This is a genomic window from Arenimonas sp. (assembly GCF_047602345.1).
Lineage (GTDB): Bacteria > Pseudomonadota > Gammaproteobacteria > Xanthomonadales > Xanthomonadaceae > Arenimonas.
In genome coordinates this window covers 1-223,786 of the sequence record NZ_JASGHN010000006.1, presented here as the reverse complement: position 1 = coordinate 223,786, position 223,786 = coordinate 1, and the positions used below count along the sequence as shown (strand labels likewise).

General features: G+C 65.0%; 224 protein-coding genes, 7 tRNA genes and 7 pseudogenes (1 of these 238 cut by a window edge). 153 read left to right on the top strand and 85 right to left on the bottom strand.

The annotated features are described in order from the left end of the window. Together QM707_RS05550 and QM707_RS05545 are read left to right on the top strand one after the other, a co-directional pair. Positions 1–295: the final stretch of a hypothetical protein gene (locus QM707_RS05550; RefSeq protein ID WP_415000865.1), read on the top strand. It extends 329 nt beyond the left edge of the window; the window shows 295 of its 624 coding nt (coding positions 330–624); its start codon lies beyond the left edge, outside the window; it ends in the stop codon at positions 293–295. A 59-nt stretch (positions 296–354) separates the two neighbouring features. Next, positions 355–1,065 (top strand): hypothetical protein, encoded by a 711-nt coding sequence (locus QM707_RS05545; protein ID WP_415000864.1) that lies wholly within the window; start codon positions 355–357, stop codon positions 1,063–1,065. Between the two features lie 3 nt (positions 1,066–1,068). Here the strand turns inward: QM707_RS05545 and QM707_RS05540 are convergent, their stop codons facing one another. Next, entirely contained in the window at positions 1,069–2,211 is a 1,143-nt protein-coding gene (locus QM707_RS05540; RefSeq protein WP_415000863.1) for a DUF1624 domain-containing protein, read from the bottom strand. Positions 2,212–2,246: 35 nt separating this feature from the next. After that, complete coding sequence (locus QM707_RS05535; RefSeq protein WP_415000862.1) at positions 2,247–3,329, bottom strand: serine hydrolase domain-containing protein; 1,083 nt, start codon at positions 3,327–3,329, stop codon at positions 2,247–2,249. Positions 3,330–3,511: 182 nt separating this feature from the next. On the opposite strand from QM707_RS05535, the gene QM707_RS05530 reads away from it, so the two are divergent. Next, entirely contained in the window at positions 3,512–4,141 is a 630-nt protein-coding gene (locus QM707_RS05530) for a hypothetical protein (protein ID WP_415000861.1), read from the top strand. A gap of 23 nt (positions 4,142–4,164) precedes the next feature. On the opposite strand, the gene QM707_RS05525 is transcribed toward QM707_RS05530, so the two are convergent. Both QM707_RS05525 and QM707_RS05520 read right to left on the bottom strand, forming a co-directional pair. Next, positions 4,165–4,767 (bottom strand): YceI family protein, encoded by a 603-nt coding sequence (locus tag QM707_RS05525; protein WP_415000860.1) that lies wholly within the window; start codon positions 4,765–4,767, stop codon positions 4,165–4,167. 1 nt (position 4,768) lies between these two features. Beyond that, positions 4,769–5,428, bottom strand: coding sequence for a DUF1579 domain-containing protein (locus tag QM707_RS05520; protein WP_415000859.1), 660 nt, complete (start codon positions 5,426–5,428; stop codon positions 4,769–4,771). Between the two features lie 152 nt (positions 5,429–5,580). On the opposite strand from QM707_RS05520, the gene QM707_RS05515 reads away from it, so the two are divergent. The 10 genes from QM707_RS05515 (at position 5,581) to QM707_RS05470 (ending at position 15,226) form a co-directional block, all read left to right on the top strand. Further along, entirely contained in the window at positions 5,581–6,480 is a 900-nt protein-coding gene (locus QM707_RS05515) for an MBL fold metallo-hydrolase (protein WP_415000858.1), read from the top strand. Positions 6,481–6,614: 134 nt separating this feature from the next. Then, on the top strand, positions 6,615–7,184 hold the full coding sequence (locus tag QM707_RS05510; RefSeq protein ID WP_415000857.1) for a hypothetical protein: 570 nt from the start codon (positions 6,615–6,617) through the stop codon (positions 7,182–7,184). An 86-nt stretch (positions 7,185–7,270) separates the two neighbouring features. After that, on the top strand, positions 7,271–8,338 hold the full coding sequence (locus QM707_RS05505) for a hypothetical protein (protein WP_415000856.1): 1,068 nt from the start codon (positions 7,271–7,273) through the stop codon (positions 8,336–8,338). Between the two features lie 88 nt (positions 8,339–8,426). Further along, positions 8,427–9,098, top strand: coding sequence for an MliC family protein (locus QM707_RS05500; RefSeq protein WP_415000855.1), 672 nt, complete (start codon positions 8,427–8,429; stop codon positions 9,096–9,098). A 94-nt stretch (positions 9,099–9,192) separates the two neighbouring features. Then, complete coding sequence (locus tag QM707_RS05495; RefSeq protein ID WP_415000854.1) at positions 9,193–9,642, top strand: PaaI family thioesterase; 450 nt, start codon at positions 9,193–9,195, stop codon at positions 9,640–9,642. A 188-nt stretch (positions 9,643–9,830) separates the two neighbouring features. Beyond that, the gene (locus QM707_RS05490) at positions 9,831–10,943 is read left to right on the top strand and encodes a hypothetical protein (protein ID WP_415000853.1); all 1,113 of its coding nucleotides are present in this window, start codon (positions 9,831–9,833) and stop codon (positions 10,941–10,943) included. Beyond that, on the top strand, positions 10,943–11,464 hold the full coding sequence (locus QM707_RS05485) for a hypothetical protein (RefSeq protein ID WP_415000852.1): 522 nt from the start codon (positions 10,943–10,945) through the stop codon (positions 11,462–11,464). The genes QM707_RS05490 and QM707_RS05485 overlap by 1 nt, the downstream gene beginning before the upstream one ends. A gap of 126 nt (positions 11,465–11,590) precedes the next feature. Continuing rightward, positions 11,591–12,274 carry a vWA domain-containing protein gene (locus QM707_RS05480; RefSeq protein ID WP_415000851.1) on the top strand — a complete coding sequence of 228 codons (684 nt, stop codon included), beginning with the start codon at positions 11,591–11,593 and terminating at the stop codon, positions 12,272–12,274. Positions 12,275–12,276: 2 nt separating this feature from the next. Next, entirely contained in the window at positions 12,277–13,035 is a 759-nt protein-coding gene (locus tag QM707_RS05475; protein ID WP_415000850.1) for a PP2C family serine/threonine-protein phosphatase, read from the top strand. A 13-nt stretch (positions 13,036–13,048) separates the two neighbouring features. Beyond that, positions 13,049–15,226 carry a hypothetical protein gene (locus QM707_RS05470; RefSeq protein WP_415000849.1) on the top strand — a complete coding sequence of 726 codons (2,178 nt, stop codon included), beginning with the start codon at positions 13,049–13,051 and terminating at the stop codon, positions 15,224–15,226. Between the two features lie 14 nt (positions 15,227–15,240). Here QM707_RS05470 and QM707_RS05465 read toward each other — a convergent pair whose 3' ends face one another. Both QM707_RS05465 and QM707_RS05460 read right to left on the bottom strand, forming a co-directional pair. After that, positions 15,241–16,341: a diguanylate cyclase gene (locus QM707_RS05465; RefSeq protein WP_415000848.1), complete on the bottom strand. Its 1,101-nt coding sequence runs from the start codon at positions 16,339–16,341 to the stop codon at positions 15,241–15,243. Between the two features lie 96 nt (positions 16,342–16,437). Continuing rightward, complete coding sequence (locus QM707_RS05460) at positions 16,438–17,322, bottom strand: neutral zinc metallopeptidase (RefSeq protein ID WP_415000847.1); 885 nt, start codon at positions 17,320–17,322, stop codon at positions 16,438–16,440. A gap of 100 nt (positions 17,323–17,422) precedes the next feature. On the opposite strand from QM707_RS05460, the gene QM707_RS05455 reads away from it, so the two are divergent. The 3 genes from QM707_RS05455 (at position 17,423) to QM707_RS05445 (ending at position 21,013) form a co-directional block, all read left to right on the top strand. Beyond that, positions 17,423–19,288, top strand: coding sequence for a diguanylate cyclase (locus QM707_RS05455; protein WP_415000846.1), 1,866 nt, complete (start codon positions 17,423–17,425; stop codon positions 19,286–19,288). Positions 19,289–19,383: 95 nt separating this feature from the next. After that, positions 19,384–20,085, top strand: a complete 702-nt coding sequence (locus tag QM707_RS05450) for a histidine phosphatase family protein (RefSeq protein ID WP_415000845.1) — start codon at positions 19,384–19,386, stop codon at positions 20,083–20,085. Between the two features lie 25 nt (positions 20,086–20,110). After that, a complete protein-coding gene (locus QM707_RS05445) occupies positions 20,111–21,013 on the top strand; it encodes a dienelactone hydrolase family protein (RefSeq protein ID WP_415000844.1) in 903 nt (300 codons plus the stop codon). Positions 21,014–21,238: 225 nt separating this feature from the next. Here the strand turns inward: QM707_RS05445 and QM707_RS05440 are convergent, their stop codons facing one another. Beyond that, on the bottom strand, positions 21,239–21,937 hold the full coding sequence (locus QM707_RS05440) for a hypothetical protein (protein ID WP_415000843.1): 699 nt from the start codon (positions 21,935–21,937) through the stop codon (positions 21,239–21,241). A gap of 137 nt (positions 21,938–22,074) precedes the next feature. Here QM707_RS05440 and QM707_RS05435 point away from each other — a divergent pair, with 137 nt between their 5' ends. Beyond that, positions 22,075–22,554 carry a hypothetical protein gene (locus QM707_RS05435; protein ID WP_415000842.1) on the top strand — a complete coding sequence of 160 codons (480 nt, stop codon included), beginning with the start codon at positions 22,075–22,077 and terminating at the stop codon, positions 22,552–22,554. Between the two features lie 12 nt (positions 22,555–22,566). Here QM707_RS05435 and QM707_RS05430 read toward each other — a convergent pair whose 3' ends face one another. After that, positions 22,567–23,118, bottom strand: coding sequence for a YaeQ family protein (locus QM707_RS05430; protein WP_415000841.1), 552 nt, complete (start codon positions 23,116–23,118; stop codon positions 22,567–22,569). 111 nt (positions 23,119–23,229) lie between these two features. Between QM707_RS05430 and QM707_RS05425 the strand changes: the two are divergent. Continuing rightward, positions 23,230–24,300 (top strand): annotated as a pseudogene (locus QM707_RS05425) (FAD-dependent oxidoreductase); the annotation flags it as partial. 603 nt (positions 24,301–24,903) lie between these two features. Here the strand turns inward: QM707_RS05425 and dbpA are convergent. Further along, positions 24,904–26,280: an ATP-dependent RNA helicase DbpA gene (gene dbpA / locus QM707_RS05420; RefSeq protein ID WP_415001812.1), complete on the bottom strand. Its 1,377-nt coding sequence runs from the start codon at positions 26,278–26,280 to the stop codon at positions 24,904–24,906. An 87-nt stretch (positions 26,281–26,367) separates the two neighbouring features. Between dbpA and QM707_RS05415 the strand changes: the two genes are divergently transcribed. The 4 genes from QM707_RS05415 to QM707_RS05400 all read left to right on the top strand — a co-directional run bounded on the left by QM707_RS05415 (position 26,368) and on the right by QM707_RS05400 (position 28,723). Beyond that, the gene (locus tag QM707_RS05415; RefSeq protein ID WP_415000840.1) at positions 26,368–26,883 is read left to right on the top strand and encodes a hypothetical protein; all 516 of its coding nucleotides are present in this window, start codon (positions 26,368–26,370) and stop codon (positions 26,881–26,883) included. Positions 26,884–26,931: 48 nt separating this feature from the next. Further along, the gene (locus tag QM707_RS05410; protein ID WP_415000839.1) at positions 26,932–27,540 is read left to right on the top strand and encodes a hypothetical protein; all 609 of its coding nucleotides are present in this window, start codon (positions 26,932–26,934) and stop codon (positions 27,538–27,540) included. Positions 27,541–27,681: 141 nt separating this feature from the next. Continuing rightward, positions 27,682–27,948, top strand: coding sequence for a DksA/TraR family C4-type zinc finger protein (locus QM707_RS05405; protein ID WP_415000838.1), 267 nt, complete (start codon positions 27,682–27,684; stop codon positions 27,946–27,948). A gap of 31 nt (positions 27,949–27,979) precedes the next feature. Then, positions 27,980–28,723, top strand: a complete 744-nt coding sequence (locus tag QM707_RS05400) for a type II CAAX prenyl endopeptidase Rce1 family protein (RefSeq protein WP_415000837.1) — start codon at positions 27,980–27,982, stop codon at positions 28,721–28,723. Here the strand turns inward: QM707_RS05400 and QM707_RS05395 are convergent. From QM707_RS05395 to QM707_RS05385, 3 genes are all read right to left on the bottom strand, one after another. Further along, positions 28,720–30,126: a serine hydrolase domain-containing protein gene (locus tag QM707_RS05395; RefSeq protein ID WP_415000836.1), complete on the bottom strand. Its 1,407-nt coding sequence runs from the start codon at positions 30,124–30,126 to the stop codon at positions 28,720–28,722. The two genes, QM707_RS05400 and QM707_RS05395, sit on opposite strands and share 4 nt — an antisense overlap. Before the next feature lie 62 nt (positions 30,127–30,188). After that, the gene (locus QM707_RS05390) at positions 30,189–31,307 is read right to left on the bottom strand and encodes a hypothetical protein (RefSeq protein ID WP_415000835.1); all 1,119 of its coding nucleotides are present in this window, start codon (positions 31,305–31,307) and stop codon (positions 30,189–30,191) included. Positions 31,308–31,459: 152 nt separating this feature from the next. Next, positions 31,460–32,785: a PQQ-dependent sugar dehydrogenase gene (locus QM707_RS05385; protein ID WP_415000834.1), complete on the bottom strand. Its 1,326-nt coding sequence runs from the start codon at positions 32,783–32,785 to the stop codon at positions 31,460–31,462. A gap of 138 nt (positions 32,786–32,923) precedes the next feature. On the opposite strand from QM707_RS05385, the gene QM707_RS05380 reads away from it, so the two are divergent. Further along, positions 32,924–33,898, top strand: coding sequence for a restriction endonuclease (locus QM707_RS05380; RefSeq protein WP_415000833.1), 975 nt, complete (start codon positions 32,924–32,926; stop codon positions 33,896–33,898). Here the strand turns inward: QM707_RS05380 and QM707_RS05375 are convergent. Beyond that, positions 33,895–34,260 (bottom strand): hypothetical protein, encoded by a 366-nt coding sequence (locus tag QM707_RS05375; RefSeq protein WP_415000832.1) that lies wholly within the window; start codon positions 34,258–34,260, stop codon positions 33,895–33,897. The genes QM707_RS05380 and QM707_RS05375 overlap by 4 nt on opposite strands. Then, positions 34,257–34,799 carry a bactofilin family protein gene (locus QM707_RS05370; protein WP_415000831.1) on the bottom strand — a complete coding sequence of 181 codons (543 nt, stop codon included), beginning with the start codon at positions 34,797–34,799 and terminating at the stop codon, positions 34,257–34,259. The genes QM707_RS05375 and QM707_RS05370 overlap by 4 nt, the downstream gene beginning before the upstream one ends. A 155-nt stretch (positions 34,800–34,954) precedes the next feature. On the opposite strand from QM707_RS05370, the gene QM707_RS05365 reads away from it, so the two are divergent. The 7 genes from QM707_RS05365 (at position 34,955) to QM707_RS05335 (ending at position 40,448) form a co-directional block, all read left to right on the top strand. Continuing rightward, a complete protein-coding gene (locus tag QM707_RS05365; RefSeq protein ID WP_415000830.1) occupies positions 34,955–35,173 on the top strand; it encodes a hypothetical protein in 219 nt (72 codons plus the stop codon). Between the two features lie 7 nt (positions 35,174–35,180). Continuing rightward, positions 35,181–35,459, top strand: a complete 279-nt coding sequence (locus QM707_RS05360) for a hypothetical protein (RefSeq protein WP_415000829.1) — start codon at positions 35,181–35,183, stop codon at positions 35,457–35,459. A gap of 27 nt (positions 35,460–35,486) precedes the next feature. After that, positions 35,487–36,440, top strand: a complete 954-nt coding sequence (locus QM707_RS05355) for a hypothetical protein (RefSeq protein ID WP_415000828.1) — start codon at positions 35,487–35,489, stop codon at positions 36,438–36,440. Positions 36,441–36,519: 79 nt separating this feature from the next. Continuing rightward, positions 36,520–37,572: an SPFH domain-containing protein gene (locus QM707_RS05350; protein WP_415000827.1), complete on the top strand. Its 1,053-nt coding sequence runs from the start codon at positions 36,520–36,522 to the stop codon at positions 37,570–37,572. Positions 37,573–37,614: 42 nt separating this feature from the next. Next, complete coding sequence (locus tag QM707_RS05345; protein ID WP_415000826.1) at positions 37,615–38,730, top strand: hypothetical protein; 1,116 nt, start codon at positions 37,615–37,617, stop codon at positions 38,728–38,730. Between the two features lie 91 nt (positions 38,731–38,821). Next, the gene (locus QM707_RS05340) at positions 38,822–39,178 is read left to right on the top strand and encodes a DUF1428 domain-containing protein (RefSeq protein ID WP_415000825.1); all 357 of its coding nucleotides are present in this window, start codon (positions 38,822–38,824) and stop codon (positions 39,176–39,178) included. A 73-nt stretch (positions 39,179–39,251) separates the two neighbouring features. After that, positions 39,252–40,448, top strand: coding sequence for an adenylate/guanylate cyclase domain-containing protein (locus tag QM707_RS05335; RefSeq protein ID WP_415000824.1), 1,197 nt, complete (start codon positions 39,252–39,254; stop codon positions 40,446–40,448). On the opposite strand, the gene QM707_RS05330 is transcribed toward QM707_RS05335, so the two are convergent. Together QM707_RS05330 and QM707_RS05325 are read right to left on the bottom strand one after the other, a co-directional pair. Then, complete coding sequence (locus QM707_RS05330; protein WP_415000823.1) at positions 40,445–41,866, bottom strand: hypothetical protein; 1,422 nt, start codon at positions 41,864–41,866, stop codon at positions 40,445–40,447. The genes QM707_RS05335 and QM707_RS05330 overlap by 4 nt on opposite strands. A 1-nt stretch (position 41,867) precedes the next feature. Then, positions 41,868–42,161: pseudogene (locus QM707_RS05325) on the bottom strand (nuclear transport factor 2 family protein); the annotation flags it as partial. A gap of 546 nt (positions 42,162–42,707) precedes the next feature. On the opposite strand from QM707_RS05325, the gene QM707_RS05320 reads away from it, so the two are divergent. From QM707_RS05320 to QM707_RS05290, 7 genes are all read left to right on the top strand, one after another. After that, entirely contained in the window at positions 42,708–43,946 is a 1,239-nt protein-coding gene (locus QM707_RS05320; protein ID WP_415000822.1) for a hypothetical protein, read from the top strand. A 154-nt stretch (positions 43,947–44,100) separates the two neighbouring features. Then, positions 44,101–45,084, top strand: a complete 984-nt coding sequence (locus QM707_RS05315) for a GGDEF domain-containing protein (RefSeq protein WP_415000821.1) — start codon at positions 44,101–44,103, stop codon at positions 45,082–45,084. A gap of 6 nt (positions 45,085–45,090) precedes the next feature. Continuing rightward, on the top strand, positions 45,091–46,047 hold the full coding sequence (locus tag QM707_RS05310) for an MBL fold metallo-hydrolase (RefSeq protein ID WP_415000820.1): 957 nt from the start codon (positions 45,091–45,093) through the stop codon (positions 46,045–46,047). Between the two features lie 57 nt (positions 46,048–46,104). Continuing rightward, positions 46,105–47,745: an MFS transporter gene (locus QM707_RS05305; protein WP_415000819.1), complete on the top strand. Its 1,641-nt coding sequence runs from the start codon at positions 46,105–46,107 to the stop codon at positions 47,743–47,745. A 25-nt stretch (positions 47,746–47,770) separates the two neighbouring features. Beyond that, the gene (locus tag QM707_RS05300; protein WP_415000818.1) at positions 47,771–48,046 is read left to right on the top strand and encodes a GNAT family N-acetyltransferase; all 276 of its coding nucleotides are present in this window, start codon (positions 47,771–47,773) and stop codon (positions 48,044–48,046) included. Positions 48,047–48,078: 32 nt separating this feature from the next. Continuing rightward, positions 48,079–48,681, top strand: coding sequence for a YdeI/OmpD-associated family protein (locus QM707_RS05295; RefSeq protein ID WP_415000817.1), 603 nt, complete (start codon positions 48,079–48,081; stop codon positions 48,679–48,681). A 97-nt stretch (positions 48,682–48,778) separates the two neighbouring features. Next, positions 48,779–51,445 carry a hypothetical protein gene (locus QM707_RS05290; protein WP_415000816.1) on the top strand — a complete coding sequence of 889 codons (2,667 nt, stop codon included), beginning with the start codon at positions 48,779–48,781 and terminating at the stop codon, positions 51,443–51,445. A 21-nt stretch (positions 51,446–51,466) separates the two neighbouring features. Here QM707_RS05290 and QM707_RS05285 read toward each other — a convergent pair whose 3' ends face one another. Next, entirely contained in the window at positions 51,467–51,862 is a 396-nt protein-coding gene (locus tag QM707_RS05285) for a hypothetical protein (RefSeq protein ID WP_415000815.1), read from the bottom strand. A 95-nt stretch (positions 51,863–51,957) separates the two neighbouring features. On the opposite strand from QM707_RS05285, the gene QM707_RS05280 reads away from it, so the two are divergent. Further along, entirely contained in the window at positions 51,958–52,446 is a 489-nt protein-coding gene (locus QM707_RS05280; protein ID WP_415000814.1) for a hypothetical protein, read from the top strand. A 97-nt stretch (positions 52,447–52,543) separates the two neighbouring features. On the opposite strand, the gene QM707_RS05275 is transcribed toward QM707_RS05280, so the two are convergent. Both QM707_RS05275 and QM707_RS05270 read right to left on the bottom strand, forming a co-directional pair. After that, positions 52,544–54,316, bottom strand: a complete 1,773-nt coding sequence (locus tag QM707_RS05275; protein ID WP_415000813.1) for a M14 family metallopeptidase — start codon at positions 54,314–54,316, stop codon at positions 52,544–52,546. 62 nt (positions 54,317–54,378) lie between these two features. Continuing rightward, entirely contained in the window at positions 54,379–55,338 is a 960-nt protein-coding gene (locus tag QM707_RS05270) for an NAD(P)H-binding protein (RefSeq protein ID WP_415000812.1), read from the bottom strand. Between the two features lie 77 nt (positions 55,339–55,415). On the opposite strand from QM707_RS05270, the gene QM707_RS05265 reads away from it, so the two are divergent. From QM707_RS05265 to QM707_RS05240, 6 genes are all read left to right on the top strand, one after another. Then, positions 55,416–55,985, top strand: coding sequence for a GbsR/MarR family transcriptional regulator (locus QM707_RS05265; protein ID WP_415000811.1), 570 nt, complete (start codon positions 55,416–55,418; stop codon positions 55,983–55,985). After that, on the top strand, positions 55,982–56,452 hold the full coding sequence (locus QM707_RS05260) for a thiol-disulfide oxidoreductase DCC family protein (protein WP_415000810.1): 471 nt from the start codon (positions 55,982–55,984) through the stop codon (positions 56,450–56,452). The genes QM707_RS05265 and QM707_RS05260 overlap by 4 nt, the downstream gene beginning before the upstream one ends. A gap of 44 nt (positions 56,453–56,496) precedes the next feature. After that, on the top strand, positions 56,497–57,405 hold the full coding sequence (locus QM707_RS05255; RefSeq protein WP_415000809.1) for an acyltransferase: 909 nt from the start codon (positions 56,497–56,499) through the stop codon (positions 57,403–57,405). 107 nt (positions 57,406–57,512) lie between these two features. Beyond that, positions 57,513–58,400, top strand: coding sequence for an ATP-binding cassette domain-containing protein (locus QM707_RS05250; protein WP_415000808.1), 888 nt, complete (start codon positions 57,513–57,515; stop codon positions 58,398–58,400). 1 nt (position 58,401) lies between these two features. Beyond that, a complete protein-coding gene (locus QM707_RS05245) occupies positions 58,402–59,955 on the top strand; it encodes an ABC transporter permease (protein WP_415000807.1) in 1,554 nt (517 codons plus the stop codon). Between the two features lie 40 nt (positions 59,956–59,995). Continuing rightward, on the top strand, positions 59,996–60,706 hold the full coding sequence (locus QM707_RS05240) for a pseudouridine synthase (protein WP_415000806.1): 711 nt from the start codon (positions 59,996–59,998) through the stop codon (positions 60,704–60,706). A gap of 6 nt (positions 60,707–60,712) precedes the next feature. On the opposite strand, the gene QM707_RS05235 is transcribed toward QM707_RS05240, so the two are convergent. The 4 genes from QM707_RS05235 to QM707_RS05220 form a co-directional block, all read right to left on the bottom strand. Then, positions 60,713–60,961, bottom strand: a complete 249-nt coding sequence (locus QM707_RS05235; protein WP_415000805.1) for a hypothetical protein — start codon at positions 60,959–60,961, stop codon at positions 60,713–60,715. 87 nt (positions 60,962–61,048) lie between these two features. Next, a complete protein-coding gene (locus QM707_RS05230; RefSeq protein ID WP_415000804.1) occupies positions 61,049–62,287 on the bottom strand; it encodes a TIGR03862 family flavoprotein in 1,239 nt (412 codons plus the stop codon). A 6-nt stretch (positions 62,288–62,293) separates the two neighbouring features. After that, entirely contained in the window at positions 62,294–62,962 is a 669-nt protein-coding gene (locus QM707_RS05225) for a YceH family protein (protein ID WP_415000803.1), read from the bottom strand. A gap of 73 nt (positions 62,963–63,035) precedes the next feature. Then, a complete protein-coding gene (locus QM707_RS05220; RefSeq protein WP_415000802.1) occupies positions 63,036–64,223 on the bottom strand; it encodes an acyltransferase family protein in 1,188 nt (395 codons plus the stop codon). 149 nt (positions 64,224–64,372) lie between these two features. Here QM707_RS05220 and QM707_RS05215 point away from each other — a divergent pair, with 149 nt between their 5' ends. Continuing rightward, a complete protein-coding gene (locus QM707_RS05215; RefSeq protein ID WP_415000801.1) occupies positions 64,373–65,233 on the top strand; it encodes a LytTR family DNA-binding domain-containing protein in 861 nt (286 codons plus the stop codon). Positions 65,234–65,242: 9 nt separating this feature from the next. Here the strand turns inward: QM707_RS05215 and QM707_RS05210 are convergent, their stop codons facing one another. Both QM707_RS05210 and QM707_RS05205 read right to left on the bottom strand, forming a co-directional pair. Then, on the bottom strand, positions 65,243–65,485 hold the full coding sequence (locus QM707_RS05210; protein ID WP_415000800.1) for a DUF3297 family protein: 243 nt from the start codon (positions 65,483–65,485) through the stop codon (positions 65,243–65,245). 16 nt (positions 65,486–65,501) lie between these two features. Next, on the bottom strand, positions 65,502–66,596 hold the full coding sequence (locus QM707_RS05205; RefSeq protein ID WP_415000799.1) for a sterol desaturase family protein: 1,095 nt from the start codon (positions 66,594–66,596) through the stop codon (positions 65,502–65,504). Positions 66,597–66,670: 74 nt separating this feature from the next. Between QM707_RS05205 and QM707_RS05200 the strand changes: the two genes are divergently transcribed. From QM707_RS05200 to QM707_RS05180, 5 genes are all read left to right on the top strand, one after another. Further along, on the top strand, positions 66,671–67,156 hold the full coding sequence (locus QM707_RS05200) for an NUDIX hydrolase (RefSeq protein ID WP_415000798.1): 486 nt from the start codon (positions 66,671–66,673) through the stop codon (positions 67,154–67,156). A 219-nt stretch (positions 67,157–67,375) separates the two neighbouring features. After that, positions 67,376–67,585, top strand: coding sequence for a cold-shock protein (locus QM707_RS05195; protein WP_415000797.1), 210 nt, complete (start codon positions 67,376–67,378; stop codon positions 67,583–67,585). Between the two features lie 134 nt (positions 67,586–67,719). After that, a complete protein-coding gene (dctA, locus tag QM707_RS05190) occupies positions 67,720–68,982 on the top strand; it encodes a C4-dicarboxylate transporter DctA (protein WP_415000796.1) in 1,263 nt (420 codons plus the stop codon). Positions 68,983–69,012: 30 nt separating this feature from the next. Further along, complete coding sequence (locus QM707_RS05185; RefSeq protein WP_415000795.1) at positions 69,013–69,615, top strand: DUF2652 domain-containing protein; 603 nt, start codon at positions 69,013–69,015, stop codon at positions 69,613–69,615. Positions 69,616–69,678: 63 nt separating this feature from the next. Next, positions 69,679–70,158, top strand: a complete 480-nt coding sequence (locus QM707_RS05180; protein WP_415000794.1) for a glutathione peroxidase — start codon at positions 69,679–69,681, stop codon at positions 70,156–70,158. 9 nt (positions 70,159–70,167) lie between these two features. Here the strand turns inward: QM707_RS05180 and QM707_RS05175 are convergent, their stop codons facing one another. From QM707_RS05175 to QM707_RS05160, 4 genes are all read right to left on the bottom strand, one after another. Further along, positions 70,168–70,743, bottom strand: a complete 576-nt coding sequence (locus QM707_RS05175; protein ID WP_415000793.1) for a TlpA family protein disulfide reductase — start codon at positions 70,741–70,743, stop codon at positions 70,168–70,170. Positions 70,744–70,771: 28 nt separating this feature from the next. Next, on the bottom strand, positions 70,772–71,293 hold the full coding sequence (locus tag QM707_RS05170; RefSeq protein WP_415000792.1) for a GNAT family N-acetyltransferase: 522 nt from the start codon (positions 71,291–71,293) through the stop codon (positions 70,772–70,774). 20 nt (positions 71,294–71,313) lie between these two features. Next, positions 71,314–72,102, bottom strand: a complete 789-nt coding sequence (locus tag QM707_RS05165) for an alpha/beta fold hydrolase (protein ID WP_415000791.1) — start codon at positions 72,100–72,102, stop codon at positions 71,314–71,316. A 62-nt stretch (positions 72,103–72,164) separates the two neighbouring features. Next, positions 72,165–72,959, bottom strand: coding sequence for a ferredoxin--NADP reductase (locus tag QM707_RS05160; protein ID WP_415000790.1), 795 nt, complete (start codon positions 72,957–72,959; stop codon positions 72,165–72,167). Between the two features lie 141 nt (positions 72,960–73,100). Between QM707_RS05160 and QM707_RS05155 the strand changes: the two genes are divergently transcribed. Both QM707_RS05155 and QM707_RS05150 read left to right on the top strand, forming a co-directional pair. Further along, a complete protein-coding gene (locus QM707_RS05155; protein ID WP_415000789.1) occupies positions 73,101–73,526 on the top strand; it encodes a hypothetical protein in 426 nt (141 codons plus the stop codon). 101 nt (positions 73,527–73,627) lie between these two features. Then, complete coding sequence (locus QM707_RS05150) at positions 73,628–74,110, top strand: FKBP-type peptidyl-prolyl cis-trans isomerase (RefSeq protein WP_415000788.1); 483 nt, start codon at positions 73,628–73,630, stop codon at positions 74,108–74,110. Positions 74,111–74,131: 21 nt separating this feature from the next. Here QM707_RS05150 and QM707_RS05145 read toward each other — a convergent pair whose 3' ends face one another. Next, the gene (locus QM707_RS05145; RefSeq protein ID WP_415000787.1) at positions 74,132–75,640 is read right to left on the bottom strand and encodes a sulfotransferase; all 1,509 of its coding nucleotides are present in this window, start codon (positions 75,638–75,640) and stop codon (positions 74,132–74,134) included. 138 nt (positions 75,641–75,778) lie between these two features. Between QM707_RS05145 and QM707_RS05140 the strand changes: the two genes are divergently transcribed. From QM707_RS05140 to QM707_RS05115, 6 genes are all read left to right on the top strand, one after another. Beyond that, positions 75,779–76,174 carry a hypothetical protein gene (locus tag QM707_RS05140; RefSeq protein ID WP_415000786.1) on the top strand — a complete coding sequence of 132 codons (396 nt, stop codon included), beginning with the start codon at positions 75,779–75,781 and terminating at the stop codon, positions 76,172–76,174. A 26-nt stretch (positions 76,175–76,200) separates the two neighbouring features. After that, on the top strand, positions 76,201–78,081 hold the full coding sequence (locus QM707_RS05135) for an ATP-binding cassette domain-containing protein (protein WP_415000785.1): 1,881 nt from the start codon (positions 76,201–76,203) through the stop codon (positions 78,079–78,081). Positions 78,082–78,141: 60 nt separating this feature from the next. Beyond that, positions 78,142–79,659 carry a fumarate hydratase gene (locus QM707_RS05130; RefSeq protein WP_415000784.1) on the top strand — a complete coding sequence of 506 codons (1,518 nt, stop codon included), beginning with the start codon at positions 78,142–78,144 and terminating at the stop codon, positions 79,657–79,659. Positions 79,660–79,867: 208 nt separating this feature from the next. Beyond that, positions 79,868–80,077: a cold-shock protein gene (locus tag QM707_RS05125; protein WP_415000783.1), complete on the top strand. Its 210-nt coding sequence runs from the start codon at positions 79,868–79,870 to the stop codon at positions 80,075–80,077. A gap of 98 nt (positions 80,078–80,175) precedes the next feature. After that, positions 80,176–80,808: a glutathione S-transferase family protein gene (locus tag QM707_RS05120; RefSeq protein WP_415000782.1), complete on the top strand. Its 633-nt coding sequence runs from the start codon at positions 80,176–80,178 to the stop codon at positions 80,806–80,808. 4 nt (positions 80,809–80,812) lie between these two features. Further along, positions 80,813–81,517 (top strand): NAD-dependent epimerase/dehydratase family protein, encoded by a 705-nt coding sequence (locus QM707_RS05115; RefSeq protein WP_415000781.1) that lies wholly within the window; start codon positions 80,813–80,815, stop codon positions 81,515–81,517. On the opposite strand, the gene QM707_RS05110 is transcribed toward QM707_RS05115, so the two are convergent. Continuing rightward, the gene (locus QM707_RS05110) at positions 81,518–82,684 is read right to left on the bottom strand and encodes a PQQ-dependent sugar dehydrogenase (protein WP_415000780.1); all 1,167 of its coding nucleotides are present in this window, start codon (positions 82,682–82,684) and stop codon (positions 81,518–81,520) included. Positions 82,685–82,697: 13 nt separating this feature from the next. Beyond that, positions 82,698–83,357, bottom strand: coding sequence for an arylesterase (locus QM707_RS05105; RefSeq protein ID WP_415000779.1), 660 nt, complete (start codon positions 83,355–83,357; stop codon positions 82,698–82,700). A gap of 19 nt (positions 83,358–83,376) precedes the next feature. Here QM707_RS05105 and QM707_RS05100 point away from each other — a divergent pair, with 19 nt between their 5' ends. Next, on the top strand, positions 83,377–84,093 hold the full coding sequence (locus QM707_RS05100; RefSeq protein ID WP_415000778.1) for an ABC transporter ATP-binding protein: 717 nt from the start codon (positions 83,377–83,379) through the stop codon (positions 84,091–84,093). Then, on the top strand, positions 84,090–86,585 hold the full coding sequence (locus QM707_RS05095; protein WP_415000777.1) for an ABC transporter permease: 2,496 nt from the start codon (positions 84,090–84,092) through the stop codon (positions 86,583–86,585). Before QM707_RS05100 ends, QM707_RS05095 begins: the two co-directional genes overlap by 4 nt. Before the next feature lie 6 nt (positions 86,586–86,591). On the opposite strand, the gene QM707_RS05090 is transcribed toward QM707_RS05095, so the two are convergent. Further along, positions 86,592–87,080 (bottom strand): DUF456 domain-containing protein, encoded by a 489-nt coding sequence (locus QM707_RS05090; protein WP_415000776.1) that lies wholly within the window; start codon positions 87,078–87,080, stop codon positions 86,592–86,594. 90 nt (positions 87,081–87,170) lie between these two features. Further along, positions 87,171–88,283, bottom strand: a complete 1,113-nt coding sequence (locus QM707_RS05085) for a M35 family metallo-endopeptidase (protein WP_415000775.1) — start codon at positions 88,281–88,283, stop codon at positions 87,171–87,173. A 209-nt stretch (positions 88,284–88,492) separates the two neighbouring features. On the opposite strand from QM707_RS05085, the gene QM707_RS05080 reads away from it, so the two are divergent. Continuing rightward, positions 88,493–89,350, top strand: a complete 858-nt coding sequence (locus QM707_RS05080; protein ID WP_415000774.1) for an alpha/beta fold hydrolase — start codon at positions 88,493–88,495, stop codon at positions 89,348–89,350. Here the strand turns inward: QM707_RS05080 and QM707_RS05075 are convergent. Continuing rightward, on the bottom strand, positions 89,347–89,745 hold the full coding sequence (locus QM707_RS05075) for a hypothetical protein (RefSeq protein WP_415000773.1): 399 nt from the start codon (positions 89,743–89,745) through the stop codon (positions 89,347–89,349). The two genes, QM707_RS05080 and QM707_RS05075, sit on opposite strands and share 4 nt — an antisense overlap. Before the next feature lie 60 nt (positions 89,746–89,805). Next, the gene (locus QM707_RS05070; RefSeq protein ID WP_415000772.1) at positions 89,806–90,267 is read right to left on the bottom strand and encodes a glycine zipper 2TM domain-containing protein; all 462 of its coding nucleotides are present in this window, start codon (positions 90,265–90,267) and stop codon (positions 89,806–89,808) included. A 128-nt stretch (positions 90,268–90,395) separates the two neighbouring features. Here QM707_RS05070 and tcdA point away from each other — a divergent pair, with 128 nt between their 5' ends. After that, entirely contained in the window at positions 90,396–91,202 is an 807-nt protein-coding gene (gene tcdA / locus QM707_RS05065) for a tRNA cyclic N6-threonylcarbamoyladenosine(37) synthase TcdA (protein WP_415000771.1), read from the top strand. Positions 91,203–91,217: 15 nt separating this feature from the next. On the opposite strand, the gene QM707_RS05060 is transcribed toward tcdA, so the two are convergent. Both QM707_RS05060 and QM707_RS05055 read right to left on the bottom strand, forming a co-directional pair. Then, entirely contained in the window at positions 91,218–91,991 is a 774-nt protein-coding gene (locus tag QM707_RS05060; RefSeq protein ID WP_415000770.1) for a TatD family hydrolase, read from the bottom strand. 4 nt (positions 91,992–91,995) lie between these two features. Further along, a complete protein-coding gene (locus QM707_RS05055; RefSeq protein ID WP_415000769.1) occupies positions 91,996–92,226 on the bottom strand; it encodes a DUF6116 family protein in 231 nt (76 codons plus the stop codon). Positions 92,227–92,368: 142 nt separating this feature from the next. Between QM707_RS05055 and QM707_RS05050 the strand changes: the two genes are divergently transcribed. The 6 genes and pseudogenes from QM707_RS05050 (at position 92,369) to QM707_RS05025 (ending at position 98,743) form a co-directional block, all read left to right on the top strand. Beyond that, a complete protein-coding gene (locus QM707_RS05050; protein WP_415000768.1) occupies positions 92,369–93,067 on the top strand; it encodes a glycine zipper 2TM domain-containing protein in 699 nt (232 codons plus the stop codon). A 122-nt stretch (positions 93,068–93,189) separates the two neighbouring features. Further along, the gene (locus QM707_RS05045; RefSeq protein WP_415000767.1) at positions 93,190–94,353 is read left to right on the top strand and encodes an acyl-CoA dehydrogenase family protein; all 1,164 of its coding nucleotides are present in this window, start codon (positions 93,190–93,192) and stop codon (positions 94,351–94,353) included. Positions 94,354–94,358: 5 nt separating this feature from the next. Then, on the top strand, positions 94,359–94,916 hold the full coding sequence (locus QM707_RS05040; protein ID WP_415000766.1) for a GNAT family N-acetyltransferase: 558 nt from the start codon (positions 94,359–94,361) through the stop codon (positions 94,914–94,916). Next, positions 94,913–95,515: a glutathione S-transferase family protein gene (locus QM707_RS05035; protein WP_415000765.1), complete on the top strand. Its 603-nt coding sequence runs from the start codon at positions 94,913–94,915 to the stop codon at positions 95,513–95,515. The genes QM707_RS05040 and QM707_RS05035 overlap by 4 nt, the downstream gene beginning before the upstream one ends. A gap of 19 nt (positions 95,516–95,534) precedes the next feature. Next, a pseudogene (locus tag QM707_RS05030) lies at positions 95,535–97,803 on the top strand (thiamine pyrophosphate-dependent enzyme). Between the two features lie 43 nt (positions 97,804–97,846). Next, entirely contained in the window at positions 97,847–98,743 is an 897-nt protein-coding gene (locus QM707_RS05025; RefSeq protein ID WP_415000764.1) for an adenylate/guanylate cyclase domain-containing protein, read from the top strand. A gap of 45 nt (positions 98,744–98,788) precedes the next feature. Here QM707_RS05025 and QM707_RS05020 read toward each other — a convergent pair whose 3' ends face one another. The 4 genes from QM707_RS05020 to QM707_RS05005 all read right to left on the bottom strand — a co-directional run bounded on the left by QM707_RS05020 (position 98,789) and on the right by QM707_RS05005 (position 102,738). Beyond that, positions 98,789–99,805: a glycosyltransferase family 2 protein gene (locus QM707_RS05020; protein ID WP_415000763.1), complete on the bottom strand. Its 1,017-nt coding sequence runs from the start codon at positions 99,803–99,805 to the stop codon at positions 98,789–98,791. 16 nt (positions 99,806–99,821) lie between these two features. After that, positions 99,822–100,766, bottom strand: coding sequence for a glycosyltransferase family A protein (locus QM707_RS05015; protein WP_415000762.1), 945 nt, complete (start codon positions 100,764–100,766; stop codon positions 99,822–99,824). Between the two features lie 136 nt (positions 100,767–100,902). After that, positions 100,903–101,808: a phosphate/phosphite/phosphonate ABC transporter substrate-binding protein gene (locus QM707_RS05010; protein WP_415000761.1), complete on the bottom strand. Its 906-nt coding sequence runs from the start codon at positions 101,806–101,808 to the stop codon at positions 100,903–100,905. 81 nt (positions 101,809–101,889) lie between these two features. Then, positions 101,890–102,738: a YgfZ/GcvT domain-containing protein gene (locus QM707_RS05005; RefSeq protein WP_415000760.1), complete on the bottom strand. Its 849-nt coding sequence runs from the start codon at positions 102,736–102,738 to the stop codon at positions 101,890–101,892. 61 nt (positions 102,739–102,799) lie between these two features. On the opposite strand from QM707_RS05005, the gene QM707_RS05000 reads away from it, so the two are divergent. The 26 genes and pseudogenes from QM707_RS05000 (at position 102,800) to QM707_RS04875 (ending at position 123,321) form a co-directional block, all read left to right on the top strand. Next, positions 102,800–102,943 carry a DUF1674 domain-containing protein gene (locus tag QM707_RS05000; protein ID WP_415000759.1) on the top strand — a complete coding sequence of 48 codons (144 nt, stop codon included), beginning with the start codon at positions 102,800–102,802 and terminating at the stop codon, positions 102,941–102,943. A gap of 45 nt (positions 102,944–102,988) precedes the next feature. Beyond that, positions 102,989–103,390, top strand: a complete 402-nt coding sequence (gene sdhC / locus QM707_RS04995; RefSeq protein WP_415000758.1) for a succinate dehydrogenase, cytochrome b556 subunit — start codon at positions 102,989–102,991, stop codon at positions 103,388–103,390. Continuing rightward, entirely contained in the window at positions 103,387–103,764 is a 378-nt protein-coding gene (gene sdhD / locus QM707_RS04990; protein ID WP_415000757.1) for a succinate dehydrogenase, hydrophobic membrane anchor protein, read from the top strand. Before sdhC ends, sdhD begins: the two co-directional genes overlap by 4 nt. 7 nt (positions 103,765–103,771) lie before the next feature. Then, on the top strand, positions 103,772–105,565 hold the full coding sequence (gene sdhA / locus QM707_RS04985; RefSeq protein ID WP_415000756.1) for a succinate dehydrogenase flavoprotein subunit: 1,794 nt from the start codon (positions 103,772–103,774) through the stop codon (positions 105,563–105,565). Positions 105,566–105,575: 10 nt separating this feature from the next. Further along, a complete protein-coding gene (locus tag QM707_RS04980) occupies positions 105,576–105,929 on the top strand; it encodes an Mpo1-like protein (protein ID WP_415000755.1) in 354 nt (117 codons plus the stop codon). Between the two features lie 15 nt (positions 105,930–105,944). Continuing rightward, entirely contained in the window at positions 105,945–106,733 is a 789-nt protein-coding gene (locus QM707_RS04975; protein ID WP_415000754.1) for a succinate dehydrogenase iron-sulfur subunit, read from the top strand. Positions 106,734–106,746: 13 nt separating this feature from the next. Further along, entirely contained in the window at positions 106,747–107,154 is a 408-nt protein-coding gene (locus tag QM707_RS04970; RefSeq protein ID WP_415000753.1) for an MAPEG family protein, read from the top strand. Further along, positions 107,151–107,399: a succinate dehydrogenase assembly factor 2 gene (locus QM707_RS04965; RefSeq protein ID WP_415000752.1), complete on the top strand. Its 249-nt coding sequence runs from the start codon at positions 107,151–107,153 to the stop codon at positions 107,397–107,399. Before QM707_RS04970 ends, QM707_RS04965 begins: the two co-directional genes overlap by 4 nt. Before the next feature lie 79 nt (positions 107,400–107,478). Further along, entirely contained in the window at positions 107,479–107,811 is a 333-nt protein-coding gene (locus QM707_RS04960; RefSeq protein WP_415000751.1) for a hypothetical protein, read from the top strand. An 18-nt stretch (positions 107,812–107,829) separates the two neighbouring features. After that, positions 107,830–109,073: pseudogene (locus QM707_RS04955) on the top strand (lipoprotein-releasing ABC transporter permease subunit). Continuing rightward, the gene (lolD, locus tag QM707_RS04950) at positions 109,066–109,785 is read left to right on the top strand and encodes a lipoprotein-releasing ABC transporter ATP-binding protein LolD (protein ID WP_415000750.1); all 720 of its coding nucleotides are present in this window, start codon (positions 109,066–109,068) and stop codon (positions 109,783–109,785) included. Before QM707_RS04955 ends, lolD begins: the two are co-directional and overlap by 8 nt. A 4-nt stretch (positions 109,786–109,789) precedes the next feature. After that, complete coding sequence (locus QM707_RS04945) at positions 109,790–112,129, top strand: DNA internalization-related competence protein ComEC/Rec2 (RefSeq protein WP_415000749.1); 2,340 nt, start codon at positions 109,790–109,792, stop codon at positions 112,127–112,129. A gap of 7 nt (positions 112,130–112,136) precedes the next feature. Beyond that, a complete protein-coding gene (locus QM707_RS04940) occupies positions 112,137–112,784 on the top strand; it encodes a MotA/TolQ/ExbB proton channel family protein (protein ID WP_415000748.1) in 648 nt (215 codons plus the stop codon). Next, positions 112,781–113,203, top strand: a complete 423-nt coding sequence (locus QM707_RS04935) for an ExbD/TolR family protein (RefSeq protein WP_415000747.1) — start codon at positions 112,781–112,783, stop codon at positions 113,201–113,203. The genes QM707_RS04940 and QM707_RS04935 overlap by 4 nt, the downstream gene beginning before the upstream one ends. Continuing rightward, a complete protein-coding gene (gene msbA / locus QM707_RS04930; RefSeq protein WP_415000746.1) occupies positions 113,200–114,960 on the top strand; it encodes a lipid A export permease/ATP-binding protein MsbA in 1,761 nt (586 codons plus the stop codon). Before QM707_RS04935 ends, msbA begins: the two co-directional genes overlap by 4 nt. Positions 114,961–114,966: 6 nt before the next feature. Continuing rightward, positions 114,967–115,944 (top strand): tetraacyldisaccharide 4'-kinase, encoded by a 978-nt coding sequence (lpxK, locus tag QM707_RS04925; RefSeq protein ID WP_415000745.1) that lies wholly within the window; start codon positions 114,967–114,969, stop codon positions 115,942–115,944. Further along, positions 115,941–116,708 (top strand): 3-deoxy-manno-octulosonate cytidylyltransferase, encoded by a 768-nt coding sequence (kdsB, locus tag QM707_RS04920; protein ID WP_415000744.1) that lies wholly within the window; start codon positions 115,941–115,943, stop codon positions 116,706–116,708. Before lpxK ends, kdsB begins: the two co-directional genes overlap by 4 nt. Then, positions 116,705–117,190, top strand: a complete 486-nt coding sequence (locus tag QM707_RS04915; protein ID WP_415000743.1) for a low molecular weight protein-tyrosine-phosphatase — start codon at positions 116,705–116,707, stop codon at positions 117,188–117,190. The genes kdsB and QM707_RS04915 overlap by 4 nt, the downstream gene beginning before the upstream one ends. Before the next feature lie 25 nt (positions 117,191–117,215). After that, positions 117,216–118,634, top strand: a complete 1,419-nt coding sequence (locus QM707_RS04910) for a redoxin domain-containing protein (RefSeq protein WP_415000742.1) — start codon at positions 117,216–117,218, stop codon at positions 118,632–118,634. A gap of 48 nt (positions 118,635–118,682) precedes the next feature. After that, positions 118,683–120,521, top strand: coding sequence for an excinuclease ABC subunit UvrC (uvrC, locus tag QM707_RS04905; protein WP_415000741.1), 1,839 nt, complete (start codon positions 118,683–118,685; stop codon positions 120,519–120,521). Beyond that, complete coding sequence (gene pgsA, locus QM707_RS04900; protein WP_415000740.1) at positions 120,522–121,079, top strand: CDP-diacylglycerol--glycerol-3-phosphate 3-phosphatidyltransferase; 558 nt, start codon at positions 120,522–120,524, stop codon at positions 121,077–121,079. Between the two features lie 75 nt (positions 121,080–121,154). Next, positions 121,155–121,230, top strand: a tRNA-Gly gene (locus tag QM707_RS04895). Positions 121,231–121,321: 91 nt separating this feature from the next. Further along, positions 121,322–121,396, top strand: a tRNA-Cys gene (locus tag QM707_RS04890). A gap of 28 nt (positions 121,397–121,424) precedes the next feature. After that, positions 121,425–121,498, top strand: a tRNA-Cys gene (locus QM707_RS04885). A gap of 55 nt (positions 121,499–121,553) precedes the next feature. Next, positions 121,554–121,637, top strand: a tRNA-Leu gene (locus QM707_RS04880). A gap of 52 nt (positions 121,638–121,689) precedes the next feature. Next, positions 121,690–123,321 (top strand): FMN-binding glutamate synthase family protein, encoded by a 1,632-nt coding sequence (locus tag QM707_RS04875; protein ID WP_415000739.1) that lies wholly within the window; start codon positions 121,690–121,692, stop codon positions 123,319–123,321. Here QM707_RS04875 and arsC read toward each other — a convergent pair. After that, entirely contained in the window at positions 123,314–123,676 is a 363-nt protein-coding gene (gene arsC, locus QM707_RS04870) for an arsenate reductase (glutaredoxin) (RefSeq protein ID WP_415000738.1), read from the bottom strand. The two genes, QM707_RS04875 and arsC, sit on opposite strands and share 8 nt — an antisense overlap. A 69-nt stretch (positions 123,677–123,745) precedes the next feature. Here arsC and QM707_RS04865 point away from each other — a divergent pair. Next, positions 123,746–123,820 (top strand) — tRNA-Val (locus QM707_RS04865). A gap of 46 nt (positions 123,821–123,866) precedes the next feature. Here QM707_RS04865 and QM707_RS04860 read toward each other — a convergent pair. After that, positions 123,867–124,724 (bottom strand): hypothetical protein, encoded by an 858-nt coding sequence (locus QM707_RS04860; protein ID WP_415000737.1) that lies wholly within the window; start codon positions 124,722–124,724, stop codon positions 123,867–123,869. Between the two features lie 155 nt (positions 124,725–124,879). Here QM707_RS04860 and QM707_RS04855 point away from each other — a divergent pair, with 155 nt between their 5' ends. After that, on the top strand, positions 124,880–125,278 hold the full coding sequence (locus QM707_RS04855; RefSeq protein ID WP_415000736.1) for a hypothetical protein: 399 nt from the start codon (positions 124,880–124,882) through the stop codon (positions 125,276–125,278). A gap of 52 nt (positions 125,279–125,330) precedes the next feature. Here the strand turns inward: QM707_RS04855 and QM707_RS04850 are convergent, their stop codons facing one another. Beyond that, complete coding sequence (locus tag QM707_RS04850; RefSeq protein ID WP_415000735.1) at positions 125,331–125,639, bottom strand: DUF1244 domain-containing protein; 309 nt, start codon at positions 125,637–125,639, stop codon at positions 125,331–125,333. A gap of 98 nt (positions 125,640–125,737) precedes the next feature. Here QM707_RS04850 and folD point away from each other — a divergent pair, with 98 nt between their 5' ends. The 9 genes and pseudogenes from folD to tadA all read left to right on the top strand — a co-directional run bounded on the left by folD (position 125,738) and on the right by tadA (position 134,486). Continuing rightward, on the top strand, positions 125,738–126,616 hold the full coding sequence (gene folD, locus QM707_RS04845; RefSeq protein WP_415000734.1) for a bifunctional methylenetetrahydrofolate dehydrogenase/methenyltetrahydrofolate cyclohydrolase FolD: 879 nt from the start codon (positions 125,738–125,740) through the stop codon (positions 126,614–126,616). A 22-nt stretch (positions 126,617–126,638) separates the two neighbouring features. Beyond that, positions 126,639–127,496: a TRAP transporter TatT component family protein gene (locus QM707_RS04840; protein ID WP_415000733.1), complete on the top strand. Its 858-nt coding sequence runs from the start codon at positions 126,639–126,641 to the stop codon at positions 127,494–127,496. Continuing rightward, a complete protein-coding gene (gene dctP / locus QM707_RS04835; protein ID WP_415000732.1) occupies positions 127,496–128,497 on the top strand; it encodes a TRAP transporter substrate-binding protein DctP in 1,002 nt (333 codons plus the stop codon). Before QM707_RS04840 ends, dctP begins: the two co-directional genes overlap by 1 nt. 4 nt (positions 128,498–128,501) lie before the next feature. Continuing rightward, a complete protein-coding gene (locus QM707_RS04830; protein ID WP_415000731.1) occupies positions 128,502–128,981 on the top strand; it encodes a TRAP transporter small permease in 480 nt (159 codons plus the stop codon). After that, on the top strand, positions 128,981–130,252 hold the full coding sequence (locus QM707_RS04825; RefSeq protein WP_415000730.1) for a TRAP transporter large permease: 1,272 nt from the start codon (positions 128,981–128,983) through the stop codon (positions 130,250–130,252). The genes QM707_RS04830 and QM707_RS04825 overlap by 1 nt, the downstream gene beginning before the upstream one ends. Before the next feature lie 64 nt (positions 130,253–130,316). After that, positions 130,317–131,774 carry an IMP dehydrogenase gene (gene guaB / locus QM707_RS04820; RefSeq protein WP_415000729.1) on the top strand — a complete coding sequence of 486 codons (1,458 nt, stop codon included), beginning with the start codon at positions 130,317–130,319 and terminating at the stop codon, positions 131,772–131,774. Positions 131,775–131,826: 52 nt separating this feature from the next. Next, the gene (gene guaA / locus QM707_RS04815) at positions 131,827–133,395 is read left to right on the top strand and encodes a glutamine-hydrolyzing GMP synthase (protein ID WP_415000728.1); all 1,569 of its coding nucleotides are present in this window, start codon (positions 131,827–131,829) and stop codon (positions 133,393–133,395) included. Between the two features lie 8 nt (positions 133,396–133,403). Then, positions 133,404–133,916: pseudogene (locus tag QM707_RS04810) on the top strand (2'-5' RNA ligase family protein); the annotation flags it as partial. 102 nt (positions 133,917–134,018) lie between these two features. After that, the gene (tadA, locus tag QM707_RS04805; RefSeq protein WP_415001811.1) at positions 134,019–134,486 is read left to right on the top strand and encodes a tRNA adenosine(34) deaminase TadA; all 468 of its coding nucleotides are present in this window, start codon (positions 134,019–134,021) and stop codon (positions 134,484–134,486) included. Here tadA and QM707_RS04800 read toward each other — a convergent pair. Further along, positions 134,483–134,965, bottom strand: coding sequence for a DUF2721 domain-containing protein (locus QM707_RS04800; protein WP_415000727.1), 483 nt, complete (start codon positions 134,963–134,965; stop codon positions 134,483–134,485). The two genes, tadA and QM707_RS04800, sit on opposite strands and share 4 nt — an antisense overlap. Positions 134,966–135,030: 65 nt before the next feature. Here QM707_RS04800 and orn point away from each other — a divergent pair, with 65 nt between their 5' ends. Both orn and QM707_RS04790 read left to right on the top strand, forming a co-directional pair. Beyond that, entirely contained in the window at positions 135,031–135,591 is a 561-nt protein-coding gene (orn, locus tag QM707_RS04795; RefSeq protein WP_415000726.1) for an oligoribonuclease, read from the top strand. A 31-nt stretch (positions 135,592–135,622) separates the two neighbouring features. Continuing rightward, entirely contained in the window at positions 135,623–138,532 is a 2,910-nt protein-coding gene (locus QM707_RS04790) for a two-component regulator propeller domain-containing protein (protein WP_415000725.1), read from the top strand. Positions 138,533–138,544: 12 nt separating this feature from the next. Here the strand turns inward: QM707_RS04790 and QM707_RS04785 are convergent, their stop codons facing one another. Together QM707_RS04785 and ppsA are read right to left on the bottom strand one after the other, a co-directional pair. Then, positions 138,545–139,420: a mechanosensitive ion channel family protein gene (locus QM707_RS04785; RefSeq protein WP_415000724.1), complete on the bottom strand. Its 876-nt coding sequence runs from the start codon at positions 139,418–139,420 to the stop codon at positions 138,545–138,547. A gap of 7 nt (positions 139,421–139,427) precedes the next feature. Then, positions 139,428–141,815, bottom strand: coding sequence for a phosphoenolpyruvate synthase (ppsA, locus tag QM707_RS04780; protein WP_415000723.1), 2,388 nt, complete (start codon positions 141,813–141,815; stop codon positions 139,428–139,430). Positions 141,816–141,916: 101 nt separating this feature from the next. Between ppsA and QM707_RS04775 the strand changes: the two genes are divergently transcribed. From QM707_RS04775 to QM707_RS04650, 26 genes are all read left to right on the top strand, one after another. Next, on the top strand, positions 141,917–142,738 hold the full coding sequence (locus QM707_RS04775; RefSeq protein ID WP_415001810.1) for a pyruvate, water dikinase regulatory protein: 822 nt from the start codon (positions 141,917–141,919) through the stop codon (positions 142,736–142,738). A 104-nt stretch (positions 142,739–142,842) separates the two neighbouring features. Next, positions 142,843–143,319 (top strand): DUF1249 domain-containing protein, encoded by a 477-nt coding sequence (locus QM707_RS04770; protein WP_415001809.1) that lies wholly within the window; start codon positions 142,843–142,845, stop codon positions 143,317–143,319. Between the two features lie 44 nt (positions 143,320–143,363). Further along, positions 143,364–143,439 (top strand) — tRNA-Ala (locus QM707_RS04765). 8 nt (positions 143,440–143,447) lie between these two features. Continuing rightward, positions 143,448–143,523 (top strand) — tRNA-Glu (locus tag QM707_RS04760). A 90-nt stretch (positions 143,524–143,613) separates the two neighbouring features. Continuing rightward, positions 143,614–144,351 carry a beta-ketoacyl synthase chain length factor gene (locus QM707_RS04755; RefSeq protein ID WP_415000722.1) on the top strand — a complete coding sequence of 246 codons (738 nt, stop codon included), beginning with the start codon at positions 143,614–143,616 and terminating at the stop codon, positions 144,349–144,351. After that, a complete protein-coding gene (locus QM707_RS04750) occupies positions 144,257–145,117 on the top strand; it encodes a lysophospholipid acyltransferase family protein (RefSeq protein WP_415000721.1) in 861 nt (286 codons plus the stop codon). The genes QM707_RS04755 and QM707_RS04750 overlap by 95 nt, the downstream gene beginning before the upstream one ends. Next, complete coding sequence (locus QM707_RS04745) at positions 145,104–145,364, top strand: phosphopantetheine-binding protein (protein ID WP_415000720.1); 261 nt, start codon at positions 145,104–145,106, stop codon at positions 145,362–145,364. Before QM707_RS04750 ends, QM707_RS04745 begins: the two co-directional genes overlap by 14 nt. A 31-nt stretch (positions 145,365–145,395) precedes the next feature. Beyond that, entirely contained in the window at positions 145,396–145,665 is a 270-nt protein-coding gene (locus tag QM707_RS04740; protein ID WP_415000719.1) for an acyl carrier protein, read from the top strand. Further along, positions 145,665–146,216, top strand: a complete 552-nt coding sequence (locus QM707_RS04735; protein ID WP_415000718.1) for a hypothetical protein — start codon at positions 145,665–145,667, stop codon at positions 146,214–146,216. Before QM707_RS04740 ends, QM707_RS04735 begins: the two co-directional genes overlap by 1 nt. Next, positions 146,209–147,894 carry an AMP-binding protein gene (locus tag QM707_RS04730; RefSeq protein ID WP_415000717.1) on the top strand — a complete coding sequence of 562 codons (1,686 nt, stop codon included), beginning with the start codon at positions 146,209–146,211 and terminating at the stop codon, positions 147,892–147,894. Before QM707_RS04735 ends, QM707_RS04730 begins: the two co-directional genes overlap by 8 nt. Further along, positions 147,891–148,661, top strand: coding sequence for a glycosyltransferase family 2 protein (locus QM707_RS04725; protein WP_415000716.1), 771 nt, complete (start codon positions 147,891–147,893; stop codon positions 148,659–148,661). Before QM707_RS04730 ends, QM707_RS04725 begins: the two co-directional genes overlap by 4 nt. Continuing rightward, positions 148,658–149,599 (top strand): acyltransferase, encoded by a 942-nt coding sequence (locus tag QM707_RS04720; protein WP_415000715.1) that lies wholly within the window; start codon positions 148,658–148,660, stop codon positions 149,597–149,599. The genes QM707_RS04725 and QM707_RS04720 overlap by 4 nt, the downstream gene beginning before the upstream one ends. After that, complete coding sequence (locus QM707_RS04715; RefSeq protein ID WP_415000714.1) at positions 149,580–151,133, top strand: HAL/PAL/TAL family ammonia-lyase; 1,554 nt, start codon at positions 149,580–149,582, stop codon at positions 151,131–151,133. Before QM707_RS04720 ends, QM707_RS04715 begins: the two co-directional genes overlap by 20 nt. Beyond that, on the top strand, positions 151,123–151,542 hold the full coding sequence (locus QM707_RS04710) for an acyl-CoA thioesterase (protein WP_415000713.1): 420 nt from the start codon (positions 151,123–151,125) through the stop codon (positions 151,540–151,542). Before QM707_RS04715 ends, QM707_RS04710 begins: the two co-directional genes overlap by 11 nt. Continuing rightward, positions 151,539–152,162, top strand: a complete 624-nt coding sequence (locus tag QM707_RS04705; protein WP_415000712.1) for a LolA family protein — start codon at positions 151,539–151,541, stop codon at positions 152,160–152,162. The genes QM707_RS04710 and QM707_RS04705 overlap by 4 nt, the downstream gene beginning before the upstream one ends. Further along, the gene (locus QM707_RS04700; RefSeq protein WP_415000711.1) at positions 152,155–154,500 is read left to right on the top strand and encodes an MMPL family transporter; all 2,346 of its coding nucleotides are present in this window, start codon (positions 152,155–152,157) and stop codon (positions 154,498–154,500) included. The genes QM707_RS04705 and QM707_RS04700 overlap by 8 nt, the downstream gene beginning before the upstream one ends. A 9-nt stretch (positions 154,501–154,509) precedes the next feature. Beyond that, on the top strand, positions 154,510–155,742 hold the full coding sequence (locus tag QM707_RS04695; RefSeq protein ID WP_415000710.1) for an NAD(P)/FAD-dependent oxidoreductase: 1,233 nt from the start codon (positions 154,510–154,512) through the stop codon (positions 155,740–155,742). 13 nt (positions 155,743–155,755) lie between these two features. After that, complete coding sequence (locus QM707_RS04690) at positions 155,756–156,493, top strand: class I SAM-dependent methyltransferase (protein WP_415000709.1); 738 nt, start codon at positions 155,756–155,758, stop codon at positions 156,491–156,493. Next, positions 156,490–157,038, top strand: coding sequence for a DUF3261 domain-containing protein (locus tag QM707_RS04685; protein ID WP_415000708.1), 549 nt, complete (start codon positions 156,490–156,492; stop codon positions 157,036–157,038). Before QM707_RS04690 ends, QM707_RS04685 begins: the two co-directional genes overlap by 4 nt. Continuing rightward, complete coding sequence (locus QM707_RS04680; RefSeq protein ID WP_415000707.1) at positions 157,035–158,219, top strand: beta-ketoacyl-ACP synthase; 1,185 nt, start codon at positions 157,035–157,037, stop codon at positions 158,217–158,219. The genes QM707_RS04685 and QM707_RS04680 overlap by 4 nt, the downstream gene beginning before the upstream one ends. Position 158,220: 1 nt before the next feature. Next, entirely contained in the window at positions 158,221–158,679 is a 459-nt protein-coding gene (locus QM707_RS04675; RefSeq protein ID WP_415000706.1) for a hypothetical protein, read from the top strand. Further along, entirely contained in the window at positions 158,676–159,404 is a 729-nt protein-coding gene (locus QM707_RS04670) for a 3-ketoacyl-ACP reductase FabG2 (RefSeq protein WP_415000705.1), read from the top strand. Before QM707_RS04675 ends, QM707_RS04670 begins: the two co-directional genes overlap by 4 nt. Beyond that, complete coding sequence (locus QM707_RS04665) at positions 159,404–160,630, top strand: beta-ketoacyl-ACP synthase (protein WP_415000704.1); 1,227 nt, start codon at positions 159,404–159,406, stop codon at positions 160,628–160,630. Before QM707_RS04670 ends, QM707_RS04665 begins: the two co-directional genes overlap by 1 nt. A gap of 30 nt (positions 160,631–160,660) precedes the next feature. Beyond that, entirely contained in the window at positions 160,661–161,092 is a 432-nt protein-coding gene (locus QM707_RS04660) for a hypothetical protein (RefSeq protein ID WP_415000703.1), read from the top strand. Beyond that, positions 161,092–161,532: an excinuclease ATPase subunit gene (locus QM707_RS04655; RefSeq protein WP_415000702.1), complete on the top strand. Its 441-nt coding sequence runs from the start codon at positions 161,092–161,094 to the stop codon at positions 161,530–161,532. Before QM707_RS04660 ends, QM707_RS04655 begins: the two co-directional genes overlap by 1 nt. A gap of 2 nt (positions 161,533–161,534) precedes the next feature. Then, positions 161,535–162,227, top strand: a complete 693-nt coding sequence (locus QM707_RS04650) for a 4'-phosphopantetheinyl transferase family protein (RefSeq protein ID WP_415000701.1) — start codon at positions 161,535–161,537, stop codon at positions 162,225–162,227. On the opposite strand, the gene QM707_RS04645 is transcribed toward QM707_RS04650, so the two are convergent. From QM707_RS04645 to QM707_RS04630, 4 genes are all read right to left on the bottom strand, one after another. Then, on the bottom strand, positions 162,228–163,628 hold the full coding sequence (locus tag QM707_RS04645) for a cation:proton antiporter (RefSeq protein ID WP_415000700.1): 1,401 nt from the start codon (positions 163,626–163,628) through the stop codon (positions 162,228–162,230). Positions 163,629–163,822: 194 nt separating this feature from the next. Further along, positions 163,823–164,719: a copper resistance protein B gene (locus QM707_RS04640; protein WP_415000699.1), complete on the bottom strand. Its 897-nt coding sequence runs from the start codon at positions 164,717–164,719 to the stop codon at positions 163,823–163,825. After that, complete coding sequence (locus tag QM707_RS04635; protein ID WP_415000698.1) at positions 164,716–166,533, bottom strand: copper resistance system multicopper oxidase; 1,818 nt, start codon at positions 166,531–166,533, stop codon at positions 164,716–164,718. Before QM707_RS04635 ends, QM707_RS04640 begins: the two co-directional genes overlap by 4 nt. 87 nt (positions 166,534–166,620) lie before the next feature. Next, on the bottom strand, positions 166,621–167,046 hold the full coding sequence (locus tag QM707_RS04630) for a CopL family metal-binding regulatory protein (protein ID WP_415000697.1): 426 nt from the start codon (positions 167,044–167,046) through the stop codon (positions 166,621–166,623). A 109-nt stretch (positions 167,047–167,155) separates the two neighbouring features. Between QM707_RS04630 and QM707_RS04625 the strand changes: the two genes are divergently transcribed. Further along, positions 167,156–167,749 (top strand): hypothetical protein, encoded by a 594-nt coding sequence (locus QM707_RS04625; protein WP_415000696.1) that lies wholly within the window; start codon positions 167,156–167,158, stop codon positions 167,747–167,749. On the opposite strand, the gene moeB is transcribed toward QM707_RS04625, so the two are convergent. The 9 genes from moeB to ndk all read right to left on the bottom strand — a co-directional run bounded on the left by moeB (position 167,709) and on the right by ndk (position 175,969). Further along, positions 167,709–168,830, bottom strand: a complete 1,122-nt coding sequence (gene moeB / locus QM707_RS04620; RefSeq protein ID WP_415000695.1) for a molybdopterin-synthase adenylyltransferase MoeB — start codon at positions 168,828–168,830, stop codon at positions 167,709–167,711. The genes QM707_RS04625 and moeB overlap by 41 nt on opposite strands. A gap of 26 nt (positions 168,831–168,856) precedes the next feature. Continuing rightward, positions 168,857–169,420, bottom strand: coding sequence for a molybdenum cofactor guanylyltransferase (locus QM707_RS04615; protein WP_415000694.1), 564 nt, complete (start codon positions 169,418–169,420; stop codon positions 168,857–168,859). Further along, complete coding sequence (gene der, locus QM707_RS04610) at positions 169,417–170,814, bottom strand: ribosome biogenesis GTPase Der (RefSeq protein ID WP_415000693.1); 1,398 nt, start codon at positions 170,812–170,814, stop codon at positions 169,417–169,419. The genes QM707_RS04615 and der overlap by 4 nt, the downstream gene beginning before the upstream one ends. Positions 170,815–170,817: 3 nt before the next feature. Further along, positions 170,818–172,047 (bottom strand): outer membrane protein assembly factor BamB, encoded by a 1,230-nt coding sequence (gene bamB / locus QM707_RS04605; protein ID WP_415000692.1) that lies wholly within the window; start codon positions 172,045–172,047, stop codon positions 170,818–170,820. Positions 172,048–172,050: 3 nt separating this feature from the next. After that, entirely contained in the window at positions 172,051–172,701 is a 651-nt protein-coding gene (locus QM707_RS04600; RefSeq protein WP_415000691.1) for a YfgM family protein, read from the bottom strand. A 73-nt stretch (positions 172,702–172,774) separates the two neighbouring features. Next, on the bottom strand, positions 172,775–173,590 hold the full coding sequence (locus tag QM707_RS04595) for a helix-turn-helix domain-containing protein (protein WP_415000690.1): 816 nt from the start codon (positions 173,588–173,590) through the stop codon (positions 172,775–172,777). Then, positions 173,587–174,333, bottom strand: coding sequence for a type IV pilus biogenesis/stability protein PilW (gene pilW / locus QM707_RS04590; protein WP_415000689.1), 747 nt, complete (start codon positions 174,331–174,333; stop codon positions 173,587–173,589). Before pilW ends, QM707_RS04595 begins: the two co-directional genes overlap by 4 nt. Beyond that, on the bottom strand, positions 174,320–175,528 hold the full coding sequence (gene rlmN / locus QM707_RS04585) for a 23S rRNA (adenine(2503)-C(2))-methyltransferase RlmN (protein WP_415000688.1): 1,209 nt from the start codon (positions 175,526–175,528) through the stop codon (positions 174,320–174,322). The genes pilW and rlmN overlap by 14 nt, the downstream gene beginning before the upstream one ends. Positions 175,529–175,543: 15 nt before the next feature. After that, positions 175,544–175,969, bottom strand: a complete 426-nt coding sequence (ndk, locus tag QM707_RS04580) for a nucleoside-diphosphate kinase (RefSeq protein WP_415000687.1) — start codon at positions 175,967–175,969, stop codon at positions 175,544–175,546. A gap of 206 nt (positions 175,970–176,175) precedes the next feature. Between ndk and QM707_RS04575 the strand changes: the two genes are divergently transcribed. The 4 genes from QM707_RS04575 to QM707_RS04560 all read left to right on the top strand — a co-directional run bounded on the left by QM707_RS04575 (position 176,176) and on the right by QM707_RS04560 (position 181,309). Then, on the top strand, positions 176,176–176,790 hold the full coding sequence (locus QM707_RS04575) for a TetR/AcrR family transcriptional regulator (RefSeq protein WP_415000686.1): 615 nt from the start codon (positions 176,176–176,178) through the stop codon (positions 176,788–176,790). A gap of 39 nt (positions 176,791–176,829) precedes the next feature. Next, positions 176,830–179,202, top strand: coding sequence for a 3-hydroxyacyl-CoA dehydrogenase/enoyl-CoA hydratase family protein (locus QM707_RS04570; protein WP_415000685.1), 2,373 nt, complete (start codon positions 176,830–176,832; stop codon positions 179,200–179,202). 164 nt (positions 179,203–179,366) lie between these two features. Beyond that, positions 179,367–180,566 (top strand): acetyl-CoA C-acyltransferase, encoded by a 1,200-nt coding sequence (locus QM707_RS04565; RefSeq protein WP_415000684.1) that lies wholly within the window; start codon positions 179,367–179,369, stop codon positions 180,564–180,566. Between the two features lie 32 nt (positions 180,567–180,598). Beyond that, positions 180,599–181,309, top strand: a complete 711-nt coding sequence (locus QM707_RS04560; protein ID WP_415000683.1) for a hypothetical protein — start codon at positions 180,599–180,601, stop codon at positions 181,307–181,309. 3 nt (positions 181,310–181,312) lie between these two features. On the opposite strand, the gene QM707_RS04555 is transcribed toward QM707_RS04560, so the two are convergent. The 15 genes and pseudogenes from QM707_RS04555 to QM707_RS04485 form a co-directional block, all read right to left on the bottom strand. Next, positions 181,313–182,620 carry an NAD(P)/FAD-dependent oxidoreductase gene (locus tag QM707_RS04555; protein ID WP_415000682.1) on the bottom strand — a complete coding sequence of 436 codons (1,308 nt, stop codon included), beginning with the start codon at positions 182,618–182,620 and terminating at the stop codon, positions 181,313–181,315. A gap of 7 nt (positions 182,621–182,627) precedes the next feature. Then, the gene (gene galU / locus QM707_RS04550) at positions 182,628–183,506 is read right to left on the bottom strand and encodes a UTP--glucose-1-phosphate uridylyltransferase GalU (RefSeq protein WP_415000681.1); all 879 of its coding nucleotides are present in this window, start codon (positions 183,504–183,506) and stop codon (positions 182,628–182,630) included. Next, a complete protein-coding gene (locus tag QM707_RS04545; RefSeq protein WP_415000680.1) occupies positions 183,503–185,380 on the bottom strand; it encodes a polysaccharide biosynthesis protein in 1,878 nt (625 codons plus the stop codon). The genes galU and QM707_RS04545 overlap by 4 nt, the downstream gene beginning before the upstream one ends. Continuing rightward, positions 185,377–186,162, bottom strand: coding sequence for a hypothetical protein (locus tag QM707_RS04540; protein ID WP_415000679.1), 786 nt, complete (start codon positions 186,160–186,162; stop codon positions 185,377–185,379). The genes QM707_RS04545 and QM707_RS04540 overlap by 4 nt, the downstream gene beginning before the upstream one ends. A 223-nt stretch (positions 186,163–186,385) precedes the next feature. Next, entirely contained in the window at positions 186,386–187,558 is a 1,173-nt protein-coding gene (gene lapB / locus QM707_RS04535) for a lipopolysaccharide assembly protein LapB (protein ID WP_415000678.1), read from the bottom strand. Next, positions 187,555–187,836, bottom strand: coding sequence for a lipopolysaccharide assembly protein LapA domain-containing protein (locus QM707_RS04530; RefSeq protein WP_415000677.1), 282 nt, complete (start codon positions 187,834–187,836; stop codon positions 187,555–187,557). Before QM707_RS04530 ends, lapB begins: the two co-directional genes overlap by 4 nt. A gap of 32 nt (positions 187,837–187,868) precedes the next feature. Then, entirely contained in the window at positions 187,869–188,168 is a 300-nt protein-coding gene (locus QM707_RS04525; protein ID WP_415000676.1) for an integration host factor subunit beta, read from the bottom strand. A 90-nt stretch (positions 188,169–188,258) separates the two neighbouring features. Then, positions 188,259–189,941 (bottom strand): 30S ribosomal protein S1, encoded by a 1,683-nt coding sequence (gene rpsA / locus QM707_RS04520; protein ID WP_415000675.1) that lies wholly within the window; start codon positions 189,939–189,941, stop codon positions 188,259–188,261. Between the two features lie 150 nt (positions 189,942–190,091). Beyond that, the gene (gene cmk / locus QM707_RS04515) at positions 190,092–190,778 is read right to left on the bottom strand and encodes a (d)CMP kinase (RefSeq protein ID WP_415000674.1); all 687 of its coding nucleotides are present in this window, start codon (positions 190,776–190,778) and stop codon (positions 190,092–190,094) included. Between the two features lie 22 nt (positions 190,779–190,800). Then, positions 190,801–192,105: a 3-phosphoshikimate 1-carboxyvinyltransferase gene (gene aroA, locus QM707_RS04510; RefSeq protein WP_415000673.1), complete on the bottom strand. Its 1,305-nt coding sequence runs from the start codon at positions 192,103–192,105 to the stop codon at positions 190,801–190,803. Continuing rightward, positions 192,102–193,229 (bottom strand): histidinol-phosphate transaminase, encoded by a 1,128-nt coding sequence (gene hisC / locus QM707_RS04505; RefSeq protein WP_415000672.1) that lies wholly within the window; start codon positions 193,227–193,229, stop codon positions 192,102–192,104. Before hisC ends, aroA begins: the two co-directional genes overlap by 4 nt. Positions 193,230–193,232: 3 nt before the next feature. Then, positions 193,233–194,399: a prephenate dehydratase gene (gene pheA, locus QM707_RS04500; protein ID WP_415000671.1), complete on the bottom strand. Its 1,167-nt coding sequence runs from the start codon at positions 194,397–194,399 to the stop codon at positions 193,233–193,235. Positions 194,400–194,403: 4 nt separating this feature from the next. Further along, positions 194,404–195,489 (bottom strand): 3-phosphoserine/phosphohydroxythreonine transaminase, encoded by a 1,086-nt coding sequence (serC, locus tag QM707_RS04495; RefSeq protein ID WP_415000670.1) that lies wholly within the window; start codon positions 195,487–195,489, stop codon positions 194,404–194,406. A gap of 79 nt (positions 195,490–195,568) precedes the next feature. Continuing rightward, positions 195,569–196,993 (bottom strand): putative bifunctional diguanylate cyclase/phosphodiesterase, encoded by a 1,425-nt coding sequence (locus tag QM707_RS04490; protein WP_415000669.1) that lies wholly within the window; start codon positions 196,991–196,993, stop codon positions 195,569–195,571. 73 nt (positions 196,994–197,066) lie between these two features. Continuing rightward, positions 197,067–198,683, bottom strand: a pseudogene (locus QM707_RS04485) (PAS domain S-box protein); the annotation flags it as partial. Positions 198,684–198,812: 129 nt separating this feature from the next. Here QM707_RS04485 and msrP point away from each other — a divergent pair. After that, positions 198,813–199,787, top strand: coding sequence for a protein-methionine-sulfoxide reductase catalytic subunit MsrP (gene msrP, locus QM707_RS04480; protein ID WP_415001808.1), 975 nt, complete (start codon positions 198,813–198,815; stop codon positions 199,785–199,787). Then, a complete protein-coding gene (locus QM707_RS04475) occupies positions 199,784–200,419 on the top strand; it encodes a sulfite oxidase heme-binding subunit YedZ (protein WP_415001807.1) in 636 nt (211 codons plus the stop codon). The genes msrP and QM707_RS04475 overlap by 4 nt, the downstream gene beginning before the upstream one ends. Here QM707_RS04475 and QM707_RS04470 read toward each other — a convergent pair. Continuing rightward, complete coding sequence (locus tag QM707_RS04470) at positions 200,379–201,251, bottom strand: FHA domain-containing protein (RefSeq protein WP_415000668.1); 873 nt, start codon at positions 201,249–201,251, stop codon at positions 200,379–200,381. The genes QM707_RS04475 and QM707_RS04470 overlap by 41 nt on opposite strands. Positions 201,252–201,346: 95 nt before the next feature. Here QM707_RS04470 and QM707_RS04465 point away from each other — a divergent pair, with 95 nt between their 5' ends. Then, positions 201,347–201,622, top strand: a complete 276-nt coding sequence (locus tag QM707_RS04465; RefSeq protein ID WP_415000667.1) for a polyhydroxyalkanoic acid system family protein — start codon at positions 201,347–201,349, stop codon at positions 201,620–201,622. On the opposite strand, the gene QM707_RS04460 is transcribed toward QM707_RS04465, so the two are convergent. After that, the gene (locus QM707_RS04460; RefSeq protein WP_415000666.1) at positions 201,615–202,472 is read right to left on the bottom strand and encodes an FFLEELY motif protein; all 858 of its coding nucleotides are present in this window, start codon (positions 202,470–202,472) and stop codon (positions 201,615–201,617) included. The two genes, QM707_RS04465 and QM707_RS04460, sit on opposite strands and share 8 nt — an antisense overlap. Between QM707_RS04460 and QM707_RS04455 the strand changes: the two genes are divergently transcribed. The 3 genes from QM707_RS04455 (at position 202,423) to QM707_RS04445 (ending at position 205,490) form a co-directional block, all read left to right on the top strand. Continuing rightward, positions 202,423–203,676 carry a patatin-like phospholipase family protein gene (locus QM707_RS04455; protein ID WP_415000665.1) on the top strand — a complete coding sequence of 418 codons (1,254 nt, stop codon included), beginning with the start codon at positions 202,423–202,425 and terminating at the stop codon, positions 203,674–203,676. The genes QM707_RS04460 and QM707_RS04455 overlap by 50 nt on opposite strands. A 95-nt stretch (positions 203,677–203,771) precedes the next feature. Continuing rightward, positions 203,772–204,335, top strand: a complete 564-nt coding sequence (locus QM707_RS04450; RefSeq protein ID WP_415000664.1) for a phasin family protein — start codon at positions 203,772–203,774, stop codon at positions 204,333–204,335. A gap of 183 nt (positions 204,336–204,518) precedes the next feature. Continuing rightward, positions 204,519–205,490, top strand: a complete 972-nt coding sequence (locus tag QM707_RS04445; protein WP_415000663.1) for a restriction endonuclease — start codon at positions 204,519–204,521, stop codon at positions 205,488–205,490. A 211-nt stretch (positions 205,491–205,701) separates the two neighbouring features. Here QM707_RS04445 and QM707_RS04440 read toward each other — a convergent pair whose 3' ends face one another. Then, positions 205,702–207,693, bottom strand: a complete 1,992-nt coding sequence (locus QM707_RS04440) for an SDR family oxidoreductase (protein WP_415000662.1) — start codon at positions 207,691–207,693, stop codon at positions 205,702–205,704. A 170-nt stretch (positions 207,694–207,863) separates the two neighbouring features. On the opposite strand from QM707_RS04440, the gene QM707_RS04435 reads away from it, so the two are divergent. The 7 genes and pseudogenes from QM707_RS04435 to QM707_RS04405 all read left to right on the top strand — a co-directional run bounded on the left by QM707_RS04435 (position 207,864) and on the right by QM707_RS04405 (position 212,613). Further along, on the top strand, positions 207,864–208,121 hold the full coding sequence (locus QM707_RS04435; RefSeq protein WP_415001806.1) for an acyl-CoA-binding protein: 258 nt from the start codon (positions 207,864–207,866) through the stop codon (positions 208,119–208,121). A 3-nt stretch (positions 208,122–208,124) separates the two neighbouring features. Further along, positions 208,125–208,751 (top strand): TetR/AcrR family transcriptional regulator, encoded by a 627-nt coding sequence (locus QM707_RS04430; protein WP_415000661.1) that lies wholly within the window; start codon positions 208,125–208,127, stop codon positions 208,749–208,751. 95 nt (positions 208,752–208,846) lie between these two features. Next, complete coding sequence (ykgO, locus tag QM707_RS04425) at positions 208,847–208,972, top strand: type B 50S ribosomal protein L36 (RefSeq protein ID WP_005913193.1); 126 nt, start codon at positions 208,847–208,849, stop codon at positions 208,970–208,972. Positions 208,973–209,143: 171 nt separating this feature from the next. Further along, a pseudogene (locus QM707_RS04420) lies at positions 209,144–209,477 on the top strand (hypothetical protein). 3 nt (positions 209,478–209,480) lie between these two features. Then, positions 209,481–210,512, top strand: a complete 1,032-nt coding sequence (locus QM707_RS04415) for an agmatine deiminase family protein (protein ID WP_415000660.1) — start codon at positions 209,481–209,483, stop codon at positions 210,510–210,512. Further along, on the top strand, positions 210,509–211,396 hold the full coding sequence (locus QM707_RS04410) for a carbon-nitrogen hydrolase (RefSeq protein ID WP_415000659.1): 888 nt from the start codon (positions 210,509–210,511) through the stop codon (positions 211,394–211,396). Before QM707_RS04415 ends, QM707_RS04410 begins: the two co-directional genes overlap by 4 nt. After that, positions 211,393–212,613: a TraB/GumN family protein gene (locus QM707_RS04405; RefSeq protein ID WP_415000658.1), complete on the top strand. Its 1,221-nt coding sequence runs from the start codon at positions 211,393–211,395 to the stop codon at positions 212,611–212,613. The genes QM707_RS04410 and QM707_RS04405 overlap by 4 nt, the downstream gene beginning before the upstream one ends. A gap of 34 nt (positions 212,614–212,647) precedes the next feature. On the opposite strand, the gene QM707_RS04400 is transcribed toward QM707_RS04405, so the two are convergent. The 3 genes from QM707_RS04400 to QM707_RS04390 are packed head-to-tail and all read right to left on the bottom strand — an operon-like array spanning position 212,648 to position 220,229. Then, positions 212,648–215,731 (bottom strand): efflux RND transporter permease subunit, encoded by a 3,084-nt coding sequence (locus tag QM707_RS04400; protein WP_415000657.1) that lies wholly within the window; start codon positions 215,729–215,731, stop codon positions 212,648–212,650. After that, positions 215,728–219,069 carry an efflux RND transporter permease subunit gene (locus QM707_RS04395; RefSeq protein WP_415000656.1) on the bottom strand — a complete coding sequence of 1,114 codons (3,342 nt, stop codon included), beginning with the start codon at positions 219,067–219,069 and terminating at the stop codon, positions 215,728–215,730. The genes QM707_RS04400 and QM707_RS04395 overlap by 4 nt, the downstream gene beginning before the upstream one ends. After that, the gene (locus QM707_RS04390; RefSeq protein ID WP_415000655.1) at positions 219,066–220,229 is read right to left on the bottom strand and encodes an efflux RND transporter periplasmic adaptor subunit; all 1,164 of its coding nucleotides are present in this window, start codon (positions 220,227–220,229) and stop codon (positions 219,066–219,068) included. Before QM707_RS04390 ends, QM707_RS04395 begins: the two co-directional genes overlap by 4 nt. Before the next feature lie 243 nt (positions 220,230–220,472). Here QM707_RS04390 and QM707_RS04385 point away from each other — a divergent pair, with 243 nt between their 5' ends. Both QM707_RS04385 and QM707_RS04380 read left to right on the top strand, forming a co-directional pair. Beyond that, positions 220,473–220,754 (top strand): c-type cytochrome, encoded by a 282-nt coding sequence (locus QM707_RS04385; RefSeq protein ID WP_415001805.1) that lies wholly within the window; start codon positions 220,473–220,475, stop codon positions 220,752–220,754. 14 nt (positions 220,755–220,768) lie between these two features. Beyond that, positions 220,769–221,110, top strand: coding sequence for a c-type cytochrome (locus QM707_RS04380; protein WP_415000654.1), 342 nt, complete (start codon positions 220,769–220,771; stop codon positions 221,108–221,110). Between the two features lie 81 nt (positions 221,111–221,191). Here QM707_RS04380 and QM707_RS04375 read toward each other — a convergent pair whose 3' ends face one another. From QM707_RS04375 to QM707_RS04365, 3 genes are all read right to left on the bottom strand, one after another. Then, a complete protein-coding gene (locus QM707_RS04375) occupies positions 221,192–222,130 on the bottom strand; it encodes a hypothetical protein (RefSeq protein WP_415000653.1) in 939 nt (312 codons plus the stop codon). A gap of 52 nt (positions 222,131–222,182) precedes the next feature. After that, positions 222,183–223,229, bottom strand: a complete 1,047-nt coding sequence (locus QM707_RS04370) for a hypothetical protein (protein WP_415000652.1) — start codon at positions 223,227–223,229, stop codon at positions 222,183–222,185. A gap of 31 nt (positions 223,230–223,260) precedes the next feature. Next, positions 223,261–223,786 (bottom strand): NifU family protein (locus QM707_RS04365; protein WP_415000651.1); only part of this gene is annotated, 526 nt, incomplete at its 5' end.

Genomic DNA, 223,786 nt, shown 5'->3' with positions numbered 1-223,786 from the left:
TACGAGTTCGCCATGTCCTTCGACGCAAGAAACCGTATGGGTTCGTTCAGTGCAGCCGGACAATCGAGTGGTTCCACCATCGACAGTGCCAGCGCGCAATTCGGTGCAGCAGCAACAGACTCAGATTGCCTATTCGGCGCCTGATCCGCCTTCGGACCGGGATAGTCAGCGCATGCGATGCGCAAACGCCAAACAATACGAAGCCGATGTCCGCCGTCGCCGCGGCTTGAAGATCACCTTCGACGAACTCAGGCAGTTGTCAGACATGGTTTACGAGGCTTGCAAGGGGCTGTAAGCGGCGTTCACCCCTTATCTGCGATATGGTTCTACGACGCCCCGGTACCGGAGCCCCACATGCGCGGCCTCGATTTCAGTTCTTGGCAGACCCTGTTGTCGACCTTGCTCGGCATCGCGCTGATCACGCTGATCGGCGTGGGCCTTCGCCTGCTGGTCATGCAGGGCGTTCAGCAGCGGCGCGAGCGCGAGAACCGGCAGATCAACGAGCGCCTGCGCACGCTGATCGCGGCTTACAAGACCCTGGGCGGTTCGTTCACCGGCGATCTGTCGGTGGATCCGACGCATTTGCGCGACCTGCGCCGTCGCTTTCAGGCCAATACGTCGATGGAAGACGCAGACGGCGACGAGGAAGCGGGCGGTACGAGTTCCGATCGTTCGCGTCGCATTCGCGATGCTGTCGAAGCGGCGCTGTCCGACATCCTGCTGCTCGGCACCGACGATCAGGCGCGCCTGGCCGCGCGCGCGGCCGCCGAGCTGGCGGCGGGTCGGCCGGTGCATACGGACGAGTTGGTGATCTCCCTGCGCGATTTCATCCGGCGCGTACTCGATCTCGATCCGATTCCTGCCGACTTGTCGATTCCGAAGCAGGGGCCGGCGCGCCCAGGCGCCGGTGCCGGCGGCAAGGGCAAGAACGAAGGCGGCGAAGGACGCGGTGGCCGAGGTGGCGGCGGTGGAGCAGGGGGCGGCGGCATGGGCATGGCCGCAGGCGCCGGACTCGGGCTGGGCGGCGTGATCGCCGGCGACGAGCGCAACGATGAGACGCGCTGAACTCTAGTCCGCCGGTTTGCCTTGCTTCATTCGGCAGGCGAAGTAGAGGATCACGACCGCGATTGCCCAGACGAGATACAGGCAGCCCAGCGACCAGGCATAACCCTCCGGCGCCGGCGGGTTGCCCATCGGATGGTTCGCGAACAGCCAGGGATCGACGTGGCCGCCGCGAAGCCAGGACACGCCCAGCGCCAGTGCATGCACCAAGGGGATGTGCAGCAGATAGAAGAACAGCGGCTCTCGTCCGAACAAGACCAGGGCGTTCGAGACGAAGCCGTGCAGTCGATCCACGGTCGGCAACAGCAACAGCGCGGGCCCGATCGTCATCAACAGGAAGTCGAGCGAAGCCGGGTACTTCGTAGTCGCCAGGAAGGACAGCCAGGCGGGCAGGCCGCCATCGTTCGACCACGGATTCGGATCGCCGTAAAGATTGCTGCCGCGCAGAAGCAGGAACAGAACGATCGCCGCGGCACCTGCCGCATGGCAGAAGCGGTCGCGGCGCTCGCTCGGCCAGGCCAGCACCTGCGCGAAGCCATAGCCCAGGGCCATCACGCCGATCCAGGGCACCAGCGAATACAGCACGTTCAGCTGCAGCGCGCCGATCATGATCGGCCCCTGATTCGGGCCGATATAGAGCAGTTTCCACAGCGGGGCCGACGTTCCCGCCATCAGCCCTTCCATCGCGCCCGGTAGCCAGAAGTCGAGCAGGTTGTGGCCGAAGACGACAACCAGGCCGATACCGAGCACGGCGCGCTCGCCGAAGCGCACGAGTGCGGCCATCAGCAACATGCACAGGCCGATGACCCAGATGACACCCGCCAGCGCGTAATGGGCGAAGTCGAGATTGAAGGTCCAGCACAGTCGGATCAGGCTGAACTCGAGCACGATCAGCATCAGGCCGCGCGTCAGCAGGTAGTACGAGGTATCGCTACGGGTCTGGCCGCGCAGCCAGATCGACGTGCCGGCCAGGAAGACGAACAAGGGTGCGCAATAGTGCGTGATCCAGCGTGTGAAGAACACGGACGGCTCGGCACTCCAGGCCGGCACGCCGGCGAACACCCGGACATGGTCGATCACCATCAGCACCATCACCAGGCCTCGCAGCCAGTCGACGGCACGCAGGCGTTGATTCTTGGGGAGGCTCATGTCGGGCTCCTGGAGCGAATACCCTTAGCCTAGCGCTATGGGTTCTTCGTTGGGGCCAGGCGGGCGCCGTGCACGCGCCGGATGATCTGGTAGAGGTCGTCCTCGCGGAAACGGAACTCGGTTTCCGTATCCACGCGATGCACCATCACCAGGCCGCGCTTCGGATACACGGCGAGCATGTGCACGCCCACGCCGGTGTGGAAGAACGAGGGGCGTGGTTCGTCGGCGCCCGGCACCAACACGTCCCACAGCATGCCGTAGGCCAGGCCGTATTCTTCGTTGACGATGGATCGAGCTTGCGTGCTGCGATCGATCCAATCGGCCGGCACGATCTGTTTTCCCTTCCACTGGCCATGCTGCAGGTAAAGCTGTCCGTACAGGGCCAGATCGTGCGCCGACATCCGGAAATGATAGGCCGGGAAGTCCGAGCGTTCGCGCTCGTACTGGTAGTAGCCGTCGGCATCCGGGTCGACGGGTTTTTCGCCCATGGGTGCGACCACGACGCGACCGTGGTAGTCGAGCATGCCGAGCGGCTTGGCGATGCGCTCCTCGAAGGCATCGTAGATGCGCTCGCCGGTACGGCGTTCGTACACGCGCCCGGCGACGTTGAAATCCCAGTTGTTGTAGTAATAGAACTCGCCGGGGGCGTGGCTGCCACGCGCCGGACGCCCGCGTTCCATGCTTTCGGCCTCGGCGGCGGCACGGTGGTAAACGCCGGAGCGCGACTGCAGCAACTGTTCCAGTGTGGCGGTCTTCTCGCCGGGCGTCAGCGAAGGTTCGATGTCGTCGATGCCGAGCTCGGCCAGGTCGTCGCCGAGATCGAGCTTGCCCTCGGCCTCGGCGATGCCATACAGCGAATTGAGCAGCGCCTTGCGCATCGAATGCAGCAGCCGCTTCTTGCGGATGTCGCCCCATTCGAAGAACACCTTGCCTTCGTGCAACAACAGCAGACTGTCCGAACCGGACTTTTCGAGAAAGCCGCGAAGTTCGTCGAGCTTCTCCGCCGAGTACCCGGCCTGGGCCGGCGTGATGCGGTCGAAAGCATCCTTCGGCTGGCAGTTCGCCGGGCCGCTGGCCAGGCAGGCGAAGACGAACATCAGCATCAGGCGAGGGCGCATCAGTCTTCCCGGGCGGCCGGAGCGGTTAGGCGCAGCATAGCGGCTGGAGGCATCGATCGGCGGGCGGCCGTGAAGGCAGCGGCCTTCCCGATTGGCCGGTCTTGCCCGGAACGCGCGTACAGTGCAGCAATTGGACGACCACGAAGGCCGTCCCGTCTGTCCTGCAAGTTTCCGGTGATGCCATGAAACGAACAACGATCCTGCTTGGTGCCGGCCTGTGTTTCGTATTCGCCGCTCCGATGTTCGCCTCGCCCGAATCCGCGCCCGTCGCCTCGCGGCCCGCGTTGGCCAAGGAATGCCAGTGGAAACCGTTCGAGGACGCGGGCCTTGGCGTGAGTCTGCTGGTGCAGGATTGTCCCCAGCCGAACGCGCACTACGTGTTTTCGGCGAAAGGAAACCGTCTCGAACAGCACCGGCCGGCCGACGACAACACCTTTGGCGGTCCGCTCGTGCTGGAAATGTTCCGCAAGAAGAAGGGCGAGACCATCGAGCAGGCGATCGCAACCCGGTTCATCGCCAAACTGCCGGCGGAAGCGAAGGCGAGTTGCAAGGTCGAGGCGCTCGCACGCCCCGGTTTCGGCAAGGACCGGCTCGCCTTCACGCTGGTGCCGACCGGCGCCTACAAGGCGAAGATCGACAAGGAACTGAGCGAGGAGCCGCGCGATTTCGGTTGCGGCGCTTACGGCAAGGATCAGGCAACCACCTATTTCGAGTACCACCCCGCCGAGTCCAAGACGCGCTTCGCCTTCGTCGTCTATGGAATGGACGAACCACTGTTCGACGAACAGTCGCTGAAGTTCGCCGCCGACTGAGTCCGCGTCGGCTGACTACGCATTCAACTCGGTGGCGCGATCGCCACCGATTCGATCCGGATCTCGATCTCGTCGCCGATCAGTTGCGGCGCGGCGGCCAGACCGAAGGTCTTGCGGCTGATCGCGCCACGGGCGGAAATGCCGATCGCGGCACGGCCCGTCACCGGGTCCTTGCCCTGCTTGTTGATCGTGACGTCGAACGCCGCCGGCGCCTGCCGACCGGCGAAATCGAGCACGCCTTCCACGCGCAGGTGCGGCTTGCCGTCGACAGGTTCGAGCACCGTGACCGCCGTCGAGCGGAAGCTGGCGACCGGGTTCGCCGCGGCGTTCACCCAGAACTTGCCGCGCACGATGTCTTCGCGCTCGGCCAGGTCGGAGCGCAGGTTGCCCATCGACACCTGCGCTTCGACCGAACTGTTCGCGAGGTTCCCGGCGTCGAAACGGATCTGGCCCGTCGGCGCGACGAAGCTGCCCATCGTCCTGGCGAAGCCGAAGCGGTCGACCGACCAGCTCACATGCGTGTGCTCGCTGTCGATTTCGTAAGAAACCGCTCCCGCTGCCGGCACGGTCATGCCGCTGGAAGCAACGAACAGTGCGCCGGCGGCCAGCGCCACGAACGGGATCACATCAGCATCCCGGTGGCGAGAAGAGATGGGCGTAGGGAGGCCGCCATCCGACGACCGGCGGTTTGCGGACGTAGGTGATTTCCATCATCTTGAATTCCTTTCCGTCCGGCCCCGGGCCGTACATCTCGAAGACTTCCGTGTTCGCGTCGGTCCAGCGCGTGGTCATGCGCGCGCTGACCTTGCCTTTCGTCACCGGGTCATTCCAGGAACCGACGAAGGAGCAACTGCCTTTGTCGTCGCAGCTGCCTTCGCTGACCATCAGCCCGGTACTCATGCTGTCGTTCCAGGTGGCCCAGTGCTTGCCGCTGACGTTGTCGTAGCCGTGCATGCCATAGCCATCGAACGGTTGCCCCATCATGGCGGACTTCACTTCTTCGACCATCACGCGTCCGTCGAGGATCATGCGGCGCGTCGCCGTGCCGGGCTCGACCATCGGCTCCGTACCGGGCGCCTGCCAGCTCTTGATGCTCAGGTTGTATTCGCCGGCTGCCTTGGCCAGCGTGGCATGCTCGGCGCCGGGTGCGCCGGCCTTCGCGTAGGCTTCCATCATGGCCTGCTGCTCGGGCGTCATCGCGGGCGCGGCGTCCTGCGCGAAAGCGGGCAGGGCCAGGGCGAGTGCCAGTGCGAACGGGATCGACTTGAATGCGTGCGTACGGATCATGTCTGCCTCCAGGTGGAAGGAAAGTAGATCGACTGCCCGGCGAGTATAGACCCGCGCCGGGGCCAGGGTCTGCGCGCGCCGGAGTGGCCCTCGGCAAGCCGCTTCGGCTGTGTTTTCATTCGGGTTGCCCAACCAGGATCGCGGCACGACCGATGGCATCGAAACAGACGACGGACAAGTACCGCGAGACCGCGCTCAAGCGCGCCGCAAAGCGCAAACCTTCGGCGACGACGTTGGTCATGCTCGGCACCGGCATGCCGCGGCCCGATCCGGCCTGTTTCGGGCCAGCGACGGCGGTCGTGTACGACGGCCGTGTGTTCCTGTTCGATGCCGGCGCCGGCGTGATGCGCCGCATGGCCGCAGCGGGTTTGTCCATCCGCGGGCCCGAGGCCGCGTTCATCACCCACTTGCACAGCGACCACACGCTCGGCTTGCCGGACCTGATCCTGACGACCTGGGTGATGGGGCGTCGCGACAAGCTGCAGGCTTACGGTCCGCTCGGCTTGAAGAAGATGGTCAAGCACATCCTCGCTGCCTGGGACGAGGATATCCATGTGCGCATCGAAGGCCTGGAGCGGCAGACGAAGTCCGGCTACAAGGTGGACGTGCACGAGTTCGACGCCGGCGTCGTCTACGACAAGGACGGCGTGCGCATCACCGCGATCCCAGTGGATCACGGTTGCTGGAAGCAGGCGTACGGGTTCCGCATCGATACGCCGGACCGGTCCATCGTGATCTCCGGCGATACGCGGCCGACGCCGGGCATCGTCGAAGCCAGTCGCGGTGTCGACATCCTCGTGCACGAGGTCTATCCGCAGTCGCAGGTGCTGCCGGAACTGCGCATCGGCGGCGAGGTCTGGCCGAGTTACATGCGCGAGTTCCACACCTCGGACCTCGAGCTGGGCGTCGTAGCGGCGCTGGCGAAACCGAAACTGCTGGTGCTGCACCATATCGTTCGCCACGGGGCCGAAGACGCCGAGCTGCTGGCCGGGATCCGCGCGGGTGGTTTCAAGGGGCCGGTGGCGGTGGCACAGGATCTGGATCGATTCTGAGGCGTGTCTAAACCGATTCGACGACGCTGGCATCCAAGAGGCGATGCGTTGGCAAGGGGAAGAGCATGAGCGGGGATCGGGATCAAGCGACGGGGGAGCGACCGCGGTTCGGCTGGCGCGAGAAGGTCGATTTCATGATCGCCATTTGTGCGCTGGTGACATCGATCGCTTCGATCTACCTGACGATCAGCCAGGGCGACGACATGCAACGCCTGGTGCAGGCGCAGTCCTGGCCTTTTCTCGGCATGAGCACGGGCAACACCAGCAAGAACGAAATCACCGGGCTGCACGAGCCGGTGATCACGCTGGAGCTGGAGAATCTCGGCGTCGGCCCGGCCAAGATCCAGACCCTCGAGCTTTCGTACGATGGCAAGCCGGTGACCAGCAGTTACGAACTGCTGCGCACCTGCTGCATGGATGCGACCGATGGCGAGCGTGTGCCGGGCACCGAGCAATCGCCCATCCTGACGTCGCCGGTCGTGAATCGCGTGCTGCGCGCCGGGCAGACGACTACGCTGTTCCGCTGGGCGCGGCCGACGGAGGATGACCGGGCCTGGAATCGCCTCAACAAGGCGCGTTTCGTGCTCAAGCACAAGATCTGCTATTGCTCGGTCTTCGACGAGTGCTGGACGAGCGATCTGGAAACCACCAACGCGACGCCGGTGGCGGCTTGCCCGGCCGTGGACAAGCAGTACCGGGAGTAGCGAGGAGCAAGGAACGAGTGGGGACGTCCGGTTGCGGGCGCTTGTTGCGTGATGACAACCGCCCTTCCTCGTTGCACCATGCCGCCATGGCCACCTTGCCCTCCCGCTCCGCCATCGTCACCGCGCTCGGCTGGGTCGCGATCCTGGTCTGCGGGCTCGCCGCACCGATCAGTCTGATCGCGGGCCTGATGGTCTTGGCCGGGCAGGGCACGCAGAACGCGAATTTCTTCGAAGGGCTGCTGGTCATCGGCGGGCCGCCTTTCACGCTGGTCGCGGCCATCTGCTTCCTGCGTCGCCATCGTTGGGCTTGGGCTTATTTCCTGCTGCTGAGCCTGTTCGGCCTGGGCTACAACGTGCTTCGCATCCTGCGCGGCCCGACGCCGGAAACCACGTACATCGACGCCAATGGCGTGAAGACGACGGTGCTCGCTTCCGGTATCGGCATGGCCGTCCCGTTCTCGGTGCTGTTCGCTGGCTTGCTGATCTTCCTGTTGTTGCCCCGCGTGCGCCGCGAGTTCCTGACCGCGACGCCGACAGCGGTCGCACCGCCCGCGGTGCCTGCCGACCGACCGCTGCGCTGGCGCGTCGGCCACCAGGGGCGCGACGGCATGTATTACGAAGAAGAAGCCGGCAGCGAATGGCGACGCATTCCCATCGACGGCGAACTCTTGACGGGGCGCGCGCATCACGCGGTTTATCTGGCGTCGCCCGAGCAGTGGCGCGAGTATCCGGAATGGGCGCGCGATCGCCGCGACGAGATCGTCGCGCGGATACGTAGCCAATTTCGCGAGCCCGACTACGATTATGGCGATGCCGGTTACTCGCCCGCACCCGCGATCGCACCGGTCGCTGCGCCGATGTCGGCGATGCCGCCGCCCGCGCACCGGCAGTCCATGCGAACCTTGTGGGCGATCGTCATCGGTTTCGCGGTCGCTTCCGTCGCCCTGCTGGCCTTCGCCTGGCACGGCGTGGATACCGGCGTCACCACCTGGCCCAGCAAGATGACGTCGCAACAGCACGACGTGAGCCGATTGGCCGATCCCGCGCAGTTCTGGATGTCCATCGCCGTGTATGCGGGCCTGGGCCTGTTGCTGGCATTCGGTTCGGCCTGGCTGATGCGTCAGGGGCTGCGCGAAGCGCGCAAGACGCGCTAGCCGCAGCTTCGGTCGGTGTGGGCTTTCTGGCTTGGGCCCGGCTTTGGTAGATTGCGCTTTCGGCGTCCCCCCGCGCCCGGGAGTTCAAATGAAGGCCCCTGTTTTCGCCCTTGTCGCCCTGATGCTGGCGGCATGCCAGCCCCAGCCTGCCGCGCCTGCCGCGGAACCCGCTGCCGCGATGCCCGAACCGGTGGCGGAAGCCGCGCACGACGCGCCGCCGGCCGATGAAGTGTTCGCCGCGTCCTTCGATTGCGCCAAGGCGACGAGCGAAATCGAAAAGCTGGTCTGCGCCGATCCGGAGCTGGCCGCGCTCGACAAGCGTCTGGCTGATGTCTATCAGAAAGAACTGGACCGGCCCGATACGGTGAAGCCGGCGATGGCCGCGAGCCAACGCGGCTGGAGCAAGGGCCGCGACGACTGCTGGAAAGCCGGCGACACGCGTCGGTGTACGCTGGAATCCTATTGGACGCGCCTGGCCGAGCTTCAGGTCAACAGCCCGGATACCGCAGCGCCGACCCCGGTGAATTTCGATTGCGACAATGATGGCCAGGCGGTGAGCGCGATGTTCTATGCGCAGTTCGAGCCGCTGACGATGCAACTGCAGGTAGGAAAGGACCGGGCGTTCCTGTTCGCCGAACCATCCGGCAGCGGCAGCAAGTACGGCCGTGACGGCGCCGAGTTCTGGGAGCACCAGGGCGAGGCGAGCATCGATTTCTACGGCAACAAGCTCAAGTGCAAGCCGGCCGGCAATCCGGATTGAGTTCCGCGAACCCGCAGGACGGGCGGCGTTCGCGCCTGGCCGCCAGCGCGGTCGTTTCGCGTAACTGCTGGCGTAACCAAGGCATTCCATCCGCATGACCCCGAATCCCGCTTATGTCCAGGCGCTGCGCGAGAGCGTAAGAAGCGCGCCGTATCCGAACCTGATTGGCATGACGATCGCGTCGCTCGAGTTCGATCGTTGCCGCATCGACCTCGAACTCGGCGAAAAACACCTGCAACCTTTCGGCATCGTTCATGGCGGCGTGCTCGCGACCCTCATCGACACCGCAACCTTCTGGGCCGGTTTCATGCGACTGCCGGAAGATGCTGGGCTGGTGAACGTCGACCTCAAGCTCAACTACCTCAAGGCCGTCGTCGGTGGCCGCCTGCGTGTGGAAGGCGAATGCCTGCGTGCGGGGCGTCAGATCAGCTATACGACGGCGAGCGTGTACGACGCGGCCGGCGAGCTGGTCGCGCACGGCACATCGACCCTGATGGCGCTGCCTGGCAAGGGCCTCAAGCTGGGCGTGCCCAAGTTCCTGTAAGTCCGCGTCCGTCGCGCTCCGTCCTGGCTCTGGACAGGATCTGACCGGCCGGACCGCCGATCCGTGAGCCGTTTCGCACTTCCTGAAAGGTCGGAGGTGGGGTGGCGGGCCTGTGCGAAAATCCAGCGGCCTTGCGCTGCCCTGGATTCTCCGGGCAGGGGCGAACAAGAACACTCCAGGGAAAAGCAATGAAATTCCGTGTTATCGCCTGTATGGCGCTGCTCTGCGTCAGCTCGACCGTGTCCGCCAAGAAGTACGTGCTGCCCGCCCCGGTAGCGCAGGAGCTGCCGGTGGAAGTCACGCTGTCGCAGCAGGAAATCGCCATCGACACCCCCGACAACAGCGCCGTCGCCGGACAGTTCGGCCTGATCGGCGCGCTGGTCGGCGCGGCGATCAGCAATTCACAGGCGAAGACCGCCGAAGAACGCGCGGGCCAGATCCGCAACCTGCTGATCGACTACCGCTTCAACGAGGACTTCGAACGCGCCATTCGCGCCAAGATCGCTTCGGACGGCATTTCGCCTTCACCGCAACTGGTATTGCGCGACACCGTGTGGGATGCGTACTCGGCCAATACGCAGGCCGGCCTGAAGCAGTCGGAAGCGGCGGGCAAGGAACCGCCGACGGGTACGCTGATGGCGATCACGCCGCGCTACGCCCTGTCCTACACCTTGCAGGAAATGTACGTCTCGGCCTTCGTGAGCATCCTGCAGCGAACGAAGAAGCCGAACGGCAAGTACAAGGACAAGTGGATGTGGTCGCGCAGCTACCGCTTCACGATTCCGCTCAACCCAAGCTATGGCCTGAAGCCGGAAACGAACATCGGCCGTTGGCAGGCGATCGGCGGTCCCGAGATGCAGCGCATGCTGAAGATCGGCGTCGAACAGGTCACCGACATGATCGTCTACGACTTCTCGGCCGAAGGCCGCGCCGAAGCCGAACGCAAGGTCGACAAGAAGGAAGCCGGCGAGTTCAAGGGCAACAAGACCTTCGGTCGCCAAGTCCGCACCAGCGACGAATGGTATTGGCTGCGCGCCGGCAAGGGTTACATGATGACGCTGTCGGGTCGGATGCCGCTGGAACTCGACGGTCCGGCGACGGCCAAGCCCGCTGCGTCCGTGGGCGCCGAAGCGAGCGCCACGGCGATGCCGTCCGGCGATGCGGCAACCGCGCCCGCGAACCCGGCTGCCGTTTCCGCCGATGCGACCGTCGAGCACGCGAGCGCCGGTACGGACGTTGACGCCGCGCCGGCCAACGAAGCAGCGGCCACGCCAACGCCTGCTGACGCAGACGGCCAGTGATGCGCGCACTGTTTCTTGCGCTGGCAGCTACGGTTTGCCTCGCCGGTTGCCAATCGCCGCCGGTGAAGGTCCTCAAGGTCGACAACGCTCATTTGCGCGAACCGGGACGCGTGCCGCCGGCGAATGCCTGCGGCTATCGCCTGAAGTCGGTGGTGGATGGGCGTGCGCAGTCCGACGCCGGCGGACTCGGGCTCAAGCAGTTGAAGATCGACGATGCGATCGGGCTCGTGCGGGATACGCTGCTGGAAGCCGGCATGTTGCCGGCCGATGCGCAGAGCAACGGGCGTGAAGTGACGGTCGTGCTGCGACAGCTCTACCTGTCCTGGAACCGCATGACCAAAGTTCCCGTGGTCGTGTACACCGTGCAGGTGCCGGGTCAGGAGGATTTCCTGATTCGCGCGCAGCCGGCGACGATCAACTGGGCTGCGACCGACGACGAGACCTATCGTTCGATTTCCCGTGCCTTGCACGGCGCCAACGCCCAGCTATTGGACCGGCTCGCGGCGACCTGCCGTCCCTGAACACGCCGCTCTACTGCTGATGGCCTGCCGCTGGCGAGCGGGTGGGGCGTCCTGCACAATGCGGGCAGCCGCTGCCCCGAGGGCACGCGGCTGTCTTTTTCCTATCTTCATTCCGCTGGTGAGTCCATGAACCAACCCGTCATTCCCGATGTCGCCCTCGTCGACAACACCGAACAACGCACGCCGCTTGTTCTCGTGCTCGATTGCTCCGGCAGCATGTCGGGCGAACCGATCGACCAGCTCAACCAGGGCTTGCGCCTGCTCGAGCAGGAGCTCAAGTCCGATGCGATCGCTTCCAAACGCGTGCGCCTGCTGCTGGTGAAGTTCGGTGGCATGGATACGGCGGAAGTGGCAGGCGACTGGACCGACGCGATGGATTTCAGCGCGCAAACGCTCGAGTCCACCGGCACCACGCCGACCGGCCAGGCTGTGGATCTGGCGCTGGCGAAGATCGAAGAAGAGAAGCAGGGCTTCAAGTCGGCCGGCGTGGCCTATACGCGCCCGTGGTTGTTCCTGATGTCGGACGGCCAGCCCACGGACGATTGGCAGGGGGCGGCGGACCGTTGCCGCCAGGCCGAACAGGCCAACAAGGTCGCCGTGTTCCCGATCGCGGTCGGCAGCGGCGCCAATCCCGATGTGCTCGGTCAGTTCAGCAGCAAGGGCGCGGCGGCAGTAAAGCGCCTCGACGGCCTGAAGTTCCAGGAGCTGTTCCTGTGGCTGAGCGCCAGCATGAAAGTGGTCTCGCAGTCGCGACCGGGCGGCCAGGCGCAGTTGCCGTCGGCCGACAGCTGGTCCTCCGCACCGACCTGACCATGGCCTGGAGAGTTTTTGCGGCGGCCGCGATCGGCAAGTCGCATATCGACGGCGGCATTCCCTGCCAGGATGCGTTCGCGCAGGGCGTCGTCGGCGATACGCTGATCGCTGTCGTCTGCGACGGCGCCGGCTCGCAGGCCTTCAGTCATCTGGGCGCGCAGGTTGTCTCGGCGGCTGTCGTCGAGGGACTGTCGCAGCGCCTGGCGCAAGGCGAGCCCCTGTGCGCGCTCGACGCGAACGCGTTCGCGAGCCTGGCCGTCGACGTCGTCGCGCGGGCGCGGGCGGCGATCGAAGCACGCGCGTTGGCCGAAAGCCACGAGTTGGGCAACTACGCCTGTACCCTGGTCGGTGCGATCGCCGACGGCGAACGAGGTTTCTTCTTCCATATCGGCGATGGCCAGGCGGTGATGGACGGCCGCGATGCCGCGCAACCGGCGTTGATGTCCTTGCCGGAAAACGGCGAATACGCCAACGAAACCTATTTCGTGACGGGCGAGGCCTGGCGCGAACACCTGCGCGTCACGCCGATCGATCGTGCGCAACGCGCCATCGTGCTGATGTCCGACGGTGCGGCCCCCTTCGTGATGATGAAGGGCAATGCCGGCTTGTACCGGCCCTTCATGGATCCGGTCGAACGCTTCTTGGCCACGGTTAGCGAAGCGGACGGATCGCGCGGATTGGCGGGTACGCTGGAAGATCCGCGCACCTACACGATCACCGGCGACGACAAGACGCTCCTGATCGCGTTGTGGCAGTAGGCAGGGCCGCATCATGAGCCTCGCGGCCGGCAGCATGGTCTGGACCGGCGATGGGCGCCAGCTCAAACTCGACGCGCTGCTCAAGAGCGGCGGCGCCGGCAGCGTCTATCGCCTGCAGGGTTCGGCCGGCGAAGTCGCGAAGATCTACCATGCCCATGTCGATCACGCGCATTACGAGCGCAAGATCGAAGCGATGCTGAAGCTCTCGCCGAGATTGCCCGATCTGAGCGACGGCGGGCGCAGCTACGTGCAGATCGCCTGGCCGGAAGCGACGTTGCGCGACAAGCAGGGCAAGTTCCTCGGCTTCCTGATGCCGGCGGTGGACGTGCGCGCCACCAGCGAACTCGAATGCATCCTGCAGGAACGCCAGGCGCGTTCGCTGAACCTGCCGACCGGCCTCGGCGCCAAGATCACGCTGGCCGCCAACCTGTCGGCGGTGATCGCCGAACTGCATGCGCAGCGCCACTACGTCGTCGACCTGAAGCCGGTCAACCTGCGCTTCTATCCGCAGTCCTTGTACATGGCGATGCTCGACTGCGACGGTTTCAGCATCCAGGGACAGGGCGAGCGTTTCGCTGCGCCGCAGATCACGCCGGACTATCTGGCGCCGGAGTTCCAGATCAAGGCACTGACGCCGGCGGGCGAGGAACAGCAGGACCGTTTCGCGCTGGCCGTCGTCGTGTTCCAGTTGCTGAACTTCGGTCTGCATCCGTACTCCGGCCGCCCGATGTCCGATGCCCTCGCGACCGATATTCCGGGGCGTATCCGCCAGCGTGCCTATGCCTACGGCCTGCGGGCCAATGCCTACCAGCAGCCGAACCTGTCGAGCGGCCATCAGGCCATGCCGATGGACCTGCGCACCTTGTTCGATCGTGCTTTCGCCGGGGCCGATGCCGGCAGGCCGGCGGCGTCCGAGTGGCGATCCCTGCTCACCAGCTATGCGCAGCGCACGAATCAGCGGCTGATCCTTTGCAAGCGGGATGCCGAACATCAGCACTATGCCGGTCAGACTTGCGCGGCTTGCGAGCGCGCCGCGCTATTGGCGAAGGCGAAGGCGGCGCCTCGGCCGAGACCGACTGCGACACGAATGCCTCCGCTGCGGACGAGACCGAACCCCTTCGCGCGTCCGCCGACGCGAACGCCTGCGAACAGGCCAGTGCCGACGACAATGCGCGGGCCGCTGCCGCCACTGCGTCCCTATCCGACGCCCTCAGCGCAGCCGCAGGGATTGCTCGCCGCGCTGGGCGCATGGCTATTCGCACTGGCCATGAGGAACGCGCCCTGGGTGATCGTGCTCGCCGCGTTTCTCCTCTTTCAGATGTTGAAGTCCCTGTCCGACGCGACGACAACAAGCACGTACTCGCACCAGGACGATTCAGCGCCAATCGAAGCGCCAGCTTCCGGGTCGTCTGCCGACGATGTGTACGAAGCGCCCGCCCGCTCTTACGAAGCGCCGGCCAGGTCGTACGAAGATTCCGCGCCGCCGCTGGAAACGGCACCGCAGCTCGCTGAAGCGATGAGTTCCAGCGATGACTCCGACCGTCGATCGGGGGACGCCAGCGGACCCAGTCCCATGGAGTTGAGCAGTACCGAAGTCCTTGTGCGCGAAGCCGCTGAAGCGCTGGCGTCGGGCCGCGTGCGCGACTATTCGCGGGCGATGACGGCCATGTACGCGGCCGCCTACCGGCGCTCGAATTCAGTGAATTCCAGCAGCAACGCCTACGATGCGCGCTACCGGGCTTTCATGCGCGACGTCCGCGGTCAGGGGCGGCTCGAACGACGGGCTTTGGTCATGGATTTGCAACGCAGCCTGTCGGCCGATCCGCTGGCCGCCGAACCGGCGTTCAGACTGGGCTGCCTAAGTCTGGTCGACGGCGGCCGCCTGGGTGCGAAGGAATCCTTCCTGCGCGCGATCTGGGCCGACCCCAATCACGGCGCGGCCTGGCATGCGTATGGCGCCATCGCCCAGAACGATGCGGTCGCCATCGGTGCATTGGCCAATGCGCGTCTGGTTTCGCATTCCAGCGATCTCCAGTCCGAGTTTCCCACGGCCTTGCTGGAATCGGCGAATATCAGTCCTCATCGTGTCGAACAACTGTCGCGCGCCGCCTCGCAGCTTCCGCAACAGGGCCAATTCGCCAAAGCGCAGACGACGGCGGAGTTCGACGGTCGGTCGGCCGCCCGGCGTTGACGGCACGGCACCCGCTACTCGGGAGATACCACGGACCTCTTCGGCGAATCTTCATGTCCGGCCGTGCGGTTGCGACCGCCCTGCTTGGCGCGGTAAAGGGCGCGATCGGCGGTTTCCGTCCACTCTCGCAGATCGGCGTCCGCATCGGGCGTGGCGGCGATGCCGATACTGACCGAACAGACCAGGTTCGGCGCCCGCGGGAAGCGCAGGGCCTGCACATCGGCGCGAATGCCCTCCGCAAGAGATTCCGCCACCGGCAACGAAACCGGCAAGGCCAACGCCAGTTCGTCGCCACCGAGCCGGCCGGCCAATCCGCCGGCGTCGGTATGGCGCGAAAGGATGACCGAGATGCCGCGCAGCACGTCGTCGCCGACCGGATGGCCGTGCACATCGTTGATGATCTTGAATTCATCGATGTCGACCAGCAACAGGGCCGCATGCGTGCCCGGCGCACGCTCGCGCAGGAAAGTTTCCACCGCCCGTTCCCAATGGCCGCGATTGAACAGACCGGTGAGCGCATCGACCCGACTGATCTGTTCGAGAAGCATGTTCTGCCGTTGCACCCGCCGCAGCAGTCGATAACTGCTCAGGCTGACCGCCAGTGTGTGGATGACGAGGATGGGCAGGCTTGCCAGCACCACCGTCATGCTCGAATACGGCTGCACCGCGAAGCCGGTGATGATGCCGATGCCGATCATCGCGCCGAACATGCCGGGCAGCGAACGCAGCCACAGGCCGCGGATACCGGTATTGAGCTTGTCCGCCATCACCACCGCGACCAGCACCACCGACGGCAGCACGTTGAAATGCATCAGCGGCGCCCAACTGCCGGCGAAAAAAGAATCGACGACGAAATTGCGCAATTCGGCGCGGAAAGGATCGGGGTTGTACTTCGCGTGCAGGTAGGCCAGGTGAGGCCACAGCAGGCAGGAGAAAACCGCCCAGGCCCAGACCGGCCAGGGCGACTTCAGTTCGTGCAGGACGGCGATGACCGGGAGTGCGCCCAGGCCCATGCCGAGGACGCGCAGCCCGTAGGTGCGGCGCGGCAGGGACTGCAGGTAGCGCGTGTGCGAGTCGGCGGTATCGCGTGGACCGGCAACGGAATCCGGGTGCATCGGCATTCGTTCCCCCCGAAACGAAGGGGTCCAGCATAGCCGATCGGCGCAGGCGCGTCGTTCAGCGAACGACGCCCCCGCAGGGACAGGCCAGCGCTACAGCTGGCTCGCCTTGAACGTATCGCAACGTCCCGCGTCGCCGCTGTCGAAGCCGTTGCGGAACCAGCGCACGCGTTGTTCGGAGGTGCCGTGCGTGAAGGAGTCGGGCACGACCGTACCGCGGGCCTGCTTCTGCAGGCGATCGTCGCCGATGGCCGTCGCCGTGCGCAGGGCTTCGTCGATGTCGCCGGCCTCCAGCCAGGCGTATTGCTGCTGCGCCCGGTTGGCCCAGACACCGGCGTAACAATCCGCCTGCAGCTCCTGGCGGACCAGGATGCCGTTGTCGCCCTCGACGTTTTCGCCTTGCTGGCGCAGCGCATTGACCTTCGACGACACGCCGGTGAGGGTCTGGATGTGATGGCCGACTTCGTGCGCGATGACATAGGCCTCGGCGAAATCGCCGCCGCCGCCGAGGCGCGTGCGCATCTCGTCGAAGAATGCCGTGTCGATATAGACCTGTCGGTCGCCCGGGCAGTAAAACGGGCCGGCCGCCGAGGTCGCACGGCCGCAGGCGGAAGAGACCTCGCCGGAGAACAGGACCAGAGTCGGCGCGGGATACTGGCTGTTGCTTTGCTGGAAGATGCCGCCCCAGACGTCTTCGGTCGAACCGAGGATGGTGCGGATGAACTGCGAGGTCTCGTCGTTCGCGGGCGCCGGCGTTTCGTCCGCCGGGGCCGTTTGCGTCTGCGGATCGCCACTGCCCTGCTGTTGCGCCAACAGGCCGAGCAATTCCATCGGATTCTTGCCGGTGACGAAGGCGGCGATCAGCACCAGCACGATCCCGCCCAGGCCGATGCCGCCGATACCACGGGCGCCACCGCCCATTCGTTGGCCGCGTCGGTCCTCCACGTTGCCGCTCTGCCGTCCCAGTCGCCACTTCATGTCGTCGTCTCCCGAGGGGGCGAAGGCATTGTGCACGAAGCCGTCCTTAATTCATCCGCAATTGGCCTCTAGCCTGCGCATTAAGGACAAGGAGCAGGGCATGCGGGCGATGATGTACATGGTTCTGGCCTTCGGCATCGGTTCCATCGGGCCGGTGTCGGCCACTGCCGGCCCCTCGCTGCAAGCCTCGTTGGAAAAGGCGATGGCGCTGGCGGACAGCGATCCGGAATCGGCCCGGCCGATGCTGGCCGCGCTGTTGCCCAAACTGCCGCAAGGGGGCGCGCGCAACCAGGCAGCGGCCAAGCTCTGCATTCTGACGGCGGTCGTCGACGCCGAGGCCAGCCTGCCGATCGCCGCCGAGGCGCTCGCGCAGGTGCGTACCGGCGCCGATCGAAAATCGGAATCGCAACTGTTGCGCTGCCAGGGTTATGCGGAGGAGTCGCTGGGCAAGCACGCGCAGGCGGCGCTGCGCTATGCGGCGGCCGTGGCGGCGGCGGAAGCTTCGGGCGATCGCGAAGCGCTCGCCGATGCCCTGGTATCGCGCGGCGAGCTGCGGCATTTCAATGGCGAATACGATGGCGCCATCGCCGACCTCAAGCGCAGCTACGACTTGTGCGTGCAACTGGGTCTGGACGGCGGCCAGAGCTACGCCCTGAATGCGATGGCCAACCTGTATGCCGACGCCAATGTCGGCGAATACGACAAGGCCATCGGCTATTACGAAGAACTGCTGGCGCGCCATCGTCGGGCCGGAAGCGCAGGCGAAATCGCGACCGCGCATTTCAATCTCGGCTCCACCCTGGAACGCAAGGGCGAGTTCGGTCCCGCGCTGGCGCAATACCGCACGGCGCGCGAAATCGATCTCAAGCGCGGTGATGCCGACAGCGTTGCGGAGGAAGAGCGTGTGATCGGCGCGGTCCTGGTGAAACAGGGCAAAGCGGGGCAGGCCTTGGCCTGGATCGATCGTGCGCTGGCGCATTTCCGCCGGCTCGGCGATGCCGACGGCATTGCCCGCGTGCGTTTGACGCGCGGGATCGCCTTGCGCGCGGCGGGCCGTTCCAGCGAAGCACTGGCCGACCTGGAGGCGTCGCGCGCCCATTTCCTCCTTCTCGGAAACCAGCGTTTCATGGCACGGATCGACGAGGAGCGGGCACTGGCGCATGCCCACGAAGGGCAATGGCAGGCGGCCTACGCGGCGCTTGGCGATCAGTTCAAGGCGCAACGCGAGTTGGATGGGAAGCTGGCGGAAGAAAGGACATCTCGCCTGCGCGTGCAGTTCGACGCCGAACGCACCGAGCAACTCAACCGCGTGTTGCAGGTGGAGAACCGACGCCGGGGCGAAGCCTTGAAAGCGGCCGAGCGCGAGCGCGGATTGCAGCGCATGGTCATCCTGCTCGGTGGACTCCTGCTCGCGGTCCTGATGGTCCTGGCGGTGCGACAGCTGCTCAAGGTGCGCCGCCTGCGCATCCTGGCCTTGACCGACGAACTCACCGGCTTGCCGAACAGGCGCAACATCCTCGCCTTCCTGGCCGAGCAGGCACGGGCGGCGGAACGCAGCGGCCAGCCCTTGAGCGTGGTGTCTTTCGATATCGATCACTTCAAGCGCATCAACGACACGCACGGACACGATGGCGGCGACCGGGCCCTGAAGCGGGTCGCGGCCCTCGCCGGCCAGGCCCTGCGCAGCAGCGATCGCCTGGGTCGCGTCGGCGGCGAAGAATTCCTGCTGGTGTTGCCCGGCACCGGTCCGGCCACGGCCGCCGAGATCGCCGAACGCAGCCGGCGAATGGTCGAAGCCGGCGATTTCGATGCGGTCGCGCCCGGTGCGCAGGTCACGATCAGCCTCGGCGTCAGCGCCTGGTCGGACGCGAAGGACGAAATCGAGGCCTTGATGAAGCGCGTGGACGAAGCCTTGTATCGGGCCAAGGAATCCGGACGCAATCGGGTCGTCGTGGAAGCGGCGTAATACGCGCATGGCGCGATCGGGGGCAGTGGCTGGCGCATGCGTTGACCTCGCCGCGGCCTGCGCCTAGGCTGCGGAAAACACTCCGGAGCGCGTGCATGAATCGTTGGCTGTTGCGTGGCCTGGCAGGCCTGTTGCTGGTGTCGTCGGCTCTGCAAGCCCAGACGCCGGCGCCGGCGGCGAAGACGATCTACCTGATCCGCCACGGCCACTATTCCCCGGATCCGAAAGCCGACGAGAAACTCGGCCCGCATTTGTCCGCGCTCGGCGTCGCCCAGGCGAAGCTGGTCGGTGCGCGCCTGGCCGGCATGCCCAAAGGTTTCGACAAGCTCTACGTCAGTCCGGTGCAGCGCGCGCGCGACACCGCGGCGGCGATCGCGCCGGGCTTCGCCGGGCGCAAGTTCGAGACCATCGACGATTTGGCCGAATGCACGCCGCCGACGCGCCGCGCCGAGATCATGGCCAAGGAAAAGCCCGAGGACCTGGCCGCCTGCCAGGCCGCGCTCGACCGCGTGTTCGACGCCCATTTCAAACCGGCGAGCGGCGCAGAAAGCACCGAGATGTACGTCTGCCATGGCAACGTCATCCGCTACCTGGTCACGCGTTCGCTCGGCGTGGACAGCAAGGCGTGGCTGGAGATGTCGGTCGGGCATGCGAGCATCACCAAGATCCGCATCGAAGCCGACGGCCGCTACAAGGTGATCGCGGTCGGCGACGTCGGCCACCTGCCGCCGAACCTGCTGACCGGCGCCAGCGGCGATGGCGAGCGCGACCTCGCGGTTTCCGCATTGCCGGAATAGCCCGCCGACGCAAGGAGATATTCGTATGTCCGACGATGCGCGCAAGACTTCGGCCGACTACTCGCCGGAAGTGTGGAAACTGTTCGACGAATACGTGCACGGCCTCATCGACCGCCGTGGCTTCCTGTCGGCCGCGACGAAGTTCGCCGGTGCGTTGGGCGCGGTCGGGCTGCTCGATGCCCTGAACCCTCGATTCGCCGCCGCGCAACAGGTCAAACCCGACGACAAGCGTCTCAGCGCGAAATACGTCGAGTTCGATTCGCCCAAGGGCTATGGCAAGGGGCGGGGTTATCTGGCCAGACCAGCGGAGTCAAAAGTCTTGTTGCCGGTCGTTCTGGTCGTGCACGAGAACCGCGGGCTCAATCCGCATATCGAAGACGTGGCGCGTCGCTTCGCTCTCGAAGGCTATATCGCATTCGCGCCGGACGCCTTGTTTCCGTTGGGCGGTTATCCCGGCGACGAGGATGCGGCCCGCGCGCTGTTCGGAAAGCTCGATCAGGCGAAGACGCGCGAGGATTTTCTCGCCGCCTGCGCGATGCTGTCGAAAGTCGAGGGAGGCAATGGTCGAATGGGCGCCGTCGGCTTCTGCTATGGCGGCGGGATGTCGAACTGGCTCGCGACGCAGTTGCCGCAACTGGCCGCGGCAGCGCCGTTCTATGGTACCGGTGCGCCCCTGGAGGACGTGCCGAAGATCAAGGCCGAGATGCTGGTCGTGCTGGCCGCCTCCGACGAGCGAATCAACGCTGCCTGGCCGGCTTATGAGGCGGCGCTGAAGGCCGCGAACGTGAAGTATTCGCTGTACCAGCCGGAGGGCACCCAGCACGGTTTCCATAACGATACGACGCCGCGTTATGCCGAGGCGGCGGCGAAAGAAGCCTGGAAGCGCACCCTGGCCCTGTTCGAGCGACGCCTGCGCAAAACGGGTTGATCGCGATGGACGCCGCCGCGCAGAGGCGAAAACAGACGATCAAGGATCTATTGGCATTGCCACGCTCCGTCGTGCTGCCTCATCCGGCGATGCACGCACTGCTGGTCGTCGCTGATGGTGGCGCTGCGTTTCCTGCTCGTGCTCGTGGTCAGCACGATGTCTGGCGAAGAAATGGCCGCGATGGCCCGCAATCCCCACATCGACTGAGTTGCTGGCGTTTCGGATTCAGCCCGGGCCGGCGGGTGCGAGCTTGCGCATCAGGTCCGGCCTCAGGTCGCGGAAAATGAACATTCCGGTGACGAGCAAAGCCAAAGCGACGAAGCCGCTTTGGCCCATTTGGAACGCGTAGGCCGACAGCACGAAGATGAAACCGGCACTGAGCAGGTGGATGAAGACGAGCGGCTGATCCCTGCGTTTGCGCTGTTCTTCGTCGAGCTTGGAAGCGACGTCCTGTCGATATTGGCGGAACAGATCGGGCGCCGCGCAAACCACGATCGCGAGCAACGACCACCATAGGCTGGGGGTGAGCAAACCGTCCGCATCGAGATGGCTGACCGCCAGCATCAGCACCCAGCCGAACAGGCCGGTCAGCACGAGGCTCCCGGTGAGGTTGATCGCGAACAGGGTGCCCCAGGACGAAATTTCGTTCGCAAGGCCGAAGCCGCGGATCTCGTCGCGCAGCGAAACCGAGACGCCGAGGGTACCGATGCCCATGATCGTGAAGGCGATGTTGAAAACGTTCAACAGCAGGAACTGCGCCGCCGAGCCACCGAAAATCAGCAGCAAACCCAGCGGAACGAGATGGCGTGCGACAATCGATGCCGTTTGGCCGCCGCCGGGACGCGGTTCGATCTCGGACGCGATCGCGGATGCGAGGCCCACCGATCCTGGTGACTGCTTGCGATGCTTCTTCTTCTTGCCCATCGATGCCTACAACGGATCGCGGTGGCGAGACCGGCAGATTACACGCACCGGCCGTGACTGACACGAAACGGACACATGGCAGAAATATAGTCCCGGCCATCGGCGGCCTCCGGCCACCTTCGCCCATCGAGGATTCCATGTCGAAACGCATGCTGGCCGGCATTGCCCTGTTCTGTGTCCTGGTCGCGGCCGCCTTCGCGCAGAGTGCTTACGTGAACCTCGAAACGCGCCTGACGCCGGAGCAGTTGCGCGAGACGGGCCTGGATACGCTCAGTGCCGAACAGCTGGCGGCATTGAATCGTCTGCTTCGCGCCGATGCCGAGCGCATGGCGAAGTCGGCGCCGGCGCAAGGTCGCGAGACTGGCGGTAGCGCCTGGCAGTTGGGACTCGACGAGAAGCCGATCCGTAGTCGCCTGAAGGGAACATTGAGCGGTTGGGAACCCGGCACGGAGTTCGAACTGGAAAACGGCCAGCGCTGGAAAGTACTGAAGGGCAGCCTGAAGCTGCGCAAGCCGCTGCAGTCGCCGGAGATCGAGATCAGCGCCGGCGTCGCCGGTCGCTGGTTCCTGCATTTCGACGAGAACTGGCCGGGCGCGCGCGTCTATCGCGTCGACTGACGCGTCGTCCCTTCAGCGCGCGGACGCTTCCTTGCGGATCGCCGGGCGAACATCGAGGTTGCCGGCCTCGCCCAGCAACTGCAGTTCGCCATCCTGGATCAGGCAGCTGAAACGCAGGCTGCGCTGGTACATGCCCGCCAGCGCGGCCACCACGTCGACGGCGAGATCGACGACTTTCAGATTGTCGAAGCGGGCGAGGGCGCTCGCGTTCTTGTTCCACCACAGCTCCGACGCATGGCCGCCGTAGTTCACGACGACCACTTCGCGCGCGCGGCCACAGGCCTTGCGGATGCGCGACTCGTCCGGATGACCGAGATCGATCCATTGCTCGATGTCGCCCACGTAGTCCTTGCGCCACAGGTCCGGTTCGTCGTCCGTGCTGATGCCGCGGCCGAACTCCAGGCGCTCCTCCGCGTGCAAGGCGAAAGCGACGAGGCGCACCATCAGGCGCTCGTCCGTTTCCGATGGATGCTGCGCCAGCGTCAGCGCATGACTGCCGTAGTAGTGCCGGTCCATGTCGCTGACCTGCAGTTCCGCTTTCACGATGGTGGCTTTCAGCGCCATGCGGTTGCCCTCCGAAAGGCCGGCATTCTAGTGCCTGCCGATGCGATCCGGGCGGTCCAGGAGCCGGCGGCGCCGGTCGATCGGGCCGATACGGCAATAAGTAGCCAATAAATGACGGCCGCCGGGGAATATGGCGGCACGGCAGGGCGGCGCTGTAACCCTGAGGGCGATGGAACGCTTTGGCTGCCCTGCCGAACCCTCATTCTTGGAACCTGGAACATGGATACCGATGTACTGATCGTCGGCGCCGGCCCGACCGGGCTGATGCTCGCCATACAACTGGCCCGTCGCGGCGTGCGCGTGGCGATCGTCGACCGCCATTCCGGCCCGGCCCAGCAGAGCCGCGCGCTCGGCGTGCAGGCGAGGACGCTGGAGATCTACGGCCAGCTCGGCCTGGCCGAACGTGCGATCGAACTGGGCAAGATCGGCACCGGCGCCAATCTCTGGGCCAATGGCCGGCGCATGGGCCGCGTGCCCCTCGGCGATGCCGGACGGACCGTGACGCCCTATCCCTATATCCTCGTGCTCGGCCAGGACGACAACGAACTGCTGATGGGCGCGCATCTGCGCGAACTCGGCGTCGAAGTGCAATGGAACACCGAGCTGGTCGCGCTGGAACAGGATGCGCATCGCGTGCATGCCCTGCTCAAGCAGCCCGATGGCAGTACGCGCGAGATCAGCGCGTCCTGGATCGGCGGCTGCGACGGTGCGCGCAGTCCGGTGCGCAATCTTTGCGGTATCGATTTTCCGGGCGCGCCCTACGAACACGTCTTCTTCGTCGCCGATACCGAATCGGTAGGCGACATGACGCCGGACGAGGTCAACGTCTACCTGTGGCGCTCGGGCTTCCATCTGTTCTTCCCGATGCGCGGCGAAAATCGCTGGCGCATCGTCGGCATCGTGCCGCCGGCGCTGCGCGGGCAGGAGGATATCGCGCTCGACAAGGTGACCGACAGCCTGCAACAGGAAGCCGGCGCCAATCTGAGGATCAACAGTTGCAACTGGTTCTCGACCTATCGGATCCACCACCGCCGCGCCGAACGTTTCCGCCAGGGGCGCTGCTTCCTGCTCGGCGACGCCGCGCATGTACACAGCCCGGTGGGAGCGCAGGGCATGAATACCGGCCTGCAGGACGCCTACAACCTCGGTTGGAAGCTCGCCCTGGTCGTGAACGGCGAGGCCGATGCCGACCTGCTCGATTCCTATGAGGCCGAACGCATTCCGGTGGCGCAGCAGCTCCTCGGCAGCACCGACCAGATGTTCCGGCTCATCGTTTCCGACAATCCGCTGGCCGGCGTGTTCCGCACGCAGATCGCTGCGCGCATCGCCCGACTGGCGATGAAGCTGGGACCGGTGCAACGGCTGGCGTTCCGTACCGTCTCGCAGACCAGCATCCACTATCCCGATAGCCCTTTGTCCAGCCATGTCGGCGCCTTGCCGCATGATGCGCCGCGCTCCGGCGATCGCTTTCCGTGGCTGAAACTGCGCATACGCGAAAACGGACGGGTGCACGACCTGTTGCAGTGGCTGGACGATCGGCGTTTCCACTTGCTCGTTTTCGGCCAGTCGCTGCCGGCCGACGAACTGCCCGAGTCGGCCGGATTGCTGCAGCTGCATGAAGTGCCGGACAGCGTCGACAACGACGTCGCGCTGGCGGCGGCGAAGATCCCGCGGCGTTGCTTCTACCTGCTTCGCCCGGATGGCCACGTGGGCCTGTGCGGCGATCGCGTCGACGCGGCCGCCATCCTGCATTACCTGAAGGAAAACCTCGGCCTGCGCCTGGATTCAGATGCGGCGAACGCGGAACTTGCGGCCCTTGATCTTGCCGGCCTGCAATCGGGCCAGCGCGCGTTCGGCCTGGCTGCGCGCGATCGCGACATAGCTGCGGGTCGGAAACACATCGATCTTCCCGACCGCATCGCCGGCTAGTCCGGCTTCGCCCGTGAGCGCACCGACGATGTCGCCGGGACGCAGCTTGTCGGTCTTGCCGGCGTCGATGCGCAAGCTCACCATCGCCGCGGCGGGTGCAGAGCCGGGACGAAGGGCCGCCAACGTCGGCTTGTCCCAACGCAGGGCCTGACCGATTCGCTCCTCGATCTGCCGTGCGCGCGGCAGCTCCCGCGAGGTGCACAGGGTGAAGGCCAACCCCGTGCGTCCGGCACGCCCGGTACGGCCGATGCGATGGATATAGGTATCCGTGTCGCTGGGTACGTCGTAATTGATCACCGCCGCCAGGTCTTCGATATCCAGTCCGCGGGCCGCGACATCGCTGGCGACCAGGACGTTGCAGCTTCGGTTGGCGAAACGCACGAGGACTTCCTCGCGATCGCGTTGTTCCATGTCGCCATGCAGGGCCAGCGCCGAAAAGCCCAGATGCGCCAGCGAGGAAACGACTTCTTCGGTGTCCTTGCGCATATTGCAGAACACGACGCTCGAGGCCGGGCGATGATCGAGCAGCAGGCCGGCCAGCGCCGCCGGCTTGCGCGCCGGTTCGACTTCGAGGAAACGCTGGTCGATCGCCGCCTGCGGCGCCGTCTCGCCGACGGTGACTTCCACCGGATCGCGCAGCGTCGCCTTGCCGATCTCGCGTATCGAATCCGGGTAGGTCGCGGAGAACAGCAGGGTCTGGCGCGTCTTCGGCGTCTTGCCGACGATTTCGCGGATCTGTTCCTCGAAACCCATGTCGAGCATGCGATCGGCTTCGTCCAGGACCAGGCTGCCGATGCCGCGCAGGTCCAGCGCCTTCTTGCGCAGCAGCTCCTGCACGCGGCCGGGCGTGCCGACGACGACATGCGGCGCATGCTGGGCCAGCGACGCGAGCTGCGGCGCCAGCGGCGCACCGCCGGTAAGCGTCAGGATCTTGAGGTTGGGAATGCCCGTGGCGAGCTTGCGCATGTGCTTGGCGACCTGGTCGGCCAGTTCGCGCGTGGGACACAGCACGAGCGCCTGCAGGCGGACCTGGGCCGGATCGAGTCGGTGCAGCAGCGCCAGCCCGAAGGCCGCCGTCTTGCCGCTGCCGGTCGGTGCTTGTGCGATGAGGTCGCGCCCCTCGATCAAAGCCGGCAGGGAGCCGGCCTGGACCGGCGTCATGCGGGTATGCCCCAGCGCATCGAGCCCGAGGAACAGGGCAGGGTTCAGGGGCAGGTCGGAGAATTCGGGCAATGGCTCGGTCATGCGACATGATACCGGAGCCGCATTCGGGCTTGCCCTCGGCTGCTAAAATGCGCCATCCATCGATGGGAGCGCCCGATGAAGTTCGTTGCGAATTTGTTGCCCCTGTTCCTGGCATTCGGATCCGTGATGGCGCTCGCGCAGGGCGGCAAGGCGGTCGAAACCGACGCGCAGAAGTTCGTACGCATGACGCGCAGCCTCGAAGCCGATCCCTCGATGGACAAGGACAAGAGCATGCGCAGCTGGTTGCTCAAGTGGGCGACGGACAGCCCCGACGTCTATGTCGACATATGTCTGGGCCTGCTGTGGCCGTCTGCACAAGAACGGGATACGCCGCATGCCGGCGCACTTGTTCTCCAATACACGTTCGGCAACGCCGCTTTCCAGATCGAACATCCGGACCAGGCCAAGGACAAGCACGCGGTGCAGATCGCCGGCGTGCGCAGCGCCCTCAAGGCCTACGCGGCGATACTGAAGAAGGATCCGTCGGCGAAGAATCCGTATTTCGACGATCTTCTCGCCAAGGACAAGGCCGGCAAGCTGGATCAGGAATTGCATGGCCGCATAGACGCGGCCTGCGCGAAGAAGGAGTAATCGCCGGGTCGTTCGGCATCGATGCCGTCCTCGCCAGCGTCTAGTCATATGAAGAAACCGATCCTCCTCATCCTGATCCTGGTGCTGGTCATCGCCGTCACCGGCAGCCTGCTGCTGTACCGGCAGGCGCAGACGCGCTGGAGCAAGGACTCGTACGACGAAGAGTACGCGGCCTTGCAGGCCGAGGCCGCGAAGAAGGAGGGCATGCCGCGGTCCGACGCCCTGCGCGAGGCCGGTCTGGCCATGACCGCGAAAAAGCTCAAGGCGGCCGAAGGCGCTGACGCCAAGGCATTGGCGGCTGCGGAAACCTTTTTCGGGTTCCTTTACATGAACACCAAGGCGAGGGTGGCCTGGTGTCGCGAACGCGGCGTGGACATCTCGCACTTCGCCGACGTGTTCACCGAGCACAATGCGGTCGAACTGGCGCGAGCCGAAGCGGTCTTCGCCGCCAATGGCGCCGATTCGCGCTCGCTATGGGCGATGTCGCAGGACGGCATGCTGGACATCGTCGCCGTGGACATGCAGGACGTCGCTACCAGCAATGGCATCCCGCTGGAGGGAACTTGCGCCTTCTTCAACGAGCATGCCGACCAGATCGCACCCCATATCGCTTTCCCGGTCGACGTCAAGGAAGCGTTGATGACGGGCGGTAAATAGATCGCCGGGAAATCCTTCGGATCGGTTGTCGCAAGTGATGCAGGGTGAGTGGTTCGTGATTGATGGTTGATGGTGCCGAGGCGCTGGGCTCTGCTTTCACCATCAATCACGAACCACTTGCCATCAACTCAGGAGAACGCAATGGCTACGGGTTGGGCCGGCGATGGCGCCGTACAGGATCAAATCGATGCCACGGTGAAGGACGGCATCAAACGGGCGCGCAGCCGCTTACCGCAGGGGCCGGGGCGTTCGCATTGCGAGGAATGCGAGGCGCCGATTCCCGAAGCGCGTCGCAAGGCCATGCCGGGCGTGCGCCTATGCGTTCCCTGCCAGGAAGCGCAGGACCGCGAAGCGGGCATCGCCAGCGGCTACAACCGGCGCGGCAGCAAAGACAGCCAGTTGCGCTGAGCCAGGCGACAACGATTCTCCAAGGGGCCGAATGGGCGCAGCAATGCAGGCTTGGCCGATATATCTTGGCGTGCTGCTGGTTTGGGCCTTGTTCCATGGCTCGGCGTCGCTGCTGGGAAGCATGCGAGGCGAGGCCGGATGGGCCGTCCTCATTCTCGTCGTCGGCGCCTTGCTGCTGGTCGAACGATGGCTGCATGGTCGGCCGGCGCGCGATGCGTGGCGCGCCTTGGGTTTCGGGCGTCCGTCGTGGCGGGCGATCTGCGCGGCGCTATTCGTTCTTGTCCTGGTCGGCGCGGGCTTCGCGTTCATCGTTCGGCAATGCGGGGTCGGTTTGCGCCTGATCGATGCCTGGCCCTGGCTGGCGCTGGGTATGTTCCTACAGGGCGGCCTGGCGGAAGAAACGTTGTTCCGGGGTTATCTGTATCGCCACTATCGCGAGCGACATGCCTTCTGGCCGGCGGCGCTGCGCTCCCTGCTTCCTTTCGTGCTGGTGCACCTGTTGTTGTTCCTGACCCTGCCTTTCGCGATCGCAGCGGCGTCGCTGGGTCTGTCCATCGTGACGACGTTCCCGCTGGCGAAGCTTTTCGATGCCGGTGGCGGAACGGTCTGGGCGCCGGCCCTGCTGCACGCCGGCGTGCAAGGCATCAAACTGTTCGAACTGCCCGCCGTCGAAGGCGTTCCGCTCGCCGTCTGGTGGATGTTGTTGTTCGCGACGCTTCCATGGCTTGTATTCCTGCCCGTCTTCGATTCCACAGGAACGCGGGAAAACGCCTAGCGGCGCGCCAGGATCATGCTTCCCAGGTGTTGCGCCGTCGCCTGCGATCCGCGATCCAGGTTCGACAGCACGATCACCGCGTAGCCGGACTCCGGAAACACTTCGAACGAGGCGTTGATACCCGGGGCGCCGCCATCGTGGCCGTAGTGTTTTTCCTTGCCCTCGCTTACGCCGAAGCCGAAGCCGTACTTCATGTCCGGGCCCATCTCGATGTCGCCGCGCGTCATTCGCGCCAGGGTTTCGGGTTTGACGATGCGGCCAGCCTGCAGCGCCGCTGAGAACTTCAGCAGGTCGTTGGCCGAGGCATAACCGCCGCCGGCGGGCGAGCCGCGCAACGCCAGGCCGCCCGTGTTCGCTTCGCCATCGCGCAGGTAGCCGACGGCGCGTCCGCTGCCCTCGTCGGCATTGGCGTAGTGTTCGCTGCGGCTCATGCCGGCGGGTCCATACACGGTTTCGCGTACCAGTTGGTAGTAGTCCTTCCCGGTGATGCGTTCGGCGATGAGACCGAGCAGCACGTAACCGTTGTTCGAATAGCGGAATTCCTGTCCTGGCGTGCTCGCCGGCGCCTCGTCGGAGAAAAGCTGCGCGTATTCCGCGACGGTGTCCAACTCGCCGCGGCGTTCGGCGTACTTCGGCCCCCAGAACTCGCCCAATCCGGAGCTGTGATTGAGCAGGTGGGCGATGCTGACCTTGTCGCGGACATCGGCCTGCGGCCAGTCTGGCAGGAAGCGGCCTACCTTGTCTTCGTACTGGAGCTTGCCCTGTTCGGCGAGTCTTGCGATCACCAGGGCCGTGAACATCTTGTTGTTGGAGGCGAGGTTGAAGGGCGTGTCCAGCGTATTGCGTCGCTGCTTGGCGCGATCCGCGAAACCGTAGGCCTGCGCGAATATCGGCTTGCCGTCCTTGGCGACGATCACCGCGCCCGAGAAGTCCGTGTTCCGCTCCGCCATGGCTTCGGCGATGGCGTCCGGCAGGTCCGCCTCGCTGACCGCGGCTACCGGGGCGGGAGGTGGTTCGTCGGCATCGAGCAGGAAGCCGGCGATCTTCGATTCCGGCGCCGGACTCAACAGGACGGTCAGGAGCATGCGGTCGCCGGAAGGCGCCGCCACGCGCACCTCCACGCGGTCGGGCTTCGGCGTGATCGACAGCGGCGGTTCGTCGCCGATGTCCTCGCGCAGGCGATCGAAGAAAGCGATGAGATCCTCGCCGCCGTTTTTTTCCAGCCTCTTCGGCGCAAAGTTTTCGGCGATGAAGGCGCGCCTTTCCTCTTGCGAGGCGTCCAGTGCCTGCAGCAGGCCTTCCACGCGCGTCAGTCCGATGGGCTTGTCGGCGGCCACCGCCCAGATCGAGACGATCGCCAGGAACAGGCAGAGCACGATGGCGGAAGGTATTCGACGAAACATGGCGCGATCCCCGGGCTGTTTCATCCGAGGATGCGCGCCAGCGCAAGAGCGTCGCAGGAAGGTCAGCGCCGCCGCGTCGGGCGGCTGCCGCTGCGCTCCGGTCGCTTGGGCGCGCCGCCTTCGGGACGTCGCAATCCTTCCGGGCGTTGCAGGCCTTCGGGCCGCTTGCGCGTCGCGTTCGGCGCCTGGCCGGCCGGGTTTCGGCTGGTTCCCGATGCGTTCGGGGCCTGGCCATTCGCCGCCTGACCATGGGTCGTACCCGTACTCGTATTGCGGGCGGGCGCCGTGGATTGTGCGTTCTGACCGCCGTAGCTGCCGTTGCGCGCGGCCGTGGAGGATGACGTGCCCTGCGCGTTGTTCGAAGAAGTCGCCGTGCGCGTAGCGGCGGACGATGACGATCCTTGCTTGCCGTGGCTTCCCGGTTCGACCTGCTGCACGTTGCCGTCGTGGCCGACGTAGACCTCGTCGTTCACGCGAACGACGCTGCCGTTGTCGGTATGGATACCGGCCGCGGTAGAAACTTCACCGGTGTTCGGGTTGTAGACCGCACCACGGCCGACTTGCGCTTCGTTGCCGGTGTAGGCATTGCCGATGGTGCCGTGGCTTCCTGCCGCGGCCGCGCCGGTGTTTTCATTGTAGACCGCGCCGCGTTCGCCATAGGCATAGTCGCCGGTGTAGGCGTTGGCCACGCCACCGCGTTGCCCGACCGCGTACGTGCCTGTTGCCGCGTTGTAGGCGGCTTTCGTCTGGCCCGCGGCTGCGTTTCCCGTCCACGGGTTGTAGGCGGCGCCGGCACGCGTCGCGCCCCAGACATCGTCGTAGTGGTAATAGCGCGTGCCGGTCGTTGCGGCGACGCCGCCATACGGCCCCCAGACGGCCGCGCCGTAGGGGCCATAGACCGCACCGGCCACGGGCGGCGGCGCGACGTACCAGGGATAGGCCCAGGCGTACTGATAGGCGTAGTAGCCTGCGACCGCGCGACGGCACCAGGGATAGGCATCGACGTGCACTACGGCGCGATCGCCATCGGCTTCCCTTACCAGCGCCGTGTAGCTGCAATCATGGCCCCAGCCGGTGATGACGACCGCATCCGCCGCGACGGATTCCGAGGGCAGGGCGAATCCCGCGCAGGCGATCGCGAGTCCGGCGACCAGCGCCGGGACGGATGTACGGCATTTCATGGTGACTCCGCTATCTGTTCGTGGGCTCGGGGGCGGCGTCGCAATGCCCACTGCTGCGCGCCGTCTGCATGGCGCCAGAGTGCGGTGGTCGCACCTACTTATCGTCTACTTATTGGCGAATCGGGGGCGGGACCGCCCCGGCTGGCCCGCGCTCAATCGACGCGCCAGACGATATTGCCGACATCGTCGGCGACCAGCAGACCGCCGCGTTTGTCGATCGCAACGCCGACCGGGCGGCCAAAGGCCTGCCCCTGCGGTCCGAGGAAGCCGCCAAGCACCTCTTCCGGCAGGCCTGATGGGTTGCCGGCCTTGAACGGCACGAAGACGACGCGATAGCCGCTGGGCGGATCGCGGTTCCAGGAACCATGCTGACCGATGAACATGCCGTTGGCGAAGCGAGCGGGTAGGGCGTTCCCGGCGGCAGACGTCAGCCCGAGCGAGGCGGTATGCGCACCCAATGCATAGTCCGGCATGATCGCCTTCGTCACCAGATCGGGCCTCTGCGGCTTCACGCGTTGGTCCACGTGCGGTCCAAAATAACTGTAGGGCCAACCGTAGAACCCGCCATCACGCACGGAGGTCATGTAGTCGGGCACGAGATCGTCGCCGAGCTCGTCGCGTTCGTTGACTACCGTCCACAGCATGCCGGTATCGGGCTGCCAGGCCATGCCGACCGGATTCCGCAGGCCGGTAGCGAATTCGCGGCTAGCGCCGCTGGCGACGTCGATTTCCCAAATGGCGGCACGTCCGCGCTCAACCTCCATGCCGTTCTCACCGACGTTGCTGTTTGAGCCGACCGACGCATAGAGCTTCCTGCCATCGCGGCTGGCGATCAGATTCTTCGTCCAATGATGATTCAGGCGCCCACCGGGCAGGTCGACCAGCTTGCTGCCTGCAGCCTCGATGCGGACGGCTCCATTGCGATAGGGAAAACGCACTACCGAATCCGTGTTGGCGACGTACAGCCAGTCGCCGACCAGCGCCATGCCGAAGGGCGAGTTCAATCCTGCAAGGAAGACGCTGCGCGTTTCGGCTTTGCCGTCGCCGTCGGCATCGCGAAGCAAGGTGATGCGATTGGCGCTGGGCGTGCCGGCGCCGGCCTTCTTCATCGCGCGTTTCATGAAAAAACCCTTGATGCCTTTGCCATCGTCGGGTTTCGGCGGTGCATTGGTCTCCGCGACGAGGACGTCACCGTTCGGCAACACGTAGAGCCAGCGAGGATGATCCAGGCCTTCGGCGAAACGCTGAACCTTCGTCCCGGGAACCGGCTTGGGAGCAAGACCGGCCGGCCAGCCGACCGCTTCAGCAACCTTCACCGTGGGTATCAATTGTTTGTCCGGTGGCGGCAGCATGGGATTGGGCCCGACGCCGGCCTGCGTGGACGAACCGGCACCATTGCTGCAGGCCATCGAAGCCAGGCCGAGCGCCGCCGCCAATATGGACGGCCAGACCCGAGTTCGTGCGGCAAGAGTGTTCATGGGTTCCGTCCCGTCCGATGCCTTCCGATTGCAGTCCCGCCGGATTGAACGGCCCCTGAAAAGAGGCAGTGAAGACGGCGTTAGTTCATCGGCGGTATGGTTGGTTCCGAAATCCTGTTGATGCGAAGGACTCGAGGCATGAATGCAGGTTCTGACCACGGAATGTCGCGATTGAGCTGGCGCGATTTCGAAAGGCTGCTGGCCGAGCACTATCGGCGCGAAGGCTGGCAGGTCGAACATATCGGGCACGGCCATCCCGGCGCGCGCCCCGAGGTGGCGCTGGATATGAGGCTTCAGCGCGATGGCCGCACGGTGATGGTGCAATGCAAGCACTGGAACACACACCAGGTCACGCACAACGCCGTGCACGAGCTGATCGGACTGATGGCGACGGAGGGGGCGGACGGCGCTGTGCTGGTGACCGCCGGCGACTTCACTTCGCATGCGCGCGATGCGGCGGCCAAGGTGCCGGCGATCGAATTGCTGGGTGGCGACGAGCTGCGGCGTCGACTGGGCGCGATGCTGCCGGACGAGCAGGATGTCGTGCCGATCCGGCGCATCGATATTCCCGGCACGCTCGAGGGCGCGACCATCGACGGGCTGGAGCCGAAAGACGATGCGCCGTCGTCGAATCGGAAGGCGCTGTGGCTTTCTCTGGGGGCCGCCGCTCTGGTGCTGGTGGCGTTGGGGGTCTGGTATCTGCATCGCGAGATGATGTCGATGTTGTTGCCCAAGCCCGCTTTGCAGGGCGCGGCGATCGAGGAAAAGAAGAACGAAGCGGCAGCCTTGCCCGAACGCATCGTCAAGCGGCCGCGTCAGGCAGCGCGCACCGGCGGCGAGACCGTTCCGGCCGAGGGCCCGGCCGCCTCGCGCGGCGTCATCGAAATCGGCAGCGCCGAAGAAATGATGAGCGAAGAGGAACTGCGCGAATGGAAGCGCAAGAATGCGGAAGCCATGAAGGCGCTGGAGGACGATACCCCCGACCTGCAGGCACTGAATGGCGGCCGATCATGCATTGGGGTCAATGGCGCCCGTCGCGCGGCGGTTGCGCGCGACCTGATGGCGATAGGGAATGGCCGGCGAACGGTCTTGCCGTTCGCCGGACTCGCTTAGTGCCGCGTGCCCTTGCCGCCCGGCTTGCCGGGGGCGGGGCTCATCTCGACCGACAGGCTGAAGCTGCGCTGTTCGTTCGGAGCCATCGCGCCGACGCCGACCAGGCGACGCGCGATCTCGTCGCCGCGCTGGTTGCGGATCGAAACGACCACCGTGTACTCCCAGGACTGTCCATCGTCCGGATGCACGAGGTTGCCTTCGATATGCAAGGGCGTGGCCGTGGCGACCGGCGCCTTGCCGGTGGGGTCGAAACGCAGGTGGTGACGGCAGGCGGGGCAGACCGTCGCGCTTTCGAGCACGGTTTCCTTACAGTGCGCGCACTCGCGGGTCGCTCCGGGAGTGCCGGGGCGAGGGGCGCTCATGACGCGGCGCCGGACTCCAGCCCGCCGCTATGCACCGACAGCTTGCCGCTGCCGTTCGGCGCGGACGACTTCGAAGACTTGTCGTCCTCCCAGCCGAACACCGCATTGCCGCGCATGCGCGCACCGGGGGCGACCGTCAGCGTGCCGGCTTTGACGTCGCCGGCGATCACGCCGCTGGCCTGCAGGTCGACGCGAACGGCGCCTTCGATATTTCCTTCGAGTTCGCCGGCGATCATCACCTTGTTGGCGCGAACGCCGCCGGTGAGCTTGGCGCCGGCTTCGATCGTCAGGTCGCCCTGAACGTTGACGTCGCCCTTGAATTTGCCGGCGATGCGCACGCTGCCGCCACCTTCGATCTTGCCTTCGATCGTGATGTCGGAAGCGATCACCGATTCCTTGCGCACGGGCTGGGGTTCGGAATAGGAAACCGGGGCCGGCGAATCGCTACGGGCCGGCGTGTCGAATTTTGCGGGTTCGCGATTGTCGGGCATGGCGGCTGGGCTCGGTTTGGCGGAAGCGTTGTCTTTCCAGAGGGACATAGGGGGATGTCGGCGGGTGGGGGGGCTTTTGAGGCTAGCAGCTTCCGTTGACAAGCTGAAATACAGGGTTCAGTTATCGGTCAGGTATCGGAACAGGGATGCCGCCCGAGCCTGAACCGGCTATCTTTCGGTTACCCCCTCCGGAGGACTCACGGATGCGATCGATCCTGCTCTTGCCTGTGTTCCTGCTCTGCGTCGCCGGCTGCGCCACGGGTGGCATGCATCCCGGCTGGACCGGTGAGGGCGCCGAACCTTTCGATGGCGCCCGTGATGCCTGCCGCGCGCAGGCCGATGCCGTCACCGCTGCCAGCGAGCGCGAAAAAGCCTTCGAGGCCTGCATGGAGGCACGCGGTTGGCGGCGGCTCGGGCAATAGGCCGACCGTGAGCGCTCTCGACAAATTCCAGTGCGTTCACTGTGGCGCCGCCCGGTTCCAGACGGACTCGGATGGCTTGCTGCGCTGCAACTACTGCGGCAGTACCTATCGTCGAAAGGCCGAAACGGGTCCGAAACTGGTCATCGGCTCGGGAGCCAATGTGACCATCGGCCGCGGCGGTCGGGTCCAGGTGGAAGGCAGCGTGCAGGTCGAGGACGGCGCACAGCTCGAAGTGTTGGGCGAGCTGGAGCTGGTGACGCGTGCCAGCCCGGGCTCGCGACGATGAGACGCTCGCCCGGTCGGGGAAGCGTGCATGACTGAAGCGACGCCAGCCACGACGCGTTACCTCGCCAGTCGCTGCCCTGCCTGCGGTACGCCGAAGACACGGCCTGCGGCGACGGCTTATGTCTACTGCGATGCCTGCGGCGCGCTGGCCGACTACGATTTCCGCAAGGCCTGCGAACAGCCGATGCAGATGCCCGGGCCCGTCTATCGCAACCTGCAGGAACGACTGGCGCCGAAGCTGGCGAAAGCGCAGGCCGCGGGCGATCGCGAAGCCTTTCGGGACATCCAGTTGCAACTGTTCGATGCCTGGGTGACGGCTTGCCCGAACTCGGTGCCGGTGCGCGTCGGCGACCCGGACTACCGACGGGCGTATGTCGCGCACCTGGCCCACGCGGCGACGTTCGCCGCGTTCGACGCGGAAGCGGCCCGGATCGGCGAAGCGATGAACCACGCCATCGCCGCCCTCCAATGGACGACGAGCGCGCGCGGCACGGCCCAGGTGGAAAGCGCGAGTTTCGAGCGCCTGTACCAGGCGGTGCACGCGAGCCTGTCCTACCTGGTCTCCGATGCGGTGTTGTCGCAGCTGCCGCCCCACCCGGACGAGGCGCCCGCACCCCTGCAGCTGCGCATGTCGCAGGCGATGTTCGTCCAGGGCTGGTTGCCGTACCTGGACGAGGCCAGCGCACAGCGCCTGCTCGAGCGCACCGGTCTGACGCAGGAGTACCGGAGCGCGGAAAGCGCGCCCACGGGACTGGCCCATTGCGGTCACTGCAAGGCCGAGGTTGTCGCGGTCGAGGGCGCGCGCCGTGCCGTCTGCGAAGCCTGCGGGCACCGCCTGCTGATGGATCGCCGGATCGATTGCAGCGGTTGCGGCGCGGATCTGCGTCTCGATGGCGGCGGGCAGCCGGTGAACTGCCCTTACTGCCAGGCGCGGATCGAACGCATCGCGATTCCATGGCCTACCGCCGATACTCCCGCGTAAAAATCCCTTAACCCGACTTGCCCTAACATCCGCTTTCCCGGTGCCGAAGAGGCCCGGGCTCCATCGCAAAGGAAAGGCCATGAGCATCCTGAATTTCATCAAGGGCGAACTGCTCGAGATCATCGAGTGGACCGACGACTCCCGCGACACGCTGTCGTACCGCTATCCGGACGACGACAAGGAAATCAAGAACGGCGCCCAGCTGATCGTGCGCGAGTCGCAGCAGGTGCAGTTCGTGGCCGCCGGCAAGTACGCCGACGCCTTCGGTCCCGGCAAGCACACGCTGAGTACCGAGAACATCCCGATCCTGTCGACCATCCTCGGCTGGAAATACGGTTTCAACTCGCCGTTCAAGTGCGATGTCTACTACGTCAATACGCGGCTGTTCACCGGCAACAAGTGGGGCACCTCGAATCCGGTGATGATGCGCGACAAGGATTTCGGCATCGTGCGCCTGCGCGCCTTCGGCACCTACGATTTCCGCATCGTCGACGTACCGAAGTTCCTGAAGGAAGTCGCCGGCACCGACCAGAATTTCCGCCTGGACGAATTCGCCGACACGATGCGTTCGCGCATCGTCAGCATCTTCACCGACGCGCTGGCCACGGCCAACGTGCCCGCGCTCGACGTGGCGTCGCGTTATGGCGAGATGGGCGAGGCCCTGTTGCCGATCATCAATCCGGCGGTGACGTCGAAGTACGGCCTGGAGATCACCAGCTTCGTGCTCGAGAACGTCTCGGTGCCGCCGGAGGTCGAGCAAGCCATCGACAAGCGTTCGAGCATGGGCGCCATCGGCAATCTCAACGATTACGTGAAGTACCAGATGGGCCAGTCGATGACGATGGGCGGCGATGGCGGCGGTGCCGGCGCCGCCGCCGCGCAGATGGGCCTGGGCTTCGGTATGGCGCAGGAAATGTTGAAGGGCATGCAGCAGCAGGCGCCGGCCGCGGCCTCCGCGCCGACCGCGGCGACGACGCCCGACGTGCTGACGCCGGAGCAGGCGGCGCAGCTGCTTGGCGTTTCGGTCGAAGACGTCATGGCTTCGATCAATGCCGGCGACCTGAAGGCGCGCAAGATCGGCAACGCCTGGCGCATCGCCAAGGTGTCGCTGGACGAGTTCCTGCGTGGGTGAGCAGCGATGCGGACGGCGTCTCGCAGGCGGCGTTGAACCGACGTGAGCGAAACCGCCCCTGACATCGTGATCGGCAAGCATCCCTGTCCGGAATGCGGCGGGGATCTGGTCTGGAACCCTGGCAAGCAGTCGCTGGCCTGCCCGTACTGCGGCACCGTCGTGCCCTGGTCGCCGGCCGCCGCCGCCGATCCCGGGACCAGTATCGTCGAGAACGATCTCGTCGCCGCCTTGCTGATTCCGAAAGCAGGGCGCGACTGGGGCGCCGATCGGCGGGAAATGCAGTGCCAGAGCTGCCGCGCGATATCGGTCTTCGTCGACGGCAAGGTGGCGCAGCGCTGCGAATTCTGCGGATCGCCGGCCATCATTCCGCACGAAGGCATGAAGGACGCGATCACGCCGCAGAGCCTGCTGCCGTTCAAGATCAGCGATGGCCAGGTGCGCGACTTGATCCGCAAGTGGTACGGCAGTCGCTGGTTCGCGCCCAACCGATTGAAGACCGCGGCCCTCACCGACACGCTGCACGGCATCTACCTGCCGTACTGGACCTTCGACGCGCATGTCAGCGCGGATTGGACGGCCGAAGCGGGTTATCACTACTACGAAACCGAAACCTATGTGCAGAACGGCCGTACGCAGACGCGACAGGTGCAGCGCACCCGTTGGGAACCGGCGGCGGGGCATCTCGAACATTTCTTCGACGACGAGCTCGTTGCCGGGACGGTAGGCGTGCATGCCGATCTGCTCGTCAAGATCGAACCGTTTCCGACCGTCAGCGACCTGAAGCCGTACTCGCCGGAGTTCGTGCGCGGCTGGACGGTGGAGCGCTATCGCGTCGATCTGCGCAAGGCCGCCGAGATCAACGACCAGGACATGCGGCGCCAGACCGAGAGTCTCTGCGGCAGCCAGGTGCCGGGCGATACCTATCGCAACCTGCGAGTCGACGCCGATTTTCGCGGTCGCACCTTCAAGCACATCCTGGTGCCGGTCTGGCTGGTCAGTTACACCTATGGCAGCAAGAGTTTCCAGGTCGTCGCGAATGGCTACACCGGTGCCTTGGCCGGCGAGCGTCCCTGGAGTTGGGTGAAGATCTTCTTTGCCGCGTTGGGTGCGTTGATCGCCATCATGGTCTTCTTCGCGATCTTCTCCGGCGGCGAATAAGTCGCGGCGCATTCACCCGGCATTTCGTTCCGGGCTTGACCCTTGGGTGGCATCGGCGGAGTCTGGAGCTCCTTTCGCAAGGAGCACGCTCATGTACGTCGATGGATTCATCCTGGCCGTACCGAAGAAGAACCTGCCTGCTTACCGCCGCATGGCCCGACTGGGCGCCAAGGTCTGGCGGGAGCTGGGCGCGATCGACTACGTCGAATGCGTCGAGGACGACGTCAAGCCCGGTAAATGGACCTCCTTCCCGCAGAGCGTGAAGCTGAAGAAGGACGAGGTCGTGGTGTTTTCCTGGATCGTCTACAAGACCAAGGCCCAGCGCGACAGGATCAATGCCAAGGTCATGAAGGATCCGCGTTTCGCCACGTACATGGACCCGAAAAAACTGCCCTTCGACGGCAAGCGCATGATCTTCGGCGGCTTCAAGACCTTCGTCGCGAGCTAGTTTCCGTTTGCATCCGGAGTGCCCTCCGCCTACGTAACAGGGGAGGGCGGACTGATCCCGGACGGTGCGGCGAATGTCACTGCACGAACAATTGCTGCGCTGGCAGGCTTCGTTGGGCGCCAGCGGTCGCACCGACATCGCCGGCATCGTGCATCGCTACGGCCGGTTGATGAAGGAAAACGGCGTCGATGTGAGTCGCGCGACGCTGGCGCTGTTCACCCTGCACCCGCAGATCCAGGCCTTGCGCTACGTCTGGCACGACGAGGAGCGCGATCCCGGTCCCTTCCCGTCGCCGGCGCTGTTCCTTCGTCGCGTGCACCATCTGGAAGGCTGCACGGTGGACGAGGCGATGATGTCGCATGGCGCCAAGGACACGGAGCCCTTCAGGCGCAGCCCGTTCTATCCGGTGATGATGGGTCTGCCCATGCTGCATTTCCGCTTGGAGCGTGGACGAAAGCACGAATACCCGATACTCGACGACCTGGCCGGGCAGGGCGCCACGCACTACTTGGTCTACCCCTTGCCCTGCGTCGACGGCCAGATGAGCCTGGTGACGCGCGCGCCCGGCGGTTTCAGCGACGAGGCGATCGATTTCGTCGAATGCTCGCTCTCTTCGCTGGGCCTGCTGCTCGATGGCGCCATCAAGAACCTGGTCCTCGATACCGTGCTCGATTGTTATGTCGGCAGCTATCCGGGGCAGGAGGTGAAGCACGGAAAGATCCGCCCGGGCGACATGCTCGACCTGCAGGGCGCGATCTGGTTCTCCGACATCCGCGGCTATTCCACCGCCAGCCAGCGTTATGAGCCGAGCGAGTTCATCCGGCGGCTCAACGAATACTACGAATGCCTGGTGCCGATCATCTACGCGCACCAGGGCGAAGTGCTGAAATTCATCGGCGACGCGGTGCTGGCCATTTTCGCCGACGGCAATCCGGACAATGAGCGCCAGGCTTGCGCCAATGCCTATGCGGCGGCGCTGGAAGTGAATCGCTCGCTGGGCGAGCGCGGCATCGAGTTCGATCATGGCGTCGGCCTGCATGTCGGCCGCTTCAAGTTCGGCAATATCGGCAGCCTGCGCCGGATGGATTTCACCGTGATCGGCAACGACGTGAACATCGCTTCGCGCATCGAATCGCAATGCAGCCTGCAGCAGCGGCGCCTGCTGATGAGCGAAGCCTTCATGCGCGAATGCGGCGCCGACGCCAGCGAAGTGGCTCGCGTGAAGCTGAAAGGAATCGCCGGCGAGTTCCCGCTGTATGCGCCGGCCTAGGGTGGCGCCGAGGCTTTTTCCAGCATCGCGGGCCAGCGCGGATCGTTTCGCAGGAACTGCCAGTCGGGATCGCCGCGCAAGTCCGCCTGCTCGGCGCCGCCGCGCTGCAGGCAGAGTTCGAGTTCGTCGAACGCACGATCGGCGGCACGCGACAGGGCTTCCACCTGGGCGAGGCGGCAATGCGCGCTGGCGCGGTCGGGCAGGATGCGAACGGCCATCGCCAGGGCGGCGCGCGCGCGCGCCAAGTCGCCTGCCTGTTGCTGGGCGCGCGGCAGATAGGAAGCGGTCGCCGCATAAACGGACTGCAGCAAGCGCATGGCCGAGTCGGCCACGCGTACATCCGGATCGTGCGATTGTTCCTGCAATCGGGCGATGCGCAATTCGCGCAAGCTGCTCTCGACCTCGGGCGGCGGTTGTCGGCGCCCTTCGACCTGGCGCGTGTTGTAGCGACCGACCCAGGCGTTGAAAGCGCGCAGGTAGCGCGACTCTTCGTCGTGCAGACGTTTCTCGAGAGCGAACAGCGCACGCGTCCCTTCGGCAGAGGCCAGCGCCGAGGCTTCCTGGCGCGCGGCATCGACATCGCGCAGGCCGTCGAAATCGCGGACGAGCTGGTCGAGCCGCCGCCAGCGGTCGGCCGGATCGCGGATGCCTTCGGCTTCCGAGGCCGAAGCGGCGAACTGCGCGTCGATCCAGGCTTCGCGTCGCGGAGCGAGGCCGTCCCGCATCGCCATCAGTTCCAGCCAGTCGATCGCATGCCGGAAGCCGGCGGCATCGGGCCAGCCGTGACCCCCGTCGGTCACGTACAGGCGGTGCGGCGCTCCCTGCTTGCGCAGCGCGGCATCCAGGTCGTGCATCTCCTGGAAATTGAAGTCGTATCTCGCCGTCGTGCCGAAGAAACGCGGTGGCGATTTGCCCAGACGCCCCAACTCGGGCGGTCGGCCGCCCGCGCTGCCGACCATGCCCGCGACCAGCCCGTCCATCTGCTTTTCCACCACCCACAAGGTCTTGGCGGTGCCGGACATTCCGGCCAGATACAGGCGCCTGGGGTCGTAGGGATAACGCGAACCGGTCTCGCGAAGCAGTGCCTGCAATGCGTCGATCGTGATCGACTCGGCGTCGTCGCTGCGGCTCTGGTAGGAACTGATCAGGATCCAGCCATGCTCGGCGGCGCCGGCTCGCGCCATCTCCAGCGTCTGTTCCGCGCGTCCGCGTGGATCGAGCAGTATCAGCACCGGCCAGCGGCGCGCCGGATCGTAATCGGGCGGCAGGTACAGGCTGTATTGCTGCGCGCTGTCGGCGGCCGTTTCGATCCGGGGCACGATGCGTTCGGGCCTCGCCGCTTCGGCGGCGAAGGTCTGCGCCGGCAGGCTACTCGCCAGCAGCAACGCCAGGTGCCGCAGAGCTACGAACGCCGTCATTTCAGCGCTTCTGCGAGGAGTAGACCTTGTTGGCGATCTTCCATTCGCCATCGACCTTCAGCAGCACGAAATAGTCGGTGACCACGGCATTGGGAAAGGTCAGGGTGGCGCGCGCGGTACCGGCCGTGCCATTGACCTCGACGCTGTCGATGCGGCGCGTGCGCCGGGCTTCGTCGGCCGCGGGCTTGCCGCTGAAACGCGAGATGTATTCATAGGCCGTCCATGAAACGAACTTGCCGTCGCGCATGCCCTCGATGTGCGCGCTGGGCAGGAAGGCCGCGCGCATGTAGGCCGGGTCGCCCGTGCATGCCCTTGCAGGTAGGCCTCGATCGGTTTGCGCGCCAGTGCGGCTTCATCCAGTGTCGGTTCCTGCGCGAAGGAAAAACCTGCGAAGGCGAGGATCAGCATCGCGGCGGGCAACAGGGAGCGCAGTGGCGGTTTTCGCAGCGCGGACAAAAGCATGGGGGCGTCCTCCGACGGGGTCGGCCGAGCATCGACCGTGGCTGGGGCGAGGGAATGTGCCATTGGTTGGGTGCAACGGTGTACCGTGATCCCGCGTCCATCGTGCCTGACCGCAGACTGGAGTTCGCCGTGACCCGACCACTGATTTCACTTGCTTTCGTCATCCTCGCCCTGTTCGGCGGCGAGAGTCGTGGGCAGGCTCCCGCCTACGACGGCAAGGGCAATGCCTACGTCGTGCGCATCGACGCTGACGCCAGCCGGGCGCGGGTGGAGGCCGACCTATGGCTGCCTAGCAACAGCCTGGCCATGTTCGGCGTGTTGTCGACCGCGACGCATGCCAACGGTCAGGCCGATTTCATCCGCGACCTCAGGGCCAGCGATGCCGAGGGGCGCGAACTGGCGATCAAGGATCTCGGCGCCGGCGAACTACGAACTCGGCGGGCAGGGGCGCATTCGCCTGCGTTACGAGATCGCCCTCGAACACGACAAGTACGAGTGGCCGGCGGGCATCGAGGAAGTCGCGTACCACACCGACGAAGGCCTGATGTCGACCGGGTATGCGCTGCTGCTGGCGCCGGGGGATGCGATGCAGGGCGCGATCGATATCCGTTTCGAACTGCCGAAGGATTGGAAGGCCATCACGCCCTGGCAATCGACGGGCGAGAATCGTTTCGCCGTACCGAGTCGCCGCGAGTTGCTCAACAACGCAATGTTCTTCGGGACGGCGCCGGCGGAAACGCTGCAGGTCGGCGGCGTCGAACTGACCTTCGTGCTCGGCAAGCGCTATCGCGCAAGCAAGGACCTGTTCGTCGAGTTGTTGTCCAAGCAGATGCGCAGCTACCGCGAATATTTCGGCGGCGACCCGCTGTCCAGCCGCTATCTCATCATCGTCAATCAGGGCAAGGACGATGGCGGCGCCTACGCCTCGAGTTTCAGCCAGCTCATCAGCGGCGATGCCACGGCGGAGAACCGCATCGGCTGGGGCTATGTGATGTCGCACGAACTGCTGCATTTCTGGAACGGGTTGTCGCTCGTTCGCAAGGACAGCCGCGACGAGTGGTTCAACGAAGGATTCACCGACTACATCACCCTGGTCACGCAGGCCAACAACGGCCTGCTCGACCAAAATCGGTTCCACTGGCGCATGGAGAACATCGCCCGGCGTTATCTGTTCGCCCGCATCGGCCAGCACCTCGGCATGACGGTGCGCGAAGCCGGCGCCGACAAGCAGCCCAACCGCGAGCTGATCTACGGCGGCGGCGCGCTGACCGGTTTCGCGCTGGACGTCGAGTTGCGCAAGGCCAGCGATGGCCGGATCGGCCTTCCACAGTTGATCCAGTCCATGTACGCCGAATTCGGCAAGCCCGGCCTGACCTATTCGCTGGAAGACGTCGAGCGCCATGCCAAGGCGTTGACGGGGCGAGACTTCCGCGAATTCTTCGCCCATGCCGTCGAGAGCAAGGACTATTTCGACGCGCGACCCTGGTTCGAGGACGTCGGGCTGCGCCTGGACAACTTCCTGTTCGACGAGTCCTACGTGCGGCCCAGCCCCAGCGCGAGCGCGGCGCAGAAGCAGCGCTTCCGGGACATCTTCGGAACGCAGGTCGCCGCCCCCTGAGCCCCCCGGCCGGACGAGGCGCCAACGCCGCGACGCGTCCGGCCACCTGCTCGGGCGCGACCCGGCGCTTTCTTCACGCACGGGCCGCCCTGCTTGCGTATGCTGGGGCGGCCCGGGTTCCGGGCGTGCACTGCCTGGCACCGGGGGGAGCCGCGTGCGGAAAGTCCTGCAGCGAATGCGCACCGATTTCCAGCTGGCGATCATCACGTCGCTAGGCTTCTGCGCCGTTCTCGGCATCATCCCGTTCTCGATCTATCGCTTCCTGTCCGGCAACGCCTTCGCCGGCGTCGTCGACCTGCTCATCAGCGTCGGCATCGTCGTCGCGGTCCTGAACGCCTGGAAGAGCGGCAACGTCAAACGTGCCGGCCTGCTGCTGGCCATCGTCAACACCGCGGGGTGCCTGCTCAGCGCCAGCGTGCTGGGCCCGCCCGGGCAGTACTGGATGTATCCGGCCCTGGTCGGCAACTTCCTGCTGCTGGATCGCAAGCAGGCGTTGCTGCTGACGGCCAGCGCCCTGGTGTTCCTGACGGTGCAGGGCAAGGCCTACGACTCGCGCCTGCAACTGGTGATGTTCCTCGTTTCCGCCTCGGTGACGAGCATGATCGCCTTCGTCTTCGCCTCGCGCACCGATACGCAACGGCAGCAACTCGAAGCGTTGGCAACGCTCGACCCCCTGACCGGCACCGGCAACCGCCGTGCGATGGTGCGCGAGCTGCAACTCGCAGTAGAAAGCTTCAAGCGAACCGGCTCGCCTTTCGGGCTCGCCATGCTCGATCTCGACCACTTCAAGCAGATCAACGACAAGCACGGGCACGAATGCGGCGATGAAGTCCTGGTCGACTTCGCCGAGCTGGTCCGCCAGCACACGCGCAAGGTCGACCGTTGCTTCCGCTTCGGCGGCGAGGAGTTCGTCCTGCTGATGCCTTCGACCGACGTGGAAGCCTTGCGCGTGATCGATTCGCATCTGCGCGAGTACGTGGCCGGCAAGCTGCGTTGTCGCGAGGAGCAGGTGACGGTTTCCATCGGCGCCGCGGCATTGCGCAAGGGCGAGGACTGGCAGGCCTGGCTGGCGCGCGCCGATGCCGCCCTGTACTGTGCCAAGCACGAAGGCCGCAACTGCACGGTCGTGGATGCCTGAACACGAATGAAGCCGGTCACGAAGATTTTCGCCGCCGCGGTGCTGACGCTGGCGCCCGGCGCGTACGCTCCGGCTGCTGCCGCCGAATCCGCTAACGCAACGCCTTATGTGCTGGTGCTCGGCGTAGCCCAGGACGGCGGTGCGCCGCAGGCGGGTTATCCCGATGAACCGGGCTGGACGGACGCGACGAAACGCCGACTTGTCGCCAGCCTCGGCCTGGTCGATCCGGTCAGCGGCCAGCGCTGGCTGTTCGACGCCACGCCGGATTTCCCCGAACAGCTGCAACGACTGGACACGGCGCAGAAGCCGAAGTCGCGACCGGGCCTGGATGGCATTTTCCTGACGCATGCGCATATCGGGCACTACACAGGGCTGATGTACCTCGGGCATGAGGTGATCGGTGCGCGCGAAACGCCGGTCTGGGCGATGCCGCGTTTCAGCCGATACCTGCAGGACAACGGTCCGTGGCAGCAGTTGGTGAAGTACAGGAACATCGCGCTGCGGCCCTTGTCGGCCGGCACACCGGTCGTGCTGAACGAGCGGCTCAAGGTCACGGCGATTTCGGTGCCGCATCGGCAGGAGTATTCGGAGGTGGTGGGATATCGCATCGAGGGCCCGGAGCGATCGGTGCTGTTCATACCCGATATCGACAGTTGGACGCAGTGGGACGCCGAGGGCACGCGCATCGAAGACGAGATCGCCAAGGTCGATGTGGCCTACCTCGACGGAACCTTCTACGCCAATGGCGAGATCCCCGGGCGGGACATGAGCGGCTTTCCGCATCCCTTCATCAGCACCAGCCTGGCGCGGTTCGCGAGTTTGCCGGCCGAACAGCGCGCCAAGGTCCGCTTCATCCACCTGAACCACACGAACCCGGCGCTGTGGCCCGGAACCGAAGCCAGGCGCGCGATCGAAGCGGCCGGCGCCCGTTTGGCCGAAGAGGGCGAGCGCGTCGGCTTGTAACTCGCAATCGCTCCGGTTTTTCGTAAGAATGCGGTCAAACCACAATACGGAATACCGATGAGCGAAGCCATCGCCGGCAGCGGCCGACTGCCGCGCCAGATCCCCTACATCATGGGCAACGAAGCCTGCGAGCGCTTCAGCTTCTACGGGATGCGCAACATCCTGGTGCAGTTCCTGGCCAGCAGCGTGATCCTCGCCTACCTGCCCGAAGCAACGCGCGAAGGCATGGCGAAGGAGGTCTTCCACAGCTTCGTCATCGGCGTGTATTTCTTTCCGCTGCTGGGCGGCTGGTTGTCCGACCGCTTCTTCGGCAAGTACAACACCGTCTTCTGGTTCTCGCTGATCTATTGCGCGGGCCATGCCTGTCTGGCGTTGTTCGACAGCGACAAGACGGGCTTCTACACGGGACTGTTCCTGATCGCATTGGGATCCGGCGGCATCAAGCCCTTGGTGGTCAGCTTCGTCGGCGACCAGTTCACCCGCGACAACAAGCACCTGGCCAAGATCGTCTTCGATTTCTTCTACTGGACGATCAACTTCGGGTCGTTCTTCGCCTCGCTGTTGATGCCCTTGTTCCTGCGCAACTACGGACCGGCGATCGCCTTCGGCATCCCCGGCATCCTGATGGGCGTGGCGACGATCCTGTTCTGGTTGGGACGCAAGCAGTACGTGCGGGTGCCGCCGACGCGCGGCGAGGACCCGCATTCCTTCGCCAATGTCGCGCGCACGGCCCTGACCACGCGGACGGCAGGCCAGGGGCGCCCAGGTCTGACGGTCGCCGGTTTCGGCGTCGCCTTGGCGCTGGCGATGCTTCTGTGCTGGGCGATCGAGCTGCTGTTCGCACTCTTCGACGCGCCGATCGACATCGGTTTCTGGCCGAAGGATTTCGGCTTCGTGATCACCGCCTGCCTGGCCTTGGGCGTGCTGATCGCTTTCGGCGGCGTCGGCACATCGATGCAACTCGAGCGGGCGCGCGGCCAGCACCCGGATGAAGCGGTCGACAGCGTGCGCGCGGTGCTGCGCATCATCATCGTGTTCGCCCTGGTCACGCCATTCTGGTCGTTGTTCGACCAGAAGGCCTCGACCTGGGTGTTGCAGGGCAACGGCATGGTGATCCCGCACGACGCCTGGTGGTGGCCGAGCAAGATCGTGCAGACCGCCGGCCAGATGCAGGCGCTCAACCCGATCATGGTGTTGCTGATCATCCCGCTCAACAACATCATCCTTTACCCGTTCCTGCGCCGCATCGGCTTCGAGCCGACCGCGCTGCGGCGCATGGGCGCCGGCATCGCCATCGCCGGCCTGGCCTGGATCGTCGCCGGCGTGCTGCAGCTGCGTATGGATGGCGGCGAACAGGTGCTGCTGTCTTCGCAGTTCTGGCCCTACCTGATTCTGACCTTCGCGGAGGTGCTGGTATCGGCCACGGCGCTGGAGTTCGCCTACAGCCAGGCAACTGGTGCGATGAAGGGCGTGATCATGGCCTTCTGGTATCTGACCAGCACCTTCGGCAGTTTGTGGGTTCTGTTGACGAATGCCGCCGTGCGTAACGAGGCCGTGACTGCGCAGATCGCGACTACCGGCTTGAGCGAGAACGCCTTCCTGATGTTCTTCTTCGCGGGCTTCGCTTTCGTGGCCGCGGCCGCGTTCGGCATGTACGCACGCAGCTACCCGATGCAGGACAACTACCGGCAGGCATAGCCGCGACCAGGATCGAGGAGAACGCATGGATTACGCGATCGAACACGATGAGGAAGCGCGGCGCTTCCACGTCGACGTCGGCGGCCTCGAATCCGAGCTGGTGTACCGGCTGTCGGATCGCGTCATGCGCATCGTCCATACCGGTGTGCCGATGCCGCTCGAAGGGCAGGGCATCGCCTCCGCGCTGGTGAAGGCCGCGTTGGCGACGGCGCGCAGGGAAGGCTGGAAGGTCGTGCCGGCCTGCAGTTATGCCGCGGCCTTCTTCCAGCGGCACCACGAGTACGACGACCTGCTGGCCTGAGGCCGGCGACGCTTTCGGGAGCAACGCACGGCATGGGCCAGCACGATCCGCGCATCGACGCCTATATCGAGAAATCGGCCGAGTTCGCCCGGCCGATCCTCCATCGCCTGCGCGAGATCGTGCACGAGGCCTGCCCCGAGGCCGAAGAGTCGTTGAAGTGGAGCATGCCGAACTTCGACTACGCCGGCGGCATCCTCTGCGGCATGGCGGCGTTCAAGCAACATGTCTCTTTCGGATTCTGGAAGCACGCGCTGGTGATGGGCGAGGGCAATCCGCGCGATGGCATGGGCAGTTTCGGCAAGATGACTTCGCTGAAGGACTTGCCGACGAAGAAGGAACTCGTTGCGCTCATCAAGAAGGCGATGAAACTCAACGAGCAGGGCGTCAAGGCGCCGGCAGCGCGCAAGAAGGCGGCGAAGCCCGCCGCCGCCGTGCCGGACGACCTGCAGGCGGCACTGAAGAAGAACAGGAAGGCGCTGGCCACGTTCGAGGCCTTCAGCCCCAGTGCGCGACGCGAATACATCGACTGGATCGTCGAGGCCAAGCGGGAGGAAACCCGTGCAAAAAGACTGGCGCAGGCGGTCGAGTGGATGGCCGAGGGCAAGCACAGGAACTGGAAGTACATGAACTGCTAGGCAGTTCGGGGGCCTGCATCGGGCCCATGGCTGACGTAGCGCCCCGGTCGTAGCAGAATGCCGATAGGGAAGGGGCAAGCGCCCCGCGGGGATCGCCATGATCGACAGGATGGGTAAGCGGCTAGGTCGAGGCAGGACGGGGATTGCGCTCGTGCTCGCGCTCTCGGCTTTCGCGGCCACCTGCCAGGCGGGCGTCCAAGAGTTGACCGGTCGCGTGCAAGTCGTGGCTCGGGACACCGGATCGAAGATCGGCGGCGAGTATCGTTACTACCTGCTGACTGCGGACAAGCGGCGCATCGAACTGCGCCTCGATGGCTTGCAGATGTCCGTGCTCCGCACCGGCGCGACGATACGCGCGAAGGGCGAAGCACGTGGTGATCGCTTCGAGCTGTTGCGTGGATCGGCGGGCTATTCGGTGATTTCGCCTGCCCAGCCGCTGGCGGCGACGAGTTCGCGAAAAGTCGCCGGCATCGTCGTCGATATCGTCGATGGACAAGGAACAACGCACGGTTCGAACAGCAACTGCGTGGCGAAATTGGCCGATCGCATGTACAGCCTGGATCTCGACAGCCTCGATTCGTTCATGACGGCGAATTCCTATGGAGCCGTCGGAATCTCGGGCATCGGCTATCCAGGCTCCAGCACGGACATCCGTCGGGTTTCCGTGGCGGAGGCGGCATTGGATATCGGTGGCGTCTGCAAGGAAGAAGCGTGGGCGGCGGCGGCCGACGCACAGGCCGCGGCCGCTGGACTCAACCTGTCTTCCTACCAGCATCGCTATTACATCCTGCCGCCGAACGTGGGCTGTGCGTGGGCAGTGCAGGCCTATCAGGCCTGCGCGGCCGGTACGACCTGTCGCTCGTGGATAAAAGGGCCCGAAGTAAGCGCCTGCGACAATTACGATCAGTTCGCCCATGCCATGGGGCACAACCTCGGCATGCTGCATGCCGTGTCGGACACGAACAACGATGGCACCACGGATGGCTCCGACGTATCCGATCCGGTGGAGCCGACGTCTCCGTGGGGGTTCCGCGAGTTCAATGCGCCTCATCGCGAACAGATGGGCTGGATTGGAGGACGGCTCGCGACCGTGGCGAGCACGGGCAGTTATGCCATCACGGCCATCGAGCGCCAGGTCGCCGCCAATCCGCAGGCGTTGAAGATCTCCGTGTCGACGGGCAGCCCCTACTACCTGAGCACGCGCCTGGACGAAGGTTACGATTTCAGCATGCCCGGCGACGACATCTTCGTTCACCGGACGGCGGTGCATCGTTACCAACCCGGTGGCGAGACCCGATTCATCACTTCATTGGGCGACGGCCAGATATTCGCCGATCCTGCGAATGGCCTGCGGATTACCCAGCTTTCGCATAACGGCGACGGCGTCGTGGCGAAGGTCGAGAAAGGAGTCACGCTGAGCTGCACGCGCGCGGCCCCGGTGCTCGGCCTGCAGCCCTCTTCCGTCACGCTCACCGCGCAGGGAACCGCCGTGTTCCAGGCGACGTTGACCAACAAGGATTCCACCGATTGTGGGCCCAGCAATTTCCGGCTCATCGGCGAGGCGCCCGGGGGCTGGACAGTCGCTGTCGTGAGCAAGCCGCCCAACAGCCCCTTTGGCTCGGATCTCGTTTCGCTGCTGCCGAGCGGCAGCATGCCGTTTTCCATGAGTTTTTCTCCGCCGGCGGGCGCTTCGAACGGCAGCTATCCGATCAAGGCCACCACGACAGCGGATGCGATGCATGCGGCGGTTTCCACGCCTGCTACGGTGGTCATCAACATCCCAACGCCGCCCTGCACGCGCAACAAGCCCTTCGTGTCGATGACGCCGGCGTCGCAGACCGTGAATGCGGTGCCAGCATCGCGCGACTACACCTTGACGATCACCAATACCGATTCGCAGTTCTGCCCGGCCACGACTTTCAATCTGACCGCGCAGGTTCCGGTCAAGTGGAGCGGCTCGGTGACGCCGTCGACGGCGGCGCTGTCCCCAGGGGCCTGGACCAGCGCGGTGGTGAAAGTGAACGCCCCGGCGACCGCCACCGACGGGACCTATACGTTCAATGCCGGGAGCGCCGGCGACGCCAGTCATGTGCAAAGCAGGGTCAGCGGCAAGATGGTCGTCGCCATCAGCGGTGGCGGCACTTGCGTTCGTGCGGCGCCGCTCGTTTCCATCACGCCGGCATCGCAAACATTGACCGCCCTGCCGGGCTCGGCGTCCTACTCGGTCAACGTGACGAATCAGGACAGCAGCGTCTGCGCTGCGAGCGCCTTCGGATTGTCTTCGGCCGTGCCAAGCGGTTGGAGTCGAACCCTCACGCCCTCCAGCTTGAGTCCGGCTCCCGGAGCGAGCTCGGTCGCGACGCTCGTGGTGAGCGCACCGACGGGCGCATCCAACGCCACTTATCCCATCAGCATCGCGACCGTAGCCGATGGCAGCCATTCGGCGGTCCAGGCCAACGCGACGACGATCGTGAACGTTTCCGCCGGTGGTGGCGATACCACGCCGCCGACCGTACCGAGCAATCTGAAAGCATCGGTGCTGGTGAACAAGGTGAAGCTGAGCTGGAATGCATCGAGCGATGGCGGCACCGGCGTCGCGGGCTATCGCGTTCTGCGCAATGGCGCGTTGATCGCCACGGTGCCCACGCCGACCTACAGCGACGCGCCCGGCAAGGGAGTGTGGAGCTACGCGATCATCGCGTTCGATGCGGCCGGAAATGCATCGGCCGCGAGTGCGCCAGTTACGGCGGATGTGAAACGCTGATGGTACGGACGTCGAGAAGCGCTACGGCGCTTCTTCGACGTATACCGCCAGCGCCATGCCCGAATCGCGCTTGAAGCCCACGCCCACGCCGGCGCGATAGTTGCCTGCGCCGACTCCGCCGGCCGGTTGTTCGCGCAAACCCCACAGGAACAGACCGTTGGCGCCGAGCGCGCCGGCTTCGCGCTTGAGTCGTTCGATGATGCGCTCGGAACTGTCGCCGCTGGAAATCGGCAAGCGAATCTCGCCGGAAGCTTCCAGGATGGCGATCTCCTGGTATTTCGCCGGGCGCTCGAAATAGACCTTCACCTGTTCCGGCGGGACCGGCGGCCGCGCCTTGCCCACCATCACGTGGGCGGTGGTGCAGGCGCAGAGCGACAGCAGCGATAATGACAGCAGGAATTTGCCGACCAGGCGCATGGGGTTGCCGGAATGGAGTTTGCGCGATGGTATCCGATATCGCAGGGGCACGGCATGGCCGACGGCCCGGCGGGCGAAACGGTGCGGAGGAACGGATGAACCTGGAGGGCGAACGGCGGTTGAACAAGTTGCTCGCACTCGGCGCGCTCCTGATGGCCGTCTGCGCCGCCGTATGGATCTTCTATCCCACGACGGTTCCCTCGGTGCTGTACGTGGCCGATGGAATGAGCGACGAACATTTCATCGCGCTGAAAAAGGAGATCATCGGTTTCGCCGAGAGCAGGTCTTCCTCCGGCCTGTCCGCCGGTGGCGATGACAGCAGCTACGGAACCATCAGCCTGGACTGCGACAGATTCCCCGTGCTGGTCCTGTCCCAGGATCCGGGGGCCACCACGACGTTGATGGTGTTCGAAAACATGATCAAACCATCGTCTTCGGTGAATGGCCTCGTTACCCGACTGGTGGCGAAGATGGGAAGGATTCGCGAGAAGCATGTGCCCCTGCCGGAAGACCAGCCGAACGAGGTCGATCGTTTTTTCCTCAAGTACAGGGACGATACCGACATGACGAAGAAATGCCGTTGATTCGGTTTGATCGGATTCTTGTCCGGTCGTTTCTTCAGAACGGACAACGCCGCCCTCGGGCGGCGTTATCATTCAGGCGTCGTGCGAGGCTAAGCCTTCAAGGCGCCTTGTCCGTTCGCAGCACCGGATACAGGCCGTAGCTGGCGTCCCAGGACGAATGGCGGCGGGCGAAAAATTCCAGGCGCGCCTGCGGGTTCTTGGCGAAATCGGGCTCGTCCCGGAGCTTGCGCTGGAACTCGGTCGCCAGCGCCGCGTCTTTCGCCAGCATTTCCCGCGCGACTTCTTCGGCGACGTAGGCCTCCATGTATTCCTTCTGTTCGAAGTGGTTGTTGAATTCGCCCCAACCCAGCAGCGAGTCCGGTGCCTGCGGTTCGAGCAGGGCCATCACCAGTCGTGCTTTCGGTTGTGCGATGGGCACGAAAAGAGCGCCCGCGCCGATGTCGCGACGTTCGTTCGACCAGTTGCCTTCCACCGCCAGGCGCTGATGGCCCTCGACCGACTGCTGGCCGAAATCCGTTTTGATCGCGCGGAAGGTTTGCGTATCGAAGCCGGGCAGGGCGCGGTCGATCCGGCGGAACTCGATGCCGTGCTGCTTCAGTTTCTCGCCTACCCATGTCGCATGCGCGGCCGGCACGATATAGCCGGCAGCTGGTGCCGGCAGCGTGCGGCCCGGAACGATCTCGTCGCGCAGCGCGACCTTCCACACCTGCGGTTTGCTTTCGTCGTAGCGCGTCATAAGCGCGCCGGAAATCTCCGAAGGCGTGCGCGTGTATTCGTAACCGCGAAACTCGATCTGTCGCGCTTTGTCGGTGGTGCGGTAGTCCAATGCCACGGGCTGGCCGGCCAGCGCGGCGGCACGCGCATCGGCCGCCTTCGCGATGGAGGCCCATTCGCTGCCGTGGTCGCGCAGCTGTTCGAGCAGGGAGACGATGATGTTGTGGGTTACGCGCACGCGGGTCGGATAGTCCTTCCAGGAATGCGTTTCCACCAGCATGCCGAAGCGATTTCGCATCAGGAAATAGCCGGTGGAAAAACGCGGTGGCGCGACGCCGTCGGTGAAACCGGATTGCGGATCCTCGTAGTCGTTGAACGAAGGATAGAAGGCGACTGGCAACGAACCCTGGCGAGCCTGGTCGGCGATGACCGCATCGCGCAGGGACTTGCCGGCTTGCCGCAGGGCGTCGTCGCCGGCGTGAACGGGCTCGACCTGGATGGCGACATCGTGTTCGAACTTGGCGCCGTCGGTGACGTGCAGATCGATATAGGCCAGCGGATCCCAGGCGTTCACCAGGCGAAGCATGGCCTGCATTTCGGGGGCGTCGGCCTTCACGTAGTCGCGATTGAGGTTGTAGTTCTGCGCGGTCACGCGCCAGCCCATTTCCTCCGGGCCGCGCTGGTTCGGTCGGTTCCAGGCCTTGAAGCGCTCGTGCCCGTCGATGTTGAACACCGGGACGAAGACGAGGACCTGCTTGTCGAGCGCGCCTTTCGCCGCCTTGCCTTCAAGCGCTTCGCGCAGGGCGAGGAAACCGGCGTCCTTGCCGTCGATCTCGCCGGCATGGATTCCGCCTTGCACCAGCAGCACCGGCAGGCCCTGCGTGCGCGCCTGCTTCGGGGTGAAGGCGCCGCGCTGCGAAACGATCAGCGCCTTCATCGGCCGGCCCTCGGGGGTGGTGCCGAAGTCGATGCAGCGCACAGCCTTCGGGTAGCTGCGTTGGAAGGCATCGCAGAGCGCGATCACTTCATCGTAACGGCCGGTTTTCAGGAAACCGGAACGCTCTGAGACGGTCGTCAGATCGATGGAGGCCTGGGCTGCGAAAGAAGCGAGAGCAAGCGAGACGGCGAGACCGAGCGGTCGGAGCATGGCGGGCACCCTGGTGAAAGTGGCCGATGATGCACCGCGTACCGGCGTCATCGCTAGTGACGGAAGTCCGATCAGGCCGGCAAGGTCTGCACGCCGGCGATGCCTTCATCCGGGATGACGCATCGCGGCCTGCGTCCCAGCAGTTCTGGAAGACGATTCTCGCGAGGGCAGTTGTCGTTGCGCAGCAGTTCGTAGTGGCCGAAGGAATAGGGCGTGGCGTGCAACAGGTCGCAGGCATGGCTGCCGAGACGCGCGAGCCATGCCGGCAGTCGCAAGCAGACCGCGGGCCGGGTGCTGTGGCGGCGGTGCATCGTCGCCAGCAGGGCCTCGATCGTCATCGCCTCATCGCCACCGAGCTCGAACTGCCGTCGCTCGTCGCTCGCGTCCTGCGGCAGCGGCAACAAGGCGAGACGAGCCAACGCTTCGCCGAGTTCGCCGACGTCGAGCACGGCGATGCGACCGAGGGCATTGCCGGGGAGCGCGAGCAACGGCCAGCGGGCGACGCGACGGATCCACAGCGCGCCATAGCCGCCATCGCCATCCAGCAGGGAAGGGCGAACGATGCGCCAGTCGGCGCCGCTGCGGCGGATCGCCGCTTCGCCCACGCGTTTCGAACGCAGGAAACGGCTGCGCGCCGGATGTTCCAGCCCGAGCGCCGAGACATGTACGAAGGGAATGCCGCGCTCGCGACAGGCGGCGGCGAGCGCGGCGGGCGCGAGGTGATGCACACGCTCGTAGGTTTCCGCGCCGCGCTGGCGCAGGATGCCGACGCAGTTCAATACGGCATCGACGTCGGCAAGCAGAGGCCGCCACTGCGCCGCGTCGAGCAGGTTCTCCATGCGGATGCGTCGGCGAGGCGAGCCGGCGGCGACCTGCGGCAGCTTGCGATCGATGCGCTCCGGATGCCGGCTGCCGACGATCACGCGCCGACCTTCCGCCAGCAGGGCCGCGACCGCATGGCGGCCGATGAAGCCCGATCCGCCCAGGACCAGCACGGTGGGAACCTTTCCCGGGACTGCAGTCGTCTGCATCGCTTTTCTGTCAGTTGTTTCTGTCTTGACAGAAATATATGACCAAATCAGAATGCTGGCAACAGGGAATCGTGACCATGACCAACCAAGCGCAAGCCAGCCAGACAGGCGATTCCCTGACACCGATCAGCCGGCGCTTCGTCCTGCATTGGGGCGAAATGGGCTCGCGTTGGGGCGTCAACCGGACGGTCGCGCAGATCCATGCGCTCCTGTTCCTGAGCGGGCGGCCGATGCACGCCGAGGAAATTGCCGAGATCCTGGTCGTCGCCCGTTCCAACGTCAGCACCAGCCTGAAGGAACTGCTGAGCTGGGGCCTGGTGCGGGTCGTGCATCTGCTGGGCGACCGTCGTGACCACTACGAAACATCGCGCGATGTCTGGGAACTGTTCCGCATCGTGGTGAGTTCGCGCAAGGCGCGAGAATTCGATCCGACCGTCGCCATGCTGAAGGACTGCGTCGCGGACGCCGAACTGGCGGCCGAAGACAAGGCGGTGCAGGCGCGCATCAAGGAAACGCTCGCGCTGATGACGGCCTTGTCGTCCTGGGGCGAGGAAATGCTGCGCATGGAGCCGGCGACATTGATGAAGGTGATGAAACTCGGCAGCCGCATCCAGAAACTCCTGCGCGATGGCGAAGCGAAACGATGAGCCTGCTCGAGCCGAGTTTCCCGTTGACCATCTACTACGACGCGTCCTGCCCGCTCTGCCGGCAGGAGATGCATGCCCTGCGCGACTTCGACCGGGACGATCGCCTGCGCCTGGTGGATTGCTCGCTGCCGGACTTCCGCGACGAGGTCGCCGAACGGGCCGGCGTCACGCGCGAGCAGATGATGCGGCTGATCCGGGCCCGCGATGCCGAGGGGCGCTGGTTCGTCGGCGTCGACGTTTTCGTGATCGCCTACCGGGCTGCCGGGCTGGACGCCGTGGCGCGACTTTGGGAGAACCACTGGCTGCGACCTGCCTGGAATCGGCTCTACCCCTGGGTTGCGCGAAATCGCATGTGGCTGTCGCGCGTCGGTTTCACCCGGCCGTTCAACCGGTGGGTGCGCTGGGCCGCAGCGAGGGAGCAACGGCGCTCGCAGGCCTGCCACGACGGCCAGTGCATGCTGGATTGACGCGGACTGGGCGATAATCGGCGCTGGTTTCCGCGATCCATCGCATGCTCTTCAAACTGCCGCTGTTCCTACGCCTGCCCATGGCGGCGCTGGCCATCCTGCTCAACACCGTGGCGCATACGACGCCCCTGTTCGTCGTGGCCCTGCTCAAGTGGCTGGTGCCGGTGCGAGGCTTCCGCCGATTCTGCGATCGCATACTGATCGGCCTGGCCGAAAGCTGGATCGCCCGCAACGGCCAGCTGATCGCCCTGTTCACGCCCACGCGAATCGAAGTGGAGGGAGTCGATGGCTTGCGTCGCGACGGACACTACCTCGTGCTGGCGAACCACCAGAGCTGGGTCGATATCCCGGTGCTGCAACACACATTCAATCGGCGCATTCCCTTCCTGCGATTCTTCCTGAAGAGCCAGCTCATCTGGGTGCCGTTGCTCGGACTGGCCTGGTGGGCGCTGGATTTCCCGTTCATGAAGCGCTACACGAAAAGCGAGCTGGCCAGGAAGCCCGAGCTCGCCGGCAAGGACATGGAGGCCACGCGGAAGGCCTGCGAAAAATTCCGCGGTCTGCCGGTGTCGATCATGAACTTCGTCGAAGGCACGCGCTTCACGAAGGAAAAGCATGCGCGGCAGTCTTCGCCTTTCGCGCATCTGCTCAAGCCGAAAGCGGGTGGCGTGGCTTTCGTCATCGGCGCGATGGGCGATTCCCTGCAGGGTATCGTCGACGTCGCCATCGCCTATCCGCAAGGCAAGCCGACGATGATGGACCTGATGGCCGGGCGCATCGGATGCGTGCGGGTGTCGGTGCGGTCGCGGGAGATACCCCCCGAGTTCATCGACGGCGACTACGAAAACGACCGGGCCTACCGCGTCCGGTTCCAGCAGTGGATGAACCTGCTGTGGCAGGAAAAGGACGCCGAGCTCCGGCGACTGGTGACTCCGGCGGGCGCCAAGGGCTAAGGGTCGGAGACCCTGTCTTCCGGCCTATGTGATTAGGTGTTGTAGGTAACTACACTACCAGTACAAGCCGAGCTCCCGACGAGCCGGCAAATATTGGAGCGCGTGCCTTGTCCACCTGCGAATTGGTCCTGCAGTCGATCGACTACACCTACCCGGGCGGCCATTCGGCTGTAAGTGGACTTGATCTGAACCTGGGGCCGGGCATCCTCGGTTTGCTCGGGCCCAATGGGGCCGGCAAGTCCACACTGATGCGCATCCTGGCGACGCTGGCCAAGCCAAGCCGTGGGAAGGTTAGCTGGAACGGCCAGGACATTGCCTTGAACCCCAATGCCTTACGTAACTCTCTTGGCTATTTACCGCAGGATTTTGGCGTCTACCCCGCCCTGAGTGCGCGCGAGTTCCTGGGTTTCCTGGCGGCGGTGAAAGGCCTGTCGGGCAAACGGGCCGCAACCCGAGTGGAGCATTGCCTGGCCGAAGTCGGCCTGGCGGATGCGGCGGATCGCCGCCTCGGCGAATTCTCCGGCGGCATGCGCCAGCGCGTCGGCATCGCTCAGGCGTTATTGAACGATCCGTCGCTGCTGATCGTGGACGAACCGACGGTCGGCCTGGACCCGGAAGAGCGCATGCGCTTTCGCCATCTGCTGACCGACCTGGCCGGTGAACGTCTGGTCATCCTCTGCACCCACATCGTTTCCGACGTGGAAGCCAGCGCCACCGCGCTGGCCGTCATGACGGCGGGGCGGCTGCGCTTCCACGGGGCGCCGGAAGAATTGCTGGCTCGGGCCGAAGGCCATGTCTGGGAATGGACCGTGGCGCCGTCCGAGTTGGAGGCGGTCCGCGGGAAATACACGTTGTGCGCCTCGCTGCGCAGGCCGGAAGGCATTCGCGTGCGAATCGTCAGCGCGGAACGGCCGCATGCCGATGCCAATGCCGTCACCCCCGAACTCGAGGATGCTTATACCTGGCTGATCGGTTCCGGCGCGAGCAAGCACTGACATGCAGGCGCTGATCCGCTTCTCCGGCATCCTGCGGGCCGATTTGCGCGAACGCATCCGTGGCCCGCGCTTCTGGGTGCTGCTGGCGATCGTGATGGTCGCGGCCTGGTGGTGTTTTCCGCCCGCCAGCGCCGGCTATCGCATCCTGTCGATGAACGGTGGCGAACGCGGTTTCTATTCCAGCGCCTGGGTCGGCATGGTGCTGGCGATGGTCTATAGCAGTCTGCTCAGCCTGGGCGGGTTCTATGTGATTCGCGGCACCCTGGTGCGCGACATCGAAACGCGCGTATGGCAATTGCTGGTCGCCACGCCGATGACGCGAGGCGCCTACCTGTTGGCGAAATGGGCCAGCCACATGCTGGTGCTGGCGGCCATCGCGTTGGTCGGCCTGGGCGTCGGACTGGTGGCGCAATGGCTGCGGGCGGAAGATCGCGCCATCGACCTGATCGAATTGCTGAAACCCGTATTGGTGCTCAGCATTCCCGGTCTGGCGGTGACGGCCATGCTTGCGATCTGGTTCGACTTGCTGCCCTGGTTGCGGCGCACGGCCGGCAACGTGGTTTTCTTCATCCTGTGGGTGACGCTGACGTCCGTGTCGCTGGCGCAGCTCGAATCACCCGACAACCATGCCGCACGCTACGGCTGGGGCAGCGATCCGAACGGCATGATCGTCGCGGCGCGCGATTTCCAGCGCGAGCGCAGCGTGGCGACGGGCGAGCGGCAGGATTTCGGTTTCAGCATCGGCGTATCGATGCGCGGCAAGCCGGCGACCCGGTTCGAATGGAAAGCATGGCATCCGCGCGGCCCCGACATGTTCGGCCGCTTGCTGTGGTTGCTGTTCGCGATGGCGGGCGTCGTGGCGGCGGCGCCCCTGCTCGATTGGGCGGCGGCTCGCGGCATTGCGGCCTCCAAGTCCGGTTCGCAGGCGGGTCGAAGATTGGGCTGGCTCGATCCGATGCTCGCCCCATTCGCCCGCGGTCCGCTCGGTACATTGGTCGTGGCGGAACTGAAGCTGGCTTTCCGGCAACGTCGCCTGTGGTGGTGGTTGGCCGCGATCGCGCTGCTCGGTACGCAGGCTTTCGCATCGATGCAGGGCATGGCGACGGCCATGCTGCTGGCCTGGCTGCTGCCGCTGGACGTGCTGGCGCGCGGCGTGCTGCGCGAGCGCGAGCACCGGACGGCCGGACTTGTTTTCACTGCACCGGACATCCTGGGTCGTTTGCTCGCCACACGTTTCCTTGTCGGCGTGCTGCTGCTGTTCGCGTTGAGCTTGCCCGGTCTGCTGCGACTGGCAGCAGGTCTGCCGATGGGCGCGCTCGCTACGACTGCGGCGATCGTTTCCATCGCCAGCTGGGGCATGAGCCTCGGCGCCCTCTGCCGGAACCCGAAGCCCTTCGAACTCGTGCTGGTGGCGCTGGTATACGGCGGCCTGCAGGGCATGGCGATCTTCGATCTGCTGCGCGATCCGCTGGCCATGGCCGGACTGCATGCGTTGTTGCTGCTGCCGGCCTGGCTGCTGCTCGCCTGGGCCTGGCCGCGCCTGGCGACCCGCTGAGCCGTGACGCGGGGTGGCGCATGTGCGAGCATGCGCGCCCATGCGATTGAACAAGCACATCAGCGATACCGGGTTCTGCTCCCGCCGCGAGGCCGATCGCCTGATCGCCGAAGGGCGCGTGACGATCAACGGGCGCAAGCCCGGTGCCGGCGCCCAGGTCGAGGAAGGCGACATCGTGCTCGTCGACGGGCAGCGCCTGCAGGTGCGGCAGGCCAAGGCCGGGCGCAAGCATGTCTACATCGTGCTGAACAAGCCGGTCGGCGTCACCTGCACGACCGAGAGCGACGTGAAGGGCAATATCGTCGAGTTCGTCGGGCACGAACAGCGCATCTTTCCCATCGGTCGGCTCGACAAGGACTCCGAAGGGCTGATCCTGCTGACCAGCAATGGCGATATCGTCAACGAGATCCTGCGCGCCGAGAACAAGCTGGAGAAGGAGTACCTGGTCGCGGTGAATCATCCGGTGACCGACGAATTCCTGCGCGGCATGGCGCGCGGCGTGCCGGTGCACGGACAGCTAACCCTGCCTTGCAAGACCGGCAAGCTCGGGAAGTTCGGTTTTCGCATCGTGCTCGTGCAGGGACTCAACCGCCAGATCCGACTGATGGCGGCGCATTTCGGCCATCGCGTGAAGCAGTTGGTGCGCGTGCGCATCGGCAGCGTGAAGCTGGGGCACCTGAAGCCGGGCAAGTGGCGCAACCTGACCGATGTGGAGCTGCGCGGCCTGCTGCCGCATCGCACCGAGTGGTAGCGTCGCCTAGTGGCGGATGTCCATGCCGCTATGCGTTTCGTCCAGCGTGCCGTCGGCCTTGAGTACGGCGAACTTGTTGCGGTCGCCGTCGAAGACCACCGCGACCGGATCCTTGAACGGTTCGCGCCGGATGAACTTCAGTTCCCAACCGTAGCGCTCGAGTTCGCTCAGGGTCATGCGCTGGTCTTCGTTGAGCTGGCGCTTGAGCTCGCTCGACGTGGCCTTGCCGTTATATCGACGTTCCTGTTCGGCCATCGTGCACCCCCGTGTACAGTGATCGCGAGCCTTCACGGGCCTGCGGGGGGACGGGCCCGGATCGCGATGGCCGATTATGAACCCGAATCAGGGCGGCGGCGCAAGCAGCCACTCGGCAGCAGCCCGTCCGGCGATCCTGCCGCTGGCGAAACAGGCTGTCAGCAGGTAGCCGCCGGTCGGCGCTTCCCAGTCGAGCATCTCGCCGGCGAAAAAAACGCCGGGACGCGATTCGGCCATCAGCCCCGGTGACAACGCATCGAATCGCACGCCGCCGGCCGAACTGATCGCTTCCGCGATCGGGCGCGGCCGCAGCAGGCGGAGCGGCAGGGACTTGATGCCGGCGGCGAGCGAGGCCGGATCGTCGCGCATCGCTTTCGACAGGCATTCGTAGACCAGTCCGGCCTTGACGCCATCGATGCCCGCACGTCGCCGCAACCGTTCGCTCAGGCTGCGACTTCGCTCGTCCTTGCCGAGATCGGATCGGAGGCGCTCGAGCGAGCGGCCCGGTGCGAGATCGAGATGCATCGTCACTTCACCATCGCGCTCGATTGCATCGCGTAACGGCGCCGACACGGCGTAGATCAGGCTGCCTTCGATTCCGTTCGTGGTGACGACGCATTCGCCCAGCAGGTTGTGCGGAAGGCCAGCGTCTTCGCAGCGAACGGACACTTGCTTGAGCGGATGGCCGGCAAAGCGCGACGAGAAATGTTCCGTCCACTGCACATCGAAACCGCAGTTCGATGGCAGCAGCGCCGCGACATCGATGCCGGCATCGCGCAGCGGCCGTACCCAATCCCCGTCCGAACCCAGCTCCGGCCAGCTACCGCCGCCGAGCGCGAGCACGACGGCATCGGGCTTGGCGAGCGTCTGGCCGCCATCGTTCGTGGCGAACGCGAGGGCGCCGCTCTCATCCCATCCCGTCCAGCGATGTTGCATATGGAACTCGACGCCCTGCTCACGCAGGCGGCGCACCCAGCCACGCAGCAAAGGGGCGGCTTTCAAGTCCAGAGGAAACACGCGCCCCGAGCTGCCGACGAAAGTTTCCACGCCGAAACCGCGGGCCCATTCGCGCAGGTGTTCGGGGCCGAATTCGCGTAGCCAGACGGCGACGATGTCGGCGCGCTCGCGGTAGCGCGAAGCGAACAGTTCCGGCGGGTCGGAGTGGGTGAGGTTCAGTCCGCCCTTGCCGGCGATGAGGAACTTGCGGCCGACCGAGCCCTTGGCGTCGTAGACATCGACGGCCAAGCCGGCAGCCCGCGCCGTTTCGGCGGCCATCAGGCCTGCCGGCCCACCGCCGACGATGGCGAGTCGGCGCGCAACGTTCATGGCTTGTCAGTCGGAAGGCGCGAGGCGCGCCTTCAATGCCGCCAACTCCGCTTCCAGCGCTTCGATCCTCGATTCCAATGCCTGGAAACGATCGTCGTCGCCGGCATCGCGTATCGAGGAGGCAGTCGACTTGCTGCTGGCGTGCAGTTGCTCGGCATCCACTGGACCGCCGAGCAGATGCATATAGCGGTCTTCGCGCTGACCGGGGCCGCGACCGATGTTGATCACCAACGCCGGGCTGCGCTGCGCGAGGCGGTCGAGCGTCTGTCGCAGTTCGTCGAGGTCGGCGAACCCGGCGATGCGCTCGCTGCGCGTCAGCAGTTCCGAGGCCGTTTGCGCGCCGCGCAACAGCAATACGCCGAGCAGGCCCTGTTGCTTGGCCGTTACCGAATAAGCATGGGCGAAGCGATGTTCGTAGCGCTGGGCGCGGGCGCCGTGGATGGAGCGTACAAGCCCGTCCGCCTCCATCTGTCGCAGGGCATGGCCGACCTCGCCGGGTTCCAGTTCCATCAGTGGCTCGCGTGCGTTCTTCTGATTGCAGGCGAGGACCAGCGAATTCGCGGTCAGCGGGTAGCTTTCGGGCGTCGTCGCTTCCTTCTCGATCAGGCAACCGAGGATGCGCGCATGAGCGTCGCTGAGCGGTGTCGGGGAGTCGGCGGATTCGTTCTCGGACATCTGGCGGCCAGTCCATCGGATTGGCCGCCATGATGCCCGAATCTTCCGCGCGAAGCCGGGCCGGCGGCTGGCGTCAGGGCATCGATCCGCTCAGTTCCTGTGCATTCGCCACGCGCGGCGGCGTGCTGCGCGGCTTCAGGCCGAAGCAGGGGCGCAGCCAGCCGATGCGTTTGACCAGTTCGCTGATCGACCAGCAACCGACGACGGTGCCGAGCAGGATCAGGGCGGGTTCTGTGATCGGCCCGAGCCGGTAGTTCGCCAGCCAAAAGCCGAGCGCGACGATCAGGCTCTGGTGCAGCATGTACCAGGGATACACCGACTCGTTCGCCCAGGGCAACCAACGGAACGGACGATTGAGCAGGGCATGCGACCAGCCGAGAATCGCCAGCAATGCCGTCCAGATATAGAGATTGCGCAGCGTCCAGATGACGGCCTGTTGCCAGAACGGCACTTCGTCGGGTAGCACCATCGCGAGGCCGAGGTAGGGCACGAACAGGCCGAGCGCCCAGGCCAGGCTTTGCTTGCGCAGCCGCAGCGCTTCGGTCCAGAAGCCCTGGTTTCGCGCGATCGCGTAGCCGTACAGGAACACGGTGAAGTACACCGCGTTGCGATACCAGTCGTGGATGAAATCGCCGTTGTCCGGGAAACGTTCCTGCAAGGTGAGCGTATAGAAGACCAGCGGAAGCGCCGGCAGGAACAGCAAGGCCGTTCCGCGCAGCCCGGCGAAACGTGCCAGCAGGCGTTGGCCCGTCGCCGAGGCCAGTGGTTTGGCGAGCAGGGCCAGAGCGAGCGTGTACATCCACAGATAGGCCAGGTACCACAGATGGTTCCATGTCATGCCGTGCGACCAGCCATCGAATGCATCCTTGGGCCAGGGCTTGCCGCCGTAGTAGTCGAGCAGGAACTGGACGAAGCCCGGTTCGACCAACCCGTTCGATACGCCTTGCGCATAAGGCTGGATCGGGACGATCACGGCCATGCCGAAGACCAGGGGCAGGAACAATCGCCAGGTCCGCTGGCCGACGAAGCGCCAGACCCGATCCGTCTTCAACAGGAACGCTGCCGCGATGCCCGAGATCAGGAAGATGAGGTCCATGCGCCAGCGATTCACGAACAGCATCGGGTATTGCAGCCATTCGGCCTGGTGCACGCTCTTGATGTGCCATTCCCATTCGAAGACATAGAACATCGCGAGGTGGTAGAGGATCAGCAGGCAGAAGGCGAGGGCGCGCAGGGCGTCGATGTCGTGGCGTCGGTTCATGGTGGGCTCCGTGGAAACCGCACCAGCCTCGTTTCGCAGCCGTTTTCCCGCCAGCTCGCGGGGTCCAGTCGCGGTCGTCGGTGACGAACGGCGGGCATGGGGGACGAATCGGGGGACGGATCTTCGTCCCGAAACCCTAGAATGGCGGGATGAGCAATGAATCCCGCTCCCTGCTGGAGCGCTACCAACCCTATCGGCGCGGCATCGAGATCGGGTTCTGGGTCGTCAATTACTGTCTGGCGGCCACCCTGAATACGATCACCACCGTGCTCGACATCGAGCGGGTGCACCTGAGCTTCGCCGACTGGCAGGTGGCGGTCTGGGAGTGGTCCAGCAACCTGGTGATGCTGGCGCTTGTGCCGGCCGTGATCGCCTTCGAGCGGCGATTCCCGCTGCACCTCGATACCCTGCGCCGCAACCTGCCCATCCATGCCCTGGCCGCCGTCGTCTACAGCGCGGCTCATGTCGTGGCGATGGTGGGCTTGCGCAAGCTGGCCTACGCCAGCCAAGGCGAGTTCTACGATTTCGGCCATTGGCCGACGGAAATGTTCTACGAGTTCCTGAAGGACTGGCGCAGTTACGCCGGCGTGCTGCTGGTCTTGGGCGCCTACGACCTGCTGCTCTTGCGCCTGCAGGGCGAAGCGCGCCTATTGACCGAACCGGACGAGGGTCCCGCCGTGGACCCGGTCGAGAGACCAGATCGTTTCCTGGTGCGCAAGCTCGGCAAGGAATTCCTGGTGGCCGCGAACGACATCGAGGTCCTGCAGGCCTCGGGCAACTACGTGAACCTGCGGGTACGCGGGCGGGAATATCCGCTACGCAGCACGATGGCCGCGATCGAACCCCGCCTGGATCCGGCACGCTTCGTCCGGGTGCACCGCAGCTACATGGTCAACCTGGACCATGTCGCCGAAATCGAGCCGCTCGATACCGGCGATGCACGCTTGACCATGCACGACGGCAGCCGCGTGCCCTGCAGCCGCCGCTATCGCGACGTGCTGCGAAAATAAGTCGGCGGCTTATTCCTGCGGCAGGAAATAGGGCACGACCTCGCCGCTGAGCTTGATCGTCATCGGATTGCCGCTACGGTCGCGCGCCTTGCCGGCGGCGACGCGGATCCAGCCTTCGCTGACGCAATATTCCTCGACGTCGTCGCGCTCCTGGCCCTTGAAGCGCACGCCGATGCCGCGTTCGATGGCTTCGCGATGGAAATGCGGGCTCTTGGGATTGAGGGCGAGTCGGTCGGGCGGGGTATCGGTCATGGTCGGTTCTCGTCGATCAGGATTCCGCCTTGCGGGGCGGAAGGAAAGGGGAAATCTGCTGGGGGAAGAAACCGTCGGGCACGGATTCGAGTTTCATCACGCCGTATTCGACGGGCCAACTGCCATCCCTCGGCAGTTTGAACGTGCCCATCAGCATGTCCACCAGGGGCAGGTGGATCGCATAGTTCACGTCGACGTAAGCCTGCTCGCGGGCGTGATGCCAGTGGTGATAGCGCGGCAGCACGATCAGGTATTCCAGCCAGCCGAAGCGGATGCCGAGATTGGCGTGCGCCAGTACGGCCTGCAGGCCGACCAGGATGATGTAGCTGTTCACCGCCTCGGCCGAGAAGCCGAGCACGACCAGGGGCAGCAACACCGCGCTTCTGGTCAGAAGCACCTCCACCAGATGCGTGCGCGACCCGGCCAGCCAGTCCATGTGACGGCTGGAGTGGTGCACGGCATGGAAGCGCCAGAGCCAGGGGATGTTGTGGTACGCGCGGTGCAGGCCGGCCTGGAACAGGTCCGCAGCGAACACCGCCATCAGGAACTGCAGCCAGACGGGCAGGGCGCGGATCCAGTCCTTCAGGGCCTCGGAAGCGACGAGTGCGTCGATCGTGCTGGTCGAGGTCGTCACGAAGATCAGGATGAATTGCACCAGCAGGTGACTCAGGAAGAAGTAGGCTAGGTCGGTGCGCCAATGCGGGCGCAGCGGCGATTGTTCGACACGCCCGAGCAAACGTTCGATCGGGATGAAGACGAGGGCCGAGAAGAACAGCGAGATGACGAACCAGTCCAGGCCCAGCGAGTAGGGCGTCGAACGGATCGGGTCGAATTCCACGCGCGTGCCGCCGAGCAGCACGGCGAGAGTGGCGGCGCCGACGCCGACCATGGCCACGCGACGGTCGCGCCCGCGCAGGATGGCCAATGTGCCGAGCACGAAAGCGGCCACCAGTGCGACCAGCAGCAGATGTCTGGCGAAGTCTTCCGTGTAGGCCTGGCGGAAATCGCGGCTGGTCAGCAACTCCGGGAAGTGGAAGCACAGCACGCCGAACAGGCTGAGCAAGCCCAGCAGGGCGGACAGGGAGGCGAACCAGGAGCGACGAGGAGTCATGGAATTCGATAACGCGAGAAGGCGCCAAGATAAGGTCAGCCGGCTATGCTGTCGACCTTTGCCGCGATGCCGCCATGCCCTACCGCCCGATTCTCGCCACGCTCGGTTATGTCCTGTCCGAGGACCGGCGCCGCGTCCTGATGGTCCATCGGAACGCCCGTCCCGACGACCACCACCTCGACAAGTACAACGGACTCGGCGGCAAGCTGGAGCCTGGCGAGGACGCGATGGCCGGCATGCGGCGCGAGATCCGCGAGGAAGCCTCGATCGAGTGCGGGCGAATGAACCTGCGCGGGACGATCAACTGGCCCGGTTTCGGCAAGAACGGCGAGGACTGGTTCGGATTCCTGTTCCTGATCGAGAGCTTCGGCGGGCAGGTCCCGGCCAGCAATGCCGAGGGCAGCCTGGAGTGGGTCGAGCTGAATCGGCTGGACTCCCTCAACCTCTGGGAGGGCGACCGGCACTTCCTGCCCCTGGTCTTCGACGGCGACCCCCGGCCTTTTCATGGGGTGATGCCCTATCGGGATGGGCGGATGCTGGACTGGACCTACTCCCGCTGAGCGGCGCTGCCCGGGTGAATCCCGGTTCAGGTATCGCTCGCATTCCATTGTTTTTCCGTGTATGGTGCGCCCACTGTGTTTGCCGGGTCACCGTGAATCGTGACCTGATGCGGTAGATCCTCCGATCCGCTACATCGCTGCGCCTCGCTCCCTGCAACCCAGTCACGATGCGAAACCCGCATCGCGTTTCATTCAACGACGAGTTACAAGGAGACAATCATGTCGGATCGTCAGAGCGGCACCGTCAAGTGGTTCAACGACGCCAAGGGCTTCGGCTTCATCACCCCGGAAAGCGGTGAGGACCTGTTCGTGCACTTCCGTTCCATCCAGGGCAGCGGCTTCAAGTCGCTGAAGGAAGGCCAGAAGGTCACCTTCACCGTGGTCAAGGGTCCGAAGGGCCTGCAGGCCGACGCGGTGCAGGCGGTCTAAGCACCTCGCGCGCAAGCGCAACGAAGAACCCCGGGTGGAAACGCCCGGGGTTTTTTCTTTTGTGCGCCAGATTCCTTTCGCGCGAACGCGGGGCTCGGCTACGCTAGCGCGATAGCCGGGGAGGGCGACGCGCGATGCGATGGTTCAAGCAACTCTACGTGCAGGTGCTGATCGCGATCGCGGCCGGCGTCCTGCTTGGCATTTACCGGCCCGAACTCGGCGCCGAGATGAAGCCGCTGGGCGATGCCTTCATCGCCCTGGTGAAGATGGTCATCGGTCCGGTGATCTTCCTGACCATCGTGATCGGCATGGCCAAGATGGGCGACCTGCGCCATGTCGGTCGCATCGGCCTGAAGGCGCTGATCTATTTCGAGGTGCTGACCACGCTGGCCCTGGTGATCGGCCTGGTGGTGGCGAACGTGGTCAAGCCCGGCGTCGGCGTCGCGCACGAAGTGACCGCGACGCAGATGGAAACGGTCGCCGGCTACCAGGAGAAGGCCGCGCACGGCGGTGTGGTCGAGTTCCTGCAGGACATCATTCCGAAAACCTTCGTGTCCTCCTTCACCGAGGGCAACCTGCTGCAGGTCCTGCTGGTGGCGCTGCTGTTCGGCATCGCGTTGACCCATGCGAAGGAAAGCGGGCGCAAGGTACTCGATGGGCTCGAATACCTGTCGAACGTTTTCTTCGGCGTGGTGCACATCATCATGCGCTTCGCGCCGATCGGCGCGTTCGGCGCCATGGCCTTCACCATCGGAAAGTACGGTACTGCCACGCTTGTCTCCTTGGGCTGGTTGATGGCATCGGTCTATCTGACCTGCGCCGGCTTCATCTTCATCGTGCTGGCCGCCGTGGCTCGACTGTCCGGCTTCTCGCTGTGGAAATTCCTGCGCTATATCCGCGCCGAACTGTTGCTGGTGCTGGGCGCTTCCTCGTCGGAGCCGGCGCTGCCGCGCATCGTCGAGCGCTTGGAGGAACTCGGCTGCGATCGCAGCGTCGTCGGCCTGGTCATTCCGACCGGCTATTCGTTCAATCTCGACGGCACCTGCATCTACCTGACGATGGCGGCGATCTTCATCGCCCAGGCCTATGGTGTGCCGCTCACGCTCGGCGATGAGCTGCTGCTGCTCGGCGTGCTGCTGGTGACGTCCAAGGGCGCCGCCGGCGTGACCGGCTCGGGTTTCATCACTCTGGCAGCGACGCTGGCCGCACTTAACGGCAAAGTGCCGGTGGAAGGCGTGGCGCTGATTCTGGGCGTCGACCGTTTCATGTCCGAGGCGCGCGCGATCACCAACATCATCGGCAACGGCGTGGCGACGATGTTCGTGGCGAAGTGGGAAGGCCTGCGCGACGATGCGCGCATGCAGGCGGCTCTGGACGCCGGTCCGCCGGCTTCGTAGCGTGGCCGTACGGCCGCAGGAACCGAACCTATGCGTCTGACCCAAGCCGTACTCGTAGTTGCCGACATCAGCGGCTACACCGACTTCATCACCAATCGCGAGATCAGCCTGCTGCACGCGGAGCAGATCATCACCGACTTGCTCGAATCCATGCTCGATCGCACCGAGCACCCGTTGATCGCCAACAAGCTTGAGGGCGATGCGGCCCTGCTGTACGCCGAACACGAAGCAGGGGACGAAAACGCTGCGGTGCGGGACGCGTTGTTGCAAGTCCGCGCGTTGTTCGATGCATTCGACGCGCGTCTGCGCCGGATCGGCGAGGAGCGCGCCAATTGTGGGTGCGAGGCCTGCGCCAACATCTCCCGTCTTTGCCTGAAGGCCTTCGTGCATCGCGGCGAAATCGCCATCAAGCAGGTGCGGCAATTCGAAGAGCTGGCCGGCGAGCCGGTGATCTTCGTGCATCGCTTGATGAAGAACGGCGTGCCCTTGCGCGAGTACGTGCTGTTGTCGGGCGAAGCGGCCCGCTGTGCCGGCTTGCCCTTGGGGACAGGCCAGGCCCATCGCGAGGCTCTTGAAGGGCTGGGCGAGCACGAGCTTTGGCTGCTTTTGCCGTCGGACCTCACCGCGCCCTGAGTGGTCGGTCCGCCGCCTGGCGTCCGAATGCTAGGATGTCCGGATCATGCCTTGGAGCCGCCCATGACCGACGCCTACGATTTTTCCGCCAAGAACATCGACGGCGAGGAGCAGCCCCTGTCCGCCTATCGCGGCAAGGCCATGCTGATCGTCAATACGGCCTCGAAATGCGGATTCACGCCGCAGTACACCGGCCTGCAGAAGCTGTGGGACAAGTACCAGGAGAAAGGCCTGGTCGTGCTCGGTTTTCCCTGCGACCAGTTCGGGCATCAGGAGCCGGGCGATGCCGAGGAGATCAAGAATTTCTGCTCGCTGACCTACGACGTGGGCTTCCCAATGTTCGAGAAGATCGAGGTCAACGGTGGCAACGCGCATCCGCTGTGGAAATGGCTGAAGAAGGAAAAATCCGGCCTGCTCGGCCTGGAGGCGATCAAGTGGAACTTCACCAAGTTCCTGATCGGCCGCGACGGCAAGGTGCTCAAGCGCTATGCGCCGACCGACACGCCGGAAAAGATCGAAAAGGACATCGCCGCGCTGCTCTGACCGGCGTCGTCAGTTCGTCGCTTGCGTCACCGCGGCGGCTGGCGCTGGCGCCAGCAACAGCTTGTTGACGTCGCGCAGTATCTTGTCGAGCGATTCGTCGCCGAAGCCGATGTGCGCGGCGGATATCCGTCCGGCCTGGTCGATGACATAGAGATTCGGATAGGACTTGACGTCGTAGCCGTCGCTGATCGCACCGTCAATGTCGTGGGTGAAGATCAGGCCGGTCTTCTTCAATTGCCGACGGATGAGGCGATAGTCCTCCGTCGTGTCCTTGACGTTGACTGCGACGATCTCGAGCCGGTCGCCGGCGGTCTTTTTCAGGGCGTCGAGCACCGGGAGTTCGCGCCGGCAGGGGCCGCACCACGAAGCCCAGAACGTGACCAGCACGATGCGCCCCTTGAACTGGCTGATGCGCACTTCGTCGCGATCCGGCGTCTTGCCCAGGTAGTCCGGCGGCTCGATGCCGCGATCGAGCTTCGCCCAAGATGCGGCCGAGGCCAGGCATAGCGCCAGCATGAGCAGAAGGGAGTGCCGGCGTGCGCGCATGATCGGGTCTTTCAGGGGCGAAGGGTGCCAGGCGAGCATGCGGCCCGCGGTCGTGCAGCGCAATACATCAGAGCGTGCGGCTCATCACCCAATCGTCCTTGGCATCGTCTCCGACCATGAAAATCGTGGGGCCGACGACTTCATAGCCTTCCTTCTGGTAGAAGCGGATCGCCTGCGCCGCTTCCTGCCAGACACTGAGCCAGATCGAACCGCCGCCGCCCGTCCGCGCCGCCTGCAGCGTCTGCGCCATCATGGCTTGCGCGATGCCCTGGCCATGCAAACGCGTGTCCACGTAGAACCGCGCCAGTTCCACCGAGGGGCGGGCGCGCACTTGTGGCGGAGGTTCGGTGCCGAACTTCAGTTGCGCGTGTCCGGCCCATTGCTCGCCGATTTGCGCGATCAGGTTCCAGCAACCCGGGTCCTGGATCTGTCGGCGTTGCGCCTGTTCGCCGTAGTACTCATCGACCGCGCGTGCGACGTTTTCCGGCGTCGAGCAGTGACCATAGGTAGCAAGGAAGTTCCGGCTCATGAATTCGCCGAGCGCAGGCGCATCCTGGAGTTCGGCGAGGCGGAAGCGGAGATCGGTCAAGCTCATCGTCGGGGCTGGCTTCATTCGGCGGGAGCGCTGTTGCGGATTCTGGCAAAAATTTCCTTCGTCGCGGGCGTCCACACCGCCCAGGCATGACCGCCGGGGCGAACGAGGATGCGCCCGTCCGGAAGGAGCGGCTCGATCAGCGGTCTGGCCTGGCCCAGGCGATCCTTGTCGCCGTAGGCCAACCAGATCTGTGTGGGAGGTCGGGATGCCGGCCTCGACCTGTCCTGCAAGTGGCGCCAGAGTTCGCGCTGGTAGTTGTCGGCGGTGATGGCATCCGGCTTCGGCCCGGCCTGCCACTGCGCCAGACCGCCAGCCTCGCGGACTTCCTCCAGCAGTTTCGCTTGGCCAAGGTAGGGTGCAAGCAGCACGAGCCCGTCCATTTCGCCGGGAAACTGCCGGTCATAGAGCAAGGTGCCCATGCCGCCCATCGAGGCGCCCAACAACCAGACCTGCTCGTAGCCGCGCCGGCGCGCGGGAATGATGAGTTCTTCGTGCAGGCGCTGGGCCATTCGTCCTTGCATGTAATGGGCGAGGCCCACTTCGGCCAGCAGTACGTCGGCTTCCGGCCAGGCCGACTGGATCGCTCCGGCGATGCCGCTGCGACGCAATGCATCGAGATTGTCGCCGCGACCGGGCAGAACGATCACGAGGCTGTGCCGCGAGTCCGCGGCAGGAGAACGAATCAGCTCGTTGGCGATCGGGCCCTTGGGATCGCCGATCGACAGGCAAGCGCAAAGGCACAGCGGCAACAACACGAAGATCAGCGCACGGGCGAGGGTCTTCAGCGAGGGCGATGCATGCATGGTCGGCTCCAGCGGGGTCTCGTCCGCATGCTGCCTCGACCGATGTGCAGGGCCCATGTGCGTCACTTCTCGACGAAGGCGCGCTCGAACACGTAGTCGCCGGGCGTTCCGATGCGTGGCGACGCGTGGAAGCCGCGGCCATCGAGGATGCGGCGGAAATCGGCCAGCATCTGCGGGCTGCCGCAGATCATCGCGCGATCGTGTTCGGGATCGAGCGGCGGAAGACCGAGGTCCTGCATCATCCGTCCATTCTCCATCAGGTCGGTCAGGCGCCCCGAATGGGCGAATGTTTCGCGTGTGACCGCAGGGTAGTAACGAAGCCTGGCGGCGATCTGCTCGCCGAGGAACTCGTGCTTCGGCAACGCGTTGCGGATGTAGTCGGCGTAGGCGAGATCGGCGACGCTGCGCACGCCATGGGTGAGCACCACATGCTCGAAGCGTTCGTAGGTTTCCGGGTCCTTGATGATGGCCAAGAAGGGCGCCAGTCCCGTGCCGGTGGCGAGCAGGTACAGGGTGCGGCCGGGCAGCAGGTCGCTGATCAGCAGCGTGCCGGTGGGTTTGCGGCTGATCAGCAGACTGTCGCCCGGGCGGACGTGCTGCAGACGGGAGGTCAGCGGTCCGTTCGGGACCTTGATGCTGAAGAACTCGAGCTCTTCTTCCCAGTTGGCGCTGGCGATGGAATAGGCACGCATGAGCGGCTTGCGAGCACCATCGGCTTGCTCGGACTCGAGCCCGATCATGACGAACTGGCCGTTGTCGAAGCGGAAGCCGTCGTCGCGCGTGGTGGTAAAGCTGAAGTAGCTATCTGTCCAGTGCCGGACGTCAAGGATGGTTTCGGTGATGAACGCGGCGGACATGGCGGATACATCTTGGAGGCCGCATCATTGTCTCATTGCCGCGCCTTCATTGCCTCAACCTCGGCAGGAATGGCCGACGAACGCTCCCTTTGGCGTTGTATCGGCGGTATCCTGCCGCTTACCCCGTCGCATTCCCCCGAAATGCCCGATATCAGACATATCCCTTTCGATGGCAAGACCGTCGAGCTGCGGCTGGAACAACGCCGACAGTATCTGCTGGCGTCCGTCTACGGGCCCGAGAACTCGCTCGCGAGCTCGATCGCCTACTGGACGGTTCTTGCCGAAGAATGCGAACGCCGTCGCGAGAAGCGTCTGCTCGTGATCGATCATCTCGAAGGCCCGGCCATGCAGGCCCTGGAGATGGAACAGCTGGTCGGATACTTCGCCGAATCGATCCTGACGCGGGTGCGCATCGCCTTCGTCGAGCCCGTGGCCGTGCATCTTCCGCAGATGGAACATGGCCAGATCCTGGCCCAGGAACTGGGCTACGAAGCGCGGGTCTTCGGCGGCCAGCACGATGCCGAACATTGGCTGGTCTACGGCGGCGAAACCGACGGCAGCGCCTGAGAGACCACGACGCAGGGACGCCGGACCCGTGCCGCCGTTCACGGGCCCGGGCCAGCCCCCGCGCTATAATCCGCGTTTCGTTTTCACCGCCAGAGTCCAGCATGCAGATCGCAGAACGCACCGTCGCCTCCTTCCACTACACCCTGACCGACGATTCCGGCCAGGTGATCGACAGCTCGTCGGGCCATGCGCCGCTGACCTACCTGCATGGTGCCGGCAACATCGTGCCGGGCCTGGAGAAAGCGATGATCGGACGCTCTGCCGGCGACGCGTTCAACGTCGTCGTGGCGCCGGAAGAAGGTTACGGCGAGCCGAACCAGATGCTGGTGCAGGTGGTGCCGCGCGCTGCGTTCCAGGGCGTCGAGGAACTCGCCGTCGGCATGGAATTCCAGGCGCACACGCCGCAGGGCCCGATGTCGGTCGCGATCGCGAAGATCGAAGGCGACGAGATCACCGTGGATGGCAACCATCCGCTGGCCGGTCGCACGCTGCATTTCGCCATCGAAGTGACCGACGTGCGTGAAGCCAGCCTCGAGGAAGTGATGCACGGCCACGTGCATGGCGAGGGCGGCCACCATCACTGAAGCCGCTGTCGCGTTGCGACGCTAGCGGTCGAGGCGTTCGAACGCCTCGGCAAGGCGGCCGGCGTAGGCGGCGGCGCGCCCGATGCGGGATGCCTGCAGTCGAGGTCCGAAACGCAGGCCGGGCTGGTAGCCCAAGCCGATGAAGGCGCAGGCGACGCGTAGCAGCATCTCGGGTTTTTCGACCAGGCTTTCGTATTGCACGTCGAGTATTCGGCCGGGCAACCGTTCGTGCCAATGCTGCATCAGCTGGCGATAACGCAGGCAATAGTCCGCCAGGGCCTCGGCGTCCTGCAACGGAGGTGCGGCTTCGCTGCCGCTGGGCCAGGGGCTGGGCTGGGCGAGCTGAGCCAGTAGCACGTCGCGCGCGTCGCGCTGCATGTGCAGGAAACGGGCTTCCGGCATCGCGCGGGCGATGCGCCCGATCAACAGGAAGTCGAGCGGTTGGGCGTGTAGCCAGACGGCACCGCCGGTCTTGGCGGCAACGGAGCGCATGCGCTCGGCGATCGCGGCGTCCGACGCCGCCGGAGAAGACTCGAGCAGCGTCCGGTCCAGCACGGGGCGGGGATCGCCACCCGCGGCACGCGCCATTTCGCGAGCGAAGGAGGATTGCGCGACGGCGCGCACGACCTCGTTGTGTTGAGCCAGTCGCCTGGCCAGCAGCTCGACGCCGGATCGCGGCAGTCCGACGATGAAGACGGGTGCCGGCAGCCGCGCCTGACCGTTTTCGTCCTGGTTGCTGTCGGTCGGCTCGTTCTGGATCAGATCCCAAAGTCCGGGGGATACGCCGGCGTTCGTTCGCGCTGCGCGCAGGTTCATCGCCTGCTGCAGCATGTCCCAGGCTTCGCCGTGGCGCCCCAGGTCGTCGAGTTCGCGATACAGGGCCAACGCAACGAACTCCTCGCCGCCTTCTTCGACGGCACGCGAAAGCCAGCGTTGCCGCAGGCGCTCCACGTGATCGTAGGCGGCGTTCTGCACGCGCAGCTCGGCCAGGGCCAGGTGCGCCTTGGCATGCCGGGGCTGCAGTTGCAGGCAGGTTTCCAGATGCTTCTCCGCATCGGCGTTGCGGTCGAGCGCGCGCAACGCCAGCGCACAGTTGTAGTGCAGGAAGGAGCGTCCCGGGCTGATCGCGATCGCCTGTTCGAACAGTTTCAGGGCGCGCACCGGTTCGCCGAGCTGGCTGAGCACGATGCCGAGCGAGTCGAGCAGGGCGGGTTTGTCGAGCGGAAACGCCAGTGCCCGGTCGACGCTCTCGCGGGCTTCGTGCACCAGGCCGTTCGCCAATTGCGTTCGCGCCAATTGGCAGAACACCTCCTGGCGGGGCTGTTCGTCGCGAGCGACCTGCTGGATGAGCGCCAGGGCCTCGGCATGGCGGCCGCGCTTCTCGGCGAGGATCGAGAGCCGGAACCTCGCTGGGCCGTTGCCCGGCTCGCGGGCGAGCACCGCATCGAAACAGGCCTGCGCTGCCCCGAGCTCGCCCACGCGATAGTGGGCGATGCCACGTTGCAAAAGGCGCTCGCTGCGACGTTCCATGCGGGAAGTCTAGAACCTCCGTGAAAAGAGTGCATGCGCGGATGCGAAACCCGGACTTGCGTCACGACTGCGGGGTCTGCGATTGACCGGCGGAGGCAAAAAACCGATGCTGCCTGCCGGTGGCGCGAAGGGATCGACATGGAAAAGGTCGTCTATCGGGAGCCCGGCTTCCGTCTGGAAATCGAGGATCAACCCGGTTACCTGCGGGCCCAGGTCTCGGAGGGGCAGGACTCGCCTGCGCTGTCGCTGGCCTACTGGACCCTGCTCGGCGACGAGTGCCGCCGCCGCGGCGTGCGCAAGATGCTGGTGATCGAAGACCTCGAGCCCTGTGAAGTCACCGACGCCGAGTTCCAGGCATTGTTCGCCGACATGGTCGGGATGGGCTTCCAGAACGTGACCGTGGCTTTCGTGCCGATGCGCGCTTCACTGCAGACCAATGAGCGAGGCAGCCTGCTCGGGGTCGAATTCGGCCTCGACCTGATGGTTTTTTCCGACGAAAGCTACGCCGTTCGCTGGTTGCGCTTCAGCCATTGAGGGTCGCCGGGCGCTAAAATGCCGGCATGCCCCTACTGACATTCCAGCGCGTCGACTACGGCGTCGGCGGCCCGCGCCTGCTTGAACAGGTCGATCTGAGCGTCGAGGCCGGCGAGCGGGTCTGCATCGTCGGCCGCAATGGCGCCGGCAAGTCGAGCCTGTTGCGCCTGATGGCGGGCGAGAACAAGCCCGACGATGGCGAGATACGTCGCTACGAGACGCGCATCGCCGGACTGGCGCAGGAAGTGCCGCAGGCTCTCGAAGGCAGCGTTTTCGATGTCGTTTCGCATGGCTTGGGTGCATTGGGCGAAAAGCTCGCGCGCTACCACCACATGCTGCACGACGGCGACGCCATCGACATGGATGCGCTTGGACGCCTGCAGGCGCAGATCGAAGCCGAGCAGGGTTGGCGGATCGAGCAACGCGTCGAGCAGGTGATCGCCCGGCTGGAACTACCGGCGGACGCGGCGTTCGCCGAGCTCTCGGGCGGCATGAAGCGCAGGGTGCTCCTGGCCCAGGCTCTGGTGACGATGCCGGGCCTGCTGCTGCTCGACGAGCCGACCAATCACCTCGATATCGAATCGATCGCCTGGCTCGAGTCCTTCCTGCAGGATTTCGCCGGCGGCATCGTCTTCGTCACCCATGATCGCGAATTCCTGCAGCGCCTCGCGACCCGCATCGTCGAGATCGATCGCGGTCGCGTGACCAGTTGGCCTGGCGACTACGAAAACTACTTGCGGCGCCGCGAGGAACGCCTGCACGCCGAAGCCCAGGCCAACGCATTGTTCGATCGCAAGTTGGCGCAGGAAGAGGTCTGGATCCGGCAGGGCATCAAGGCGCGCCGCACCCGCAACGAGGGTCGGGTGACGGCCCTCAAGGCCATGCGCCGCGAACGGGCCGAACGGCGCGAACAGGCCGGACAGGTCAAGCTGGCCGCCGCCGCTGCGGAACGTTCCGGCAAACGGGTCTTCGAGGCCCGGAACGTCGGTTTCGCCTACGGGGATCGCGTGCTGGTGCGCGACCTCGACACCTTGATCCAGCGTGGCGACAAAGTCGGCCTCATCGGCGCCAATGGTTCGGGCAAGACCACGGTGCTCAAGCTGCTGCTGGGCGAGTTGCAGCCGCAGCGCGGAGAGATCCTGCGCGGAAGCAACCTGGAGATCGCCTTCTTCGACCAGCTGCGCGGCGCCTTGCGCGAAGACTGGAATGCCCTGGACAACGTCGCCGAGGGTCGCGAGTTCATCGAAATCAACGGTGGCCGCAAACACGCGCTGGCCTACCTGCAGGACTTTCTCTTTTCGCCCGATCGCGCCCGGGCGCCGATCTCGCGACTGTCGGGCGGCGAACGCAATCGTCTGCTATTGGCCAAGCTTTTCGCCCGTCCGTCCAATGTCCTGGTGATGGACGAACCGACCAACGATCTCGATGTCGAGACGCTGGAGCTGCTCGAGGAGCTGCTGGCCGACTACGCCGGGACGCTGATCCTGGTCTCGCACGATCGTGCCTTCCTCGACAATGTCGTCACCAGTTCGCTGGTGATGGAAGGCGAAGGTCGCGTGCGCGAGTACGTCGGGGGCTATAGCGACTGGTTGCGGCAGCGGCCGGCCGGGCGTATTGCGCCAGCGCCCAAACCGGCCGTGGTCGCCGAACCGCGGAAGGCATCCCCGCCTGCCGCGGCGACGCCAGCGGCGAAGCGCAAGCTCGGCTTCAAGGAGCAGCGCGAGCTGGAACAATTGCCGGGTCGGATCGAAACGCTGGAGGCGGACATATCGGCGTTGGCGGCCCGCATGAACGAGCCGGCCTTCTATAGGCAGCCGCAGGCGGAGGTCGCTGCCGTCAACCAGTCGCTGGCGGCGATGCAGGCCGAGCTGGAGGCCGCCTATGCGCGCTGGAGCGAGCTGGAATAGGCGCTGCGAGCCTGGCGGTCGGCATGCGCTAAAATCGCCTTTTCACCCGCGACTCCCGCCATGGCCAGCATCAAGCAGGAAGACCTGATCCAGTCCGTCGCCGACGCGCTGCAGTACATCAGCTACTACCACCCGGTCGACTACATCAAGAACCTCGCCGCCGCCTACGAGCGCGAGGAGTCTCCGGCGGCCCGCGATGCCATCGCGCAGATCCTGATCAATTCGCGCATGTGCGCCGAAGGCCATCGGCCGATCTGCCAGGACACCGGCATCGTCACCGTATTCCTCGACGTCGGCATGGACGTGCGCTGGGACGATGCCACGATGAGCCTCGAAGACATGGTCAACGAGGGCGTGCGTCGCGCCTACAACCATCCGGACAACAAGTTGCGGGCTTCGGTCCTGGCCGATCCCGCCGGCAAGCGGGCCAATACGAAGGACAACACCCCGGCGGTCGTCAACATGAAGATCGTGCCGGGCGGCGAGGTCGATGTGATCGTCGCCGCGAAAGGCGGCGGCTCGGAAGCCAAGAGCAAGTTCGCCATGCTCAATCCTTCCGACTCCATCGTCGACTGGGTGCTCAAGACGGTGCCGACCATGGGCGCAGGCTGGTGTCCGCCGGGCATGCTCGGCATCGGCATCGGCGGCACCGCCGAAAAGGCCATGCTGCTGGCCAAGGAAGCGCTGATGGAACCCATCGACATCACCGAGCTGCAGGCGCGCGGCGCTTCCAATCGTGCCGAGGAGTTGCGGCTGGAGTTGTACGACAAGGTCAATGCGCTCGGCATCGGCGCCCAGGGTCTCGGCGGCCTGACGACGGTGCTCGACATCAAGGTCAAGGACTATCCAACGCATGCGGCCAACCTGCCGGTGGCGATGATCCCCAATTGCGCCGCGACCCGGCATGTGCATTTCACGCTCGACGGCGGCGGCCCGGTGATGCTCGACCCGCCGTCGCTGGAGGATTGGCCGACCTTGACCTACGACGCCTCGAAGGGGCGCCGCGTGGACCTCGATGCGATCACGCCGGAAGACGTCGCAAGCTGGAAACCGGGCGAGGTGCTGCTGCTCAACGGCAAGTTGCTGACCGGGCGCGACGCCGCGCACAAGCGCATCGTCGACATGCTCAACAAGGGCGAACCGTTGCCGGTGGATTTCCGCGGCCGCTTCATCTACTACGTCGGGCCCGTTGATCCGGTGCGCGACGAAGTGGTGGGGCCGGCCGGGCCGACGACCGCCACGCGCATGGACAAGTTCACCGAGCAGGTCCTGGCCCAGACCGGCCTGCTCGGCATGGTGGGCAAGGCCGAACGTGGACCGGTGGCGATCGAGGCGATCCGCAAGCATCGCTCCGTCTATCTGATGGCGGTCGGCGGTGCCGCCTATCTGGTGTCGAAGGCGATCAAGGGCTCGCGCGTGGTCGGCTTCGCCGACCTGGGCATGGAGGCGATCTACGAATTCACCGTGAAGGACATGCCCGTGACCGTGGCGGTGGACAGCGCCGGGACATCGGTGCACCAGACCGGCCCGAAGGAATGGCAGGCGCGCATCGGCAGGATTCCCGTCACCGTCGAATGACGACGAAGCGTCGGCGGGGCTATCGCATCGTGGCGAAAAAGCCGGTATGTTTCGGCTCGACTGTGTTTGCGTAGGTCACAATGAATCGTGGCCTGATGCGGTAGATCCATCGATCCGCTACATCTTGCACCCGTTTCTTCCTTGCAACCCAGTCGTCCGCCACGCGTTTCGGCGGGCTTTCCAATGGGCCGTTTCAAGGAAAAACGTCATGTCGGATCGTCAGATGGGTACCGTCAAGTGGTTCAACGATGCCAAGGGCTTCGGCTTCATCAGCCGCGACAATGGTGAGGATGTGTTCGTGCACTTCCGCTCCATCCAGGGCACCGGGTTCAAGACGCTGAAGGAAGGCCAGAAGGTCAGCTTCAAGCTGGTCCAGGGCCAGAAGGGCATGCAGGCGGACGAAGTCCAGCCGATGTAAGCCTCGCGGCCCTGTCGGCCGACGGAAAGCCCCGTGCCGAAAGGCCCGGGGCTTTTTCGTGGCGGGGCCGTTATGCTGCCCGCTTTCGGGAGCCCTCCATGATCGAACTGTATTACTCGCCCAGCACCGCCAGCCTCGTCGTGCACTGGCTGCTGATCGAACTGGATATCCCGCACGCGTTGCGGCGGCTGGATTTCGACAAGCGCGAACACAAGGCGCCTGAGTACCTCGCGATCAATCCGGCCGGTGTCGTGCCGGCCTTGGTGATCGACGGCAAGCCGCTGCTGGAATCGGCCGCCATCACGATGCATCTTGCCGACGCATATCCGGCCGCCGGTCTGGCGCCGGCGCTCGGTTCGCCCGAGCGCGCGGCCTATTACCAGTGGTTCGTCTTCATGGCCAATACCCTGCAGCCGGCGTATCGCGCTTGGTTCTATGCCGACGAGGTCATGGGTGCGGAGCATGTGGATGCGGTCAAGGCGAGGGCGAGGGAGCGCATCGAGAAAGGCTGGGAGCAGGTCGAAGCGCATCTGAGCGCCAATGGCCCCTTCCTGCTGGGCGAGAAACTCAGCGCCGCCGATTTCATGCTGACGATGCTGATGCGCTGGTCGCGCAACATGCCGAAACCGGCGCACGCGTGGCCGACCCTGGCGAAGCATGCGGCGACGATGAAATCGCGACCGGCATTCAAGGAAGTCTATGCCCGCGAGGGCCTGAGCGACTGGACCTGATTCGATGCCGAAGACGCTGCGCTTGCTATTGGCCGGCGCGACCGGTCTGATCGGTGGAGAGGTCGTCGATCGCCTGCTGGGCGATGCGGCCTGGCAGGGGCGGTTGCTGGTGCCGGCGCGTCGGGCCTTGCCGCGCAGCGACCCGCGACTGCGCATTCGTATAGGTTCGCTCGACGAAAGCGACGGATCGACGCGCTTGCGCGAAGAACTCGCGACGCTGCTCGAAGGCGAGCCGCTCGACACCTTCATCAGTTGCCTAGGCACCACGCTGAAGACGGCCGGGTCGCGCGAAGCGTTCATCGCCGTCGATCGCGAACTCGTGCTTCGCCTGGCGGGCATTGCGAGGGATCTCGGTGCGCGCAGAGCCATCCTCGTTTCTTCGGTCGGCGCCAGCCGGCAGTCGGGAAACTTCTACCTGCGCGTCAAGGGCGAGGTCGAGGACGAGTTCGAACGCGGTGGATTCGAACGCCTGGACATCCTGCGACCCGGTCTGTTGATGGGCGATCGGCAGGAGCGTCGCAGCGGCGAAGCGGCGGCCCGCAGGCTGGCACCGTGGGTCAATCCGCTGATGATCGGCAGGAAACTTCGCCGTTATCGCGCGATCGAAGCGGAGGTCGTCGCACGTGCGATCGTACGGCTCTGCGATGAAACGGAGCCGGGCATCCACATGCACGAGTTCGACTCGATCCGGCGCTGGGCCGGCGCCTGATCAGGGCGCCAGACCTACCTTGAGTACCCTGCCGTCGTCTTCATCCGTCAGCAGGTACAGATAGCCGTCCGGCCCCTGGCGCACGTCGCGGATACGGCGCCCCATATCCTCGAGCAGGATTTCCTGGCCGACGACGCGATCGCCATCGATCGACAGCCTGACCAGCTTGTGGTGGGCGAGGGCACCGACGAACAGGTTTCCTTTCCACGCCGGGAAACGATCGGAGGTGTAGAAAGCCAATCCGCTCGGCGCAATCGACGGCGTCCAATAATGGATCGGCTGTTCCATGCCCGGCATCTCCGATTTTCCCGAGCCTATCGGATCGCCGTTGTAGTTCACGCCAAGCGTGATGATCGGCCAGCCGTAGTTGCGTCCGGCGCGCGGGATGTTCAGTTCATCGCCGCCGCGGGCACCATGCTCGGTCTGCCAGAGTTCGCCGCTGAACGGATTGAGCGCGGCGCCCTGCGAATTGCGATGCCCGAACGACCAGATCGCAGGGTTGACGTCGTTCTGGCCAACGAACGGGTTGTCGTCGGGTATGCGACCGTCCGGCCAGATGCGGAAGATCTTTCCCTGGCCGCGATCGAGGCGCTGCACGTTCGGCCAGTTCATCCGGTCGCCTACGGTGATGTACAGATGGCCGGCGCGATCGAATACCAGGCGCGAACCGAAGTGTTTGGCGCCCTCGAGCTTGGGTTCCTGGCGGAAGACGATCTCACCGGATTCGAGTCCGCGTTCGCCGAGCCGCCCGCGAAAAACCGAAGTTCCCGCACCTCCTTCGCCCGGCTCGCTGAAACTCAGATACACGAGTCGGTTCGTCGCGAAGGCCGGGTCGAGAGCGACATCCAGCAAACCGCCCTGGCCGGCATCGGCGATGTCCGGAAGTCCGGTCAGCGGCGCGGATACCTCGCCATCGGCGCCGACGATGCGCAATCGCCCCGGGCGCTCGGTGACCAGCATCCGTCCGTCCGGCAGGAAAGCCAAGCCCCAGGGATGTTCGAGGCCGTGCGCGATGGTTTCGACGCTGACTTTTCCATGTTCGCTGGCGTAGCGTTCGATGCCGGAATCCCTTTTGCCGGGATGGAGGCCAGCATCGGCGGCTTGTGGATCGCCGGCACTGCAACCGACCAGCAAGAAGATGGCGAAAGCGTTCAGGCCGTGCTTCATCTCGAGCCTCCGTTCAGCGCAGCAGCGGCGCCAGGGGTTTCCAGACATGATCGCGCAATTTCGGTTGGGCCGCGGCGACCGGATGCAGGTTGTCGGCCTGGAACGCGTTGCGATCGGCCGCGATGGGCTCGAGCAGGAAGGGCAGCAGACTGGCCTGATGCTTCTTGGCCAGTTCGACGAACATGCGCTCGAATCCCTGCGTGTACTCCGGCCCGTAGTTCGGCGGAAGGCGCATGCCGATCAGCAGCACCCGTGCCTTGGCCATGCTCGCGGCGCGCAGCATGCGATCGAGATTCGCCCGGGACTGGGCCAGAGACAGCCCGCGAAGCCCATCGTTGGCGCCGAGTTCGATCACGACGACCGAAGGCTTGACGCGCGTCAGCTCGCGATCGATGCGAGCCGCGCCGCCGGCGGTCGTTTCGCCGCTGATGCTGGCGTTGACCACGCGCCAGCCTGGGTGGCTGGTCTTCATGCGTTGCGCGGTCAGGGCGACCCAGCCTTGCGGGGCGCTGAGGCCGTAGGCGGCCGACAGGGAATCCCCGAGCACCAGGACGGTGCGGACCTGCGCGGCGAACACCGGTCCACAGGACAGGCACAGCAGGAGCAGGGCCAGGAGGCACCGCGTTACCTGCCGTTGAATTCGATGATGCGACACTCCATGTAGCGATTTCATAGTCCGGATTCCTGAGCGCATGAACTCAACGGTGGCGGCGTCGAACGCGGTTTCAAGCCAGGCGGCCTGTCCTGCCCTGGACGTCAAGGGCATCGGCAAGCGCGTGCGCCTGCCCGACCACGAGTTGACCATCCTTCACGACGTGAGTTTCAGCATTGCCGCGGGCGAGGCGGTCGCCGTGGTCGGGGCCTCGGGTTCGGGCAAGAGTACCCTGCTGTCGCTGCTGGCGGGCCTGGACGTACCCAGCTCGGGTTCGGTGACGCTCGATGGCACCGAGCTTTCGGCGCTGGACGAAGACGGCCGGGCGCGGGTGCGCGGCGAGAAAGTCGGATTCGTCTTCCAGAACTTCCAGCTGCTGCCCGCCTTGACCGCGCTCGAGAACGTGATGCTTCCGTTGGAATTGCGTGGCGAACGCGACGCCGCGTCGCCGGCGCGCGACATTCTCGCGAAAGTGGGCCTGGGCGAACGACTCGATCACTACCCGCGGCAATTGTCCGGCGGCGAGCAGCAACGCGTGGCGATCGCGCGCGCATTCGTGACGCGGCCGGCGCTGTTATTCGCCGACGAGCCCACCGGCAACCTGGATACGGCCACCGGCCGAAGCATCGTCGAACAATTGTTCGACCTGAACGCCCAGCGGGGCACGACCCTGATCCTGGTAACGCACGACGAGCGCCTTGCAGCGCGTTGCAACCGAATCCTGCGCCTGGCCGCGGGCCGCCTGGTGGATGCATGAGGACGCTCGCGCTGGCCTGGCGCCAGCTGCGACGCGACCTGGCGGCGGGCGAAATCCGCATCCTGCTGGCGGCGCTCGTGCTTGCCGTGATGGCGGTGACGGCGGTCGGGCTGCTGACCGACCGTGCCGAACGCGCGCTGGCCATCGAGGCCAATCGTCTGCTCGGCGGCGATGCGGTGCTGCGTGGCGATCAAGCGATTTCGCCGCAGTGGTTCGAGATGGCGAAGGAACGCGGCTTGCGCCAGGCGCAGACACGCTCCTTCAACAGCATGGTGCGCGTCGGCGACGATTTGCGTCTGGGCGAAGTGCGGGCGATCAGCGAAGGATTTCCCCTGCGCGGTGAGTTCGTCCTGCGGGAGGGCGAGGCCGATCGCGTCGCCAGGGCCGTTCCGTCGCCGGGCAGCGCCTGGATGACGCGCAGCGGCGCGGACACGCTCGGCGCACGCGTCGGCGACACGGTGCTCCTGGGCAGTGCCGAGTTCAGGCTGGCCGCGCTCGTCGTGCAGGAACCGGACGCAGCACTGGACTATTTCAGCAACGGGCCGAAAGTTTTCATCAATCTGACGGATTTGCCGGCGACGGGCCTGGAGCAGCCCGGCAGCCGCATCGCCTATCGCCTCGTGGTGGCGGGCGATGCCGCAGCGGTGGACGGATTCGTCGCGGAAGCCAAGTCGAAGCTTGGTCGCGGACAGCGGTTGGAAACGGCTGCGGATGCGCGTCCCGAGATTCGTTCCGCCCTGGATCGGGCAGGCCGTTTTCTCGGCCTGGCTGCGCTGGTGGCCGTCGTATTGGCGGCGATCGCCGTCGCGATGGCGGCACGTCGCCATAGCGCGCGCCACCTGGCCGGCAGCGCGGTGATGCGTTGCCTGGGCGCGAGCCAACGCACGCTCGCGGGTATCCATGTCGGCGAACTGCTGATGCTGGGAGTGATGGGCAGCGCCATCGGATTGCTGTTCGCTTACGGGCTGCAGGCGGCCGTGGCGGCCTGGTTGTCGAAATTTCTCGGCGTGGCGATTCCCGCCGCCGGCTGGCAGCCGATGGCCGCCGGCCTGGGTGTCGGCATGACGGTGCTGCTGGCTTTCGGAGCGCCGCCGGTGCTCGCCCTGCGCCGCGTTCCGGCCTTGCGTGTCTTGCGGCGCGATGTGGATTTCGCCGAACCCAGCGCGTGGGCCGTCGCTTTGCTGGCGCTTTCCGGATTGGGCGCCTTGTTATGGTGGAAGGCGGGTTCGCCGGCGCTGGCGAGCGCGGTGCTCGCCGGCATCGTCGGGACGCTGGCGGTGCTTGGCGTGCTGGCATTCGCGCTGATCCTCCTGCTTCGTCGTCTGCGCAAGCGCATGCGCGGCCCCTGGCGCTACGGCCTGGCCAATCTCAGCCGCCGCATGGCGTCGAGCGTCGCGCAGATATCTTCACTCGGTCTTGGCCTGATGGTCTTGCTGTTGTTGACCTTCGTACGCACCGACCTGCTGTCGCGCTGGCAACAATCGCTGCCCGAGAACGCGCCGAACCGTTTTCTCGTCAACGTTCAGTCCGATCAGCTCGATGACGTGAAGCGGCACCTGATCGGGGCAGGGATTCGGTCGCCGCAGTTGTATCCGATGATTCGTGGCCGACTGGTCGAAGTGAACGGAAAGCCCGTCACTGGCGAAGACTACGCGGGCAAGGACGAGCGCACGCGCCGCAGGGCGGATCGCGAGTTCAACCTCAGCGTCGCCGACAGGTTGCGCAAGGACAACGAAGTCGTCGAAGGGAAGTTCTGGCCGACGACGGGGGCGCGCGAGCCGGAGGTTTCGGTCGAGCAGGACTTCGCCGCCTCGCTGGGCTGGCGGGTCGGCGATCGCGTCGCATTCGACATCGCCGGTCAGCGTTTCGAAGCCCGCATCAGCAACCTGCGCAAGGTCGAGTGGGAAAGCTTCCAGCCAAACTTCTTCGTCATCGCTTCACCCGGTTCGATGGATGGCTATCCGGCCAGCTACATCGGCGGGATCCATGTGCCGAAGAGCGAACCGCAGTTCACCAATCGACTGGTCTCCGCCTTCCCGAACCTGACGGTGGTGGATATCGACGCCGTGCTCGACCAGGTGCGCAGGACCGTACAGCAGGTCACGACGGTGGTGGAGGCGGTGTTCTATTTTTCCCTGATCGCCGGCGTGCTGGTATTGCTGGCGACCGTCAGCGCCTCGCAGGACGAACGCCTGCTCGAAACGGCGGTCATGCGCGTGCTCGGCGGGTCGAGGCGGCAGTTGATGCTGGCGCAGGCCACTGAGTTCGCCGCGATCGGCCTGCTGGCGGGCGCCACGGCGGCGATCGCCGCCACGGTATTGGCCGGCGTGGTGGCGCAACAGGTTTTCGATCTGCCCTGGACGGCTGACTGGCGATCCGCGCTGATCAGCGCCGGTGTCGGAATGCTCGCGGCGGTTGTGGCCGGCATGTTGGCGACGCGACGCGTGCTGTCGGCGCCGCCCTCGGTGACCCTGCGCGAGTTGCAGCAATAGCCCGAATCAGTCGACGTAGAACGCCACCAGGAAGATCGCCAGCATCGCGAAAGCGAGCGCCAGCTTCAGCGCTGCGCCGATCGCCAATCCCAGCCAAGTCGCGAACCCGGTACGGGAAGCGTCGCGCAGTTCCTTGCCGCTGATCATTTCGCCAGCGACCGCGCCGATGAAAGGTCCTGCCAGAAGCCCGGGAATCCCGAAGAACAGACCGGCGAACGTGCCGATGGCGGCGCCGACCATGGCCCAACGAGAGGCGCCGACGCGTTTGGCGCCGAGCAGGGTGGCGAGCAGGTCGACCGCGATGGATACGGCCGTCAACACGCCTAGCGCGACGATGATCCAGACACCGATCTCGCGGAAATCGCCGACCCAGGCCGCCAACAGCATGCCGGCGAACATCAGCGGCAAGCCGGGTAAGGCCGGCAGGACGGTACCGGCGAGGCCCACCAGGATCAGGAGGGCGGAAAGCACGTACAGCACAGTCGAAGTTTCCATCCCTGCAATGTAGCGGCGATGCGTCCGGATGCAAGCGCCGGAAAGGAAACGGCCCGCCGAAGCGGGCCGTTTCGTGCAGCGGTTTGTCGCTCAGTTCTGGAACGGCGTGTTTTCCGCGAAGTACTCGTGGTTGTCGGCATTGTCGACGGCGTTGTTCGGGTTGGTGATCGCCAGGTTCTTGGCGCCCGACTGGCCGTAGACGTGATCGTCCGTGCCGGCGACGACGTTGAAGTGGCTCATTTCATGGATCAGGGTGCCGGCCTTCGAATCGGTGCCGGTGGTCGGCGCGCTCCAGAAGGCCTTGCAGACGAAGATCTCGTAGGGCTTGGTCGGATAGACGTAGGCGTAGTAGTTCTGGTTGCAACCGCAGTTGATCTTGATCTTGCCGCCGGTTTGGTCCATGGCGGTATCGATACTGGAGAAGTGAGAGCGCACGGTGGTGTAACGGCTGCTGGTGTACGCGCCGAACCAGGTGGTGTAGCGCGGGCCCTGCGTGCCGGCATTCAGGTACAACTTCGAGTTCTCGGAATACTTGCGGGCCTCGACGACCGCCGTGCCGGCCGTATTGATGCGAGCCGTGGTGCAACCGACGTAAGTCACGCCGTTGACCACCGAGGTCGCGGCCGGCTTGACGGCGGCTTCGGGCTGTAGCGAAAGCAGCGGATTGTTGCTGTCCACCCAAAGCTTGAGCGGTACCGATTCGAAGTTCAGCAGGCGGCCATCGGCCGCGGCGATGCGCTGGCCCTTGCCGTTGAAGGCGCCCTGCAGGGTGCTGCGGAAGCGCACCGTGTAATCGCCGCCGGCGCTCAGGTCGTAGGCTCGGCTCAGGTCGACGCTGACGATCTTGGTTTCATGCGGCTGGAAGGTGACCAGGTCGGCTTCCGTCGGCGCCGGACGCTTGATCATCGGGCCGAGGTAGTCGACCTGCTTGCCGCCGCGGCTGACGTCGAAGAGCTTGCCGGTGGCCTCGTTGCTGGGCAGCAGCCAGGACGGGATCTTGACGATGTCGTCGCTGTTGTTGGTGATGCGGAACTGCACGGTGCCCATGAACGCCTGCGAGCTGTTGCTGTCCGCCAGCATGCTGATGCGCAGCGGGTTGGCGGCATTGGCCTGCGGGCCATTGCCCGTGCGGGCGGCGAACGCGGCGCCAGTGGCGGCGACCAGGGCCGTGGTCACCAGAAGGTTGCGAGCAAGTTTCGACATGCAGATCCCCGGAAAAAGTGGAAGGAAAGTCCGTTGCGGCGGACGATTCGACCTTAGCGCAGTGTGACGGGCTTGGCATGTTGCGAAGCCGCAAGTCCGTGTAGGTCAATGCCTCGACGGCGGGTGAGGCATTGTTCCGGGCGGATCTCGCCCGTTCATGGAGTGGCGGGATCGGTTCTAATGGCGGCTGTTTTCGCCGGAAGGAAGGCATGAGCGACAGCCCGGACGTGGTCGAAACCCGCAGCCCCGACGGGCATGCCTGCAGTATCCGTTTGTGGCGGGCGGGCACCGGCGCTTCGACACTCGTCTGGTTGCCGGCGCTGGGTGTGCCGGCGGCGAAGTACGATGCCTTTGCCGCGTCCCTGCAGGGCCGCGGGCTCAATGTCGCCGTGCACGAGTGGCGTGGTACCGGGAGCAGTTCCTGGCGTCCGGCGCGGCGCCGCGACTGGGGCTATCGCGAACTGCTGGAACTCGACATTCCCCTCACGATCGCGACGGCCAGACAGCATCTGCCGGGCGACCGCTGGGTCCTTGGCGGCCACAGTCTGGGCGGACAGCTTGCGGCCCTGTCGCTGGCAATGCAGCCCCATCAGGCCGATGCCTTGCTGCTGATCGCGACTGGCGTGCCCGCGGCGCGGTATTTCCCCGGTGCGCAGGCCTTGGGCGTCCGCCTGTTCGCGCACGCCTTGCGTCCGCTGACGCGAATCCTCGGTTCGTTTCCCGGCAATCGCCTGAACTGGGCGGGGCACGAAGCGGGACAGGTGATGCGCGATTGGGCGAGTACGGTCGTGTCGGGACAATACCGCCAACTGGCGGCGACGCCCGGGATCGATGCGCAGCTCCGCAGCCTGCAACAACCCGCCTTGGGGATTCGTTTCAGCGAGGATTGGCTGGTGCCGGAGATTTCGATGTCGGACCTGCTCGGGCGCATCGGGTCGACGAACCACGAGTCCTTATGCCTGGACGAAGCAGCCCTGAGTGCGCGCGCCGATCATTTTCGCTGGATGCGACAGCCCGACGCCGTCGCCGACGCGGCGGTCCGATGGCTGCGTCTGCGCCTGGCCTAGCCGCGGAAGTCGCGGTGGCAGTTTTCGCAGGACTGCTTGAGCTTGCTCAGCATCGCCGCAGCGGCAGGACAGTTGCCGGGCGGCGACATCAGCGAAGCATCGGCCGCCGCGCGTAGCTCGCCGGCGTAGCGCCCGAACTGCGCATCGCTGATGCGGTCGGCGAACGCGGGTTCGATATCGTTCGACACGTAACGCAGGGTCTGCAGCCGCGGGATGATGTCCGTCGGCGCGCACCGGTTCTGCTTGATGCTCTGGTCGAGCGCGCCCATCTGCGCGCCCAACACCGCCATCACGCCCTGCGGATAGGCCGTGCCGCGGTTGAGGGAATTGATCAGGATGGCGGTGCCCACGGCACCGACGATGAGGCCGACCAGCAGCAGGATCAAGGAACGCATGGATGCCTCCCGAAGACAGCCGCGACCTTAGCACGGCTGTCCGGGAAGGCAGAAGGCGGGTCAGCGCATCAGTACCGCGCGGCCGTTGTCTATGCGCACCACCGAACCTTCGCGCAGGTTCGAAGAGATCGTCGGTTGCGTGACCGTCACGCGCCGGCCGTCGTCCATGCGCACCGTGATGCGGTAATCGTGTTTCACCGTGCGCTTTTCGATCGCGTTGCCCGCCACCGCGCCGCCGACCACGCCGGCGACCGTCGCGGCCTTCTTGCCGTCGCCCTTGCCGACTTGGTTGCCGAGCACGCCGCCGACGATGCCGCCCAGCACGGCACCGCCGCCGCTGGATTGGCCGGTCACTTCCAGCACCTCGATCCGCTCGACCGTGCCGCACTCGTAGCAGCGATTCACCGCTGGGGCGGGCGAACTCCCGTAGCTGGAGGAGGAGGGGCTGCTGGCGCAAGCGCCGAGCGTGGCCGCCAGCACGGCCGCAAGCAGGATTCGGGAACGCAGATTATGGGTGGACATTGGCTCACTCCTTGTCGAAACCAGGGCCGACGTTAGAGGAATCCGCCTGAACGGGTACCGACCCATGCGGGCGGCGTTCGGCAGGCATTCACCGCCGTGACGAGGGCGTGGTGGCGTAAAATCGTTCGATGACGACGACCCGACCAGACCCGCGCTTCAGCGGCATCGACCGACTGTACGGCCTGGGCAGCGCAACGCACCTGGCGGGGCGGCATGTCTGCGTCGTCGGACTAGGCGGCGTCGGTTCCTGGGCGGTGGAGGCATTGGCCCGCAGCGGCGTCGGTCGCCTGACTCTGATCGATGCGGACGAAGTCTGCGTATCGAATACCAATCGACAGTTGCATGCGCTGGATGGCCAGTTCGGTCGGGGCAAGGCGGAGGTATTGGCCGAGCGTTGCCGCGCGATCAATCCCGCGATCGAGGTCAGGGCGATCGCCAGCTTCCTGACACCGTCCAATCTGTCCGAGTTGTTGGATCAGGGTTACGACCTCGTGCTCGATGCCTGCGACAGTTTCCGCAGCAAGGTCGAGTTGATCGCCTGGTGTCGTCGGCGAAAACTGCCAGTAGTCGTGGTGGGATCGGCCGGCGGGCGGACGGATCCGACGCAGATCCGCCTGCGCGACCTGTCGCGCACCGAACACGATGCCTTGTTGGCCCTGATCCGCAAGAAGCTGCGGGCCGAGTTCAATTTTCCCAAGAACAAGGATCGCTACTTCGGCGTTACGGCGGTGTATTCGCTGGAGAACGTGCAGTATCCGCAGGCCGATGGCTCCGTTTGCGGAACACGACCATCGCTGGGGCCGGATGCGGCGCTGAAACTGGATTGCGGCGCCGGCCTGGGCGCCGCGACGCACGTGACGGGTGCCTTCGCTTTCGCCGCCGTCGCCCGGGCCCTGCAACTGCTGCTGAAAGCCGAAAAGCGCGCGACCGCGTAGCGGCTCGCGTTTCGATCAAGCGCCCAGGCGGCCGAACAACCGTTCCGCGTTGAGGGCCGTGGCCTCCGCCACCGACTCTTCGCTGGCGCCACGCAGTTGCGCCGCTTTCGCCAGTACTTCCGCCAGATGGGCCGGTTCGTTGCGCTGGCCGCGCTGCGCGCTGCCGGGCTGATCTGGCGAATCGGTTTCGAGCAGCAGGAATTCCAGCGGCATGGAGGCGACGATGCGATGCAGGCGCTGGGCACGGTCGTAGGTCAGCGGCCCGCCGATGCCGATCGAGAAGCCCAGCCCGAACAGCTGCCGCGCCTGTTCCTCGCTACCCGAATAGCTGTGCACGACGCCACGCAAACCGCCGATGCGGCGCAGGCTGGCGATGACTTCTTCGACCGCGCGCCGTGCGTGCAGCACGACCGGCAGGTCGAACTCGCGAGCGATCTCCAGCTGACGCAGGAAGTAAAGGCGCTGCGTTTCCGCGTCGAGCCCATCGACGAAAAAATCCAGCCCGAACTCGCCGACCGCGCAGGGTCGCTCACGTTCGATCCATTCCGGAAGCGCTTCCAAGTGCGACGGGAGATGCCGCGAGAGATACATCGGGTGCAAACCATAAGCCGGCGACAGACCGGGTTCTATCCGGCAGATATCGCGCAGCTTGGGCCAGGTCGCGAATTCGACGGCCGGCAGGAGTTGTCGGGTCACGCCCGCGGCGCGCGCGCGCGCGATCACATCGGCGCGATCGCCGTCGAATTCTTCGGCGTCGAGATGGCAATGGCTGTCGAACAGGACGGCCATAGGCTCAGGGTTTGTTGGCTTCGCCCTCGATCGGCGGGCGCGCTTCGGGTTCGCGGCGCCGTTTCAGGTTCGCCAGCAGGATCGTGCCGAGCCCGAGCATCAATTCGTCGACAAAGGGGATGAAATCGGGAATCAGGAGATCGACGAAGAAGATGGTCGCGACCAGCGCGAACAACGTCGGGAAACGCAATCGCTGCGCGAAGGCGAGGACCGGGCCCAGCAGGGGATTGCTCATCGGACGATCTCCAGGCGGATGAACAAAACTAGCACGCTCGCTGAATCCTGGAACGCGAGTGGGCCCGGGTTTTGGTTTTCGTTCAGTCCGTGCTGGCGATCCTGCAGGCACCGCGGTCGAGCCGCGCGAGCAGGAGCGGGAAATGAACAAAGCATTGGCAGTAGCCATCGGCGGTGTGCTGGTCGCGGGTGCCGCGGTCGGTGCTTACCGCAGCGGACTGGTGGGCACGCCCTACGCTAGGGTCACGTCGGCGACGCCGATACTGATCAAGGAAGACGTGTTCGCCGATGTGGTCGACACGCGACCGGTCACCCGCACCGAACAGGTGACGCAGCAAGTCTGCGAGGACCGCGTCGTGCAGACGCGTGCGCCCGAACGCTTCGGCAACAAGGATGGAGCCTTGGTCGGCGCCGTCGTCGGCGGATTGCTCGGCAACCAGGTCGGCAAAGGCGACGGGCGCAAGCTGGCCACGGTCGCAGGCGCCGTGGGCGGAGGCTATGCCGGGCGCGAGATCGACCGGCGCCACGAAGGCGGCCGGATGGTCGCGACCACGCAGCGTATCTGTCGCGAGGAGTCCCGTCCCCGGACCACGACGGTCGGTTACGACGTGCAGTACCGCTCCGACGGGTTGCTGGTCAGCAAGCGACTGGAGCACGACCCGGGCGATCGCATCCTGATCGGCCAGCGCGACCGCGTCATCGGCTATGAAGTGTCCTGGCGCTACCGCGACCAGCGCGGCAGCCTGCGCATGGATCATGACCCCGGCCCTCGTCTTGCGGTGAAAAACGGGGTCGTGGTGGTCACTCCCGCGGACCACCTGGCGATGTCGCCGGCCCGCTGAGGGCGTCTTGCGGGGGATCCAGCGGGGCCGGGCAGCCGGCCCCGCGTCGTTTCCGGGGTGCCGCGCCGGCCTGCGACCGGCTAAAATGGGCGATTACGTCACCTTTTGGCTTGGGCACTCGCATGGCACTGAATCCGACTGATCTTTTCGATATCCGCTCGATGCTTTCGGAAGAGGAGCGGATGATCCAGGACTCCGTCGCCCGCTTCGTCGACGAGAAGGTGATTCCGATCATCGGCGACTGTTTCGATCAGGGCCGGTTCCCGAAGGAGCTGATCCCCGAGATCGCCTCGATGGGCCTGCTCGGCTCCTCCCTGCCGGAGAAATACGGCTGCGCCGGATTGAATGGCGTCAGCTACGGCCTGATCTGCCAGGAGCTCGAGCGCGGCGATTCCGGTATCCGAAGCTTCGTTTCGGTGCAGAGTTCGCTGTGCATGTATCCGATCTATGCCTACGGTTCGGAAGAGCAGCGCATGCGCTACCTGCCGGCCATGGCGCGTGGTGAGGTGATCGGCTGCTTCGGCCTGACCGAACCGCACGGCGGCTCCGACCCGGCGAACATGAAGACCGTCGCGAAGAAAGACGGCGGCGACTGGGTCATCAACGGCGCCAAGATGTGGATCACCAACGGCAACGTCGCGCAGATCGCCATCGTCTGGGCGCAGACCGACGAAGGGATCCAGGGCTTCATCGTGCCGACCGACACCCCGGGCTTCACCGCCCAGGAAGTGCACAAGAAGATGAGCCTGCGCGCGTCGGTGACGTCGGCGCTGTTCTTCGACAACGTGCGCATTCCCGACAGCCAGCGCCTGCCGAACGTGAAGGGTCTGAAGGGTCCGCTCGGCTGCCTGACGCAAGCCCGCTACGGCATCACCTGGGGCCCGATCGGCGCGGCGATCTCCAGCTACACGACCGCGCTCGAATACGCCAAGACCCGCATCCTGTTCAATCGCCCGATCGCGGCGACGCAGGCCGTGCAGCTCAAGATCGCCGACATGGCGCGTCGCATCACGCTGGCGCAGCTGCTTTCGTTGCAGCTCGGCCGCCTGAAGGACGCCGGCACGATGCAGCCCGCCCAGGTGTCGATGGCCAAGTGGAACAATTGCCGCATGGCTATCGACATCTCGCGCGAGGCGCGCGACATCCTCGGCGGCGCCGGCATCACCACCGAATACGCCCCGATCCGCCATGCGCTGAACCTCGAATCCGTCATCACTTATGAGGGCACCGAAACGGTGCACCAGCTGGTGATCGGCCGCGAGGTCACCGGCATCAACGCGTTCTGAGTTCGATGATCCGGATCGGGCCGACGCTGGAGACCGAGCGCCTCATCCTGCGCGTTCCCCAGCGCGAGGACTTCGACGCCTATGCCGAGATGATCGGCGATGAGGAAACCGCGAAGTTCATCGGCGGCCACGCGCCGCGCGCGGCCGCCTGGCGCCGTTTCCTCGCCATGCCGGGTGCCTGGGTGCTGCAGGGCTACGCGATGTTCTCGGTGATCGAGAAAACGAGCGGGCGCTGCATCGGCCAGCTCGGCCCCTGGCAGCCGGAAGGCTGGCCGGGCACCGAGGTCGGCTGGGCCTTCCACAAGGACGCGCAGGGCAAGGGTTACGCCACCGAGGCTGGTCGTGCGGCGATCGATTGGGCGTTCGAGGCGCTTGGATGGGACGAAGTCATTCATTCGATCCATCCTGACAATCGTGCATCGCAAGCCCTGGCCATGCGCCTGGGTTCGACCCTGCGTGGGCCGGGCAAGCTGCCGGCGCCGTTCGAAGAAGAACCGATTGAGATCTGGGCGCAAACGCGTGCGCAGTGGCAGGCGCGGCGTTTGAGCGGGCAGGGCGCATGACCACCGTTTACGGCATGCGGGCTTCGGGCAATTGCTACAAGCTGCAACTGCTGCTCTCGCACCTCGGTCGCCAGCATCGCTGGGTGGACGTCGACAGCACGCGCGGCGAGACCCGCACGCCGGAGTACCTGGCGAAGAACCCCAACGGCAAGGTGCCCCTGCTCGAACTCGAGGACGGCCGTTTGCTGGCGGAATCGAATGCCATCCTCTGCTATCTGGCCGAAGGCTCGGCGTATCTGCCGACCGATCACTGGCAACGGGCGCAAGCGCTGCAATGGCTGTTCTTCGAACAGTACAGCCACGAGCCCTACGTCGCGGTCGCACGCTACATCGCCAAGTGGCTGCCGGCCGACCATCCGCGCCAGGCCGAATTGCCGAGGCTGCGCGAACGCGGCCATCAGGCGCTCGATGTGATGGAGCAGCGCCTGTCGAAGAGCGAATTTTTCAGCGATGGCGGTTATGGCGTCGCCGACATCGCGCTGTACGCCTACACGCACGAAGCGCCCGTCGGCGGCTTCGATCTATCCGCCTATGCAGCGGTCCGCTCCTGGTTGCAGCGCGTCGAAGCGCAGCCGGGCTTCGTGCCGCAATCCTACTGACTTCAAGAAAGAACCCGTCATGTCCGCAGTCGCGCCACTCGTTCCCGCCCGCCAGAAAGACGTCAATCGCGCCAAGGTCTGCGACGAGAACTTCCTCGAGTTCGTGCGTGGCTGGAACGGTCGGGTGGAGCCGAAACCTTCGCCGGACGAACCCATCCTGGAAGGCAGCCGCTGCAGCGCGCGCGATTTCCTCGAGTTGTTCGAGTCGCAGCTCATCAGCCGCCACCTCGACCTGATGGCGCGCGTCCTGCGCGTGCAGAACAAGGTGTTCTACACGATCGGTTCCAGCGGTCACGAAGGCAATGCGATGGTCGCGCGCCTGACGCGACATACGGATCCAGCTTTCCTGCACTACCGTTCCGGCGGTTTCATGGCCGAACGGTTCCGCAAGCTGCCGGGCATGGACCCGATCATGGACTCGGCCCTGAGTTTCGCCGCCAGCAGCGACGATCCGATTTCGGGCGGTCGCCACAAGGTCTGGGGCAGCAAGCCACTCTGGGTGTTGCCGCAGACGTCCACGATCGCTTCGCATCTGCCGAAAGCGCTGGGCACCGCCGTCGCGATCGAACAGGCGCGCCGCATCGGCCACGCCTTGCCGATCCCGGACGACTCGATCGCCATCTGCTCCTTCGGCGACGCGTCCAGCAACCATGCAACGGCCCAGACCGCGTTCAATACCGCACAGTGGACCGCCTACCAGAAATTGCCGGCGCCGGTGCTCTATGTCTGCGAGGACAATGGCATCGGCATTTCTGTGAAGACGCCGAACGGCTGGATCGCGAACAACTTCCGCCACCGCGACGGGCTCGACTATTTCTATGCCGACGGCCTCGACATCGTCGAAGGCTATGGCCAGGTCGAGGCGGCGGTCGAACATTGCCGCCGGACGCGTCGACCGACCTTCCTGCACCTGCGCACGACCCGCATCATGGGTCACGCGGGCACCGATTTCGAGATCGAGTGGCGCAGCGTCGAGGAACTGATGGCGGTCGAGGCGGCGGACCCGCTGTTGCGTTCGGCTCAGGTCGCGCTGCAGTCCGGCCTGATGACGCGCGACGAAGTACTGGCCCTGTACGAAGCTACGCGCGCGAAATGCTTCGCGGCGGCCGAAGATGCCGATCGCCGGCCGCGTCTGCAGTCGCTGGCCGAAGTGATGGCGCCGCTGGCGCCGTACACGGCCGACAAGGTGAAGGCCGAGGCGCGTCGGGCCGATTTTGCCGAAAAGCGCCTCGCCGTGTTCGGCGACGAGGCCAAACTGCCGGAGAAGCAACCGCCTCGCCATCTGGCCATCCAGATCAACAATGCCTTGCACGATCTGTTCTGCAAGTACCCCGAGACCCTGCTGTTCGGCGAGGACGTGGCGCAGAAAGGCGGCGTGTACACGGTGACCAAGGGCCTGCACAAGGCTTTCAAGGGTGCACGCGTCTTCAACACGCTGCTCGACGAAACGATGATCCTGGGCCTGGCCCAGGGGTTCGCCAACATGGGCATGCTGCCCTTGCCGGAAATCCAGTATCTCGCCTATTTCCACAACGCCTGCGACCAGATCCGCGGCGAGGCCTGTTCCTTGCAGTTCTTTTTCCAACGGCCAGTACCGCAATCCGATGGTGATGCGTGTGGCCTCGCTCGGCTATCAGCGCGGCTTCGGCGGGCATTTCCATAACGACAACTCGATCACGGCCTTGCGCGACATCCCCGGGCTCGTCGTGGGCTGCCCGAGTCGCGGCGACGACGCGGCGATGATGCTGCGCACGATGATGGCCTTGGCCAAGGTCGATGGCCGCGTCTGCGCCTACCTCGAGCCGATCGCCCTGTACATGACGAAGGACTTGTACGAGGCAGGCGACGGCCAGTGGTTGACCAGCTATCCGGCGCCGGACCAGGCGATGACGCTGGGCGAAGAGCGGGTGTACAACGAGCAGGCGCGCGACCTGGTGATTTTCAGTTTCGGCAACGGCGTGCCGATGAGTTTGCGGGCCGCGCGCACGATCCAACAGCAGCGCGGCTGGAAGGTGCGCGTGGTGGACCTGCGTTGGCTGCAGCCTTTGAATGCCGGCGCCATCGCTCGTCACGCGGGCGATTGCGCCCGTATCCTGGTCGTCGACGAAGGCCGACGCAGCGCCGGAGTGGGCGAGGGCGTCATCACGGCCGTGGTCGAAGCCGGGCTCGGTGCCAAGCCCCTGGCCCGCGTCGTCGGCGCGGACACCTTTACGCCGCTGGCCGGAGCGGCTTTCCTCGTCATCCCCTCGGATGCCGATATAGTTGCGATGGCCGGCACATTGGCCTGAATCCGTTGAACCACTCGGGCAAGTCACCGTCTATACTGATCGCATGACTCAATCCAGGCCGCAAACCATCCTGTTCGCCGATGTCAGCGGCAGCACGCGGCTATTCGAGACCAAGGGCGATGTCGAGGCCCGTCGACTGATCGCCCTGGTCCTCGATGCCCTGAGTCTGATTTGCCAGAGCCATGGCGGCCGGGTCATCAAGACCATTGGCGATGAAATCATGTGCACGATTCCGACGGCACTGAGTGGTCTTCAGGCGGCGTGCGAAATGCAACGGAAGATGGCGCGCGACATCCAGTTCGTGCGCGAAAGCCTTGCCGTGCGTATCGGTCTGCATCACGGCGAGGCACTGGACGAGAACGGCGACGTCTATGGCGATGCGGTCAACACCGCCGCCCGCATGGCCTCGCTGGCCAAGCGCGAGCAGATCGTGACGACCGCCGTTACCCTGACCAATGTCGAGGGCAAGGCACCCGAGACCCGCAGCCTGGGCAAGGCCCGGGTCAGCGGCAAGCTCTTCCCGATCGAGATCGTGGATGTCATCTGGCAGGAAGACACCTCCGGCATGACCACGGTTCAGAGCGCGGTCAAGCTCTTCGATACCCATACCGAGGCCGGCGGTACGCTCCGGCTGCGGCACAAGGGCAGGCTGGTGGAACTCAACGTCAACTCGCAGCCTTTCATGATGGGGCGCGAAGCCAGCAACGGGCTGGTGATCGAAGCCGACTGGGTCAGCCGCACCCATGCGCAGATCGAGTACAAGCGCGGCCATTTCGTCATCGCCGACCGATCCACCAATGCCACCTACGTGCGCATCGGAGAAGACGACGAACAACGCGTGCACCGCGACGAGCTGCACCTGCGCAAGTCGGGCACGATCAGCCTGGGACAGGCCTCCGACGTCAACGCCAACGAGCTGATCCGTTTCGAGGTCAGCTGATCGCTGCGACGGGCCGCAATGCGATGCGGGGCAGGCCCGTTCGCCTTACAGCTGTATCGCTTCCTTCATCTTTTCCGGCCAGAGGCGCGTGGCCAGGTCGCCGAACAACAGCATCAGGTAATACAGGCCGGCGACGAACAGCGCGCCCGGGATCTGCCAGAACGGCATGCCGACCTGCCGGTGCTTGGTCAGGATCTTGCGGAAGGAGCGCCATTCCCAGCGCAGGAAGCGCCGCAAGCTGTTGAAAAGGGATGCGTCCCCGGGTTTCTTGCTGGCCCGGCTCACGAGCAGGTCGTCGCGTCCCTGGGCGATGCCGCGGAGCAGGTAGTGCTTGAGTCCATTGGGCGCCGCGTGCGAAACCTGGGCAGCGGTGTTGAGGGTAATGCCGATGCCGTTTTCCTTCAGCTCCCAAGCCATCTGGGTGCAGGCACCGCGCGCCGATCCGCCCAGCAGGCGGTACGGGTGCGCGATGAAGCAGTCGCGACGGAAGGCGACATTATTGGCGAAGAAATGCGAAGCCGATCCGAGCTTGCGCTCCTTGCTGGGCAGCGGGAAAAACCAGGTCAGCGCAAAAGTGCGGCCGAGCAGCCCTTCGGGATCCAGGAAGGTATGGCCCGCGACGACCTGGCGACCTGCGTCGGCGAGCGGCGCCATCAGGTTGGCGAGCCAGCCCGGTTCCGGGACGACGTCGCTGTCGATGAATACCAGCCACTCCCCGCGCGCGTGTTCCGCGCCGTAGTTCTTCTGCGCGTAGTAGCCGTCGACGTCGGCCGACAGCAGGCGCCACTCGTACCAGGGCGATGGCGGCAGGTGCGCGCTCAGGATGCCTTCGATGACGCTGCGGTCGAGCGCTTCGGGATCGAACAGCACGATGATTTCGAAACGGGCTCGCAACAGCGTCATGCCGGGAAGCAGGTGCCGCTCGGCATCGGGGGTCTGCAGTTCGGCGATCTGGGCCGACAGCGCGTCGAGCATCTGCCGGCAGCGATCCATTTCGGACAGTTTGACGTTCTCCCATTCGATGACGACGGAGGCGAGCGGGAGATCGTGGTTGGCGTTCATCGGCATCGTGAAAGGATCAGGTCTGCGGGCGCGCAGTGACGAACCAGGGAAGGGTATGCAGCCGCAGCCAGGCTGCGAAGTTCTTGCGATAGGAGAGCGAACGCCGGTAGCAGTCGGCCGCCCGCGCCGGGTCGCCATGTTTCGCCCATTGTTTAGCGGCGCGATACCAGCGGCGCGCGAGCTGACGGTTTAACTCACGCACCGGCAGGAAGCGGGACAGGGATTCCTTGTGGGCCAGATCGTCGAAAACCTGGGCCCAGCGCTCTTCGTAGTTGCGATAGCTGCGACACAGATGATCGCTGTCGCCGCTGCCGCCCGAGTGGTTACGACCCATGCAGACGGGCGTACCCGGCGCATGCAGCCAGGGCCCGAGCAGGGAAACGCGAACGAACAGGCAGGTGTCGTGCCCGGTCATGACCTGCTCGGGATAACCGCCGGCCTGTTCGATGGCCCGGCGTCGGAACAGCGAGCAGGAACCGATGCCGGCGCCATGCTGGTACATCCAGGCGACGGCGTTGTCGGCGATGCCGTCCAACCGCACGGATTTGTGGGTGCCGCGGGAGAAATCGACCATATCCTGGTTGCAGGAGACGGCGACGGCGTCCGGTCGCGCCGAAAGCGCGGCCTGGCAGCGTGCGAGGAAGTCGTCGGGCCAGGCGTCGTCGGAATCGAGGAAGGCCACCAGGGTCGCGTCGGGCACCAGGCGCAGGCCATGATTGCGTGCCGCTGCCGCCCCCTGATTGGCCTGCTTGCGCAGGATCACCGGGAACCGCGGCTGCGATTCGCGTTGCCACTGTTCCATGCTGGCTTCGATGTCGTCGCTGGAGCCATCGTCGATGACGACGAGGACGGCGGGCGCATGCGTCTGTCTCGCGACCGACTGCAGGGTCGCGAATATCGTCCTGGCCCGGTTGTAGACCGGGATCACGACCGCGATCGTGTTGTCCCCACTGACTGCCATCGGCAGAGCCGCCCTGTTTTCCCCAGGGGAAGTCTAGCCGAAAGTGCTCAAGCCCGGAGGCGAACCACGCCGCCCGGACGAGCGCGGACGACGTGGAGAGGGACGAAAAAGGCGGAGGCGTGGCGCTTGGTGGCGCTCAGCCGCCGACACCTACGGTCACGCCCTTGGCCTTTTGGGCAGGCTTGGCGCCGGGCTTGGCCGGCGCAGGCGTAGTTGCAGGCGCGGTCGCCCGCTGCGGCAGCGCCTGGTAGCCGAACACCCCGCGCAGCAGGCGTTCGCTGCCGGCGTATTCGCTGGTGTTGGCAGGCACGAACTGCGTCGTGCCGAGTTCCACCAGCACTTCGTTCAGTGAGCTGTCGCGATGCAGGCGCAACAGCGCGTCCGCGACCTTCTTGCGCACGTCGGCCGGCACGGTCTGCGATGCGGAGAACGCACGGGCGGCGAACTCGCGCGAAGTGAACAAAGGCACCAGGTTCGGATATTCGCGCGCCACGTAGTTGGGCACCATGGCGGCGTCGGTTTCGCCGGCGAAGACCATTTCCACGCCGTCGCGCCAGGTAGCGGCAGCCGAGTTGATTTCCGGCTGCGCCAGCGGATTCGAGTACAGCTCGCCGAGCAACAGATAGCCCATGCTGGGCGCCGACATGCTGACGATGCGATCGCCGATCAGTCCGTTGACGCCGCCCTTCTCGCGCTGCGGGTCGGCAAGCAGGACGAAATTGGTCGGATCGGACACGCGCGCGAGCGGCACGAATTTCTGCCGATTGATGCGGTACTCGGTGAAGTGCGCTTCTTCGAACGCGAAGTCGACCTTCGCATTCGTGCGCATGTCGCGCCAATAGACGTGGTAGTTGGCCGCCGGCTTGAGCAGGAAGCGATGGCCAGTGGATTTGCTCAGGTAAGCGAGCAGGGGCTTGTAGACCTGCTGGGCCTGGGCCGGCGGATAAATCGGTTCCACCGCGAGGTAGTAGTCGGCCGCCATGACCGGCGCGGTCAACGTAAGAGACAGAGCGACAGCGAGTGCGATATTCCTGAATTTCATGGCATCCCCCCAACCGTACGGGTTGGTATATCAGACAGCGCCGCTTTCGCCAAATTCCCGATTAAAGAGCGGTGACGGCCGTCACGCTGGCTCGGCAGACGGCAGCGCCAGCCGCTGCAGGGGGAGTTCTCCGGACCACAAAGCCGCTTCGGACTTGTCCAGCGATGCGACGGCCAGGGCCTGTTCGCCGTCGGCGGTGGCGCAGACGATTTCGCCGATCGCCATTCCTCCTGGCTCGTTCGTGAGCGGGCGACCCGCGGCGAGATCGCTGCCGGAAATCCGGATCAGGCCGCGCTTGGCCTGCCCGAGGTAATGCGTCCTGGCCACGATTTCCTGGCCGGGATAGCAGCCCTTTTTCAGGCTGTAGGCCGAGAAGCGACCCAGCGACAACATCTGTGGCGTCCAGCTCTCGCGCTGCTCGACCCCCAAGCGCGGGAAACCGGCGGCTATGTCGGCCGCGCGCCAGGCGGCATTCCAAGCATCGCTGGCGGGCGGCAACGCGGTCCCGGCCGGCACCAGGCGCAGCTCGCGGGGCAGATCGCCGGACGCCATCGGCAGGCGCCACTCGCCTTCGGCGGCGGCGACGGGACCGAAGCTGCCCGCGACGGACCAGGGCGTTTCACCGGTCAGGCCCAGCTTGCTCCTGAAGACATAGCGCTGGAACTGCGATTTCAGCTCGTTCGCCGGGTAGTCGGGCAGGACGAGTAGGTAGCGCCGCTCGTCGGTCCGCAGCAGCGCGAATAGCGCGATGACACGGCCCTTGGGATTCAGCCAGCCGTTCCATTGCCATTGGCCGGTGGCGAGCGCCGCTACGTCGTTCATGCATTGGGCCTGCAGGAAGGCACCGGCATCGGCGCCTTCGACTTCCAGAACCGTGAAGCCGTCGAGCATCGCCAGGCCAGTCAGGCCGTTGTCAATCTTGTTAGGCATGGGGGGCGGGACTTAACATCCGCGTATGGATTCCAGGCTGCAGATGATAGGTCAAAGCCCCGTGCCGACCCGCGACGACCGGCCGGCCGAAAACGAGAACCGCCCCGAACCTCCCGTGCCGCCCGTCGAAATCGGCGGGCGCGAGGGCCCGGAGCCGACCCGTTTCGGCGACTGGGAAAAGAACGGGCGCTGCATCGATTTCTGAGGCGTCCGGCGTCTCGTCCTCCACGTACTCCAGCGAGTTCCGCGCATGGCCGCTCCGCAACGCCCCTTGTCGCCCTTCATGATCGGGCCGTATTACCGGCCTCAGATCACCAGTGTGCTGTCGTTGACCCATCGCGCCACTGGCGTAGCTCTGGCCATTGGCGCCTTCGTGCTGGCGGGCTGGCTGCTGGCGGTTGCCGGCGGCAGCGAGAGTTTTGCCTGCTTCTCCGAATACGCGGGGTCCTTGCTCGGCCGCATCGGCCTGTCGGTCTTCGCCATTGCTCTGGTCTACCACTTCCTCAACGGAATCCGGCATTTGCTCTGGGATGTCGGCTGGGGCTTCGAGATTCCCAAGGTTTACGCGACGGGCTACGCGCTGCTCGCGCTCTGGGTCGTGCTGAGCGCCGCGATCGTCTACGTCGGCTGGACGGCGGGAGGTGCGGCATGAGCCTGCGTGATCCGCTGGCGAAAGCCCGTGGCTGGGGCTCTGCCAAGGACGGCGTCGGCCACTGGTGGGTGCAGCGGCTCACGGCCGTGGCGCTGCTGTTGCTGAGCCCCTGGTTCGTCGTGCTTGCCCTGGGCCTGATCGGCGCCGACCAATACACCATGCGCACGACCCTGGCGCAGCCGCTGAACGCTTCGCTGATGCTCGCCTTCGTGCTGTCGCTGTTCTGGCATGCGCAACTCGGCCTGCAGGTGGTGATCGAGGATTACGTGCACGGCTGGCTGGAAATCGCCCTGCAGATCGCCGTCAAGTTCGCCTATGCCCTCGGCGCCATCGCCTGCATCGTGGCGATCGGCCGCCTCGTCTTTTCCGCCTGAGTCCGCCATGACCGCTGCCTACAAGATCACCGAACACAAGTACGACATGATCGTCGTCGGCGCCGGCGGCGCCGGTCTGCGTGCGACGTTCGGATTGGCCGCGAAGGGCCTGACGACCGCCTGCCTGACCAAGGTGTTTCCGACGCGTTCGCACACCGTGGCGGCGCAGGGCGGCATTTCCGCCGCGCTGGCCAACATGGGCGAAGACGATTGGCGTTACCACTTCTTCGACACGGTGAAAGGTTCGGACTGGTTGGGCGACCAGGATGCGATCGAATACATGTGCCGCGAAGCGATCCCGGCCATCATCGAACTCGAACATCAGGGCGTACCGTTCTCGCGCACCGAGGAGGGCAAGATCTACCAACGCCCGTTCGGCGGCATGACCACGCGTTACGGCGAAGGTCCGCCGGCGCAGCGCACCTGCGCGGCGGCCGACCGTACCGGTCATGCGATCCTGCACACGCTCTACCAGCAGTCGCTCAAGCACGACGCCAAATTCTTCATCGAATACTTCGCCCTCGACCTGATCATGGACGAGGAGGGCGCCTGCCGAGGCGTGCTCGCCCTCGACATGGCCGAAGGCACTTTGCACCTTTTCCGCGCCCAAGGCGTGGTACTGGCCACCGGTGGCTATGGGCGTGCGTATTTCTCCGCGACGTCGGCCCATACCTGCACCGGCGACGGCGGCGGCATGGCGCTGCGCGCCGGCCTGCCGTTGCAGGACATGGAGTTCGTGCAGTTCCATCCGACCGGCATTTACGGCGCCGGCTGCCTGATCACCGAGGGCGTGCGTGGCGAAGGCGGCATCCTGCGCAACTCGGCCGGCGAACGTTTCATGGAACGCTACGCGCCGAGCGTGAAGGACCTGGCGCCGCGCGACATGGTTTCGCGTTCGATGACGATCGAGATCCGCGAAGGCCGTGGCGTCGGTGCCCACAAGGACCATATCCACCTCGACCTGACCCATCTGGACCCGAAGGTGATCCACGAGAAGCTGCCGGGCATCGCCGAAACCGCGAAAATCTTCGCCGGCGTCGACGTGACGCGACAGCCGATCCCGGTGCTGCCGACCGTGCACTACAACATGGGCGGCCTGCAGACGAACTATCACGGCGAAGTCGTCACCCTGAAGAACGGCAATCCCGACCATGTGGTGCCGGGCCTGTACGCGATCGGCGAAGCGGCCTGCGTCTCGGTGCATGGCGCCAATCGCCTCGGATCGAATTCGCTGCTCGATCTGGTGGTGTTCGGGCGCGCGGTGGCGAATCGCTGCGCCGACACCATCAAGCCGGGCCAGCCGCACAAGTCCTTGCCGAGTTCGGCCTGCGACAAGTCGCTGGCGAACTTCGACAAGCTGCGCCATGCCAATGGCGGAACGCCGACCGCCGAGATCCGCGACAACATGCAGCGCATCATGCAGAACGACGCGGCGGTGTTCCGCACCGGCGAAACCCTGCAGCAAGGCGTGACGAAGATCCGCGAGGCGCACGCCAGCTTCGCCGACGTCAAGGTATCCGACCGGTCGCTGGTCTGGAATTCGGACCTGATCGAGACCCTCGAGCTGCAGAACCTGCTCGGCCAGGCCGTGGCGACGATGGTGTCGGCGGAGAACCGCAAGGAGTCGCGCGGCGCGCATGCGCGCGAGGATTTCACCAAACGCGACGACGCCAACTGGATGAAGCACACGCTGTGCTGGGTCGACGAGCGGGGCGGCACCACGCTCGACTACCGGCCGGTGCACATGAGCGTGCTGTCGTCCGATGTCAGTGTCATTCCCCCGAAAGAACGCAAGTACTGAGGTCCCGGTCATGGCGCGCGAAGGCGGCATCATCGCCTGGCAATGGAGCCACTACGGCTCCAATCATCGCGATCGCGGCAATCTTCTGCTGCACTTCGTCGCCGTGCCCGTTTTCATCGGCGCGACGCTGGCGTTCGTATCCTGCATCGTCCAGGCCTACTGGTTCGCTGCGGCGTTGTCCTTCCTGCTGATGGTCGCCGCCTTCGCGGCGCAAGGCGTTGGCCACAAGCGCGAACGCGAAGCACCGGTGCCTTTCGATGGCCCGGGCGATTTCCTCGGTCGCGTCTTCGTCGAGCAGTTCATCACCTTCCCCCGTTTCGTCCTCACTGGCGGCTGGATGCGCCAGCTGAGCCAGCACGACTGATCACCTGAGGTTCGCATGGCCGAGTTCACGCTTCCGAAGAATTCCAAGATCGGCAAAGGCCGGCACTTTCCGGCCAAGTCGGGCGGCAAGAACTTGCGCAATTTCAAGATCTACCGCTGGAATCCGGACGATGGCGCCAATCCGCGCGTGGACACTTACGAAGTGGACCTCGACGCCTGCGGCCCGATGGTTCTCGATGCGCTGATCAAGATCAAGAACGAGATCGACCCGACGCTGACGTTCCGGCGCTCCTGCCGCGAGGGCATCTGCGGTTCCTGCGCGATGAATATCGACGGCACGAATACGTTGGCCTGTACGCGCGGCATCGACGAATGCGGCAAGAAGGAAGTGCCGATCTACCCGTTGCCGCACATGCCGGTCATCAAGGACCTGGTGCCGGACCTGACGCACTTCTACGCGCAGTACGCCTCGATCAAGCCCTGGATACGGACGCAAAGCACGGCGCCCGCCAGCGGCGAACGCCTGCAGTCGCCGGAAGACCGCAAGAAGCTCGACGGCCTGTACGAGTGCATCCTCTGCGCCTGCTGCAGCACCAGTTGCCCCAGCTATTGGTGGAACGGCGATCGCTATCTCGGCCCAGCCATCCTGCTGCAAGCCTACCGCTGGATCATCGACTCGCGCGACGAAGACACCGGTGCGCGCCTGGACGATCTGGAGGATCCGTTCAAGCTCTATCGCTGCCACACCATCATGAATTGCGCCCGTACCTGCCCAAAAGGCCTGAATCCGGCCAAGGCGATCGGCGAGATAAAGAAGTTGATGCTGCAGCGTCGCGGCGCCTGAGGCCGTCGTCGCGATGAGCCTGGCCTGGCCGATGTTCGCGATGGTCGCGCTGGTGCTGCTGGTCTGGCTGCGCCTGTACCAGACGCGGATCGGCGAGATGAAGCGTCGGCGCATCCATCCGCAATCGGTGGCGTCCAACGCGGAGATGACAGCGAAGATCGATGACGCGCGTGCGTCGGACAATTTCCGCAACCTGTTCGAACTGCCGGTGCTGTTCTACGCCGGCTGCCTTCTCGCGCTCGCCACGCGGCAGGAAAGCGGAACGCTGCTTGCCCTGGCCTGGACCTTCGTCGCGCTTCGCTACCTGCATTCGTTCATCCACTGCACCTACAACAAGGTCATGCACCGCTTCCAGGTCTATGTGCTGGGCGGCATCTGCCTGTTCGGATTCTGGGGCGTGCTGATGGTTCGTTTCTTGTGAGCGATGATTCGGAACTCAAGCGGTTGCGTTGGCGCTGTCGCCGCGGCATGCGCGAACTGGACCAACTGATGCTGCGCTACCTCGACCGGGCCTGGCCCACGGCTTCCGACGCCGAGCGCTCCGTTTTCCTACGGTTGCTGGACTGCGAGGACGATAAGCTCTGGCGATGGTGCATGGGACGCGAGCACGCGGAGGACGCGGAATTGCATGCGATCGTCGAACGAATCGTCGCTCTGCCGCCTTGACTGGCGGCCGTCCCGACTCTACGCGGGCACGCTCGTCTTGCTGGGCGTGCTGGCGGCTTCGGCCGTCTGGATGAGCGCCATGCCCGTCTCGCTTGCCTCGTTCGTCAGCATCGCCGCCGCAGGCCAGGGCTTCCGTCTGGCCCATCGGGAATGGTCGCGACCGGCGTGCGAAGTCTGCTTGAGTCCCGGGGATGCCACCTTGCGCCTGAACTTCCGCGGTGGAGTGGAGTCCTGGTCCGGGTTACGCGTGCACCTTCGCGGACCGCTGGCCAGCGTCACCGGCGTTGACGGGTCGCACCGTCGGCGCTTGCACTGGTGGCCGGATACACTGTCGCGCCGCGATCGGCGCGGGTTGCGCCTGGCGGCAGGGCGCATGCAAACGACGAACGCAAGCCCTTCCTTCATCTACTAGCGAATCGGACCGCCCGGAATGTTCCAACCGCTTTCACTATCCATCGGCTTGCGCTACCTGCGCGCCAAGCGCCGGAACGGGTTCATTTCGTTCATTTCGCTGGCTTCGATCCTGGGGATCCTGATCGGCGTCATGGCCCTGATCACGACGATCGCCGTCATGACCGGATTCCAGGAAGAACTGCGCAATCGCATCCTGTCGATGGTCGCGCACGCAACCGTCGAAGGGGTGGACGGGCCCTGCAGGAGTGGCCGAAGGCCATCGCGCTGAGCGGGCAGGATGCCCGCGTTCTCGGCGCGGCGCCCTATGTCGAACGCGAGGCGATGATCCAGGGCGCGCGCGTGCAGGGGGCGATGTTGCGCGGCGTGCTGCCGGACCGGGAACCGAAGGTCTCCGATATCGCCAAAAAGATGGTGCGCGGCAACCTCGGCGACCTGAGGCCGGGCGAGTTCAACATCATCCTCGGTCGCGAGCTGGCGACCTGGCTCGGCGTCGGTGTCGGCGACAAGGTGACGGTCTACGTGCCCGAGTTCAGCACCACGCCGGTCGGCGTCGTGCCGAAGATGCGCCGTTTCACCGTGACCGGCATCTTCGAGGTCGGCGCCCAGGAGTACGATTTCGGCCTGGCGCTCATCCACATGCAGGACGCGCAGAAGCTGACGCGATTGGGCGAAGGCGTGACCGGCGTGCGCCTCAAGCTCAACGACATCTGGGATGCGTGGTCGGTCGCTCGCAGCCTGGCCGATCGCATGGGCGGCCTGTATCGCGTGCGCGACTGGACGCGCGATCACGAGAACTTTTTTCGCTCGCTGAAGATGGAAAAGACGGTGATGTTCATCCTGCTCTCGCTGGTGATCGCCATCGCCGCCTTCAACCTGGTGTCCTCGCTGGTGATGCTGGTGCAGGACAAGCAGGCCGACATCGCCATCCTGCGCACATTGGGCCTGCCGCCCGGGTCGGTGATGCGGATCTTCGTCGTGCAAGGCCTGGTGATCGGGGTGGTCGGGATCGCGCTCGGCGTGGTGGCCGGCGTGATGCTGTCCTTGAACCTTAATCACATCGTCGAGTGGATCGAGGGCATGACCGGCAGCGAGCTGATGCCGGCCGACGTCTACTACATCAGCGGCGTTCCGACGGTGGTCGAAGCGAGCGACGTGATGATGGTGGCCGGCGTGGCCTTCCTGATGTGCCTGCTCGCGACCCTGTATCCGGCTTGGCGCGCTTCGCGCGTGGACCCGGCGGAGGCGCTGCGCTATGAATAAGCAAGCGGCGGATCATGTCTTGCCCGAGGTCGTGCTCGAGTGCCATGGCCTGGGCAAGACCTACCGCGAGGGAGATCTCGTCACGCCGGTGTTCTCCGGCCTGAACCTGTCGGTGCGCCGACGCGAGAGCGTCGCGATCGTCGGCGCCTCCGGCGCTGGCAAGAGCACCTTGTTGCACCTTCTGGGCGGGCTCGATTCCGTGACGGAAGGCGAGGTGCTGGTGGCTGGCCAGGCCATGTCCGCGTTGTCCGATGCCGGGCGAGGCAAGTTGCGCAATCACATGCTCGGTTTCGTCTATCAGTTTCACCACCTGCTGCCGGAGTTCACCGCGCTCGAGAACGTGATGATGCCCCTGCTGATTCGCGGAGATCCGGTGGCGGCCGCGCGCGCCGATGCGACCGACTTGCTCGGACGTGTCGGCTTGGCGCACCGCCTGCGGCACAAGCCCGGGGAGCTTTCCGGCGGCGAGCGCCAGCGCGCGGCGGTGGCGCGAGCCCTAGTCACGCGACCGGCCTGCGTACTTGGCGACGAACCGACCGGCAACCTGGACGAAAAGACTGCGGCGAGCGTGTTCGATCTGCTGCTCGAACTCAATCGCGAAATCGGCACGGCCTTGGTGCTCGTGACGCACGATCGCCGTCTGGCGCGGAAGTTGGGTCGCACGCTGGAACTGACCGAAGGCCGGTTGCACCCGCTCGCCAACCAGGACTGACGTGATGCATGACCGAACGCCACCGACGCCGCTGGGACTGTCGGTGGCGGCGGCCTTGCTTTGCGGCGTCACGCTATTGCAACTCGCCCCGTCCTTGCCGCCAGTGTGGTTGGCGGCCGGCTTGTCCACGCTCCTGTTCGCCGGTTTCGTTCGACGGCCGCGTCTGAGGATCGTGTGCGCATTCCTGTTCGGAGTGGCCTGGGCGTCGGTCTGGGGCCAGCACGCCATGCAATCACGATGGCAGGGCGATGCGTCGCGCGATACGTGGCGGCTCAGCGGTCATGTCGTCGGCTTGCCCGTTCTAGACGCGAACGGCGTGCGCTTCGATTTCCGGATGGATGCGGGCGAGCCCGCTTCGCTTGTGGGCGAGAAGTTGCGCCTGGGTTGGTACGGGCGTCAGGAAGGACTGGAGCCCGGAAGCCGTTGGGAATTCGACGCACGGCTGAAGCGACCGCGCGGCGTGCTCAACGCCGGTGGCTACGATGCCGAGCGTCAGGCGATCGTGCAGCGCATCGCGGCGACGGGTTACGTCCGCGCAGACGGTCGTGCGCTATCGCTCGCCGATGGCGCGGGCATCGACCGTTGGCGCGATGCCATCGCTCAGCAGATGGCAAGCGCTTTGCCGGACGGGCGGGACCGCTTCGTTCGGGCCCTCGCGATCGGCGACACGCGCGGGCTCGGCGACGAGGACTGGGAGATACTGCGATCGACCGGCCTGACGCATCAGATCGCGATCTCGGGATTCCATGTCGGCATGGTCGCCGGTTTCGGCAGCCTCTGCGTCCTGGGCTTGTATCGGGTGCTGCCGGGTTGGGGAAGGCGCGTGCCACGGCCGCAGGCCGCAGCGATCGGCGCTTTCGCATTCGCTTTGGCCTATTCGGCCCTGGCTGGATTCGCCCTGCCGACGGTGCGCACCTTGCTGATGATCGCTGCCGTTGCGGCGCTGCGAATGCTGAGGCGTCCACAGCGCGCGCAGGACGCGATCGCGCTGGCATTGATCGTCGTAATGCTGTTCGATCCTTTGTCGGTACTCACGCCCGGATTCTGGCTGAGCTTCATCGGCGTGGCCTGGTTGCTTTGGTGTCTTCCGCAACCGAGGGAGTCGGGCCTGCTTCGCTCGTTCCTGCAAGCACAGAGCGTGGCCGTGTTGGGCTTGCTGCCTCTGACGATCTGGTTCTTCGGGCAGGCTTCGTTGTCCGGGCCGATCGCGAATCTGGTGGGTATTCCCGTCATCAGCCTGTTGGTGGTGCCGCTGTGTTTGCTGGGGCTGTTGCTGTCGCTCGTCTGGAAAGCCGCAGCGGTAGCTTGCTGGCAATTGGCGGCGTTCTGCATGGAGGGTTTGTGGCATGGCCTGGAGCTCTTGGCTTCGTCGCCCGCGACCTTGCTATGGTTGCCCGAACCCTCGCTCGCGGCCTTCGCACTGGCGTGCATCGGCGCCTTCTGGCTGTTGATGCCACGCGCCGTGGCGGGAAAGTGGCTCGCGATCCTGTTGTTCCTGCCCTTGGTTTGGCCTGCCACGTTCAGGCCGGCGTTGCGCGAGGCGGAGATCGTCGTGCTGGATGTGGGGCAGGGCAGCTCGGTACTGATACGCACGCAGAACTATGCCCTGTTGCTGGATGCCGGACCCGCGAGCGAGCGTGGGCTGGACTATGGCGAAGCGGCAGTCGTTCCTGCGCTGCGCGCCCTGGCGGTCGCGCGGCTCGATCGCCTGATGCTCAGCCATGGCGACAACGATCATGCCGGCGGCGCTGGCGCGGTGCTGGCCGCCTTTCCGGAGGCTGGCGCGTACGCGCCAGAGGGATGGGCGCCTGTCGGCAGCCAACTCTGTCGGCGCGGCGACCGCTGGCGTTGGGACGGGGTCGATTTCCAGGTGCTGCACCCGCCGCCCTTGTTCCCCTATCTGCGCAACGACAGCTCCTGCGTGCTGCGGGTGGAGGCGAGCGGTCGGGTGGCATTGTTGCCGGGAGATATCGGGAAATACGTCGAAGCCCGGCTACAACGCGAAAACGCGGCCGGGCTCAGAGCGGACTGGCTGCTGGTGCCCCACCACGGCAGCGAAACATCCTCCACGGGCGAGTTCATCTCGGCGGTAGCGCCGGCCTGGGCGGTCGTCAGCGCGGGGGCGGACAATCGTTTCGGTCTTCCTCGCGAAACGGTCCTGCAGCGCTACCGGCATCGAAATGCCCGGATCCTGAACACGGCGGACGCGGGCATGCTGCGCTTCGCGCTGCGCGCCGATGGCGTGCACCTGCTGGAGGCACGCCGGACGCACCGTCCCCGCTACTGGCGGGACCGGCCGGACGCTTCACAGGCTATGCTATCGGCCATCCCCCCGAAGACGTAGGTGCGGCGTGCTGGAACTGATCAAAGCTGGCGGCTGGGTCATGCTGCCTATCCTGACCCTGGCGGTACTGGCCCTGGCCATCGTCGTAGAGCGGTTCTGGAGCCTGAGACGCAAGGAAGTCCTGCCACCCGGCCTCGGTGCCGAGGTTCGCGAATGGGCCCGCAAGAGGCAGCTCGACCCCCGCCATATCGACGTGCTGCGCAAGAATTCGCCACTGGGCGAACTGCTGGCCGCGGCCCTGGACATGCGCTCGCGGCCGCGTGAGATCATGAAGGAGCGCGTCGAGGACGTCGGGCGCCATGTCGTGCACGAGCTCGAGCGTTTCATGAATACGCTGGGTACCATCGCCTCGGTCTCGCCCCTGCTCGGCCTGCTGGGCACGGTATTCGGCATGATCGAGATGTTCCTGAAGATCCTGACGACCGGTGTCGGCGACGCCAATCAGCTGGCAGGCGGTATCGGGCAGGCGTTGATCAGCACGGCCGCGGGCCTTTGCGTCGCGATCCCGGCCGTGATGTTCCACCGATATTTCCGTGGCCTGATCGCACAATACGTCGTGGAGATGGAGAAGCAGGCGATCGCCTTGATCGATGCGCTCGATGACAGCAGCGATGTGGGCGTCGATCCGACGCTCGACGAACGGAGCGCCGGATGAAACTGGGCGGCCCTCGCGATACCGACGAGCCGGAGATCAACCTGATCTCGCTGATCGACGTGCTGTTTTGCCTGATCCTTTTCCTCGTCGTCACCACCAGCTTCACCCAGCGTTCGATGCTGAAGCTGCAGTTGCCGCAGGCCGAAGCGACCGCGAAAGCCGAGAGCGGCCCGCCGCTGACCCTGCTTATCGACAACGAGGGGCGCTATTTCATCGGCAACAACGAGGTCTTGAAAACCGATGTGTCGAGCCTCAAGGAAGCGTTGGTCCGGGTGGCGGGCGATGACCGCAGCCAGCCTGTCGTTCTCCGCGCCGATGGCCGGGCGCCGCACCAGTCCGTCGTGACCGCGCTGGACGCGCTCGGCCAGATCGGATTCGTCAAGATTTCCATCGCTACCGCACCGCCTGCTCGTCCGTGATATCAGAAGAAAACCGACCGACGACCTGGCAGACGTACAAGCGTCTGCTTGGCTACGCCAAACCCTACCGCTGGCTGATGCTGGCCGCCGCCATCGGCATGATGGTGGAGGCTTCGGCGGCGGGCTACTTCACCGCGCTGATGAAGCCGATGGTGGACGAGACCTTCGTCGCTCGTAATCCCGATGTGCGCCTTACGCTGCCGTTGATCATCCTCGGTCTGTTCTTCCTGCGCGGCATCGCCACCTTCAGCAGCGACCTCGGCATGGCCCGAACCGGTCAGGGTATCGTGCGCGACCTGCAAGTGACGCTGTTCGACAAGTTCCTGCGTCTGCCGAGCAAACGTTACGACTCGGAGCCGGTCGCCAAGCTGTTGTCGCGCCTGCACTACGACACGACGCAGATGGCTGCGGCGATCACCGAAGCCTTGAAGGTGATGATCACCGACACGCTGACGATCCTGGTCATGCTCGGCATCATGCTCTACCAGAGCTTCACGGTGACGGTGGTGATGCTGGTCGTGGGCCCGGCCATCGCACTGATTTCTTCCTATGTGAGTCGGCGCTATCGCCGGATCAACCGGAATATCCAGGAAGCGGTGGCGCGTACCGGCCAGGCCAGCATGGAGAGCCTTTCCGGCCAGCAGGAAGTGAAGGTGTACGGTGCGCAGGCGCAGGAACTGGCGCGTTTCCGCGATCTGTCCAAGGGCAGCCTGCGCTTGAGCATGAAGATGGAAACGACGCGCGGCGCCGCTTCCTCCCTGGTGCAGCTGCTGGGCGCTTTTGCGCTCGCGTTGATCCTGTTCGCGGCCGGCCTGGACGCGGCTACCGGCAAGATGTCGGCCGGCGGGTTCGTCGTGATCATGACTTCGATGATGGTCATGCTGCCGTCGCTCAAGCGCATCACCAACGTGCAGGGGCCCCTGCAACGCGGCATTTCTTCGGCCGAGCGGCTTTTCGCCCTGCTCGATGAGCCGAACGAAGCCGATACCGGCACGAAGGCTCTGGCGCGTGCGCGTGGCGAGATCGAATTCCGCGACGTCAGCGTGACCTACGAAGGCCAGAACGAACCGGCCGTGCGCGGCGTGTCTTTCACGGCCCGGCCCGGCACGGTAACGGCGATCGTGGGGCGTTCCGGCGGCGGCAAGACCACTTTGGCGCGCCTGCTGCCGCGTTTCTACGAACCCTCTGCCGGCGAAATCCGTCTCGACGGCGAGCCGCTGACCGCCTATCGCCTGGCGGATCTGCGCCGGCAGATCGCCCTGGTCGGGCAGCGAGTGATGCTGTTCGACGACACCGTTGCCGCCAACATCGCCTACGGCATGGCCGAGGCCGATAGTGGCGCGATCTGGCAGGCGGCGGAGGCCGCGAACGCGACGGAATTCATCGACCGCCTGCCGCAGGGCATGGAAACGCGCATCGGCGAGAACGGTAGCCTGTTGTCTGGCGGCCAACGCCAACGCCTGGCCATCGCCCGCGCGATCCTGAAGGACGCACCGGTCCTCATCCTCGACGAGGCGACGGCAGCGTTGGACAACGAATCCGAACGCCTGGTGCAGGATGCGCTGAACCATCTGATTCCCGACCGCACGACGCTCGTCATCGCGCATCGCCTGTCCACCATCGAGCATGCCGACCAGGTGCTGGTGATGGACGATGGGCGATTGGTCGAGCAGGGCACGCATGCCGAGTTGCTGGCGTGCGATGGCGCCTACGCGCGCCTGCATCGCCTGCAGTTCCGCGACAACGCGACGGGTTGATCGGCGATGGCCGGCGGCGTGGAAGCCTGGCTGCAGCGGCGCTGGTACGGCGGAGTTCCGCCGAACCACGCGTTGCGTTTCGCTGCAGGCATGTACCGCATCGTCACCGACCTTCGTCGCACCGCTTACGGGCATGGCTGGATGCAGGCGCACAAGGTGCCGGCCAGGGTCATTGTCATCGGTAACTTCACCGCGGGTGGTACCGGCAAGACACCGCTGATCCTGGCCCTGGCCGAGCGCCTGCGCATCGCCGGATGGCGGCCCGCGATCGTCAGCCGCGGGCACGGGCGCCAGTCGCGCGCGGCCGTCAGGGTCGACGCTGCGACGCCGGCCTCGGAATGCGGCGACGAACCCAAACTGCTGTACGAACGCAGCGGCCTTCCGGTGTACGTCGACGCCGATCGGGTGGCTGCCTGTCGACGCGCGATCACCGAGGGCTGCGATATCGTGCTGGCCGACGACGGCTTGCAGCACCATCGCTTGCGCCGTGACATCGAGATCGAGGTAATCGATGGCGAACGACGCTATGGCAACGGCCTGATGCTGCCAGCCGGACCGTTACGCGAGAAGCCGCGACGCGTGGATTGGCGCGTCGTGAACGGCGGCCAGGCGCAAGCGGGCGAATGGCCGATGAGCCTGCGTCTGGCCGGCCTGCGCTCGCTGGGCGGCGATGCTGCCTGCGATCCCTCGGCCTTCCTGGGCTGCAAGGTGCATGCCGTGGCCGGCATCGGCAACCCGCAACGCTTCTTCTCGGCGCTGCGCCGGCTCGGCCTGGATATCGTGGAGCACGCCTTCCCCGACCACCACCGTTTCGAGACCGGCGATTTCGCCGGGATGGACGCCCCGATCCTGATGACCGAGAAGGACGCCGTGAAGTGTCGCGCGCTCGGGCTGGAAGGGGCATGGTATGCGCCGGTGGCGGCGGAACTGCCGGATGCGTTCTACTCCGGATTGTGCGAAGCCCTGCAGGCGCCCCAGGCATGAGTGCTCCCGAATTCGTTGTCGCCATTCCCGCGCGTTACGGCGCCTCGCGCCTGCCGGGCAAGCCGCTGCGACTCATCGCCGGCGAGCCGATGGTCGTGCATGTGGCGCGCCGCGCGTTGGCGGCCGGTGCGCGCGAGGTCGTGGTCGCCACCGACGACAGCCGAATTGCCGACGCCGTGAAAGACTTTCCTTTGAAGGTTTGCCTGACGCGCGCGGACCATGCTTCCGGTACCGATCGCCTGGCCGAATGCGCCGAACAGCGGGCATGGCCGGACGAGTTGATCGTCGTGAACCTGCAGGGCGATGAGCCTTTCGCACCGGTCGAAGGCATTCGCGCGGTGGCGACCGTCCTGCACGATTCGCAGGCGCCGATGGCGACGCTCGCCGCGCCGATCGTCGACAACGAAACCCTGTTCGACCCGAACGCCGTGAAGGTCGTCGCGGATGCGCAGGGCCATGCCCTTTACTTCAGCCGGGCGCCCATCCCCTGGCAGCGCGATCGCTTTCGGGAAGACCGGCATGGCACGCCCGATGCGGGCGCGCTGCGCCACATCGGCATCTACGCCTATCGCGCCGGCTTCCTGCGCCGCTTCACTGGTCTCCCGCCCGGACGGTTGGAAGCGTTGGAGGCGCTGGAGCAGTTGCGCGTGCTCGAGGCGGGACATCGCATCGCCGTGGGCCTGACACCGGTGCCGTTTCCACCGGGAGTGGATACCGAAGCCGACCTCCAGCGCGCCGATGCGCGCATGCGCAACGGCGGATGAATCGCCTGCTGTTCGTCTGTCTGGGCAATATCTGCCGATCGCCTTTGATGGAAGGCCTCGTGCGCGCGGAGCTGCGCAAGCTCGGTCGCCTGGAGCGCTACACCATCGATTCGGCTGGGCTGGGCGCTTGGCATGCTGGCGAGATGCCGGATCCGCGCGCCATGGCGATCGCCCGTCAGCGCGGGATCGATATTTCGATGCAACGCGCGCGTGCCCTGACGTCGCGTGATTTCCAGGCCTTCGACCTGGTGCTGTGCGCCGACCGGCGCAATCTTTCCGAGTTGCGTCGGCGCGCCGGATCCGATGCCGATCGTTGCGCCTTGTTCCTCGACTGGAGCGGTGTCAAGGCCGAAGGCGAGGTGCCCGATCCATACACCGGCGGGGCCGCCGAATTCGAACTGGCCTATGCGCTGATCGAACGTGGCGCCCAGGGCCTGGTGCGCCGGCTGGAGCCCGCTGGCCAGGCCGGGGATTTCCGCTAAGCTGGGCATCCCACGGAGTTCCCCGATGTCCGCCACGGTCGCCCCGTCATTGTCGAGTTCGCTGAGTTGGCTCAATGCCAACGAGCAGACCATCGCCTCGCATCGTGGTCGCGTCGTGGCGCTACTGTTCTGGAACGCGAGCTCGGGTTATTGCCAGAACCTGATCGGCGAGCTCGCGCTGCTGCGCGCGCGCCATCCAGTGCATTTGGCCGTGCTCGGGATCCATCAACCGAAGTTCGATGCCGAAGTGGACGATCGCACCGTGCTCAAGGCGATCAACCGGATGGGGCTCGGGTTTCCGGTCGCGAACGATCGCGGCTGGGTCGCGTGGCAACACTATGGCGTGGCCAGCTGGCCTTCCGTCGCGCTGATCGATCCGGAAGGAAATCTTCGCCAGATCGTATCGGGGGACGATCAGGCCGGGCGATTGGGCCAGATGATCGCCGAACTGATCGACGAAACCGACCAGCTCGCCGCCTTGCCGCCCGTTTTCCAGGTGCGTGGCGCGGAGCCGCGGCAGGCGTTGGCGTTTCCGTCGGGCATCACGGTTACCGACACCCATCTGTACGTCGCCGATACCGGCCATCATCGCATCCTGGAATGCAGCTTCACCGGCAAGGTGCTGCGGCAGTTCGGCAGCGGCCACGCCGACCTGGTGGACGGCAGCGCGAGCGAAGCGGGTTTCCGTTCGCCGCGGGGAATGTGCGTGTTGCGCGACAGCCTGTACGTGGCCGACACCGGCAATCATGCGATCCGACGAATCAGCCTGCTCGACGGACGGGTCGAAACGCTGGTCGGCCGCGGCAAGCCCGGATCGCCGAAGGAGGGCATTTCAGCGCGTTCCGACGAATGTCCGCTCGATTTGCCGATGGATGTCGTCGGCGACACGGACCGCCTCTACCTGTCCCTGGCCGGCTGCAACCAGATATGGGAACTGGAGGTCGGCAGCCGGCGCATGCGTTTCGTCGCTGGCACCGGCGAGCTCGGCATCGCCGATGGCCCGGGCAACAAGGCCTTGTTCGCGCAACCCGCCGGGATGGCGCTGGTACAGCAGACGCTTTATGTCGCCGATTCGGCGACATCGGCCGTCAGGACAGTGCACCTGAACCATGGCATGGTGCAGACGCTGGTCGGGCAAAGCCTGTACGAGTTCGGGGACGTGGATGGGCAACGGCAGGAAGCGCGCCTGCAGTATCCGCTGGCCCTGGCGCTGGACTCGCGTTCGCCGGTGCTCTGGGTGGCCGATACCTACAACGGCGCCCTGCGTACGCTGCGTCTCGGCGGAGGGGAAATGGCGACGCACGGTCTGCCGCAACCGCTCTACCAGCCCGCCGCCTTGGCGATGGCGCGCGAATCGATCTGGATCGCCGATGCCGGGCAGCACGAGATCTTGCGCCACGACCTGAACACGGGCTTGTTGACGCGCGTTCCGGTCGACGAATGAGTCGGCCTGTGGCGGGAGGCGCCTTCGCGCCTCGGCGATAATGCAGCGATGAGCGAAACCCCTGTGCCTTTCGACGGAAAGGAATTCGTCCGGCAACTCACCACCGCGCCCGGTGTCTACCGGATGCTCTCGGCCGATGGCGTCGTGTTGTACGTGGGCAAAGCCGCCTCGTTGAAGAAGCGGGTCGCGAGCTATTTCCGCGCAGACCTGCCGTCGCGACGTATCGCGTTGATGATCGCGCAAACGGCGCGCATGGAGATCACCGTCACGCGCACGGAGGCCGAGGCGCTGATCCTGGAGAACCAGCTGATCAAGTCGCTGCGGCCGCGTTACAACGTCCTGCTGCGCGACGACAAGAGTTACCCGTACATCCTGATTACCGACGAGACCTGGCCTCGCATCGGCAAGCATCGCGGGCCACGTTCGCAACCCGGTCGCTATTTCGGTCCTTACCCCAGCGGCCTGGCGGTGACCGAAACACTGGATCTGATGCAGAAGATATTCAAGCTGCGCAGTTGCGAGGACAGCTTCTTCCGCAACCGCAGCCGCCCCTGCCTGCAGCACCAGATAGGGCGTTGCACCGCTCCCTGCGTTGGCCTGATCGCCACCCGCGACTACGACGCCAGCGTCCGGCGCGCGGCTCTTTTCCTCGATGGACGCAGCAACGAATTGGTGGACGAACTGACGAAGTCCATGGACGCCGCCAGCGCGCGCCTCGAATTCGAACAGGCGGCGCAATTGCGCGACACCATCGCCGGCATCCGCAAGATCCAGGCGAGGCAGTACGTGGAAGGCGAGCAGGTCGAGATGGACGTGCTGGCCTGCGCGATGGCGCAGGGCGCGGCCTGCGTGCTCCTGCTGTCGTTCCGCAACGGCATGAACCTCGGTACGCGCTCGTTCTTCCCGAAACTCAATGGCGCCGAATCGGAGGAAGAGGTGCTGACAGCCTTCGTCGGCCAGTACTACCTGGAGAAGCGACCGCCGCGCGAGATCGTGCTGGGCCACGCCATCGCCGACACGGAGCTGTACGAAAGAGTCTTCGGCGAACAGGCCGGCCGGCGGGTCGAGATCAAGAGCAGCGTGCGCGGCGATCGCGCGCGCTACCTGGAGCTGGCGCAGAAGAACGCCACGCTCGCCCTGCAGAGCCAGCTCAGCAGCGCCGCGACGCAGCAGGCGCGCATGAAGTCCTTGCAGGAACTGTTGCAGTTGTCGACGCCGCCGACGCGGATCGAGTGTTTCGACATCAGCCATACGATGGGCGAAGCCACGGTCGCGTCCTGCGTGGTGTTCGATGCCGAAGGCGCGGTGCGCGGGCAATATCGTCGCTTCAATATCGCCGACATCACGCCAGGCGACGACTACGCCGCCATGCACCAGGCGCTGCAACGGCGATTCCGCCGTGGCGTCGAGGAGGGCGTATTGCCGGATCTGTTGCTGATCGACGGCGGCGCCGGCCAGTTGGCGCAGGCGAGCCAGGTGCTGCACGAACTCGGCGTCGAAGGGGTAAGTCTGGTCGGTGTGGCGAAAGGCGAGGAACGCCGCGCAGGACATGAAGCCCTGGTGTTTCCCGACGGGCGCGAAATCCGCCCCGGCGTGGAATCGCCGGGATTGCAGCTGATCCAGCAGATCCGCGACGAAGCGCATCGCTTCGCGATCACCGGTCATCGCGGGCGACGCCAGAAAGCGCGCGAAACGAGTCGGCTGGAAGACATCGCCGGCATCGGTCCGCGGCGCCGTGCGGCGTTGCTGAAGCACTTCGGCGGCCTTGGCGGTCTCAAGGGCGCGGGCGTGGAGGAAATCGCCCGCGTCGAAGGCGTCAGCGCTGCCCTCGCGACCCGCATCTATGCTTCACTACACGGGCTGGATACTCCCGACACGGAAGCCTGAGTGAAGCTGACCATTCCGACCTTGCTGACGCTCCTGCGCATCCTCAGCCTGCCGGTGATGGTGCTCGCGTTCTATTGGGAGAATCGCTGGAGCAACTGGGTCACGACCGGCGTGTTCGTGGCCGGCGCATTGACCGATTGGCTGGATGGCTGGGTTGCGCGACGTTTCAACATGTATTCGGCTTTCGGCGCCTTTCTGGACCCGGTGGCGGACAAACTCGCCGTGACGGTCGCGCTGTTCCTCGTCGTGCAAGGGCATCCGACCGCGTGGATGGCGCTGTTGTCGGCCGTGATCGTCGGGCGCGAGATCACCATCTCGGCGCTGCGCGAATGGATGGCGCAACTGGGTGCGCACGGCCTGGTGAAAGTCGCCGGTCTCGGCAAGATCAAGACGATCGTGCAGATGGTCGCGATCAGCTGCCTGCTATTCAGCGAACCTTTCCTCGGCCTGCCGATTTTCCGCATCGGCGAATGGTTGTTGGCCGCCGCCGCCGCCCTGACCTTGTGGTCCGGCGCGGACTACGTGCGTGCGGCCTGGCCGGCGATGAGCCGCCATTGAGGGCCCTGGAATAGCCAAAAACCATAAGAAGGGTGTTGACAGGGCAGGCCGTTTCGCCAAAAATAGACGACTTCCGCGGGAATAGCTCAGTTGGTAGAGCACGACCTTGCCAAGGTCGGGGTCGCGAGTTCGAGTCTCGTTTCCCGCTCCAGTTTCTACAAAGCCCCGGTTCGCCGGGGTTTTGTTTTTTCAAGAAGTGACGCATTGCCTTTTGGCGATAAAATCATTTGCAAGACACCCGTGGCCGGGTGGCAGAATGGTCAATGCAGCGGACTGCAAATCCGCGTGTGCCGGTTCGATTCCGGCCTCGGCCTCCAAACGGAGGCGGACAGTTTCAACACCCCTGGCCGGGTGGCAGAGTGGTTATGCAGCGGACTGCAAATCCGCGTACGCCGGTTCAATTCCGACCTCGGCCTCCAATCTTCGAAACCCCGCTTCGGCGGGGTTTTTCTTTTTGCGGCACCATACCGGCATGCCCGGGTGGCGAAACTGGTAGACGCATGGGACTTAAAATCCCCCGACCGCAAGGTCATGCGGGTTCGACCCCCGCCCCGGGCACGTATCAGGCGCGGCGCGATCATGCGCTGTGCGAAGCGAATCGGAGCGCATGATGCCGCCGTCCCGCTATTGGGTATTCCTGTCCTGCTTCGCATTGGCCTGTGCCCTGACGGCCTGGTCGTGGTGGCAACCGTTCTGGTGGTGGTTGGCGGCCGTCTTCGCGGCGCTGACCGCGGTCGGCCTCTGGGATCTGCTGCAGAAGCGCCACGCCGTGCGCCGCAACTATCCGGTGACCGCGCATTTCCGCTACATGTTCGAATCGATCGGCCCGGAGATCCGCCAGTACTTCGTCGAGACCGATACCGAGGAACGGCCCTTCTCCCGACAGCAGCGCGCCATCGTCTACCAGCGCGCGAAGAACGTGCTCGACAAGCGGCCCTTCGGCACGCAGGGCAATGTCTACGAGAACGGCTATGAGTGGATCAATCATTCCCTGGCGCCGACCAAGCTCGACTCGCACGACTTTCGCGTCCTGATCGGCGCATCCGCCGCGAAGCCCTATTCGGCCAGCGTCTTCAACATCTCGGCGATGAGCTTCGGCTCGCTGTCCGCGAACGCCATCCGCGCGTTGAACGAAGGCGCCCGGCGCGGCGGCTTCTATCACGACACCGGCGAGGGCTCGATCTCGCAATATCACCGGGAAAACGGCGGCGACCTCGTCTGGGAAATCGGCTCGGGCTATTTCGGTTGCCGCGACGACGAAGGCCGCTTCAGCGAAGAACGTTTCGTCGCCAATGCCGCCTCCGGGCAGGTGAAGATGATCGAGGTAAAGCTCTCGCAAGGCGCCAAGCCCGGGCAGGGCGGCATCCTGCCGGCGCCGAAGGTTTCACCCGAGATATCGGCGGCACGTGGCGTGCCGATGGGCGTGGACTGCGTTTCGCCGGCGAAGCATTCGGCGTTTTCGACGCCGATCGAGTTGCTGCAGTTCGTCGATCGCCTGCGTCGCCTGTCGGGCGGCAAGCCCACCGGTTTCAAGCTGGCGATCGGCCACCCGTGGGAATGGTTCGGCGTGGCGAAGGCGATGATGGAGACGGGCTTGCGGCCCGATTTCATCGTCGTGGATGGAGGCGAGGGCGGCACCGGTGCGGCACCGCTGGAATTCACCGACCATGTCGGCGCGCCGCTGCGCGAGGCGCTGCTCCTGGTGCACAACACGCTCGTCGGGCTGAACCTGCGCCAGCATGTGCGTATCGGTGCGGCGGGCAAAGTCATCACGGCCTTCGATATCGTGCGCACGCTGGCGCTCGGCGCCGACTGGTGCAATGCGGCGCGCGGCTACATGTTCGCGCTCGGTTGCATTCAGTCGCAGAACTGTCATACCGACCGTTGTCCGACCGGCGTCGCGACACAGGATCCCGCAAGGCAGAAGGCGCTCGATCCGGCCGACAAGGCCACGCGCGTGTACCAGTACCAGCAGAACACGCTGAAAGCCCTGAAGGAGCTGATCGCGGCCGCCGGCCTCAATCATCCTGAAGAAATCGGCCCGGAACATGTCGTGCGCCGCATTTCTTCGACCGAAGTGCGTTCGCTGGCGACCCTGCATCGTTTTCTCAAACCTGGCGAGCTGCTGTCCAGCGAATTGCCGGATCACCCGGTCTACCAGGTGTTCTGGAACGAAGCGCGGGCCGATGCCTTCGTTCCGCCGCCGCAGATCCGTTCATTGCGGACCAGCAAACTCAGCTGAGATCGGCGAGTATTTCGAGCATGCGCTCGGCCGGTCGTGCGATGACGGCGCGGTCGCGGTGATGCAGGATCGGTCGTTGCAACAGCGAGGGGTACTGCACCAGTGCAGCGATCAAGGCTTCATCGCCGAGCGTCGGCGAATCGAGGCCGAGCTCGGCGTAGAGCGCCTCGTCGCGCCGCATGATCCCGCGGGGTTCCAGCGCCAATGCCTTCAGCAGATCGGCGAACTGCGCGATTGAGGGCGGCGATTGCAGATAGTCGACGACCCCGAACGCGACCCCACGCGATTCCAGCCATTCGCAGGCGGCGCGCGACTTCGAGCAAGCGGGGTTGTGGTAGAGCAGGGTATCGGGCATTCGAAAGTCTTCGCTCGCGGGCTCGGCTTGACCGGACAGGGCGCAAAAGCCTAGAATTCGCGGCTGATTGGGCGGTTAGCTCAGCGGTAGAGCACTGCTTTCACACGGCAGGGGTCACAGGTTCAAGCCCTGTACCGCCCACCAATCTTCCAGGGCCGGGGTCATCCCCGGCCTTTTCTTTTGCCGTCATTCACTCGATCTGCGCGCGGGCGAATTCGGCGTCCAGCGTTTCCATCGCATCGTGCGGCTTGAGCTTGCCGGCCTTTTCGTACGCCTTGGCTGCCGCGCTCTCCTTCTTGTCGCCGTGCAGGAGCAACAGCAGGTTCGCGTGTTCGACATGGGCGATCGGCGAATCCGGCGTCAGCTTCAGCGCCGAGGCGATGTGCTTCTCGGCTTCGCTGGCTTTCGCGCCGTAGGTCATGCCGCCGATCAGCGAGCCGATCTTGCCAATGATTTCGGCGTGGTAGAGCGCCAGCGCAGTCAGCGCTTCGGCATGCTTGGGATTGCGTTCGAGCGTGGCTTCCAGCGAAGCGCGGACCTTGCTGGCCAGACCCATCTTCAAGGCCTTGGTGATGCTGATGCCCTGGCTGTAGCGGCCGAGCGCGAATGCGTGGCGGTAATGGCTGTTGGCTTCGCCGGGCAGGGCGGCCACGGCGGCCTCGGCGAGCTTGCCGGCCTGCTCGTAGCGCTTGAGCTGCTCGGCTTCGTCCTCGACCAGGTAGGTCGCATGGATGCCGATGGCCTTCACCGCGACAGAGGCGCCGACCGGTCCGAGCGCCGACCCCGCGTCGAAGGCTTCATGGAAATCGCCGCGATGAAAACAGCGCCAGGCTTCCTGCAGCTGTTCGGCGAGTCCGGCCGCGTCGACGCCTTTCGGCGCCGACTTGCCGGCAGCCTTGATCAGCGCGGCGGCGCGCTTGTCGTCCGGAAAGGGTTCGCCGTCGCCGGCATGCAGTACGCCCCAGGCCTTCTTGAGCTTGTCGCCGCTGTAATCGAAGGGTTTTGCATCGTGCGGAAACTTGGCCCAGCCGGACTTCTTCGTCGCCATGTGCTTTCGTGCCTGTCGTGAGGGCGCCAGCATCGCCCGGCCTCGCGCGCTCCGCAAGCTGTTGCGCGCCTAGTGTGAAAACTCCAGCGAGGCCACGGAGACTCGATCCATACGCCCCGGTAGGGGTTCGTCGAAAACCAGCCACGAGGTAGTCCATGGCCCGCAAGACCGCTCCCCGCAATACCCGCACGAAAGCGACGTCGTCCCGCGACTTCTTCCTTGCCGGCATCGGCGCTTTCTCCCTGGGCCGCAAGCAGGCCTTGAAGGCTTACCAGCAAGGTGTCGGCAGCCTCTGCGATCTGCGCGGCAAGGCCGAAGAGGCCGTGTCCGAGTTCGAAGCCAATGCCAGAAAGTTCGGCAAGCAGGCCCGCTCGCGCATCGCGCCGGCCCAAAAGAAGGCGATTGCCTTCATCGATGAAGCCCGGACGCAAGCCAACAAGCGCCTCTCCCCCGTGCTCGCGCGTCTCGGCGTGAAGCCGGCGCCGGCCAAACGTGCCGCCCGCAAGACGACCCGTCGCCCCGCTGCCCGCAAGCGCGCGCGTCGCGCTGCCTGATTCCGCCGGCGATGGATTAAAGAACGCCCCGGATTCCGGGGCGTTCTGCTTTTCACGCGTGCCTGGCTTGCGCGGCTTTGAACGCCGCCAGTTGTTCTGGCGTGGCCTCGGTCTGGTGACGCGCTTTCCATTCGGCGAAGGGCATGCCGTAGATGCGTTCCCGGGCCTGGTCCCTGTCCATCGCCAGGCCGCTGGCTTCGGCAGCTTCCCGATACCAATCGGCGAGGCAGTTCCGGCAGAAGCCGGCGAGGGTCATCAGTTCGATGTTCTGCACGTCCTTGCGGGCGTCGAGATGGGCGAGCAGGCGGCGGAAAGCGGCGGCTTCCAGGCGGTCGGATTCGGTAGTGTCGTTGGCGTTCATATGGCGGGAGCGATTGGGCTTCGGCGATAATTAGACGCCAGCGCCGCGAATTGGAACAGCGAATCCGCGATGCGAGGCCGACTCCCCGGCAGGAACCCATGAGCGCCCGAATCATCGACGGCAAACGCATCGCCGACGCCCTGCTGGACGATCTGTCCGTGCGGGTAGGCGCCCGCGTCGACGCCGGCAAGGCGCGCCCGGGGCTGGCGGTGATCCTAGTCGGGCAAGACCCGGCGTCTGCGGTCTATGTGCGCAACAAGCGTCGCGCCTGCAAGAAGGTCGGCATCAAGGCCCTGGATTTCGATTTGCCGGCCGACACCAGCGACGACGAGATCGCCGCGTTGATCGATCGACTCAACGAAGACCCCGCCGTGCACGGCATCCTGCTGCAGCTGCCGCTGCCGGGCGGGCGCGACGGCAACCGACTGATCCATCGCATCGATCCGCGCAAGGATGTAGACGGTTTCCATCCGGAAAACGTCGGCCACCTGGCCCTGCGCCAGTTCGGCCTGCGCCCCTGCACGCCACGTGGCATCACGACCCTGCTGGCTTACACCGATCGCCCCGTGCGCGGTGCGACGGCCACGGTCGTCGGTGTCAGCAACCATGTCGGCCGGCCGATGGCGCTCGAACTGCTGATCGCCGGCTGCACGACGATCAGCTGCCACAAGTTCACGCCGCGCGAAGTGCTCGAGGCGCAGGTGCGTCAGTCCGACATCCTCGTCGTCGCCGTCGGTCGCCCCGGCCTGATCCCGGGCGAGTGGGTGAAGCCGGGCGCCGTCGTGATCGATGTCGGTATCAACCGGATGGACGATGGCCGCCTGGTCGGCGACGTGGGCTTCGAGGCGGCGCGCGAGCGGGCCAGCTGGATCACGCCGGTGCCGGGCGGGGTGGGGCCGATGACGGTCGCCACCCTGATGCAGAACACTCTCGAGGCGGCCGAAGCGATGGATGCCGCGCACATGTCGGTGTCTTAGAGACTATGGGAACATGATGGCCATGATCCGACCCGCCCTCGTCCTGATCGCTGCGTGCTCCCTGGTTGGATGTGCCTCCATCGTCGGCAAGGCGACCGACCGTTTCGCGACCAATCTCGGCAACGCGATCCTCAACAACGAGGACCCGGCCACGGTACGCGATGGCTTGCCGGCTTATCTGCTGTTGCTCGACAGTCTGGTGGAAGGGCAGGTGCCTGGCGACGCCGGCAATGCCTCCACCCTGCTGGCCGCCGCCAAGCTCAATGGCGCCTATGCCGGCAATTTCACCGGCGACGATCCCGAGCGCGCGCAGCGTCTCTCGAAGAAGGCGCTGGACTATGCCAAGCGCGGCGTCTGCCTGAGGGACGCCGTTCTTTGCTCGGCGATGGATAAGCAACAGGACGAGTTCGATACCGTGGTCGCCGCCGATACCGACGTCGATTCGTTGTATGCCTTGGCGACGGCCTGGGCGGGCTTCGTACAGTCCCATAGCGAGGATTTCGTCGCCATCGCGGCCCTGCCGAAGGTGCAGTCCCTGTTCGAGCGCGTGGTGGCCCTCGATGCCACGCACGACAACGGCCAGGTCTATGTCTACCTCGGCGTACTCAACTCGCTGCGGCCCGAAGCGGTTGGCGGCAAGCCTGAGCTAGGCCGCAAGTATTTCGAGCAGGCGATTGCGGTTTCCAATGGTCGCAACCTGTACGCCAAGGCCCTGATGGCCCAGTACTACGCGCGATTGGTTTACGACCAGGAATTGCACGATCGCCTTCTGGAAGAAGTGCTGGCCGCCGATCCGAAGGTGCCAGGCATGACTTTGTCGAATACGCTGGCGCAGCAGCTGGCGCGAAAACTCCAAATCAGCGGAAAGGACTATTTCTGATGAACTCGTGGATTCGTGGACTCGCTCTCGCGGCCCTGGTGGTTGCCGCCGCGCCGGTGGCGGCGCAGCAGACGGTCAAGATCGCGACCATCGCGCCCGACGGTTCCGGTTGGATGAAGGAATTGCGCGCCGCGGCAGCCGAGGTTCAAACGCAGACGCAGGGCCGCGTGACCGTGAAGTTCTTCCCGGGCGGCGTGATGGGCAGCGATACGGTCGTGTTGCGCAAGATCCGGCTCGGCCAGTTGCAGGGCGGAGCGCTGACCGGCAGCGAGATCGATTCGGTTTGCCGCGATTCGCCGATCTACAGCCTGCCGTTCCTGTTCAACAGCCAGGACGAAGTGGACGCGGTGCGCAAGATCGTCGATCCGATGCTGGCCGACTGCTTCCAGAAGAACGGCCAGCGATTGTTGGGCATCGCCGGCGGCGGTTTCGCCTACCTGATGAGCACGCACGAATTGCGCACGCGCGACGACTTGCGCAGTTCGAAGGTGTGGGTGCCGGCGAACGATCGCATCGGCGACCAGGCCTTCCGCAACGGCGGTATCACGCCGATCCCGCTGCCCCTTTCGGACGTGTTCACGAGCTTGCAGACGGGGCTGGTCGATACCGTCGGCAACACGCCCTCGGGCGCGGTGATCCTGCAATGGCACGGCAAGATCAAGTTCGTCGTGGACCTGCCCTTGACCTATATCCCGGCCTATATCCTGGTCGACCAGAAGGCCATGGCGAAAATGACGCCTGCCGACCAGGCAGCGATGCAACGCGCATTCTCCGGCGCGATGAATCGCATCGATGCCGCCAATCGCCGCGAAAACGTGCAGGCGCTCAATGCGATGAAGCAGGGCGGCACCAAGGTGGTGACGCCGCCACCGGCCGAGGCGGCGCGCTGGCGCGAGATCGGCATCACTACCGCGAACCAGTTGGAACAGAAGGGCACGTTCACGCCGGGCCTGCTGGCGACCATTCGCCGCACCCTGGCCGCCAAACGGGGCGGCAAGTGATCGCATGCTGAAGCGTCTGCTGACCGGGCTGCACCGCGCCGAAGACCTGCTGCTGGCCGCCCTGCTGGGCGGCCTGTTGTTGTTGGCGCTGGCGCAGATCGGGCTGCGGATCTTTTTCTCCAGTGGCCTGGGCTGGGCCGAACCGGTCAGCCAGATGGGCGTGCTTTGGCTGGCCTTGCTGGGCGCGCTGGGCGCAGCGCGCTCGAATCGCCATATCGCGATCGACGCTTTTCCGCGCCTGCTGCCACCGCTCTGGCGCCGTGCCGCATGGGTTGTCAGCCATATCGCGACGGCGGTGGTCTGTGCGTTGCTGGCCTGGTACGGCTGGGGCATGGTGCAGCTCGAGCGCGAAGCGCCGATGTTGTTCGCCGAGGTCATGCCCAGTTGGGGGCCGATGCTGGTCTTTCCCGCAGGCTTCGGACTGTTGAGCCTGCGCTTCCTGATCAACTCGTTCGCCGAGCCGACGGAGCATGAAGGCCAGTGATGACCGGCCTCGCCATCGTGTTGTTGCTGGCGGTGTTGGGCATGCCGCTGTTCGCGGTCATCGCCGCGATCGCGCTGCTCGGGTTCCATGCCGCCGGTTACGACCTGATCGCCGTTGCCGTCGAGTACTACCGCCTCGGCGACAAACCCGGATTGATCGCGATTCCGATGTTCACTTTCGCCGGCTACCTGCTGGGCGAGAGCAAGACCCCAACCCGTCTGGTGAGGTTGTCGCTGGCCTTGCTGGGCTGGTTGCCCGGTGGCCTGGCCATCGTCGCGATCGTCGCCTGTGCCTTCTTCACGGCGTTTACCGGCGCTTCGGGCATGACGATCGTCGCGATCGGCGCTTTTCTCTATCCGGCCTTGGTCAAGGCGAGCTATCCCGAACGCTACAGCCTTGGCCTGGTGACCTCCTCGGGCAGCCTGGGCCTGCTATTCGCGCCCTCGCTGCCGCTGATCCTGTACGGATTCGTCGCCGGGCAGCTGAATACGACACCGACCGTCACCATTCGCGACCTTTTCTTGGCCGGCCTCATGCCCGGCGCGCTGATGATCCTGGTGTTGAGCCTGCATGCGATGTGGGTGGGGCGGCAGTTGCCGAAGGCGGAGAGCGCTTTCGACTGGGGCGAAGTCTGGGCCGCGTTGAAAGAGGCCAAGTGGGAACTGCCATTGCCGCTTATCGTCCTGGGCGGGATCTACTCGGGCGAATTCGCAGCCAGTGAGGCTGCAGCTGTTACGACACTTTATGTATTCATCGTAACCGTATTGATTAAAAAGGAAATTAGTTTCTCGAAACTGCCCGATATCATGGGCGAATCCATGCGCCTGGTCGGCGCCATCCTGATCATCCTCGGAGCCGCCGGTGCGCTCTCGAACTGGATGGTGGACCAGGAAATCCCCAACCATCTGTTCGATTTCAGTCGCCAGCACGTGCATTCGGCCGGTGCTTTCCTGATGCTGCTCAATGCCGTCCTGCTGATGGTCGGCATGTTCATCGACATCTTCTCGGCCATCGTGATCCTGACGCCGCTGCTGGTGCCCGTCGCGGCGGCGTACGGTATCCATCCGGTGCATTTCGGCATCGTGATGCTGGCCAACCTGCAGATCGGTTATTTCATGCCGCCGGCGGGCATGGACCTGTTCATCGCCGCCTATCGTTTCAAGAGCAATATCCTGACGCTGGCCCGGGCCTGCGTGCCGTTCTTCCTGCTGGTCGGCTTCGCCTTGCTGGTGATTACCTGGGTGCCCTGGCTGAGCCTGGCCCTGCTGTAGTCGGGCTGCGCCGAGGGCCGCCGACCGGCTATAATGTCGCGCTTCCTTTCCCCGGAACCGCACCATGCTGCGCATCCAGGCCGAAGCACTGACGTTCGACGACGTCTCTCTCGTTCCCGCCCATTCCATCGTCCTGCCCAAGGACGTCAGCCTGCGCACCCGGCTGACCCGCGACCTCCATCTCAATCTCCCCATCGTCGCCGCGGCGATGGACACGGTGACCGAGTCCCGCCTCGCCATCGCCATGGCGCAGCTCGGTGGCATCGGCATCCTGCACAAGAACATGTCGCTGAGCGCGCAGGCCGCCCAGGTGGCCGAGGTCAAGAATTTCGAAGCCGGCGTGATTCGCCAGCCTTTCACCGTCGGTCCGGAAACGACGATCGGCGAAGTGCTGCGACTCACCGCGGCGCGCCGCATCTCCGGCGTGCCGGTGGTCGATGGCGGGCAGTTGGTCGGCATCGTGACCAGCCGCGACATGCGCTTCGAGAAGAAGCTCGACGATCCGGTCCGTCACATCATGACGAAGAAGGATCGCCTCGTGACGGTGCGCGAAGGCGCGAGCGACGAGGAAGTCCTGGCGCTGATGCACAAGCACCGCATCGAGAAGGTCCTGGTGGTCGACGATGGCTTCGCACTGCGCGGCCTGATTACGGTGAAGGATATCCAGAAGGCGCGAGACAACCCCGACGCCGCCAAGGATTCGTCCGAACGCCTGCTCGCCGGTGCGGCGGTGGGTGTCGGTGGCGACACCGAGGCCCGTGTCGAAGCGCTGGCTGCTGCCGGCGTCGACGTGGTCGTCGTCGACACCGCGCATGGCCATTCGCAGGGCGTGCTCGATCGCGTGGCCTGGGTGAAGAAGAATTTCCCGAACGTGCAGGTCATCGGCGGCAATATCGTCACCGGCGATGCCGCCCTGGCCTTGATGGATGCCGGTGCCGACGCGGTGAAGGTCGGCGTGGGTCCCGGTTCGATCTGCACGACGCGCATCGTGGCTGGCGTCGGCGTGCCGCAGATCACCGCGATCGGCATGGTCGCCGACGTGCTCAAGGATCGCATTCCGCTGATCGCGGACGGCGGCATCCGTTATTCCGGCGACGTCGCCAAGGCGCTCGTCGCTGGCGCCAGCACGGTGATGATCGGCGGCCTGTTCGCCGGCACCGAAGAAAGTCCCGGCGAGATCGAGTTGTTCCAGGGACGCAGCTACAAGAGCTATCGCGGCATGGGCTCGCTCGGCGCGATGGAGCAGGGCAGCAAGGACCGCTATTTCCAGGACGCCTCGGACGCCGACAAGCTCGTGCCCGAAGGCATCGAGGGTCGCGTGCCTTACCGCGGCCTGCTGCGCAACATCGTGCACCAACTCGCCGGCGGCTTGCGCGCCTCGATGGGTTACGTCGGTTGCGCCGATATCGAGCAGATGCGCACGCGGCCGAAGTTCGTCCGTGTCACCAACGCCGGCACGCGCGAGGCGCACGTGCACGACGTGCAGATCACCAAAGAGCCGCCGAACTACCGCACCAGTTGAACCCCGAGGGAGGCCGAGCGCCTCCCTCGTCTTTTGAGAGTACCGTTCCGCCATGACCGACCTGCACAGCGACAAGATCCTCATCCTCGACTTCGGCGCGCAGTACACGCAGCTGATCGCCCGCCGCATCCGCGAGTTCGGCGTCTACTGCGAAATCTGGGCCTGGGACCACGATCCGGCCGAGATCGCCGCCTGGGGGGCGAAAGGCATCATCCTGTCCGGCGGTCCGGAGTCGACGACGGAAAAGGATTCGCCGCGCGCGCCGCAGTGCGTCTACGAGGCCGGGCTGCCGATCCTCGGTATCTGCTACGGCATGCAAACGATGTCGATGCAGCTCGGCGGGCAAGTGGAAGGCGGGCATCACCGCGAATTCGGCTACGCCGAAGTCGAAATCACATCGGAATGCGCCCTGCTCGACGGGCTGAAGGATCACCCCGGCAGCCCGCCGCGCCTGGATGTCTGGATGAGCCATGGCGACCGCGTGACGCGAATCCCGGAAGGCTTCGAGATCGTGGCTTGCACCGAGACGGTGCCGATCGTCGCGATGGCCGACGAATCGCGGCGCTGGTACGGCGTGCAGTTCCACCCGGAAGTGACGCATACGCGCTCCGGCGCCGACATGTTGCGCCGCTTCGTCGTGGAGATCTGCGGCTGCGAAACGCTATGGACGGCCGCGCACATCATTGAGGACCAGATCGCCCGCGTGCGCGCCCAGGTTGGCGACGACGAAGTCTTGCTCGGCCTGTCGGGCGGCGTCGATTCCTCCGTGGTGGCGGCGCTGCTACATCGCGCGCTGGGCGAACGCCTGACCTGCGTCTTCGTCGATACCGGCCTGCTGCGCTGGAAGGAGGGCGACCAGGTGATGGCCATGATGGCCGAACACATGGGCGTGAAAGTCATCCGCGTCAATGCGGCCGAGCGTTATTTCTCCGCGCTCGCCGGTGTCTCCGATCCCGAAGCCAAGCGCAAGATCATCGGCAAGCTCTTCATCGATATCTTCGAGGAGGAATCTGCCAAGCTGAAGAACGTGAAGTGGCTGGCGCAGGGCACGATCTATCCCGACGTGATCGAATCGGCCGGCAGCAAGACGGGCAAGGCGCACGTCATCAAGAGCCATCACAACGTCGGTGGCCTGCCCGAGTACATGAAGCTCGGTCTGGTCGAGCCCTTGCGCGAACTGTTCAAGGACGAGGTGCGACGCCTGGGCGTCGAGCTCGGCCTGCCGCGCGACATGGTCTATCGCCATCCGTTCCCGGGCCCGGGGCTGGGCGTACGCATCCTGGGCGAGGTCAAGGCCGAATACGCGGAGATCCTGGCTCAGGCCGACGCGATCTTCATCGAAGAGCTGCGCAAGGCCGACTGGTACGACCGCACGAGCCAGGCCTTCGCCGTGTTCCTGCCGGTGAAGTCGGTGGGTGTGGTCGGCGACGCGCGTGCCTACGAATGGGTGATCGCATTGCGCGCGGTGGAAACGGTGGACTTCATGACGGCGCATTGGGCGCATCTGCCCTACGAACTGTTGGACAATGCAACACGTAGAATAATCAATGAGATACGAGGAATTTCTCGCGTAGTTTATGACATCAGTGGCAAGCCCCCCGCCACGATCGAGTGGGAGTGAGGTCGGCGATGCCCGATCTGTTCGGCGACCAGGACCCGATCGACAGCTTGCCGAAAGGCAACGACCGGCTGTTCTTCGCGTTGTTTCCGGACGCGCATGCGGTCGAACAGATACTCGGACTGGCCGAAGAGATCCGATCGCAGGAAGGGATGAAAGGCAGGCCGCTGCTGCCCAATCGGCTTCATGTGACCTTGGCACATCTTGGCGATTTCCACGGCGTGCCGCGGCGCATCGTTGAAATCGCTTACGACGCAGTGGCTTCGCTGGCAGCGGAGTCGTCTTTCGACCTTGCCTTCGACCGGGTCGTGAGTTTCAGCGGTCGTGATCAGAAGCCCCTAGTCCTGATCGGGCGAGAGGGTGTGGAGGCTGTGTCTGCTTACCGCGAGCGGCTCAAGTCGGCGCTGGTCAAATGCGGCTTGAAGATCGACCCGCGATTCAAGCCGCACGTCACGATGCTCTACGACAGCAAGAGCATCGCCGAACGCCCAGTCCAGCCGATCCGCTGGACGGCTTGCGAACTCGTATTGGTGCACAGTCTTGTTGGCAAGACGAAGCATGTGCATTTGAATCGTTGGCCCTTGGTCGGCGCGCGCCAGTCGACGGAGTCGAATGCATTCGAGGCCATGGAGGCCGATCGGCGCTGGATGAGTCGTGCGCTGGCGCTGGCCGAGCGGGCCGCCTTGCACGCCGATGAGGTTCCCGTTGGCGCCGTGCTGGTCGGCCCGGATGGCCGCTTGCTGGCCGAGGCGGGCAATCTCAACGCCGCGAGCAACGATCCCAGCGCCCATGCCGAAATCCTGGCGATGCGCGCCGGCGGCGAAGCGCTGGGCAGCAAGCGGCTGGCCGACTGCACCCTGTATGTGACGCTGGAACCTTGTGCGATGTGTGCCGCAGCGATGGTGCACGCGCGCATCGGTCGCGTGGTTTTCGCCGCGTCGGCGCCCAAGACCGGTGCGGCCGGCAGCGTGATGGACCTGTTGCGCGATCCCCGCCAGAACCACCAGCCCGAGGTGCACGCGGGACTGATGGCGGAGGAATCGGCGCGGATACTGAGCCGCTACTTCAGCGGCAAGCGCGGAACCCTCGACTAGGGTTTCCGCGTCGCGCGATCCTTCTCCAGTTCGCGTTCGATATCGACGTTCAACGTCGCGAGACTGAGCCGCGCCTCGCGCCCCAGCTGGATCGAGGCCCCGAGGACGAGCAATACGCCCAGTACCGCCAGTGCGGTCGGCAGTACATCCAGTCGGTAACCGACGAACTGGTCCACCGCGATCGCCAGGCTCGTTCCGACGAAGGCGCTCATGGCGGCGTACAGCATCTGCAGCGCGCGCAATACGATCTTCGCCCGCAGGCGATGTTGCGAGATCTTGTTCTCCAGCCGCGCGCGTTCATCCGGTCCCGTCAGATGTTGCAGTTCGGCGATCAGTACGCGCATGCGGTCCACCACCCGGGCGAGCCGGCCGTTGGACGAGACGAGCAGGGAGCTGGTGGCCGTCAGGAAGAAGGCGGGCGTGATCATCGCCGAGACGACGGCGTAGTGCTCGCTGTTGAGGCCGAAAGTCTGCGGCATGGGGATTCCGGAAGCGGGGGCGGGCCAAGGTATGATGCCGGCACCCTCGACGGCATGCGAGACCGATGAGCCAGAGCCACCCCGAAAACCTGATCTGGATCGACCTGGAAATGACGGGGCTCGATCCCGACGCCGATTCGATCATCGAAATCGCCACCCTCGTCACCGACGGACAGCTCAATGTGCTGGCCGAAGGGCCGGAGTTCGCCATCCGCCATCCGCTGGCCCGGCTCGAGGCCATGGACGAATGGAACCGCAACACGCACGGACGAAGCGGCCTGTGGGATCGCGTGCTCGCCAGCGACCTGGACATGGCGCAGGCCGAAGCGCGGACGATCGACTTCCTCAGTGCCTGGGTGCCGGCGGGCAAGTCGCCGATCTGCGGCAATTCGATCTGTCAGGATCGCCGTTTCCTGGTGCGGCACATGCCTCGGCTCGAGAAGTACTTCCACTATCGCAACCTGGACGTCAGTACGTTGAAGGAACTGGCCAGGCGCTGGTCGCCTTCCTTGCTGTCCGGGTTCAACAAGACAGGTGCCCACACGGCTTTGTCGGACATCCGCGAGTCGGTGCAGGAGTTGGCATATTATCGGCAGGCGATGGGGCGGCTAGGCGGCCTGCCCTGAGCAGATCTGCATTCGACGGAAGGGAGCGACGATGGTACGGGGCGCCTGGGGACTGTTGCTCTTGCTCGTGTCCTGTCTCGCCTCGGCGACCACGCTCGACGAAAAGCCGCTGTCCAGCTACTCGCGCGAAGTCTGGACGACGCGCGACGGTCTGCCGCACAACCAGGTCAACGGCATCGCGCAGACGCGCGAGGGCTATCTCTGGTTCGCCACCTGGGAAGGCATCGTCCGCTACAATGGCCAGGAGTTCCGCGCCTTCGGCCGGCAGAACGTTCCGGAACTGAAGGACAACGGCATCCGCTCCGTCACCACCGGGCGCAGCGGCGATCTCGTGCTCGGGACCTCGCGTGGCGGCGTCAGCGTGTTGCGCGGCGAGCGCTGGCAGAGCTACAGCACGGCCAACGGGCTCAGCCAGAACGAGATCATGACCGCGATCCAGGACCGTGCCGGTCGCATCTGGGTGGCGACGGAAAGCGCCGGACTCAACCGCATCAGCAATGGTCAGGTGCGGGTCTTCGCCAAGAAGGACGGTTTTCCCGAGGGGGTGATCTACACCCTGCTCGAAGACGGCAATGGCGCGATCTGGGCCGGCACGCGTTACGGACTCGTACGCATCGAAGGCGAACGCATCCAGGTTTTCGACCATACGCATGGCTTGCCGCATGCGGCCATTTTCTCGATCGAGATCGCGCCGCAGGGCGGCCTGTACGTCGGTACGGAGCGCGGCGTGTACGTCGGCGAGAACGGGCGCTTCCGACCGCTGTTGCCCGACTTCCCGGACGAAGCCATTCCGAGCCTCAAGGTCGACGACAGCGGTGAGCTCTGGATCGGCACGGTCAACCGCGGCCTGATGCGCTACGGCCCGCAGGGCCTGGAGACGTTCGACACCTCCAGCGGCTTGCCGAACAATCGCGTCGCCTCGTTGTTCATCGATCGCGAAGGCAGCGTCTGGGTCGGCACCAATGCGGGCCTGCTGCGCTTCGCCGACACGCCTTTCATCAGCATCGACTCCCATGCCGGCCTGACCGACGATTACGTGCGCTCCGTGCTGCAGGACAGCGGCGGCGATGTCTGGATCGGCACTGCGCGTGGCCTGAATCGCTGGCACGAGGGGAAGGTCAGCCGCGCATCGGACTCGGGCTCCAACGACCAGGTGCTGAGTCTTGCGCAGGATACCGACGGCAGTCTTTGGGTCGGCATGTATTCCACGGGACTGCAGCATTGGGTCAACGGCGTGCCGCAGGCCTCGATCACGGCCGAGTCCGGCCTGCCCGGCAATCAGGTTCGCGCCTTGCTGCAGGCGCGCGATGGCGCGCTGTGGATAGGCACGTCGACCGGGCTGGCGCGGCGCAAGGGCGGCAAGATGCAGATATTCACGCGCAAGGAAGGCTTGCCGCGGGACTTCGTCATCAGCCTGCATGAAGCACTGGACGGCAAGATCTGGATCGGTACGGCGAACGGGCTGGCTTATTACGCCGACGGGAAAATCACCTCGATCCGCATCGACAGCCTCGAAGAGGCGCAGGACGTATTCGGCATCCACGAGGACCCGGACGGTACCCTGTGGTTCGCCAGCGATCGTGGCCTCATCCGCTACAAGAAGGGGCAGCTCGCCATCATCGGCGTGCGGCAGGGCATGCCGGTGGACACCCTGTTCCAGGTCGTCACCGACAATTACGGGAATTTCTGGCTGACCTCGAATTCCGGCGTGATCTACCTGCGCCGCGAACAGATCAATTCCGTGCTCGACGGCGGCCGCAAGGCGATCGATTACCAGCAGTTCGCCGAGGCCGACGGCATGGCCAGCGCGCAGTGCAATGGCGGCGCCGGTCCGGCGGCGATGCGCGCGCGCGACGGCAGCATCTGGGTCGCGACGGCCAAGGGCGTGGCCGTCGTCCAGCCCGACCAACTGGCGCGCTATCGCGTGGCACCGCCGCCGGTCGTCATCGAAGGCGTTCGCGTCGACGACAACGAAACCCTGTTGGGCAATGCGCTGGTGCTGCCGCCGGGTACGCGCAAGCTCGAACTCGACTACGTCAGCCTGAGCTATCGCACCCCGGAACAGATCCGTTATCGCTATCGCCTGGAAGGCTTCGACAACAACTGGGTCGAGCGCAACCAGATGCGCCAGGCGCAGTACACCAATCTCGCGCCCGGCAAGTACCAGTTCAAGGTCAGCGCGGCGCTGCGCGGCAGCGGATGGAGCCCGGAGACCGCCACGCTGAACTTCGAGATCCAGCCGCGCTTCTACCAGCGCCCCTGGTTCCTGCCTCTGGCTGGCCTGTTGCTGGCCCTGTTCCTTTACGGCCTGTATCGCGCCCGCGTGGCGAGCCTGGAAGCGCGCGAGCGCGAACTGAGCTCGACCGTCGCCGAACGCACGCGCGACCTGCGCCTGAAGAACGACGAACTCGAGATCCTCAACCAGACGATCCAGCAACAGTCGGAAGCCTTCGAACTTCAGGCACGAACCGATGCGCTGACCGGCCTGGCCAACCGGCGCAGCATGGACGAGCAGTTGGACGCGAGTTTCCGCGCCGCCATGCGCGACAACCAGCCGCTGTGCTTCGGCTTGCTGGACATCGACCATTTCAAGCGCATCAACGACGGCTTCTCGCACGACGTCGGCGACCAGGCCTTGAAGCTCGTGGCGGACGTCATGGCCGGCGAACTCGGCTCCGGCCGGGTTGCACGCTGGGGCGGCGAGGAGTTCGCCCTGCTGTTCGTCGGGCTGGACATCGCGCAGGCGCGCGAGCTGTGCGAACGCGTGCGGCAATCGATCGAACGGATAGACTGCAGCCAGTTCGCTCCCGGCCTGAAGATCACCGCCAGCATCGGCCTGGCCGAACGCACCGGCTTGCCGCATCGCGAACGCCTGGTGTCGCGCGCGGACCAGAAGCTCTACGAAGCGAAGAACGCCGGCCGCAACCGCGTCGTTTCCTGAGGAATCGGCGCCTCAGTCGCCGTCCTGCACCGCGGCCGTCAGCTGCGCCAGCGGCCGACCTTCGGCATCGTGGTGGTAGACGTGCAGATCGCGCTGCGGATACGGAATACTGATGCCTACCTGGCCGAAGCGGGCATAGACCGCTTCCATCAGCTCGGTCTTGACCGTGCCGTGGTCGGGCGCGAACGCCCAGACGCGCAGTTGGAGATTGACGCTGCTTTCGGCCAATTCGGTTACCACGACCGCGGCAGCGGGCTCGGATTTCACCAGCTTGTTTTCCGCCGCGATGGCGAGCAGCGTGGCGCGGGCCCGTGCGATATCGTCGCCGTAGGCGATGCCCACCGGCACGTCCACGCGACGATCGCCACGCGCGGTGAAGTTGGTGATCGGCGCCGCCGTGATCTGGCTGTTGGGCAGGATGATCGTGCGGTTGTCGCCGGTCACGAGCAGGGTCTGGAAGATGCGCACCTGATCGACCACGCCTTCGAGTCCGGCGATCTGCACCTGGTCGCCCTTGCGGAACGGATGCAACACGATGAGCATCACGCCCGACGCGATATTGGCCAGCGAATCCTTAAGCGCCAGGCCGATGGCGAGGCCAGCGGCACCGACGACGGCGAGCAGGGACGTGGTCGGCACGCCGGCGAAATCCAGCGCCGCGATGAATGCGACGATGACGGCGGCCGAATAGGCGACGTTGCGCAGGAAGCTGCGCAAGGTCTCTTCGACATGGAAGCGCAGCATCAGGCGATCGAGCGCCCGTGCCAACACGCGGGCCAACCACAGACCGACGAACGCGATGGCGGCGGCCGTCAGCAGTTTCAGCACCAACTCGTGGCTCAGCGCCGTGGCAAGCAGCGCCTTCAGCCGGGCCATCGTGTAGTCCACGCCGGCCTCAGTGTTTCGCCAGCTTGGCCAGGCGCAGCCAGGTGTCGACGACCGTGTCGGGATTCAGCGAGACCGACTCGATACCCTGTTGCATCAGCCATTCGGCCAGATCCGGATGATCGCTCGGGCCTTGTCCGCAAATGCCGATGTACTTGCCCTTGGCGCGCGCCGCCTGGATCGCCATGGACAGCATCTTCTTGACCGCCGGATTCCGCTCGTCGAACAGGTGGGCGACGATGGCCGAATCGCGGTCCAGACCCAGGCTGAGCTGGGTCAGGTCGTTCGAACCGATGGAGAAGCCGTCGAAGATGTCGAGGAACTCATCGGCCAGCAGCGCGTTCGACGGAACCTCGCACATCATGATCAGCTTGAGGCCATTCTGGCCTTGCACCAGCCCGTTCTTCTTCAGGACCTCGACCACCTCGCGGCCTTCTTCCAGCGTGCGCACGAACGGGATCATCACCCAAGCGTTAGTGAGCCCCATTTCGTCGCGCACGCGCTTCATCGCCCGGCACTCGAGCGCGAAGCACTCGGCGAAGCTCGGATCGACATAGCGCGAAGCGCCGCGGAAACCGATCATCGGGTTTTCTTCGTGCGGTTCGTAGCGGCTACCGCCGATGAGATTGGCGTACTCGTTCGACTTGAAATCGGACAGACGCACGATGACCGGTGCCGGAGCGAACGCCGCAGTGATCGTGGCGATGCCCTCGGCCAGGCGGTCGACGTAGAAGTCCACCGGATTGGAGTAGCCGGCCATGCGTGCGTCGATCTTGCGTTTGGTCTCGGCGTCCTGCTTGCCGTACTCGAGCAAGGCCTTCGGATGCACGCCGATATGGCTGTTGATGATCATCTCGAGCCGCGCCAAGCCGACGCCGCCGTTGGGCAGCATGGCGAAATCGAAGGCGCGTTCCGGATTGGCGACATTCATCATGATCTTGAGCGGCGCTGGCGGCATGTGCTCGAGATCGGTGGTGATCTTCTCGAAGGGCAGGGCGCCTTCATAGATGAAACCGGTGTCGCCTTCGGCGCAGGAGATGGTCACGGCGGCGCCGTCGGCGATCGTGTCCAGCGCATTGCTGGTGCCGACGACGGCAGGCACGCCGAGTTCGCGGGCGATGATCGCGGCATGGCAGGTGCGGCCGCCACGGTTGGTGACGATGGCGGCGGCACGCTTCATCACCGGTTCCCAATCGGGGTCGGTCATGTCGGCGACGAGTACGTCGCCCGGTTGTACACGTTCCATGTCGGCGAGCGAGCGCACGACGCGAGCGGTGCCGCTGCCGATCTTGTTGCCGATGGCGCGGCCTTCGCAGATCACCGGGCCGCGACGACCGAGGGCATAGCGCTCGATCTGGGTGGCGCGCGCGCGCGACTTCACCGTTTCCGGGCGGGCCTGCACGATGTAGAGCTTGCCGGTGACGCCGTCCTTGGCCCACTCGATATCCATCGGGCGGCCGTAGTGCTCTTCGATCACCAGCGACTGTTTCGCCAGTTCCTGCACGTCGGCGTCGCTGATCGAGAACTTCGCCCGCAGTTCGGCCGGCGTGTCCTCGTTGCGCACGCGCTCGCCGGGCTGGTCCGAATAGACCATGCGGATCTGCTTCGCGCCGAGGGTACGGCGCAGGATCGCCGGCTTGCCCTGGCGCAGCGTCGGCTTGTAGACATAGAACTCGTCCGGATTCACCGCGCCCTGCACGACATTCTCGCCGAGGCCGTAGCTGGCGGTGACGAAGACGACGTCGCGGAAGCCCGATTCGGTGTCCAGCGTGAACAACACGCCGGAGGAGCCGACGTCGGAGCGCACCATCAACTGCACGCCGGCCGACAGGAACACGTCTTCGTGCTTGAAACCGTGGTGCACGCGATAGGCGATCGCGCGGTCGTTGTAGAGCGAGGCGAAGACTTCCTTCACCTTTCGCACGACATCGTCTTCGCCGGTGACGTTCAGGAAGGTTTCCTGCTGGCCGGCGAAGCTCGCGTCCGGCAGGTCTTCGGCCGTCGCCGACGAACGCACGGCCACGGCGATCTCGGCAGCGCCGGCGTCGGCGCACATCTTGCGGTAGCCGGTGCGGATGGCCTGGTCGAGCGCGGGCGGCAGCGGCGCGTTCATCACCCAGCCGCGGATCTCGGCACCGGCCTTGACCAGCTCTCCGACATTCTCGACGTCGAGCGTCTCCAGTCGGCGATACATGCGATCGGCCAGCTGGTTGAATTCCACGAATTCCCGATAGGCATCGGCCGTCGTCGCGAAACCGCCGGGTACCGAGACGCCGAGCTGGCTCAGGTGGCCGATCATCTCGCCGAGGGAGGAGTTCTTTCCGCCCACCTGGGCCAGATCGGACAGACGCAGTTCGTGCAGCCACAGGACGTGCTGGAAGGAAGCGGGGGCGCTCAAGTCGGGCTCCGGAGGGCAAGGTGTCGCGGGAGACCGCTATTATCCCGCGCCGGGGCCGGCCAAGCCAATCTGCGGCAGAATGCGCCATTCCGAAACGGGGCCTGCGCATGTCGCGACCAGTGTTCTACATCTCCGACGGCACCGGCATCACGGCCGAAACCATCGGTCATAGCCTGCTGACCCAGTTCGAGGGCGTGGATTTCGAGACCCGCCGCATCGCCTTCGTGGACAACGCCGAGAAGGCGCGGGCCGCCGCCGTTGAAATTCGGGCCGCAGGCGATGCGGGCGGCATCCGGCCGATCGTCATCAATACGGTCGTGGACCAGAGCCTGTCGGCCGTCCTGGCCGAAAGCGGTGCGCTGATGCTCGATGTCTTCATGCCCTTCATCCAGCCGCTGGAGTCCGAACTGGGCGTCAAGCGGCAGTCGCGCGTGGGCAAGGCGCATGGCCTGGTCGATTTCGCGGCCTACGAATCGCGCATCAACGCGACCAACTACGCCCTAACCCACGACGATGGCATCGACCTGGACTATGGCGAGGCCGACCTGATCCTGGTTGGCGTCTCGCGTTCCGGCAAGACGCCGACCTGCCTGTACCTGGCCTTGCACTATGGCGTGAAGGCGGCCAACTACCCGCTGACCGAGGAGGACCTGGAAGGCGAGGGCTTGCCGAAGCGCCTGAAGGCGCATCGCCGCAAGCTGTTCGGCCTGACGATCGATCCGGTGCGCCTGCAGCAGATTCGGCAGGAGCGCAAACCCGATTCGCGCTACGCGAAGCTCGAGCAATGCCGCAAGGAAGTCGCCCTGGCCGAGACGCTGTTCCGTTCGGAGAACCTGCCGTCGCTGAGCACGACGCACACGTCCATCGAGGAAATCGCCAGCAAGGTGCTGGCCCAGCTGGGCATACAGCGCCACATGTTCTGACTGCGGCGCGGTCTTTGAACATAGCGCATCCGGCGGATTTTTTCGCGTGCCGCTGCGGCGATTTTCGCCGAGCGCGTGCGTGCTAGCATCGTGGCGTGAACGCGATGCGACCACCATTGCCGCGCATGAGCCGACTGGCCTGGTTGATGGGCCTGTACGCGGAGAATTACCAGCGCCTGACGTCGTTGTTCGAGTTCTCGCAATTGCGCGAGGGCCGCTACGTCTCGCATTGCCCGGGCGGCCTGGACCTGCTGGTCGATGTCGTGGGCATCCACGCGTACACCTACGAGTTGCGCCTGAGCTATCGCATGCGGGATCCGGTCACCGGGCAGCCGGACCCTTCAGCGCATGTGCGCGTTTACCGCGATGCCCGACAGGCGGAAGCCACCCACTGTTACGTCGGTCGCCGTTGGCAGGACGTGTTGGGATTGCATCCGTCGCCGCGCGTGCTTTTCGGCCATCGCCTGCGGATGAATTCCTTCCTCAACAAGTGGCTCGAATACCTCAAGGCGCAAGGCCACACCGGTCTGGTGGCCTGGTCCTCGGAAGAGCCGGACGAGGAAGCCCTGAGTTGCGCTTGACGGGTCCATAGCCCGCCGCTATCATTTCTGTCTCTTCCTTCGGTGGGGCTATAGCTCAGCTGGGAGAGCGCTACAATGGCATTGTAGAGGTCATCGGTTCGATCCCGATTAGCTCCACCAACACTCCTGTCCCCATCGTCTAGAGGCCTAGGACATTACCCTTTCACGGTAGCGACCGGGGTTCGAATCCCCGTGGGGACGCCATCGCGGCACACGAAAAACCCGGCTTTCGCCGGGTTTTTCGTGTCTGCGCTTCGGCACAATGGGCTGGCTCATCGGCAACAGCACTCGCGCATGCAAGGCAAGTTCAGCATCAATCACTGGTCGGCTTTCGCGGCAGGGCTCGAATCCCGCGAAGACTGGCTGATCTGGGCGAAAAATCCCCGGCTCCCGGCCGGGGAGGCGACGCCGCCGCTGGCGGAAATGCCGGCCATGCAGCGCCGGCGCGTCGAAAGATTAGGGCGCATGGCGCTGCAGGTGGCCTGGTGGTGCCAGGAAGCCGCGGATGCCGAGCTTCCGCTGGTGTTCGCTTCGCGCCACGGCGATCTTGCCCGTACGTATCAGATGCTGCGCGAACTGGCGGCAGAACAACCCTTGTCGCCTACCCATTTCGGATTGTCGACGCACAACGCCATCGCGGCCCAGTACAGCATCGCGCGCATGCTGACCGGAAACTATCTCTGTGTGTCCGCCGGCGTCGCGACAGCCGAAGCGGGTGTGGTCGAGAGCCTGGGGCTATTGGCCGACGGTGCCCGCGAAGTCCTGCTGGTCGTTTACGACGATCCGGTGCCTTCCGCTTACGCCGAGTACGTTGCGGAGGCGCAGTGCGGGTTCGCCTGGGCGGCGCGCCTGCAGTGCGCGACCGCCGGAATGCCTTCATTCAGCCTGACGACGAACGGAGCGACCAGTGCTGCGGCTGGCTGCAGCACCTTGCCGCATGGCCTGGATGTCCTTCGCTTCTTCCTGTCCGACGAAGACTCCCTGCGCCTGGATGAAGGAAACCGGCGTTGGTGCTGGCGGCGGCATGCTTGAGCGCCTGAACTACGCTTGGCGCGTATTCGCGACGGGTTTGAGTTTCTTCACTTTCGGCCTGGGCGGGCTGCTGCTGTGGTTGCTGGTTTTCCCAGCGCTGTCCTTGCTGGTCCGCGATCGCAGCGCTCGCGGACGGTGGGCGAGGCGCATCATCCAGCGGAGTTTCTCGGCGTTCATCGAGCTGATGCGGGTTCTCGGCGTCCTGACCTACCAGATCCGCGGGACGGAACGCCTCCAGCGTCGCGGGCTGCTGATCCTGGCGAATCATCCGACCCTGATCGACGTGGTATTCCTGGTCTCGCTGGTGCCCGATGCCGACTGCGTGGTCAAGTCGAAACTGGCCAGGAATCCGTTCACGCGGGGGCCGATCGGCGCCACCGGCTACATCAGCAACGACAGCGGCAATGGGCTGGTCGAGGATTGCATCGCCTCGGTCAAATCGGGCCGGAACCTGATCATTTTCCCCGAGGGAACCCGGACGCCGCGGAGCGGCCCGGCGACCCTGCAGCGCGGAGCGGCGAATATCGCGGTCAGGGGTGTGCTGGACATCACACCGGTGGTGATCCGCTGCAGCCCGCCGACCCTCTCAAAAGGGGAAAAATGGTATCGTATTCCTTCACGTCGGTTTCACATGTCCCTGGAAATCCGGGACGACCTGCCAGTGACCCCCTACCTGGCCGGCACGTCCGAGGCTCTGGCAGCCCGGAAATTGACGGAATTCCTGACTGACTATTTCGACCTGGAGCGGGCGGATGCAAGCGCTTGAAGCGGAAATCAAGGATCTCATCATCCATTCGATGTCCTTGGAGGATGTGACCGCGGACGATATCGACGCAGCGGCGCCGCTGTTCAACGAAGGCCTCGGCCTCGACTCCATCGACGCGCTCGAACTCGGCCTGGCGCTGCAGAAACGCTATGGCGTTTCTCTCTCCGCCGACTCGGAGGATACCCGTCGCCATTTCGCCAGCGTGCAGGCGCTTTGCGCCTTCGTCGCCGCCAATCGCAAGCAGTAAGGTCCCTTCGGACCCGTAGAAGCCAGCCGCCATGACCAAGGAACAACTCTTCCAGCGCATCGTTTCGATCCTGCACGATACGTTCGGCATCGATCCGTCGCGCGTCAACCTCGAAGCCAAGCTCGGCGAAGACCTCGATATCGACAGCATCGATGCCGTCGACCTGATCGTGCAGCTCAAGCCGTTGATCGGCAGCACGCTCAAGCCCGAAGCCTTCCGCTCGGTGCGTACGGTGGCCGACGTCGTCGATACCGTGCACGGCATGATGCAGAACGGCGTCGAAGCGCATAGCGGGATCTGATGCGTGTCCTGCGTACGGGCCTGATCTGGCTGCTGACGCTGCTTTACCCGCTCGTCATCTACCTCGGCATCGGAAAATTCGAACCGCGCTGGCTGGCGCTGTTCCTGCTCATCCTTGCCGGCGGCCGCGCATTGGTCAGTCGCGACCGGATCTGGCAAGTCGCGGCCGCAGGCGCGGCCGTGCTGGTCGTCTTCAGTTTCCTGGCCAACCATGCCTTGCCCCTGAAGCTCTATCCGGTGCTGGTGAGCCTGGTCATGCTGGCGCTGTTCGCCTACAGCCTGTTGTTCCCGCCGTCGGTGATCGAAAGACTGGCGCGCCTGCGCGACCCGCAACTGCCGGCGTTCGCGATCGCCTATACCCGCCGCGTGACCCAGGTCTGGTGCGTGTTTTTCCTGATCAACGCCGCAATCGGGCTGGGCACCGCTCTCTACGCCAGCGATGGCGTCTGGGCCCTGTACAACGGATTCATCGCCTATGTGCTGATGGGTTTGCTCTTCGTCGGCGAGTGGCTCGTTCGCCGGCGCGTACGCCGAGCTGCCGGCCATGGCTGAGTTCATCCCGCTCGCCCTTCGCCTATCCGCGTTCGCAGCGGCGGACGCGGTCGTGGCCATCGCGAGAGACCGGCCGGTAACCGCGAGGCAGTTTCGCGACCGTGTCCTGTACTGGCGTGGGCGATTCTCGGCGAGCGCCGGTTCGCGCGTGGCGATCCATAGCGAAGATGCGCTGGAGTTCGCGCAGATGCTGTTCGGCGCCTGGCATGCCGGCTGGCGGGTCGTGCTTCCGGCCGACAGGTTGCCCGCCACGTGCGAGCGCCTGCGCGCGCACGCCGACGTCTTCGTCGGGGATTTCCCGACCCATATGCCCGCACCGGTCGACGTGGGCGCGGACGCGGTGGGCGATTTGTCTTCGCTCGATCCCGATGCGACGCAACTTCTGCTCTTCACTTCCGGGTCGACCGGCGAACCGGTAGCGGTAAGCAAATGCCTGCGCCAGTTGGAGGCCGAGCTGCAATCGCTCGAACAGGCTTTCGGCGAGGCGCTGGCTACTACGGTGATCGCGGGAACGGTTTCGCAGCAACACATTTACGGACTTTTGTTTCGCGTGCTTTGGCCGCTGGCCGCCGGCCGCCCTTTCCGCGTCGAGCGCCTGGCGACGCCCGAACAGATCGCGCGCGCCGCGGAGCAGGGGCCGATCACGCTCATCGCCAGCCCGGCGCATCTCAGGCGCCTGCCCGAAGGCATCGAATGGGCGGCGCTTCGCAGGAATCTGGCCAGCGTGTTTTCCTCCGGTGGTCCCTTGCCGATGGAAGCGGCAAAGGATGTGCAGCGACTTTGGTTCACGCAGGTATATGAAGTCTTCGGCAGCACGGAAACCGGCGGTATCGCCTGGCGCCTCGGCCCGACATCGCCCTGGCATGCCTTGCCAGGCGTCGAATGGCGCATCGCCGATGAACAGCTGGAAGTGCGGTCGCCGCATCTGTCGGACGACGGGTGGTGGCGTTGCGCGGATCGTGCACAGGCGAAGGACAACGGATTCGCCTTGCTCGGTCGCAACGACCGCATCGCCAAGATCGAAGAGCGGCGCATTTCTCTCACGGCCATCGAGAACGAACTGTTGCAGGATGGCCTGGTGACCGAAGCGCGCGTCGTGGTGCTGCAAGGGGGCCGCAGCCTTGTCGCGGCCGCTGTCGTGCTCTCCGCTATCGGACGCGAACTGCTGGCGAGCGAGGGCAAGCGCGCCGTCTCGTCGCAGTTGAACGCCCGGCTGCGCGACTCGATCGATCCCACGGCCTTGCCGAAGCGTTGGCGGTTCCTGGACGCGATGCCGACCGATGCTCGCGGCAAGACCACCGAGCATCGATTGCAGCGGTTGTTCCGCGTGATGCGGCCGCCGGTGGTATCGCAGCGTATCGACCCGGAGAGTGCGGGTTTCGAACTGCGGATCCCGGCCGAGCTGGCCGTGTTCGACGGTCACTTCCCCGGAGCTCCAGTGGTTCCCGGCGTCGCGCTGGTGGAGTGGGCCATTCATTTCGCGCGATCGCATTTCGACGTGCCGAAGCAGTTCCGGCGGGCCGACGTGCTGAAGTTCCAGGCACTGGTCCGCCCCGACACCGCGCTGAGCCTGCATCTGGATTGGCGCGCCGCCGATGCGACGCTGACGTTCCGCTACGACTCGGCACTGGGACCGCACGCCAGCGGTCGATTGCTGTTCCAGGAGGTCACCGGGTGAGCGCGCAGGTCGACCATATCCGCGATTTCCAGCCCATCGTGGTAATACCCGTCTTCAACCACGGCGAAGCCATCGGCCACATGGTCGATGGCGTGCTGGCGCAAGCCCAGTCCTGTCTCTTAGTTGACGACGGATCGGAAGCCGGCTGCGCGCAGGTGCTGGACCGCCTGCATGCCGCGCACCCCGATCGCGTATTCCTCCTGCGCCTCGAACAGAACCAGGGCAAGGGCGGCGCGGTAATGGCCGGTCTGCGCGAGGCGCTTCGCCGTGGCTACAGCCATGCGGTGCAGATCGATGCCGATGGCCAGCACGACCCGAACGACATTCCCGGCTTCCTGGGCGATGCAGCCGCGCATCCCGACTGCGTCGTGGTCGGCCGGCCGCTCTACGACGAATCCGTGCCGAAGGGCAGGTTGTACGGCCGCTACGCTACCCACATCTGGGTCTGGATCAACACACTGTCGTTGCAGATCCGCGACTCCATGTGCGGGTTCCGCGTCTATCCGCTGGCGCCCACCGTCGCCCTGATCGACCAGGTGCGGATCGGGCGTCGCATGGACTTCGACAGCGAAGTCCTGGTGCGACTGCACTGGCGCGGCGTGCCGATGATCAATCGTGCCACGCGCGTGACCTATCCGTTGGACGGCGTTTCGCATTTCGACGTGCTGCGCGACAACCTGCGTATTTCCCGCATGCATGCCAAGCTGTTCTTCGGCATGCTGCTGCGGCTGCCCCTGTTGCTCTGGCGCAAGGCGATGCCGGCATGAGCGCGCAGCACTGGGCTGGCATCGGCGAGAGCACCTTCGTATCCGGGATCCGCTTCATGGTCGCCGTGCATCGCTGGTTCGGCCGCGTGCCTTTTCGGATATGCCTGTATCCGGTCATCTTCTGGTATTGGGCGACCAAGTCGCTGGCCCGGCGCTCCTCGGCCGAATACCTGCAGCGATTGCAGGCGTCGCGCGCGGTGTTCTCCGGCACGCCCGGCGTCGCCCTGCAGTTGCGCCACCTGTTCCGCTTCGGCGAAACCCTGCTCGACAAGTTGCTGGCGATGAGCGGGCGATACCAGGTCGAGCGACTGGAATTCGAAGGACACGAGCCGATGCTCGCGGCCAGTGCGCAGGGCAGGGGAGCCTTGTTGATCACGGCGCACATGGGTTGCCTGGAACTGCTGCAGACCGCGGCCGAACATCGCGAAGGCCTGCGCATCACCATCCTCGTGCACACGGCGCATGCCTTGCGCTTCAACCGCATCCTGCAGCGCCTCAATCCGGACAGCCCGGTGCGCCTAGTCCAGGTCACCGATTTCTCGCCGGTCACGGTGATGATGCTGGCCGACCGCATCGCCGCCGGCGAATTCGTCGCCATCGCCGGCGATCGCGTGCCGGTGCATGGCGACCGCACGGTGCGCGCCCCCTTCCTCGGGCAGGACGCGCCGCTGCCCATCGGGCCCTACCTGCTGGCCTCGCTGCTCGAATGCCCGGCCTATTTCATCAGTTGCCTGCAGGAACGAGGCAGCTATCGCGTGCGCATCGAGCCGATGGCCGAACGCGTCGTGCTGCCGCGCGCTTCGCGCGAAACCGCCTTACGCGGCTATGCCGCGCAGTTCACTGCGTGGATGGAGCGGCGGCTCGAAAAAGCTCCTTTGGAATGGTTCAACTTCTTCCCGTTCTGGGACCAGGATTCACATGTCCGTCAACACGCCTGATACCCATCCCGTCCTGGTCGACGGTCAACGCCTGTCCGTGCACGACGTCGTCGCGGTGTCGCGACGCGAGCGCCTCGTGGCGCTGTCGACCGATCCCGCATTCCAGTCGCGCATCGCCCGCGGCGCCGAGCTGGTCGACCGCCTGATCGCCGAAGACGGCGTCGTCTATGGCGTCAGCACCGGTTATGGCGACTCGTGCACGGTCGCCATTCCGCCGGACCTCGTCGCCGAACTGCCGCATCACCTGTACGCCTATCACGGCTGCGGGCTGGGTCGCTTCCTCGATGCCCAGGAGACTCGCGCGGTGCTGGCGGCACGACTGGTTTCGCTGGCGCAGGGCAAGTCGGGCGTCAGCCTCGGGTTGCTGCAGCAGCTCGAAGCCTTGTTGCGACACGACATCCTGCCGCGCATACCCGCCGAGGGTTCGGTCGGCGCCAGCGGCGATTTGACGCCGCTTTCCTATGTCGCGGCGGTGCTCTGCGGCGAACGCGAGGTCAGCCTGGGCGGCGAAGTGATCGATGCCGGCGAGGCCCTCGCGCGTCATGGGCGATCGCCTCTTCGCCTGCGGCCGAAGGAAGGCCTGGCGATCATGAACGGCACGGCCGTCATGACGGCCCTGGCCTGCCTGGCCTGGCGGCGCGCCGACTACCTGTCGCGACTTTGCACTCGCCTGACCGCCTTCAACGTGCTGGCCAGCGCCGGCAATGCGCATCACTTCGACGAACCCTTGTTCGCGGTCAAGCCGCATGCCGGCCAGCAACGTACCGCCGCACGCCTGCGCGCCGACCTGAACTGCGAACGCCCGACGCGCAACGACCAGCGCCTGCAGGATCGTTATTCGCTGCGCTGCGCGCCGCATGTCATCGGCGTGCTGGAGGACGCGTTGCCGTTCTTCCGCGACACCATCGAGAACGAGCTCAATAGCGCCAACGACAACCCTATCATCGACCCCGATCAGGAACTGGTCCTGCACGGCGGCCACTTCTACGGCGGCCATATCGCTTTCGCGATGGATTCGCTGAAGAACCTCGTCGCCAATCTCGCCGACCTGATGGATCGCCAGATGGCGTTGCTGGTGGATGCGCGCTACAGCCACGGCTTGCCGGCGAACTTGTCCGCTGCGACCGGGCCGCGGGCGGCGATCAACCACGGCCTGAAGGCCTTGCAGATCAGCGTCTCCGCCTGGACGGCGGAAGCGCTCAAGCTCACCTTGCCGGCTTCGATCTTTTCGCGTTCCACCGAATGCCACAACCAGGACAAGGTCAGCATGGGCACGATCGCGGCTCGCGATTGCCTGCGGGTGATCGAGCTCGTCGAACAGGTCGTCGCCGCCTTGCTGGTCACGGCACGACAGGGCATCGCGCTGCGCCAGCGCGTGCAGCCCGACCTGTCGATGGGCGAGACCTTGACCGCGATGTACGCGGACTTGAGCGCACGCATCCGATTGATCGAAGAAGACCGCGCGCTCGATCGCGAATTGATTTCGCTGGTCGAGGCGATCCGGGGCGAATGCTGGAATCTGTATGAGACCTGACCTTTCCTGCGAAATCGAGGTATCGCCTGCCTTCCACGACCTCGATCCGATGGTCGTCGTATGGCACGGCCATTACCTGAAGTATTTCGAGCTGGCGCGGTGCGCTCTGCTGCAGAAATTCGATTACGACTACCTGCAGATGAAGGAGTCCGGCTATCTCTGGCCGATCGTCGACCTGCGCAGCAAATACGTCCGCCCGGCGCGCTTCCAGCAGAAGCTGCGTGTGGCCGCGCGGGTGGTCGAATGGGAAAACCGCCTGAAGATCGAATACCGCATCAGCGACGCCGGGACCGGCGAGACGCTGACCAAGGCCCATACGATCCAGGTCGCGGTTGCAGTGGATAGCGGCGAGATGTGCTTCGTCTCGCCGCCCGTGCTATTCGAGCGACTCGGAGTCGCCCGAGCATGAAGCGCTTGTTCTGGGCCTTCGCCGTTCTGCTCGGATGCCTGCTGGGGCAGGGTGCGTCCTGGGCGGCCGATGTCGCACCTGGCGTGCGTGCGCGACTGGTGCAGGCGCCTGTGTTGCGCGGTGCGTTCGAGCAGGAGAAGCGCCTGCAAGGGTTCCGTAATCCGCTGCGTTCCCAGGGCGATTTCATCCTGTCGCGCGAACGCGGCATCGTCTGGAACACGCGCAAGCCTTTCGCTTCGACCCTGGTGCTGGGCAAGGATCGCTTGCAGGCGAAGCAAGCCGACGGGCGCAAGCAGGATCTGATCGCGGCAGGCAATTCGCAGGCGCTGTCCGTCGCGAACGGCCTGATGCTGGCCTTGGTCGGCGGGAATATCGATGGACTGGCGACATCATTCGACGTCAGGGAGTTCCTTAGCGCCGACGGCAGCTGGGCGCTCGTACTAGTGCCGAAACGCGGTCCGTTGCAGAAAGCCTTCCAGCGCATCGAACTGCAGGGCGATCGGTACGTGCGCCGCGTCGTGCTGAGCGAGTCGCGTGGAGATCGAACCGAGATCAAGTTCTCGGGCATCGCCGACTTGCCGGCGAGCCTGAGTGCGGACGAGGCCCGACAGTTTGATTGAATCCGGCGCCAGCGAAAGCGGATTGCGGCGGTTCTGGGCCTGGGCGGCCTGGGGCTGGCTGCTGGTCGTGCTCGTCCTGGGGGTGCAACAGTTCAACTTCTGGCGCGCGCCTGCCATCGATAGCGATGTGATGGCCTTGTTGCCGGTCGAGCAGCGCGATCTATTGCTGAAGTTGGCGGAAGACCGCATCGCCGGCGATGCCACTCGTCAGGTGGTCGTGTTGCTGGGCACGCCTGATTGGGGCAGGAGCCGTGCAGCGGCGACGGCGTTCCAGAGGTCGCTGGAGGGCAGTGCCGAGCTGCGCCAACGCAACGGCAATGCCGGCGCTGCCGCACTCGATTTCTATCGCCCGTACCGCGATCGTCTGCTGACGACGGAGCAACGTCGCCGACTCGAGCAGTCCGACATTGAAGGCATGACGCAGCAGTCGATCGCGCGGTTGTTCGGCCCCGCAGGCGGGCTGACCGAGTGGCGCAGCGATCCGCTCGACCTGTGGTTGCCCTGGTGGCAGTCGCGTCTCGGGGCAGACATCGGCGAACGGGACGGGTTGATCAGTCTGTCGCGTGACGGCACGGAATGGATCTTGCTGCACTACGAAGCGGCTTCCGCATTCCGGCTGGACGGCGTGCCGAGATTGCAACTCGCGTTCGATGACGCGACGAGAGCGGCAAGAGCGGTGGCTCCCGATGTACGCATTCTCCACGCCGGCGTGCCGCTGCACGCGGAAGCGGCAGCGACACGCGCAAGCTGGGAAATGAACACCATCGGCCTGGGCTCGCTCCTGGCCGTGATCGCATTGATGTGGTTGGCATTCCGTAGTCCGTTGCCGACGCTACTCGTTGCCATGTCCCTAGTGATCGGCACCGCGGCAGGCGTTGCCGTCACTGTCTGGCTGTTCGGCAGCATTCATCTGCTGACATTGGTGTTCGGTGCCAGCCTTGTCGGCGTGGCCGAGGACTACGGCATCCATTATTTCGCCTGCCGCCAGGGCCAGGAGCAGCGCACGACATTCGGCCTGATGCGCTACTTGATGCCGGGACTGTTTCTCGCCTGGGTCACCAGCGCACTGGCCTACCTCGCGCTCGGCGCGGCACCACTGCCGGGCCTGCGCCAGATGGCGGTGTTCTCCACCGCTGGCTTGGCGGCGGCTTTCGCGACCGTGGCCTGTTGGTTCCCGTGGTTGGATCGTGGACCGCGCCCGATCAGTCGCTTCGGGCGATTCATCGGAAACTCGCTCGCGCGTTGGCCGCGATTGGGCGGCCGTGCATCATTGGCCGTGACATTGCTGGTGGCCACACTGAGCCTGGCTCTGTTGCCGCGCCTTTCCTTCCGCGACGATCTGCGCAGCCTGCAAAGCTCGCCGGAACACCTGATCGCTCAGCAGAAGCAGGTTTCGAAGTTGCTGGGCCTGGCCAGCCCCGCTCAGTTCTTTCTCGTGCGCGGCGTGTCGGCGCAACAGGTGCTCGAGCGCGAGGAAATATTGAAGGCCGGGCTTGATCGATTGATCGCACAACGCCAGCTCGGCGGCTATGAAGCCGTTTCGGACTGGGCGCCCTCGTCGGCGCGCCAGCATGCCGATGCCGCGCTGACTGGGCGGGTCGAGTCCGGGGTACTCGAGCGTGTGGGCGCGATGATCGGCGAGCGGATCGAGCGGCCGACCTATGCGCCTTCCGATTTGCGCGTCGAAGATTGGTTGGCCCAACCGGCTTCCGCGCCATTCCGTTCGCGCTGGCTCGGCCAGACGGCGCACGGATTCGCCAGCGTCGTCATGCTCAAGGGCCTGGACGCTCGCAGCGATCTGTCCTTGTTGGCGCGCGAGGCAGGACGCGTGCCGGGTGTGCGCTGGGTGGATCGCACTGCGGACATCTCCGCGCATCTCGCCCACTACCGTCGTCAGATGGGCTTGTTGTGGCTGGGTGGTCTGGGCGCCGTTGCGATCGTCCTTTTCGTCCGCTATCGACGCCATGCCTGGCGCGCCGTGCTGCCCACCGTGCTTGCCAGCCTGTTGACCTTGGTCGGCCTGGCCGCCCTGGGCGAATCATTCCAGTTGTTCACGGTATTGGCCTTGCTGCTGCTGCTCGGCATGGGCGTGGACTACGGCATCTTCCTGATCGAACACCAGGACGACGGCGCCAGTTGGTTGGCCGTATCGCTTGGCGCCTCCAGTACCTTGCTGGCGTTCGGCCTGCTCGCTCTTTCCGCCACGCCGGCCCTGCATTCCTTCGGCCTGACCCTGTTGCTGGGTATCGCCCTGGTCTGGGCCCTGTCGCCATTGTTCCGACCACCGATGACGGCGGTCGTGGTACCCCCATCAATTCACGTCAAAGAATCACACTGAGATAAGCGCATGCGCAGCGAAAACACCGAAATCCTGATCGTCGGCGCGGGCCCGGCCGGTTCCGTTGCGGCAGGTTTCCTGCGTCAGCAGGGTCGCAAGGTCCTGATGATCGAGCGGGAACAGTTTCCACGCTTCTCCATCGGCGAGAGCCTGCTGCCGCAGAGCATGGAATACATCGAAGCGGCCGGTATGCTGCGCGACGTCGTCGAGGCCGGGTTCCAATACAAGAACGGCGCAGCGTTCGCTTGCGGCGACAAGCGCACCGAGTTCGATTTCCGCGAGAAGTTCTCCAAGGGCTGGGGCACGACCTACCAGGTGCAGCGCGCCACCTTCGACAAAGTACTGGCCGATGCGGCCGAACGCGCCGGGGCGGAACTGCGTTATCGGCACGAGGTCTATTCGGTCGACGTTGCGGGCGACAAGCCCAGCGTACTGGTGCGCGGACCGGAGGGCGAGGAGTATCGCGTCGAGGCCGAATTCCTGCTCGATGCCAGCGGCTTTGGCCGCATCCTGCCGCGCCTGCTCAAGCTGGAGAAACCGTCGAACTTCCCGGCGCGCGGCGCGATCTTCACCCACGTGCAGGACGGCATGCCGTTGGACGGCGACTTCGACCGCAACAAGATCCTGGTGACCGTGCATCCCGAGCATAGCGATGTCTGGTATTGGACGATCCCGTTCTCGAACGGTCGGTGCTCGCTGGGCGTCGTCGCCCATGTGGATTTCCTCGCGCAGTATCCGGGCACGGAAACCGAGCGCCTCCGCGCCTTGGTCGGCGAAGATCCTGGTTTGTCGAAACTGCTCGCGAACGCGACCTGGGACACGCCTGCGCGCCAGATCGTCGGTTACGCCGCCAACGTAGAATCGCTCTGGGGCAAGAACTATGCGTTGCTGGGCAACGCCGGCGAATTCCTCGATCCAGTGTTTTCGTCCGGCGTGACGATCGCCTTCAAGTCCGCCAGTCTCGCCAGCGAATGCCTGCGCCGGCGGTATGCCGGCGAGAGCGTCGATTGGCAGGCCGACTACGGTCATCCCTTGCGCCAGGGCGTGGATGCTTTCCGTGCCTTCGTCGAAGCCTGGTACGCAGGCGGATTCCAGCGGATCATTTTCCACCCGTCGCCGTCGAAGGAGGTGCGCGAACTGATCAGCGCAATCCTTGCCGGCTACGCATGGGACCGCAAGAATCCCTACGTCGCCGATCCCAAGCGGCTCGGCGCGCTGGTGGAAATCTGTTCGCAAGCCTGATCGGGACGAATCCATGAACGCCACGCCTTCGCATGCCGCGCGCCAATACGTCGACGAGACGCGCTTCGGCCTGTGGTTCCTGCGCAGCCATACCTGGCAACACCATGTGCTGCGCGTGGCCGTCGAAGACCTGAAGACGCTGGTCGACGAGCCCTTGCCGCAGAATGCGGTTTTTCTCGACGCGGGCTGTGGCCAGGGCCGTTCGTTCCGCTATCTCGCCGAGGCGTTCTCCCCAGGACGGCTGATCGGGCTGGAGGCGGATGCCGAAAGCATCGAACAATCCCTGGCCGAAGCAAAAACGCGCGGGCTGGCCGTGGAAGTCATCGCTGGCGACTGCGCGGCGATGCCCGTGCCCGATGCCAGCGTCGATGTGGTCTTCTGCCACCAGACTTTCCATCACCTGGTCGAGCAGGAAGCCGCGCTCGCCGAATTCTGGCGCGTGCTGCGACCTGGCGGATGGCTGTTGTTCGCCGAAAGCACCAAGGCCTATATCGATACCTGGGTCATTCGCTGGCTGTTCCGTCATCCCATGCACGTGCAGCGCAGCGCGGAGGAATACCTGCAGATGCTGCGTGAACAGGGTTTCGTATTCGCGGACGCGAACGTTTCCTTCCCGTACCTGTGGTGGAGCCGCGCGAAGGATTTCGGCCTGCTCGAACGACTCGGACTGATGAAAGCCAAGCCGGTCGGACAACGCGAGGAAACGCTGGTGAATGTCGCGGCCCGCAAACCAGGGGTTCGCGGCGAATGATCCTTCGCGCCTTGCTCATTGTGGCGATCGCTTGCCTGGCCGCTTGCGCCGGCAGGACGTCGCGCACACCAAGTCAGGAACTGGAGCTGCGTCTTCCACCGGCCAGCCTCGGGCGCGGGCTGGTGCTTCAGCAGCGTTTGACCTTCGTCGTCGCCGGCGAGACGCGGCAGATGGATGCCTTGCTGGAAGCGAATGCCGATGGCGTGGCGCTGGCGGTTCAAGCGGCGGGCCAGTCGGCACTGGTGCTGCATTGGGATGGTCGCAAACTCGAGCAGCAACGCGCCCCGTGGTTGCCGCCGCAGGTGCGCGGCGAGCGGGTGTTGAGCGATCTGCAGTTGAGCTATTGGCCCGCGCAGGCGATACGCGCATCCTTGCCGGCCGGCTGGACCCTGGACGAAGCGGCAGGCGTTCGTCTGCTGCGTCGCGACGGCATGGACGTCGTGACCGTGCGTTTCGTTTCGCCCGACCGCATCGAAATAGAATCGCACCTGGATGGCGTGCATCTGTCGATCGACTCGTCGCCGTTGGCCGAGGAAGCGCAATGAGCGCGTTCTTTCTCAACGACCTCGGCGTGGTGTGCGCGCTAGGGCAGGGCAAGCGCCCGATGGCCGACGCGCTCTTTTCCGAGGGCGCTCCCGGCGGCCTCACGGTCACCGATCAATTCTCGCCGGCGCGCGCGTTGCATGTCGGGCGAGTCCAGTTCGAACTGCCGTCGCTGGAGGCACTGCCGATCGAGATGCGTGGCCACAACAATGCCCTGCTTGAAGTCGCGTTGACCGAAATCCGGCCCGGCGTCAAGGCGGCGCTGGACCGATACGGTGCGCATCGTATCGCTGTGGTGATCGGCACGAGCACCTCCGGTGTGGGCGAAAGCGAGATCGCGCAGCGAAGCTACGAACACGACGCGCGCTGGCCCCGCGATTTCCACTATGCGCAGCAGGAGATGGGGACACCGGCGCATTTCGTCGCGTCTCGTCTTGGCGCGACGGGTCCGGCTCACGTGATCTCGACCGCCTGTTCGTCCAGTACCAAGGCGCTGGCTGCGGCCGCGAGGCTGCTGGCGGCCGATATGGCCGATGCCGTGGTCGTCGGCGGGGCCGACTCGCTCTGCGCTTTCACGATCGCCGGTTTCAGCGCGCTCGAATCGGTATCCGCAGCACGCTGCAACCCGTTCTCGGCCAATCGCCGCGGCATCAACATCGGCGAGGGCGCGGCGTTGTTCCTGATGACCCGCGAGCCCGGTCCGGTGCGACTCGCCGGGTGGGGCGAGAGCTCGGATGCGCATCATATGTCGGCGCCGGAGCCTTCGGGGCGAGGCGCGAAGACGGCGATCGAAGCCGCCCTGCGTCGCGCGGCGATCGGCTGCGATCAGGTCGACTACGTCAATCTGCACGGCACGGCCACGCCGCAGAACGACGCGATGGAAAGCCGGGTCATGGCAGAAATTTTCCCGGAGGGAGTTGCCTGCAGTTCGACCAAGCCCCTGACCGGGCACACGCTTGGCGCTGCGGGCGCGATTGAAGCGGCGATCTGTTGGCTGACGATGCAGGGGGAAGCGGCACATCGACTGCCACCGCACTGGTGGGATGGTGTGGTCGATGCGGACTTGCCCGCGTTGCGCTTGGTGACGCCGGGCGATCGCTTCGGTCGGGCTCCGGCTTATCTGTTGAGCCAGAATTTCGCTTTCGGCGGCAGCAATGCGGCCATCGTATTGGGAGCCGGCTGAGATGCAGGGCGACAAGATCGCCATCGCCGATGTCGTTCCGCACGCCGGCGCGATGCTGTTCCTGGACCAGTTGATCTCGCAGGACGAGGACAGCGTGGTGGCCGAAGCCGGTGTGGATGAGGAACACCTGTTCGCGACGCCTGAGGGCGTGCCGGGCTGGGTGGGCATCGAATTCATGGCGCAGGCCATCGCCGCCTGGGCCGGTTGCCGTGCCCGCGCCCGCGGCGAGCCGGTGCGCATAGGTTTCCTGCTCGGCACGCGTCGTTACGAATGCCGGTTGCAGCATTTCGCCTTCGGTTCGCGCCTGCGCATCGAAGTCAGGCGCGAGATCTTCGGCGACAACGGGCTGGGCATGTTCGCCTGCCGCCTGTTCCATGCCGGCGAGGAAATCGCCTGCGCCAACCTTTCCGTCTTCGAGCCGCGCGACGCCGCCGCTTTCCTGGAGGGCCACAGCCCATGACATCCCGTTGCGTACTCGTCACCGGCGCCAGCCGCGGTATCGGCCGCTCCATCGCTCTGCGCTTGGCCCGCGAAGGCCACGACATCGCCGTGCATTGCCGCAGTCGCCGCGACGAGGCCGAAGCCGTTGCCGCCGACATCAGATCGAACGGCCGGCAGGCGCGTGTCCTGTGTTTCGATATCGCCGATCGCCAGGCCTGCGCCGAAGCCCTGAACGCCGACATCGAGGCTAATGGCGCCTACTACGGTGTGGTTTGCAATGCCGGCATCGCCCTCGACAACGCCTTCCCGGCGATGAGCGGCGAGCAATGGGATAGCGTGATCCACACGAACCTCGACGGTTTCTACAACGTCTTGCAGCCCGTGGTCATGCCGATGGTGCGTCGTCGCCAACCCGGGCGCATCGTCACGCTGGCCTCGGTGTCGGGCATCTCCGGCAACCGCGGGCAGACCAATTACAGCGCTGCGAAAGCCGGCATCATCGGCGCGACCAAGGCGCTGGCGCTGGAACTGGCCAAGCGCGAGATTACGGTCAATTGCGTCGCGCCCGGCCTGATCGAGACCGAGATGGTGAGCGAAGAGATTCTTGAGGAAGCGATGAAAATGATACCGATGCGAAGGATAGGCCAGCCGGAGGAAGTCGCCGCCACCGTGGCGTTCCTGCTATCCGACTCGGCGGGCTATATCACGCGGCAGGTGATTTCTGTGAACGGGGGGATGGTCTGATGCGTCGTGTCGTCATTACCGGTGCCGGCAACATCAGTTCGCTCGGGCACGACTGGCCATCGGTGCATGCGAGCTTGCGCGCCCGCAAGAACGGCGTAAGGGCGTTCGACGATTGGTCGGTCTACAAGGGGCTCAACACGCGCCTCGGCGTGCCCGCGCAACCGTTCGAATTGCCGGAGCATTACAACCGGAAGAACACCCGGAGCATGGGCCGGGTGGCGCTGATGGCCACGCGTGCTAGCGAGTTGGCCTTGATCGATGCCGGCCTGTTCGGCGATCCGCTGGTCAAGAGCGGACGCATGGGCATTTCCTATGGTTCGTCCGCCGGCACGCCGGCTTCGATGAGCGATTTTGGTCGCATGGTGGTCGAGAAAAACACGCAGACCATCAATGCGACTACCTACATCAAGATGATGAGCCATACGGCGCCGGTGAACCTGGGCGTGTTTCTCGGCGTGACCGGCCGCATCATCACCACCTCCAGCGCCTGCACGTCCGGCAGCCAGGGCGTGGGCTATGCCTACGAAACGATCCGCGCCGGCCTGCAGACGGCGATGCTCGCCGGCGGCGCCGAGGAACTCGATGTCACCGATGCGGCCGTTTTCGACACCCTGTTCGCCACCAGTACGCGCAACGACACGCCAGAACTGACGCCGCGGCCTTTCGACGTCGACCGCGATGGCCTCGTGATCGGCGAAGGCGCCAGCACGTTGTTGCTGGAAGACCTGGAACACGCACAGGCGCGCGGCGCCAGGATCTACGCCGAAATCGTCGGTTACGGCACCAACAGCGATGGCCTGCATGTGACCCAGCCCAATGCCGAGACGATGGCGGTGGCGATGCGTCTGGCGCTGGCCGACGCGTGTCTTGCGCCCGAGGCCATCGGTTACGTCAACGCGCACGGCACGGCCACCGAACATGGCGATATCGCCGAAACGACCGCCACGCACCAGGTGTTCGGCGAGCGTATGCCGATCAGTTCGCTGAAGAGCTACACCGGTCACACGCTCGGCGCCTGCGGTGCATTGGAAGCCTGGGTCGCGGTCGAGATGATGCGGGCAGGCTGGTTCGCGCCGACGTTGAACCTCGATCGCATCGATCCCCGCTGCGGCGCGTTGGACTACGTGACGGGCGAGGGCAGGGTGCTGGAAACGGAGTTCGTGATGAGCAACAATTTCGCTTTCGGCGGCATCAATACGTCGCTGATTTTCCGCCGATGGCCGTAGTAGCGGCCGCCAACCAAGGTAATTCGCAACATGTCGAAACTGATCGTCTCCCTGCTTTTCGCTTTCACCCTCGTCCTGACCCAGCCCGTGTTCGCACGCGGATCGGAACAGGCCAAGTCTCCCGTTGGCGCAATGTTTGTCCTGCCGGCAGGCGAAAGCCCGAGCTTGCAGCAAGTACGCGATGCCATCGCGACGGCGGGCGCTGCGCGCGGGTGGCGCATGGTGTCGGAGGACGCCGGTAGCATGAACCTGTACCTCAACGTGCGCGGTAAGCACGAGGTCACGGTCAAGGTGACCTACGACCAGAAGGGTTTCCAGGTGTTCTACGTGTCGAGCGTCAACATGGACCATCGCATGCGCGGCAGCCTCGACTACATCCACCCCAAGTACAACATGTGGGTCAATACGCTGATTCAGGACGTACTGGCCAAGGTCGCCATGGGCAAGACCGGGGGGCAGTGATGGGTCGCCGTCGCCTTGTCCTGCTGGCGGCCGCGTTGATGGCGGCCCCTGCGCTGTCGCGCGATACCGTGCTGCACTTGCCGGTCGCGAGCGTCGCCGACAAGGCCTATTCACAGGGCAAGCTCGATCCCGCCATCGCCCTCTATTTCGCCGGCCAGAAAACGCCGGCGATCGCGGCGCGCCTGGGCGACGGCGTCAGCAACCGCAAGACCAGTTCGGTCGGCAAGGGCGACGAGGAGGCCTGTCGATGGGCCATGTTGTCGGCGATGATGGCCCTGCAACAGGACGCCAAGTCGCACGGCGCCAACGCCGTCGTCGGCATCGTCAGCTACTACAAGAAGAACGAGTTCCGCAGCGCGACCGAGTTCGAATGCCATGCCGGCGGCTTGATGACCGGTGTGGCCTTGAAGGGTGAGTACGTCCGCCTCGGCAAGCGCTGAGCATGGACCCCGACCGCCCGGCGTCGTTTCATCTGGCGCGCTTGGGCGAAGCCGTCGACGGTTTGCCCGCAACGCTCGATTGGCTCACGCCGGAAGAGCGGCTCCGCTTCGACGCAATGCGTGCGCCGCGTCGAAGAGACCAATTCCTGGCGGGTCATTGGCTGCTGAGGGTCGTCGCTGCGCGGTTCGACGGATCCTCGATCGAAGACTGGCGCTTTGCGCTGGATCAACAAGGAAGGCCTTGCCTGCAGCATCGGCGTGATACCGATACGGCGCTTCACGCTTCATTGAGCCACTCGGGGGAATGGGTGGCGGTCGTTGTCGCCGCGCAACCCATCGGCATCGACATCGAGGCCGCATCGCGGCCGCGCGACCTGGACCGGCTAGCGGCGGAAGTGTTTCCCGCCAAGCAGTGGCAGCCGTTCGCCGGTCTTCCGGACTCGGAACGAAGTCGCATCTTCTACGAACAATGGACGCTGCGCGAAGCAGTCGGCAAACGCGAGGGCAGGGGGCTGGTGCCGGGTATCGCGCGATCCCAATACTTCGAAAGCGTCTCGCTGGAGAAGGCCGATGCGATCACCTGGCAAACGGATGGGTTGAGCGTCGCGCTCGCTGCATCGCAAGCAAGCACCACGCGTATCGACGGCCTGCCCGTCGCGACGACGGCCCGTGGGTGGCGAATCGCCGTCCTCTGATCAGGCCGTGGCCTTGCTGCGCGACACGCGATCGATCAGGCTCAGCAGCGGACCGGTCATGACCGTCGTCGCGATCGCGGCAATGACGAAGATCGCGTAAAGGTCGTGCCCGATCAGACCGAACTCCAGGCCCAAACCCAGCACGATCAGTTCCATCAGGCCGCGCGTGTTCATCAACGCGCCCAGTCGCCAGCTATCGGCGCGTTCCAGGCCGCTGAAACGCGCGCTCAGCACCGTGCCGCCCATCTTGCCCAAGGTGGCGATGGCCGTGATCGCCAGGCACAGGCTCCATTCGCGCGGGCCCAGCAGTTCGAGTTGCGTGCGCAGGCCGGTGGAGGCGAAATAGAGCGGCAGTAGCAACACCGTTGCGAAGGACTCGATGCGCTCGACGACCAACGCGCGAAGCGCCTGGTTGCCAGAGAACGCCAGGCCCGCCAGGAAGGCGCCGAACAGGGCGTGCAGCCCGAGCGCTTCGGTGATCAGGCTGCCGAGCAGGATCGACAGCACCATCGCCAGCAGCCAACGCGCAGCGTGGTCGTCCCGAATCACGACGGCCGCGAGTTTGCGACGCAGCCAGACCAGGCAGAACCACGCGAACAGGAACGCGGGCAACAGCCGGACCAGAGCGCTCCCGGTGTCGTGCGCGGTCGCCATCGCGATGATCACGCCGAGCACCGCCCACGCCGTGGCATCGGCCAGCGCTGCGCAACTGGTGGCGATGCGGCCGATCGGGAGTTGCGTGTAGCCGCGATCTTCGAGAATGCGCAGCAACACCGGGAACGCGGTGATGCTCATCGCAATGCCGATGAACAAGGAGAAGTTGAGGCGGTTCGTGCCAGCGGGCGCATAGTCGGCGTACAGCGCCGCCGCCAGCAGCAATCCCATCAGGAAAGGGATGGCGATGCCGGCGTGGCCGATCAACAAAGCCCGTCGGCGATGGCCGCGCAGGGCTTCCGGCTCGAACTCCGCACCAGCCGCGAACATGAAGACGAGTACGCCCAACTGCGCGATCAGGCTCAGCGGTTGCAGGCTGTCCGGACGGAACAACCAGGCGTGGGACTCGGGCACCAGCCAGCCGAACAAGGAAGGTCCCAGCATCAGGCCGGCGATCATTTCGCCGATCACCGCCGGCTGACGCAGTCGCCGCATCAACGCGCCCAGCAGTTTCGCGGCGGCCAGCACCACGAGCATCTGGCACAGGAATCGGGCGAACGGCGACTGCAGGTGCTCGGTCCAGGCCGACAGACCGGCCGTACCGATATCCAGACCCAGGGAAACAGGCCCGACATGGCCCGACAACCAGACCAGCCCAGCGGCGAGCGGCAGGATGACCAGCGCCAGATAACCCAGCCAGAGGCGCTTCGAAGGCTTGGGGTTGGCGTCCGTTCCGGATGAACTCACGAGGCGGCGTTCCGAGGGCGGCGTAGGGAAGCGGGCATTATCGCAGCTCGCACCAGCTGGCCCAGATGGCTTGCTTTGGCGGGGGTGCGGCGAACGGCCTATCTGGGTATTCTTGCATTTACATAATAGACATTATGCGAAGTAATGCATGCGAAGGAGATATGGTTGGCGCCAGCCATACCGGCCCAATCCTTTCAGAACCAGCCCCTAATCCCCACGACCCAACCCCACCCGGAGACTTGCTCTCCCGCCTGGTGCTGAAAGTCCCCCGTCCGTCCGAACGCGTGTTCGTAATCAAGGCCGACATAGGGCGCGAACTGCCTGGTGACTTCGTAGCGCAATCGAAGTCCAGCTTTGACCGAACCGAGACCAGCGCCGATACCGCGATCGAGATCGCTGCGCCCATGCGCGTTGAGTTCGAGTTCCGGATGCAGGATCCAGCGTTCGCTGAGCCAGGCGTCGTAACCGAGCTTGAGCCGCAGGTCGGCACGGCCGGCAGCATCCACATAGGCGGTCGCAGCGACCTCGATCTTCTGCGTTGCCAGTCCGCGGATTCCGAATGCGAGGCTCTCATGGTTGTCGCCGCCCGCGTTCTCGTGCCGCAGCCCGACCAGTACATCCCACCAGGGCGAAATACTGTGGCCGTAGAACAGTTCGAGCTCGGCATGGTCGCCGCCATCGCGTACTGATTCGCCTTCACTGCGTAACCAGAAGCGGTCGGTATCGGTGCCGATCCAAGTTTCCGCCTCCCAAGCGAAGGAGGAACCCTGATCTCCATCCGTAAACTCCAACCGATCGAACAGGATCAGGCTGTGCACGGCACCGTCGTGCATCGCATGCGCCGCTGGTGGCTGGGCAGCCTGTCGGTCTGCGTCGGTGATCTCTGGGATCGGCGTGCGCGGTTGTTCATCGGTAGCCGCCGCTTGAACATGTTGCGCGTGATCGTGGGGCTGCGCTACTTCGGCTTTCGGGGCTTCGGCAGGCTGGCCATGTCCCGCATGCTGCGAATGGTCCTGCGATTCCTGCGCCGAAACCGTCATGGGCGAGAAAGCAAACGCAACAAGCAGGATGTTGCCGAGGACGATCTTCATACCCCGCCCTCCTCTACCGAGACCGTCCGCATCATTCCAGCTTCCATGTGGTAGAGCAGATGGCAGTGGTAAGCCCATTGACCGAGCGCGTCGGCGCGCACGCGATAACTACGCCTTGTGCCGGGCGGCATGTCCACCGTGTGCTTGCGCACCAGGAACTCGCCGGCTTCGTCCTCGAGATCGCTCCACAGGCCGTGCAGATGGATCGGATGCGTCATCATCGTGTCGTTAACCAGGACGATGCGCAAGCGCTCGCCGTAGTTCAAACGCAAGGGCTCGGCGTCGGAGAACTTCAGCCCGTCGAAACTCCAGGCGAACTTCTCCATGTGGCCGGTGAGGTGCAGCTCGACCTCGCGCCCCGGTTCGCGGCCATCCGGATCGTCGAACAAGCTACGCAGACGCGAGTAGCTAAGAACGTCGCGGCTGTTTTTCCTGAGTCCGATACCGGGATCGTCGAGTCTTGCGGAGGGCGACTCGACGCGCATGTCGACCAAGGGGTTGCGGTTCTCGCTCGGCGGATGGTTCGGCACCCGCGCCATCGCCGACATGTCGTGCGATGCCATGGAGGACATGTCGTGCCCCATGTTGGCGCCGCAACCGCCTTCCATGCCCTTCATTCCGCCGTCACCGGTCGGCTGTATCGCCTGCATGGCGTGCCCCATGTCGGACATCGACAACAATGGCCGCGGATCCACGGCAGGCACGGGTGCGCGCAGGCCGTCGCGCACGGCCAGGGTGCCGCTGACGTAGCCGGTACGTCCGAGATCCTGGGCGAAGATCGTGAACGCATCTTGCCCGCTCGGTTCGACGATCACGTCATAGGTTTCCGCCGCGGCGATGCGTAATTCATCCACTGTCACCGGATGCACGTACTGTCCGTCCGCCGCGACGACGCGCAGTTTCAGGCCCGGGATGCGCACGTCGAAGTGCGTCATCGACGAACCATTGATCAGGCGCAGACGGACTCTTTCGCCAGAACGAAACAGTCCCGTCCAGTTGCCGAGCGCGGTGCAGCCGTTCATCAGATAGGTATAGGTATTGGCGTCGACGTCCGACAGATCGGTCGGCGTCATGCGCATCCGGCCCCACATGCCACGTTCGCTGGCGGTCGCAGTGAAACCATTGCGCCCTGCATCGCGCAGGAAATCGCCGATGGTGCGCTTGTGACGGTTATCGTAGCCCGCCATCTTTTTCAGCCGCGAGAACAGCGCGGATGGCGAAAGATCGGTCCAGTCGCTGAGCATCACCACATAGTCGCGATCGTACGAGAAAGGTTCTGGCGCGATCGGATCGATGATCAGCGGGCCGTACAGACCGGCCTGTTCCTGGAAACCGGAATGACTGTGGTACCAATAGGTGCCGGTTTGCCTGACGTCGAAGCGATACAGATAACTTTCGCCACGATGGATGCCGGCGAAGCTCAGGCCCGGTACGCCATCCATGTTTGCCGGCAGCAGGATGCCATGCCAATGGATGGATGTCTGGTGGCCATGGATGGAACCCGTTGGCAGCGCGTTGCGCACGCGCAAAGTGACCGTGCTGCCTTCGCGCCAACGCAGCAAGGGCGCGGGCAAGGAGCCATTGACGGTGACGGCCGGGCGTACGCGACCGGTGAAATCGACCAGAGTTTCGCCGATGGAAAGATCGAATTCGGTACCGGTCAGGACCGGCATGCGCAGGCGGCTTTCGAGCGCATGAATACTGCGCGCATCGAAGCCGATCCCGGCGATGGCGCCGCCGGCCGCGAGACCCTGGACGAAACGGCGGCGCGACGGAATGAATCCGTCGTCACGGCTGAAAGAATCAGAAAACATGTGGACTCCGAATCGAATCGAACGATGGCGGCAAGGCCCGCCCTCGCCTTCAGGCGGGCATGCGGGCACGACAGGCGCTGGCGCGCCTCAGGAACGGAGTCCGATCGGAGGTCGGATCGGAAGGGATAGCGCTGGCGGCGCATAGTCCTCGCGCGAAGCCTGCGGGGTTTCGCGCTGCGGCAGGCGCAACGCCATCATCATCGGCACGGACAGTTCGGCCTGCGCCGAATGCATGCAGTCGCAACAGCAGGCGGAGGAATGGCAACAGCCCGAATCAGCGGGAGCCTGGTCGTGCTCGGCAAGCGCCGGGGCATCGACCATGCGTTCGCCCGACGGCCCGCTGCCTTCCTCGTGGCAGGGCATCGCCATCGCGCTAGCCACGGACGGCGTTTCCTCGGGCGCCGCCTTCGCCATCGGTTGCATCATTCGCACACCCGCCACCGCCGATCCCAGGCCGTTCACGACCAGGCAAAGGCAAAGCAGGCAACGCAGCAGGAAGGAACCGGGCGACATGGCCTCAGTCTAGCAAGCCGCCAGTCGAAGCCACAAAACGGCAACATTTCCCGCTCAGACTGATGGCATCGGACCTGCCGCCTGCCACATGACGCCGACCTGCACCCTGTTGCTGACGCTGTCGAAAACGCCCAGCCCCGATCTGCTGGCCAGCCTGGATCGACTTCTCGCCGCGGCTTCGGGATTGCCGGTCCTGCTCGTCGCGCACGGCGATGGCGAAACGCAGGACGAACGGCTGCGATCCTTCGCCGATGCCCGCCCTTCCCTCAACCTTCTGATGCATGCACGGCGCGTGTCCACCGATCAGGCCATGAAAGCGGGTCTGGCGACGGCGACGACCGCATGGGTCGCGTGGGTCGATCTCGATCGTCGGCACGTTGATGCCGATAGCATTCTTGCGACGGCGATCGCCGGTACGGACGATGTCGCTTCTCTGGATTGGTTCCGCGCGGAAAACGGTGTTCTCGTATTTCCTTGCGATGCCTGGGCGAAGTTGCCCCGAATGTCATGGATGACGCACGTATTGCCCGAATTGCTGGAACAGGCGGGGCTCGTTCGTCGCGACACGAAAACGGTTCCGCCGTGGCAGGGCTGGATCGATGCTCTATTGGGACGGCTCTTGCGTCACCGTCGGTGGCGTCTGCTCGCCCCTGCCCTCGCCTTCAGCCTGCACAAAGCTGTTGCAGCGCCGGGTAACCGATAAACGCGGCGCCTGGCGCGCAGACGACACAATCGGGGTCAGGACGCAGGCCGGCTTCGCGAAAACGCAGGCCGAGCGCATCGAACTGCAGCAGGCGGCCCGTCAATGGCTCGCCGATCCCGAGAATGAGTTTCAGAACCTCGGTCGCCTGCAACAGGCCGATCAAGCCGGGCAACACGCCCAACACGCCGGCGTCAGCGCAATTGGGTGCATCGGCTGCGCTGGGCGGTTGCGGGAACAGGCAGCGGTAACAAGGAGCGCTGCCGCGATGACGCCCCGCGTCGAAGACGCTGACCTGTCCGTCGAAGCGTTGCACGGCGCCATAGACCATGGGTTTGGCCAGATGCACGCAGGCATCCGACAGCAGATAGCGTGTCGGGAAATTGTCGGCGCCGTCGAGGACCACATCGACATCGCGTAACAGATTCTCGACGTTGTCGGCCGAGACCCGCGCCTGCACCGTTTCGATTTCGATGGTGGGGTTCAGTGCCCGAAGGCTCAGCGCCGCAGACTCGACTTTCGGTGAACCGATACGCGCATCGGTATGCAGGATCTGGCGTTGCAGGTTGCTGCGGTCCACCACGTCGTCGTCCACCAGCCGCAGGAAACCGACACCGGCCGCGGCGAGATAAAAGGCCGCAGGTGAGCCGAGGCCGCCGGCGCCAACGACTAGCGCGCGCGCGCGCGCCAGCTTCGCCTGCCCTTCCGCCCCCACCTGCGGCAGGCGGAGGTGACGCGAGTAGCGTTCGAGATAGTCGGGGTCCTGCGCCGTTTCGATTGGCAGACCCGCGCGCAGCCACTGCTGGTAGCCGCCGGCGACCGAACTCAGGCGCCGGTAACCCTGCGCCGCAAGATTCTGCGCCGCCAGCATCGAGCGCTTGCCGCTTCCGCAGATAAGCAGCACATCGGTCGCAGGATCGGCGATGTGCTCGGATGCGTTCGCTTCGAGTTTTGCCCGAGGCACGCGGCGCGCCGATGCGGGAATACCCAGCGCATGTTCGTCCGGTTCGCGCACGTCGATCAGGATCGCGCCGCCCTGTTGCCGCACTCTGGCTTCGGCGACGGTGATTTCTTCGATGCTCATGCGCTCAGTCTAGCGCCGAACGTCGCTCAGGCTCCGGAAAAGTCTTGCGGCGTATTGAGATTGCCCAGGCGAAGTGGCGCGATGTCCAGCACCTGCACGCCAAGCCGGCGACAAAGCGCGTGCATCGCGCGGTCGTCCGTGGCCATCGCCTCGGCGATCGCCGGGCGCAGTCGCGCCACGTTCCACAGGCCCATCAGCGGTTGAAGACCGTCTGCATCGGATATCACGCAGGCGACAAGCGGGTTCGCCGCCCGCAAGGACTCAAACGCCCCGGCGGGAACATCACGGCAATCGATCGGCCAGGTCAACAGCCATTCGCTGCGGCAGGCGTCGAGCAGCGCTTCCATGCCTGCCATTGGGCCGGGGTGGCCGTGATGCAGGTCGGGAACGCAACGCCAGCCATGAGTATGCGCACCCGGCGGCAAGTTGTAGCTCAACATTCGGTCGACGAACGCCTGGGGAAAGGCCGCTCCGATACGCTCGAGCAGGGTGGATCCGCGATACGGCAGGCGGGCCTTGTCCTTTCCGCCCAGTCGACTGCCCTGCCCTCCGGCCAGGATGCCGAGACTGATCCGGCCCGGTTCGATCACTTGCGTTTGACGTGTCGCATCAGGCGCCGTTTCTTCTGCACCTGCTTCTCGGTCAATACGTTCTTCTTGCCTTCGAACGGATTCTCGCCTTCCTTGAAGACGAACTGGATCGGCGTGCCGACCAACTTGAAGCGCTTGCGGAAGAAATTCTCGAGATAACGCTTGTAGCTGTCGGGCAGCTTGCGCAGGCGCGTGCCGTGCACGACGAAGGTCGGCGGGTTGTTGCCGGCCGGGTGCACGAAGCGGAGCTTGGCGACCTTGCCGTTCTGCACCGGTGGCGGGAAGCTCTCCACGGCGATTTCCAGCGCCTTGTTGCTTTCCGAGGTGCCGAACTCCTGTGTCGCCGAGGCATGCGCGCGATTGACGGCCTTGAACAACTCGCGCATGCCGGTACCGTGCTTGGCGGAAATGGTGATGCGCTGGGCCCATTCGCAGAACGAGAGCTTGCGTTCGAGCAGTCCCATCGTCTGCTCGCGCTGGTACTGGCTCTGGCCATCCCATTTGTTGATGGCGATGACCAGGGCCTTGCCGGCGTCGAGCACGTGTCCGAGCACGGTCGCGTCCTGTTCGGTCACGCCCTCGCCGGCGTCGAGCAGGATCACGACGACCTGACTGCTCTGGATCGCCTGCAGCGTCTTGAAGGTACTGAACTTCTCGACCGCTTCCTCGACCTTGGACTTGCGCCGCAGGCCGGCGGTATCGATCAATCGATAATCGCGGCCATCGCGCTCCAGATCGACGGCGATCGAATCGCGCGTCGTGCCGGGCACATCGGAAGCGATCATGCGCTCTTCGCCGAGCAGGCGGTTGACCAGCGTCGACTTGCCGACGTTCGGGCGACCGACGAAGGCCACGCGAATGCGCGCGGGATCGTCGCCGAGTACGGCGGCATCGCCGTCTTCCGGAAGGCGGGGAAGAATCGTTTCGAGCAGCGCAGGAATGCCGCGCTGATGCGCCGCGGCCAAGGCGACAGCCTCGTCCACGCCGAAACGCACGAATTCGTTGATGCAGGCGGCCTCGTCGCGGCCATCGGTCTTGTTCACCGCGAGCAGGAACGGGCGCCCGGACTTGCGCAGCCAGCGCAGGATTTCCTGGTCGAGCGAGGAAGGGCCTTCGCGTCCATCGACGACGAAGAGGATCAGATCGGCTTCTTCGGCGGCAGCGCGGGACTGCTTGGCGGTTGCGCCCGCCAGCCCTTCGTCATCGCCTGAGATGCCGCCGGTATCGCAAACGACGAAAGGCCGGGCTTCATCGAGCCGGCAAATGCCGTAATTGCGATCGCGCGTGACGCCCGGCTCGTCGTGAACCAGGGCGTCGCGTGTGCGCGTCAGCGCATTGAACAGCGTGGACTTGCCGACGTTGGGACGTCCGACCAGGGCGACCAACGGCAGCATGGATCAATTCCCCAGGCGGTATGCCGCCAGTTCGCCTTCGTTGGTCAGCGCATACAGCACGCCATCGGCGGAAACCTGCGGCGTACCGCGAATGGCCGCGCCTTCGACGCGTTCGCGTCCGGCGATCACGCCACTGTCGAGCTTGATCCAGTGCAGGTAGCCCTCGACGTCGCCGACCACGGCGTAGTCGCCCTGGATCACCGGCGTGGTGAGCTGGCGCCGCAGCAGCTGGTCCTGCTTCCAGGCCGAGTTGCCGCTGGCCCGATCCAAGGCCCAGACGTTGCCGCCGTTGTCGGACACCACGACCTTGTCGGCAGTCACCGCAACGCCGGCGTAGCTGCCGACATCGCGATTCCACAACGGACGCCCGTTGAGGGCGCTCATGGACTGCATCTGGTTGTGGTAGCTGATCGCGAAGAGTTCCTCGCCATCGATGCGGATCTCGCCGTCGATGTCGGCCATGCGATCGAGCTCGGTCCGGCCTTCGGGTTCGGCGACCACTTGCTCCCAGACGCGCAGGCCGTCGTCGGCACGCAGCGCGACGACGCTACCGTCGTCGTAACCGATGTAGACCAGTCCGTTGGCGAACACGGGCGAAGCATTGCCGCGAACCGTGAGCGTCGGCAGACCGCGGTCGAACACCCACTTGCGGGTGCCGTCGTTCGGGTCGAAGCCGTAGACACGGCCGTCGTTGCTGCGCACGATCACGCGATCGGCGAGCACGAGCGGCGCACTCAGGACTTCCGAGGAAACCTTGGCGGTCCAGCGCTGGGCGCCGGAATCGGCCGACAGCGCCACCACTTCGCCGTTGCGGCCACCGACCACCACCATGCCGTTGCCCACTCCAGGGCTGCTGGTCAGGCCCGTTTCCGCCAGTTCCTTGCGCCAGAACTTCCACTTGCTGCCTTTCTTCGACATGTCGACGGCCTGCGCCGCCCACACCTGGCCGCCGGTGGCGGCGCTGAAAGCCATCGCCTCGCCGTTGTCGTTCACGACATAGATGCGTTCGCCATCCAGTACCGGGTGCTGGCGCAGCCACAGGCGATCCTCGCCCTTGCCGACATCCACCGACCACAGACGCTGCACCGCGATGGGATTGGACACGGCCACCAGTTCGGCGGGCTCGTAATCCTTCTTGTTCTTGGTGCCGAACACGCCCAACCAGCCCTTGACCGTGCTGCAGCCGGACAACAGGGCGACAGACAGGGCGACGATCAACAGTTTACGAGGCATGTATCAGATCTCCGGCTGTGCGGGCGGTTGTCCGCCAGCTTCGATGAGCTTGAGTTGCAGCAGGTCGCGCGTGGGCGCGGCCTGGTCGAGATCGGTCAGCGCCTGCTCGTAGGCCTTGCGGGCGAGATCGCGCTGCCCGAGCGCCAGTTCGATATCGCCGCGCAATTCCTCGACCGTCGCTCCCAACGTCGGAGTCTTGATGCCGGCGAGCGTGGCCTTGGCTTCCTTTGCCTTGCCGGCGATCAATTGCAGGCGTGCCAGGCGAAGCGCGTAGATCTCCCGCAGGTCCGGCGTATGCACCTTGTCTTTCCTCGCCTGCAGCATGGCGATGGCTTCGGTGGTCTTGCCGCTCTCGTGCAGAAAGGCGGCCTCGCGCAAACCGGCGAAATCGGCGAACGCAGTGTCGGCGTACTTGTCCCTCAGTACCAGGCCGAAAGTCTTGACCTTGCCCGCATCCTTGGCTTCGAGCGCCTGGTCGAGCGAAAAGTACTGCGTCGCGGCCTCCTGCAGGTGCCGGTCGCCCTTGCCGTTCCACCACTGCCAGCCGAAAACGCAGGCGAGGCCCAGCGCAATGCCGGTGATCAGCGAACTGCCGTTCTGGCGCAGCCAGCCGCGGACGCGTTCACTCTGTTCGTATTCGTCGATTTGATGCATCGGATCTTGTGCTGTTGGGGCCCTTCATGGACCGCTTGGATGAATGAAAGTTCGACGCCCCGGCTTCGCCGGCTCAGTTGCCCAGGGGCGTAGGTTCGCCGGTGGAGGATACCGCAAAGCGAGCCACGTTCGCCTCCCGATACGGTGCGAGGTCCACGTTCCTGCCAGCGAAATCGACGGACACGGAAGTCGCGTCGCCGAGCGTGATGCGTGCGACTTCACCGGGCTTGAAATGGCGCTCGCTGCCGGCGGGAACCATTCCGCGCTCGATCCGCCGTCCATCGTTCGCGACAAAATCCACCCAGCTGTCGCGCTGGAAACGAATCACCAGATCGGCGGATCCACCGGCGACGGGCAGCGTCGGCGCGAGCGAAGCCATTACCGGCGACGCCGCGACTTCCGGTTGGCTTGACGGCGATACCGGCGGTTCGACCGCAGGCGCCGCGAGGGCTTCGATCTTGGCCGTGGGCGGAGATACGGGTTCGGCGGACTGCTTGAATCGCGCTAACAGCATGAACGCGACACCAAGGATGGCCGCCGTCATCGCCAGGTAGCCGACGTTCAGCAATCCGCGGTCCAGGGCGCCGCGTCCGCGCGCCGATCCGACTTCCACCTTGAGCACCGGCGCCGGCTGTTGTCGCACGACATCGTCGGCGAGGCCGGCGGGCAGTCCGAGCAGGCGGGCGTAGCTGTTGACGTAGCTGCGCACGTAGATGGGCGCGCCAAGACGCGCCCAATCCTCGCGCTCGATCGCTTCGATGACAGCGAGCGGCAATTTCGTCCGCTGGGCGACCGACTCCGCGCTCCAGTGCAACTTCTCGCGGGCATGGCGGAAACGCAAACCCAGCGGATCCTCGAACAAGGTTTCCTGAAACGATTCGTTACTCATGGCCTGGCCGCCCCCTCCCCATTGGGTGCAGTGTGAGCTGGAAATTCCTCGCGCAATCGCTTGCGGTACTGCGCTGCGGCACGCGCGTCGCCGGCAGCGTCCTCGATCCTCGCGCCGAGCGACAGGACTTCGGCATTCGCCCCGAGCGCCTCGCGGCGCTGCAGGAAAGCGCGCGCTTCGAAGGCATTGCCGGACGCGAGCTTGATCTCGGCCATGGCCATCAGCACGGCCGCATCGTCGGGCGACTTCTCCAGAAGCTGACGATAGTAGGCTTCGGCCTGGTCGTACTTGCCCGCTTTCGTCGCGCAGCGGCCGGCGTTGAACAGCGGTTGGCCCGAGGCCCGATATTCGTTATCGGCGAGCGCAAGGGCGAATGCGGCCTCGGCTTCGGGATACCGGCCCTGTTCGCAGAGCCATACCCCGTAGTTGTTCTGGATCGATGGGCGCGACGGGTCGAGACGCAGGGCTTGCGCGAACGCTTCGGCGGCCTTCGTCTGGTCGCCCAGGCGCGCGTGGATCGCCGCCTCGACGGCATAGACCTCGGGAGCGCGCGGATCGCTCTGCTTCGCCCTTTGCACCCGAATCATCGCGCCTTCCGCATCGCCGCTGCTCAGGTAGCTCTGCGCGAGCCCGAGCGTGATCTTGCCCTGGCGCGAAAGCTGGGTGTCGTCGCGCTTTTCCTTTGCCTGCAAGGAAAGGCTCGAAGCGGCCAGCAGGACGAGCAGCAGGCTACGCAGCTTCATCGGCGGCTCCCTTGGCTTCGAGCTTGCGGCGGAATTCCGCCTGCCGACGCGTCTTGTCCATCACCTGGCCCTTGAGCTGGCCGCAGGCCGCGTCGATATCGTCGCCACGCGTCCGGCGAACCATCGTCAGCACGCCTCCGTCCAGCAGCAGTTTCTGGAACGCGCGGATCTCGGCCTCGCCGCTACGCTCGAAACGCGTGCCGGGGAACGGGTTGAACGGGATCAGGTTGACCTTCGCGGCATCGGCGAATTGCACGGCATTGCTGAATTTCTTCATCAACCGCACCAGTTCGCGCGCATGCTGGGGCTGGTCGTTCACGCCGCGCATCAAGGTGTATTCGAAGGTGATGGACTCGCGCTTCTTGCGCGTGACATAGCGCGCGCAGGCCGCCATCAGTTCGGCGATCGGGTATTTCTTGTTCAGCGGCACCAGCTCGGTGCGCAGCTCGTCGTTCGGCGCGTGCAGTGACACGGCCAGCGAGACGTCGGACTCTTCGGAAAGCCGGTCGATCATCGGCACCAGGCCGGCGGTCGACAGCGTGACTCGTTTGTTGGCGAGGCCGAAGCCGTTGTCGTCGCGCATCAGGCTCATCGCCCGCACGACGTTGTCGAAATTCAACAGCGGCTCGCCCATGCCCATCATCACGACATTGGTGAGCTTGCGCTGATGGTGGGTCTTGTTGCCCAGGTGTTTCGAGGCCGTCCAGACCTGGCCGATGATTTCGGCGGTGGCGAGGTTGCGGTTGAAGCCCTGGGTCGCGGTGGAACAGAACTGACAGTTGAGGCCGCAACCGACCTGGCTGGAGACGCAAAGCGTGCCGCGCCCCTTGTCGGGAATGAACACGGCTTCAATGGCATTGCCGGCGTCCATGCCCAGCAACCACTTGTGCGTACCGTCGTTCGAAGGCTTGTCGAACAGGACGGACGGCGGACGGATGACGCAATGCTCCTCGAGCTTGGCGCGCAAGGCTTTGCCGACATCGGTCATCAGCGCGAAATCGGTGACGTGCTGATGGTAGATCCACTTCATCAGCTGATGGGCGCGGAACTTCTTCTCGCCCAGCGTCTCCTCGAACAACCGCTCGAGACCCACGCGATCGAGGTCGAACAGGTTGATGCGCGGATCGGCGCGCCCCTGCTCCGCCGCAGCTGGCTGCGGAAGAGTGATGGCCGGGGGCGCGTCGTTCGCTTGCATGGCGTTTCGATCAGCTCAGCGCGGGCAAAGTTCGGTGGCGCTGAAGAAATACGCGATCTCGATCGCGGCGTTCTCCTGCGAGTCGGAACCGTGCACGGCATTGGCGTCGATCGAGGCGGCGAAGTCGGCGCGGATCGTACCCGGCGCGGCATCCTTCGGATTGGTGGCGCCCATCAGTTCGCGGTTCTTCAGCACGGCGTTGTCGCCTTCCAGCACCTGGATCATCACCGGACCGGAGGTCATGAATTCGACCAGCGCGCCGAAGAACGGACGCTCGCGATGCACCGCGTAGAAGCCTTCGGCTTCCTTGCGCGAAAGATGCTTCATCTTGGCCGCAACGATCTTCAGGCCGGCGTTCTCGAAACGGCTGTAGATCTGGCCGATGACGTTCTTGGCGACCGCGTCGGGCTTGATGATGGAAATGGTGCGTTCCTGCGCCATGGATAACTCCGGGTAGTGGGGAATGGGAAAGGCGGAAATTTAGCACGAATTCCTACAGGAAACACGGGCTTAGGGCGGGTTTTTCAATGAAATCCGTGATTGCGGCGATGCGGCCTGCCGATCCCCGCGACCCGCTCCCGCGATTGACCCAACGCCCGCTCCAAATTAGGATTGAAACATCCGTTTCAATCCTGCGCTGGCCCGCCATGACAAGCACGCATTTCAATACCAAGGACCGCATCCTCGGCGCTGCCGAAGAACTGTTCGCCCAGTACGGATTCGCCGGCACGTCCCTGCGCCAGGTGACCAGCCGCGCCGACGTCAACATCGCGGCGGTCAACTACCATTTCGGATCGAAGGAGAACCTCGTGAACGAGGTTTTCCGGCGCCGGATGGACGAGATGAGCGAACAGCGCCTGACGCGCCTTCGCGCCGCCCAGGAAGAATCGCCGGGCGAACTCGAACCGATACTGGCCGCCTTCATCCACCCTGCCCTGGCCCTGACGCTGGATCGGCACGGATCGGCCTTCGTCCGCGTCCTGGCGCGCGCTTATGCCGAGAAGAACGATCGCTTGCGCAAGTTCCTGTCCGACAACTACGGTCAGGTGCTGCGCGAATTCGCCAAAGCGCTGGCCCCTTGCCTTGAGGGGCTGGGCAAGGAAGAGCTGTACTGGCGCATGGACTTCATCGCGGGCGCGCTGACCTATGCCATGGCCGATTTCGGCCTGATCAAGCGCCCGGCCAGCATGAGCGAGCGGGCTTTCGCCGAGAAGACGGCGCAGAACCTGATCCGATTCGCGGCCGCCGGCCTTCGTGCCTGAAACGACGCATATATATTTTAAATCAATAGGTTGAAGTTCATGTCTAATGTAATTTCTATCAGGAAGGTCGCGGTGCTTGGCGCCGGCGTCATGGGCGCCCAGATCGCCGCTCATCTGGTCAATGCGAATGTGGACACCATCCTGTTCGACCTCGCGGCGAAGGAAGGCGACAAGAACGGCATCGTCAACAAGGCGATCGCGAACCTCGGCAAGCTCTCGCCCGCCCCGCTGGCAGCGAAGGACCGGGCAGCCGCCATCACGCCGGCGAACTACGACCAGCACCTGGAATGGCTGCAGGGCTGCGACCTGATCATCGAAGCCATCGCCGAACGCCTGGACTGGAAGAAGGATCTTTACGCGAAGATCCTGCCTCATGTCGCCCCACACGCGATCTTGGCATCGAATACTTCCGGCTTGTCTATCAATAGCTTGTCTGATGTTCTTGATGAATCGCTGCATCATCGTTTCTGCGGTGTGCACTTCTTCAACCCGCCGCGTTACATGCACCTGGCCGAACTGATTCCCTGCGCCAAGACCGATCGGGACGTGCTGGAGGGTCTGGAGACTTTCCTCGTAACCACCCTCGGCAAAGGCGTCGTCTATGCGAAGGACACGCCGAACTTCATCGGCAATCGCATCGGCGTTTTCTCGATCCTCTCGACCCTGCATCACACGGCCGCCTTCGGTCTGGGTTTCGACGAGGTCGATGCCCTGACGGGGCCGCTCATCGGCCGACCGAAGTCCGCCACCTATCGCACCTCCGATGTCGTCGGCCTGGACACTATGGCCCACGTCATCAAGACCATGGCCGATACCCTCCCGGACGACCCCTGGCACCGCTATTTCAAGGCGCCCGAATGGCTGCAGGGCCTGATCGCCAAGGGCGCGCTGGGACAGAAGACCGGCGCCGGCATCTTCCAGAAGCGCGGCAAGGACATCGTGGTCATCGATCTGGCCAAACAGGACTACCGCCCGGCAACCGGCGAAGCCGCGCCTGAAGTGATCGAAATCCTGAAGCTGAAGAACCCAGCCGAAAAATTCGGCAAGTTGCGAGCTTCCGCGCATCCGCAAGCGCAGTTCCTGTGGGCCTGCTTCCGTGATCTGTTCCATTACAGCGCCTTCCACCTGGCCTCGATCGCCGACAACGCCCGCGACGTCGATTTCGCCATTCGTTGGGGCTACGGTTGGAACCTGGGTCCATTCGAAACCTGGCAGGCCGCCGGCTGGCAGCAGGTCGCCGCCTGGATCAACGAAGACATCGCCGCGGGCAAGAGCATGTCCGATGCGCCCCTGCCCGCTTGGGCGACCGACGGCCACGAAGGCGTGCATTCGGCGGAAGGCTCGTTCGCTCCCTCGATCAATGGCCCGCGCCCACGTTCGTCGAACCCGGTCTATTCGCGCCAGCGCTTTCCGGACCCGGTGCTGGGAGAACGTTTCGCGCCTGGAGAAACGGTATTCGAGACCGATGCGGTGCGCCTGTGGCATGACGGCGACGGCATTGCGGTACTCAGCTTCAAGACCAAGATGCATACCGTCAGCGACGGCGTGCTCGACGGCATCCAGAAGGCGGTCGGCGTCGCCGAAAAACAGTTCAAGGGCTTGGTGATCTGGCAACCGAAGGAGCCCTTCTCCGCCGGTGCCGATCTGTCGGGTGCGCTGGCGTCGCTGCAGGCCGGCAAGTTGGCCGAGTTCGAGGCCATGGTCGCGAACTTCCAGGCAACCAGCCAGCGCATCAAATATTCGCTGGTTCCGGTCGTGGCGGCCGTGCGCGGGCTGGCGCTGGGTGGCGGCTGCGAATTCCAGATGCACTCGGCGCGCAGCGTGCTTGCGCTGGAAAGCTATATCGGCCTGGTCGAGGCCGGCGTCGGTCTGTTGCCGGCCGGCGGCGGACTGAAGGAGATCGCCACGCGCGTCGGATTGGCGGCGGGTGCAGGCGGCGATGTCTTCGCCGGCCTGAAGCCCTACTTCGAAGCGGTCGCGATGGGCAAGGTCTCCGCGTCCGCGCTGGAAGCCAAGGAACTGCGTCTGGCCCGCGATGGCGACATCGTCGTGTTCAATGCCTTTGAGCTGCTGTACGTCGCCAAGCAGCAGGCGCGCGCGATGGCCGAATCCGGCTATCGCCCGCCCCTGCCCGCGCGCCAGATCCCGGTCGCCGGCGACGTCGGCATCGCCACCTTCAAGATGATGCTGGTCAACATGCTGGAAGGCCGCTTCATCTCCGAACACGACATGGAAGTGTCGACGCGAATCGCGACCGTGCTCTGCGGCGGCAATGTCGACCGCGGCTCGCTGGTCGACGAGGAGTGGCTGCTGAGGCTCGAACGCGAGCATTTCGTGGCGCTGGCCCAGATGCCGAAGACGCAGGAACGCATCGCCTACATGCTGAAGAACGGCAAGCCGTTGCGGAACTAGTGGATGAAGAAGATTGGGCATCCTGCCGCAACTTCTTCGCTCAGGGCGAAAAGCGTGGTTTTCGCCCTGAGCCCCGTCGCCGTCGCATCCACAGCGACGCGCCGGCACATCCTTGTGCCGGAGGCTTCGGCCTTCGGCTATGAAAATTCGATTGGAGTGATGCAATGAGCAAGAAGCAAATCCAGGACGCTTACATCGTCGCCGCCACCCGCACGCCGGTCGGCAAGGCGCCGCGTGGCGTCTTCCGCAATACCCGCCCGGACGACATGCTCGCGTTCGCGCTGAAATCCGTCGTCGCGCAGGCGCCGGGCATCGATCTCGGCCGCATCGACGACGCGATCATCGGCTGCGCCATGCCCGAAGGCGAGCAAGGCATGAACGTCGCGCGCATCGGCGTGCTGCTGGCTGGCCTGCCCAATACCGTAGCCGCGCAGACGATCAATCGTTTCTGCTCTTCCGGCCTGCAAGCCGTCGCATTGGCGGCCGATCGCATTCGCCTTGGCGAAGCCGATCTGGTGCTGGCAGGCGGTACGGAATCGATGTCCATGGTGCCGATGATGGGCAACAAGGTCGCGATGAGCCCGCAGGTCTTCGAGAACGACCACGTGGCCATCGCCTACGGCATGGGCATCACGGCGGAAAAAGTCGCTGAAGAATGGAAGGTTTCCCGCGACGACCAGGACGCCTTCGCCCTCGCCTCGCACCAGAAGGCATTGGCGGCCATCGCCGGCGGCGAGTTCCGCGCGGAGATCAGCCCTTACGATGTTCGCTCGCACCAGCCGGTGATCGGGTCGAATACCGTGAAGCTGCGCGAGCTGCGTGTGGAGAACGACGAAGGCCCGCGTGCCGATACCAGCGCCGACGGCCTGGCCAAGTTGAAGCCCGTGTTCCGCATGGGCGGCAGCGTCACCGCCGGCAATTCCTCTCAAATGAGCGACGGCGCCGCCGGCGTGCTGCTGGCATCCGAGCAGGCGATCAAGGACTACGGCCTCACGCCGCTGGCGCGTTTCGTCGGCTTCTCCGTGGCTGGCGTTCGCCCGGAAGTGATGGGCATCGGTCCGATCGCAGCGATTCCGAAAGCGCTCAAGCAGGCTGGCCTGTCGCAGGACCAGCTCGACTGGATCGAACTCAACGAAGCCTTCGCCGCGCAGGCGCTGGCCGTCATCCGCACTTGCGGGTTGGATCCGGCGAAGGTGAATCCGCTGGGCGGCGCGATCGCGCTGGGTCATCCGCTGGGCGCGACCGGAGCCATCCGGACGGCGACCATCGTGCACGGCCTGCGTCGGCGCAAGCAGAAGTACGGCATGGTGACCATGTGCATCGGCACCGGCATGGGCGCCGCCGGCATTTTCGAAAGCCTCTGATCGGACCGCTGGAGCGGCTGGAGTACCGACGCATGGATTACGCGGAAATCTTTCGGCATCGCGGCCATCTCTACGACCAGGCCATGCGGGAATTCCCGCAGGTCCGTCGCGATGAGCTCGCCTTCGTCTTCAAGGCGAATGCGTTGGGCGGCCACGAGTCGGTGCTGGACGTCCCAGCCGGCGGTGGTTACCTGAAGCGCGTGCTGCCGGAGACGGTGGCGCTGACCGAATTGGAAATCTCCGACGGCTTCCAGGGCGACCCGCGCGTCGTTCCGACTTTCGGCCCCTGGAATGTCGGGCGTTTCGATCGTTGCGTCTGCCTCGCGGCTTCGCACCACATCACCGACAAGACGCGCTTCCTGCGCTTGCTGCGCGAGCATCTGCAGGACGATGGAATCCTGCACCTGGGCGACGTCGATGCCAGTTTGCCCCAGACCCGATTCCTCGACGGTTTCATCGGCCGCTACAACGGCACCGGGCACGACGGCATGTACCTGGACGATACGCTGCCACAGCTGGTCGGCGATGCCGGTCTGCGCGTCGTGCGCGACGAAATCCTCGACACCGAATGGCGCTTCGACGACGAAGCCTCCGGCCTGCGCTTCGTCGGACTGCTGTTCGGTATCCACGACTATCCGCGGGACGAACTGATCGACGAGATGCAGCGGCTGGGCTGGCAACGGGATGGGACTGGCTGGCTGCTGCCCTGGAAGCTGCGCTATGTCGACATGCGACGGGATTGAAGCCTAGGCTTCGCGCCAGGCCCGCCAGGCGTCCTTCGCTTCCAGCCACCAGTAGGTGAGCTGCGCGCCGACGAAACCAGCCGGCTTCAGCGCCGATACCAGGCCGTAGTCGGCGAACTCGCGCCAGCGGATGTCGCCCTCGGCTATCGCCGAAGCCAGGACCTCGCCCGCGAACGTGGTCGGCGCGACGCCATGGCCGCCAAAGGCCTGCGCCAGCCAAAGCCCATCTTCGACCTGACCGATCTGCGGCATCTCATGCCGTGCGTAGCTCATCAGCCCGGACCAGGCGTATTCGATTCCGATGTCATCCAGCGTCGGGAAGACCTTCAGCATGTCGCGGCGAAGCAGCCGGCGTACGGCTTCCGGCGATCTATCCAGCACCGAGATGCGCCCACCCCAAAGCAGCCGGTTGTCAGGCAAGGGCCGGTAGTAGTCGAACGCGAAACGCGTGTCGTAGATCGCTGCGCGCGTACGCAGGATGTCCCGCATTCGATCGCCGAGCGATTCGGTGACCATCACGTAGGTCGCGATCGGAAGCACGCCAGCGTCGACCTTGCGACGCAATCCGGCGAGATAGCCGCCGCAAGCCAGAACGACCTGTTTCGCATCGACCTCGCCATCCGGCGTCTTTACACGCCAGCCGGACGCGACGCGCTGCAAACCAATGGCCGGCGAGCGTTCGAACAGATCAACCCCCTGCCCGACCGCAGCGCGCGCAATGCCGTGGACATAGTCCAGCGGTTGGAAGTGCATGGCCTGGGCTTCGAACAGGGCGTCCGAGTAGCGCTCGCTGCGCACCAGCTCGCGGAACTCGGTGCGTGGGATGAAGGCGAGATCGCGCTCGAAATGCCGCTGCATCAGATCGCGACAATCGTGCAGTACCTGCGGATCGCGAAACCAGTTCGCCCAATACACGCCTGCATCGACATGCCGGCAATCGATGGCGTAGCGCCCGATTCGCGAGCGGATGAGTTCGATGCCTTCGATCGTGCCAGCGTACAGGCGCCGGGCGCGTTCGGCGCCCAACTCCCGCAGGAGATCGGCGGGGCTGCGGGAGAATCCACCGAAGACGAAGCCGCCGTTGCGCCCCGAAGCGCCATGCCCGAGGGAATGCGATTCCAGTACGACTACGCCACGAACGCCGCGTTCCGCCAGCCCTAGCGCAGTATTGAGCCCTGCGAAACCACCGCCGACGATACAGACTTCAGCCTCCCGCGTCCCGGCCAGCTCCGGGAACGCGCGTGCCGCCGTGGCCGTGGCGACATAGTAGTTCCGGCCCGAGGGGCCGGACGGCGTAGCCGGCCTCGTCACGGTCGGCTCAGGATTCGAGTGCGTTTCGCATGTAGGCGCGCGCCGGCTCGGCTAGATCGTCGTGATCGAGCGCGTACTGGATGGTGGCTTCGATCAGGCCAATGCGACTGCCGCAATCGAAACGGCGGCCTTCGAAGCGATATGCCAGGGCGCGTTCTTCCTGCAACAGGGCCGCGATGGCATCGGTCAGCTGGATCTCGCCGCCGGCGCCGGGTCGGGTCTTCTCAAGCAGGTCGAAAATGCGGCCGCTGAGCACGTAACGCCCGACCACGGCCAACGTAGTGGGCGCGACTTCGGGTTTCGGTTTCTCGACGATCGCCGAAATGCCGCCGTGGCGGCCGCTGAAATCGGAGGTCGCGACGATGCCGTAGCTGCCCGTCTGCTCGCGCGGCACGTCCTGTACCGAGATCACGCTGGCGCTTTCGCGCTCGGCCAATTCGGCCATCTGCTTCAGGGCGCCGGCGCCGCGGTTCCAGATGAGATCGTCCGGCAACAGCACGGCGAAAGGTTCGTTGCCGATGACCGGCTTCGCGCACAGCACCGCGTGGCCGAGACCCAGCGCTTCGGCCTGGGTAACGAACACGGCACGCACATGGCGGGGCAGCACGTCGCGGATCAGGGCCAGCAACTCGGACTTGCCCGACTTCTCCAGCTTCTGCTCGAGTTCGTAGGCCTTGTCGAAATAGTCCGCCACCGAATGCTTGTAGCGATTGGTGACGAAGACCATGGTGTCGCAACCGGCTTCTATCGCTTCGTCGACCGCGTACTGGATCAGCGGCTTGTCCACGACCGGCAACATTTCCTTCGGTACGGTCTTGGTGGCCGGCAGGAAGCGCGTGCCGAGACCGGCGACGGGGAAAACGGCCTTGCGAATGCGAAAACTCATATTTGTTGTCTGTTCTTTCGGCGGGCGGAGAGCGACACGATTTTATCCGCGGAGGTCCGGTAATCGCGAACGGTTTCGCTCAGGATGGCCAAGCATTCTGTATCCGGCTGCGGCGCCGCCAACAACTCGCGCAGACGTTGCAGCCCCCGCAGGGCCGCCGGAGCGTCCACCGGTCGCGGCTCCGCCCGCAGCACGCGCGGATTGGCTGTCCGCTGATAGCGCTCGTCCGGGTGAAAGACCACTTCGTGCAGCTTTTCGCCTGGCCGCAAACCGATGTAGTCGATCCTCACGTCGCGGCCGGGCTGCTTGCCGGCCAGGCGGATCATCTGTTCGGCGAGTTCCCGTATCGCGACCGGCCGGCCCATGTCCAGGGCGAGGACGCTGGCGGGCTGGCTGGCGATCGTCGCCGACTGCAGGATCAGCTGGCAGGCTTCCGGAATCGTCATGAAATAGCGCGAAACATCCGGATGCGTGACGGTGACCGGCCCGCCCGCGGCGATCTGCTGCCGGAACAAGGGAACCACGCTTCCAGCCGAATCGAGCACGTTTCCGAATCGCACGATCGCAAGACGCGTCCGGCTGCCCGCCAGCACCGCCTGGCAGACGATCTCTGCCCAGCGCTTGCTGGCACCGAGCACGCTGACCGGTTCGATGGCCTTGTCCGTGGAGATCAGCACGAAATCCGCCGTACCGGCCTCCCGGCAGGCGGCCGCGACGGCGGCGCTGGCGAGTACGTTGTTGCGCAGGGCCTCGCGCGGCTGCCCTTCGAGCATCGGCACCTGTTTGCAAGCGGCCGCGTGGAAAACGAAGTCGATGCTGGCCAGCGCCTCGCGATACGCCATGGTGTCGGCGCAGTCCGCCAGGATCGGCTGCAGTTCGAGTTCCGGAAACCTGCGGCCGATCTCGCTGGCGATCAGGTCCAACGACAACTCCGCGCGTTCGAGCAACAGGAGGCGGGCGACGCCAGCGCGTGCGCATTGCCGCGCCAGTTCCGATCCGATGGAGCCGCCGGCGCCGGTGATGAGCACGCTGCGACCACCGATGTTGTCGCGCAACAGCTCCCAATCGAACTTGACCGGTTCACGGCCCAGCAACTGCTCGATCGCCACTTCCCTCAATTCGATCTCATCGGCTTGCCAGTCGATCGCATCGGCCAGGCGCGAAACCGTGCGGAACGGCAGCCCGGTGTCCTCGCAGAGAGAAACCACGCGCTGCATTTGCGCGGCATCGGCGCTCGGCATGGCGATGACCAGCAGATTGGGAGCCGTTGCCTTGGCCACCGTCGCCAGATCGTCCATGGAACCGAGCACCGGCACGCCCTGCACTTCGGCGCCCTTCAAGCCGGGCCGGTCGTCGAGCAGTCCCACGGCCTGGTACGCGCCGTGGCTACGCAAATGCCTGAGCAGCAGTTCGCCCGCCTGGCCCGCTCCGAGAACCAGAATGCGCGGCGCGTCCTGCGCGTGTCGCGCCGACAGGCTGTAGTCCTTGCCGAAGCGATAAAGCAAGCGCGGCGAACCGAGCAGCAGGATCAACAGGAATGGATACGGAGCCAGTACGCGCCTGGGCACATCCGGCAACAGCCCGAACAGCAGCAGGCCGGGAATGATCAGCAGCAATCCGATCAGCGCCGCGCTCGCGATGTTCATCAGGTCGGGCATGCTGGCGAAGCGCCACAGGCCACGATACAGGCCGACGCGCCAGAACACGGCCGCCTGCACGAGGCAGGCCAGCAGCAGTTCCTGCTGCAGGGCCGCCGCCGGCGGTGCGCCGGCGAGTCCGGCCAGCCAGCGAAGCAGCAGCCACGTGGCAGCGACCATTGCAATGTCGTGGAACGCGACGAGCATTCGGGGCAGGCTGAGACGCAGCGAGTTCATGCCCTCGCCTCCCGATGGCGCGCCAGCGCGAGGATGCGCTTCCTGATCGAAACCTGCGCCGCCCACGAGGTCACGCCCAGCACGAGCACGATTGCCCACTGCTGCGGCACGGGAAGCGGCTGCATCGCCCAGGCCAAGGCCATCGCCAGCAGAGTCCAGGCGACGTACATCAGGCTGACGGACGCATGCGAGCGCCCCTGCCGAACGGCGTATTGATAGAGGTGCTCACGATGCGCTCTCCACAGGTTCCTGCCGCGCATGGCCCGCTGCAGCAAGGTGAATCCACCATCGAAGAGTATTCCGGAACACAGCACGAAAGCTTGCGGAGCGCTGAACTTCCCGGTGCGGACCGACAGGGCGAGACCGACGAAAATCGCGGCGCCGAGCAGGTAGCTGCCGGCATCGCCAAGAAACACGCGAGCCATGGGTAGATTGAAAGGCAGGAACCCGAGGCAAGCGCCAGCGAGGCAGGCGGCGGCCCATGCCAGTCCTGGATCGCCACCGGGCCAACAGGCCATGGCGGCGGCGATCAACAGGCTCTGCATCGCTACCAGGCCATTGATCCCATCCATGAAATTCCAAAGATTGACGTAGAGCAGGCAACCCATCGCCAACAAGGGCAGCGCCAACCAGGCCTCGACCGGCCATCCCTCGCGCAGGCCGAGTGCCAAAGGCAGCGCAGCCAGGCATTGCAGCAGGAGCTTGGCGACAGCCGAGGGACTGCGCAGATCGTCCCAGACGCCTATCGATGCGAACGCAAGTACGCTCAGGAGCGCGGCCAATGGGATCGAAGACGGTACTCCGGAGAGCCCGACGGCAGCGCCTGTTGCCAGGCCGATGCAAACTCCGGCGCCGCGCGGCGTAACCGCCGCATGCAGGCGTCGTCGTGCGGGGCTGTCATGGATGCCGTGACGCCGCGCGAACAGTATCCAGACCGGTATCAGCAATGCCGTACAAAGGCCGGCTAGCAAGGCGACGATCAACATGCGAAGTGACGGCCGGAGTTCAGTCGCCGACAGCGCTCAACAAGGGCTTGATCGTGCCCCACTGCTTGCAGCTCGGGCATTGCCAGTGGTGCGCCCTGGCGCCGAAGCCGCAGCGCTGGCAACGATAGCTGTTGGTGCGCACGACCAGCTGGTCGGTGATCTGTTTGAGCGTACGCAGGGACTCGTCGGCGTCGTTGCTCGGGTTCTCCAGGCTCAGGTCGATGAAGGCCGCTTCGCCGCGAACAGACGGCCGCTGCTGGAGCTGCTTGGCCAGGAACTGCTGAGCCGCGCCGACGTCCTCGTCGCGCTGGATCATTTGCGCCAGCGCCAGGACCGGAGAGATGCCCGGATAGTGTTCGATCATTTCCTGCAGGAAGCCGCGCGCCCGCGCCAGCTCGCCGCGGCGTTCATAACAGGCCAGCAGCGGCGCCATGATTTCGGGGAGATAGTCGATGTCGTGGCGCGCGACGCGCTCGAAGGCGCGGATGGCCGCCGCATCGTTGCCTTCCGACAACTCGAGCCGGCCTTCGATGACGCCGGCACGCACGCAATGGCTGTCGGCGGCATAAGCGTCGGCGATGCGCTGGCGCGCTCGTTCGTTGCGATTGTCCAGTCGGGCCCGCTCCGCCAGTTCGCAATGGAAATGGGCGATGACCCGCCCCATCGGTTCGCCTGACGTCTGCTCGTAACGCACCGCGTGTTCGATCGCCTTGTGCCAGTCGCGTTCGGCTTGGTAAATGGCGATCAGCTGCCGCAGGGCCTGCGGCGCATGCACGCCCATCTGCACGAGGTCGGTGAACAGGGTTTCGGCACGGTCCAGCAGACCGGCGCGCATGTAGTCCTCGCCCAGGGCCAGCACGGCACGCGTCTTCTGTTCTTCGCTCAGACCATTGCGTGCGACCAGGCTCTGGTGCAAACGAATCGCGCGATCGACCTCTCCGCGTCTGCGGAACAAATGGCCGAGCGCGAACTGTGTTTCGACCGTGTCCTTGTCGACCTCGGCGATCTGCAGGAATATCTCGATGGCCTTGTCCTGCTGCTCGTTCAGCAGGTAGTTCAGGCCGCGGAAATAGGTATTGGACAGGCGCGAAACGCGTGCGCCGCCCTTGATTTCCCCTCCCCGCCTTCCCGCCAGCCAACCGATCGCCGCTGCGGCCGGAATCAGCAACAGCCAGGCTGCATTGGTCATCATGACGGGGGGAAGTCCTTGTCGGTGATCGCGGCCTGTTGCCCGGTGGTCGAGACGCGATTGCGATGCATGCGGCGACGCAGCGGCCAGACGACACCTGCGGTCACAGCCAGACCGCCGATAGCGGCGCCGATCAGCAGCACGGTCAGCAAGGCGAAACCGAGCCGCATGTCGATGCTGCGAAAACCGAGATCGATCTGCACGGGCGCACGATTCAGCGCGCCGAAGACGACGCCGAAGAGCACGAACAGGAGGGCGATGAGGGAACGGAGCAGACGCATCGGCGAAGCTTAGCCGATCGGACTCGGGTTGCTCAGTCCTGACTGACGGAATTGCCGTCGTTGACGCGATCGCGCAGTTCCTTGCCGGGCTTGAAGTGCGGGACGTACTTGCCCGGAAGCGCGACGGAGTCGCCGGTCTTCGGATTGCGGCCGAGGCGCGGCGGGCGGAAATGCAGGGAAAAACTGCCGAACCCGCGGATCTCGATGCGATCGCCGCCCGACAGGGCATTGCTCATCATTTCCAGCAGGGTCTTCACCGCCATGTCCACGTCGTCGGCCTTCAGGTGGGCCTGCCGCCGGGAGAGGACTTCGATGAGTTCCGACTTGGTCATTGCTTGGCGGTCTCGCGAAGGGCGCGGACGGATCGGCTCCGTCCTGGGACAACGTGGCCCGGTCGTCCGGGCCACGTCGGTTTACCGGGCTTACTCGCCCTTGTTCAGTTGCTCGCGCAGCAGCGCGCCCAGACGGGTGGTGCCCATCGAGGCGTCCGAGGCCTTATTGACCTCGGCCAGGGTTTCGGCCAGCTCGGCCTCGTCCTTGGCGCGGATCGAGAGCTGCATCGTGCGGCCCTTGCGATCCATGCCGAGGTACTTGGCTTCGATGGCATCGCCCACCTTCAGGTACTGCGTCGCGTCTTCGACGCGCTCCTTGGCGATGTCGTTGGCCTTCACGTAACCCTCGATGCCGCCATCGACTTCGATGGTGGCGCCGCGGCTGTCGACTTCCTTCACGACGCCCTTGACGATCGCGCCCTTCTGCAGGGTGGCCATCGCGGTGCCGATCGGATCCTGCTCGAGCTGCTTGACGCCCAGGGAGATGCGCTCGCGCTCCGGATCGACGGCGAGAACGACGGCTTCCAGGGTGTCGCCCTTCTTGAAGTTGCGGACGATGTCTTCGCCGGTGGTGTTCCAGGAGATGTCGGACAGGTGCACGAGGCCATCGATGCCGCCGTCCAGGCCGATGAAGATGCCGAAATCGGTGATCGACTTGATCTGGCCCGACACCTTGTCGCCCTTCTTGAACATCGCGGCGAAGGCTTCCCACGGGTTGGACACGCACTGCTTGATGCCCAGCGAAATGCGGCGACGCTCGGCGTCGACGTCCAGGACCATCACCTCGACCTCGTCGCCCAACTGGACGACCTTGGACGGATTGACGTTCTTGTTGGTCCAGTCCATCTCGGAGACGTGCACGAGGCCTTCCACGCCGGCTTCGATCTCGACGAACGCGCCGTAATCGGTGACGTTCGAGACCTTGCCGAGCAGGCGGGCGCCGGTCGGATAACGACGGGCGATGTTGTCCCACGGATCCTCGCCCAGCTGCTTGAGGCCCAGCGAAACGCGGTTGCGCTCGCGGTCGTACTTCAGCACGCGGACCTTGAGTTCGTCGCCGACGTTGACCACTTCGGACGGATGACGCACGCGCTTCCAGGCCATGTCGGTGATGTGCAGCAGGCCGTCGATGCCGCCGAGGTCGACGAACGCACCGTAATCGGTGAGGTTCTTGACGACGCCGGTGACGATCGCGCCTTCCTGCAGGCGTTCGAGCAGCTGCTCGCGTTCGGCGCTGTTCTCGCTCTCGACCACCGCACGGCGGGAGACGACGACGTTATTGCGCTTGCGGTCGAGCTTGATGATCTTGAACTCGAGTTCCTTGCCTTCCAGGTAACCCGGATCGCGCACGGGGCGCACGTCGACCAGCGAACCCGGCAGGAACGCGCGGACGTCGCGGATGTCGACGGTGAAGCCGCCCTTGACCTTGCCGCTGATGCGGCCGGTGACGATCTCGCCGGCTTCCATCGAGCTTTCCAGCTCGTCCCACACCATGGCGCGCTTGGCTTTCTCGCGCGACAGCACCGTCTCGCCGAAGCCGTTTTCCAGGGAGTCCAACGCCACCTTGACGGTGTCGCCGACGGCGACTTCGAGCTCGCCCTGCTCGTTGCGGAACTGTTCGATGGGAACGATGCCCTCGGACTTCAGGCCGGCGTTGATGACGACGACGTCGGCACGGACTTCGACGACGGTGCCGGAAACGATGGCGCCGGGCTTCAGCTTGGCGATAGCAGCCTGGCTTTGTTCGAACAGTTCAGCGAATGATTCGGTCATGTTGATTGTCTCGGTTGAACATACGGGACGCGGATTCGAACCGCGGCCCACCTGTTGTGCGCTTGCGCGCGTGGTTGAACCGCACCGGACGGCGCGGGACTGGATCTGCTTTCGGAAATCGCACCGGGCGGTGCGATGGGGAAACGGCGGCTAGCGGCGCCGCAGGGAATCCGGCAGCACCGCAAGCACGCGTTCGATCACCTCGGTGATCGGCATGCCGGTGGAGTCCAGGATCACCGCATCATTCGCGGGTTTCAGGGGCGCCACGGCACGTCCGGCATCGCGCTCGTCGCGAGCGGCGATTTCGTGCAGCAGACTGTCAAGATTAACGGAAACCCCTTTTTCTTTCAACTGCTTATGTCGCCTTTTCGCCCTTTCCTCGGCGCTGGCGGTCAAAAACACCTTGTAGGGGGCGTCGGGGAAGATGACGGTCCCCATGTCCCGCCCGTCGGCTACCAACCCCGGAGCCTGGCGAAACCGGTGCTGCAGGTCGACCAGGGCAGCCCGCACGGGAGGGTGCGCGGCGATGGCCGAGGCGGCGGCCCCCGCAGTTTCCATGCGCAACTGGTGGGTCGCGTCCTTGCCGTTGACGATGACCCGGGGCTCGCCAGCCTCATCGTTCTCGAAACGGATCTCGGTGCGCGCCGCGCAGGCGGCGACCGCGTCGGCGTCGCTGAGGTCGATACTCTCCCAGGCGGCCGCCAAGCCAACGGCCCGGTAGATGGCTCCAGAATCCAGGTAGTTCCAGCCCAAACGCTCGGCAACGGCCCGGCTGATGGTCCCTTTTCCGGAGCCCGAAGGGCCGTCGATCGTGAGTATCGGGATGGACTTGGGCATGGCGGAAGTCTATCCGATGGGCTCAGGCCAACCGAAGTCCGAAACCGCAATCCCGGGCGAGTTCCGCGAAGCCCGGAAACGATGTGGCGACATTGGCGCAGTCGCCTATTCGTACTTCAGCGTCCGCGACTTGGGCCGCGACGGCCAACGCCATCGCGATCCGGTGATCGCCGGCGCTTTCGGTTTCGCCACCGCGCAGCCGTCCGCCGCGAATCAACGCCCCATCCGGGCGCTCGTCGATCTGAGCTCCCAGCGCCCTCAAGCCTCGGCTCATCACGGCGATGCGATCGGACTCCTTGACCCTCAGTTCGGCCGCGCCCGTGACCAGCGTTTCGCCCTTCGCCAGTGAAGCGGCTGCGAACAAGGCGGGAAATTCGTCGATCATGTCCGGAACCAGACGCTCCGGAACATGGATACCCTGCAAGGGCGCGTACCGGACCCGCAAGTCCGCCACCGGTTCGCCGCCCTGCTCGGTGCGTGCTTCTTCGGTGATGTCCGCTCCCATCAGGCGCAGCGCTTCAAGCAGGCCAGTGCGCCGCGGATTCATGCCCACTTTCCGGATCAGCAGGTCCGAGCCGGGAACAAGACTGGCCGCTACCAGGAAGAAGGCTGCCGAAGAGAAATCGCTAGGCACATCGACGTCCGTGCCCTTCAAAGCGAATCCCCCCAGCATGGCCGCCTCGCCGGGCCGAAACGCTATTGGACTGCCGAAGGCCGCCAGCATGCGTTCGGTGTAATCGCGCGTCGGGTGGGGCTCGTGCACATGCGTTTCGCCCTGGGCATAGAGGCCCGCCAGCAGGAGCGCAGACTTCACTTGGGCACTCGCCACAGGTATTTTATAATCAATACCTTGGAGATTATTCTTAATGTTTATTCTAATAGGAGCGGTGCCATCGCCGCTCGCTTCGATACGAGCCCCCATACGCTCCAGCGGCTCGATGACGCGCCGCATGGGCCGTCGCGACAGGGATTCGTCCCCCACCAGCACGGATTCGAACGCTTGCCCCGCCAACAGTCCTGTCAACAGGCGCATGGCCGTGCCGGCGTTTCCGCAATCCAACGCTTCATCGCTGCCCTGCAGCCCGTGCAATCCGACGCCATGCACGATGCGCTCGTGTTCGCTCGGCTGTTCGATACGCACGCCCAGCTGCGCGAAGATGCGCGCGGTCGCACGCGTATCTTCGCCTTCCAGGAACCCGTGGATGTGTGAGCTGCCTTCCGCGATGGCGCCCAGCATGATGGCCCGATGCGAAATCGACTTGTCGCCGGGGACACGAATCTCGCCGCGCAGCGCTCCGGCCGGGCCGGCCAACCAATCCAGGCTCATGCCAGGATCTCGTCCAGCGCCAACATCAGCCGGCGGTTTTCGTCGATATTGCCCACGGTGATTCGCAGGCAAGTCGGCAGACCGTAGCCTCCCATCGGTCGCGGAACCACCTTGCGTTCCACCAGGGCCGCTTCGATCGATCGCGCGTCGCGACCGAAATCGACGAGCAGGAAGTTGGTCTGCGAATCGGCGACGAACAAGCCTCGCTCGCGCAGTCGCTCGGCCAACAGCAGGCGCGCCTCGGCGTTCTGATCGCGAACCCAGTCGATATGGTCCTGGTCGTAGATCGCCGCACCGGCAGCGGCCAGCGCCGGCAGATTGACGTTGAACGACTCGCGTACGCGTTCCATCACCGCAACCAGCTCCGGATGCGCGGCGATGAAGCCCAGGCGCAGGCCGGCCAGACCGTAGGCCTTGGAGAAAGTGCGGGCGACGATGAGGTTCGGATGGGCATCCAGCAATCGCGTCGCCGAGGGCAGCGCCGGATCGGTCACATACTCGTGGTAGGCCTCGTCCACCACCACCAGCGTTCCCGTGGGCACGTCGGAAAGGAAAGCGGCGAGTTCGCCCGAGGAGAACCACGTCCCGGTGGGATTGTTCGGGTTCGCCAGATAGACGATACGCGTGCGATACGACACCAGGCGCCGGATCGCCTCCAGATCGTGGCCACGCGGCATGGCGTGTTCGCGCGGGAACGCCGGTGCCACGCAGAGCTGCGCGCCGGCCGCCTGGGTCGCCAAGGCGTAAACGGCGAATCCATACTGCGAAACCACGACATCGTTGCCGGGCCCGGCGAAGACCTGCGCGATCATCATCAGCAACTCGTGCGAGCCGTTGCCAAGCATGATCTGGTCGGTGCCCAAACCGTGGCAGGACGCGATCGCCAGCTTCAGGTCGCCGCCCATCGGATCCGGGTAACGGTGCAGTTCGTGCAGGCACTCGAGCATGGCCTCGCGCGCACGCGGGCTGGGGCCCAGCGAGTTCTCGTTCGAGCCCAGCTCCACCAGGAACTGACCGCCCTCTTGCGCCTGGCGCCGCAGCGCCACGAGATCAAGCCCCGGATCGTAGGCCTTCAGGCCCTTGATGCCGGGCTGCGCCAGCGAATGAAAATCGGGCTTGGACATGCTCTAGAGAAGCGCGACGGGATAGGAGCCGAGGACCTTGACCATCGCCGCATAGTCCCCCAGTTCCGACAGCGCCTGCTTCACCGGTCCTTCGTCGACGTGGCCAGCGACATCGATGAAGAACGCATACTGCCAGCGACCGGTATGGGCCGGACGGGATTCGATGCGGTTCATGCTGATGCCGTATTTCGCGAACGGGCTCAGCACACCGAACAGGGCGCCAGGTTTGTCGTGCACGAAGACGAGCAACGAGGTGCGGTCGTGTCCACTTGGCGAAAACAGCTCGCGACCGATGACGAGGAAGCGCGTCGTATTGTCCGGTCTATCCTCGATCGGCCCGGCGACGATCTTCAGGCCATAGACATGGCCGGCGGATACGCCGGCGATGGCGGCGGCATCATCGGCGTTGCGCGCGCGGCGCGCCGCTTCCGCGTTGCTGGCGACCGGGATCTTTTCCGCCTTCGGCAAGTGCTGGCGCAGCCAGGCCTTGCACTGCGCGAGGGACATCGGATGCGAATAGACGCGCTCGATCTCGTCCAGACGACCGGTGCGGGAAAGCAAGTGCTGGTGCACCCGCAACTCCACTTCGCCGCAGATCTTCAGCTGTGAGGTCAGGAACATGTCGAGGGTGGACTGGATGGTGCCCTGCCCCGAGTTCTCCACCGGGACGACGCCGAAATCGGCATGCCCGGCTTCGACCTCCTGGAACACTTCCTCGATGCTCGACAGCGGCAAGCCATGGGCGGAATGGCCGAAATGCTTGGCCACCGCCTGTTGCGAGAACGTTCCTTCCGGCCCGAGGTAACCGATCTTCAAAGGTTCCTGCTGGGCAAGGCAGGCCGACATGATTTCGCGGAAAAGACGCAGCAGGACCTCGTCGCTCAAGGGCCCTGAGTTGCGATCGAGCACCTGGCGCAAGACCTGCGCCTCGCGTTCCGGACGATAGTAGTCGACGGCCGCCTTGAGCTTGCCCTTGGCCTTGCCCACTTGTTGCGCCCAGCGCGCACGTTCGGCGATCAGCCCCTGTATCTGCTGGTCGATGCCGTCGATGCGCTGTCGCACTTCCGACAGCACAGGCGCGGCAGGCGCGGACTCCGGCATCGGCACGGGCTTCTTCTTGACGGGCCTGCTCTTTCCGCGAGCAGGCTTCCTATTGCGCGTATCGGCCATGGCCCTATCCGTTCCTGCGGGCGAAATCGCCCATGAAGTCGACCAATGCGTTCACGCCCGCCACCGGCATGGCGTTGTAGATCGAAGCGCGCATGCCGCCGAGTGCACGATGTCCTTTCAGTCCGAGCAGGCCCGCTGCTTCGGCTTCCTTCAGGAAAGGCTTGTCCAGCGCGGCGTCGGGCAGGAAGAAGGGAACGTTCATCCAGGAGCGGCAATCCGGACGGACTTCGTTGCGATAGAAGCCGCCCGAGCCGTCGATGCTTCCGTACAGCAGATTGGCCTTTTCGCGATTCTGCGCCTCCATCGCCACGGCGCCGCCGTTCGCCTTCAGCCACTTGAAGACCAGCCCGGCGATGTACCAGCTCAGCGTTGCGGGCGTATTGAACATGGAATCGTTCTTCGCCTGGTTCTGCAGTTCGAAGATCGGCGGCAGGTTGCGGCCATGGCGACCGAGCAGATCCTTGCGCACGATGACGATGACCAGGCCGGAAGGGCCGAGGTTCTTCTGCGCACCGCCATACAACACACCGAAGCGGCGCACGTCCATCGGACGCGACAGGATGTTGGAGGAAACATCCGCCACCAGCGGTACGTCGCCGACGTCGGGAATATCGTGGAATTCGACGCCGTGAATGGTTTCGTTGGGCGTGTAGTGCACGTACGCGGCCCCGGGCGTCAGCTGCCAGTCGTTGCGATCCGGCAGCGACGTGTAGCCGCCCTCCTTGCTGCTGGCGGCGATGTTCGCGTGCAGCAGCGGCTTGGCGTTCTCCAGCGCCTTCTCGCCCCAGTGCCCGGTAAGCACATAGTCGGCGCTGGCATCCGGGCCCGCCAGATTCATCGGCAGCAAGGCCGCCAGCGTAGTCGCGCCACCCTGCAGGAAGAGCACGGCATACTCGTCGGGAATCGCCATCAGTTCGCGCAGGTCGCGTTCGGCTTCCGCCGCGCAATCGATGAAGGCCTGTCCGCGATGGCTGACTTCCATCACCGAAGCGCGCTCGCTTTTCCATTCCAGCATCTCTTCCCGGACCTGGCGCAAAACGGGTTCGGGCAGCGCGGCGGGGCCGGCGCTGAAATTGAAAGCACGGGACATAGACACCTCGACAGAATCGTAAGCAGGCTAACACGACGACCATCGTCGTCGCAGATGTTCCAAGTCTGTGCGAACGGCTCTAGAGTCGAAGCTCGAAATCCGCCGCGGGCAACGGACGGGCGAACAGATAGCCCTGCCCATAAAGGCAGCCGGACTCCCGCAACATGTCCCGCTGCGCTTCCGTTTCTATGCCCTCGGCCGTCAGCAGCAGGCCGAGGTCCTGCCCGAAGTTGATGACCGTGCGGACGATGGCGCGGTGGCGAGGATTGCTGGCGAGGTCGCGCACGAAAATCTGGTCGACTTTGAGGGCATCGAAGGGCGATGCCGCGAATGATTCGAGCGACGAATAGCCGGTACCGAAATCGTCGACCGCCAAACCGACGCCCAGCGCCTTCAGCGCGCTGAGCTGGGCCTGGGCATGCCCGCGCCCGGAGCGGAACACCGTTTCGGTCACCTCCAGGCGCAGACGGGACGCCGGCAGGGAATGGGACTGCAGGAGGTGGAAGACGTCCTCGACCAATTCGGGCGAGGCGATCTGCTTCTCGTCCACGTTGACGTTGATCACCAGATCCTCCGCACTGCCGGGAAAACGCCGGCGCCAATCCGCGAGTTGCCGGCAGGCTTCGCGCAGCACCCAACTGTCGAGATCGCTGATCAGTCCCGTCTCCTCGGCCATGGGCAGGAACTCGCCGGGTGCGATCAGTCCGCGTTTCGGATGCTGCCAACGGACCAGGGCCTCGGCGCCCATCAAGCGACCGCTTTCGAGTTCGACGATCGGCTGGTAGTGCAACAGGAACTCCCCGCGCTCGAAGGCGAGGCGGAAATCGGTTTCCATCTGCAGGCGCGAACGTGCTTCCGCATGCATGGTCTCGTCGAACACGACGTAGCCCGACTTGCCTGCGGCTTTCGCCCGGTACATGGCGGTATCGGCGTCGCGCAGGACCTGGTCGGGGGAATCGTAGTCCGAACGCCCGAGCACGATACCGAGGCTGGCGGCGGAGAAAACCTGCTGCCCCGCGACGTCGAAGGGCTCCTCGAACAGGCGCAACACGCGCCTCGCGGTGCTGACGGCACGCTCGTAGTCGCAGGGACCTTCGGGCAGCAGGGTGAACTCGTCGCCGCCGTACCTGGCGATCAAGACGTCGCTGACCAGTTCGTTCTCCAGCCGACGGGCGATTTCCAGGAGGAGGCGATCGCCCGCGCTGTGGCCCAGGCTGTCGTTCACCCACTTGAATCCGTCCAGATCGAGGAAGATCACCGAATAAGGTTCGGCGGCGCTGCCTTCCGGAGGCGCCAGGCGGTCCGCCAACTTGCGGTTGAACAAGGCACGGTTCGGGAGACCGGTCAGCGGGTCGTGCGTGGCATGGAAGCGCAGGCGGGATTCGGCCTCGCGTTGGCGCGTGATGTCCAGGATCGTGCCGGTTGTGTGGCGGACGCCATCGATCTCGATGGCCAGCATGTTGACGCGCACGTAGACGCGCTGGCCGTTGCGATGCAGGAACACGGTCTCGTGTTCGCGCGGGATGTCGCCGGTTTCCCGCAGGTGGGCATGCAGTTCCGCCGTCTTCTTGCAGGACCTCGGGCGCCAGCAGGTCCGTGTACGGCCGGCCGACGAGTTCGGCTTCGGTGTAGCCCACCATGCTCGCGAGGGCCCGGTTCACATAGTCCAGCCGACTGCGGCTGGACAAATAGACGCCGACGCTGCTGTGCTCCACCAAGGTGCGATAGCGGCTCTCGGAGCGCTGCAGCGCCTGGCGCATGCGGTGTTGTTCGTCGACGTCGAGCGCGGAACCGGTGAAGGAAAGCGGTCGGCCCTGTTCGTCGCGGTCCACCCGAACGCTGGCGCTGACCCAGCGCGTTCCGCCACCGCGCATGCGCACCTGCAGTTCGTGCTGGCTGAAACTGCCATCCACGAGCGCACGCTGGACCAGCACATCCCGTTCGCTGGGATCCGCGTAGATCTCCATCATGCTGCCCACTTCGGCGCGCACGGTCGCGACGTCGGGATAGCCGAGCATGCGCGCCATCACCAGGTTGAGTTCGATGACGCTGCCATCCAGAGCGCTGCGGAACAATCCGGCCGGCGAGTCGTTGAAGAGTTCGCGGTAACGGCGTTCCGCTTCTTCGGTCGCCCGCTGGCGCTGACGCTCGACGGTGACGTCGCGCAGCGTACCGGTGGAGGCGATGTCGTCCTCGAAATCGACAGCGTCGGCGCGCACTTCGCAAAGGATGCGCACGCCGTCCTTGCGCACCATGCGTATCTCGAAACGCTGCAGGTCGCGCGAACCCTCTTCCCTGGCTTCCCGCCGCCCTTGCTGCGCGGCCTGATCGCCAGGATCGACCAGACTCAGATAGTCCATGCCGCTGAGTTCGTCGCCGTCGTAGCCGAGCATCTCGGTCAGCGCCCGGTTGGCGAAGCGCACCTTGCCGCGTTGAACGAGAAAAACGCCGTCGCGGCTATTGTTCAGCAAGGTGCGATACAGGCCCTGGGTCTGGGTCAGGGCATGTTCGGCCTCGACCTGCGAGGTGATGTCTTCCATCGAACCTTCGTAGAACTGCGCCACGCCCTCACGATCGTTGACCAGCCGGGAGTTCTCGCTGACCCAGATCAGGCTACCGTCCCGGCGCCGCACCTGGGCCCGGTGCTGTTGCAGGCGCCCCGTCTCGCGCAACTCCCGATAGATGCGATCGGCCGCGTCGGGGTCGGCATAGAGGTTGCGCGCGCTGGTGCTGAAGGCCAGGACGGCCTCGGCCGGCGATTCGTAGCCCAGCATGCGCGCGAAGGCGGGATTCACATCCAGCAGGCCTCCCCCTGGCAGGCTCCTGTAGATTCCCTGCGTGGCTTCGTAGAACAACTGACGATAGACGCTGTCGATCTGGTCGCTCAGCCCTTTGCCGGATTCCAGGGCCATGTCCTGCAGCAGGCAGAACAGGCGCGGGCCTTCCGGCGTGGAGAGCATCTCCACGTTGAGTACGCCCTGCCGCGTCGTCCCGTCCGCACAACGGAACGGCGCTGGCCAGCCAACGATGCGCCGGGCTGCGCGAAGGTTGTCCCAGAGTTCGGCCCGGAAATGCGGGTCCGGCCACAGGCCGATCTCGACCGGCACCTTGCCGATCACGTCTTCACGACGGTAGCCGGTGATACGCTCGAAAGCGTCGTTCACATCGACAAAACGCCCGTCGTCCGCGTTCATCAAGGCGACGATGCTTTCCGACGATGCGAAGGCCCCGAGCAAGCGCATCCTTTTCCCTTGATAGCGCCTCTATGGATTCAGGATAACCGCCCGCGCCTTCGAGCGCCTAGCCCTGCCAGGAAGCCTGCCATGAGCCAGAAGTACGACCCCGACATCCTCGCTTCGGAAATCACGACGGAGTCGGTCTATCAGTCTCGCCGCCGCCTGCTCCGCGCCGGCCTGGGGTCGCCTCTGCTCCTGCTGGCCGGCTGCGGTCCCCGGGATGCTGACGCCGGCGCAAGCCCGATCGTGACCACATCGGCGAAGGACAGCCCCGATGGCTTCAGGACGAGCGAATCCCAGACGCGATTCGAAGATGCCTCCAGCTACAACAATTTCTACGAGTTCGGTACAGGCAAGGCGGATCCGGCGCGTTATGCCGGCAGCCTGCGGCCCTCGCCATGGCGCGTGGACATCGCGGGCGAAGCGGAAGTCACCGGCCGTTTCAATCTCGAAGACCTGCTCAAGGGCGTGGCGCCCCAGGAACGCATCTACCGGATGCGCTGCGTGGAGGGCTGGTCGATGGTGATCCCATGGCTGGGCCTGCCGCTGGGCGATGTCCTGCGCAAGTTCAAGCCGACGTCGCGGGCGAAGTACGTGGCTTTCACTTCGTTGGCCGATCCGCGACAGATGCCGGGTGTGAGTTACGACGTCCTGGACTGGCCGTATCGCGAAGGCCTGCGCATCGATGAAGCCATGCATCCACTCACCTTGCTCGCCACCGGCATGTACGGCAGGGCCCTGCCCAACCAGAACGGCGCACCGCTGCGCCTAGTCGTGCCGTGGAAGTACGGCTTCAAGGGAATCAAATCGATCGTGAAAATCGAGTTCACCCAGAAGATGCCGCCGACGGCCTGGAATGTTTCGGCGCCGGAAGAATACGGCTTCTACTCCAACGTCAATCCGTCGGTCGACCATCCGCGCTGGAGCCAGAAGACCGAACGCAGGATTTCCGGTACGGCGAGCAAGCTGTTCGCCGAACGCATCGAAACACGACCGTTCAACGGCTATGCCGCGCAAGTCGCCTCGATGTACAGCGGAATGGATCTGCGCAAGTGGTTCTGAGGAAAATCGATTGGCCGTGGCTAGGCCTGAAAACCTGTGCGCATGCGCTGGCCTTGCTGCCGCTTCTGCTGCTGATTCGCGCGACCCTGATCGATGCGCTCGGTGCCGATCCCGTCGCGGAACTGACGCATCGCACCGGCGATTGGGCGCTGCGCTTCCTCCTGTTGTCGCTGGCCATGACGCCCCTGCGACGCGCGCTTGATCGACCCTGGCCCATCCGCTTCCGGCGGCTGCTCGGGCTGTATGCGTTCTTCTACGCCAGCCTGCACTTGTGCGTCTATCTGGTGTTGGACTTGAGCGGATACTGGGCCCAGATTCTTCAGGACATCGTCAAACGGCCGTTCATCACCGTCGGGTTCCTGGCCTGGCTGCTGCTGATCCCGCTCGCGGTCACCTCGACGAAAGGCTGGATCCGGCGCCTGGGACGCCGCTGGGGGCAGTTGCACCGCCTGGTCTACGCCGTCGGTGTCCTGGCCGTGTTGCATTTTTTCTGGTTGGTGAAGGCCGACCTGAGAGAACCCTTGGCCTATGCGGCGATTCTCGGATTGCTGCTGGGTCTGCGCCTTTACTGGCGTTTGCGGCGAAACGCCGTCAAGCCCCGAGCTTCGGCGAATACACCAGCAGCGCCGTGAGTGCGGCCGCAAGTACGGCGGCCGCGGCGATCAACCACCACAAGGCGCTGGGGTCGGACTCGGTCGGTTCCGGATCGTCGCGCCGTTGCGCAGGGGCGCCGCCGGCGACCGGCACTTTCACCGCCTGGAACGTCTGGGTATGCGCCACGTTGCCGCTGCGTATGGCGATCTGCTGACCGCGCAACGGCAAGCCCGGCGCCTCCAGGATGAAACGATGCTGGTCGAAGCTGATCTGGTCGCCGGGCGACAGCACGGCATCGCGCACGGAAACGCCATTGACGATGGCGCCCTCCTGCTGACTGAGCGAACGAAGCACGACGCGGTCGCCATGCAGTTCGAACTGGGCGTGCCGATCGGCCATGCCGGGATCGTCGATGCGGATGTCGCAGCTCGCCGAACGACCGACGACGCGTGGTTCGACCAAGGTAAAACAGCGCCCGAAATGCGCGCCGGACACGCCGCGCAAGACGACGCGGACGGCGCTGACCCGTTGCGCTTCGCCCAGCGCCGGCGGCGTCGCGCCGGGAATGTTCCGTTCGATCACGTGCGAACTGTCTTCGCCTATCACCAACTGCACCTGCTCCAGGCAAACCTGGTCGCCGATGTGCAGCATCGCCAGGCGCTTTACCGGGCGCGCGTTGAGGTGGACGCCGGGCGTGCCGGCCGGAACGCGCAGCCAGAGGCCGCGTCGGTCGGCGACGAAACTCGCATGCAGCGGCGCAAGACCACGCCCGCTCAGGCTGATGCCGTGCGGCACGCGACTGCCGACCGCGACCTCGCCCTGATCGAAGGCGACATCGTCATGTTCGCCATTCGGGAATTTCAGCTGCATCCGTGAGCCCTCCGGCTGGCGAATCTAGCATAGGCTCCATTGGTGCGGACGGCAAAAGCCGGCAGAATGGGGCGCACCCTGCCCCGGACCCATCCATGTCCCAGATCGACATCAAGCGCAGCCACAATCTCTCCCAGGCCGACGCCCGGGGCAAGGTCGAGCAAATCGCCAAGCAACTGGGACGCAAGTTCGCCATGGACCACGAGTGGGAAGGCAACACCCTGCACTTCTCCCGCAGCGGCGTGGACGGGCAGATCAAGGTCGGCGCCAAGCAGATCCATGTCGTCGCCCAGTTGGGTTTTCTGCTGATGGCCCTGAAGGGGCCGGTCGAGCGCGAGATCCATCGGTACCTGGACGAGGAGTTCAGCTGACCTGGAATGGGCGCGCCTCGCCGGCGAATAGCCGGCGCGACACTTCCCGTTCCTGCCGATCTATCCGGGCGAGGAAGGTCTCGGCTCCGCCCAGCTCGGCGAACGCCGAGAATCCTCGCTCCAGGAAAGACTGCAGTTCCGACAGGCCGGCCAATTGCGCCGGAATGCGCGAAGCTTTCAACAGGCGGTGCACGCCGTGCTTTTTTACGGCGGCGTCCAGGTCGGCGCCGACGCGGCCGATCAGCCGGATCTGGCGACGACGCAGCCTGGGACACCCGACCTCGCGGTAGGCCTGGGCATAGTCCTTTACGCTGATGGGCGCGGTTGGCTTCTTTCGCTGCGACAGCCGGTCGGCCATCGCCAGGTCGAACGCATGGCTCAGCACCGCCAACTCGATCGCATCGGCCGCGGCCCTCAGCAGCGATTCCGGCAACAGGCGTGCCATCAGGGGCAGGATGCGGCCGGCATCGCGGTCGCGAGCCGAAAAATCGCGATCGCCATAGAGATCGGTCAGGAAGAAGTTCGCCGCGGGTCGCATGCGCGGGTCGGCGAGCATGCCGGCGAAACTCGTCGTCAAGCGCTTCGATTGCCACTGCTGCAGCGGCCTAAGCGTGGGGAGTCGGTTGCGAGGATCCGCGACCGGATCGTTCAAGGCCTGCTGCCAGGCCAGCCGTTTCGCCAGGCGCGAACGAAGTGCCGAATCCAAACCGTGAACTCTCCCAAGGCTCCGGCGACCGGGGCTGGCGCGCCGCTGGGGTCCGCAGGCTACAATCGCCGCGCCCTCCGCATCTCCGAATAGCATGCTGCTTCTGCAACCCGCGCGAAAGCCTCCCCGCAGCCAGGGCCGCATCGGCCTCGCCATCGCCGGGGGCGGACCGATCGGAGGCATGTACGAGCTCGGCGCTCTGCGGGCGCTCGACGAGGCGATCGAAGGCCTGGACCTGACCCGCCTGGAAATCTACGTCGGCGTCAGTTCCGGCGCGTTCCTCGCGGCCGGCCTGGCGAACCGGCTCAGCACGGCCGAGATGTATCGCATCTTCATTACCGGCGACAGTCACGAAGCGCGCTTCCGTCCCGAGATTTTCCTCCAGCCCGCCTTCATGGAATACATCCGGCGGGCGGCCAACCTGCCCATACTGGCCTACCAATGGTGGCGCGACCTGCTGACCGATCCGACCGGGGCGCACCTGAGCGCGGTGGTCAATCGGCTCGGTGGTCTGATCCCGACCGGCATCTTCAACAACGCCGAGATCGAGCGGTTCCTGCGCAAGGTTTTCAGCAGCCACGGCCGGAGCAACGACTTCCGCGACCTCGACCGCCCGCTGTATGTGGTGGCCGTCGATATCGATACCGGCCAGGCCGTGCGCTTCGGCAGCGAGGACTGGCGGGATGTGCCGATTTCCCGGGCCGTGCAAGCCAGCGCCGCCCTGCCAGGCCTCTATCCGCCGGTAGACATCCGCGGTCATCACTTCGTGGACGGCGCCCTGCGGCGGACCATGCATGCCTCGGTCGTGCTCGATCACGGCGTCGATCTGATGATCGGCATCAATCCGCTGGTGCCGTTCAACGCCAGTCGTGCGCATAGCCATCCGGAAGGCCTGGACAAGCTCTCCGAAGGCGGATTGCCGGTCGTGCTGTCGCAGACCTTCCGCACGCTGCTGCAATCGCGCATGCAGGTGGGCCTGGCCAAGTACGCGCAGCAGTATCCGGAAATCGACCAGATCGTGCTCGAACCCAACGAGGACGATGGAGAGATGTTCTTCACCAACATCTTCAGTTACTCGTCGCGGCAGCGCGTCTGCGAACATGCGTTCCGCCGAACGCTGGACGACCTGAAAGCGCGACGCGCGCAGCTGGCGCCCATCTTCGCCCGACATGGACTAAGGCTGCGCGACGAAGTGCTGGATGCACCGCACTATTCGGTCGCCAAGGGTCTGGGCAAGCCGCCCCGGCACACCGAAACCACCGCACGCCTGCATCGGGCGCTCGATTCGGTCGAAGACATCGTGAAGCGGCGTCATCGCAACCGCCGCCCGGTTAGCAAGCGCCGCTGAGCTCCCGCGGCTATGGTGTGAATGCTCTCAGACAGGCGCTGCAAATTGCGCCAAACACGGGCGTTCGCCCGGCTCATTCGGAGGGAAGTCGCACCATGGCAAAGCTCAAGAAGAACGTCCGTCGCAAAGCCACCGCCAGCAAGGCCAACGCCAACGACCTACAGGCCCGCGCCGAGGAAATCTCGCGCTCGCTCGTCGGTACTGCGCAGCAGATCTGGAGCGCCGGCGTCGGTGCCTTCAGCCGCGCCCAGGGCGAAGGCTCCAAGTTGTTCGAGGCCTTGGTGAAGGAAGGCATGAACATCGAGCAGCACACCCGCAAGCTGGCCACCGGCCGTGTCGACGCGGTGCGTGATGCCGTCGAAAACCGCGTCGGTTCCGTGCGCGAACGCGCCACCGATACTTGGGACCGCCTCGAAAAGGTGTTCGAGGAGCGCGTGCAACGCGCCCTGCACCGTCTCGGCGTGCCCGGCCGCGAAGAATTGGTGGCCCTGACCGATCGCGTCGATGCGCTGACCACCCAGCTCAAGCGTGGCGGTGCCGCGCCGGCCGTGCGCAAGCTGCCGGTCAAGAAAGCAGCCAAGGCCCCCGCGAAGAAGGTTCGCAAGGCCGCGCGCAAGTCCCTGCCCAAAACTCCGAAGCCGGTCGCCCCCAAGGCCTGACCCGCACGGTTGTGCCCGCCAGCCAGCAACGAAGCCGTCAGATCCCTCCCCTAACGACTTCCGGCTGGCGGGCCTTTCTAAGCCCCAGACAAAGCCCGGCCTGGCCGGGCTTTTGTTTTTCCGGGCCGCAGGCGCCAGCCGTCCGCGTTATGCTTCGACGCATCGAAACAAAGGGAGTACGACATGTCAGGATGGCTGCTCGCGATCATAGTGACCGTGCTGGGCCTGGCGGTCAGCGGTTACTGGTTCGGCGTCCTTCGACGCCAGGCAGCGGAACGCGAAGCCGGTATCCAGGCATTGGCCGGATTGAAATGGCGCGAGTGCATCGGCCTGGTGCTGGAGGCCTTGCACCGCGATGGCTATCGTGAGGCGCCGGCGTCGCGCCAGCCCGGCGATGGCGGCACCGAATACATGATGATGCGGGGCGACGACAAGGTCCTGCTCAGCTACAAGCACGGCACCGCGTATCGCCTGGGCGAAGCGAACGTGCGCGATTTCGGTAACGGCGTTCAGCTGCAGGGCGCCGATCACGGCGTCCTGGTGACCCTGGGCACCGTCGAGGGCATGGCGCGGGACCTGGCCAGGAAGATGGATGTCGAACTGGTCGATGGCGCCGCGCTGTGGCCCAAGGTACGCGGCTACGTGCCGGCATCCATCCGCGACACGGTGCGCAAGCAGGCGTCGGAACAGACGCGCAAAGGGCTGTGGACCGGCGTGGCGGTGAGCTTCCTGCTCGGCATCATCGCGCTCTTCGCCATGCCCGGCGCCGACGAGCCCGCCGGCGATGCCACGGTCGCGGCCGACAGCGTTCCGACCGCCGACAAGCGCAAGGCACAGGTCGACCCGACCTTGCGGCAGATCCAGGAAACCGCGAAAGCCATGGCCGAAGTCGAGAACCTTAGCGCCGACGAAAAGGCCGCGCGCCGCGCCGAAGCCGCCAAGCAGATCGGAGCGATTCCGCAGGTGGGCAGCGCCGCCTGGTCGACGCAGTCCACTTTGCTGATCAGCGTCAAGGAAACCGATGGCAAGGACGAAGCCCTGATCGAGGAGGGCTGCCGCATCCTCACGCAGTACGAAGAGTTGCGCTTCTCCCGCTTGCAGATCGAACCGCCGGCTTCATCAGAGGTACCGGTACGCTGGAGGCAATGCCAATAGCATCGGCTCCCGAAGCAAAGAAGAACCCCGCCGCAAGCGGGGTTTTTCGTCGGGGCGACTGGACAACCGGGATGCTGCCGTCATGGATGACGGAGGCGCATTTCAACAGCGCAGCTGGCAAATGCCGGAAACGCAGGAGCGGTTTCCGGCCTGCCTCACCGAGAATCGAAGCATGCGCCGCCGATAGGGCCGCACATTACTGCTTCGATTCTCACCAATGCACGCCCCGCATCACCGCTGCGAACGCGATCTGCTCGTTGGTCGGCGCCTCGGACTTCATCGCCTTGCGATCGCCGCGCGCCGCCGCCGAATCCGGGAACATCTCGAAAGCGGTATTCATGATGATTTCGTAGGCCTTCGGCATCAGTGCGTTGAGCGTCGCGGCGAAGATGCCGGTGCGCGTGGCCACGCGGCTCGGACGCTCGATGATCGCCTTCACGACCAGATCCGCCGCTTCGTCCGGCGTCAGCGTCGGCACCGAATCGTACATCTTGGTCGGCGCGATCATCGGCGTCTTCACCAGCGGCATGTTGATCGTCGTGAAAGCGATGTTCTTGCCGCTGAACTCGGCCTGCGCACAACGGCTGAAGGCATCCAGCGCGGCCTTCGAAGCCACGTAGGCCGAGAAGCGCGGCGAACTGGCCAGCACGCCGATCGAACTGATGTTGACGATATGGCCCTTGCGCCGATGCGTCATCGTCGGCAGGAAGCCCATGATCAGGCGCAGGCAGCCGAAATAGTTCAGCTGCATGGTGCGTTCGTAATCGTGGAATCGATCGTAACTGAGTTCGATCGAGCGACGGATGGAACGCCCCGCATTGTTCACCAGCACATCCACGTGCTTGTGGTCGTGCAGCACCTTCTTCACCAATTCGTCGCAGGACGCCATGTCGGTCAGGTCGCAGGTGTAGGCCCAGCATTTGCCGCCGGCGGCGATGATCTGGTCGCGCGTCTTCAGCAACTCCTCCTCGCCTCGCGCGACGATGATCGTCTTCGCGCCCGCTTCGGCGACTTTGAAGGCCGCCGCCTGGCCGATGCCGGAGGATCCGCCCGTAATCAGCACGACCTTGTTCTCGACCTTGCCACGCAGCGAATGGTCGACGAACAGGTCCGGATCAAGATGGCGCTCCCAGTAGTCCCAAAGGCGCCAGGCGTAGCTCTCGAGCTCCGGCACCTTGAGCTTGCTGCCCTTCAAGGCGCGCTCCACCTCGCGCGTATCGAAACGCGTCGGATAATTGATGTTCGCCAGTATCTGCCGCGGGATGCCCAGGTCCTTGAGCATCATACTGGTGAAGCGCTTGACCGGCGGCAGGTTCAAGACCGCACCGCGCACCGGCGCCGGCACGACGGCCAGCATGCGCGCATCGAGCCGCATGGTCATTTCCGGCGCGTGCGCCGCCCGGCAGAACACGTTCATGACCTGGCCGATGCGCAGCGGATCCGGGTCGACCAGGTGGAAACAACCGCCGTCCAGCCCCTTCTTGTGGGCGATGTAATCCATCGCATCGGCGACGAAGTCCACCGGCACGATGTTCATGCGCCCACCCTCGACGCCGAGCGTCGGCATCCACTGCGGCAAGGTCTGACGGATCTTCTTGATCAGCGTGAACAGGTAGTACGGACCGTCGATCTTGTCGATCTCGCCGGTCTTCGAATGCCCGACCACGAAGGCGGGGCGATAGATGCGGAACGGAATCTTGCAGTGCTTGCGCACCAGGCCTTCGGAATCGTGCTTGGTGCGGAAGTACGGATCCTTGTCCAGGCCCTCGGCCTCGTTGAACATGTCCTCGCGGAACACGCCGGGGTAAAGACCCGCCGCCGCGATAGAACTGGTGTGGTGGAAGCAGCCGGCCTTGACCGCGGTGGCCAGCTCGACCGCGTGCTTGGTGCCTTCGATATTGGCGATGCGCTGCGAGTCGGCATCGGCGCCGAGATCGTAGATCGCGGCCAGATGGAAGAAGTGCGTGATCTTCCCGGCCAGCGCCTTTTGCTGCGCGGCGCTGACGCCGAGTTTCGGCTGCGAGAGATCGCCGGCGACGGCGACGACGCGCTTGCGGTCCCAGCCCATCTTCTCCGCCACCGCTTCGAACTTCTTCTCAGAACCCTTGCGCACCAGCACGTGGATCGTGCCCTTGCGCTTGAGCAGGTTGCTGACCAGGTAACGGCCGATGAAACCGGTGGCACCGGTAACGAAGTAGGACATGCTTCCCCCAAAGGACCTAGGAACCACGGCGGCGCGCCGTTGGCATCGGCCTAAGTTGCCAGACCGGAACGGCCCTGACAAACAGGCGATGGCCGGCGTCGCCGGCTTCGTTGACCAGTCTGGGGGCGCATGATTACATGCGCATTGCCCCCTCCTTCGAGCCCGCCGCCGTGTCCGATCTGAAGAAGCAGTTCGAGAAAGCCGCCAAAGACGTCATGAACCTGCCCGAGCGACCGGACAACGACACCATGCTCAGGCTCTATGGCCTGTACAAGCAGGGATCCGAAGGCGACGTGAAAGGCCCGAAGCCCGGCTTTTTCGACTTCGTCGGCACGGCCAAGTACGAGGCTTGGGAGCAGCTGGCCGGCACCGATTCGGAAACCGCCATGAAGAAGTACGTCGACCTGGTGAAGAAGCTGGTGTCCTGAGCCATGGCGCGTCAGACCCGCCAGCGGATCCTCGATACGTCCCTGGCCATGTTCAACGCGCAGGGCGAACCGAACGTCACCACCAACCACATTGCCGACGAGCTGGAGATCAGCCCCGGCAATCTGTACTACCACTTCCGCAACAAGGACGACATCATCGAGCAGCTGTTCCAGCGCTACGAGGAGCGCATGGACTCGGCTCTGCTCGCGCCCGAGGGACGCCTCCCCAATCTCGAGGACATCTCGCTGCAGCTGCACCTGGTGTTCGAGTGCATCTGGGAATACCGGTTCCTGTACCGCGACCTGGTGGACATCCTCAGCCGCAACAGGCACCTGCGCCTGCGCTTCTCCCGCATCCTCAAGCGAGCGGCGGGCAATGCGACCACCGTCATGCGCGGGCTGGTCCAGGCCGGCGTCATGCGGGCCTCCGCCACGGAGATCGAGGCGACGGCCACCAATATCCTCGTCCTGGCCACGTTCTGGCTCAATTACGCCTCGGTCCGGGGCGACAAGGACGAGCAGGAAGCAATCCGGCTGGGGATCGTGCAGGTGATGATGCTGGTCTCCCCCTTCCTGCGGGACGAGGAACGGGTGCACCTGAACTCCCTGACCCAGGCCTACCTGCGCTAAGCCGCTGTTTCCGGCCCCCAAGTACTTGTATTGCAAGCGCTCTTTAGCCGGGCTATACTTTCGCTTCTTTGTTGAACCGTTCTTAGGAATCCACCATGAAAGTCCTGTCGTCCCTCAAGTCGGCGAAGACCCGCCATCGCGACTGCAAGGTCGTCCGCCGTCGCGGCAAGGTCTTCGTGATCTGCAAGTCCAACCCGCGTTTCAAGGCTCGTCAGCGCTAAGCGCGACCGCCGCAGAACGAGGTTCAGGACGCCGGCGCAAGCCGGCGTCTTTTTTGTTGCCGGCGAAACTGCCGCTGAACCGCACGCCGGCCAGCCTCGACCGCGATTGGTCAAGGCGACCGCGATTTGCCAGAATCCTCGCGCGGACATCCCGCCAAGCGGAGCACACCCATGAAGCGTATGACCCTACTCCTGGCGATCTCGGTCGGCCTGCTGGGCAGCCTCGCCATCCAGGCCGATACCCTGCTCGTCGACCGCGCCCAGAGCGAACGCGCGGCGCTGCCCAATCGCGGTGCCACCATGGCCCAGGTCGAAGCGCGCTTCGGCCCGCCCCTGCGCAAGTTCGATCCGGTCGGCGGCCCCGGACCGCGCAAGAACAACACCACCGATCACCCGCTGGATGTACCCGAACTTCAACGTCTACTTCGAGTACAACCACGTTGTCGACGCGGTCATCATCAAGGCCAGCCCGACCGAAGTGGGGCCGGCCCCCGCCCGCCAGTAGTCGATGGTCGATTCCCTGCGCTTCCCGGCGGAATGGGAACCCCAGTCCGCCGTCCTGATCGCTTGGCCGCACGCCGGCACCGATTGGGCCGAACGACTGCCTGACGTCGAGACGACCTACGTCGCCCTGGTCGCGGCGATCACGCGTTTCCAGCGTACCGTCGTCTGCGTGCAGGACGCCGCACTGCGCTCGCATGCAGAAGACATGCTGGCCGGCGCCGGTGTCGATCTTTCGAAGGTCCGCTTCGAGACGCTTCCGTATAACGACACCTGGCTGCGCGATTCCGGGCCGATCACCCTGCGCTCGAGCGACGGTTTCCACCTGCTCGACTTCCATTTCACCGCTTGGGGCGGAAAGTTCGAAGCCGGACTGGACGACCGCATTGTTTCCGAACTGCACGCCCGCGGCCTGTTCCAGCGCGCCGAACGCGAGCGCATTCACTTCGCGCTCGAAGGCGGCGCCATCGAGACGGATGGCCAGGGCGGACTGCTGTCGACCTGGCATTGCCTGCACGAGCGCCATCCCGATTCCAGCCGCGAAGAGATCACGGCGAAACTGCAGGACTGGCTGCGCCAGGATCGCACGCTGTGGCTCGATCATGGCTATCTCGAGGGCGACGACACCGATGCCCACATCGATACGCTGGCGCGTTTCGCCGGCCCCGATGCCATCGTCTACCAGGGCTGCCAGGACCCCCTGGACAGCCATTACACCGAACTGCAGGCAATGGCCTCCGAATTGGCGGCCTTTGGCACGCGGGAAGGAAAGCCGTACCGCCTGTTCGAACTGCCCTGGGCCAAGCCCATTCTCGACGAAGGTCGCCGCCTGGCTGCGTCCTACGCCAATTTCCTGATCGTCAATGGCGCCGTCCTGATGCCGGCCTATGGCGATGCCGCGGATGCCGCCGCCGTCGAGGTCCTTCGCCTCGCATTCCCTGATCGCGAGATCGTCGCCATTCCCTGCCGTTCGCTGATCTGGCAGAACGGCAGCCTGCACTGCATCACCATGCAACTTCCCGAGGGCCTCGTCGCATGAACAACAAGACCCTGCCGGTCGCGCTGATCCAGGAAGCGGACCATGGCAGCGCCGACGCCAATCTTTCCGTCATCGAGCAGCGCGTGGCCGAGGCGGCGAGGCGCGGTGCCCGCCTTGTCCTGCTGCAGGAACTGCATAACGGCGCCTACTTCTGCCAGCACGAGAATGTGGCCGAGTTCGACCAGGCCGAGTCCATTCCCGGGCCGAGTACGGAGAGACTCGGCGCTCTCGCGCGCAGCCATGGCGTCGTCATCGTCGGTTCGGTATTCGAGCGACGCGCCGCGGGCTTGTACCACAACACCGCGGTAGTGATCGAAAAAGACGGCTCGCTCGCCGGCAAGTACCGCAAGATGCACATCCCGGACGACCCGGGCTTCTACGAGAAGTTCTATTTCACGCCGGGCGATCTCGGCTTCACGCCGATAGACACCAGTGTCGGCCGCCTTGGCGTGCTCGTGTGCTGGGACCAGTGGTATCCGGAAGGTGCGCGCCTGATGGCGCTGGCCGGCGCCGAGTTGTTGCTGTATCCGACCGCCATCGGATGGGATCCGGACGATCGGCAGGACGAAATGGCGCGCCAGCGCGATGCCTGGGTGCTCAGCCATCGCGGACATGCGGTCGCCAATGGCCTGCCCGTGCTCAGTTGCAATCGCGTCGGCCACGAACCCTCGCCCCTCGGCACGTCGGGCATCCGCTTCTGGGGCACCAGCCATGTGCTCGGCCCGCAGGGCGAGATGCTGGCCCAGGCCAATACCGATGAGCCCGAGATCCTGATGCATGAAGTCGACCTCGCCCGCAGCGAACACGTGCGGCGAATCTGGCCATTCCTGCGCGACCGACGCATCGATGCCTACCACGATCTGTTGAAGCGATATCGCGATTGAACACGAACGACGAAGGCGCGACGCCCGATTTCCTCCATGACCAACCGCACGCCATCGTCGAACGCGAGGGCGTGCGCTACACCTTGCTCGGCACCGCGCATGTGTCGAAGGCTTCGGTCGAAGCCGTAGAAGCCGCACTCGCCAGTGGCCGGTTCGACGCGGTCGCCGTCGAACTGGACGCGCAACGGCATCGTGCCCTCACCGACCCCGACGCCTTGGCGAAGCTCGACCTGTTCCAGATCATCCGCCAAGGCAAGATCGGCCTCGTCGCCGCCAACCTCGCCCTCGCCGCCTATCAACGCCGACTGGCGGAGCAACTCGATGTCGAGCCTGGCGCGGAACTGAAAGCCGCTGCGGTGGGCGCGCGCGAACGCGGTCTGCCCCTGTACCTGATCGATCGCGACGTCGGCACCACGCTCAAGCGTGCCTGGTATGGCCTCGGCTTCTGGGGTCGCAGCAAGCTCATGGCCGGCCTGATGGGCAGCCTGTTCGTCGACGAAGAAGTCGAAGAGAACGAGATCGAGAAACTCAAGCAAGGCGACATGCTCGAATCCACCTTCGGCGAGTTCGCCCGCGACACGCCGATCCTGTTCGAGAAGGTCATCGGCGAGCGCGACCGCTACATGGCCGCCCGCTTGCGCGAGGAAACCGCCATGCCGCGCCCCGGCGAAGTACTGGCGGTGGTCGGTGCGGGCCATCTGAAGGGCCTGTGCGAAGCGCTGCGCGAGGGCGCGCACGATCCGCTCAAGCTGCGCGAAGAGCTCGACGTATTGCCGCAGCCGGGCAAGATCCCCTGGTTCACCATCATCGTGGCCAGCCTGCTGCTCGGCCTGTTCGCCTGGGGCTACTACGAAGGCGGCGCCGCTCTGAGCGGCAAGCTGGTCTGGAACTGGGTCTGGATCACCGCACTCGGCGGCGCCCTGGGCTGCATCGCCGCCGGCGGACATCCGCTGAGCATCGTCGCGTCCGCGCTCGCATCGCCCATCACGCCGCTGATCCCTGCCTTGAGCTCGGGCATGGTCAGCGCCTTCATCGAAGCCTGGCTGCGCAAGCCGACCTATCAGGACATGCTGAACCTGCGTAGCGATACCGGCACCGCCTCAGGCTGGTGGCGCAATCGCTTCGCCCGCGTTTTCGTGAACTTCACGACGACCAACCTGGGAACGATGGCCGGGACCTGGATCGCGCTGAGCTACGGCATCCATAGCCTCAGCTGAAAATCGCCGCATCGGTCGATGCGGCGATCCCGAATCACGCTTCGGTCGCCGGGCGACGCCGCAGCGGCGCCGCATCGCGCGCGCGCCGGAGCACGCGCAAGGTGTTGGCGCGCAGGTCGTCCAGCATTGCGTAGATGGTCGGCAGGAACAGCAGGCTGACCACCGTCGAGAAGGCCAGACCGCCGGCCACTGCCCGCGCCATCGGGTAGTACGGCGGGCCGTCGCCACCGATCGCCGCGCCCGCGAAGCACAACGGCAGCATGCCGAGGATGGCGGTCGCCATCGTCATCAGGATCGGGCGCAAGCGTTCACGGCTGCCGGCTACCAGGGCATCGGTCCGGTTCATGCCGCTGCGGCGCAATGCGTTGATGTGTTCGACCATCACGATGCCGTTGTTCACCACGACGCCCATCAACACGAGCATGCCGATCATCGCCATGATCGAGAACGACGTACCGGTCAATGCGAACACCCAGAACACGCCGAGGAACGAGAAGATGATGCTGCTCAGGATCGCCAACGGGAACAGCAGGGATTCGAATAGCGCGGCCATCACCACCAGGATCATGAAGATGGCCAGCATCATGTTGATGCCCATCTGCGCACCAGCCTGGTCGTCCTCCTGGAACGTCTGACCCCAGCTCCAGCTGTAGCCGGGCGGCAGGCGCACGCCGGCGAGATAACCCTCGACGGCCTTGCGCGCATCGTCCTTGGTCTTTCCTTCGGCGATGCTGGCGGTGATCTTCTGCGAGGTGCGGCGGTCCTGGCGGGAAATCTGCGACGCGCCCTTGCGGATCCTCACATCCACCATCGACAGCAGGGGTACCGTGCTGCCGTCGCGCCGATGCAGGTTCAGGTTCGACAGGTTCTCGATGTGGAACTTCTCGGCACCGGCGAAGCGCAAGGTCACCGGCACTTCGGTGTCGTCGCGCCGGAACTCGCGCAGGGGCGCGCCGCGCAGGGCGATGCCGATGTACTGCGCCACTTCCTGCGCGCTGAAGCCATAGGTCGCCGCGCGCTCGCGGTTCACCGTGACCTGGATCTCGGAGTTCTCGTCGCCGGAATCGACGCGCACGTCGCGCAACTCGGGCAATCGCGATAGCACCGGCACCATGCCCTCGCCGATCTCCACCAGCGCCTCGCTGGAATCGCCGTTGACGAAGAAGGAGATGTCGCTGTCGCCGCCACCACCGCCGCCACCGCCGTCGTTCTGGAAGCCGATCTCGGCACGCGCCAGCTTCGGCATTTCCTTGCGCATCAGCTCGCGGATTTCGCCCGGATTCTTGACGTCGTCGTTCAACGTCAGGCGGAACCCGCCCCATCCCTGCTCGGCGTAGAACACGTAGATCTGCTTGAGGTGATAGCGCGCGCGATTCTTCTCGAAGTGCGCCTCCACCTTGGCGATTTCGTCCGACATCTGTTCCAGGCTGTAGGAACCCTTCCAGTTCACGTACAGGCCCATTTCCGTGCCGGCGTCCTGGCCGAACATGTCGAACTTGGTGAACTTGAGCGGCACCAGGCTGAGCAGGATGATCGCCACGATCAGCAAGAGCCCCTTGCCGCGGTGTATCAGCGTCCAGCGCAGCGCACGGGCGTACCAGCGGCTCAGGGCCGGGATGAAACCGTGTTCGGCGGTTACCGCCGGCGGCGTCTTCAAGTAGGCGCTGATCATCGGGATCAGGCTAACCGCCACCAGCCACGAGCACAGCAGGGCGATCGTGATCGTGATCGCCACTTCGCCGAGGAAGATGCTGATGCGGTTGTCGGCGCCGAAAAGATTGGGCAGGAAGACGATGATGCTGCTCAGGGTGCCGCCGCTGATCGCCAGTTGCACCCCGCGAGTGCCCTCGATCGCGCAACGACGCGGATCGTCCGGATACTTCTCACGGTACTGGTAGATGCTCTCCACCACCACCACCGCGTTGTCCACCAGCATGCCGATGGCGAGCAGCAGGCCCATCATCGACAGGATGTTCAGGGTGATGCCGAGGAAATGCATCGCGCCGAGCGTCATCACGATGCAGATCGGGATCGCCAGCGTGACCATCAGCGTGCTGGGCCAATGGCGCAGGAAATAGTAGAGGACTATCAGCGAGAGCAAGGAACCGATCAGTCCGGCCTCGACCAGCTCCTTGATCGAATCGGTGACGCTCTCGGCCTGGTTGTCGAAGACCAGCACCTGGATACCGGCGAGCTCCGGCGACGATTTGATCGCCTCCAGCTCCTGCATCACTTCGCGCGAGACGTTCACCAAGTTGGCCGATTGCTCGCGGAAGATGTCCAACCCAACCGCCGGGCGCCCGTCGAGTCGGCGGCCGAAATCCTGCCGCTGGGGTTTCAGGCGGACGTCGGCGATGTCGGAAAGCTTCAAGCCGTTCTCGTTCAGCACCAGATCGCGAAGTTCGGACAGGTGGCGGATCTCTCCGACGGGCTGAACGCGCAGGCGGCGCTTGCCTTCGTTGATTTCGCCGGCGGAAACGGAGAAGTTGACCGAGGCGAGCTTGGCGGCGAGCTCGTTGAGGCTGACGTTATGGGCGCCCAGGCGTTCCGGGTCGATAGAAACCTCGACCTCGTTCGGCGACGCGCCGGTAATGTCCACCTTCGCGACGCCCGGCACGCGTTCGATGCGGCGCTGAACTTCGCGCTCGATCAGCTCGTACTCGTTGCGCAAGTCGCGGTTCGACGCGAAGCGCACGCGTATCATCGGCTGATCGGTCGGCGAAAACTTGAAAACGAAGTAACGCTGCAGATCGTCCGGCAAATCGGAACGGATGGCGTCGATGCGGTCGCGCGCCTCGCTGGCCGCCACCGCCACGTCGCGGCCCCAATCCGAGAACTCGATGAAGACGTTGGCGCCCTCCGGGCGACTCTGCGAGTTCATCGACTTGATTCCCGGTAGGGTCGCCAGGGCTTCTTCGACCGGCCGGGTGATGCTGCGCTCCACTTCCTGCGGCGTGGAGCTGGCGTAGGGCACGTTCACCATCAGGAACGGTACGTTGAACTCCGGAAACTGTTCCAGCGGCAGGCGCACCGCCGCGATCAACCCGATGACGACCATCGAGACGAAGAACATCACGGCCGTCACCGGCCGTCGCAGGCTGATCTCGGCCAGCGTCACGGGTGGGCACCCTCGGACGCCGCGAGCGCGGCACGCGCCAACTCGCCGCGACGCAGGTAGTGCTCGTCCGACTTGCGATCCAGCAGGTCGTAGACGATCGGGATCACGACCAGGGTCAGCAGCGTGGAAACCGCCAGGCCGCCGATGACGGTGATCGCCATCGGCGCGCGCACTTCGGCGCCATCGCCGCCGAGGAAAGCCAGTGGCGCGAAGCCGAACAGGGTGCAAAGCGTGGTCATGACGATCGGGCGCAGGCGCGATTCGGCGCCGCGGCAGATCGCCTCGCGTTTGCCGACGCCTTCCTCGCGCAGCTGGTTGACCTTGTCGATCAGAACGATGGCGTTCTTCACCACGATGCCGACCAAGAGGATCAGGCCGATGAACACCACCACCGAGATCGGCGAGCCGGAGAGCCAGAGCGCCGCGACCGCGCCGACGATGGCCAGGGGCACGCTGAACATGATCACGAACGGGTGCAGCAGCGATTCGAACTGCGAAGCCATGACCAGGTAGACCAGGAACAGGGCGAGGCCGAAGGCGAACAACAAGGATCGGATCGAGCTGTCGAGCTCTTCGCTCTGGCCGCCGAAGCCGAGCCGGATGTCGGCGCCCAGCGGGTTCTTGCGCACGAGTTCGCGCACCTCTTCCACCGCCGTGCCGAGGTCGATGCCGCGCAGGTTGGAGGAAACGATGGCGACGCGCGTCTGATCGGAGCGGTGGATTTCGCTGGGTCCGACCGTCTCCACGACGTCGGCCACGGCGTCGAGGGTCACGGGCCGGTCGCTCTGCGGATTGACGATGATGCGCCGAATATCGTCGACCGAAGCACGATCCTTTTCCTGGCCGCGCACGAGCACGTCGATCTTGCGATCGCGGAAGCTGTAACGCGTCGCCACTTCACCGCGAACCTGGCGCACGACCTGGTCGGCGATCTGCCGGGTGGTCAAGCCCAGTGCGGCGGCGCGCTGCTGGTCGAAGACGATCTGGACTTCCGGGTAGCCCTGTTGAACCGTCGATTTGACGTCGGCGAAGTGCGCCGAGCCCTGCATCAGTTCGGCGAGACGGCGGCCGGCACGCTGCAGCGACTCGAGGTCCTGACCGCGCAGTTCGATTTCCAGCGGCGTGGAGAAACTGAAGAGCTCCGGCCGGCCGAATTTCACTGCGATATCCGGATAACGGGCCATCGTCTTGCGCATGCGCTCGGTGACGGCGGCTTCGGTTTCGCGGCTGTAGTGATCGCCCAGCACGACCGAGAGCTTGGCGACGTTTTCGCCCGACTCGGTGGGGTTGGCGTCCAGGCGCGTGCCGGTACCGCTGACGCCGTACAACGCGTCGATGTCCTTGTCGCCGTCGTGCGCCTGCTGCACTGCGCGCACCAGCGCGTCGGTTTCGCGCAATTGTGTACCGGGCGGCAGGCGCGCGGTCATTTCGAAACGATCCTGCGCCAACTGCGGGATCAGGTCGGTACCCAACGTCATGCCGATGGCCATCGCGATCGCGAAAGCGACCGCCGCACTGCCGAGGATGATTCCAGGGCGGTCCAGGGCTTTGGGTAGCGTGCGGTGATAGGCACTGGCGGCCCATTCGTAGGGAATGAGGATCTTCTCGCCCACGAGGGCCAGGGACTTCCCGACGGTCAGGCCGAAGGCACGCGCAGCCGTCACGACGGCCACGCCGATGCCGAAAACGACGGCACCGATGCCACGCGTGGCACCACGTCGCGTGACGGCGGCGAAACGCCCTGCCTTGCTGGTCGGCTGCCAGTCCGGATGCGCCGCTTCGCCCTCGAACGAAAGCGGTGCGCGGGCACGGATGGAAGACAGCATCGGGATCAGGGTCAGCGAGACGATCAGCGAGATCATCAGCGCGATCGACACCGTCAGCGCCTGGTCCTTGAACAGCTGACCGGCCACGCCTTCGACGAATACCAGAGGGAAGAACACGGCAACCGTAGTCAGCGTCGAGGCGACGACCGCCATGCTGACTTCGCGCGTACCGGCGATGGCGGCCTGCAGCATGCCCAGCCCGCGCTCACGCGCTTTCGCGATGCTCTCGAGAACGACGATGGAATCGTCCACCACCATGCCCGTCGCCAGGGCGAGGCCCGCCAGCGACATCACGTTGAGGCTCAGGCCCAGCTGATCCATGAAGAAGAAGGTGGCGATGATCGAGACCGGCAACGACAGGCCGATGACGAACGTGCTCCAGCCGTCGCGCAGGAAGAAGAAGATGATCAGGATCGACAGCACGCCGCCCAACAACGCTTCTTTCTTGACTTCGCTCAAAGCATTCTTGATGAACTTCGATTGGTCCTCGATCGTCTGCACCGGGATGCCGTCGATCGTGTAGGCGCCCGGCCTGCCCACCTCGCCCGGGCCCGGCGGCCCGGTGCGCCCCGTGCGCTCCATGTTGCGCAAGGCTGCCTGCACGGCCTCGGCGACCGCGACGGTATTGGCGTCGCCCTCCTTGTAGACGGCGAGTTCGACCGCTTCGCGACCCTTGAACCGGATGACGGCTTCGCGTTCCTTGAAGCCCTGCTCGACACTGGCGACGTCCTTGAGCCGGATGGGCACGCCATTGAGATTGGTGATCAGCAACTCGCGCATCTGCTGCAGGTTGCTGAACTGGTTGACGGTACGCACCAGATAGCGTTCGCTGCCTTCTTCGATGCGACCGCCGGAGACGTTGACGTTCTCCTGCTTCAGGCGATCGATCACCGTGCTCGCCGGCAGGTTGAGCTGGGCCAGGCGCTCGGCGTCGATCAGCACCTGCACCTCGTCTTCGAGGCCGCCGGCGACCTTGATCGCGGCAACGCCTTCGACCGGCTCCAGCTTCTTCTTCAGCTCGTCGTCGGCATAGCGGCGCAATCGCATCAGCTCAGCCTGCTCGCTGCCGTTGCCCTTCTCCGGGGTCGTGAGGACGAGGCGCATCACCGGCTCGGTGGACGGGTTGAAGCGCAGCAACACCGGCGCTTTCGCTTCCAGCGGCAAGCGCAACACGTCGAGTTTGTCGCGCACTTCGAGGCTGGCCTGGTCCATGTCGGTGCCCCAGGCGAACTCGAGAACCACATCGCTCTGACCGGTGCGCGAGACCGACTTGAGCTTGCGCAGGTTCTTCACGACGCCGACCGCTTCCTCGACCGGTTCGCTGATCAGCGTCTCGATCTCCGCCGGCGCGGCACCCGTGTATTCGGTGCGCACGGTCAGCGTCGGATAGCTCAAGTCCGGCAGCAGGTTGACCTTCAGGCCCAACAGCGCGATGACGCCGAAAATCACGAACGTGAGCGTCACCATGAACACGGTGACGCGACGACGTGTGGAAAGTTCGACGAGGCTCATCGGGCAGCGGTCTGCGCAACGCCCGTGGCCGGCGCGGCGGCCGGAACGATGATCTGCACCTCGCTGCCGTCGCGGATGGCGACCTTGCCTGCGGTGACGACCTGGTCGCCGTCCTTCAGGCCAGATCGAATTTCGGCCAGTTCGCCGTTGGTGTAGCCGAGCTGCACGGGCACGCGCTGCGCCTTGCTGCCGCGGACGACGTAAACGGCGGGTTCGCCTTCGTCTTCGAGCAGGGCGATGCGCGGCACTGTCAGCGCATCCTGGCGCTGGTCGTAAACCACCTCGATGCGGCCGAACATGCCCGGGCGCAAGCCCGGCGAATTGTCGAAGGCGCAGACGACGCGGAAGGTGCCGCTGCCGGAATCGACGACCGGCGAAACACGGTCGATGCGGCCTTCGAAAGTCGTACCGCTGATGGCATCGACGAGCATGCGGACCGGCAGGCCGGCCTTCAGACGGCCCATCTCCCGCTCGGGCACGTTCAGCACGCCTTCCAGGTGCGAGTTGTCGACGATGCGGAACACCGGTGCATTGAGCGCGATGAGGTTGCCCGGCTTGACCATGCGCTGTGCGATCACGCCGCTGATCGGAGCCGTGATGCTGGTGTAGGAAAGATCGAGCTTGGCCAGCGCCAGGCTGGCGCGCGCGGACTCGAGGTCGTAGCGGATCTGGTCGCTGGCCTCGGTGCTGACGAGCTTCTGCGCCAGCAGCTCCTGCGAACGACGATAGTTGTTGGCGAGTTTGTTGACGGTAGCCTGTTGGCGCTGCACTTCCAGGCTGACCTTGTCGGGATCGATACGCGCCAGCACCTGGCCGGCTCGCACCATGTCACCCTCTTCCGCGAGTAGCTGGGTCATCACGCCCGAAGTCTTGGCGACCACCTGCGCTTCGCCCGGTGCCTCCAGGTTCGCCGTGCCGGAATAGCTGGCCGCGATTGGCTTACGCGTCGCTTTCGCCACTTCCACCGGCACGGCCTCGATTTTCGGCAAGGGCTTGCCATCGGGACCGAGCTTGGCCTGTTCCTGGCCCTTGCCATCGGCCTTGGCATCTCCACCGCCGGTGGACACCTTGCAGCCGGCAAGCGCGAGGCTCCCCAGCAGCAGGGCCGCGATGCTCGCCCGCAACAGGGAGGAGGAAGGATTCGCAGGTTTCGGGCTCATGAAAGGGACTCGTGAAGGGCGGGTGTTATACTTGAATAGAACAGTAACCAAAGGCCTTTCGGAACGAATGTGCCGAAAGTCGGTATGACGCCTGGAGCGGTCGCTTCGTTGCATCGCTTCGCTCCCCCTGTCTGCATGAACGCAGTGCGGCTATACTTTCGGGCTGGATCATTCGTCGAACGTCACTGTCGGAAAATATCGATGAAACAAGTGCTTCTGACCGCCGTACTGTTCTCCGCCGCCCTGGCGGCGCCCGCTTTCGCCAAGGGCGACATCGCCCGCGGCAAGAAGCTGGCCTATACCTGCACCGGCTGCCACGGCATCGTCGAGTACAAGAACGCCTACCCGAGCTATCGCGTGCCGAAGATCGGCGGCCAGAACGAGCAGTACCTGGTCGCGGCCCTGACCGGCTACAAGAAGGGCGAACGCAACCACCCGACGATGAAGGCACAGGCCGAGAGTTTCTCGGATCAGGACATCGCTGACCTCGCCGCCTACCTCGCCAGCGCCAAGCCCAAGAAGTGAAGGGAATCACGAACATGACGACGATCCGTACCGCCGCCGCCCTGCTCGCCCTGGCTTTCGCTGCGACCGCAGTCGCCGGCCCGAAAGGCAATGCCGCCGCCGGCAAGGACAAGGCCGAAAAGGTCTGTGCGGCCTGCCACGGCGCCGACGGCAACAAGACGCTGGACAATACCTATCCTCGCCTGGCCGGGCAGTACGCCGACTATCTCGATAAGGCGATGCGCGATTACCGCTCCGGCAAGCGCAAGAACGCCATCATGGGCGCGCAGGCACAGCCACTGACGGACAAGGAAATCGCCGATCTCGCGGCCTACTACGCGGCGCAGAAGTCCGAGATCCACGATCTGAGCCACTGACCACCCGGTCAGCAGGCGTCGCACGACGGGCCCCTCGGGGCCCGTTTGTTTTTCGCGAAGTTCGGCGTCCGCGCCGACGGATCAGTCGGCCTCCGCTTCGGCTCGTGACATCACCTTGGGCATCTCTAGGGGCTTGCGGCATTCGCGGTCATAGAGCTGCCGCGTCTGCCGCCACACGTCCTGCGTCTGCGTACTCACGATCTTGTCCCACCATGCCTGGCACTGCTTGTCTTCTTCCGGGCTGAGCGTATTCGGGTCATCGCCCGGCGGCAGGTAGTTCGCACCGGCAACCTCAATGCCGCAGCCGCCGCCCAACGCCAGGATCGAAATCTTGCATACCAGCGTCGCGCGCGGGTTGCCCGGCATCGGCATGCGCACTTCCTTGGTGGTCGCTTCCATCGCCCGGGTCAGCAACTCGGTCAACAGATCCTGGTTCGGCTTCCAGTCCTTGTCGAAACGCGTCGGCTCGTAGGCCAAGTAGTTGCGGCGTTCCAGCAGTTTGTCGGCCTTGTCGAGACCGGGCGTCTGGTACGAGAACTGCCGCTGGTCGCCGAAACGCTTGTCCAGGTCCTCCATCAGGCCGTCGGGCAGTCGAACGCGGCCGTCTTCCGTATAAAGGCTAATCGCTCCGGGCTTCATCGGCTCGGGCTTGTTTCGCGGTGTCATCGCCGTCGAGGGCGCACGGGCCGACGGGGTCGAAGCGACCGCAGGCTCCGGTGAGGAGGGCCGATCTTCCTGCGGTTGCTCGGGCTCCGGGCGGATCAGGATGTCTTCGTGGTTAGTTGGCGGCGGCAGATCGATAAAGTCGATCTGGATCGCCTCGTCCTCCCTTCGTTCCTCGCGCAAGGACTCGCCGAGCGGAAGATAGGCGAAAGCCAGGACGTGCAGGCCGATCAGTGTGCCGAGCAGGGGCGCGCGCCAGCGCCTCGGCAAGTCTTCGCGCGGTTCCGTATCCAGCGAGAGCGGCTGCCACTGGTCGCCGTTGCGAAACTCGAGTTGCCAGTCCGGTTCCGCCAGCATCGATGGGCCATCGCGAGAGATTGCGGCTTAGTGCAGCGAGTATCGCGAAAGTTCACCGAGCCGCGAAGGATTCTTCGTCCGATTGTTCGGATTGCGTTACGCGCAGCGACTGCGCCTGCTGTTCGGCGCGCTCGCTCCTGAGCTTGTACAGCCCGAGAATGGTGTCGACGAAATCACGCCCGATGAAGCGCGCGGCCGGAACCGCATAGAAGTTGATGCTACTGGTCACGCGATAGTGGGCGACTATCTCCAGCCGGGTCCTGCCGCCCGACAGCGGCAGTAGGTTGAACTCGGTATCTTGCAGATCGAAGAAGCGCCCGCCGATCTCGACGTGCTCGTCCATCGATCCCTCGGGGAAGGAATTCGCGTCGAAGCGGTAATGCCATCTTATCCGGCGATATGGAACGCTCTCGGTGACATTCGCCGCGAAATTGACGCCTCGTTCCCAGCGCGAGAAGCGCACGATGCCTTCGGGCGTGCGTATATTGATGCCTTCGACAGGTCGAGGCACGCCCATCAGATGCGTCAGGCTCAAGGGCAATTCGTCTCGCCTTATCGCGCGAGCGGAGACGATCTGCTCCCACACGGTACGCGGCTCGGCATCGATGACGACGGACGAAACCAAGACCGAATTGTGCTCCGGCATCGGAACGCGCTCCTCGCCCATCATGATCAGGAAAGGCAACACCACGATCGACATCAAAGTGCTGCGCCGTCTCCTGACGAAATGCATCGCGGCGCCGGTAAGCACGCCGCCGAGGCTGGCGACGAAAAGAAACAACGGCGCCATCATCACCAGGCAAATGGAGCCTTCGAGCAGTGCGACAGCGCAGCCGGCAAGCATCAGGACCACCGCGATCCAGGGGCCGAATATGTAGAACAGCCACGATTGCGTGATGTGCCGGCAAGCGAACACGGTGATGGAACCCAGGACAAAGGGCGTGCCGATCAGGAAGGCTGCCGACATCACGCCCTTGGCGCCCTCGGGCATCGCACCGAACAGAACGCGCAGGGCGATCCCGTAGACCACTCCACCGATCAGCCATGTCCACCAGGCCGGCCGCAACTTCCATCGGCTGGGCGAATCGTTCTGGTTCATCGAATCGCCTGTATCGAATGCCGTAGGCCGCTCAGCGCGGAATATACGGCGCCGCCCCGGTCGAATGGTCGGTAGCGTCGCGCACAGCGCTTATCTCCGGAATCCGGCCCTTCAGTGTTTTCTCGATGCCCTGTTTCAGCGTCACGTCCGCCATGCCGCAACCGTGGCAACCGCCGCCGAAGCGCAGATAGACGACGCCGTCGGCGTCGATCGAGTCCAGGGCCACCTGGCCCTTGTGCGAAGCCAGTTGCGGATCGATTTCGGAATCGAGCAGCCACTGCACACGCTCGATCAGGCTGGCATCGCCCTTGGGAGCTTCGCCCTTGATGCGCGGCGCCTTGATCGTGAGCTGGTTGCCGGTCGGTTGGGCGTGGATGTCGATTGGCTCATCGAGGAATTTCGCACTGGGCGCGTCCACGTAAAGCACGAAACCCTCGCATTGCACTTCCCACTCGTCGCCCAGCAGATCGCCGTGTTCGGCGAACTCGAGCCGGGCGTCGGCCCGGGGCGTGCCGGGATGCACGGCGGAGATGCGGATGCCGACGGCATCGCCGCCT

Bases quoted from the DNA above. Each gene is read 5' to 3' on its own strand.
- QM707_RS04975 (WP_415000754.1), top strand. From the start codon at position 105,945: ATGGCCGAGTTCACGCTTCCGAAGAATTCCAAGATCGGCAAAGGCCGG.
- QM707_RS04840 (WP_415000733.1), top strand. From the start codon at position 126,639: ATGATCCGACCCGCCCTCGTCCTGATCGCTGCGTGCTCCCTGGTTGGA.
- QM707_RS05285 (WP_415000815.1), bottom strand. From the start codon at position 51,862: ATGCGCCTGGTCGGCAAATTCCTGCTGTCATTATCGCTGCTGTCGCTC.
- QM707_RS05530 (WP_415000861.1), top strand. From the start codon at position 3,512: ATGAAACGAACAACGATCCTGCTTGGTGCCGGCCTGTGTTTCGTATTC.
- QM707_RS04455 (WP_415000665.1), top strand. From the start codon at position 202,423: ATGCTGCTTCTGCAACCCGCGCGAAAGCCTCCCCGCAGCCAGGGCCGC.
- QM707_RS05365 (WP_415000830.1), top strand. From the start codon at position 34,955: ATGCGATCGATCCTGCTCTTGCCTGTGTTCCTGCTCTGCGTCGCCGGC.
- QM707_RS05430 (WP_415000841.1), bottom strand. From the start codon at position 23,118: ATGGCGCTGAAAGCCACCATCGTGAAAGCGGAACTGCAGGTCAGCGAC.
- msrP (WP_415001808.1), top strand. From the start codon at position 198,813: ATGAGCCAGAAGTACGACCCCGACATCCTCGCTTCGGAAATCACGACG.
- QM707_RS05405 (WP_415000838.1), top strand. From the start codon at position 27,682: ATGGCTACGGGTTGGGCCGGCGATGGCGCCGTACAGGATCAAATCGAT.
- QM707_RS05215 (WP_415000801.1), top strand. From the start codon at position 64,373: ATGAGCAATGAATCCCGCTCCCTGCTGGAGCGCTACCAACCCTATCGG.
- QM707_RS05235 (WP_415000805.1), bottom strand. From the start codon at position 60,961: ATGGCCGAACAGGAACGTCGATATAACGGCAAGGCCACGTCGAGCGAG.
- QM707_RS04570 (WP_415000685.1), top strand. From the start codon at position 176,830: ATGTCTAATGTAATTTCTATCAGGAAGGTCGCGGTGCTTGGCGCCGGC.
- QM707_RS04430 (WP_415000661.1), top strand. From the start codon at position 208,125: ATGGCGCGTCAGACCCGCCAGCGGATCCTCGATACGTCCCTGGCCATG.
- uvrC (WP_415000741.1), top strand. From the start codon at position 118,683: ATGAGCGAAACCCCTGTGCCTTTCGACGGAAAGGAATTCGTCCGGCAA.
- QM707_RS04445 (WP_415000663.1), top strand. From the start codon at position 204,519: ATGTCAGGATGGCTGCTCGCGATCATAGTGACCGTGCTGGGCCTGGCG.
- QM707_RS05130 (WP_415000784.1), top strand. From the start codon at position 78,142: ATGGCCAGCATCAAGCAGGAAGACCTGATCCAGTCCGTCGCCGACGCG.
- QM707_RS04830 (WP_415000731.1), top strand. From the start codon at position 128,502: ATGCTGAAGCGTCTGCTGACCGGGCTGCACCGCGCCGAAGACCTGCTG.
- QM707_RS05155 (WP_415000789.1), top strand. From the start codon at position 73,101: ATGCCCGATATCAGACATATCCCTTTCGATGGCAAGACCGTCGAGCTG.
- QM707_RS04560 (WP_415000683.1), top strand. From the start codon at position 180,599: ATGGATTACGCGGAAATCTTTCGGCATCGCGGCCATCTCTACGACCAG.
- QM707_RS05125 (WP_415000783.1), top strand. From the start codon at position 79,868: ATGTCGGATCGTCAGATGGGTACCGTCAAGTGGTTCAACGATGCCAAG.
- QM707_RS05060 (WP_415000770.1), bottom strand. From the start codon at position 91,991: ATGGCCGTCCTGTTCGACAGCCATTGCCATCTCGACGCCGAAGAATTC.
- der (WP_415000693.1), bottom strand. From the start codon at position 170,814: ATGCTGCCGTTGGTCGCCCTGGTCGGACGTCCCAACGTCGGCAAGTCC.
- QM707_RS05020 (WP_415000763.1), bottom strand. From the start codon at position 99,805: ATGAACGCCAACCACGATCTCCCGCTCGCCTCCGTCGTCATCGAATGG.
- lpxK (WP_415000745.1), top strand. From the start codon at position 114,967: ATGGCCGGCGGCGTGGAAGCCTGGCTGCAGCGGCGCTGGTACGGCGGA.
- QM707_RS05305 (WP_415000819.1), top strand. From the start codon at position 46,105: ATGAGCGAAGCCATCGCCGGCAGCGGCCGACTGCCGCGCCAGATCCCC.
- QM707_RS05140 (WP_415000786.1), top strand. From the start codon at position 75,779: ATGGAAAAGGTCGTCTATCGGGAGCCCGGCTTCCGTCTGGAAATCGAG.
- QM707_RS05310 (WP_415000820.1), top strand. From the start codon at position 45,091: ATGAAGCCGGTCACGAAGATTTTCGCCGCCGCGGTGCTGACGCTGGCG.
- QM707_RS05400 (WP_415000837.1), top strand. From the start codon at position 27,980: ATGGGCGCAGCAATGCAGGCTTGGCCGATATATCTTGGCGTGCTGCTG.
- QM707_RS05240 (WP_415000806.1), top strand. From the start codon at position 59,996: ATGCGATTGAACAAGCACATCAGCGATACCGGGTTCTGCTCCCGCCGC.
- QM707_RS04630 (WP_415000697.1), bottom strand. From the start codon at position 167,046: ATGTCGCCCGGTTCCTTCCTGCTGCGTTGCCTGCTTTGCCTTTGCCTG.
- QM707_RS05465 (WP_415000848.1), bottom strand. From the start codon at position 16,341: ATGCACCCGGATTCCGTTGCCGGTCCACGCGATACCGCCGACTCGCAC.
- arsC (WP_415000738.1), bottom strand. From the start codon at position 123,676: ATGCCCGATACCCTGCTCTACCACAACCCCGCTTGCTCGAAGTCGCGC.
- QM707_RS05045 (WP_415000767.1), top strand. From the start codon at position 93,190: ATGGCACTGAATCCGACTGATCTTTTCGATATCCGCTCGATGCTTTCG.
- ndk (WP_415000687.1), bottom strand. From the start codon at position 175,969: ATGGCGCAGGAACGCACCATTTCCATCATCAAGCCCGACGCGGTCGCC.
- QM707_RS04875 (WP_415000739.1), top strand. From the start codon at position 121,690: ATGCCGCCGTCCCGCTATTGGGTATTCCTGTCCTGCTTCGCATTGGCC.
- QM707_RS05370 (WP_415000831.1), bottom strand. From the start codon at position 34,799: ATGTCCCTCTGGAAAGACAACGCTTCCGCCAAACCGAGCCCAGCCGCC.
- QM707_RS05220 (WP_415000802.1), bottom strand. From the start codon at position 64,223: ATGAACCGACGCCACGACATCGACGCCCTGCGCGCCCTCGCCTTCTGC.
- QM707_RS04600 (WP_415000691.1), bottom strand. From the start codon at position 172,701: ATGCATCAAATCGACGAATACGAACAGAGTGAACGCGTCCGCGGCTGG.
- QM707_RS04695 (WP_415000710.1), top strand. From the start codon at position 154,510: ATGCGCAGCGAAAACACCGAAATCCTGATCGTCGGCGCGGGCCCGGCC.
- QM707_RS05210 (WP_415000800.1), bottom strand. From the start codon at position 65,485: ATGACCGATACCCCGCCCGACCGACTCGCCCTCAATCCCAAGAGCCCG.
- QM707_RS04980 (WP_415000755.1), top strand. From the start codon at position 105,576: ATGGCGCGCGAAGGCGGCATCATCGCCTGGCAATGGAGCCACTACGGC.
- QM707_RS05185 (WP_415000795.1), top strand. From the start codon at position 69,013: ATGCGTCTGACCCAAGCCGTACTCGTAGTTGCCGACATCAGCGGCTAC.
- QM707_RS05015 (WP_415000762.1), bottom strand. From the start codon at position 100,766: ATGGCAGTCAGTGGGGACAACACGATCGCGGTCGTGATCCCGGTCTAC.
- aroA (WP_415000673.1), bottom strand. From the start codon at position 192,105: ATGAGCCTGGATTGGTTGGCCGGCCCGGCCGGAGCGCTGCGCGGCGAG.
- orn (WP_415000726.1), top strand. From the start codon at position 135,031: ATGAGCCAGAGCCACCCCGAAAACCTGATCTGGATCGACCTGGAAATG.
- QM707_RS04460 (WP_415000666.1), bottom strand. From the start codon at position 202,472: ATGCGGCCCTGGCTGCGGGGAGGCTTTCGCGCGGGTTGCAGAAGCAGC.
- QM707_RS04390 (WP_415000655.1), bottom strand. From the start codon at position 220,229: ATGAGCCCGAAACCTGCGAATCCTTCCTCCTCCCTGTTGCGGGCGAGC.
- QM707_RS05485 (WP_415000852.1), top strand. From the start codon at position 10,943: ATGCGCGCACTGTTTCTTGCGCTGGCAGCTACGGTTTGCCTCGCCGGT.
- QM707_RS04640 (WP_415000699.1), bottom strand. From the start codon at position 164,719: ATGAAGATCGTCCTCGGCAACATCCTGCTTGTTGCGTTTGCTTTCTCG.
- QM707_RS04370 (WP_415000652.1), bottom strand. From the start codon at position 223,229: ATGAACCAGAACGATTCGCCCAGCCGATGGAAGTTGCGGCCGGCCTGG.
- QM707_RS04755 (WP_415000722.1), top strand. From the start codon at position 143,614: ATGCAAGGCAAGTTCAGCATCAATCACTGGTCGGCTTTCGCGGCAGGG.
- QM707_RS04970 (WP_415000753.1), top strand. From the start codon at position 106,747: ATGAGCCTGGCCTGGCCGATGTTCGCGATGGTCGCGCTGGTGCTGCTG.
- pilW (WP_415000689.1), bottom strand. From the start codon at position 174,333: ATGAAGCTGCGTAGCCTGCTGCTCGTCCTGCTGGCCGCTTCGAGCCTT.
- QM707_RS04715 (WP_415000714.1), top strand. From the start codon at position 149,580: ATGTCCGTCAACACGCCTGATACCCATCCCGTCCTGGTCGACGGTCAA.
- QM707_RS05010 (WP_415000761.1), bottom strand. From the start codon at position 101,808: ATGAAATTCAGGAATATCGCACTCGCTGTCGCTCTGTCTCTTACGTTG.
- sdhA (WP_415000756.1), top strand. From the start codon at position 103,772: ATGACCGCTGCCTACAAGATCACCGAACACAAGTACGACATGATCGTC.
- bamB (WP_415000692.1), bottom strand. From the start codon at position 172,047: ATGCCTCGTAAACTGTTGATCGTCGCCCTGTCTGTCGCCCTGTTGTCC.
- QM707_RS04655 (WP_415000702.1), top strand. From the start codon at position 161,092: ATGGGTCGCCGTCGCCTTGTCCTGCTGGCGGCCGCGTTGATGGCGGCC.
- guaB (WP_415000729.1), top strand. From the start codon at position 130,317: ATGCTGCGCATCCAGGCCGAAGCACTGACGTTCGACGACGTCTCTCTC.
- tadA (WP_415001811.1), top strand. From the start codon at position 134,019: ATGGAGGCCGATCGGCGCTGGATGAGTCGTGCGCTGGCGCTGGCCGAG.
- QM707_RS05395 (WP_415000836.1), bottom strand. From the start codon at position 30,126: ATGTTTCGTCGAATACCTTCCGCCATCGTGCTCTGCCTGTTCCTGGCG.
- QM707_RS04740 (WP_415000719.1), top strand. From the start codon at position 145,396: ATGACCAAGGAACAACTCTTCCAGCGCATCGTTTCGATCCTGCACGAT.
- QM707_RS05535 (WP_415000862.1), bottom strand. From the start codon at position 3,329: ATGCGCCCTCGCCTGATGCTGATGTTCGTCTTCGCCTGCCTGGCCAGC.
- QM707_RS05025 (WP_415000764.1), top strand. From the start codon at position 97,847: ATGACTCAATCCAGGCCGCAAACCATCCTGTTCGCCGATGTCAGCGGC.
- QM707_RS04545 (WP_415000680.1), bottom strand. From the start codon at position 185,380: ATGAACTCGCTGCGTCTCAGCCTGCCCCGAATGCTCGTCGCGTTCCAC.
- QM707_RS05390 (WP_415000835.1), bottom strand. From the start codon at position 31,307: ATGAAATGCCGTACATCCGTCCCGGCGCTGGTCGCCGGACTCGCGATC.
- galU (WP_415000681.1), bottom strand. From the start codon at position 183,506: ATGAGTTTTCGCATTCGCAAGGCCGTTTTCCCCGTCGCCGGTCTCGGC.
- QM707_RS05005 (WP_415000760.1), bottom strand. From the start codon at position 102,738: ATGCCTAACAAGATTGACAACGGCCTGACTGGCCTGGCGATGCTCGAC.
- sdhC (WP_415000758.1), top strand. From the start codon at position 102,989: ATGGCCGCTCCGCAACGCCCCTTGTCGCCCTTCATGATCGGGCCGTAT.
- QM707_RS05165 (WP_415000791.1), bottom strand. From the start codon at position 72,102: ATGCATGCATCGCCCTCGCTGAAGACCCTCGCCCGTGCGCTGATCTTC.
- QM707_RS05375 (WP_415000832.1), bottom strand. From the start codon at position 34,260: ATGAGCGCCCCTCGCCCCGGCACTCCCGGAGCGACCCGCGAGTGCGCG.
- QM707_RS04665 (WP_415000704.1), top strand. From the start codon at position 159,404: ATGCGTCGTGTCGTCATTACCGGTGCCGGCAACATCAGTTCGCTCGGG.
- QM707_RS05445 (WP_415000844.1), top strand. From the start codon at position 20,111: ATGTCCGACGATGCGCGCAAGACTTCGGCCGACTACTCGCCGGAAGTG.
- QM707_RS04530 (WP_415000677.1), bottom strand. From the start codon at position 187,836: ATGCGTCTGCTCCGTTCCCTCATCGCCCTCCTGTTCGTGCTCTTCGGC.
- QM707_RS05075 (WP_415000773.1), bottom strand. From the start codon at position 89,745: ATGCGTTCCTTGATCCTGCTGCTGGTCGGCCTCATCGTCGGTGCCGTG.
- QM707_RS04670 (WP_415000705.1), top strand. From the start codon at position 158,676: ATGACATCCCGTTGCGTACTCGTCACCGGCGCCAGCCGCGGTATCGGC.
- QM707_RS04680 (WP_415000707.1), top strand. From the start codon at position 157,035: ATGAGCGCGTTCTTTCTCAACGACCTCGGCGTGGTGTGCGCGCTAGGG.
- QM707_RS04635 (WP_415000698.1), bottom strand. From the start codon at position 166,533: ATGTTTTCTGATTCTTTCAGCCGTGACGACGGATTCATTCCGTCGCGC.
- QM707_RS04595 (WP_415000690.1), bottom strand. From the start codon at position 173,590: ATGAGTAACGAATCGTTTCAGGAAACCTTGTTCGAGGATCCGCTGGGT.
- QM707_RS04410 (WP_415000659.1), top strand. From the start codon at position 210,509: ATGAACAACAAGACCCTGCCGGTCGCGCTGATCCAGGAAGCGGACCAT.
- QM707_RS05460 (WP_415000847.1), bottom strand. From the start codon at position 17,322: ATGAAGTGGCGACTGGGACGGCAGAGCGGCAACGTGGAGGACCGACGC.
- QM707_RS04960 (WP_415000751.1), top strand. From the start codon at position 107,479: ATGCCCGTCTCGCTTGCCTCGTTCGTCAGCATCGCCGCCGCAGGCCAG.
- QM707_RS04660 (WP_415000703.1), top strand. From the start codon at position 160,661: ATGTCGAAACTGATCGTCTCCCTGCTTTTCGCTTTCACCCTCGTCCTG.
- QM707_RS05450 (WP_415000845.1), top strand. From the start codon at position 19,384: ATGAATCGTTGGCTGTTGCGTGGCCTGGCAGGCCTGTTGCTGGTGTCG.
- QM707_RS05195 (WP_415000797.1), top strand. From the start codon at position 67,376: ATGTCGGATCGTCAGAGCGGCACCGTCAAGTGGTTCAACGACGCCAAG.
- QM707_RS04860 (WP_415000737.1), bottom strand. From the start codon at position 124,724: ATGGCGACGAAGAAGTCCGGCTGGGCCAAGTTTCCGCACGATGCAAAA.
- dctP (WP_415000732.1), top strand. From the start codon at position 127,496: ATGAACTCGTGGATTCGTGGACTCGCTCTCGCGGCCCTGGTGGTTGCC.
- QM707_RS05490 (WP_415000853.1), top strand. From the start codon at position 9,831: ATGAAATTCCGTGTTATCGCCTGTATGGCGCTGCTCTGCGTCAGCTCG.
- QM707_RS05110 (WP_415000780.1), bottom strand. From the start codon at position 82,684: ATGAAGCACGGCCTGAACGCTTTCGCCATCTTCTTGCTGGTCGGTTGC.
- QM707_RS05505 (WP_415000856.1), top strand. From the start codon at position 7,271: ATGGCCACCTTGCCCTCCCGCTCCGCCATCGTCACCGCGCTCGGCTGG.
- QM707_RS05100 (WP_415000778.1), top strand. From the start codon at position 83,377: ATGAACTCAACGGTGGCGGCGTCGAACGCGGTTTCAAGCCAGGCGGCC.
- moeB (WP_415000695.1), bottom strand. From the start codon at position 168,830: ATGAGCATCGAAGAAATCACCGTCGCCGAAGCCAGAGTGCGGCAACAG.
- QM707_RS05500 (WP_415000855.1), top strand. From the start codon at position 8,427: ATGAAGGCCCCTGTTTTCGCCCTTGTCGCCCTGATGCTGGCGGCATGC.
- QM707_RS04575 (WP_415000686.1), top strand. From the start codon at position 176,176: ATGACAAGCACGCATTTCAATACCAAGGACCGCATCCTCGGCGCTGCC.
- QM707_RS05295 (WP_415000817.1), top strand. From the start codon at position 48,079: ATGGGCCAGCACGATCCGCGCATCGACGCCTATATCGAGAAATCGGCC.
- QM707_RS05115 (WP_415000781.1), top strand. From the start codon at position 80,813: ATGCCGAAGACGCTGCGCTTGCTATTGGCCGGCGCGACCGGTCTGATC.
- QM707_RS04745 (WP_415000720.1), top strand. From the start codon at position 145,104: ATGCAAGCGCTTGAAGCGGAAATCAAGGATCTCATCATCCATTCGATG.
- dctA (WP_415000796.1), top strand. From the start codon at position 67,720: ATGCGATGGTTCAAGCAACTCTACGTGCAGGTGCTGATCGCGATCGCG.
- QM707_RS04470 (WP_415000668.1), bottom strand. From the start codon at position 201,251: ATGCAGCTGAAATTCCCGAATGGCGAACATGACGATGTCGCCTTCGAT.
- QM707_RS05280 (WP_415000814.1), top strand. From the start codon at position 51,958: ATGAACCTGGAGGGCGAACGGCGGTTGAACAAGTTGCTCGCACTCGGC.
- QM707_RS04565 (WP_415000684.1), top strand. From the start codon at position 179,367: ATGAGCAAGAAGCAAATCCAGGACGCTTACATCGTCGCCGCCACCCGC.
- QM707_RS04710 (WP_415000713.1), top strand. From the start codon at position 151,123: ATGAGACCTGACCTTTCCTGCGAAATCGAGGTATCGCCTGCCTTCCAC.
- QM707_RS04465 (WP_415000667.1), top strand. From the start codon at position 201,347: ATGTCCCAGATCGACATCAAGCGCAGCCACAATCTCTCCCAGGCCGAC.
- ykgO (WP_005913193.1), top strand. From the start codon at position 208,847: ATGAAAGTCCTGTCGTCCCTCAAGTCGGCGAAGACCCGCCATCGCGAC.
- QM707_RS05105 (WP_415000779.1), bottom strand. From the start codon at position 83,357: ATGAAATCGCTACATGGAGTGTCGCATCATCGAATTCAACGGCAGGTA.
- QM707_RS04750 (WP_415000721.1), top strand. From the start codon at position 144,257: ATGGCCTGGATGTCCTTCGCTTCTTCCTGTCCGACGAAGACTCCCTGC.
- cmk (WP_415000674.1), bottom strand. From the start codon at position 190,778: ATGCCCAAGTCCATCCCGATACTCACGATCGACGGCCCTTCGGGCTCC.
- QM707_RS05440 (WP_415000843.1), bottom strand. From the start codon at position 21,937: ATGGGCAAGAAGAAGAAGCATCGCAAGCAGTCACCAGGATCGGTGGGC.
- QM707_RS05150 (WP_415000788.1), top strand. From the start codon at position 73,628: ATGCAGATCGCAGAACGCACCGTCGCCTCCTTCCACTACACCCTGACC.
- QM707_RS05135 (WP_415000785.1), top strand. From the start codon at position 76,201: ATGCCCCTACTGACATTCCAGCGCGTCGACTACGGCGTCGGCGGCCCG.
- QM707_RS05265 (WP_415000811.1), top strand. From the start codon at position 55,416: ATGACCAACCAAGCGCAAGCCAGCCAGACAGGCGATTCCCTGACACCG.
- lolD (WP_415000750.1), top strand. From the start codon at position 109,066: ATGAATAAGCAAGCGGCGGATCATGTCTTGCCCGAGGTCGTGCTCGAG.
- QM707_RS04935 (WP_415000747.1), top strand. From the start codon at position 112,781: ATGAAACTGGGCGGCCCTCGCGATACCGACGAGCCGGAGATCAACCTG.
- QM707_RS04675 (WP_415000706.1), top strand. From the start codon at position 158,221: ATGCAGGGCGACAAGATCGCCATCGCCGATGTCGTTCCGCACGCCGGC.
- QM707_RS05380 (WP_415000833.1), top strand. From the start codon at position 32,924: ATGAATGCAGGTTCTGACCACGGAATGTCGCGATTGAGCTGGCGCGAT.
- QM707_RS04730 (WP_415000717.1), top strand. From the start codon at position 146,209: ATGGCTGAGTTCATCCCGCTCGCCCTTCGCCTATCCGCGTTCGCAGCG.
- QM707_RS05510 (WP_415000857.1), top strand. From the start codon at position 6,615: ATGATCGCCATTTGTGCGCTGGTGACATCGATCGCTTCGATCTACCTG.
- QM707_RS05520 (WP_415000859.1), bottom strand. From the start codon at position 5,428: ATGATCCGTACGCACGCATTCAAGTCGATCCCGTTCGCACTGGCACTC.
- QM707_RS04910 (WP_415000742.1), top strand. From the start codon at position 117,216: ATGTCCGCCACGGTCGCCCCGTCATTGTCGAGTTCGCTGAGTTGGCTC.
- QM707_RS05040 (WP_415000766.1), top strand. From the start codon at position 94,359: ATGATCCGGATCGGGCCGACGCTGGAGACCGAGCGCCTCATCCTGCGC.
- QM707_RS05225 (WP_415000803.1), bottom strand. From the start codon at position 62,962: ATGTCCGAGAACGAATCCGCCGACTCCCCGACACCGCTCAGCGACGCT.
- QM707_RS04855 (WP_415000736.1), top strand. From the start codon at position 124,880: ATGGCCCGCAAGACCGCTCCCCGCAATACCCGCACGAAAGCGACGTCG.
- QM707_RS04825 (WP_415000730.1), top strand. From the start codon at position 128,981: ATGACCGGCCTCGCCATCGTGTTGTTGCTGGCGGTGTTGGGCATGCCG.
- QM707_RS05470 (WP_415000849.1), top strand. From the start codon at position 13,049: ATGAGCCTCGCGGCCGGCAGCATGGTCTGGACCGGCGATGGGCGCCAG.
- QM707_RS05245 (WP_415000807.1), top strand. From the start codon at position 58,402: ATGCAGGCGCTGATCCGCTTCTCCGGCATCCTGCGGGCCGATTTGCGC.
- QM707_RS05540 (WP_415000863.1), bottom strand. From the start codon at position 2,211: ATGAGCCTCCCCAAGAATCAACGCCTGCGTGCCGTCGACTGGCTGCGA.
- QM707_RS04850 (WP_415000735.1), bottom strand. From the start codon at position 125,639: ATGAACGCCAACGACACTACCGAATCCGACCGCCTGGAAGCCGCCGCT.
- QM707_RS05480 (WP_415000851.1), top strand. From the start codon at position 11,591: ATGAACCAACCCGTCATTCCCGATGTCGCCCTCGTCGACAACACCGAA.
- QM707_RS05120 (WP_415000782.1), top strand. From the start codon at position 80,176: ATGATCGAACTGTATTACTCGCCCAGCACCGCCAGCCTCGTCGTGCAC.
- QM707_RS05340 (WP_415000825.1), top strand. From the start codon at position 38,822: ATGTACGTCGATGGATTCATCCTGGCCGTACCGAAGAAGAACCTGCCT.
- QM707_RS04945 (WP_415000749.1), top strand. From the start codon at position 109,790: ATGCATGACCGAACGCCACCGACGCCGCTGGGACTGTCGGTGGCGGCG.
- rpsA (WP_415000675.1), bottom strand. From the start codon at position 189,941: ATGACCGAATCATTCGCTGAACTGTTCGAACAAAGCCAGGCTGCTATC.
- QM707_RS05095 (WP_415000777.1), top strand. From the start codon at position 84,090: ATGAGGACGCTCGCGCTGGCCTGGCGCCAGCTGCGACGCGACCTGGCG.
- kdsB (WP_415000744.1), top strand. From the start codon at position 115,941: ATGAGTGCTCCCGAATTCGTTGTCGCCATTCCCGCGCGTTACGGCGCC.
- QM707_RS05320 (WP_415000822.1), top strand. From the start codon at position 42,708: ATGCCGAGGGGCGCGAACTGGCGATCAAGGATCTCGGCGCCGGCGAAC.
- QM707_RS04915 (WP_415000743.1), top strand. From the start codon at position 116,705: ATGAATCGCCTGCTGTTCGTCTGTCTGGGCAATATCTGCCGATCGCCT.
- QM707_RS04395 (WP_415000656.1), bottom strand. From the start codon at position 219,069: ATGAGCCTCGTCGAACTTTCCACACGTCGTCGCGTCACCGTGTTCATG.
- QM707_RS05455 (WP_415000846.1), top strand. From the start codon at position 17,423: ATGCGGGCGATGATGTACATGGTTCTGGCCTTCGGCATCGGTTCCATC.
- QM707_RS05175 (WP_415000793.1), bottom strand. From the start codon at position 70,743: ATGCTCGCCTGGCACCCTTCGCCCCTGAAAGACCCGATCATGCGCGCA.
- QM707_RS05410 (WP_415000839.1), top strand. From the start codon at position 26,932: ATGAAGAAACCGATCCTCCTCATCCTGATCCTGGTGCTGGTCATCGCC.
- QM707_RS05260 (WP_415000810.1), top strand. From the start codon at position 55,982: ATGAGCCTGCTCGAGCCGAGTTTCCCGTTGACCATCTACTACGACGCG.
- QM707_RS05080 (WP_415000774.1), top strand. From the start codon at position 88,493: ATGAGCGACAGCCCGGACGTGGTCGAAACCCGCAGCCCCGACGGGCAT.
- QM707_RS05055 (WP_415000769.1), bottom strand. From the start codon at position 92,226: ATGAGCAATCCCCTGCTGGGCCCGGTCCTCGCCTTCGCGCAGCGATTG.
- tcdA (WP_415000771.1), top strand. From the start codon at position 90,396: ATGACGACGACCCGACCAGACCCGCGCTTCAGCGGCATCGACCGACTG.
- QM707_RS05145 (WP_415000787.1), bottom strand. From the start codon at position 75,640: ATGGAACGTCGCAGCGAGCGCCTTTTGCAACGTGGCATCGCCCACTAT.
- QM707_RS04770 (WP_415001809.1), top strand. From the start codon at position 142,843: ATGCGACCACCATTGCCGCGCATGAGCCGACTGGCCTGGTTGATGGGC.
- guaA (WP_415000728.1), top strand. From the start codon at position 131,827: ATGACCGACCTGCACAGCGACAAGATCCTCATCCTCGACTTCGGCGCG.
- QM707_RS05330 (WP_415000823.1), bottom strand. From the start codon at position 41,866: ATGACGGCGTTCGTAGCTCTGCGGCACCTGGCGTTGCTGCTGGCGAGT.
- sdhD (WP_415000757.1), top strand. From the start codon at position 103,387: ATGAGCCTGCGTGATCCGCTGGCGAAAGCCCGTGGCTGGGGCTCTGCC.
- QM707_RS04720 (WP_415000715.1), top strand. From the start codon at position 148,658: ATGAGCGCGCAGCACTGGGCTGGCATCGGCGAGAGCACCTTCGTATCC.
- QM707_RS05495 (WP_415000854.1), top strand. From the start codon at position 9,193: ATGACCCCGAATCCCGCTTATGTCCAGGCGCTGCGCGAGAGCGTAAGA.
- QM707_RS05200 (WP_415000798.1), top strand. From the start codon at position 66,671: ATGCCCTACCGCCCGATTCTCGCCACGCTCGGTTATGTCCTGTCCGAG.
- QM707_RS05435 (WP_415000842.1), top strand. From the start codon at position 22,075: ATGTCGAAACGCATGCTGGCCGGCATTGCCCTGTTCTGTGTCCTGGTC.
- QM707_RS05070 (WP_415000772.1), bottom strand. From the start codon at position 90,267: ATGTCCACCCATAATCTGCGTTCCCGAATCCTGCTTGCGGCCGTGCTG.
- QM707_RS04800 (WP_415000727.1), bottom strand. From the start codon at position 134,965: ATGCCGCAGACTTTCGGCCTCAACAGCGAGCACTACGCCGTCGTCTCG.
- QM707_RS05205 (WP_415000799.1), bottom strand. From the start codon at position 66,596: ATGACTCCTCGTCGCTCCTGGTTCGCCTCCCTGTCCGCCCTGCTGGGC.
- QM707_RS05035 (WP_415000765.1), top strand. From the start codon at position 94,913: ATGACCACCGTTTACGGCATGCGGGCTTCGGGCAATTGCTACAAGCTG.
- QM707_RS05300 (WP_415000818.1), top strand. From the start codon at position 47,771: ATGGATTACGCGATCGAACACGATGAGGAAGCGCGGCGCTTCCACGTC.
- QM707_RS04690 (WP_415000709.1), top strand. From the start codon at position 155,756: ATGAACGCCACGCCTTCGCATGCCGCGCGCCAATACGTCGACGAGACG.
- QM707_RS04790 (WP_415000725.1), top strand. From the start codon at position 135,623: ATGGTACGGGGCGCCTGGGGACTGTTGCTCTTGCTCGTGTCCTGTCTC.
- QM707_RS04650 (WP_415000701.1), top strand. From the start codon at position 161,535: ATGGACCCCGACCGCCCGGCGTCGTTTCATCTGGCGCGCTTGGGCGAA.
- QM707_RS05230 (WP_415000804.1), bottom strand. From the start codon at position 62,287: ATGAACGTTGCGCGCCGACTCGCCATCGTCGGCGGTGGGCCGGCAGGC.
- QM707_RS05090 (WP_415000776.1), bottom strand. From the start codon at position 87,080: ATGGAAACTTCGACTGTGCTGTACGTGCTTTCCGCCCTCCTGATCCTG.
- QM707_RS04415 (WP_415000660.1), top strand. From the start codon at position 209,481: ATGGTCGATTCCCTGCGCTTCCCGGCGGAATGGGAACCCCAGTCCGCC.
- QM707_RS05515 (WP_415000858.1), top strand. From the start codon at position 5,581: ATGGCATCGAAACAGACGACGGACAAGTACCGCGAGACCGCGCTCAAG.
- serC (WP_415000670.1), bottom strand. From the start codon at position 195,489: ATGTCCCGTGCTTTCAATTTCAGCGCCGGCCCCGCCGCGCTGCCCGAA.
- QM707_RS05350 (WP_415000827.1), top strand. From the start codon at position 36,520: ATGAGCATCCTGAATTTCATCAAGGGCGAACTGCTCGAGATCATCGAG.
- QM707_RS05290 (WP_415000816.1), top strand. From the start codon at position 48,779: ATGATCGACAGGATGGGTAAGCGGCTAGGTCGAGGCAGGACGGGGATT.
- hisC (WP_415000672.1), bottom strand. From the start codon at position 193,229: ATGTCCAAGCCCGATTTTCATTCGCTGGCGCAGCCCGGCATCAAGGGC.
- QM707_RS05415 (WP_415000840.1), top strand. From the start codon at position 26,368: ATGAAGTTCGTTGCGAATTTGTTGCCCCTGTTCCTGGCATTCGGATCC.
- pheA (WP_415000671.1), bottom strand. From the start codon at position 194,399: ATGGCCGATACGCGCAATAGGAAGCCTGCTCGCGGAAAGAGCAGGCCC.
- QM707_RS05475 (WP_415000850.1), top strand. From the start codon at position 12,277: ATGGCCTGGAGAGTTTTTGCGGCGGCCGCGATCGGCAAGTCGCATATC.
- QM707_RS04525 (WP_415000676.1), bottom strand. From the start codon at position 188,168: ATGACCAAGTCGGAACTCATCGAAGTCCTCTCCCGGCGGCAGGCCCAC.
- QM707_RS05085 (WP_415000775.1), bottom strand. From the start codon at position 88,283: ATGTCGAAACTTGCTCGCAACCTTCTGGTGACCACGGCCCTGGTCGCC.
- QM707_RS04705 (WP_415000712.1), top strand. From the start codon at position 151,539: ATGAAGCGCTTGTTCTGGGCCTTCGCCGTTCTGCTCGGATGCCTGCTG.
- QM707_RS05160 (WP_415000790.1), bottom strand. From the start codon at position 72,959: ATGTCCGCCGCGTTCATCACCGAAACCATCCTTGACGTCCGGCACTGG.
- QM707_RS05355 (WP_415000828.1), top strand. From the start codon at position 35,487: ATGACTGAAGCGACGCCAGCCACGACGCGTTACCTCGCCAGTCGCTGC.
- QM707_RS05335 (WP_415000824.1), top strand. From the start codon at position 39,252: ATGTCACTGCACGAACAATTGCTGCGCTGGCAGGCTTCGTTGGGCGCC.
- QM707_RS05180 (WP_415000794.1), top strand. From the start codon at position 69,679: ATGACCGACGCCTACGATTTTTCCGCCAAGAACATCGACGGCGAGGAG.
- QM707_RS05270 (WP_415000812.1), bottom strand. From the start codon at position 55,338: ATGCAGACGACTGCAGTCCCGGGAAAGGTTCCCACCGTGCTGGTCCTG.
- QM707_RS04450 (WP_415000664.1), top strand. From the start codon at position 203,772: ATGGCAAAGCTCAAGAAGAACGTCCGTCGCAAAGCCACCGCCAGCAAG.
- QM707_RS05545 (WP_415000864.1), top strand. From the start codon at position 355: ATGCGCGGCCTCGATTTCAGTTCTTGGCAGACCCTGTTGTCGACCTTG.
- QM707_RS04735 (WP_415000718.1), top strand. From the start codon at position 145,665: ATGCGTGTCCTGCGTACGGGCCTGATCTGGCTGCTGACGCTGCTTTAC.
- QM707_RS04440 (WP_415000662.1), bottom strand. From the start codon at position 207,693: ATGTCCTACTTCGTTACCGGTGCCACCGGTTTCATCGGCCGTTACCTG.
- rlmN (WP_415000688.1), bottom strand. From the start codon at position 175,528: ATGCAAGCGAACGACGCGCCCCCGGCCATCACTCTTCCGCAGCCAGCT.
- QM707_RS05255 (WP_415000809.1), top strand. From the start codon at position 56,497: ATGCTCTTCAAACTGCCGCTGTTCCTACGCCTGCCCATGGCGGCGCTG.
- QM707_RS05050 (WP_415000768.1), top strand. From the start codon at position 92,369: ATGAACAAAGCATTGGCAGTAGCCATCGGCGGTGTGCTGGTCGCGGGT.
- lapB (WP_415000678.1), bottom strand. From the start codon at position 187,558: ATGATGACCAATGCAGCCTGGCTGTTGCTGATTCCGGCCGCAGCGGCG.
- QM707_RS04685 (WP_415000708.1), top strand. From the start codon at position 156,490: ATGATCCTTCGCGCCTTGCTCATTGTGGCGATCGCTTGCCTGGCCGCT.
- QM707_RS04380 (WP_415000654.1), top strand. From the start codon at position 220,769: ATGACGACGATCCGTACCGCCGCCGCCCTGCTCGCCCTGGCTTTCGCT.
- folD (WP_415000734.1), top strand. From the start codon at position 125,738: ATGAGCGCCCGAATCATCGACGGCAAACGCATCGCCGACGCCCTGCTG.
- QM707_RS04375 (WP_415000653.1), bottom strand. From the start codon at position 222,130: ATGCTGGCGGAACCGGACTGGCAACTCGAGTTTCGCAACGGCGACCAG.
- QM707_RS05385 (WP_415000834.1), bottom strand. From the start codon at position 32,785: ATGAACACTCTTGCCGCACGAACTCGGGTCTGGCCGTCCATATTGGCG.